At 46.9% G+C, this 230,686-nt stretch carries 185 protein-coding genes, 2 tRNA genes and 1 pseudogene (2 of these 188 cut by a window edge); 130 read left to right on the forward strand and 58 right to left on the reverse strand.

Annotated features, from left to right (window positions below; translation table 11 throughout):
- Positions 1–86: the 3' end of a FeoB-associated Cys-rich membrane protein gene (locus AC4BAP_RS00970; protein ID WP_490580740.1), read on the forward strand. The gene continues 91 nt to the left of window position 1, outside the view; only the last 86 of its 177 coding nucleotides appear in the window; its start codon lies off the left edge, out of view; its stop codon occupies positions 84–86.
- A gap of 165 nt (positions 87–251) precedes the next feature.
- On the forward strand, positions 252–590 hold the full coding sequence (locus AC4BAP_RS00975) for a hypothetical protein (RefSeq protein ID WP_490580741.1): 339 nt from the start codon (positions 252–254) through the stop codon (positions 588–590).
- Positions 591–644: 54 nt separating this feature from the next.
- Here the strand turns inward: AC4BAP_RS00975 and AC4BAP_RS00980 are convergent, their stop codons facing one another.
- The 6 genes from AC4BAP_RS00980 to AC4BAP_RS01005 form a co-directional block, all read right to left on the reverse strand.
- The gene (locus tag AC4BAP_RS00980) at positions 645–1,580 is read right to left on the reverse strand and encodes a mechanosensitive ion channel family protein (RefSeq protein WP_490580742.1); all 936 of its coding nucleotides are present in this window, start codon (positions 1,578–1,580) and stop codon (positions 645–647) included.
- A gap of 26 nt (positions 1,581–1,606) precedes the next feature.
- Positions 1,607–2,629 (reverse strand): SPASM domain-containing protein, encoded by a 1,023-nt coding sequence (locus tag AC4BAP_RS00985; RefSeq protein ID WP_490580743.1) that lies wholly within the window; start codon positions 2,627–2,629, stop codon positions 1,607–1,609.
- A 109-nt stretch (positions 2,630–2,738) separates the two neighbouring features.
- Positions 2,739–3,926, reverse strand: a complete 1,188-nt coding sequence (locus tag AC4BAP_RS00990; RefSeq protein WP_490580744.1) for a baeRF7 domain-containing protein — start codon at positions 3,924–3,926, stop codon at positions 2,739–2,741.
- A 205-nt stretch (positions 3,927–4,131) separates the two neighbouring features.
- Positions 4,132–5,553, reverse strand: coding sequence for a TlpA family protein disulfide reductase (locus AC4BAP_RS00995; protein WP_490580745.1), 1,422 nt, complete (start codon positions 5,551–5,553; stop codon positions 4,132–4,134).
- A 194-nt stretch (positions 5,554–5,747) separates the two neighbouring features.
- Positions 5,748–7,127, reverse strand: a complete 1,380-nt coding sequence (radA, locus tag AC4BAP_RS01000; RefSeq protein WP_490580746.1) for a DNA repair protein RadA — start codon at positions 7,125–7,127, stop codon at positions 5,748–5,750.
- 138 nt (positions 7,128–7,265) lie between these two features.
- Positions 7,266–10,181 carry a CHASE domain-containing protein gene (locus AC4BAP_RS01005; RefSeq protein ID WP_490580747.1) on the reverse strand — a complete coding sequence of 972 codons (2,916 nt, stop codon included), beginning with the start codon at positions 10,179–10,181 and terminating at the stop codon, positions 7,266–7,268.
- A 220-nt stretch (positions 10,182–10,401) separates the two neighbouring features.
- Here AC4BAP_RS01005 and AC4BAP_RS01010 point away from each other — a divergent pair, with 220 nt between their 5' ends.
- From AC4BAP_RS01010 to AC4BAP_RS01030, 5 genes are all read left to right on the forward strand, one after another.
- Complete coding sequence (locus AC4BAP_RS01010; RefSeq protein ID WP_490580748.1) at positions 10,402–10,884, forward strand: Mpo1 family 2-hydroxy fatty acid dioxygenase; 483 nt, start codon at positions 10,402–10,404, stop codon at positions 10,882–10,884.
- A 24-nt stretch (positions 10,885–10,908) separates the two neighbouring features.
- Positions 10,909–11,625: a hypothetical protein gene (locus AC4BAP_RS01015; protein ID WP_490580749.1), complete on the forward strand. Its 717-nt coding sequence runs from the start codon at positions 10,909–10,911 to the stop codon at positions 11,623–11,625.
- 568 nt (positions 11,626–12,193) lie between these two features.
- Positions 12,194–13,261: a hypothetical protein gene (locus AC4BAP_RS01020; protein WP_490580750.1), complete on the forward strand. Its 1,068-nt coding sequence runs from the start codon at positions 12,194–12,196 to the stop codon at positions 13,259–13,261.
- Positions 13,262–13,495: 234 nt separating this feature from the next.
- Positions 13,496–14,890, forward strand: a complete 1,395-nt coding sequence (fumC, locus tag AC4BAP_RS01025; RefSeq protein ID WP_490580751.1) for a class II fumarate hydratase — start codon at positions 13,496–13,498, stop codon at positions 14,888–14,890.
- A 178-nt stretch (positions 14,891–15,068) separates the two neighbouring features.
- Entirely contained in the window at positions 15,069–16,406 is a 1,338-nt protein-coding gene (locus AC4BAP_RS01030; protein ID WP_490580752.1) for an exonuclease domain-containing protein, read from the forward strand.
- 150 nt (positions 16,407–16,556) lie between these two features.
- On the opposite strand, the pseudogene AC4BAP_RS01035 reads toward AC4BAP_RS01030, so the two are convergent.
- A pseudogene (locus AC4BAP_RS01035) lies at positions 16,557–16,775 on the reverse strand (transposase-like zinc-binding domain-containing protein); the annotation flags it as partial.
- Between the two features lie 82 nt (positions 16,776–16,857).
- Between AC4BAP_RS01035 and AC4BAP_RS01040 the strand changes: the two are divergent.
- From AC4BAP_RS01040 to AC4BAP_RS01080, 9 genes are all read left to right on the forward strand, one after another.
- A complete protein-coding gene (locus AC4BAP_RS01040; protein ID WP_490580753.1) occupies positions 16,858–17,298 on the forward strand; it encodes a hypothetical protein in 441 nt (146 codons plus the stop codon).
- A 259-nt stretch (positions 17,299–17,557) separates the two neighbouring features.
- Entirely contained in the window at positions 17,558–18,061 is a 504-nt protein-coding gene (locus tag AC4BAP_RS01045) for a YkgJ family cysteine cluster protein (RefSeq protein WP_490580754.1), read from the forward strand.
- A 223-nt stretch (positions 18,062–18,284) separates the two neighbouring features.
- A complete protein-coding gene (locus AC4BAP_RS01050; protein ID WP_490580755.1) occupies positions 18,285–19,859 on the forward strand; it encodes a hypothetical protein in 1,575 nt (524 codons plus the stop codon).
- 212 nt (positions 19,860–20,071) lie between these two features.
- Positions 20,072–20,530: a hypothetical protein gene (locus AC4BAP_RS01055; RefSeq protein WP_490580756.1), complete on the forward strand. Its 459-nt coding sequence runs from the start codon at positions 20,072–20,074 to the stop codon at positions 20,528–20,530.
- A gap of 137 nt (positions 20,531–20,667) precedes the next feature.
- On the forward strand, positions 20,668–20,913 hold the full coding sequence (locus tag AC4BAP_RS01060; RefSeq protein WP_490580757.1) for a hypothetical protein: 246 nt from the start codon (positions 20,668–20,670) through the stop codon (positions 20,911–20,913).
- Between the two features lie 11 nt (positions 20,914–20,924).
- A complete protein-coding gene (locus tag AC4BAP_RS01065) occupies positions 20,925–21,398 on the forward strand; it encodes a DUF1905 domain-containing protein (protein WP_490580758.1) in 474 nt (157 codons plus the stop codon).
- Positions 21,399–21,488: 90 nt separating this feature from the next.
- Positions 21,489–22,265, forward strand: a complete 777-nt coding sequence (locus AC4BAP_RS01070; protein ID WP_490580759.1) for an SDR family NAD(P)-dependent oxidoreductase — start codon at positions 21,489–21,491, stop codon at positions 22,263–22,265.
- Between the two features lie 423 nt (positions 22,266–22,688).
- Positions 22,689–23,090, forward strand: a complete 402-nt coding sequence (locus tag AC4BAP_RS01075; RefSeq protein WP_490580760.1) for a methionine-R-sulfoxide reductase — start codon at positions 22,689–22,691, stop codon at positions 23,088–23,090.
- Positions 23,091–23,102: 12 nt separating this feature from the next.
- Positions 23,103–23,408, forward strand: coding sequence for a peptide-methionine (R)-S-oxide reductase (locus AC4BAP_RS01080; RefSeq protein WP_490580761.1), 306 nt, complete (start codon positions 23,103–23,105; stop codon positions 23,406–23,408).
- On the opposite strand, the gene AC4BAP_RS01085 is transcribed toward AC4BAP_RS01080, so the two are convergent.
- The 4 genes from AC4BAP_RS01085 to AC4BAP_RS01100 form a co-directional block, all read right to left on the reverse strand.
- Positions 23,405–24,343, reverse strand: coding sequence for a hypothetical protein (locus AC4BAP_RS01085; RefSeq protein WP_490580762.1), 939 nt, complete (start codon positions 24,341–24,343; stop codon positions 23,405–23,407). The genes AC4BAP_RS01080 and AC4BAP_RS01085 overlap by 4 nt on opposite strands.
- 151 nt (positions 24,344–24,494) lie before the next feature.
- On the reverse strand, positions 24,495–25,064 hold the full coding sequence (locus tag AC4BAP_RS01090) for a hypothetical protein (protein WP_490580763.1): 570 nt from the start codon (positions 25,062–25,064) through the stop codon (positions 24,495–24,497).
- A gap of 378 nt (positions 25,065–25,442) precedes the next feature.
- Positions 25,443–26,036: a hypothetical protein gene (locus AC4BAP_RS01095; protein ID WP_490580764.1), complete on the reverse strand. Its 594-nt coding sequence runs from the start codon at positions 26,034–26,036 to the stop codon at positions 25,443–25,445.
- 46 nt (positions 26,037–26,082) lie between these two features.
- Positions 26,083–26,796 carry a hypothetical protein gene (locus AC4BAP_RS01100; RefSeq protein ID WP_490580765.1) on the reverse strand — a complete coding sequence of 238 codons (714 nt, stop codon included), beginning with the start codon at positions 26,794–26,796 and terminating at the stop codon, positions 26,083–26,085.
- A gap of 231 nt (positions 26,797–27,027) precedes the next feature.
- Here AC4BAP_RS01100 and AC4BAP_RS01105 point away from each other — a divergent pair, with 231 nt between their 5' ends.
- The 4 genes from AC4BAP_RS01105 (at position 27,028) to AC4BAP_RS01120 (ending at position 29,974) form a co-directional block, all read left to right on the forward strand.
- A complete protein-coding gene (locus AC4BAP_RS01105) occupies positions 27,028–28,572 on the forward strand; it encodes a hypothetical protein (protein WP_490580766.1) in 1,545 nt (514 codons plus the stop codon).
- A 77-nt stretch (positions 28,573–28,649) separates the two neighbouring features.
- Positions 28,650–29,036 (forward strand): diacylglycerol kinase family protein, encoded by a 387-nt coding sequence (locus tag AC4BAP_RS01110; RefSeq protein ID WP_490580767.1) that lies wholly within the window; start codon positions 28,650–28,652, stop codon positions 29,034–29,036.
- A gap of 64 nt (positions 29,037–29,100) precedes the next feature.
- On the forward strand, positions 29,101–29,496 hold the full coding sequence (locus AC4BAP_RS01115; RefSeq protein WP_490580768.1) for a DUF6970 domain-containing protein: 396 nt from the start codon (positions 29,101–29,103) through the stop codon (positions 29,494–29,496).
- A gap of 1 nt (position 29,497) precedes the next feature.
- A complete protein-coding gene (locus tag AC4BAP_RS01120; protein WP_490580769.1) occupies positions 29,498–29,974 on the forward strand; it encodes a DinB family protein in 477 nt (158 codons plus the stop codon).
- 206 nt (positions 29,975–30,180) lie between these two features.
- Here the strand turns inward: AC4BAP_RS01120 and AC4BAP_RS01125 are convergent, their stop codons facing one another.
- Positions 30,181–30,963 carry a DUF4382 domain-containing protein gene (locus tag AC4BAP_RS01125; protein WP_490580770.1) on the reverse strand — a complete coding sequence of 261 codons (783 nt, stop codon included), beginning with the start codon at positions 30,961–30,963 and terminating at the stop codon, positions 30,181–30,183.
- Positions 30,964–31,222: 259 nt separating this feature from the next.
- Positions 31,223–34,237: an AsmA family protein gene (locus AC4BAP_RS01130; protein WP_490580771.1), complete on the reverse strand. Its 3,015-nt coding sequence runs from the start codon at positions 34,235–34,237 to the stop codon at positions 31,223–31,225.
- A 140-nt stretch (positions 34,238–34,377) separates the two neighbouring features.
- Between AC4BAP_RS01130 and AC4BAP_RS01135 the strand changes: the two genes are divergently transcribed.
- The 3 genes from AC4BAP_RS01135 to AC4BAP_RS01145 all read left to right on the forward strand — a co-directional run bounded on the left by AC4BAP_RS01135 (position 34,378) and on the right by AC4BAP_RS01145 (position 37,561).
- Positions 34,378–35,391 (forward strand): PorP/SprF family type IX secretion system membrane protein, encoded by a 1,014-nt coding sequence (locus tag AC4BAP_RS01135; RefSeq protein WP_490580772.1) that lies wholly within the window; start codon positions 34,378–34,380, stop codon positions 35,389–35,391.
- A 63-nt stretch (positions 35,392–35,454) separates the two neighbouring features.
- The gene (gene gldJ / locus AC4BAP_RS01140) at positions 35,455–36,690 is read left to right on the forward strand and encodes a gliding motility lipoprotein GldJ (protein ID WP_490580773.1); all 1,236 of its coding nucleotides are present in this window, start codon (positions 35,455–35,457) and stop codon (positions 36,688–36,690) included.
- Between the two features lie 109 nt (positions 36,691–36,799).
- Complete coding sequence (locus tag AC4BAP_RS01145; protein WP_490580774.1) at positions 36,800–37,561, forward strand: creatininase family protein; 762 nt, start codon at positions 36,800–36,802, stop codon at positions 37,559–37,561.
- A 288-nt stretch (positions 37,562–37,849) separates the two neighbouring features.
- Here AC4BAP_RS01145 and AC4BAP_RS01150 read toward each other — a convergent pair whose 3' ends face one another.
- Together AC4BAP_RS01150 and AC4BAP_RS01155 are read right to left on the reverse strand one after the other, a co-directional pair.
- The gene (locus AC4BAP_RS01150) at positions 37,850–38,989 is read right to left on the reverse strand and encodes a hypothetical protein (RefSeq protein WP_490580775.1); all 1,140 of its coding nucleotides are present in this window, start codon (positions 38,987–38,989) and stop codon (positions 37,850–37,852) included.
- 75 nt (positions 38,990–39,064) lie between these two features.
- Positions 39,065–39,751, reverse strand: coding sequence for a ComF family protein (locus tag AC4BAP_RS01155; RefSeq protein ID WP_490580776.1), 687 nt, complete (start codon positions 39,749–39,751; stop codon positions 39,065–39,067).
- A 96-nt stretch (positions 39,752–39,847) separates the two neighbouring features.
- Between AC4BAP_RS01155 and AC4BAP_RS01160 the strand changes: the two genes are divergently transcribed.
- The 12 genes from AC4BAP_RS01160 (at position 39,848) to AC4BAP_RS01215 (ending at position 55,256) form a co-directional block, all read left to right on the forward strand.
- A complete protein-coding gene (locus AC4BAP_RS01160) occupies positions 39,848–40,198 on the forward strand; it encodes a carboxymuconolactone decarboxylase family protein (protein WP_490580777.1) in 351 nt (116 codons plus the stop codon).
- A 97-nt stretch (positions 40,199–40,295) separates the two neighbouring features.
- Positions 40,296–40,643 (forward strand): hypothetical protein, encoded by a 348-nt coding sequence (locus AC4BAP_RS01165; protein WP_490580778.1) that lies wholly within the window; start codon positions 40,296–40,298, stop codon positions 40,641–40,643.
- A 112-nt stretch (positions 40,644–40,755) separates the two neighbouring features.
- Complete coding sequence (locus AC4BAP_RS01170; RefSeq protein WP_490580779.1) at positions 40,756–41,517, forward strand: exodeoxyribonuclease III; 762 nt, start codon at positions 40,756–40,758, stop codon at positions 41,515–41,517.
- Between the two features lie 136 nt (positions 41,518–41,653).
- Positions 41,654–44,965 carry a DUF4175 family protein gene (locus AC4BAP_RS01175; RefSeq protein ID WP_490580780.1) on the forward strand — a complete coding sequence of 1,104 codons (3,312 nt, stop codon included), beginning with the start codon at positions 41,654–41,656 and terminating at the stop codon, positions 44,963–44,965.
- 28 nt (positions 44,966–44,993) lie between these two features.
- Entirely contained in the window at positions 44,994–45,419 is a 426-nt protein-coding gene (locus AC4BAP_RS01180) for an ATP-binding protein (RefSeq protein WP_490580781.1), read from the forward strand.
- Positions 45,403–45,831, forward strand: a complete 429-nt coding sequence (ybeY, locus tag AC4BAP_RS01185) for an rRNA maturation RNase YbeY (protein ID WP_490580782.1) — start codon at positions 45,403–45,405, stop codon at positions 45,829–45,831. Before AC4BAP_RS01180 ends, ybeY begins: the two co-directional genes overlap by 17 nt.
- A 66-nt stretch (positions 45,832–45,897) precedes the next feature.
- The gene (mnmG, locus tag AC4BAP_RS01190; RefSeq protein WP_490580783.1) at positions 45,898–47,760 is read left to right on the forward strand and encodes a tRNA uridine-5-carboxymethylaminomethyl(34) synthesis enzyme MnmG; all 1,863 of its coding nucleotides are present in this window, start codon (positions 45,898–45,900) and stop codon (positions 47,758–47,760) included.
- On the forward strand, positions 47,761–48,648 hold the full coding sequence (locus AC4BAP_RS01195) for a class I SAM-dependent methyltransferase (protein WP_490580784.1): 888 nt from the start codon (positions 47,761–47,763) through the stop codon (positions 48,646–48,648).
- 77 nt (positions 48,649–48,725) lie between these two features.
- Entirely contained in the window at positions 48,726–50,339 is a 1,614-nt protein-coding gene (locus AC4BAP_RS01200; RefSeq protein ID WP_490580785.1) for an Ig-like domain-containing domain, read from the forward strand.
- A 1,827-nt stretch (positions 50,340–52,166) separates the two neighbouring features.
- On the forward strand, positions 52,167–54,242 hold the full coding sequence (locus AC4BAP_RS01205) for a cation:proton antiporter domain-containing protein (RefSeq protein ID WP_490580786.1): 2,076 nt from the start codon (positions 52,167–52,169) through the stop codon (positions 54,240–54,242).
- Entirely contained in the window at positions 54,220–54,720 is a 501-nt protein-coding gene (locus tag AC4BAP_RS01210; RefSeq protein ID WP_490580787.1) for a DUF4385 domain-containing protein, read from the forward strand. The genes AC4BAP_RS01205 and AC4BAP_RS01210 overlap by 23 nt, the downstream gene beginning before the upstream one ends.
- Before the next feature lie 77 nt (positions 54,721–54,797).
- Positions 54,798–55,256: a hypothetical protein gene (locus tag AC4BAP_RS01215; protein ID WP_490580788.1), complete on the forward strand. Its 459-nt coding sequence runs from the start codon at positions 54,798–54,800 to the stop codon at positions 55,254–55,256.
- A gap of 219 nt (positions 55,257–55,475) precedes the next feature.
- Here AC4BAP_RS01215 and AC4BAP_RS01220 read toward each other — a convergent pair whose 3' ends face one another.
- Entirely contained in the window at positions 55,476–56,609 is a 1,134-nt protein-coding gene (locus tag AC4BAP_RS01220; RefSeq protein ID WP_490580789.1) for a hypothetical protein, read from the reverse strand.
- Positions 56,610–56,823: 214 nt separating this feature from the next.
- On the opposite strand from AC4BAP_RS01220, the gene AC4BAP_RS01225 reads away from it, so the two are divergent.
- The 14 genes from AC4BAP_RS01225 to AC4BAP_RS01290 all read left to right on the forward strand — a co-directional run bounded on the left by AC4BAP_RS01225 (position 56,824) and on the right by AC4BAP_RS01290 (position 78,051).
- On the forward strand, positions 56,824–58,326 hold the full coding sequence (locus tag AC4BAP_RS01225) for a glycine--tRNA ligase (RefSeq protein WP_490580790.1): 1,503 nt from the start codon (positions 56,824–56,826) through the stop codon (positions 58,324–58,326).
- A 305-nt stretch (positions 58,327–58,631) separates the two neighbouring features.
- Positions 58,632–60,251, forward strand: a complete 1,620-nt coding sequence (locus AC4BAP_RS01230) for a mechanosensitive ion channel family protein (protein WP_490580791.1) — start codon at positions 58,632–58,634, stop codon at positions 60,249–60,251.
- Positions 60,252–60,459: 208 nt separating this feature from the next.
- Positions 60,460–60,651, forward strand: a complete 192-nt coding sequence (locus AC4BAP_RS01235; RefSeq protein ID WP_490580792.1) for a CsbD family protein — start codon at positions 60,460–60,462, stop codon at positions 60,649–60,651.
- 585 nt (positions 60,652–61,236) lie between these two features.
- Positions 61,237–61,368: a hypothetical protein gene (locus tag AC4BAP_RS01240; RefSeq protein ID WP_490580793.1), complete on the forward strand. Its 132-nt coding sequence runs from the start codon at positions 61,237–61,239 to the stop codon at positions 61,366–61,368.
- A gap of 230 nt (positions 61,369–61,598) precedes the next feature.
- Positions 61,599–64,040 carry an efflux RND transporter permease subunit gene (locus AC4BAP_RS01245; protein WP_490580794.1) on the forward strand — a complete coding sequence of 814 codons (2,442 nt, stop codon included), beginning with the start codon at positions 61,599–61,601 and terminating at the stop codon, positions 64,038–64,040.
- Positions 64,021–67,374 (forward strand): isoleucine--tRNA ligase, encoded by a 3,354-nt coding sequence (gene ileS, locus AC4BAP_RS01250; protein WP_490580795.1) that lies wholly within the window; start codon positions 64,021–64,023, stop codon positions 67,372–67,374. Before AC4BAP_RS01245 ends, ileS begins: the two co-directional genes overlap by 20 nt.
- A gap of 145 nt (positions 67,375–67,519) precedes the next feature.
- Positions 67,520–68,140 (forward strand): lipoprotein signal peptidase, encoded by a 621-nt coding sequence (locus tag AC4BAP_RS01255; protein ID WP_490580796.1) that lies wholly within the window; start codon positions 67,520–67,522, stop codon positions 68,138–68,140.
- A gap of 172 nt (positions 68,141–68,312) precedes the next feature.
- Positions 68,313–68,831, forward strand: a complete 519-nt coding sequence (locus AC4BAP_RS01260; RefSeq protein ID WP_490580797.1) for a transposase — start codon at positions 68,313–68,315, stop codon at positions 68,829–68,831.
- Positions 68,832–68,979: 148 nt separating this feature from the next.
- Positions 68,980–70,809, forward strand: a complete 1,830-nt coding sequence (locus tag AC4BAP_RS01265; protein WP_490580798.1) for an ABC transporter ATP-binding protein — start codon at positions 68,980–68,982, stop codon at positions 70,807–70,809.
- A 578-nt stretch (positions 70,810–71,387) separates the two neighbouring features.
- A complete protein-coding gene (gene rnr / locus AC4BAP_RS01270) occupies positions 71,388–73,658 on the forward strand; it encodes a ribonuclease R (protein ID WP_490580799.1) in 2,271 nt (756 codons plus the stop codon).
- 7 nt (positions 73,659–73,665) lie between these two features.
- Positions 73,666–74,640, forward strand: a complete 975-nt coding sequence (locus AC4BAP_RS01275) for a polyprenyl synthetase family protein (protein WP_490580800.1) — start codon at positions 73,666–73,668, stop codon at positions 74,638–74,640.
- Positions 74,641–74,823: 183 nt separating this feature from the next.
- The gene (locus AC4BAP_RS01280; protein ID WP_490580801.1) at positions 74,824–75,447 is read left to right on the forward strand and encodes a rhomboid family intramembrane serine protease; all 624 of its coding nucleotides are present in this window, start codon (positions 74,824–74,826) and stop codon (positions 75,445–75,447) included.
- An 84-nt stretch (positions 75,448–75,531) separates the two neighbouring features.
- Complete coding sequence (locus AC4BAP_RS01285; RefSeq protein WP_490580802.1) at positions 75,532–76,014, forward strand: fasciclin domain-containing protein; 483 nt, start codon at positions 75,532–75,534, stop codon at positions 76,012–76,014.
- A 258-nt stretch (positions 76,015–76,272) separates the two neighbouring features.
- Entirely contained in the window at positions 76,273–78,051 is a 1,779-nt protein-coding gene (locus tag AC4BAP_RS01290; protein ID WP_490580803.1) for an SLC13 family permease, read from the forward strand.
- A gap of 510 nt (positions 78,052–78,561) precedes the next feature.
- Here AC4BAP_RS01290 and AC4BAP_RS01295 read toward each other — a convergent pair.
- The gene (locus AC4BAP_RS01295) at positions 78,562–80,415 is read right to left on the reverse strand and encodes an ABC transporter ATP-binding protein (RefSeq protein ID WP_490580804.1); all 1,854 of its coding nucleotides are present in this window, start codon (positions 80,413–80,415) and stop codon (positions 78,562–78,564) included.
- Between the two features lie 153 nt (positions 80,416–80,568).
- Between AC4BAP_RS01295 and AC4BAP_RS01300 the strand changes: the two genes are divergently transcribed.
- The 5 genes from AC4BAP_RS01300 to AC4BAP_RS01320 all read left to right on the forward strand — a co-directional run bounded on the left by AC4BAP_RS01300 (position 80,569) and on the right by AC4BAP_RS01320 (position 86,264).
- A complete protein-coding gene (locus AC4BAP_RS01300) occupies positions 80,569–83,196 on the forward strand; it encodes a DUF3857 domain-containing protein (protein WP_490580805.1) in 2,628 nt (875 codons plus the stop codon).
- A gap of 156 nt (positions 83,197–83,352) precedes the next feature.
- Complete coding sequence (locus tag AC4BAP_RS01305; protein ID WP_490580806.1) at positions 83,353–84,207, forward strand: TonB family protein; 855 nt, start codon at positions 83,353–83,355, stop codon at positions 84,205–84,207.
- Between the two features lie 66 nt (positions 84,208–84,273).
- The gene (locus tag AC4BAP_RS01310) at positions 84,274–85,218 is read left to right on the forward strand and encodes a hypothetical protein (protein ID WP_490580807.1); all 945 of its coding nucleotides are present in this window, start codon (positions 84,274–84,276) and stop codon (positions 85,216–85,218) included.
- A gap of 50 nt (positions 85,219–85,268) precedes the next feature.
- Entirely contained in the window at positions 85,269–85,781 is a 513-nt protein-coding gene (locus AC4BAP_RS01315; RefSeq protein ID WP_490580808.1) for a hypothetical protein, read from the forward strand.
- 21 nt (positions 85,782–85,802) lie between these two features.
- On the forward strand, positions 85,803–86,264 hold the full coding sequence (locus tag AC4BAP_RS01320) for a hypothetical protein (RefSeq protein ID WP_490580809.1): 462 nt from the start codon (positions 85,803–85,805) through the stop codon (positions 86,262–86,264).
- A 650-nt stretch (positions 86,265–86,914) separates the two neighbouring features.
- Here AC4BAP_RS01320 and AC4BAP_RS01325 read toward each other — a convergent pair.
- The 3 genes from AC4BAP_RS01325 to AC4BAP_RS01335 all read right to left on the reverse strand — a co-directional run bounded on the left by AC4BAP_RS01325 (position 86,915) and on the right by AC4BAP_RS01335 (position 90,731).
- Complete coding sequence (locus AC4BAP_RS01325) at positions 86,915–87,964, reverse strand: glutathione synthetase (protein ID WP_490580810.1); 1,050 nt, start codon at positions 87,962–87,964, stop codon at positions 86,915–86,917.
- A 36-nt stretch (positions 87,965–88,000) separates the two neighbouring features.
- A complete protein-coding gene (locus AC4BAP_RS01330; RefSeq protein WP_490580811.1) occupies positions 88,001–89,842 on the reverse strand; it encodes a peptidase MATCAP family protein in 1,842 nt (613 codons plus the stop codon).
- 79 nt (positions 89,843–89,921) lie between these two features.
- Positions 89,922–90,731 carry an N-formylglutamate amidohydrolase gene (locus tag AC4BAP_RS01335; protein ID WP_490580812.1) on the reverse strand — a complete coding sequence of 270 codons (810 nt, stop codon included), beginning with the start codon at positions 90,729–90,731 and terminating at the stop codon, positions 89,922–89,924.
- Positions 90,732–90,850: 119 nt separating this feature from the next.
- Between AC4BAP_RS01335 and AC4BAP_RS01340 the strand changes: the two genes are divergently transcribed.
- The 5 genes from AC4BAP_RS01340 (at position 90,851) to AC4BAP_RS01360 (ending at position 94,338) form a co-directional block, all read left to right on the forward strand.
- Positions 90,851–92,437: a rhomboid family intramembrane serine protease gene (locus AC4BAP_RS01340; protein ID WP_490580813.1), complete on the forward strand. Its 1,587-nt coding sequence runs from the start codon at positions 90,851–90,853 to the stop codon at positions 92,435–92,437.
- A 39-nt stretch (positions 92,438–92,476) separates the two neighbouring features.
- Positions 92,477–92,671, forward strand: a complete 195-nt coding sequence (locus tag AC4BAP_RS01345) for a zinc-ribbon domain-containing protein (RefSeq protein ID WP_490580814.1) — start codon at positions 92,477–92,479, stop codon at positions 92,669–92,671.
- 130 nt (positions 92,672–92,801) lie between these two features.
- Positions 92,802–92,984 carry a hypothetical protein gene (locus AC4BAP_RS01350; protein WP_490580815.1) on the forward strand — a complete coding sequence of 61 codons (183 nt, stop codon included), beginning with the start codon at positions 92,802–92,804 and terminating at the stop codon, positions 92,982–92,984.
- 106 nt (positions 92,985–93,090) lie between these two features.
- Positions 93,091–93,465 (forward strand): magnesium citrate secondary transporter, encoded by a 375-nt coding sequence (locus tag AC4BAP_RS01355; RefSeq protein ID WP_490580816.1) that lies wholly within the window; start codon positions 93,091–93,093, stop codon positions 93,463–93,465.
- A gap of 153 nt (positions 93,466–93,618) precedes the next feature.
- Positions 93,619–94,338, forward strand: a complete 720-nt coding sequence (locus AC4BAP_RS01360; RefSeq protein WP_490580817.1) for a head GIN domain-containing protein — start codon at positions 93,619–93,621, stop codon at positions 94,336–94,338.
- A gap of 40 nt (positions 94,339–94,378) precedes the next feature.
- Here the strand turns inward: AC4BAP_RS01360 and bla are convergent, their stop codons facing one another.
- The 6 genes from bla to recF form a co-directional block, all read right to left on the reverse strand.
- On the reverse strand, positions 94,379–95,116 hold the full coding sequence (gene bla, locus AC4BAP_RS01365) for a subclass B1 metallo-beta-lactamase (RefSeq protein WP_490580818.1): 738 nt from the start codon (positions 95,114–95,116) through the stop codon (positions 94,379–94,381).
- A 120-nt stretch (positions 95,117–95,236) separates the two neighbouring features.
- Positions 95,237–96,613, reverse strand: coding sequence for a M28 family peptidase (locus tag AC4BAP_RS01370; RefSeq protein ID WP_490580819.1), 1,377 nt, complete (start codon positions 96,611–96,613; stop codon positions 95,237–95,239).
- Between the two features lie 588 nt (positions 96,614–97,201).
- Positions 97,202–97,756 (reverse strand): acyl-CoA thioesterase, encoded by a 555-nt coding sequence (locus AC4BAP_RS01375; RefSeq protein WP_490580820.1) that lies wholly within the window; start codon positions 97,754–97,756, stop codon positions 97,202–97,204.
- A 286-nt stretch (positions 97,757–98,042) separates the two neighbouring features.
- Positions 98,043–98,366: a DciA family protein gene (locus AC4BAP_RS01380; protein ID WP_490580821.1), complete on the reverse strand. Its 324-nt coding sequence runs from the start codon at positions 98,364–98,366 to the stop codon at positions 98,043–98,045.
- 78 nt (positions 98,367–98,444) lie between these two features.
- A complete protein-coding gene (locus tag AC4BAP_RS01385) occupies positions 98,445–99,137 on the reverse strand; it encodes a hypothetical protein (RefSeq protein WP_490580822.1) in 693 nt (230 codons plus the stop codon).
- Between the two features lie 25 nt (positions 99,138–99,162).
- Complete coding sequence (gene recF, locus AC4BAP_RS01390; protein ID WP_490580823.1) at positions 99,163–100,269, reverse strand: DNA replication/repair protein RecF; 1,107 nt, start codon at positions 100,267–100,269, stop codon at positions 99,163–99,165.
- A 128-nt stretch (positions 100,270–100,397) separates the two neighbouring features.
- Here recF and pdhA point away from each other — a divergent pair, with 128 nt between their 5' ends.
- From pdhA to recJ, 14 genes are all read left to right on the forward strand, one after another.
- On the forward strand, positions 100,398–101,444 hold the full coding sequence (pdhA, locus tag AC4BAP_RS01395; protein ID WP_490580824.1) for a pyruvate dehydrogenase (acetyl-transferring) E1 component subunit alpha: 1,047 nt from the start codon (positions 100,398–100,400) through the stop codon (positions 101,442–101,444).
- 116 nt (positions 101,445–101,560) lie between these two features.
- Complete coding sequence (locus AC4BAP_RS01400; protein ID WP_490580825.1) at positions 101,561–102,274, forward strand: tetratricopeptide repeat protein; 714 nt, start codon at positions 101,561–101,563, stop codon at positions 102,272–102,274.
- A gap of 174 nt (positions 102,275–102,448) precedes the next feature.
- Entirely contained in the window at positions 102,449–102,925 is a 477-nt protein-coding gene (gene ribH / locus AC4BAP_RS01405; RefSeq protein WP_490580826.1) for a 6,7-dimethyl-8-ribityllumazine synthase, read from the forward strand.
- 313 nt (positions 102,926–103,238) lie between these two features.
- Positions 103,239–103,628 (forward strand): TraR/DksA family transcriptional regulator, encoded by a 390-nt coding sequence (locus tag AC4BAP_RS01410; RefSeq protein WP_490580827.1) that lies wholly within the window; start codon positions 103,239–103,241, stop codon positions 103,626–103,628.
- 13 nt (positions 103,629–103,641) lie between these two features.
- The gene (scpB, locus tag AC4BAP_RS01415; RefSeq protein ID WP_490580828.1) at positions 103,642–104,205 is read left to right on the forward strand and encodes an SMC-Scp complex subunit ScpB; all 564 of its coding nucleotides are present in this window, start codon (positions 103,642–103,644) and stop codon (positions 104,203–104,205) included.
- Positions 104,206–104,297: 92 nt separating this feature from the next.
- Positions 104,298–105,947, forward strand: a complete 1,650-nt coding sequence (locus tag AC4BAP_RS01420) for a pseudouridine synthase (RefSeq protein WP_490580829.1) — start codon at positions 104,298–104,300, stop codon at positions 105,945–105,947.
- Positions 105,948–105,950: 3 nt separating this feature from the next.
- On the forward strand, positions 105,951–106,667 hold the full coding sequence (locus AC4BAP_RS01425) for a type III pantothenate kinase (protein WP_490580830.1): 717 nt from the start codon (positions 105,951–105,953) through the stop codon (positions 106,665–106,667).
- A complete protein-coding gene (gene bamG, locus AC4BAP_RS01430; RefSeq protein WP_490580831.1) occupies positions 106,660–107,952 on the forward strand; it encodes a BamG family beta-barrel-assembly machinery protein in 1,293 nt (430 codons plus the stop codon). Before AC4BAP_RS01425 ends, bamG begins: the two co-directional genes overlap by 8 nt.
- A 126-nt stretch (positions 107,953–108,078) precedes the next feature.
- Positions 108,079–108,618: an LPS export ABC transporter periplasmic protein LptC gene (gene lptC, locus AC4BAP_RS01435; RefSeq protein ID WP_490580832.1), complete on the forward strand. Its 540-nt coding sequence runs from the start codon at positions 108,079–108,081 to the stop codon at positions 108,616–108,618.
- Positions 108,618–108,800 carry a hypothetical protein gene (locus tag AC4BAP_RS01440; protein ID WP_490580833.1) on the forward strand — a complete coding sequence of 61 codons (183 nt, stop codon included), beginning with the start codon at positions 108,618–108,620 and terminating at the stop codon, positions 108,798–108,800. The genes lptC and AC4BAP_RS01440 overlap by 1 nt, the downstream gene beginning before the upstream one ends.
- Positions 108,801–108,809: 9 nt before the next feature.
- Positions 108,810–110,108 (forward strand): hemolysin family protein, encoded by a 1,299-nt coding sequence (locus tag AC4BAP_RS01445; RefSeq protein WP_490580834.1) that lies wholly within the window; start codon positions 108,810–108,812, stop codon positions 110,106–110,108.
- Between the two features lie 80 nt (positions 110,109–110,188).
- Positions 110,189–112,300 carry a peptidylprolyl isomerase gene (locus tag AC4BAP_RS01450; protein ID WP_490580835.1) on the forward strand — a complete coding sequence of 704 codons (2,112 nt, stop codon included), beginning with the start codon at positions 110,189–110,191 and terminating at the stop codon, positions 112,298–112,300.
- Positions 112,301–112,430: 130 nt separating this feature from the next.
- Complete coding sequence (locus AC4BAP_RS01455) at positions 112,431–114,248, forward strand: tetratricopeptide repeat protein (protein WP_490580836.1); 1,818 nt, start codon at positions 112,431–112,433, stop codon at positions 114,246–114,248.
- A gap of 253 nt (positions 114,249–114,501) precedes the next feature.
- Positions 114,502–116,208 carry a single-stranded-DNA-specific exonuclease RecJ gene (gene recJ / locus AC4BAP_RS01460; protein WP_490580837.1) on the forward strand — a complete coding sequence of 569 codons (1,707 nt, stop codon included), beginning with the start codon at positions 114,502–114,504 and terminating at the stop codon, positions 116,206–116,208.
- A 65-nt stretch (positions 116,209–116,273) separates the two neighbouring features.
- Here the strand turns inward: recJ and AC4BAP_RS01465 are convergent, their stop codons facing one another.
- Positions 116,274–117,080 (reverse strand): glycoside hydrolase family 25 protein, encoded by an 807-nt coding sequence (locus AC4BAP_RS01465; RefSeq protein ID WP_490580838.1) that lies wholly within the window; start codon positions 117,078–117,080, stop codon positions 116,274–116,276.
- Between the two features lie 196 nt (positions 117,081–117,276).
- On the opposite strand from AC4BAP_RS01465, the gene lptB reads away from it, so the two are divergent.
- From lptB to AC4BAP_RS01480, 3 genes are read left to right on the forward strand one after another with little or no spacing between them, the layout of a single operon-like run.
- Positions 117,277–118,008, forward strand: coding sequence for an LPS export ABC transporter ATP-binding protein (gene lptB / locus AC4BAP_RS01470; RefSeq protein ID WP_490580839.1), 732 nt, complete (start codon positions 117,277–117,279; stop codon positions 118,006–118,008).
- 46 nt (positions 118,009–118,054) lie between these two features.
- Positions 118,055–118,435, forward strand: a complete 381-nt coding sequence (locus AC4BAP_RS01475; RefSeq protein ID WP_490580840.1) for a four helix bundle protein — start codon at positions 118,055–118,057, stop codon at positions 118,433–118,435.
- 18 nt (positions 118,436–118,453) lie between these two features.
- Complete coding sequence (locus tag AC4BAP_RS01480; protein WP_490580841.1) at positions 118,454–119,977, forward strand: GH3 auxin-responsive promoter family protein; 1,524 nt, start codon at positions 118,454–118,456, stop codon at positions 119,975–119,977.
- A gap of 543 nt (positions 119,978–120,520) precedes the next feature.
- On the opposite strand, the gene AC4BAP_RS01485 is transcribed toward AC4BAP_RS01480, so the two are convergent.
- From AC4BAP_RS01485 to gltX, 3 genes are all read right to left on the reverse strand, one after another.
- The gene (locus AC4BAP_RS01485) at positions 120,521–121,288 is read right to left on the reverse strand and encodes a TIGR00266 family protein (protein ID WP_490580842.1); all 768 of its coding nucleotides are present in this window, start codon (positions 121,286–121,288) and stop codon (positions 120,521–120,523) included.
- A 127-nt stretch (positions 121,289–121,415) separates the two neighbouring features.
- A complete protein-coding gene (locus AC4BAP_RS01490; protein WP_490580843.1) occupies positions 121,416–121,787 on the reverse strand; it encodes a hypothetical protein in 372 nt (123 codons plus the stop codon).
- A 131-nt stretch (positions 121,788–121,918) separates the two neighbouring features.
- Positions 121,919–123,460, reverse strand: coding sequence for a glutamate--tRNA ligase (gene gltX, locus AC4BAP_RS01495; RefSeq protein ID WP_490580844.1), 1,542 nt, complete (start codon positions 123,458–123,460; stop codon positions 121,919–121,921).
- Positions 123,461–123,634: 174 nt separating this feature from the next.
- Between gltX and AC4BAP_RS01500 the strand changes: the two genes are divergently transcribed.
- Positions 123,635–124,660, forward strand: a complete 1,026-nt coding sequence (locus AC4BAP_RS01500; protein ID WP_490580845.1) for a YihY/virulence factor BrkB family protein — start codon at positions 123,635–123,637, stop codon at positions 124,658–124,660.
- 594 nt (positions 124,661–125,254) lie between these two features.
- Here the strand turns inward: AC4BAP_RS01500 and AC4BAP_RS01505 are convergent.
- Entirely contained in the window at positions 125,255–125,635 is a 381-nt protein-coding gene (locus AC4BAP_RS01505; RefSeq protein ID WP_490580846.1) for a RidA family protein, read from the reverse strand.
- A 48-nt stretch (positions 125,636–125,683) separates the two neighbouring features.
- Between AC4BAP_RS01505 and AC4BAP_RS01510 the strand changes: the two genes are divergently transcribed.
- Positions 125,684–126,370: a 3-hydroxyacyl-CoA dehydrogenase family protein gene (locus tag AC4BAP_RS01510; protein ID WP_490580847.1), complete on the forward strand. Its 687-nt coding sequence runs from the start codon at positions 125,684–125,686 to the stop codon at positions 126,368–126,370.
- 81 nt (positions 126,371–126,451) lie between these two features.
- Here AC4BAP_RS01510 and glmS read toward each other — a convergent pair whose 3' ends face one another.
- The 3 genes from glmS to AC4BAP_RS01525 form a co-directional block, all read right to left on the reverse strand.
- Positions 126,452–128,287, reverse strand: coding sequence for a glutamine--fructose-6-phosphate transaminase (isomerizing) (glmS, locus tag AC4BAP_RS01515; protein WP_490580848.1), 1,836 nt, complete (start codon positions 128,285–128,287; stop codon positions 126,452–126,454).
- Between the two features lie 73 nt (positions 128,288–128,360).
- Entirely contained in the window at positions 128,361–129,740 is a 1,380-nt protein-coding gene (locus AC4BAP_RS01520) for a DUF4270 family protein (RefSeq protein ID WP_490580849.1), read from the reverse strand.
- Positions 129,724–130,536, reverse strand: a complete 813-nt coding sequence (locus AC4BAP_RS01525) for a glycogen/starch synthase (protein ID WP_490580850.1) — start codon at positions 130,534–130,536, stop codon at positions 129,724–129,726. Before AC4BAP_RS01525 ends, AC4BAP_RS01520 begins: the two co-directional genes overlap by 17 nt.
- A 135-nt stretch (positions 130,537–130,671) precedes the next feature.
- On the opposite strand from AC4BAP_RS01525, the gene panC reads away from it, so the two are divergent.
- The 7 genes from panC to AC4BAP_RS01560 all read left to right on the forward strand — a co-directional run bounded on the left by panC (position 130,672) and on the right by AC4BAP_RS01560 (position 136,613).
- Entirely contained in the window at positions 130,672–131,526 is an 855-nt protein-coding gene (gene panC, locus AC4BAP_RS01530; RefSeq protein ID WP_490580851.1) for a pantoate--beta-alanine ligase, read from the forward strand.
- 89 nt (positions 131,527–131,615) lie between these two features.
- Positions 131,616–131,963 (forward strand): aspartate 1-decarboxylase, encoded by a 348-nt coding sequence (panD, locus tag AC4BAP_RS01535; RefSeq protein ID WP_340408865.1) that lies wholly within the window; start codon positions 131,616–131,618, stop codon positions 131,961–131,963.
- Between the two features lie 9 nt (positions 131,964–131,972).
- Positions 131,973–133,004, forward strand: a complete 1,032-nt coding sequence (locus AC4BAP_RS01540; protein ID WP_490580852.1) for a lysylphosphatidylglycerol synthase transmembrane domain-containing protein — start codon at positions 131,973–131,975, stop codon at positions 133,002–133,004.
- Complete coding sequence (gene rfaE2 / locus AC4BAP_RS01545; RefSeq protein ID WP_490580853.1) at positions 132,988–133,485, forward strand: D-glycero-beta-D-manno-heptose 1-phosphate adenylyltransferase; 498 nt, start codon at positions 132,988–132,990, stop codon at positions 133,483–133,485. The genes AC4BAP_RS01540 and rfaE2 overlap by 17 nt, the downstream gene beginning before the upstream one ends.
- 9 nt (positions 133,486–133,494) lie before the next feature.
- Positions 133,495–134,175, forward strand: a complete 681-nt coding sequence (locus AC4BAP_RS01550) for a zinc metallopeptidase (RefSeq protein ID WP_490580854.1) — start codon at positions 133,495–133,497, stop codon at positions 134,173–134,175.
- 211 nt (positions 134,176–134,386) lie between these two features.
- Entirely contained in the window at positions 134,387–135,526 is a 1,140-nt protein-coding gene (locus tag AC4BAP_RS01555; protein ID WP_490580855.1) for an acyl-CoA dehydrogenase, read from the forward strand.
- Between the two features lie 160 nt (positions 135,527–135,686).
- Complete coding sequence (locus AC4BAP_RS01560; RefSeq protein ID WP_490580856.1) at positions 135,687–136,613, forward strand: AraC family transcriptional regulator; 927 nt, start codon at positions 135,687–135,689, stop codon at positions 136,611–136,613.
- On the opposite strand, the gene AC4BAP_RS01565 is transcribed toward AC4BAP_RS01560, so the two are convergent.
- The 3 genes from AC4BAP_RS01565 to AC4BAP_RS01575 are packed head-to-tail and all read right to left on the reverse strand — an operon-like array spanning position 136,596 to position 138,293.
- A complete protein-coding gene (locus AC4BAP_RS01565; protein ID WP_490580857.1) occupies positions 136,596–137,357 on the reverse strand; it encodes a phosphoglycerol geranylgeranyltransferase in 762 nt (253 codons plus the stop codon). The genes AC4BAP_RS01560 and AC4BAP_RS01565 overlap by 18 nt on opposite strands.
- Positions 137,347–137,916, reverse strand: coding sequence for a hypothetical protein (locus tag AC4BAP_RS01570; RefSeq protein ID WP_490580858.1), 570 nt, complete (start codon positions 137,914–137,916; stop codon positions 137,347–137,349). The genes AC4BAP_RS01565 and AC4BAP_RS01570 overlap by 11 nt, the downstream gene beginning before the upstream one ends.
- Complete coding sequence (locus AC4BAP_RS01575) at positions 137,913–138,293, reverse strand: phage holin family protein (RefSeq protein ID WP_490580859.1); 381 nt, start codon at positions 138,291–138,293, stop codon at positions 137,913–137,915. The genes AC4BAP_RS01570 and AC4BAP_RS01575 overlap by 4 nt, the downstream gene beginning before the upstream one ends.
- Before the next feature lie 157 nt (positions 138,294–138,450).
- On the opposite strand from AC4BAP_RS01575, the gene AC4BAP_RS01580 reads away from it, so the two are divergent.
- On the forward strand, positions 138,451–139,563 hold the full coding sequence (locus tag AC4BAP_RS01580; RefSeq protein WP_490580860.1) for a DnaJ domain-containing protein: 1,113 nt from the start codon (positions 138,451–138,453) through the stop codon (positions 139,561–139,563).
- Between the two features lie 78 nt (positions 139,564–139,641).
- On the opposite strand, the gene AC4BAP_RS01585 is transcribed toward AC4BAP_RS01580, so the two are convergent.
- Positions 139,642–139,714 (reverse strand) — tRNA-Phe (locus AC4BAP_RS01585).
- A gap of 171 nt (positions 139,715–139,885) precedes the next feature.
- On the opposite strand from AC4BAP_RS01585, the gene AC4BAP_RS01590 reads away from it, so the two are divergent.
- From AC4BAP_RS01590 to AC4BAP_RS01605, 4 genes are all read left to right on the forward strand, one after another.
- A complete protein-coding gene (locus tag AC4BAP_RS01590) occupies positions 139,886–141,259 on the forward strand; it encodes a 4Fe-4S dicluster domain-containing protein (protein ID WP_490581142.1) in 1,374 nt (457 codons plus the stop codon).
- A gap of 111 nt (positions 141,260–141,370) precedes the next feature.
- Positions 141,371–142,189 (forward strand): (Fe-S)-binding protein, encoded by an 819-nt coding sequence (locus AC4BAP_RS01595; protein ID WP_490580861.1) that lies wholly within the window; start codon positions 141,371–141,373, stop codon positions 142,187–142,189.
- A gap of 158 nt (positions 142,190–142,347) precedes the next feature.
- Positions 142,348–142,830: a hypothetical protein gene (locus tag AC4BAP_RS01600; RefSeq protein WP_490580862.1), complete on the forward strand. Its 483-nt coding sequence runs from the start codon at positions 142,348–142,350 to the stop codon at positions 142,828–142,830.
- Between the two features lie 28 nt (positions 142,831–142,858).
- Positions 142,859–144,808: a CHU_0125 family OmpA-like outer membrane integrity protein gene (locus AC4BAP_RS01605; protein ID WP_490580863.1), complete on the forward strand. Its 1,950-nt coding sequence runs from the start codon at positions 142,859–142,861 to the stop codon at positions 144,806–144,808.
- Between the two features lie 576 nt (positions 144,809–145,384).
- Here the strand turns inward: AC4BAP_RS01605 and AC4BAP_RS01610 are convergent.
- Positions 145,385–145,942, reverse strand: coding sequence for a hypothetical protein (locus tag AC4BAP_RS01610; protein WP_490580864.1), 558 nt, complete (start codon positions 145,940–145,942; stop codon positions 145,385–145,387).
- A gap of 180 nt (positions 145,943–146,122) precedes the next feature.
- Here AC4BAP_RS01610 and AC4BAP_RS01615 point away from each other — a divergent pair, with 180 nt between their 5' ends.
- The 4 genes from AC4BAP_RS01615 (at position 146,123) to AC4BAP_RS01630 (ending at position 150,087) form a co-directional block, all read left to right on the forward strand.
- Positions 146,123–147,295 (forward strand): AIR synthase related protein, encoded by a 1,173-nt coding sequence (locus tag AC4BAP_RS01615; RefSeq protein ID WP_490580865.1) that lies wholly within the window; start codon positions 146,123–146,125, stop codon positions 147,293–147,295.
- A 396-nt stretch (positions 147,296–147,691) separates the two neighbouring features.
- Complete coding sequence (locus AC4BAP_RS01620; protein WP_490580866.1) at positions 147,692–148,537, forward strand: hypothetical protein; 846 nt, start codon at positions 147,692–147,694, stop codon at positions 148,535–148,537.
- A gap of 54 nt (positions 148,538–148,591) precedes the next feature.
- The gene (locus AC4BAP_RS01625; RefSeq protein WP_490580867.1) at positions 148,592–149,281 is read left to right on the forward strand and encodes a hypothetical protein; all 690 of its coding nucleotides are present in this window, start codon (positions 148,592–148,594) and stop codon (positions 149,279–149,281) included.
- A 62-nt stretch (positions 149,282–149,343) separates the two neighbouring features.
- Positions 149,344–150,087 (forward strand): proline and serine-rich protein 1 family protein, encoded by a 744-nt coding sequence (locus AC4BAP_RS01630; protein ID WP_490580868.1) that lies wholly within the window; start codon positions 149,344–149,346, stop codon positions 150,085–150,087.
- 317 nt (positions 150,088–150,404) lie between these two features.
- Here AC4BAP_RS01630 and AC4BAP_RS01635 read toward each other — a convergent pair whose 3' ends face one another.
- Together AC4BAP_RS01635 and AC4BAP_RS01640 are read right to left on the reverse strand one after the other, a co-directional pair.
- Positions 150,405–150,776 (reverse strand): endonuclease domain-containing protein, encoded by a 372-nt coding sequence (locus tag AC4BAP_RS01635; protein ID WP_490580869.1) that lies wholly within the window; start codon positions 150,774–150,776, stop codon positions 150,405–150,407.
- 280 nt (positions 150,777–151,056) lie between these two features.
- Positions 151,057–151,542: a DUF4293 domain-containing protein gene (locus AC4BAP_RS01640; protein WP_490580870.1), complete on the reverse strand. Its 486-nt coding sequence runs from the start codon at positions 151,540–151,542 to the stop codon at positions 151,057–151,059.
- A gap of 66 nt (positions 151,543–151,608) precedes the next feature.
- Between AC4BAP_RS01640 and AC4BAP_RS01645 the strand changes: the two genes are divergently transcribed.
- The 7 genes from AC4BAP_RS01645 to AC4BAP_RS01675 all read left to right on the forward strand — a co-directional run bounded on the left by AC4BAP_RS01645 (position 151,609) and on the right by AC4BAP_RS01675 (position 159,568).
- On the forward strand, positions 151,609–152,808 hold the full coding sequence (locus AC4BAP_RS01645; protein ID WP_490580871.1) for a thiolase family protein: 1,200 nt from the start codon (positions 151,609–151,611) through the stop codon (positions 152,806–152,808).
- Between the two features lie 455 nt (positions 152,809–153,263).
- Positions 153,264–153,689, forward strand: a complete 426-nt coding sequence (locus AC4BAP_RS01650; protein ID WP_490580872.1) for a hypothetical protein — start codon at positions 153,264–153,266, stop codon at positions 153,687–153,689.
- Between the two features lie 79 nt (positions 153,690–153,768).
- Complete coding sequence (truA, locus tag AC4BAP_RS01655; protein ID WP_490580873.1) at positions 153,769–154,521, forward strand: tRNA pseudouridine(38-40) synthase TruA; 753 nt, start codon at positions 153,769–153,771, stop codon at positions 154,519–154,521.
- Positions 154,522–154,539: 18 nt separating this feature from the next.
- Positions 154,540–155,823 (forward strand): cystathionine gamma-synthase family protein, encoded by a 1,284-nt coding sequence (locus AC4BAP_RS01660; protein ID WP_490580874.1) that lies wholly within the window; start codon positions 154,540–154,542, stop codon positions 155,821–155,823.
- A gap of 761 nt (positions 155,824–156,584) precedes the next feature.
- Positions 156,585–158,354: an ABC transporter ATP-binding protein gene (locus AC4BAP_RS01665; protein WP_490580875.1), complete on the forward strand. Its 1,770-nt coding sequence runs from the start codon at positions 156,585–156,587 to the stop codon at positions 158,352–158,354.
- Complete coding sequence (locus AC4BAP_RS01670; protein ID WP_490580876.1) at positions 158,351–158,869, forward strand: hypothetical protein; 519 nt, start codon at positions 158,351–158,353, stop codon at positions 158,867–158,869. The genes AC4BAP_RS01665 and AC4BAP_RS01670 overlap by 4 nt, the downstream gene beginning before the upstream one ends.
- Before the next feature lie 93 nt (positions 158,870–158,962).
- Positions 158,963–159,568 carry a TetR/AcrR family transcriptional regulator gene (locus tag AC4BAP_RS01675; RefSeq protein ID WP_490580877.1) on the forward strand — a complete coding sequence of 202 codons (606 nt, stop codon included), beginning with the start codon at positions 158,963–158,965 and terminating at the stop codon, positions 159,566–159,568.
- A gap of 304 nt (positions 159,569–159,872) precedes the next feature.
- On the opposite strand, the gene AC4BAP_RS01680 is transcribed toward AC4BAP_RS01675, so the two are convergent.
- Both AC4BAP_RS01680 and AC4BAP_RS01685 read right to left on the reverse strand, forming a co-directional pair.
- Positions 159,873–160,283: a hypothetical protein gene (locus AC4BAP_RS01680; protein ID WP_490580878.1), complete on the reverse strand. Its 411-nt coding sequence runs from the start codon at positions 160,281–160,283 to the stop codon at positions 159,873–159,875.
- A 136-nt stretch (positions 160,284–160,419) separates the two neighbouring features.
- Positions 160,420–162,204, reverse strand: coding sequence for an ABC transporter ATP-binding protein (locus AC4BAP_RS01685; protein ID WP_490580879.1), 1,785 nt, complete (start codon positions 162,202–162,204; stop codon positions 160,420–160,422).
- Positions 162,205–162,354: 150 nt separating this feature from the next.
- Here AC4BAP_RS01685 and AC4BAP_RS01690 point away from each other — a divergent pair, with 150 nt between their 5' ends.
- The 9 genes from AC4BAP_RS01690 (at position 162,355) to AC4BAP_RS01730 (ending at position 169,371) form a co-directional block, all read left to right on the forward strand.
- Positions 162,355–163,452, forward strand: coding sequence for a Glu/Leu/Phe/Val family dehydrogenase (locus AC4BAP_RS01690; RefSeq protein ID WP_490580880.1), 1,098 nt, complete (start codon positions 162,355–162,357; stop codon positions 163,450–163,452).
- 226 nt (positions 163,453–163,678) lie between these two features.
- On the forward strand, positions 163,679–164,851 hold the full coding sequence (gene nusB / locus AC4BAP_RS01695) for a transcription antitermination factor NusB (RefSeq protein ID WP_490580881.1): 1,173 nt from the start codon (positions 163,679–163,681) through the stop codon (positions 164,849–164,851).
- Positions 164,852–164,933: 82 nt separating this feature from the next.
- Positions 164,934–165,239 carry a YtxH domain-containing protein gene (locus tag AC4BAP_RS01700; protein WP_490580882.1) on the forward strand — a complete coding sequence of 102 codons (306 nt, stop codon included), beginning with the start codon at positions 164,934–164,936 and terminating at the stop codon, positions 165,237–165,239.
- A gap of 2 nt (positions 165,240–165,241) precedes the next feature.
- Positions 165,242–166,240 carry an isocitrate/isopropylmalate dehydrogenase family protein gene (locus AC4BAP_RS01705; RefSeq protein WP_490580883.1) on the forward strand — a complete coding sequence of 333 codons (999 nt, stop codon included), beginning with the start codon at positions 165,242–165,244 and terminating at the stop codon, positions 166,238–166,240.
- A gap of 19 nt (positions 166,241–166,259) precedes the next feature.
- A complete protein-coding gene (locus AC4BAP_RS01710) occupies positions 166,260–166,802 on the forward strand; it encodes a DUF1573 domain-containing protein (RefSeq protein WP_490580884.1) in 543 nt (180 codons plus the stop codon).
- A 30-nt stretch (positions 166,803–166,832) separates the two neighbouring features.
- Positions 166,833–167,141 carry a preprotein translocase subunit YajC gene (gene yajC, locus AC4BAP_RS01715; protein WP_490580885.1) on the forward strand — a complete coding sequence of 103 codons (309 nt, stop codon included), beginning with the start codon at positions 166,833–166,835 and terminating at the stop codon, positions 167,139–167,141.
- A gap of 215 nt (positions 167,142–167,356) precedes the next feature.
- Positions 167,357–168,124 (forward strand): YbbR-like domain-containing protein, encoded by a 768-nt coding sequence (locus AC4BAP_RS01720; protein ID WP_490580886.1) that lies wholly within the window; start codon positions 167,357–167,359, stop codon positions 168,122–168,124.
- Between the two features lie 9 nt (positions 168,125–168,133).
- A complete protein-coding gene (gene coaE / locus AC4BAP_RS01725; RefSeq protein ID WP_490580887.1) occupies positions 168,134–168,736 on the forward strand; it encodes a dephospho-CoA kinase in 603 nt (200 codons plus the stop codon).
- Positions 168,737–169,188: 452 nt separating this feature from the next.
- The gene (locus AC4BAP_RS01730) at positions 169,189–169,371 is read left to right on the forward strand and encodes a hypothetical protein (RefSeq protein ID WP_490580888.1); all 183 of its coding nucleotides are present in this window, start codon (positions 169,189–169,191) and stop codon (positions 169,369–169,371) included.
- A gap of 59 nt (positions 169,372–169,430) precedes the next feature.
- On the opposite strand, the gene AC4BAP_RS01735 is transcribed toward AC4BAP_RS01730, so the two are convergent.
- Positions 169,431–169,505, reverse strand: a tRNA-Val gene (locus AC4BAP_RS01735).
- A gap of 212 nt (positions 169,506–169,717) precedes the next feature.
- Here AC4BAP_RS01735 and AC4BAP_RS01740 point away from each other — a divergent pair.
- Positions 169,718–172,210, forward strand: coding sequence for an AsmA-like C-terminal region-containing protein (locus AC4BAP_RS01740; RefSeq protein WP_490580889.1), 2,493 nt, complete (start codon positions 169,718–169,720; stop codon positions 172,208–172,210).
- 354 nt (positions 172,211–172,564) lie between these two features.
- Here AC4BAP_RS01740 and AC4BAP_RS01745 read toward each other — a convergent pair whose 3' ends face one another.
- Together AC4BAP_RS01745 and AC4BAP_RS01750 are read right to left on the reverse strand one after the other, a co-directional pair.
- Positions 172,565–173,734: a mechanosensitive ion channel family protein gene (locus tag AC4BAP_RS01745; RefSeq protein WP_490580890.1), complete on the reverse strand. Its 1,170-nt coding sequence runs from the start codon at positions 173,732–173,734 to the stop codon at positions 172,565–172,567.
- Positions 173,735–173,751: 17 nt separating this feature from the next.
- Positions 173,752–174,978 carry a Glu/Leu/Phe/Val dehydrogenase dimerization domain-containing protein gene (locus AC4BAP_RS01750; protein WP_490580891.1) on the reverse strand — a complete coding sequence of 409 codons (1,227 nt, stop codon included), beginning with the start codon at positions 174,976–174,978 and terminating at the stop codon, positions 173,752–173,754.
- A 738-nt stretch (positions 174,979–175,716) separates the two neighbouring features.
- Here AC4BAP_RS01750 and AC4BAP_RS01755 point away from each other — a divergent pair.
- The gene (locus AC4BAP_RS01755) at positions 175,717–176,025 is read left to right on the forward strand and encodes an ArsR/SmtB family transcription factor (protein ID WP_187068257.1); all 309 of its coding nucleotides are present in this window, start codon (positions 175,717–175,719) and stop codon (positions 176,023–176,025) included.
- Between the two features lie 142 nt (positions 176,026–176,167).
- Here AC4BAP_RS01755 and hemA read toward each other — a convergent pair whose 3' ends face one another.
- On the reverse strand, positions 176,168–177,442 hold the full coding sequence (gene hemA / locus AC4BAP_RS01760) for a glutamyl-tRNA reductase (RefSeq protein WP_490580892.1): 1,275 nt from the start codon (positions 177,440–177,442) through the stop codon (positions 176,168–176,170).
- A gap of 113 nt (positions 177,443–177,555) precedes the next feature.
- Between hemA and AC4BAP_RS01765 the strand changes: the two genes are divergently transcribed.
- Both AC4BAP_RS01765 and AC4BAP_RS01770 read left to right on the forward strand, forming a co-directional pair.
- Complete coding sequence (locus AC4BAP_RS01765) at positions 177,556–178,731, forward strand: ATP-binding protein (RefSeq protein WP_490580893.1); 1,176 nt, start codon at positions 177,556–177,558, stop codon at positions 178,729–178,731.
- A gap of 122 nt (positions 178,732–178,853) precedes the next feature.
- Complete coding sequence (locus AC4BAP_RS01770; protein WP_490580894.1) at positions 178,854–179,789, forward strand: GNAT family N-acetyltransferase; 936 nt, start codon at positions 178,854–178,856, stop codon at positions 179,787–179,789.
- A 39-nt stretch (positions 179,790–179,828) separates the two neighbouring features.
- On the opposite strand, the gene AC4BAP_RS01775 is transcribed toward AC4BAP_RS01770, so the two are convergent.
- The gene (locus AC4BAP_RS01775; protein WP_490580895.1) at positions 179,829–181,847 is read right to left on the reverse strand and encodes a Na+/H+ antiporter NhaC family protein; all 2,019 of its coding nucleotides are present in this window, start codon (positions 181,845–181,847) and stop codon (positions 179,829–179,831) included.
- Positions 181,848–182,967: 1,120 nt separating this feature from the next.
- On the opposite strand from AC4BAP_RS01775, the gene AC4BAP_RS01780 reads away from it, so the two are divergent.
- The 3 genes from AC4BAP_RS01780 to AC4BAP_RS01790 all read left to right on the forward strand — a co-directional run bounded on the left by AC4BAP_RS01780 (position 182,968) and on the right by AC4BAP_RS01790 (position 200,103).
- Complete coding sequence (locus AC4BAP_RS01780) at positions 182,968–189,789, forward strand: T9SS type A sorting domain-containing protein (RefSeq protein WP_490580896.1); 6,822 nt, start codon at positions 182,968–182,970, stop codon at positions 189,787–189,789.
- Positions 189,790–190,381: 592 nt separating this feature from the next.
- A complete protein-coding gene (locus AC4BAP_RS01785; RefSeq protein WP_490580897.1) occupies positions 190,382–193,642 on the forward strand; it encodes a T9SS type A sorting domain-containing protein in 3,261 nt (1,086 codons plus the stop codon).
- 521 nt (positions 193,643–194,163) lie between these two features.
- On the forward strand, positions 194,164–200,103 hold the full coding sequence (locus tag AC4BAP_RS01790; protein ID WP_490580898.1) for a T9SS type A sorting domain-containing protein: 5,940 nt from the start codon (positions 194,164–194,166) through the stop codon (positions 200,101–200,103).
- 92 nt (positions 200,104–200,195) lie between these two features.
- On the opposite strand, the gene AC4BAP_RS01795 is transcribed toward AC4BAP_RS01790, so the two are convergent.
- The 3 genes from AC4BAP_RS01795 to dusB form a co-directional block, all read right to left on the reverse strand.
- Entirely contained in the window at positions 200,196–206,819 is a 6,624-nt protein-coding gene (locus tag AC4BAP_RS01795; RefSeq protein ID WP_490580899.1) for a DUF8696 domain-containing protein, read from the reverse strand.
- A 485-nt stretch (positions 206,820–207,304) separates the two neighbouring features.
- A complete protein-coding gene (locus AC4BAP_RS01800) occupies positions 207,305–208,216 on the reverse strand; it encodes a DMT family transporter (RefSeq protein WP_490581143.1) in 912 nt (303 codons plus the stop codon).
- 518 nt (positions 208,217–208,734) lie between these two features.
- Positions 208,735–209,724 (reverse strand): tRNA dihydrouridine synthase DusB, encoded by a 990-nt coding sequence (gene dusB / locus AC4BAP_RS01805; protein ID WP_490580900.1) that lies wholly within the window; start codon positions 209,722–209,724, stop codon positions 208,735–208,737.
- Between the two features lie 53 nt (positions 209,725–209,777).
- Here dusB and AC4BAP_RS01810 point away from each other — a divergent pair, with 53 nt between their 5' ends.
- The 4 genes from AC4BAP_RS01810 (at position 209,778) to AC4BAP_RS01825 (ending at position 213,822) form a co-directional block, all read left to right on the forward strand.
- Positions 209,778–210,758 (forward strand): CPBP family intramembrane glutamic endopeptidase, encoded by a 981-nt coding sequence (locus AC4BAP_RS01810; RefSeq protein WP_490580901.1) that lies wholly within the window; start codon positions 209,778–209,780, stop codon positions 210,756–210,758.
- A 61-nt stretch (positions 210,759–210,819) separates the two neighbouring features.
- Positions 210,820–211,647 carry a phosphatidate cytidylyltransferase gene (locus AC4BAP_RS01815; protein WP_490580902.1) on the forward strand — a complete coding sequence of 276 codons (828 nt, stop codon included), beginning with the start codon at positions 210,820–210,822 and terminating at the stop codon, positions 211,645–211,647.
- Between the two features lie 94 nt (positions 211,648–211,741).
- Positions 211,742–213,016: a Glu/Leu/Phe/Val family dehydrogenase gene (locus tag AC4BAP_RS01820; RefSeq protein WP_490581144.1), complete on the forward strand. Its 1,275-nt coding sequence runs from the start codon at positions 211,742–211,744 to the stop codon at positions 213,014–213,016.
- A gap of 122 nt (positions 213,017–213,138) precedes the next feature.
- Positions 213,139–213,822 (forward strand): phosphatidylserine decarboxylase family protein, encoded by a 684-nt coding sequence (locus tag AC4BAP_RS01825; protein WP_490580903.1) that lies wholly within the window; start codon positions 213,139–213,141, stop codon positions 213,820–213,822.
- A gap of 277 nt (positions 213,823–214,099) precedes the next feature.
- Here the strand turns inward: AC4BAP_RS01825 and AC4BAP_RS01830 are convergent, their stop codons facing one another.
- Both AC4BAP_RS01830 and ribD read right to left on the reverse strand, forming a co-directional pair.
- Entirely contained in the window at positions 214,100–214,582 is a 483-nt protein-coding gene (locus tag AC4BAP_RS01830) for a GAF domain-containing protein (protein ID WP_490580904.1), read from the reverse strand.
- Positions 214,583–214,762: 180 nt separating this feature from the next.
- A complete protein-coding gene (gene ribD / locus AC4BAP_RS01835; protein WP_490580905.1) occupies positions 214,763–215,791 on the reverse strand; it encodes a bifunctional diaminohydroxyphosphoribosylaminopyrimidine deaminase/5-amino-6-(5-phosphoribosylamino)uracil reductase RibD in 1,029 nt (342 codons plus the stop codon).
- Between the two features lie 181 nt (positions 215,792–215,972).
- Here ribD and prmC point away from each other — a divergent pair, with 181 nt between their 5' ends.
- From prmC to rfbA, 5 genes are all read left to right on the forward strand, one after another.
- Positions 215,973–216,827: a peptide chain release factor N(5)-glutamine methyltransferase gene (gene prmC, locus AC4BAP_RS01840; protein WP_490580906.1), complete on the forward strand. Its 855-nt coding sequence runs from the start codon at positions 215,973–215,975 to the stop codon at positions 216,825–216,827.
- Positions 216,828–216,948: 121 nt separating this feature from the next.
- The gene (locus AC4BAP_RS01845; protein WP_490580907.1) at positions 216,949–217,524 is read left to right on the forward strand and encodes an acyltransferase; all 576 of its coding nucleotides are present in this window, start codon (positions 216,949–216,951) and stop codon (positions 217,522–217,524) included.
- A gap of 23 nt (positions 217,525–217,547) precedes the next feature.
- Entirely contained in the window at positions 217,548–218,585 is a 1,038-nt protein-coding gene (gene galE, locus AC4BAP_RS01850; protein ID WP_490580908.1) for a UDP-glucose 4-epimerase GalE, read from the forward strand.
- A gap of 2 nt (positions 218,586–218,587) precedes the next feature.
- Positions 218,588–219,637 carry a dTDP-glucose 4,6-dehydratase gene (rfbB, locus tag AC4BAP_RS01855; protein ID WP_490580909.1) on the forward strand — a complete coding sequence of 350 codons (1,050 nt, stop codon included), beginning with the start codon at positions 218,588–218,590 and terminating at the stop codon, positions 219,635–219,637.
- A 126-nt stretch (positions 219,638–219,763) separates the two neighbouring features.
- Entirely contained in the window at positions 219,764–220,645 is an 882-nt protein-coding gene (gene rfbA, locus AC4BAP_RS01860) for a glucose-1-phosphate thymidylyltransferase RfbA (RefSeq protein ID WP_490580910.1), read from the forward strand.
- A gap of 248 nt (positions 220,646–220,893) precedes the next feature.
- On the opposite strand, the gene chrA is transcribed toward rfbA, so the two are convergent.
- Positions 220,894–222,066, reverse strand: a complete 1,173-nt coding sequence (gene chrA, locus AC4BAP_RS01865; RefSeq protein ID WP_490580911.1) for a chromate efflux transporter — start codon at positions 222,064–222,066, stop codon at positions 220,894–220,896.
- A gap of 63 nt (positions 222,067–222,129) precedes the next feature.
- Positions 222,130–223,113, reverse strand: a complete 984-nt coding sequence (locus AC4BAP_RS01870; RefSeq protein ID WP_490580912.1) for an isopenicillin N synthase family dioxygenase — start codon at positions 223,111–223,113, stop codon at positions 222,130–222,132.
- Between the two features lie 125 nt (positions 223,114–223,238).
- Between AC4BAP_RS01870 and AC4BAP_RS01875 the strand changes: the two genes are divergently transcribed.
- Positions 223,239–224,078, forward strand: a complete 840-nt coding sequence (locus AC4BAP_RS01875) for a hypothetical protein (protein WP_490580913.1) — start codon at positions 223,239–223,241, stop codon at positions 224,076–224,078.
- Positions 224,079–224,526: 448 nt separating this feature from the next.
- On the opposite strand, the gene AC4BAP_RS01880 is transcribed toward AC4BAP_RS01875, so the two are convergent.
- Both AC4BAP_RS01880 and AC4BAP_RS01885 read right to left on the reverse strand, forming a co-directional pair.
- A complete protein-coding gene (locus tag AC4BAP_RS01880) occupies positions 224,527–225,612 on the reverse strand; it encodes an amidohydrolase family protein (RefSeq protein WP_490580914.1) in 1,086 nt (361 codons plus the stop codon).
- Between the two features lie 242 nt (positions 225,613–225,854).
- The gene (locus tag AC4BAP_RS01885; RefSeq protein ID WP_490580915.1) at positions 225,855–226,382 is read right to left on the reverse strand and encodes a 3-hydroxyanthranilate 3,4-dioxygenase; all 528 of its coding nucleotides are present in this window, start codon (positions 226,380–226,382) and stop codon (positions 225,855–225,857) included.
- A gap of 122 nt (positions 226,383–226,504) precedes the next feature.
- Here AC4BAP_RS01885 and AC4BAP_RS01890 point away from each other — a divergent pair, with 122 nt between their 5' ends.
- From AC4BAP_RS01890 to AC4BAP_RS01900, 3 genes are all read left to right on the forward strand, one after another.
- Positions 226,505–227,293 carry an SDR family oxidoreductase gene (locus AC4BAP_RS01890; RefSeq protein ID WP_490580916.1) on the forward strand — a complete coding sequence of 263 codons (789 nt, stop codon included), beginning with the start codon at positions 226,505–226,507 and terminating at the stop codon, positions 227,291–227,293.
- Between the two features lie 264 nt (positions 227,294–227,557).
- On the forward strand, positions 227,558–229,000 hold the full coding sequence (locus AC4BAP_RS01895) for an aldehyde dehydrogenase (protein ID WP_490580917.1): 1,443 nt from the start codon (positions 227,558–227,560) through the stop codon (positions 228,998–229,000).
- Between the two features lie 124 nt (positions 229,001–229,124).
- On the forward strand, positions 229,125–229,991 hold the full coding sequence (locus AC4BAP_RS01900; protein WP_490580918.1) for a RelA/SpoT domain-containing protein: 867 nt from the start codon (positions 229,125–229,127) through the stop codon (positions 229,989–229,991).
- A gap of 49 nt (positions 229,992–230,040) precedes the next feature.
- On the opposite strand, the gene AC4BAP_RS01905 is transcribed toward AC4BAP_RS01900, so the two are convergent.
- Positions 230,041–230,686: the 3' portion of a YybH family protein gene (locus tag AC4BAP_RS01905; protein ID WP_490580919.1), read on the reverse strand. It continues 161 nt past the right edge of the window; the window shows 646 of its 807 coding nt (coding positions 162–807); its start codon lies beyond the right edge, outside the window — the gene reads right to left on this strand; its stop codon occupies positions 230,041–230,043.

The raw sequence follows: 230,686 nt of genomic DNA on the forward strand, positions 1-230,686 counted from the left end.
GCTGCGCCAAAAGCTGTGGCGCCTGCTCCACCATCGACTTCAACAAAATCCAGAAAGACCTCGAAAAGTCAGTTAATAATGACTAGTAAGTAGTTTTTGCCTTTGCAGGCCTCAGGTATTATTTATTAATCATTATTCATCAATTATTACTCATCACTCATTATTCATTAATAATACCAAACACTGTATCTAAACTTTGTTTTTGCGTATAGTTCTATACTTACACATAGAACAAAAACTATTATACCGTTATGCAAGACAAAGTAGAAGAAAGATCCCTTGTAAACGTACTAAACCGCCTGCGTAAAGACGGCTACAAGTATGACTTTAAAGTATCCGGCGACGGCAGGCTTTGCACCATGGAAGAGAAAGACATGTTTGGACCAGAGCAAGTGCGCATTGTTGACTTCTATAGATTTGAGGGGGAAAGCGACCCCGACGACATGTCTATACTTTATGCCCTTGAAACCAACACGGGACTTAAAGGCACTATCTCGAACTCCTATGGTCCTTATGCCGACGAAAGCGTTGACAACTTTTTAAAGCAGGTAGAAGACCTTGGCAAAAACCTGGACAAGAAGGATAGGTAAAAATGTAAAGGGCCGATGTTCAGTCGGCCCTTGTTGTTTATACTTCTCTTTTATCTATCCATTATCCTTTTCCTGCTGTTGCAGACTCCCGTTTCCCGAGCCATTTATACTTTTAAGCTCGGAACTCAATGTGGCCCCGCCTTTTATAGCAAAATCCAGTGTACGGATTGGGAACGGAATAACAATGTTGTTGGCGTCGAAGGCTTTCTTGATGCGGATGATGGCGTCGCTTTTAGCCCCTACATAATCTACCTGGCGGCTGTAACTAACCCAGAACCTTGCCTTGAAGTTGATAGAACTATCGCCGAAGGCATCATACATTACCTCTATATCGCGGGTCTTAACCCTGTTCTTTACATTTTCCAGTGCCTCTATCACAACCTGTTGCACACGCTCCAGGTCCTCGGCATACGATATGCCCACTTCCACATCCACACGCCGGGTACCGTGGTAGGACAAGTTCGTGACCGGGTTCTCGAACACCATTTTATTGGGCAGCTTTACCAGCTCGCCGGTTGGCTTGCGTACATCCACTGTGCGTAGCGTTATGCGCTCAATCACGCCAAAATAGTCGTTTGTTTCGATCATGTCGCCTACGCCAAAAGGTTTCTGCACCGCAATAATCACCCCGGAAATGAAATTGGCAGCGATGTCCTGGAAGGCAAAACCCAAGGCCAAACCCAGGATACCAACACCGGCCAACAGTGATATGACTACCTTGTCCAGTTTTAGCACACTCAGCACAAAGAAGAACCCGATCAGCAACAACATCAGGTAAAGCAGCGTGGAGATGAGGTTGTTAAGGGCTGCGCTGTGTGAGAAGCGGCTTATCACATTATCCAGGGCATTCCGGATTACCCTTGCCAGGTAAAATGTGATGATCAGCAGAAGGATTGCTACAAAGATGTTCGGCAGCAGCAGTATGATCTGATTCCCCCAAACCTGAAGCTTATCGAGTAGCAACTCCAGTGCATTGTTGATGTCTTTCATATAAAATGCTTATGTTATACTTTGTATCAGGCCCATACTTTTGTGCCCTCTGTGCAGTTGCGGCACATCTCAATATCGGCACGCGAGCCAAGCAGCGTTTGCCTGAAGCGGTTATACTTTGCCCCACGCCATACTTGCGTAAAACTACTTTCCTGTAACTCACCAAGCCTGTATTCTGCGTCTTTATCAAAGCAGCAGGGCACCACCAGGCCATCCCAGGTAATCACGCACGAGTGCCACATCTTCCAGCAATGGTTTAGCAGTTTGTTTTTGATAACATAGCTGCCATCGCCGTTGTTTTTATACCTTGAGTAATAATCTATGGTAGGTATAAGCGGAGAGCCCTGCTCATAGTCGTAGATCTGCGCCGTTTTAAATACGACTTCATCCACGCCAAGTTCTTTTGCAAGCTGCTGCACATCCTGTAGCTGGTGCTCGTTGGGCCTTACTACTAAAAACTGAAACATCACGTGCGGTGTTTTGGAATTCAGTTTCTTTTTCCATTTCAGCACATTGCGCGTTCCCTCCAGCACCTTATCCAGTTTGCCGCCCACTCTGTAGGCTGCGTATGTTTCCTGCGTGGTTCCGTCTATAGATACGATCAGGCGATCCAACCCGGATTCCACTGTTTTTCTGGCAGTTTCATCGTCCAGGTAATGCGCGTTGGTGGAGGTGGCGGTGTAAATACCCTTACCGGATGCATACTTTACCAACTCCAGAAAGTTTTTGTGCAGATAGGGTTCTCCCTGAAAATAAAAGATAAGGTACAACAGCCGTCTGTGCAGCTGGTCTATGGTGCTTTTAAAGAGCTCGTCTTGCAGCATGCCCGTGGGTCTGGTAAAAGAACGTAAACCGCTTGGGCACTCGGGGCAGCGCAGGTTACAGGAGGTAGTGGGCTCCAGGGATATACTTAACGGGTAGCCCCAGTGCACCGCCTTGCCGGTAACTTTAGATACCATGTAGCTGCTCACTACCTGCAGTGCATTTAAGGCACGCAAGGGCGTAAGTTTCGATAAAAAGTTAAACCCGTCAGTCAGGTGCAGCTTCATGTGGTGCAGGCTAAAAGTATGGCCAGGCGAAAGTATAAAACAAAGGAGCAGCTTTGCAGCTGCTCCTCTAAGTTATGGTTTCTGGCATTAAGCGCCAAAACAAGTAGGTCTAATATCTGAACAACGCCTTAACATTGCCCTGGTTTTCGCTTACCTCATTAAGCCCGTTGTAGCTGCTTACAAACACTCTGCCGCCCTGGGCAATTGTTTTAATGGCAGCCAGGTTTACCAGGTCCTGGTCACCGCGCTGGTACTCGTTGTGTATCTCGGCGGTTGCGCTTGCCGGGTCGTAGCTGCCCCAAACTGGCTCGCTTGGTGTAATAAACAGGGTGTCTACCCGGCCATGCACAGCCTCTGCGGCCACTGTGGCAATATCTTCGGAGGTTACGCCGGTGCCTGCCACGTTCTGGTAACGGTTAAGCGAGTCGGTGTGGCTCTGCTGCATAATAGGCTTCACAACGTTCAGTGCTTTCTCGTGCAGGGCGTTCATGTTAAACACATCGCCGTTTTCATTAACGTTTATGTTCTGCGGCACTATGTTTTTATACTTGCTGTGCTGCTTGTACAGGCTGCAATAGTGGTCTACGCCGGCCAGCACCAGCGGCTCGTGCGAGTCATGAAGTATTTTCTGCAGGCCGTTGTCAATGTCGATCACAAACTCTCGCACACGCTCATGCTCCTCATCACCTTTTGTAGAACCAGGCCCGTGCACGATGTTAGAGCCGTTCACGGTTGTAGTGGAGTGGGTAAAGTCCTGGTCGTTGCCTTTCACATCAAACTTGAGTGCCTTGTTCATGGTTTCGGGCACGAAAGAACTTATCTCTATTGGCCTGATCTTTTCGATTGTAGCCTCATAGAAGCCCACTTTTTCGCGGTACAGGCAAAGTATAAAAAAGCGTCCGTTCTGGCTAAGTATAGGTAGTATTGGGGTAATGTAGAATTGATTCAGTACGTATACTACATCCGGCATCTCAACAGGTAGGGTATAGTGCTTCGAGAATCCTTTTGTTATAAAAACCGCCAGCCCCTCAGACTGGTGCCGCCAGAAATTGGTGTCGTTCAACAGGGCTTCGGCAGGTTTCATGTATTCTTCAATCTCTGCCTCCGGTACGTCATGTCTGGCTAACAATGCCCTTGCCTCTTTTACCTTGTTCTTGAACAGGATATTGTCCTGCCCGTTTAGAGCCTCTTTCCCTCCGCGGTGGGTAGGTATAAAAATCGAAATGCAAAGTGCGCCATTTGTATTGTTCTGCACATTAAGCAGTTTCTCAATGTCATTTTTACTGATCAATGCCATAGTTTATTTTTATTAAGTATAAGATCTGAAACAATTTCATCCACTTTGTTTCTGGAACAACAAGGGGGTAGAAATTAAGTACGCATCTATACTATGAACGGTTATTGAGGGCCAAAAGATGGGATTTGTGCTTTAAACCTGGCATAAAAAAGCCGGCTGGCACACTACAGTACCAGCCGGCTCCTTCTGCTCAGGCTATTCCGCTTTATTTAGCTGAGGCTTGCCCGTTGGCCAGGTGCTTTAAGATATCGGTTTCTGCTTCCCTGTCGGTGGGCCTGCGCGGTTTTATACTTATAAAGTTGCCATCCTCATCAATCAGAAAGTATGCGGGCAGATCTTTAAGGTTGTAGCGCTTTGCCAATTCGGCATCCAGGCCCTTTAAGTATACATGCGTGCCTTGTAGCTTTCTGCCGGTCACCATCTTTTTCCAGTTGTTTTCATCGTCGTCAAGGCCAATGTTCAAGAACACCACATCCTTGCCTTTAAGCTGACTGGTAAGTTGCTGCAGGTTGGGCATCTCTACCATGCAAAGGCCACAGGTAGTGCTCCAGAAGTTAAGGTAAACCAATTTGCCCTTAAAGCTGCTGAGCGATACCGTAGCTCCGTTAACATCTTTCAATTGGAAGTCGGGGGCGGGGCTGCCGATGGCAAATGCTTTGTTCTGGTCATAAAGCTTTGTAAAGTAGCTGTCGAGTTCAGGAGATTTGTTACTGGCTTTAAAATCCTGCAGCATTTCAGTGGTATACTTCAGGTGCCCCAGCTGGATCGACTGTTTTAGCACATGCGCCTGCGCCACATTTCTAACCGGGCTTTGCAGCTTTTGGCCAAGCATGGTATAAGCGGTTTTATAGTATGATCTATCGCCTTCCTGCAGTCCTGCATCTGCGGCCATAAACCTGGCGTAGTTGCGCAGAAAGCCTATGAAAGTATGGCTTTGCAGGTTATCCGGGTTGTTCATGTCCAGCTGCGTCAGGAAAGTATAAAACGCTGCCGATGGCTTTTGAAGCCTGTTGGTCATCAGCACACTCTCACGCAAACTATGGTAGGTTATCTTGTCGTTGGCATAGCCAAAGTTTATCTCGGCCAGGGCAAACCTCCTGAACTTTTCAGAAACCGGACTTTTAGCCGTATACTTTTCCAGGTTTTTCAACTGGTCCTTTTTGCGGTAATCCAGAAAAGCCTCGAACTCTTTCTCCGCCAGTTTAATGTTGTCTGGTAGAACCTGGTATTCTTCTACCTCCTCAAAGCGGCGGGTGTACTGCACAAGGTAATTATTCTCGTTGGCTCCCTTGCCATCATACTTCAGCGTCTTCAGAAACTTGTCGCCGTTAAAGCTCAGGTTAAGCTCATAGCCTGGCTCCAGGTAAATCTGCACCATTTCATCCCCGTGCAGTAACTCGGCTACCATTGTTCCGGTAACCGGCACCTCCAGTCTAAAGCCGCCGCCTTTCAGCTGCACAGCTGTTTGCACTTCTTCCGGTATCAGTGGGTTTGGTGTGGTGGCAATTATTACCTCATCAGCAGTTGGGTTGGAAATCTTGCCTGTGATCACGGCTTTGCCCTGGGCAACAATAAGCTGCGCCTGCAGCACCAGTGCCAGCAACAGGAGTAAAGGTTTGTGTTTCATAAAAGTATGGAAAGTATAAAGTTAAGCCGCAGCAGCAATTGCAAAAGTATGTGCCTGGCACACAGTCTCTGCAAAACCCACTACTGGCAAATAATCTCACCAACAGCCGCAGTAAAGTATAAAATTCCGGGAGGCGGCTAATTTCTTTAAAATACCAGAATCCGCAAACTATACCTTAGATTAACACAAACCAATTACCCAAACAAGTTACTGAACACATCCTCGAGCCTGCCAAAGGGGTGTATGTTGATGGAGAACTTGCTGAAGTCTACACCCTTCTTGTTATACTTTGAGATGTAAATGTCTTTGAAGCCCAGCTTCTCGGCTTCGCTGATGCGGTTCTCGACACGGTTAACAGCGCGTATCTCGCCACCCAGGCCCACCTCTGCGGCAAAGCATGATGTGCTGGGAATGGCCATATCCTCGAAAGAAGAGAGGATGGAGGCGCACACTGCCAGGTCCAGGGCAGGGTCTTCTACTTTCAGGCCACCGGCAATGTTCAGGAAAACGTCCTGGGTGCCCAGCCTGTAGCCGCCGCGCTTTTCCAGTACCGCCAGCAGCATGTTCAGACGCTTGGCATCGAAACCGGTGCTGGTGCGTTGCGGTGTGCCGTAGGTAGCAGGGCTAACTAAACTTTGTACTTCTATCAGTAGGGGTCTGTTGCCTTCCAGGGTCGCGCCTATACTTATGCCGCTAAAAGCGTCTTCGCGTTGCGATATCAGAATCTCGGATGGATTGCTTACTTCGCGCAGGCCTGAGCCTAGCATTTCGTAAATGCCCAACTCGGAGGTAGAGCCAAAACGGTTTTTAGTAGTGCGAAGAATGCGGTAGGTCATGTGGCGGTCGCCTTCAAACGTAAGCACCGTGTCTACCATGTGCTCCAGTATCTTTGGCCCTGCCAGGTTACCCTCTTTGGTAATATGCCCGATCAGGAAAACAGGCGTGCCGCTCTCTTTGGCAAATTTAAGTAGCTCGGCGGTACACTCACGCACCTGGCTCACACTACCTGCACCGGCCTCAATAAAGGAGGAGTGTAGTGTCTGGATAGAGTCTATCACCAGTACCTGTGGGCGCAACTGCTCAATCTGCTTAAAGATGTTCTGCGTGCCGGTTTCTGTAAGTATAAAGCAATCGGAAGTTTGGGCCATCAGGCGTTCTGCGCGCATTTTTATTTGTTGCTCACTTTCTTCGCCGCTTACGTAAAGCACCCGCAAACCCGAAAGGCTAAGGGCAATCTGCAGCATCAGCGTGGACTTACCGATACCCGGCTCGCCGCCGATCAGCACCATAGAGCCCGGCACTATGCCACCTCCAAGCACGCGGTTCAGCTCCTGATCCTGCGTAAGTATGCGGTGCTGCTCCTGGTAACTTATGTCGGCAATGGGTTTGGGCTTATTGGATACCTGCGCCGAACTGCTGCCCACCTTCCAGACACTGGTTGGGGTAATTTCTTCGCGCTGCACTACCTCTTCCACATAAGTGTTCCACTCGCCACAAGCCGGGCACTTGCCTATCCATTTTGCTGACTGGGCGCCACAGTTCTGGCAGAAGTATGATGTTTTTATTTTGGCCATTAATTGTAGTTGTTCGTTACTCGTTTTTAGCTGGGATCACCCAACCCATGAGAACAAAAATGAGTCGCGGAAAGATCAGTTTTACAGGTATGAATAAGTGATTTTTTCAAATTTTCACACCTCCAAATCTACACATTACTATACCTCCTGCATAACCGGCTCCTGCTTAAAGTATACCCTGAACGTGGTGCCTTTACCCAGGTCGCTGTCTACCTCTATGCGGCCACCGTTGTTCTCGATGATGCGCTTCACTATGTAGAGACCAATACCAGTGCCCTCTACGTGGCTATGCAAGCGCTTGAACATGGTAAACAGCTTGTGCTGCTGCTCTTTGCGTATACCCAGGCCGTTGTCCTGCACCTCCAGCACCACAAAGCCATCACGCTGATAAGTGCTTACATTGATCCTTGGCCTGCGGTCAGGGGATTTATACTTGACAGCATTGGAAACGAGGTTATAGATAATGCTGCGCAGGTTTTTACGGGCATAGAGTATATCTTTTACCTGCAGGTCAGTGGTGATAATCGCATCCGCCTCTTTAATCATCTCATTGATATCGGAGGTAACGTCCTGCAGGGCCATTTCAAAAGAGAGCGGCTCAATAGCCGAGTCAAGCTCTTTCTGCACTTTGGTGATCTCGGCCAGGTCGGCGATGGTGCCTTTAAGCTTGTTGATCGAGCCCTGTACCATATCCAGCACCTGCAGGTCGCTTTCCTGCAGCCTTTCCTGCAGCTCTTCGCGCAGTAGCGCTGTTAACCCTTCCATGTTCGCTATCGGCGACTTCAGGTCATGGGATGCTGTGTACACGAAATTGTCAAGGTCGTTGTTGATGCGCTGTAACTCTGTATTCTTATGGCTTAGCTCGTTATTAGTGAGCAGGATAGCTTCGCGGGCCTTAACCAGTTCCGTTACTTCTACCGCAAACACAAGCACTGCCTCTACCTGATTATTGGTATCGATCAGGGGTTGGTATACCAGGTTAAAGTATGCACTAAGCTTGCCGTGGCTGTCTTCCACAGTGGCCATTACCTCATTTCCTATAAACGGCTCACCGGTCTTAACCACTTTTTCCACTCTCCTGAAGAAGCCTTCGCCCTCCAGTTCTGTATGGGCATCGTAGATGGTTTTGCCAACCAGCGGACGGTTACCGTAAAGCCTGCGGTACTGAGAGTTGGCCAGCACATACCGGAAATCCGAAGCCCGCACCAGCCCCACAACGGCGGGCACCTCCAGAAACAGCTTCTGCAGCAGCTCGGCGTTCTGTTTCACTTTGCGTTCTGCCTCCTTCATCTCCGTTATATCGATAACCGAACCGATAAAGCCCAGGAACTCACCACTGGAGTCGAAGCGCGGGGTATCGGTTAGCACCACCCAACGGTATTCCCCGTCGAAGCGGCGCATCCTGAACTCCACCCTGAAGGCAGTACGCGTCTGCAAGCCGTTTTCAAAAATATGCTGTATGCTTTCCACATCGTCCGGATGCGCCACGTCTTTCCAGGTAACATAAAGCGTGTCTTCAAAACTCAGACCTGTAAAGTCCATCCATTGCTTGTTCACGTACAGGAAATTGCCCTTTGCATCCCGAACCTTTATAATTACCGGGGCATTGTCGGCCATGTTCCTGAAACGGGCCTCACTTTCAAGTATGGCTTCACGGGTGCGTTTCTCCTCTGTAATATCCCTAACCTCAATTATAGTATAAGCCGGCACCCCGTTCTCCATGATCGGCATAGCTGCGCAGGTAACATAGAAGAATGTACCATCCTTTTTGATAAACACGTCTTCATGGGCACGTATTTCATTATTAGTTGGCAGGGCTCTGTCTATCGGGCATTCCTCAAGGGGGTAAGGCGTACCATCGGGGTGGTGATGGTGGATCATGTCGTGCAGTGGCTTCTGCCGTATCTCCTCAAAAGTATACCCCGTCATGGTTTCTGCAGCCGGGTTCATAAAAGTGCAGTACCCCTTAGCATCCATTATAAAGAGTGCGGCCGTAGCATTGTCTGTAATGGTCTGCTTAAGCAAGTTAGAGCGTCGGGTGTTGGACAGAGACCATATGATGAAGAACATCAGCAAACTAATGATGCCGCCGCCCAAAAGTATAAACTTGGGCAATTCTGTATCAGCTGACCTGCCAAACTCGGGTTTGGCAGTTACAAACACACGCCAGGTATGGTTACCTATACTTAAGGTATTTAATTTGCTGAAACGTCTGTTGTTAGCCTCATGGAAGTATAAAGTGGTATCGGAGCTGTAGAGCAGGGAGGCTTTATCGAGGCTGACACCATCGTACAGCTCCAGGTCTATGTCTCTGAACTCGCTGCCCAGAATAGAGGATATCAGGTCTTTGGCACGATAGGGACTGTACACAAACCCCTTTATCTTTTTTTGTCGTTCCTGTATCGTTTTCGGGTTCTCATTGCCCTTATACACAGGCAAGTAAATTAAAAACCCGGCCTGCTCGTCTTGTCCGTTTTCCTGTACCAAACGCACTTTCCCCGACATGGCAGGCTGCCTTGTATCACGGGCTATGCGCATTGCCGATTGCCGTGTGGGCTCGCTAAACATGTCGAAACCAAAAGCACGCAGGTTTCTGCCTATGAATGGCTCCAGAAAAATGATTGCGGAATAGATGGGGCGGTTGCCGTCAGGGTATACTTTGTAATCCGGGAACCCCTCGCTCTGGATGTGATTCTCGTGTGCGGCCAACTCGTTGGGTTGTATAAACTGAGCATAGCCCAGCCCCTGAATGCCCGGGTAGTTCTGCTCCAGGTTCAGGGTTTTGTAATACTGTACCCAATCTTTGCGCTGTACGGTGTCTGAGGCAGTAAACAGGGCTTTTGCACCCAGCAGGATCTGGATATGATCATGCATCCGCTTCTCAATTGCTTTTGTGGCCTGGTCGGCCCGCAAGCTAAAGAGCTTCTCGCTTCTTTCCTCTGCCTTGCGCTTGGTTTCTGCATAGATAAAAAGGGTAAGCAGAAAAATGAGCAAAAAAGAAAAAACAGCGATAAAGTAATCCCTGATGAACTGTACCAGCTTAGTGGCTTTCATAAGTATAAATTTGGGCTCCTTCAGTTGTTTTAAAAAGAAGTAGAACCAGTAAAAGGCATTTACAACTTAACCTTAATTCTTCAAATATAATAAATCAATGAAAAGGAACGGCAGCTGTTGCCCCTAATCTTTGCAAAACTCAACTCAAAAAAATAAAGTTCTACGGCAATCTTAAATTAACTATATTCCAGCTAAACCCTTCAATATTCTAGACAGAAACATGAGAACAATGCAGCAGTGGTTCGATGAATATGGCCAGAGCCACCAGAATCAGACAAACAAGCTTATCCATTGGATATGTGTGCCCCTGATCTTTTTCAGCATCATCGGTTTGCTGGCAAGTATACCCAGCAACACTATCAAGGCCCCTTTCCCGGCTTTCCTGCAGCCATACTTACATTTCGGGACAATAGTTATACTTCTGGGGCTGCTTTTTTACCTGCGCCTATCGTTTACTATGTTTCTGGGCATGGCTGCTGTCTGCTTTTTTATGCTGTGGGCGGTAAAGGCTGTAGATGCCGCTATCGCTGCACCCCTGTGGCTGGTTTGCCTTGTAATTTTTGTTCTGGCCTGGATCGGGCAATTTTACGGGCATAAGGTAGAAGGCAAAAAACCATCTTTTCTAAAAGACCTGCAGTTCCTGCTGGTTGGCCCCGCCTGGTTGCTTGGCTTTATTTATCGGAAATTGGGTATCCCGTATTAACTTTACAGCACCAACCCGATTTTTATGCTTGAGATCCTCAAAATTTTACTTCTGGCTTTCTTTTCTGTGGCAGTGCTATTGCCTGTAATACGCTACATGCTACGCACACTTTCTCCAGCCAAAGATGCCGACCCTTTATCTGCCGACGAACTTAAGTACATACAGAAGCAGGACCTGAAGCTGACAATTGCATACTTCTTTTTTGCCTGTGTTCTGGCTGTGTTCTTTGCCGGCACGCTGGCACTGGTATCAAGTATAATCCACTCTGAGCGGGAGCAGATGTTTTTACTGACACCCAACTTTAACGCCATGTTTGCTCCCGGGCTGCTGCTGGGGCTGGTATTTGCCCTGCTGCCGTTGCGCCTGATACAAAGCACACTACTGGGCCATGACCTGGAACTATACAAGACTTTCGTGCACCGCACCGAAGGCGAAAACTCCATTAAAAAGTACCGCCTTATCTTTCTTTTGCTCCTGGTATTCTCGGGTATAGTTGCCTGGTATAGCCTGCGCTGGCATGTAACCATTAACAAAGATGGCATTGAGATCAACAACCTCCTAGGCGAGCAGCGTGCCTATAGTTATCAGAACATTAAAAGCATACATTACCTTGGCGAGGAAGGGAAATACCTCATCACATTCAACGACGACTCAAACATCAATACATCTTATCTCAAGCCTGTACAACTGGAGATGATAGCGCTTTTAGCGGAGAAGTCGGGGAACAGGGTGATTAGGTAAAGTGCAAAGCTTTCGCTATACTTTCATAGCTGAATTCCTTCCTCAGTTTTATTTACCTATCGTTTCATTTCTAGCTTTGGTGCCCTCAAGGCCGGGAGGCCTCGCCTTTGCGCATCGCGCTGTCTATTGAAGCTGCCTAACGGCTGCCCTATCGGGCACCGCAACAATAGAAGGCGCTCAACACAAAGGCTGGGATCGACACTTCTTGGTAAACGCCTGTCTCAACTAGCTAGCAAAGTATAAGTTGGTAATAGCGGAAACTCCCCCCCTTGGACAAGGAGGGGCAGGGGTGGTTTGACCCGGATTTACAGGAATTCCACTCTTGTAGACTAGCCAAAATAAGATTTTTGAGCTAACAGCTTTCGCAGTTAGGAGGCTAGTAGAATAAGTATTGCAGAACTCCCTCTCCTGTTTTTAGGAGAGGGTTGGGGTGAGGTAAAAGGAGGGGTAGGGGAGGTAATTCCCCTCTGGAGAGGGGCGCAGGGGTGTGTTAATCGTTCCCAACAAAATTCCTGCACCTACTAATCTAATTATCAGCTATCTTTGCGCGATTTTTTTAGATACTCCCATGAAGTATAAATTATTGATACTGATGCTGCTGGTGCAGCTTTCGGCAGTGGCGCAGAAGAGTATGCAGGTAGCTGATCTCCGGATCACTGTACCTACTACCATTGCAAACCCGCAAAGTATAAAACCGCAGGAGGGCGTGTACCATTATGGCTTTCAGCAGGGTGATGTAATTTTGGTAAGTATAGAACCCGAGAAAAGTGGCCAATTGCTTAACCTGGAGGTGCAGGATTATACTTCTGGCTCTACGGTATACTCTGTAAAAAACCAGAAGAAGATCAAAAACCTACGTTTGCCAGCGCCGCGCAAGATCGCTTACAGGTTTATACTTACTTCGGCAAGTGGCAAGCCCGTGCCTGCACAATTAAAGATCAGCCGCACACCTGTCTCTGAGGAGAACCGCCATTTCAACAGCAACATCACCTGGAAAACTAAATCCGATACCACCTGGGCTACTGTAACCGAAAAAGTTGCTGTTAAAGGAGATCTGGTGCCTGTAACTTTAGTGGATAAAACATTTAGGGTGGCGTCCAAAACCAACCTGAACCCCAGCCGCGTGGCCGTGCCGTTTAAATTGCCTGCCAATACGGTGCACTGGGTATACTGGGTAGGCGTGGGACAGGAGTCTGTGGAGCAGCTAAAGAATATGACAAGTATGGCCAGCAAAGGTGCCGCCACGCTTGCCGCTACTGTTAACCCGGTAGTGGCTTTTGGCCTGGGCATGATACCGAGCCTGCCGCAGGTAAATGCATCCGGCAACATCGACTACTACTTCATGAACAAAACCTCTGCCGACAAATTTGTGGCCGATGCTGACTCTGACTGGAAGCACTATCCTTTTGCTCAGGGCACAGGCATCATCTCCGACTACAAACTAGTGCAGCTATCCGAAACACCTAAAACTCCCGATAATACGCTCTATGCCGTGTTCCGGAACAGCAATACTGTAACAGGGCTTGATGTGAACATAAAAGTTGTGGCCTTTGAGCAGGAGAAAAAGTACGTGACCAAACAGGTGCGCAAGCCCGCTAAAATAGAGCAAACGTATATGCCTGTTTTTGGAGAATAAGCTTTTCTAGTTAAGAGTTAAAAGTTCAGAGTTATGAGTTGTTTCTGATTTCTTGACGCTGAGGGAGAGACCTGGATGACTTTTATATAAAAACTCCAGACTATTGCTTGTTGAAGATTTTAAAAAGCTGAGCCTCTGATTTTGTCACTCTTAACTCATAACTCCTAACTCTAAACTCTTTTTCGTAGTTTTGCCGCAGATTAATCTGATCCTTTAAACCAAACATAAATCGATATGCAAGTTCGCGTAGAGAAAGACACAATGGGCCCGATAGAGGTGCCTGCAGACAAATACTGGGGTGCCCAGACACAGCGCTCTAAAGAAAACTTTACTATCGGTGGTCAGCTGATGCCGACAGAGGTAGTAGAGGCTTTTGCTATACTTAAAAAATCGGCTGCGCAAGCTAACGCAAAGCTTGGTGTATTAGCACAGGATAAGGCTGATATCATCTCTAAAGTATGCGACGAGATTCTGGAAGGCAAGCTGGCTGATCAGTTTCCGCTGGTAGTATGGCAGACAGGCTCGGGCACGCAGTCTAACATGAACGTGAACGAGGTAGTTGCCAACCGTGCTCACGTATTGCTTGGCGGCGACCTGATGGACGAGAAAAAGAAAATCCACCCGAACGACGACGTAAACAAGTCGCAGTCGTCTAACGACACGTTCCCGACAGCGATGCACATTGCCGCTTACAAAAAAGTAGTGGAGCACACGCTACCATTGGTACAGAAGCTGCGCGACACACTTAACAGCAAGGCAGAGGCTTACATGGATGTGGTGAAGATCGGCCGTACGCACCTGATGGATGCTACGCCACTTACACTGGGTCAGGAGCTTTCTGGTTATGTAGCCCAGTTAGACTACGGCATGAAGGCGCTTCGCAACACCTTGCCACACTTAAGCACACTGGCACTTGGTGGTTCTGCGGTAGGTACAGGCCTTAATACACCTGCTGGTTACGATGTACTGGTTGCCGAGAAGATCTCTGAGTTTGCTGGTCATGATTTTATCACGGCTCCAAACAAGTTCGAAGCACTTGCTGCACACGACGCTATTGTTGAGACATCTGGCGCTTTAAAGCAACTGGCAGTATCACTGATGAAGATCGCTAACGATATCCGTTTACTGGCTTCTGGCCCGCGTTCTGGTATCGCTGAGATCCTGATCCCAGAGAACGAACCGGGTTCTTCTATCATGCCGGGCAAAGTAAACCCAACGCAGGCTGAGGCCATGACCATGGTTTGCGCACAGGTAATCGGTAACGACGTGGCTATTTCGGTGGGTGGCATGAACGGCCATTTCGAGCTGAACGTGTTTAAGCCGGTGATGATCTACAACCTGCTGATGAGTGCCCAGCTGATCGGTGACGCCTGCGATTCTTTTGACAAGCATTGCGCGGTAGGTATCGAGCCAAACACGGCACGCATCAAAGAAAACCTGGAGAACTCGCTGATGCTGGTAACGGCGCTTAACCCACACATCGGTTACGACAACGCAGCTAAGATCGCGAAGAAAGCCCACAAAGAGGGAACAACCCTTCGTAAAGCCGCTATCGAGCTTGGCCTGCTAACCAATGAGCAGTACGACGAGTGGGTGAAGCCGGAGGATATGATCGGCAGCTTGAAGTAATTTTGGGACGCTAGATTTTAGACATAAGACACAAGACTTTATACTTGTGTTGAAGATAGAGGAAAAGCAGCTCCGGTAGGGGCTGCTTTTTTGTTTATATTTAGATTATTTATTGAATTTTATATATAAATTAGGCTCATTATTTTATTTCTACCAATTATTAAGAAAACAGACTATTATGAATTTTGTAGCAATCGATTTTGAGACAGCAAATTTTAAAAGACAAAGTGTTTGTTCAATAGGCTTAGCTGTAGTCGAGAACCTTAAAATTGTAAAAACAATTAATAAACTCATAAAACCAACTCCGAACTACTACGAAAAGATTAATATATCTATTCATGGCATTAAGCCTGAAATGACTAATAATGAGAAAAATTTCGCTGAACTTTGGGACGAATTAAAACCACACCTTGAAAACAATCATATAGTTGCTCACAATGCTTCATTTGATTTTAGTGCTCTAAGGTATGTTTTAGATACATATAACATTGAGTACCCAACCTTAAACTATTATTGTTCAATGCAAATAAGCAAAAAACTGTTTGCAGGGTTACTCAATTATCAATTACCTACCGTATGCAAACACTTAAATATCCATGATTTACGTCACCATGAAGCAACAAGCGATGCAATCGCTTGTGCAAATATTATAATTAAGGTATGCGAGGAAAATAATATTACAAGCTTTTCAGATTTAACGAAAAATTTAAAAATTTCTTCCGGAAAGCTGTTCCCCAACTCATATTATCCTTTCAGTTGCAGTTCCGATAAATCAAAAACTCCAAAACAGCTTTTTGAAGTTATTCCAGATAGAAGTAAACATGACAAGGAGCATCCCTTTTTCGAAAAACGTGTGGTTTTTACAGGGGCACTAGCAAAACTATCAAGAAATGACGCTAAGAAAATAGTTGAAAACATTGGAGGCATAACTACGCCAGACACATTGAGTGCTAAGACTAATTACCTTGTTATAGGAACATACGATTACACCCAATATGGCGAGGGCTTTAAATCATCGAAGCTCCAAAAAGCAGAGCAACTAATTGCACAAGGAAAAGAATTAGAAGTTATTTCAGAGATTGATTTTTTTAGAATGATTCACACAGAATCTACAATCTATGAAATAACAAACAGTCAGATTGATACTGATTCTGAGGAGTTTTTAAATCTAAATTGCTATAGTAGCTTTTATGGTAAAAACGTATACTTCTCGGCTGAAATTTCAATAAATAGACTAAATGCTTTTCAATATGTTGGCGATTGCGGAGGATTTGGCCATGACTATGATAAAGAGGAGATAGTAAATACAGACTATTTCATAGTATCTAATAAGCAGGTAGAAGACTTGAGAAATGGTATCAAAAACCAATCAATAATTGAGTTTGAACAAATAAGAAACGCCTCACAGCAGAATGGAAACCTAAAATCTGTAAAGCTAATAAGCGAAGCTACATTTCTTGAATACATTGAAAGAAGGAAGAAATTTCAGAGAAGTGAAATCAAGATGAAAATATAAACTTAGATAATATTCCCCATCCCGCAAGTTTAGCGCCAGCGCAACTTGTGGTTATACTTGAGGCCAGTTTGTAACTGGCATTTACCACAATCATACTTTCGCAAGTTGAAAACTTGCGCCATAATTACCAACAAGTTACCGCTGCGCTCAAACTTGCTCAATGTCGCGTATGCCGGAATTTCTCACCAGCATACGCAACACCAGCTGCTTTGCCTGGGGACGACAGCCAGCCTTTTCATATGCATGTTGAAACTGCTTCCTGCAAGAGCGGCACAGGAAGTTCTGCTTCCCCGTGCGCTTTACGCCATTTTTTACTACCTTAATACTGTGGCAGTAGGGGCAACTTATCTGGATAGTTATCTCGCACATAACTTCCTATAAACACCCTTGCTGCCATACTTATTCCAATATCATACATTGTAGACCACAACCCTCCATTAATTAGAGCTATATGATTAAACAGGCTATTGCTTTAAGTATTCTCTTTATACTTTTTATAAGTTTCACCCAGTGTCGCACGAGCCGAACAAGACAGTTAGAAAGACAATATAAGGCTATTTACATTAACCAATTTAAACTAACATATTTCCGGCAGTTGCTTATTAAGAGCTATGATAACTCCGAAGCAATTCAAGAAATCATTCATTCTGACCATAGTGGATTTACAGAACCAATTTTGTCTGATAAAGATTATGCACTTATAGACAGCTTGACAACAGCTGATAATGAGGAAATTATAGCAGATGCAATGCAAGGTGAGCAAAGAGCAGAAGGAGCCCAGGGCAAAAGACCATTAGCCTATATTCTTAACAGACTTAATAGCAGATGGCTCGATAGCATTGCGCAGAAGAGATTAAGAGCATCAGGAATACCCAACGGTTGGGCCAAATAGCTAATATTGCCCACCATCCCGCAAGTTTAGCGCCAGCGCAACTTGTGGTTATACTTAAGGCCAGTTTGTAACTGGCATTTACCACAATCATATTTTCGCAAGTTGAAAACTTGCGCCATAATTACCCACAAGTTACCGCTGCGCTCAAACTTGCGGGATTTAAGGGACAAAAGAACCAGTATTCCGTTTATACAATTGCTAGCTGTAATTTAAGCTACCTTTGAACTGCACGCAATAGAAGTGCTTAAATTCAGAAAGTATGATTGATTCAACCAATATCTGTTTGTCCTGTGGGTTATGTTGCGATGGCACCCTGATTGGCTTTGTACAACTCAACCATGAAGAGTTGCCTGCAATAAGAAAATTAATGGCTGTTGAGGAGGCAAGCAGTGATGGGGTTTTTATTCAGCCTTGCAGCAAGTACTGCGATGGCTGCACGATTTACTCACAGAGACCGAAACAATGTGCCAGCTATGATTGCGAACTCCTAAAGTCTTTCCAACAAAAAGAACTGGATTATACTTCGGCTATCGAAATAATTGAGGAGGCTAAACAGCGAAAGCGCGCTATTGAAGAAAAGTTAGCGCTACTACCGATCAAACTACAATCCCAATCATTTTACTTTAAGATGGCTGAGTTGGAAAGGCTGTATCAGAAAAACGAGCATGCGTTAGCATCAACACAGGCTTTCAAAGATATGATAACGGATATCAAGCAACTTGATGACCTGTTATCAAAGAAATTTGGTGTCACAGTATTCTAAAGCAGGATCCAATCCAGCAAGCTTAGCGCCAACGCAACCTGTTGTTATACTTGAGGCCGGCTTGTAAATGCATTTATCACAACCATACTTCCGCAAGTCGAAAACTTGTCGGATTTCATGTAATGATCTCTACGCTATAACAATATAGATTTTCCCTATATATTGGCTTAATTATTGCAATGCCTGCTCGGTCCATTATCTACAAAATAAAACTATCGAAATTATGTTTAACCCTAATCTCAAACTGGCCGTTTCGGGACTGCTGCTCAGTACCTTTCTACTTTTATTCAGTTCAAGTGCTGCATTAGCCCAGGGCAATGTGTTAGTACACGAGTTTAAGCTTTTAAATGAATCTCCGGAAGAGCTTCCGGAGTATGGCCACTTTCTTACAGACAGTGTATTTATGGCCCCTGTATTAGAAGTGCTTGAAAAAGGCATCCGCTCCAAAGTAGGTGACCTGCCCATCGATTATTACTCCGGCAAACAGATAGATCTGCTTAGCCCAACCCTTAGCCCTTACTCTGATACTAAAAAGCAGTTTAAAGACTATTTCGCGAAGCAAAAGGATTACTATGCCCGCTTTAAAAGAGAGAACAAAAGCGGCTACCAGTACCTGGTTACAGTGCAAGCCGAGTTTCAGCAGCCTGAAACCTGGAAGAGCCAGGAGAACGTGAAGTTCAGGCTGAAAGTTAAAATCAAAGAGAACGGCAAAGGGAAAGTATTTTCTGAACGGCAGCGTTATACTTTCGTGGTTAATACTCCAGACCAGCTGCAGAGCGAAACTGCCAGTCAGGCTATAACTGTTTACCAGAACTTTGCACTTACCAAAGCAGAGATACAGCAAGCATATATTAATGGGTTGCAGCAGGTGTTCTTCGGCACAGAAAGCCCTAAAACCCAGCTTGTGAACAGGGCAGCTTATGAGGGGTATGATGAATTTATACAGGAGGCAACGCGTAAGTATAGCCTGGTTGTTCCGGTAACCTATGGGTACACTACGCTAAGCAATGTAAAGTATAGATTTCTGGGTATACCTGTAGTGGCTGGCAAGTCTAAGCATTCTGCTGTGCTTGCCGGAGAGCTTTCCGAAACCCAGCGAGGACTTTTACAGAAGCACGAAAACAAGTTCAGCGGCCTCACAGACCTGGATATTGCAAGCCCTTTGGGTACAGGATACCGTTCTTTTAACCGCACTTTCACGCTTAGCTCCGAGTTGTTTCAAACGCCATACAGAAACTATACTTTAAAAGGGGCTGTGCAGGATGCTTATGCTTTGGGGCTCAGGGTAGGCGATCCGTTTAAAAACACCTTTCAGCTTGCCCTTTACGACGAAAGCAAATCACTGAAAGCTGACATGGAGGTCCATAACTTGGGTGTTACCCGTTACGATGAGGGAGTAGAATCCTCTGCCTCTTCTTTCGGGGTTGGCCTGGTTAGCAGAACGAAGGTAAACGGAGCTAAAAGCCTGCATAAGATGCTCCGCAATTATGGCCGCATTTACACCCCTTACATAAAAGCCGAAGGCAGCATGCTTGGCAAGAAGTTAACTCTTGTTACCAATCCGTTGTGCCTTAACAATGTAGAGCTATACTATGGCGATGAATTAGTTGGACTGATAACGCACACCAAACCAACCAAAAAGCAGCTTAAAAAGGAAAAGAACTTCATACCGCACATGCTCTACCTGAAAGGCGGCCTCACACCCGAAGAAGAAGCACTGATCCTGCATAACTTCCAGTTGCTAAGGGTTGGCTATGCGATGAACAGCCTGCAAAGAAGCAAGGGCAGAAACAGCTAACTGGTTTTTAGAAATTAGTATGATTGAAGTGTAAAGCAGCTATTTAAATGGCTGCTTTATTGTTATGTGATAAATTACATACTATTAGTCATATATAGTATATTCGTTAGTCCGATAGGGTTATCTGTCGATCTCTACAAAAAAGCGTATGTTTATTACGTTTATATCCTAGTTAGCGGCAATAAAAAGAATAAAATATTCAGATTAAATGAATGAGTAACAACTTTGTCAATCCCTTTAAGGAATTTGGAAAAAATATAATTTCTATTTCCGCGGACTTTCCTGATAATCTTAATAATCTTTTGGATGGGTTTAAAATAAGATTATGTAATTCAAGAGTTGAATTGGGGAATAAACCATCTTGGATAGAATGGAATGATTATCCCAACCACTATTCTTTTTTCTTTGATTTTGATGGCAATGAAGAAGTCGTAAAAAATTACCTTCAAAACTCAGAGCTTAGAAACTACGAGAATGTATTAATGGACTTTGGATACCAGATTCCGCTTTCAAAAATTCCTATAGATATTTTTATTAATTATTGGTACGAGTTTGTCATTTTAGCTGGTTATGAGTCTGTAGTAGTTACAGAAGATGGTAAATTATTTATGGAATTTATTAGACGTAGCTACTATCTCAAAAGCAACTTCCAAATTAAACCCATTGCTTAATTTAAAAATAAAAATTACTACCGCTAACCAAACCTAAACGCCAGCCTTCAGCCAGCGGCCTCGCCCGTCGTTTAGCAGAACCGTTATACAATCCAAACCCAAACATCCATTTCAGCTGTCTAATCAATTCAAAAAACATGACTAACAAACTTAAACTCCGCCTTATTATGGTTTTGCTGTTATGTGCCGTGCCTGCATTGGCTTATAGCTACACCGAATATGCCGACAAAACAGTGATTCACAATGGTATTGGCTTAGGTTCTGTGATCGCGGTTGTGGCTTCCTGGTCCAGGAGCAAGTCTATTTTGTGGGCTATACTTCACGGCATTCTTAGCTGGCTATATGTGCTATACTTTGCGGCCACCAGAACCTCTGAGAGATAACAATTAACATCATGCCTCAGCCCCTAACCAACAAGCTTTATCTTCTCGAGAAATTCCCCGGCAAGGGCGGCTGGACCTATGCTGCCCTGCCCGAGATTTTACCGGATAAACATGCGCCATTTGGTTGGGTTCGGGTAAAGGGGACTATAGATGGCTACGAAATAAAAGGTTACCACCTGATGCCTATGGGCAACGGGCAGCTTTTCCTGCCGGTACGTGCCGAGATACGCAAGAAAATAAAGAAGCAGGCCGGTGACTGGGTGCAGGTTATACTTTACCCTGACAACACCCCGCAGGAAGTACCCGAAGAGTTACTGCTATGCCTGCAAGACGAGCCTGCTGCCTATCAGAAGTTCCTGAAATGCACCGATGGTGAGCAAAAAGCCTTTGTAGACTGGATCTACTCCGCCAAAACCGACGAAACCAAGGTAGAGCGTATCGTTCAGACCATCAACAAACTGCTTAGCAAGCAGAAGCCGCACTAAAAGTATAAACCATCGGGTAAGTATGGCAGTATGTACTTAAACCCTCTGGCTTAACACCGCTGAGGGCAAGTATACTTTAAAGCTACCGCAATGGATAAACTTAAAGGCAAGGTTGCCCTGATAACCGGATCCGACTCTGGCATAGGTCAGGCTATGGCCATAGCATTTGCCCGCGAAGGGGCAGATATCGTGATCTGTTACCACACCGATAAAGAAGGCGCCCAGGAAACACTGAAAGAAGTTGAAAAGCAGAACAGGAAAGGCATCGTTTTACAGGTAGATATAAGCGACGAACAACAGGTAGCACAGCTATTTAAACAGGCTATTGATGAGTTTGGCACAATAGATATCCTGGTAAACAACGCCGCAGTTAATGGCTCAGGTATAAACGTCGCCGACATGGATACACAAGTCTTTGACAGAACCATCCGCACTAACCTTTACGGCACCTTCTTCTGTTCGCGGGAGTTTATCCGGCATCGTAAGCAAAACGGCGGCAAGGGCAAGCTCATCAACATTTCTTCGGTCCACGAAGAGGTAGTGGCAGCCGGCACCGCAGACTACTGCGCCTCCAAAGCCGCAGTACGCAACCTGACACGCACCCTCGCACTCGAACTGGCCGAAGACGGCATCAACGTAAACAACATTTGTCCTGGCATGATACTTACCCCCATGAACCAGGAAGCAATGGACAGCAAAAAAGTGCGTCAAGAGAGCGAACAACATATTCCCATGAACCGGGCAGGCAAACCGGAGGAGATCGCAAAAGTAGCCTTGTTCCTAGCCTCTTCCGACGCTGATTATGTAACAGGATCCAGTTATTTTATGGATGGGGGCCTGTCTTTAAATTTGGGACAGGGAGCGTAAGTAGCCGACGTCTAACCCCTCTGTGGAGGCAGGTCTGTTTTATTCAAGTATTCTCTGGCGCGAATCTCCAGGTCTTACCCTGTCCAATAACTTTTTAGAATTAACCCTATTTTGCTTTAGGAGTATCAAAATTGTCCCCTTGAGGGCAGGGTAAGATCTCCAGATTCGTGACTTGTAGGTGATGTGGAGCCGGAGACTCCACTGGCCCGGAGGGTCAAAAAAACAGGTTGAGAGCGAGGTAACTTATAACGTTAGTGTAGTCTTTTTGTAGAATAAAGTGGCCCCTGCGCTCAAAAGGAATAATTCCCAGAGTTTTTCCTTGAAATAGAAGTTGAAACTGGTTTTTACCTTTGACTTCTTCCTTACTTTGCTATTACCGTAACCATACGTATAAGTATACCAAGTACAACTAAGCATAAACCTATGAAAATAGCGAAAGACCCATCAGAGTATAACAAACTTACCCCGGAAGAAGAACGCATTATCGTGCACAAAGGCACTGAGTACCCGGGCACCGGTGAGTATGAGCACAATAAAGCAGAGGGGGTGTATGTTTGCAAGCGCTGCAATGCACCGCTTTATACTTCGGAATATAAGTTCGAGTCGCACTGCGGCTGGCCCAGCTTCGACGATGAAATTACCGGAGCCGTAAAACGCGTACCCGATGCCGATGGCCGCCGCACCGAGATTGTTTGTGCCAACTGCGGCGCGCACCTGGGTCATGTGTTCGATGGGGAGTACCTTACGCCTAAAAACATCCGCCACTGTGTTAACTCGCTATCGCTTAAATTTATCCCCATCGAAAAAATAGAGGAAGAGGCTTAGCCAACCGAACAGATGTTCAGGCACAGAGGCAGGGTAGAGGAGAAGCCACAGGAAACCGGAATCTATACTTGCTCCAATTGCGGCAATGTACTTTTCGAGGCCAGCAAGAAGTTTGATGTAGGCTCCGGTTACCCTAGTTTTTGGGCGCAGATAGGGGAGAATGTGCAGCAGAACACACTTCATACCTATGGCCGGCAGCGGGTACAGTTGCTTTGCAGCCAATGCCAGCAGCACCTCGGTCACCTGTTCGAAGATGCCAGAACTCCTACAAATGTGCGGTACTGTGTAAATGCGGAGGCTATTAAGTATAAACCTTAGTTCTTACTTTGTATCTGTCGTGATCTGTATTGCATTCGCAGATAACGCGGCAGCAAATCGTCCAGTACCGATTTGGCTTCATAATCATGGCCGTTCATATAGTCCAGCCGGTTAATTTTGGCCTCTGTCCAGAGTTTGTTTATAGTTGAATCGGTGTTATTAATCTTTACTGTAATTCTGTTGGAGATGGGATCTTGTGAGACATCCAGATTCACGACAAAAGAAGCAGGTTTCTTATCATTTTTGTTTCTGAAGTTAGGGTAGTAATTAAACACCATGCTTTTTTTAGGATCTTTGCCTGCATTATGGCGCTGCTCCAATATCACAGAATTGTGTAGGATGCGCATAATCCCCTCGCGTTGCCGCTTGCTGAATCCCTTACCAAAATTTATACTATCGATTGAGACGGTTAATATACCGGGCTCCTCTTTGTTTTCCAGCGGCAGGAAGGAATTGGTGACGATAATATTACTAAAAGGTCCAGCTACAATACTATCTGTATAAAATTGCTCCTTGTGCTGCAGAAACAGGTGGTCCGGGGAGTAAAGCTTGAGTTCGTTATACTTGTCTTCTTGCACACTACCTTTTATTTTGCCGATGCCGCTGTTCGGCCGTAAGTACAGTTGGTAGTATACGCCCTGCTTTCCATCTATTTTCAAAGAGTCCAGGGAGGCCACCAGGGTATGGTTATACTTGCGATATCGCTTGCTGGCTGTGGTGTCCAGTTTAAAAGACTTCTTTTCCTGTTCGTATGCCTTTATCCGCTGTACGAAAAATCTATTTACTTTCTGGAACTGCTCCTCATACTTTTCACCGGCTTTGTTACTAAACTCAAGTTTATCGATAGTAACTGGACGCTTATAAAGTTCTCTTCTGCAGGATTGCGTACCTAGGCAAAATACCAAAGCAAGTGTAAGTATAATTAGCTGTTTCATATAAGTTTGTTTTGGAGTTGGCAGAATGAAGCAACTAAAATTTTAGTTAAAACACAATAGTGTTTATTAATATTTTACATCATCCAGTTAATATTAGAAAATGCACCTGCTCCTATTACCAGCAGGTGCATTTTAATAAACCTGATGCACTTCACTTCCCTGGTTTTATTGTCATAAAAAATAATCTTAAACCTAAAGTAATACCTGAGCCTATCGCTGTTCCGGCTGCCACTTTACCCAATTTCTTTTTATGTGCCCTATCCTCATAGCCTTTCACATAATTCGGATCTAGAAGGTAGGTTTTATCCGATACAGGATTATTTGTTGCTTTAGGCCTAACAGAGCCAATAGCAACAGAAGCGGCCAAGCCATACCATAAGAATAAACCACTTGTAACAGAACCCCACTTAGCATTTGCTCCTTCATAAAGTCTTTGAGCATCATACTGCCCCAGCTCGTACATTTGCTCTGGTGTTCTGGAAATTACATTACCATCATTATGAGCGCTTGCAGTATCCGCGCTTGTCTCCGTAATCACCTCCTTTGCCCCATTGGCATACTGAACCATAAAAACGTCCGATTTAGGTATCAGGTATACTTTGCCTTCAGCAGAGTCCGGATGCTGATAGGCAATTCCTTGAAGCTTTATCTCCAGCACACGCACCTTCATATCATTGCCGTCTAGCTTAACGATTTTGTCCTGGGCAAATGCACTTTGCATAAGCACAAGCAACAGACACAGACACAGCAGTAAACATTGCTTCATTGTTATAAATATTATAGTGCAAGATCTAAAAAGGAATCTATCTGTTAGTATTTGAGTGAATTAAATCCGAACAGCAAACTAAATCTGCCTCCGTTTTTGGAGGGAACAAAGGCAACATTTAATGGGATGTTTATAACCTGACTTTGAAAGTTGGTACCTTTAGCCGATACCAAGCCTGCACCTGCCAGAGAATATTAGGGCCAACACCTACTTAAAGCCTTTAGGCCCTCTGATACCGATCAGTCCAGTCAAGCCATCAGGAGGCTAAGTAAATTATAATAGAGAAGCACCTGCCATTTTACCAGCAGGTGCCTCAAACTAACCTAATCAACATTAAGGCATAAAAGCTACCTGGGTAACTAAAATTGCTATAAAAACTGAGGCTACTCCCAGGCCAATTCCTGTACCCGCTGCCACTTTGCCCCATTTCTTGCGCTTAGCCTTGTCCTCATAGCCTCTCACATAATCAGGGTCCGAAAGGTACCTGACATCCGACACAGGGTGGTTCTCTGCCTTGGGCTTTACCAGGCCAATGGCCGCAGAACCGGCCAAGCCATACGGAAACACAAAACTACTCGCAGCTGAACCCCACATGGCACCATTACCCTTGTATAAAAGCTGTGCGTCCTTTTGGCCAAGCTCATACATCTGCTCCGGAGTTCTGGCAGGCTCGCTGCTCTGGCTGGCAATAGGTTTGGCGATCATTTCTTTGGTACCGTTTGCGTACTGCACCATAAACACCTCGGCTATAGGCAACATGTGCATTTTTCCATCCATAGAGTCCGGGTGGCGGTACACAATTTCCTGGAGTTTAATTTCCAGCACGCGTGCTTTTATCTCGTCGCCGTTAAGCTTTACGATCTTGTCCTGGGCAAAAGCGCTTTGCAACAGCACTAATAGCAGGCCCAGCAATATACTCTGTTTCATAAGGTTATAAATTAATGATGAATAACTTATAGAATGGGTCCTGTTATTAGTACTTGCGCGAGTTAAACCCGAACAGCACACTAAACCTGCCACCATCTTTAGACGGGGCAAAGGCAAAGTTTAACGGAAAGTTTACTCCCTGGCTCTGAAAGTTTGTACCTACAGCCAATACCACACCCGCGCCTGCCAGGCTAATGTTAGGGCCAAATCCAAATTCAAAGCCCTTTGGTCCTCTTATGCCAACCAAAGCGCTCAGGCTCGGCAAAAACTTGCCCTGCTCCAGGCCACCTATCAAAGGCACAAACTCAAACAATCCGGAGGTACCGTTATCTAGTGTAAATACGCGTGTTTCGAATTGCCAGCCAAACTGAGTCATGAAATTATTTAACTCGGTGTTATGGTCTTCCATGATCTGGTTGCGGTACTTGTCGCTGATGATGGTAAAGCCAATTCGCGGGCCAGCAAGCTTCAGGTTGCGCTGCTCGTATGGCCTGTCGATTTGAGGGCTTGCAACAAACGGAGCGGCTTCATTAAATACTTCTTTAGTACCGTTTTCATACTTTATCATGAACACCTCTTGTTTCAAGATCGAGATCATCGGACCGTCTAAGTTGTCGTAGCGTTTATACTTTATTTCGTGCAGGCTTATCTCCTGAACCTTTGCTTGTACTTCCTCGCCATTGCGTTTTAAGATCACATCCTGTGCCTGTGCGGCAAACAACGGAATAAGAGCTAAACAGATTAACAGTAACTTTTTCATGTTGATTTGGGGTTAGGTTGTTGAATTATTTAATGTATCGATGATGTAAAAGTATGATGCCTTTCACCCACATCAAATCCAAAATCAACAAAAAAAGGACTTTACAAATCTAAATATAACAAAAATATATTATTGATAATCAGTTACTTAAAACACACACATTAGACTTTACAAAATTTATACTTACCTTAATTATCTTGAAAAAAGAAGTATAAAAACCTGTTCTGAAGTATGGATGACCTGAAGCTTACCATCGAAACGCTTACCGAAGAAGACAGGCGAGAACTTGCCACGTTTATCAGGAGGCAAAAGAAGAAGAAAAGCCGCAAAGACCTGGACCTTCTCCGGCTGTTGCAGCAGCAGAAAAAGTATAGTGCAGAAGAACTGATAAAACTCCTGTACCCGGATGCGCCTAACCCTGTGGCCTACTATGCCTTGCGCAAGCGCCTGCAGCGCCACCTCACCGATTTTATACTTCTCAAACGCATGGAGGAGGACATCACGGCTGCTTCGCCTATTACAGGTTTAATGTCGCTGGCGAACTACCTCTTTGATGCCGGCATAGACAGGCTGGCCTGGAACCACTTGCGCAAAGCCGAAAAGCTTGCACAGGCAAATGAACAGTATGGCTTGCTGAATGCGGTGTATAACCTGCAGATAGAGAAGGCAGACAGCGAGTACGCCGATCCGCTGGACGAGATCATATTAAAGCGAAATCAGAACAAGCTGGTAGCCGATGAGGATGAACGCGCCAACATTGCCAGCAGCATTATCAACCTGAGGCTAAGGGCGGTCAGGCAGCAGGGTAGCAGCATGCACTTCAACAAGATCATCGAAGAGGTGCTCCAGACCTATAACTTGTCGGAGGCGGTTAGCCAGCGGCCTTCGTTACTTTACAAGCTTATGTCGATTGCCCGCAGCGCCATACTTGCCCGCAAAGATTTCCTGTCTTTCGAGCCCTACATCATCAACCAATACCAGGAGATGGAACAGCGGCAGGGTTTTAAAAAAGCACACCAATACTATAAACTCAGGCTGCTTTACATGATCTCGCATGTGTTGTATCGCAATAAGAAATTCGAGAAATCGGTTGCTTACCTGGAGCAGCTAAAGGCAGGCATGATGGCAGAAGGCAAGAGCCATGCGCACCTTTTTATGCCACGCTATACTTTCCTGATGGTGGCAAACCTCGTGTTTTTGAACCGTAACAGTGAGGCCATCAGCCTGATGGAGGCGCTTCTTAACAACAGCAAGATCACGCTTAACACCAAAGACCAGCTTACCGCGCAACTCGGCCTTAGCTTTAACTACTTTACCGCCGGTGCATATACAAAAGCCAACCGCATGCTGATGTCCATTAAAAGGTCGGATAAATGGTGCGAGGCTAAAATGGGCCGCGACTGGGTGCTTAAAAAGAAACTGGGTGAGCTTATACTACAATACGAACTGGGCAACGACGACCTGGTGTACAGCAAGCTGCGCACCCTGGAGCGCACCTACAAAGACCTTTGGGAAGACCCGATGTACCGCAATGTAAAGCAGTTTCTGGTACTTATTAAACTATTGATGGAGCAGCCGGACCTTGTAACCAAGCCTGCCTTTGTTCAGCAAGTAGAAAATACGCTGGAGTTTACCACCTTCCGGGAAACAGATTTGCAAGCGATGAGTTACTATGCCTGGCTCAAGTCTAAAATGATACAGAAACCATACTACGAGGTGCTCCTGGAACTGGCCAAAAACGCTTACCTGGAGCAACTGCAGGCTGAACAATCTTAGGGTTATACTTTTATACCTAAACTTTATACTTTGCGCATCTGTACAAAGCAGGGGGCCACATTCCCCCAGATCATTTTATGAAGAAGCGGCCTTCGTTTTTATTTTCCAGGTACAACAGCTTTAAGTTTGCCTTTAAAGGGCTGGCAGCCGTTTTCAGGCACGAAACCAACATGCACCTGCATGTGATAGCAAGTGTGGTGGTGCTGGTAATGGCCTACAGGTTTGAAGTATCGCGCACGGAGTGGTGCATACTTGTGCTTTGCATCGGGCTTGTCTGGATGGCCGAAACCTTTAATACCGCCATTGAAACGCTTACCAACCTCGTGTCGCCGGAGTACCATAAGCTTGCCGGCAAAACCAAAGACCTGGCCGCTGGCGCCGTTCTGCTAGCCGCTATAACCGCAGCCATTGTAGGCTTAATCATTTTTATTCCGTATTGGCTAGTATACTTAAATGTTTACTGAGTTCGCGTTTCTTTAAAAGAGCGCGTTTCTTACCTTTGCGCCTTCATTTTAAAACAACACGCTTATGGGCAAAAGAAGAATACAGGTTTTTGCTCTCGGGCTCTTACTGGCAAGTATAGCATTTGCCTGCAAACCCGGAATTTCGCCACAGATACCAGAGGCAGCCACGGCAAATGCGCAGGCAGCCCCCTGGCTAAGCCAACTGATACAGGAAATGGGGCAGGACAAACCTGCCAACCCACCCGCAAAAGTATACCGTTACACCTACAACGATCAGGAAGTATACTACATAACCGGCCGATGCTGCGACATACCCGGCAAGGTCTACGATATGTATGGCAATGTGATCTGTGAGCCTGACGGAGGTATAACAGGAAAGGGCGATGGCCGCTGCCCGGACTTTTTCGAAAAGCGGTCTGATGAAACTTTAATTTGGGAAGACAAAAGAGAGCAAAAGTAACATGACAGGAAACGACGTATTAAAAAATCTATCTGAATATAACATCTGGGCCAACCAGACCATGTTGGATGTATTCTCAGGGTTACCAAGCGTACCAAACAACGCAGCCCGCTTATTTAGCCACGCCCTTAACGCGCAGGCTATCTGGATTGCACGCATTACAGGCACGCAAAGCCCTGTAAAAGTATGGCAGGAGCATAACCTGGAGCAGCTTAAAGAGCTACATAAAAACTCATCTTACAGGCTGGCAGAAATTGTGGCCAACGCCGATGAAGCAGAATTTAACCGCCTGATAGATTACACCAATAGCCAGGGCAACAAGTACAGCACACGCGTACTCGACATCCTGACACACGCTTTTAACCACGCCACCTACCACCGTGCTCAAGTAGCCACGGATCTGCGCAAAAACGGCCACACGCCGCCAAACACAGACTACGTTACCTACGTGCGTGAACTGATGGGGCAGGTTTTTTAATAGACACAAGACGTATCTCGTAGCACGTATCAAGTATCGCGACTGTTTATATTTTAGCGCAAAGTATAAATGCGTAGCTCTTGCTGGTACTGAATCTGTAACTAAAAAAGGAGCTTCCTTTAGCAGGAGGCTCCTTTTTTAGTTCTATAGTAAATATTTAGGTCGTGATACTTGATACGTGTTACGAGATACGACCTTATCTAGAACTACTCCAATGTTATCGTACCCAGGTCTTTTATCTGTTCCTGAGACACACTCACGTTTTCAAGGGTTTTGTTATGGGCATCGCCTTCAGTGTAGAACTTCACTTTATAAATACCGGCTGGCACACCTTTGATCAGGAAGTCGCCGGCTTCGTTAGCGAAGCCGCCAATCGTATCGTTGGCCGCTGAGATCACATAGATACCAGGCTTATACTCGGCTGGGGTTACTTTACCCTTTATACCACCTGCCACAGCTTTTGTGATCGTGCGCACTACTGGCTTCAGGTTGTACTGGCCATTACCTCTTTCCACAACAGATTTGGCAGCATCAAAGTCAAGCAGCAACACATAAGTTACATCGCTTTCCAGGTTAGCGTTGATCTGCAGCTTAACACCTGAAGTCTGTCCGCTAGGTGTTTTAAGGCTTTTAACTTCGCCGCTTTTCAGTTTAAGCGTGTTGTTATTACCCAGTATCAGTCTTAGTTGAGATATTTTACCGGCCGGCAGGGTAGAGCTGGCAAGCAAAGTATCCTTGCCATTCGCAAAGTCAAGCAGGTTGTACACACCTGGGTTTATCTGGTCCAGTGTAATCCACTCCGACTCGTCGCCGTCACCGCCTTTGTGCACCTGCACCGATTTAATGTCAACGTTTACTTCTGCATAATCGCCGGGAGCATCGGTCATACGAACTTGCATTTTAGCTGTACCCGTATCACTGTCGCTGTCGCATGCACTAAACCATACAAGGCCACTAAGCAATAATGGAAGAATGAATTTTCTTTTCATAAGGATTGTACGTTAAAGTTATCAGCCAAATTTCTGGCATCAACATGAAGACAAGATGAAGAAAGCAAAAATGTCTATTCTTTAATTGTTTAAGTAATTGCCTCAACATCCGTGTTTTCACATTCGTTTTTTAGAAACGGATAAAATTGCACAAAATTACGTACCACCAAAAAGAAAGATGCCAGCAACCGGAGCTGCTGGCATCTTTCTTAAAATGTAACAAGTTTATAAAGCTGTAATTCAAAAATTGTACTCCAGCTTAGTTTCCTGACTTTGTTGTATCGGGTTTGGCAGGCTCGGTTTTAGGCTTCGTCCTTGGTTTGAGCAAGTCACCAATTTTATCCGTTGCCTGCTTTTTGATATTCTGTTCAGCCTCTCTTCGCTTCTTCTCCAATTCTTCACGTGCCTTCTGCTCTGCCTCCAGCTTACGGCGGTTCAGCTCGTTCTGTACACTATCCTGTAGCTGTTGCTTTCGTTCTTCAAGCTGCTGCTTGGCAACATCTACTTTATTCTGCACAGCGGCTTTTACAACGTCCTTAGCTTGCTCTTTTACAGAACCACCGGCCAGCGAAATCCTTGGGTCAGAAAGTGTGCCACCTATGTTCAGGTTCAGGGTTACACGCTCTGATGCAGCCAGGGCATCGCCGCCTACTATACTTGCCAGTCGGGAGTTAAGCTCTCGCCCAACCTTGCCTGCCGGAACGTTTAAGGCCGTGATGTAATCGATCTGCCCGTTCATGTTATTTGAGCCACCCACAGTCATCTCTATATTGCCCACCTTCATATCAAAAGGCCGTATCACAAGGCTGCCGTCAATTATCTGTGCATCAATTTTCTTGTTCTCCACCACAAAGCTCTTCAGCTCCTCCAGCCTGGTAAAGCTACTTATTTTCTCAACAATAGGCACGTCACGCACAGCAGCCCTGATCACACTAATTATGCCTGTGCCGTCCAGCGTTTTGAAAACAGGTGTCATGTCCTGGCCTATTTCACCGGCAAAAGCAAAGCTGGTGTTAAACTTACCCTCAAGCAACTTGGCGATTGGGGCAAGTACTTTAACAGTGTTAAATGCGTTGAATGCCTCTTTAAAGCCAAGATTCTGAATATCTAGCTTCATGTCGAACAATGGCTGCTGCAGATTCTGTGTGTTATAGCTACCACCCACCGCAAACGTGCCGCCTAAGGTGTTAAACGTTACTTTGTTTAAGCGGGCAATCTTGTCTTTTACCTGTACCTGTCCGCTTACATTGTTCAGCTTCAGATCGGTGTAGGTTACTTGTTTGGCATCTATATTAAGGGTTACATCCAGGTTTGCAGGCACCTCTACCACGCCCTCAGTCGGCGCGTCTGCCGGTGCTCCGGCGTCATCAACCATCCACTCGTTTACGTTAAAGTTATTTGAGCTGAGGTTGAAATTACCGCGCAACGACTGGTTATCAGCCAGGGCATATCCCAGGTAATTTGATACTGTGCCATTTGCTTTGAAGTCGCTTTTACCCAGGTAACCTGCCATGTTCTGCAGGTTGATGCGCTCGTTATTGAATGTGGCGTTAGCGCTGTTGATTTTCATGCCTTGCGGCAGGTCGGTGCTAACATAGCTCAGGTTACTGATGGCCATGGTACCGTTGGCAGTAACGTTGTTATACTTCTCGGCCTCAATATCGCTTAGCTTGCCTTTCGCCGACACATCTGCCACTATCCTGCCTGCTACCTCCATACCTTCCTGTGGGAAGATCTTTGTCAGCTTAGCCAGGTCCAGCACGCCTTTTATGCGGCCATCAAATGCTGGCTTGTCGATACCTGCGATCAGCATATTGCCCTGTAGCGGCTCCCCATCCAGGGTCATGTTAAATCGTTCTATATTGATGCGGGTATCATCGGTGTTTCCGGTGGTGTTCCGGATGTTCGTGATCATGTTCAGGTTCTGGATCGGCGCCGGAAAATCCTTTGACTTGATATAACCGTTGGTCATGTTCAGGTCGGCATCTATGATCGGCATACTTTTTTCGGAGTAAGTGCCTTTGGCATCTGCATCCACCTTTAGCAATCCACGCAGCGTCATACCCTCCACCGGGAAGACTTTCGTCATCTCAGCCAGGTCGATGCTGGCCTTTACGTTGCCATCTACCTGCATCACCTCCAGGCCTTTTATGGAAACACGGGCATCCACAGGGTTTTTACCCAGGTCCATGTGAAACTTCCGGATATCGATACTGGTATTCTGCGGCGTTCCGTCCGGGCTTACCACACTCATGTCGGCATTTACGTTGCGGGCAGCCTGTGGCAGGTCAGGGTATTTAAACATACCATCAATCACTTTCAGGTTCACACCATACCCTGGCATCAGCGTATCGATCATCCTGCCCTTAAAGAAACCGTCAAAGCTGAGTTTACCTTCGGTTTTGATGTCTTTGAACTCTTCGCTGTACATACCCGGCACAACCGAAAGCACATTGCGGAAGTCTGTTTCAGTAGCGCTAAAAGTCAGGTCAAAGTCAATTGCCTCGTCCGGCATCAGGATCGTACCATCAAACTTAAAAGGAAACTCGTTGATGCGGATGTTATTCTCCTTGAAAGTATAAAGCATCTTATTCAGGTCCATGGCCATGGTTACATCAGCAACAAGTTTTGCATTCTCTATGTAATTGGCTCCGTCATAGGTCATGGTCAGTCGGTCTGCCGTAGTCTCAGACACCATATCAAACACATCTTTGGCAAAATCGCCGGAACCGGTGTGGTTTACGTTATAGGCTGCAAGCCCGAAAGGAATACTTAAGTCGTCATAAAACAAAGTGCCGTTGTTGATCTTCCATTGTTTAATGGCCATGCTAAAGTCGGAAGCAGTGGTATCAATATCTGCGGCAGCCGTGTCCGGAATAAAGATATCCCAGTTGGCTTTTCCGCTTTTAAGCACAATAAGTTTAATGATGGGTTCGTCTAAAGTAATAGAGTTGACCTCCAGTTCGTCGCCGGAAATAACGCTCATAAGGTTCAGCCCCATCCTGAAAGCGGGTATCTGGGCCAGCGTATCTGTTTTAAAGGAATCCTGCCCTATAATGGATAAATTGTCAACGCCCAGTGTCAGGTTCGGGAAATTGCGGAAAATGGAGAGGCTTACATCATCCGTTTCGTAAACCACAGTGGCGTTTATATTCTTGGCGATCTCTTTGTCGAGGGTTTGTTTAATTTTATCTTTGAAAAGCACGGGCACTAGGGCTGCAAGAGCTAACAGCACTGCCAGAAAGACAAAAAAACCAATAACTACTTTTTTCATATAGAGGTAGGATGATATCGATCAAAAATTAGCTTTTAAAAGCGAAACTATATATTTATAGCTAAAACCGTGCAAGTTTTGCCAGCTTAATTTCGAGCAGAGCTGCCATGGATGTTAAACGGTTATAAGTATCTTAAATTATGTTCTCAAAAAAGGTAACCTGTTGTTTTATACTTTGCCTCTGCAGCCTGCTGGCTCAGGCGCAGGATGCCTTTTTCTCGCAGATGTATGCCAACCGTTTATACCTTAACCCCGCGTTTGCAGGTTTAAACCACAGCTGGAGCGCATCGTTGGCGCACCGTAACCAGTGGCCTGCCTTAAACGGTTCTTTCGTCACTAATCAGCTTACGGCTGATGCAAGTATAAAAGATTCAAAAAGTGCAATAAGCCTGATACTACAGCAGGATAAAGCCGGTGTAGGAGGACTACAAAAATTACAGGCTTCTGCAGGGTATGCCTACAATACTGCCATAACCGATAAGTGGGCCATGTCGGCGGGGCTGCAGGCAAGTGTTGCCTCTCTGCGTATAAACCTGGACAACTTAGTTTTCGGAGACCAACTATCTGATAACGGGCAGGTTGCAGTAACATCGGCAGAAGCCGCCAGATTTGAGCCCAACACTTATGTGAGCTTTGCCGTAGGAGGTTTAGTATACTCAGACCAGGCATGGCTCGGATTAAAAGTAAACCATCTAAACCAACCGGCTTATGGCTTCGAGGAAAGCGTTAAACTACCCATCGGGTACATAGCAAATGCAGGGTATAAGTTTTTTGCTCGATCCTACCAGGAGCAGGGGCGCACTTTTGAGTTAAGCTTTACACCGTCAGCTACTTATATCCAGCAAAATAATTTTAGGCGTACTGATATTGGCATACATACTATATACACACCGCTTACGTTAGGTATAATATATAAAGGGGTGCCGCTGGGCTCCGGAACTAACCAGGATCAGGCGTTGTCCATAATAGCAGGACTGCGGATCGAGGCCTTTAAAATTGGCTTTTGCCACGATGTTGGCCTGAGCGGAATAAGCAAGCAAGCCGGCGGTGCCAACGAGATCTCTCTTGTTTTTGAACAACTTGAGTTTAATAAATTGTTTGGAAGCCGTTTAGGACGTAAATTAAACAGGAACATTCCTTGTCCGGAATTCTAATTTTAATTATAATTGCATCTTAAATTACGTTAAAAGAACCTTATCTTATTTAGGTACTATTTTATGAAGTTTGCAAAGTATCTATCAGCTGCAGTAATGGGAGGTTTGCTCCTGACAGCGTGCTCTAAAGGAGGACAGCCTACTAGCAGAAACCCTGGTGATTACAGTACCGCTACCGGTATTGAGTATGGTGAAGACGAGAAGTCGTTCCAGGTGAATGATTATGCTGATATTGAAGGCGGCCCTGGCCTGATCTTCATTGAGGGTGGACGTACTGTTTTAGGTTCTATGGAAGAGGACGTTGCCATGACCCGTGACAACGTGGAGCGTACGGTTACGGTTGCTTCTTTCTTTATGGATGAAACAGAGGTAGCTAACATTCACTGGTTGGAGTATCTGCACTACCTGAAGCAGGACTCGCTGCCGGAGGTATATACAGCCGCCTTACCTGATACAACTGTGTGGTCACGCCAGTTATCATTCAACGACCCGTATGTGACGTATTACCTGCGTTACCCTGGTTTCCGCTTCTTCCCGGTAGTGGGTGTAAGCTGGTTGCAGGCTAACGATTATGCCATCTGGCGTACAGCTAAGGTAAACGAAAACCTGGCTAAAGAAGCTGAGGGTGGCGGTGGACGCAGAGGCTTGTTCGGCCGCAGACGCGGTGGTGGCGGTGAGTCTGTTGAAGGCAGCAAGCCATCTATTGAGTCTGGCTACGTTTTACCAAATTACCGCCTACCTACAGAGGCAGAGTGGGAGTATGCTGCGCAGGCCATGATCGGTACGCAGTACTCTGAAGACGAAAACCAGAACAACCGCAGAATCTATCCTTGGGATGGCCACCAGGTGCGTAACCCGTACGGCCGCGAGATGGGCAGGTTCCTGGCTAACTTTAAGCGTGGCCGCGGTGACTATGCCGGTATAGCCGGTGCCCTGAATGATGGCGCCATGATCACGGACTATATTTACAGCTATCCGCCAAATGACTTCGGTTTATATAATATGGCCGGTAACGTGAACGAGTGGGTACAGGATACTTACCGTCCGCTTTCTTACCAGGATGTTGAAGACCTTAACCCATTCCGTCGTGACGGTTACCTGGATGAGAAAGACAACTATGACTCAAGTGTAGGATTCCACTCACTGGTTACTGACGAAGTGAAGGTTTACAAAGGTGGCTCATGGAAAGACGTAGCTTACTGGCTGTCTCCAGGTACACGCCGCTTCATGGTTCAGGACTCATCTACAGCAACAATCGGTTTCCGTTGCGCGATGATCAACGCAGGATCTAACAGATAATTCAAAGATATTGATACAGGAAAGCCTGGGGTTAAACCTCAGGCTTTTTTTATTTTTACCGAATCTCTCTACATACTATCTCTACATACTATTAAAAGCATCATACACAGTGAGACCATATATCTTAGCAGAATCAAACTGGAAAGCTTTAAAAGAGCAGGAAGTTGAATTAGCCATACTACCCTGGGGCGCCACTGAGGCACACAACTACCATTTGCCTTACGGCACTGATATTTTTGAGGCAGAGAGTATAGCCGCGGAAGCCGCAAGACTGGCATGGGCAAATGGCGCTAAAATCTCGGTGCTTCCGGCTATACCTTTCGGGGTAAATACAGGGCAGGCTGATATTAAATTAGATATAAACCTGAACCCAAGCACACAGTTGGCAATAGTAAGAGACATCGTGGAGGTGCTTAACAGGCAAGGGATTAAAAAGCTGCTGATCGTGAACAGCCACGGCGGCAACGACTTTAAACCTATACTTCGTGAGCTGAGCCTGCGATTCCCGGATATGCTGTTGGTAAGCAGTAACTGGTTTCAGCTGCCCGAAAAGCACCAGTACTTTGACGAAAAAGGCGACCATGCCGATGAAATGGAAACCAGCCTTATACTTTACCTAAAACCCGAACTTGTGCTGCCACTGGAACAAGCAGGAGAGGGCAAAGAGAAAAAATCTAAGATAAGAGGCATACAAGAAGGCTGGGCCTGGTCGGAAAGGCAATGGTCTATGGTAACGGAAGATACTGGCATAGGCAACCCTAAGGCGGCTACAAAAGAGAAAGGGGAGAGGTTCTTTAAGTTTGTGACTGAGAAGATGGCAGATCTATACTTACAACTGTGTGAGGTAGATATAAAGGATAGGTATGAGTAGTGGGGTTTTTGAACCAGTTATGTAAGTCCAACCACCCCTGGCCCCTCTCCCGTAACAAGTCCGGGATCGTAGACTTGGCTAAGGCGGGGAATTTATACTTACAACTTCCCTTGTCATCCTGAAAGGAACTTGTGTGAAGGGAGGTTAAGCTTTAGCAATGAAATCTATACTTTTCTAAAGCAATGCCAGAATTCCCCGCTTTAGATTAGTGAGAACGCGAGTTCGAAACTAACGAGCGTAGCTCTGAGGGGTTAGGGGTGGTTGGATAAGTATGCTCTGCAACTAAAACTATTGCTTTACCCTAAACGTGCGGAGTTCTGCATCAATTTTATTATTCCAGCGTTGCTGCGCGGCTTCATCCCTTCCGTGAACTGTTTCCCGGTCATATTGCTCCTGCAACCGATTCATCTCCCTGAACGATTCGATATACTTATACTGCATGATGCTGTTGTAGTCTGACAGGGTAAGGCTGTCTGGATGAATTTCCTGTTTGAAACGCTCTGCTACCAACTTCACAATATCAAAATGGCGTTGCTCATGATTTAAAGTATAAGCATCACGGGCAGCGGCTTTTGCCCAGGAAGCACTCTTAACCACAAATACTTTCATGGTCAGGTTAAGGTGCAGCACGCCGTCTTTTACTTCATTGCGGCCTTCGTAAGCAAACCCCGGAAATACAGCAGCAGCATAACGGCTCTCTTTTGTTGGATTCGCCCGGAAATCGTCCCAGTTCAGAGGTCTTTTTAAAGTATAAAATACAGTATCATCTTTGGCATCCAGCGCAAAATCCTCAAATCTCACTTTTATACTTTTAGCAAGTAACTCGTTTTGATTTGCTTCGCGGTTCATCCAACCATCAAAATATCGCACAGCCTCATTCAGCACCTGCCTGAGAGCCGGCTCCACCACATCCAGTTGGCTAGCGGGGCGGTTATACTTTATACCTCCCTGTTGGGCTATCAATGGAATTATTTCACCGTCTCGCTGTAAACAGAACTCAACATGCGCCACTACATGCCCCTGCACACGCCCATTGGCTGGAGTGGACTCTGTAACATTTAACTCTTTTAAGCGCAGTACTACAGGGCGAAGCTTCGTATTGACAGGCAAGCCTTTTCGGAGGTACTCCTGAACGGCAACCTGTGCCCCGCCTTTCAGATCTACAGGTAAAGCTTTAGTGCCCTGGGCCGGAAAAAGATAAGCCACTGCATTCTTGTTTGTTCGGCTGTCCACCACATTGGCAATGTAAAACTCTTTTGGTGTTAAAGGCAAAGGCTCTGCTTTTAAAACAATTGGCCCGGTACTGGCTGCAGGAGGCCCTGCCGCCCAGATAGAGGCAATTACCAACACTAATAGTGCACCCAAAGCTGTTTTATAGTAAAAACGGCCCCTTAGCTTATGGTTTTTATACTTTTTTGAAAACTTCATGGATATAACTACCTGTAAAGCAGCTTTAATGGAAACAGCACAGCATCTGGATCAGTTCTTTTAATATTAGAGGGGCTATGCAGCCGCGATGGTTACCACGCTCACTTCCGCTGCGCCGGCTGCCAACATGGCCAAAGTGCAGGCCTCTAATGTAGCCCCGGTGGTCATTACATCATCCACCAACAGGATGCGCTTGTCTTTTATACTTTCCGGATGTTTCACCTGAAACACCTGCTCTACATTATACCAACGGTCCAACCGGTTTTTTCGTGTTTGGGTGCCGGTATTGGCCGTGCGTACCAGTGCATTTGCTTGCAATGGCAACTTCATGCTGTCTGCCAGGCCCCTTCCAAAATACTCAGACTGGTTATAGCCACGCCTGCGCATTTTATGCTTGTGCAACGGTACAGGCACTACCAGGTCAAAATGCTCGGTGTATTGGTAATCGGAGAGGAGAGAGCCGTAACGGTAACCCAGGTGCACCCCTAGTTCTTTGGCGCCTTTATACTTTAACCTGTGTAAAATACGCTGTACCCGTCCTTTGGGCATAAATAATAGGTAAGCGAAGGCAAAGCGCACCTGCACCTTACCCCAGAACCGCCGCTGCAGCGGGTTAAGCTCGGTGGCGCCGTGCAAATGATAATCGGTGTAGGGCAACTTTACATTGCAACTTGTACAGATATACTTTTCTCCGCGCGCCATGGCGCCGTTGCAGGCATAGCAACTCTCTGGAAACAAAAGCGAAAGCAGGTCTTCGAACATTGTGAGTCGGCGCTGGTTTAAGGTATTCTGCGTAATTTCGCGTAACTTTATACTTATACTTTTTACTCGCTTTTATAGCAATCAGAACACACAACAATGAGCTTAGTAGAAGAATTCAATGACTATCGCACGCGCATGAATGAGCGCATCATGTCGTACGACAATAAAGTAATAAAGCGCTTTTTTAACCTCGACACCAACACCTACATGGAGGGTGCCCTGGATGTAAAAACAAAGGAAATGCTGGGCCTGGTGGCCTCTATGGTGCTTCGTTGCGACGATTGCATTAAATACCACGTGGGTAAATGCTACGAAGAGGGCGTTACCGACGAGCAGTTCATGGAGGTATCCTCTATAGCTAACCTGGTAGGCGGCTCCATCGTTATCCCCCACTTCCGCCGTGCCGTGGAGTACTGGGAAGAGTTAAAAGAGCGTGGTTCACGCTAAGTAAATTGTTAAATGGCTACATAGTTAAATTGTTGGTTCAGAAATAAATTTTACGAGTATCAACAATTTGACAATTAAACAATTTAACATTTAATAAATGTACGACTCCGAAAATTTAGAGCACAACTGGACACAGTTGCGGGCCGACCTGATGAAGCGTTTCGGCAAGAAGCCTGACATGAATGCTATACTTTTCCTGATAGGGATTCAGGAACTTGGCATGGGCATCCGGGAGTTTACTAAAGAAGAGAAACAGGACCTGATGCATATTGCCACCTGCCGGGTGTTCAGCCTGTCGGGCTTCTATAAGTTCACTGGCCGCGACGAGGAAGGCTGGCCACACTTCGAAGCTTTAAAGCCCATTCCGTTCGCGAACCTGAAAGAGCAGGAAAAAATGCTGAAATGGCACGTGATCGAATACTTTAACCGTGCAGATGAACTATAAAATGAGACATAAGACACTAGTCACAAGACAATAGATTTCGGCTTGAACCTCAAGTAGTTGTTCTTAAATCTTGTGTCTTGAGTCTTACGTCTTTTGTCTAAGTATTTCACCCATGAAAATAATTACCTATAACGTTAACGGCATTCGTGCCGCAATTACCAAAGGCTTCGATTCCTGGCTAAAGGCCGCTAACCCGGATGTGCTTTGCCTGCAGGAGATCAAAGCTGATGAATCTAAGTTTGACAAAGCCCTGTTTGAGGATATGGGCTACCATGTATACCTGCATCCGGCCGTGAAAAAAGGCTACAGTGGTGTGGCCATACTTTCTAAAGATAAACCCACGCACGTAGAGGTTGGCTGCGGCATGGATTGCTATGACGTGGAGGGCAGAGTTTTGAGAGCCGATTACGGCGATGTTTCTGTTATGAGCGTATACATGCCTTCCGGCTCAAGCGGAGAGGAACGGCAAAATTTCAAATTCCAGTGGATGGACGATTTTTACGGTTATATCAGCGACTTGAAAGGCAATTTGCCCGGATTGATTGTAAGCGGTGACTACAATATATGTCATCAGGCCATCGACATTCATAACCCAAAGTCAAATGCCAATAGCTCGGGCTTTTTGCCGGAGGAACGCAGCTGGATGGGTAAGTTTATTGAAAGTGGTTTTATAGACTCTTTCAGGCACTTTAACGCTGAGCCTCACAATTACACCTGGTGGAGCTATAGGGCAGGGGCACGCAACAAAAATCTTGGCTGGCGTATTGATTATAATATGGCTACCGAAAACTTACGTGGCCGCCTAAAGCGCGCAGCCATACTTACAGAGGCTAAACACTCTGACCATTGCCCTGTACTGCTGGAAATTGAATAGTGCCGTATACTAAATTCAGGTAGCTATCAGTTTATACTTTAAGGCAGAGCCTGGTGCTTTCGCTTTATATTACAGACACTTATACCATTGCACCTCATTTACAACTAGAACAACATGAGCTAAAAGCATACTGATTATGAGACAAAACGATGCACTGGATCAGTTGCTGCATCAACTGCAGGAGTACAAACGCAAGTTTTACCTTAACATGCTGTTAAGGGGAAGCATTTTTGCGGTTGGGCTCCTGTTGTCTGTTTACATAGTGTATAGCTTACTGGAGTATGTGTTCTATTTTCCGCAATATGTCCGGGGCTTTCTGCTTTTCTCGTTTATTGCCGCTGTGCTGTATGTGCTGGTTCGCTGGATTCTGCTTCCGCTGTCAGCGCTGGCAAACCTGAAAAAAGTACTGACCGATGAGCAGGCTGCCTTGCGTGTGGGTTCGCATTACCCAGAAATAAAGGATAAATTACTGAATGCGATACAGTTAAAGGAGCTTGATAGGACCAATGAGCTTATTGCAGCAAGTATAAACCAACGCACCAGTCAGTTGCTTCCATTCAAATTCAGGGAGGCAGTAACATATAAGGAGAACAAGCCGCTGCTTAAGTATGTAGCCTTGCCTGCTGTTATCGCCTTGCTCATCGTAATAGTTTACCCCACTATTTTTGTGCAAGGCACGGAGCGCATTATCAATTATAAACGTTACTATGCGCCTCTTGCCCCATTCCGGTTTATTGTTGTAAACGACATGCTACAGACATATAGGGGAGAGGACTTTGAACTGAAAGTTGATCTGGATGGGCAGACCGTACCCAACGAAGTTTTTATCAACTATAGTGGCCGCAGGCAAAAGCTTACCCCAAATGCTGACGGAATTTATACTTATACTTTCAAACAGCCGCAACGAAGTATAGATTTTCAGTTGGAAGGCTCCGGGTTTATGTCCGAAGAGTATGAACTGGAATTGCTTTCACGCCCTAACCTCAAAGATTTTTACCTGGAAGTGCAGTTTCCCGCTTACCTGAGGCGCAAACCCGAGTACATTCAGAACACAGGAAATGCCACAGTGCCGTCAGGTAGCGTTGTAAACTGGAACTTTAAAGCCACCGAAACAGATCAGATAAACCTGGCTTTTGATGAACCTGCACAAAGTATACCTGCCACCAAAAACGGCGATAGTTTTACTGCTTCCAAAAAGTTTAACCAGGACCAATCCTATAGTATAAAGCTCCAGAATGCGCACAGCACAAACAAGGAGCAGATCACTTATCAAATAAACACTATTCCTGATCGTTTGCCGCAGATCTCGCTGGAGCAGTTTCAGGATACTGCACTTTATACTTTCCTGATACTAGGAGGAGACGTTTCAGATGATTATGGCCTTACCCGGCTCTCCCTGAACTACCGTATCAACAGCAGTAAGAATCCGCAGGCTAAGTATAAAAGTATAAATCTTCCACTCAGCAATCAGCTTATCCAAACCTACTATTACCAATGGAATACTGCTGCACTAAATCTACAACCCGGCGATAAGGTAGAGTACTTTATGCAGGTATGGGACAATGATGGCATAAATGGGCCTAAAAGCGCACGTACACGCACCTTCGAGCTTAAGATTCCGGACAAACGCGACCTCCAGAAAGAGTTAGACAGCAACTCACAAACTATTGCCAGCCAACTCAGCAAAACCCTTGACAAGGCAACACAATTGGAAAAAGAACTGTCTAAGTCGGAGGAGAAGATGAAAACGAAGCGCGACCTGAACTGGCAGGACAAAAAGCAACTGGAGGATCTTATCCAGAAGAAAAAGCAATTGGAGCAGGACATCTCTAGCATGAAAGAGCTGTTTAATGAGCTTAACAAAAAACAGAACATGCTAAGCGAGCAGGATAAAGAGTTGGCTCAAAAGGCTTTAGAATTGCAAAAGCTGATGGAAGACCTGCTTGACCCGGAAACAAAGAAGCTTTACGAAGAACTTGAGAAACTACTGGAGCAGCAACGCCCCAACGATGCAGAGCTACAAAAGCTGCTAAGCAAACTGGACAACCGCGAACGAAACCTGGAACGTGAGCTGGAACGCGCCCTGGAGCTTTTTAAGCAGTTACAGTTTGAGCAAAAGCTTGACAATGTAACTAAAAAGCTGGAGGAGATGGCCCAAGAGCAAAAGCAGCTAGCTGACAAGACCGAGCAGAAGCAGGAAGACAACAAACAGCTTCAGGAGCAGCAAAACGAACTCCAGAAAGATTTTGAGGATGTTAAGCGGCAGATGGAGGAGTTAAAAGAGCTTAACAATAAGCTGGAGAACCCCAACCAGATGGATGAACAGCAGCAGAAGCAGGACCAGCAAAGTATAGAGCAGGACATGCAGAATAGCCAGGAGCAGCTGCAGAAGAACCAGAACAAAAAAGCCAGCGAGTCGCAGCAGAAGGCAGGGAAGAAGATGCAGCAAATGGCTCAGCAAATGGAGCAGATGATGAACTCTATGAGCATGCAGGGTATGCAACAGAACCTGGACAACCTGCGCGACATTCTGGAGAATCTTATCAAACTTTCTTTCGACCAGGAAAACCTCATGAAGCAATTCCGTGGGGTTAACCAAAGCGATCCGCGCTTTATTACGCTATCGCAGCAGCAACTTAGCCTCCGCGATAATGCCAAGGTTATTGAAGACAGCCTTTTCGCATTGGCCAACAAAGTATTCCAGATTCAGTCGTTTGTTACCCGCGAGGTGGCCGCCATGAATCAAAGTATGGATAACAGCATGCAGGAGCTGCGCGACCGTAACCTGGGGCGCGCCACAGCGCAGCAGCAACTGGCCATGACCAGCATGAACAATCTGGCCCTGATGCTGAACGATGCCTTAAAGCAAATGCAGCAGGCCATGCAACAAATGCAGGGCAGTATGGCCGGCAAACAGAAGGGAAACAAGCCGCAGCCCGGAAATTTAGGTGATCTTCAGCAACAATTGAATAAAAAAATCGAAGAATTGAAAAAAGGTGGCAAATCGGGTAAGGCACTTTCTGAAGAATTAGCTAAATTGGCTGCTGAGCAGGAGGCTCTCCGAAATGCACTGAAAGAACTTGAAAAGCAGGGCTCAAAACCAGGCGAGAAAGGGAAGAACGGTGAACTCGGAAATTTAAGCAAGATGATGGAACAAACCGAAACCGATCTCGTTAATAAACGTTTGACCGAACAAACCATTATGCGTCAGCGTGAGATTCTCACCCGTTTGTTAGAAGCCGAGAAATCGGCTAGAGAGCGGGAACTGGACAATAAGCGAGAAGCACGCACTGCACAGGACATTAACAGAAAGGTACCACCATCGTTTGAAAAATACTTAAAAGCTAAGGAAAAGCAGACTGAGTTACTTAAAACTATATCACCTGCTCTTTCTCCGTATTATAAACAGAAGGTAAACGAATACTTTCAAAATATTAGTAATAATTAAGCACCTATAGTTTCACTTGTTGATTAATATGAATCAGGTTAAAATTCAGATTCCTTCTCTAATCGAAAACATCAGAGTGGTTGAGAGCTTTATTGACAATTCTAAAGATGAGTTCGAGTTTGAAGATGATATTTATGGCAATATAATGGTTGCCGTTACAGAATCTGTAAACAACGCCATCCGCCACGGTAATAAGTTTGATAAAGATAAGAACGTTTACCTAACCCTACAGGTAGAAGAAAACCAACTTACTTTTGAAATTGAGGACGAAGGCCCTGGGTTTGATTTTGAAAACTTGCCAGACCCAACCTCTCCTGAAAACCTTGAAAACCCTGGCGGCAGAGGCATATTCTTAATGCGTAATCTGTGTGATCAGGTTAATTTTGAGGAAAACGGAAAAAAAGTTCAACTAGTATTTAACATCGTACCATCGCAGAATGGAACAACCCATTGAGTTTTTTAGTGAGGACGTAGAGTTCGAACTGGAAAACCCAAATCAAGTAGCAGCATGGATCAATGAGGTAATCGAGCAGCACGACCAGGAGTTAACAAGCTTAACTTATGTTTTCTGCTCTGATGACTACCTGCACGAGATGAACGTTTCGTATCTCGACCATGATACCCTAACAGATATTATCACCTTTGATAATGCCGATGAAGAAGGCATCGTTGAAGGTGATATTTTTATTAGTGTGGATCGTGTCAGGGATAATGCCAAGGATTTGGGTATACCTTTTAATGATGAACTGCACCGTGTCATAATTCATGGTGTCCTGCATTTGCTAGGTTTTAAGGATAAAACCGAAGAGCAAGAGGCGCTTATGCGCAAACAAGAAGATTCTTCCTTATCTTTGCGAAAATTTTAATTGCAAAAAGGAATTACCAATCTCCAGATGATGTTTCACGTGAAACATCTCTAAATCCAGAAATACATGTTTCCAGAATACGACGTAATTGTAGTTGGCGCGGGCCATGCAGGTTGTGAAGCCGCAGCAGCCGCTGCCAAAATGGGCTCAAAAGTGCTGTTGGCAACAATGAACATGAACACAATTGCCCAAATGTCTTGCAACCCGGCAATGGGTGGCGTAGCAAAAGGGCAGATTGTTCGTGAAGTAGATGCATTGGGTGGCATGAGCGGTATTATCACCGACCAGACCATGATCCAATTCAGAATGCTTAACAAATCAAAAGGCCCAGCCATGTGGAGCCCCAGAGCACAAAGCGATCGTATGCGATTTGCAGAAGCATGGCGCCTGACACTGGAGCAAACTGAGAACATTGACTTCTGGCAAGACATGGTATCGGGCATCGCCGTGGAGAATGGGAGTGCCTGCGGAGTGCGCACAAGCCTGGGGATAACTATACGTGGAAAGGCCGTAGTTTTAACGAATGGCACGTTTTTGAATGGAATTATCCACATTGGTGAGAAGCAACTAGGAGGTGGCAGAGCCGCTGAAAAATCAGCGAAAGGCATCACCGAACAACTGATAGAACTGGGCTTTGAAGCTGGGCGAATGAAGACCGGAACACCACCGCGCATCGACGGACGCAGCCTGGACTACAGCCGAATGGAAGAACAGTTTGGTGATGAAAATCCATCAAAGTTTTCGTACACCGAAACGGGGCCGCTTAAGGCGCAGCGCAGCTGTTATATCACCTATACCAACTCTGAAGTACACGAGATCCTGAAGACCGGTTTCGAAAAGTCACCGATGTTCCAGGGACGCATTCAAGGTTTGGGTCCACGCTACTGCCCAAGTATAGAAGATAAGATCAATCGTTTTGCTGAGCGTGACCGTCATCAGATCTTTGTGGAACCAGAAGGATGGAACACAGTGGAAGTATACGTGAACGGTTTTTCCAGTTCATTACCAGAAGATGTTCAGTACAAAGCCCTGCGTAAAATAGTAGGCTTTGAGAATGCCAAAATGTTCCGTCCGGGTTATGCCATAGAATATGACTTCTTTCCGCCAACGCAGCTCAACCTGACACTCGAAACAAAACTGATCAATAACTTATACTTCGCAGGCCAGATAAACGGAACTACGGGTTACGAAGAGGCTGCATGCCAGGGTTTGATGGCAGGTATAAACGCCCATAACAAGGTGCATGGAAAAGAGCCATTCGTACTGAAAAGATCTGAAGCATACATCGGTGTATTGATCGACGATTTAGTAAACAAGGGTACAGACGAGCCGTATCGTATGTTCACTTCAAGGGCAGAACACCGCATCTTATTGCGCCAGGACAATGCAGATATTCGCCTGACGAAGCTGGGATATCAGCTGGGTTTAGCCGACGAAGCACGCTTGAAAGCTGTGGATAAGAAGATAGAGGAAACGGCTGAAATCATCGCATACTTAAATAATAAGCCGATCGAGCCCGGAGATATCAACAGCATGCTGGAGAGTTTAGGCTCTGCACCAATAACAGAAAAACAGCGTGCCGGCCAATTAATTAAAAGGCCAAACGTTGAGATAGAACATATAGCAGCAGCAGTACCGGCAATAGCTGAGTACCTAAGCAAGTTTAAAATCGACAGCGTGGAACAGGCAGGTATAGCAGTAAAGTATGAAAGCTATATCGAGAAGGAACACGTAATGGCAAACAAAATGAGTGAGCTGGAGAACTACAACATCAAAGGCAAGATCAATTACCGGGATATACCGGCGCTGTCGGCGGAGGCCAAAGAAAAACTGCTGAAAGTGCAGCCGGAAACAATAGGGCAGGCATCAAGAATAAGCGGGGTATCTCCGGCAGACATTTCTGTGTTAATGGTATACTTAGGAAAATAAATGAGCTACGAAAGACTGGAGCAGTGCCCTGTATGCGGCAAAGAGGAATTCAAGAACTTTTTGGTGGTAACAGATAACTCAGTTTCGAAAGAAAGCTTTGTGATAGTGCAATGCGAGAATTGCTCGTTTAAGTTTACCAACCCAAGGCCGGATGCTGAGAGTATTGGTAACTATTACGAATCCGAGGAATACATATCGCATAGCAACACCAAGACCGGAATTATCAACAAAGCTTATCATGTAGTAAGGTCGATCACAACCAAGCAAAAGGTAGAGCTTATCAACAAATTCTCACCGAACAAAGGCACTATACTTGACTATGGCTGTGGCACCGGTGTGTTTTTAACAGCGTGCAAGAAAGACGGGTGGGAGATAAGAGGAATTGAGCCAAGTGATAAAGCCAGAGCTATCGCATCAGAGACCACAGAGGAGCTTATTGCTCCAGACCTGAGTGATGTGGAGGGTGAAAAGTTTGAGGTAATTACGATGTGGCATGTACTGGAGCATATCCATACCTTGAATGAAACAATGGCAGAGTTGGTGGACATGCTACAGGACGATGGAACTATGGTGATAGCAGTACCAAACGCAGACTCGCATGATGCGCAGGTTTACAAAGAAAATTGGGCGGCCTATGATGTGCCTAGGCATTTGTACCACTTTAACCAGCAAACCATGAAGCGCTTTTTAAAGAAACACAAAATGGTTTTGGAAGAAGTGCTGCCAATGAAGTTTGATGCTTATTATGTGAGCCTGCTTAGCGAGAAACACAAAGCAGGCAAAACCAAAATGATCAGTAGTGTAATGAATGGCTATAAATCCAATAGCTATGCAGAAAAGAACGGCAATGATTATTCGAGCTTAATATTTGTAGCCAGAAAAAAATAGAGTTAAAGACTGAACAAGAACAGGTAAAAGGCAGGCGCAAGTTTGCCTCTTTTACTTTTAAAAGAAACCTATCATACATGAAGCTAACGCATATTTTCCTGATCTTATCCACAGCAGTAATGGCTGCATCATGCGCAAGTGTGAGTTCACCGGAAGGAGGCCCCAAAGACAATACACCCCCAACCTTGAAAAGCAGCAACCCAAAAGATCAGGCACTAAATGTTAAGACTAATACCGTAACACTGACATTTGACGAAGAGGTTCAGCCCAATAAACTGAACACTGAGTTATTGATTACCCCAAACACAGATAACAAGTATAAAGTCAAGACAGATAAAAACACCATACGCCTGGAATTCGAGAAGCCCTTTCTGGAAAACACAACTTACACCTTTAATTTCCGGGAGGGAATAACAGATATCACAGAAAAGAACAAGGCTCCTAACCTGAGGTTGTCATTCAGCACTGGCTCTTATATAGATTCAAGTTCTGTGAGCGGTACAGTAGTGGATCTGATGACGCAACAGCCACAGAAAGAAATAACAGTTGCCCTTTATCCGGCCAACGATACTCTTAGCATTAGAAAGAATAAACCCTATTACCAGACGCAGACAGATGCAGCGGGCAAATTTGAACTATCGAACATAAAGGCCGGAGATTACAGAATATATGCCCTGGCCGACAAAAACAATAACTCTTACTACGATAATGAAGAGGAAAAAATAGGCTACTTGCCAAATCCAATAACCATAACAACGGCAACAGAACCTGTAACATTGGAGCTGGTTAAAATAGATACCAAAAGGCCAATCCTTACAAAAAGAGAAAACTATACAGACAGGTTTATAGCAAACTATAATGAGGGTATAAGATCGTTCCGAGCTACTCCAGTAGAGAGCAAAAATACAAAGCTTAACTATAAGATATCGGCAAACGGAAAGGCCGTGGAACTGTTTAAAACTCAGAATTACGCCGGTGGAAAAACCATACTAACAGCTGTGGATTCTGCAGGTAATAAAGCCACAGATACACTTGATATTAAATTTGAAGGCAAAAGAGCACAGCTGATAAGAGGAGCACAATTGAAAGTTATGAACAATGGAAATGCTCAGACGATAGTGCCAGGCTCACCACTTGCCATAGAACTGGAAACAACAGTAAAGGTAACAGGCAAAGAACCACTAAAGGTGTTGGCAGATTCGGTAGTGGTGAGAACCCTGAAGTATCCGGAAGAAGTAACGCTCGACTCGACAAACACAGAGCTAAGGTTCAGGATGCCCGACCTGAAGAATAGAAAAGGAAGAATAACATTATTGGTTGACAGTACTTCTATAAAGCCTATTGAAGGAGCTGCTATAAAGTTTTCACCTATCCCGGTAACGCTGGCTGAAAGCAGTGGTGTAGGTAATGTAAAAGGAACAGTGGAGACAAAGTATACTTCTTATATCATACAGTTGATAAATCCAGACAACAAAGTGGTACAGGAATTAAAGAATGTAAAGGCATATGAATTTAAAAACCTGCCGCCAGGTGCCTATAGAATAAGAGTGCTCGTGGATGAGAATAATAATGGTAAATGGGAGGCAGGAGCCCCTGAGTTCAAGCAGAAGCCTGAGAAAGTATACTTGCACAACAAAACACTGGACGTAAGAGCAAACTGGGCCATTGAAGGAGAAAAGCTACAGTTTTAATACTAGATTAAAAAGGGAGCCAATAAGGTTCCCTTTTTTTATGCCCTCAAAAGTATAAAGAGAAGCTGAGAGGCAAAGTAATCTGGCAATAGGACCAAGCAAACTACTTAACATTAGTTAAGCCAACACCCAAATAGTAAGACAAACCCAGGAAAGAACTAAACGACAGTAAATAGAGCAATTCAGAAAAATCTTAATCCATACTTCCTTCACCAGATTGTCACAATACTATAGCAAGCACTTTCTATAAGCAACAAGATCTAGAAGGGAGAGTCAGTAAAGTATATGCCTCAAATTGCGGTATATGATTATAACGGATAGGTGTAAACACAATGCCGTCGACTTAAGAATTTTGTACTGCTGATTCGGACATCCTTGTCCGAATCTTTTTCTGCTGCGGACTTCCTAGTCCGCACATTACAGTAATATGGGGATTAGGAAATCCCCGGCAGAAAGCTTCCGGACTAAGAAGTCCGAAAGAGCTTTCCCCTTAAATTGACGGCATTAGGTATAAACCCACCCCTAAACTCCACTCATTAAAGAGGGTCCCTACCCCCAGAGGGGAATGACATGCACGAGTAAAATTCCCTTCCTCTGAACTAGCCGAAACAAACATTTTAAGCTTGCGAGCACAGCTCTTTAGGGGAGGGATAATTGCTCATTGAGTTAATCAGGATAAAGCGGTACTGCTCTCGACAATGGCAGGGCTGTATTCACACCTTTATAGGGACAAGTCGCGACCCAACGCCGTCAACTTAAAAAATAATACAAAGCTGATCCGGACATCCCTGTCCGGGTCTTAAGCTGCTGCGGACATCCTTGTCCGCATCCGAGAATACGGGGACAAGGATGTCCCCTGGCAGTTTTGCTTTAGGACAAAGAAGTCCGAAAGAGCTTTTGGCTTAAATTGACGGCATTGGGTCGCGACCTGTCCGAAGAATAGCCTCAACAATGAAACTTACATACCAATTCAGCAATGGGCGAGATTTACCTCTGAGGGTAGGAGTATGGAATCGTTCCTTAAAAACTTGACGTATCAGGCAAGTTGTAAAGCTGATTCGTACATCCTTGTCCGGATCTCGTTCTGCTGCGGACATACTTATACGCGTTGCAGAATACGGGAATTTGAAAATCAACTTCTGAGAGCTACCAGGCTAAAAAGTCCGAAAAAACTTTTGCTATGGATTGACGGCATTGCCCCTAACCCTCGCAGGGAGAGAATGTCTTATACATGTAATTCTTCACTTTAGACCTGCCACTCCAAAGTGTGTAAGCTCACACAGAAATAACCCCAAAATGTAACTTCGTATAAGTCCACAAATGTGTGGGAACAACTGTGGAAAAATGTGGGTAACACTGGAACAACTTTACACACCTGAAAACAGATGCCCGTAAGACCATCGAAAAATCACCCAAAAAGTGGATTAGGGTGTATAAGAGTATCCATAAAAATGCATTTTCCACGTAAATGAGAATTGTTTAAAAAGAAATACACAGAAAAGGGGAAAAAGTGGATAACAGGGTTAAAAGTCTGTAACTGAAAAAGTAAAAGACAGGAAGGCTGTGGAACACCTGGTGAAAAAAGAAACATGAGTAAACAAGTTTTCACCAGTACCCAAAAGTGAGAAGAGTTATCAACTTATAAACACACCAAATAACAAAAGAAGATTTATTTAAAAATTCATTTCATAAAAAATTATTAGGTTATGAATGATGTGGAAAGGTGGAAAGAAAATCAAAAAATGAGAAAGCGCTTAAAAGAGGAAACAAAAGTGTGAAACAAAAAATCTATATATTTAAAGCATATACAAACACACCCGAGAAAATATGAAGCTGTTGATGAAGCTTACGTTGCCGTTTGAAGAGCCGGTACTGATATTCACGTTAGTGCTGCTGGTAATACTGGCAATACCAATACTGCTGAAGAAGGTAAGGATACCAGGAATAGTGGGATTGATCGTGGCAGGCGTTATACTTGGCCCGAACGGATTCCATATACTAAACAGGGATGCAAGTATCGTGTTGTTCGGAACAGTAGGCCTGTTGTATATCATGTTCCAGGCAGGTCTGGAAATCGACATGATAGATTTTAAACGATACAAAGTAAGAAGTATCGTGTTTGGTACGCTTACCTTTCTGATACCGATAGCGGTAGGCACGCTCATATTTTTATACATGCACGACTATAGTATAAAGCCGGCTATACTATTGGCAAGCATGTTCGCACCACACACATTGTTAGCGTATCCAATTATAAGCAGGTTAGGGCTGAGCAAGAACGAGGCAGTAACACTGACCATTGGCGGTACCCTGATAACAGATACAGCAGTGCTTTTTGTGCTGGCTATTATCATTAATTCAACGCACGGCGAAGCTGGCATGGGCTTCTGGATCGTGATGGTGATAAAAATGATAGCATTTGTGGCAGTAGTGCTATGGCTGTTCCCGAAGATAGCCAAATACATGTTTAAGCAGCTGGAAAGCGAGAAAGGCGCACAGTACCTGTTTGTATTGTCAGTAGTGTTTGCAGCGGCCTTTTTGTCAGAGCTGGCAGGTATGGAGGCAATAATCGGAGCCTTCCTGGCTGGCCTGGCGCTTAACCCGCTTATACCCCATACTTCACCGTTGATGAACAGGATAGAATTCGTGGGCAACAACATTTTCATACCATTCTTCCTGATCAGCACAGGCATGCTCGTGGATCTGAAGACACTCTTTACCGACACCAATGCCTTGCTGATTGCCGGTACCATTGTGGTATTGTCTCCAATTACGAAATACGCAGCAGCATACATAACGCAAAAAATATTCAAGTTCAGCATACTGCAGCGCAACCTGATATTTGGCCTGAGTAGTGCACATGCCGCAGCCACACTGGCTGTAGTACTGGCTGGTTATGAGATTGGCTTGCTTGGAGAGAGTGCGCTGAACGGAGCGGTGGTACTTATACTTACATCCAGTATGGTAAGCTCGTTCTCGACGGAGAAAGTGGCCAGAACGTTGGCTATACTTGAAAGCAGACGCAAGCCGGACCTGAGCCAGAAACCGGACAAGATACTGGTACCGATAGGAAACCCTAAAACAATTGAGAGCCTGATCGACCTGGCCATCATGCTGAAAAATCCGCAGCACAAAGCGCCTATCTATCCGCTGGCAGTGGTAATAGACAACGAGCATGCCGAAGAGGAAATTTATAAAAAGAATAAAATGCTGCAGGAGGCGATAACACATGCCTCGGCTACGGATAACGATGTACAGCTGGTATCGAAGATCGATGTGAACGTATCCAGTGGTATACTGCGCGCCATCAAAGAACTGATGATAACCGAAGTTATACTTGGATGGAACGCTAAGATAACTGCACGCGACAGAATATTCGGATCTGTACTGGACAACCTGCTGGATAATACCGATGAGATGATACTGGTATGCAAACTGATTCAGCCGCTAAACACTACAGGCAGGCTTGTTGTGATAGTGCCAACGAATGCTGAACTGGAAAGAGGCTTTTTAAGGTGGGTTAGAGCCGTTAAGCTGCTCTCGCATCAACTAGGTGCCCCGTTGGTGTTCAGAGCCCGCAGACGGACGCTGAATAACCTTAAAAAGGCAGTGAAGGCAAGCAAGCCTACTGTGGACGCAACATACCAGTCGTATACCAGCCTGAATGAGATTGCCAACATGAAGTCGGAGTTGGAGAAAGACGACATGGTGGTGGTGATCTCAGCCAGGAAACGAACTGTGTCTTACAACAGTAACATGGACTATGTGCCAAGGGTATTGTCCAGAGACTACAAAGAGAACAGCTTTATCGTAATATACCCTGAACAGTACTCAGTATATCAAACAGTGCCTGTTAAGCCGGCACCGGTAGCATACGAGGATGCAAATGGGAAAGAAATTTAACTACGACCAGGACTTTGATAAGATTGACTTCAGGAAAAACCCTGAACGCTACAGAGTAGGTAAGGGCGAACAGGGCGTACTGCTGGTAGAGCCATACAAGTCGGAGCTATTACCGCACTGGCGCTTCAAAGACCCGGAAATAGCCAGAGAATCTTCAGAGAAGATATATCAGTTGTTTCTGGATTACCTGGATGAAGAGGACTTTATTGGTGCAGACATGGCACGTAAATACCTGCAGATGGGGTATACCAGGGCCAGGCGCTACGCAAACCATAAAAGCGGTAAAAAGTATGACGGACCAGTGCCCGATGATAAGAAAGGGCAAAGCGGGGCACACGGCCGCGAACAGTTACCTCTGGATCCGGATCCTGTAAAAGCTGAGGCTGCGGCTATCTTCAAGGAAAAGTGGGAAAAGGCAAAGGAGAACAAAAAGTATCAGCAGCAAAAGGAAAATTTTATAGAGAAATATAGCACGTAAAGCCAGAACGCAAAACGAAAAGTATAACCAGAAAATAAGTTAATCACGTATCTTTGCTAAAAATAAACCAGTTAGAAATGATCAACAAAGACATCAGGTTAGGCAAGGGGCTTGGTAAGATCAAGTTTGGCCTGACAATGGAAGAAGTAGAGGAGTTGGTAGGTGAACCGGAAGAAATCGAAGAGTCGGATGAAGAAGATGAGTTCGAGCATGAAGCCTGGAACTACTGGGAGGACGGCTACTCGCTATACTTCGATAAAGAAGATGATTACAAATTAAGCTGCATCGAAACAGCCAACCGTGAGGTCCAGCTTTGGGGTGAGCGTATATTCGAGATGAGCAAAGAACAGATCATCCGCCTGTTTGCAGACAATGATGTGACAGACAAGGAGGAGGAAGAGACAGAAACCGGTGAAACCAGGGTTTCCTTCGAAAAAGAAATGATCGATCTATACTTTGACGAAGATCAGCTGATAGCCGTGAACTTTGGGGTGTTCATCAATGATAACCTGGAAGTATTGTGGCCAGAGAAATAAAAGTATAAAACAGAAGTAAACAGACAGCCCCGGTTCTTATACTTAAGAGCCGGGGCTGTCTGTTTTTATAATTAGCCTAACACGATATCGTACCTAGTACGCTGTGGAAAAATAAGCTGGAAACCGCTGTATGGCTGAATAGAAGAATAATTGTAGTATAGCTACCAACAAAAAAAGCCCGACCAGTGCCGGGCTTTTTTTATTTATGAAGAGATTATCTTACTTGAAAAAGAAGTTTATCAACTCTTCCTGGATCACCGGGTTGATGGCCACAGCAAGTATAACTGAGATGATCAAGCCAATGGTTACAGAAAGAATGTCCTTGCCGATCAGGCCAAAGGTTTTGGCAAACTTAACAGAGCTGTCCTGAGCGCGCAGGCGCATACCTAACTCACGTCCGGCAAGTAAACCAATAAACACCCAGGTGGTACTCATCGGGATGTTGTTTACCTCTTTAAAGTAGTAAAGGATAACAGCGTAAACAAGGTCAATGATCGTAGCGCTTCTTACGTCACGCACTTCAGATTTCTCGTTGATAATGTGCTGAATTTTCTCCCCGCGCTTATAGAACATAAAACCAAGTCCCAGGAAAATAAACAAGGCAAAGGCTGCAAATTCAGTGAAACCTAACTGGCGAGGCAGGTATACAGCTACGTTAGCCAAGTCCTGAGCAAGCCAGGTGTGCCACAGGAAACCACTGATAACCCACTGGGCTACAACCCAGGCACCGTGCGCTTCGCCTTTTACAAATTTCTTGATAACCTTTGTTAGCAGGATATAAATAATGAAGGCAGAAACGAAAGCGGCCACATAGCCCATCAAGCTTTTGCTTACCATGCTCACGATAGCATCGGAGCTAACAGTGAACACACTTAGAAGCATGAAGGTTGTAGAAACCGGGATTCTGAAGCGCGTTAAAAGCAACAGCACGATTGGAGCGGCAAGCTGCAGGTAAACAAATTTATCCGGGTTCTGATCAAAGCCTTTAGAGGCGAGTCGCTGATAGGTTACGTCGCCATCGAACACATACCAGCTGTAAAATACAGTGCCCAGGAAAATGGCACCCATAAACAACCACTGCCAGTACCATTTCTTGTCTTCGTTAGACACGATGAACGTTCCAATGGTCTGGATACTGTCGTTGGCAATGGCAGAATAGCCTGCAAATGCAAAACCTACCCACATGGCAATAGAGGCATACGGATAAACGATACCTGCCAGGATAAGCGAGAAGGCAATAAAGTATAAAAACTTTTTCTCCTTCTGGATGTAAATGTCTACCATGTTGTAGCGCTTTCTGAACTTGTAAGGCTGATTAGCTACTACAGGTTTCTTCGACTTCACTTTAGTCATTTTTTAAAAGTTGGATGAGAAACTAAAAAACTGCGCAAGTTATCCTAAAATCCACGGATGCAAGCTAAACCCTGTGTTAAGAAATTGTTAACATACGGAAACAAAGCCTCGTCTAAGCCTGAAATTGTTCGGATGTAAGCAAGAGAAGGCCACCCTGATAAAAACTGTAAACACCAATTGGCATAATAAAACACTAAAAAGCTATCTTTGCAGCATGGCAACACAAGAAAAAGCAACTGTAGAAAACGCACAGTTAAAAGATATTATCTCCCACGCGAAGGAGTATGGCTTCGTATTCTCGTCCAGTGATATCTATGATGGCCTGCAGGCCGTGTATGATTATGGCCAGATGGGTGTGGAGTTGAAGAACAACATCAAAAACCTGTGGTGGAAATGCATGACGCAGCTGAACCAGAATGTGGTAGGTTTGGACGCGGCCATTTTTATGCACCCGCTGGTTTGGAAAGCGTCCGGTCACGTGGACAGCTTCAACGACCCGATGATCGACAACAAAGACTCGAAGAAGCGTTACCGTGCCGATGTTCTGATTGAGGATAAAGCAGCCCAGTATGAGGCAGAGGGCAAAGTGGAGGAAGCCGGGGCACTGCTGGCCGAAATGGGCAAACTGCTGGAAGATGAGAATCTGGACGGTGTTCGCGACCTGATCTTAAGCGAAGGCATCAAGTGCCCGATTTCCGGCACAGCCAACTGGACGGAAGTACGCCAATTCAACCTGATGTTTTCCACGCAGGTAGGCTCTGTGGCCGAGGAATCCCATACGATTTACCTGCGTCCGGAAACAGCCCAGGGTATCTTCGTAAACTTCCTGAACGTGCAGAAGACAGGCCGCATGAAAGTGCCTTTCGGTATTGCCCAGATCGGTAAAGCCTTCCGTAACGAGATCGTGGCACGCCAGTTCATCTTCCGTATGCGTGAGTTTGAGCAAATGGAGATGCAGTTCTTCGTACGTCCTGGCACTGAGATGGAATGGTATGAGCAGTGGAAAGAAACCCGTAAGAAATGGCATCAGGCCATTGGCATTCCGGCAGAAAACCTGCGCTACCACGACCACGAAAAACTGGCGCACTACGCAAACGCAGCCGTAGATATCGAGTTCAAGTTCCCGTTCGGATTTAAAGAAGTAGAAGGTATACACTCACGTACCGACTTTGACCTGAGCCAGCACCAGGAACTGAGCCGCAAGAAAATGCAGTACTTCGACAACGACCTGAACGAAGACGGCAAGCCATACGGAAACTATATCCCTTACGTGATCGAGACATCGGCCGGAGCGGATCGCCTGTTCCTGATGGTACTTTGCAATGCTTACACGGAAGAGGAAATCACAGAAGGGGATAGCACAAAGTCACGTACTTTCCTGAAGTTCCACCCGGCATTGGCTCCGGTTAAAGCAGCCATACTTCCGCTTACCAAAAAAGACGGCCTGCCAGAGAAAGCAACCGAGATATTCGATGCGCTGAAGTATGACTTCAATATGATCTATGAAGAGCGCGACAGCATTGGCAAGCGCTACACGCGTCAGGACCTGATTGGTACGCCGTTCTGTATCGCCGTGGATCACCAGACACTGGAAGACGACACCGTAACCGTGCGCGACCGCGATTCACGCGAGCAGGTACGTATGCCTATCAGCGAACTGAAAGGTTACATCGAGAAGGCAGTGAGCTTCAAAAGCGTGTTTGAGAAGTTAGCATAAAGCCACAAAATAGAACTTAAAAGGCAGCCCAGGGTTATGGTGCTGCCTTTTTTATTTACAGCTTGTATATGTAACAGCAAAAATCCCGGGTTGTTGATAAAACTTCAGCTTATTTGTATGCAACTGTTTAATATACAACGGTTAAGGTTATTCTGTATTGTTGTATTAAAAGGTTTATACACACATATAAACCAGAAAATAGAGAGATAGCAATACAATAAGTATAGCACAAAATAATTTTTTGTAGATTAAAGGATTCATTCACATCTCTACTAATGCGAGTAATCAGAGTTTTACTATGTTTCATGGCGCTGTTCTGGGCAGGTCAGCTAAGCGCACAATCAACGCCAACACCAAAGGTAGTACAGGAGTTGGGTGCACCAGTTGTGCTAGAGCGCGATACATTGTTCTACGTATTTAATCCGGTAGGCTCTTTTAGTAGAGAGGAGCGTGCTGCGGCCGTAAGCAAAAGAATAGCAGAACTTAGCAAGGAACGTTTTTATACACCGGACTCAGTAAGGGTAGAAGATAATGTACTTACAACTGAGGTTAGTTACCTAGATAGAATAATAATAAGCGTGACCGATGCAGACGCTGCAATAGCCGAGAGGCCAAGAGAAGAATTGGCCGAACTGTATGCTGCAAAAATCCGGACAGCTGTGGAAGAATCGGCCAAGCAGAACAGCCTGCAGACGATCTTGCTGGAGATAGGAATGGCTATCCTGGTGTTGGTGCTATTCTACTTTGTTATCAAATATGTAAACAAGTTTTTCAAGTTCGTTTTCCTCAAAATTGAAGAGCAGCAGGGGAAGAGACTTAAAGGATTTAAAATTCAGAATTACGAGATTCTAACCCCGGAAAGAGAAGCCACCGTTATACTTACTGTTGCCAAGTTTATCCGGGTTGTTACGGTATTCATACTTTTCTACATACTTCTGCCTATACTTTTCAGCATCTTCCCCTGGACGCAGGGTTACGCTGAAACCCTGATGTTCTACATCATAAGCCCGCTGCGCAAAATAGCCATGGGGGTTATCAACTACATCCCGAACCTGCTAACCATACTGGTGATTATAGTCGTTACCCATTATGTGGTCAAGTTTATCAAGTTCCTGGCAGGGGAGGTTGAGGAAGGAAAACTGGAGATATCCGGATTCTACAGAGACTGGGCAAGGCCTACTTACAACATCATACGGTTTTTGTTGTATGCATTTATGTTTGTGGTAATATGGCCATACCTGCCAGGCTCAGACTCCGCAATCTTTCAGGGTGTGTCGGTATTCCTGGGTATACTTTTCTCGCTTGGCTCTTCATCTGCCATTGCCAACATGGTGGCAGGGTTTGTGCTAACTTATATGCGTTCGTTTAAGATCGGGGACCGCATTAAGATAGGGGACATAACAGGAGATGTGGTAGAAAAGACACTGCTTGTAACCCGTGTCCGGACCATAAAGAACGAGGACATTACCATCCCGAACGCCATGATCCTGAATAACCACACGACTAATTTTACCACCTGCAGCCAGGCAAACGAAAAAGGGCTGGTACTGCACACCACTGTAACGATTGGTTATGATGTGCCGTGGCCAAAGGTGCATCAGGCGCTGATCGATGCTGCTTTGGCCTGTCCGGATGTAGAGAAAAACCCTTCGCCGTTTGTGCTGCAAACCAGCCTGGACGATTTTTATGTAAGTTATCAACTTAATGCTTATACTTTCACGGCTGGTAAAATGGCGTTGATCTACTCCAATATCCACCAGAATATTCAGGATAAGTTTAACGAGGCTGGCATTGAGATTCTATCACCACATTACAGGGCGCAACGCGACGGCAACATGGTAACTATACCTGCACATTACCTGCCACAGGATTACCAGGCTCCTGCCTTTAGGGTAGAGCAGGCAAAACCAGCCATGACTACTTAAAATTAGACTTAAAGCAACCCCTAATAGCGTTCATACATTGGGGTTGCTGTAAAGCCGTTTGTATTTTGTATTTAGATGCTAATGGAGAAAATGCCCTTCAACTAATCGGGAGTAGCGGCTTTACATACCTATAGTATATCTTCTTCCTGTACCCTGAACTCTTGCTCTTATAGTACGTTATCAGATTATTAATCAATGTTATAAAACTATGAGAGAAGCCGAATATAGAGCCCGAGGCAACTGGAATGAAGTAAAGGGCAAGATAAAGAAGGAGTACGGTGATCTAACCGATGATGATCTGATGTATGAGGAGGGCAAACAGGACGAATGGCTGGGCCGGATGCAGCAAAAGATCGGTAAAACAAAGCATGAAATAAAAGAATGGATTGATCGTATGTAGGATCGGAAATTCTGGCAAAGCCCCGTTCACACGAAAGTGATCGGGGCTTTTTTTAATTTATACTTTCAAATCACCTATCTATCCATGCCATTTCCAAGTAATCAGGTTATGTTAGGATCTTTTTGTTTTTGGCGTTTTATGTCATTAAGTGTATAACTTATGTAAAATATACTTTAGGCTATACTTGTATACTGCACATTTCAGGCTGTGTACAAATTGCGACTAAATTGGCTTATAGGAAACACTGCTGCACTTTAACCAATATTTATACACATACATTTCGTTACATGAGTAAAAGTATAACACAAGTTATCTGAAATCAGGGTTTGAAAATACACTGTAAGCCGATCTCAAGATTGAAAGGGGTAGTTATGTTGAAAGTGAAGTATAAAAAGTGGGTCTGGTGATACTGGCGGCTTTGTTTTTATACTTTGTCCACATACGGTTACGGCATTGTTTAGCTGATTAACTAAAACAAAAAGGGGCTTTGCCAAGTGGTTAAACTGAAGCGAACAGGATAAACGTATACTTTATTAAACCAACCAGTATATAAGTATGGGATCGTCTAAATCTGACAGTAAAAGCATGAAAAACAACAACCCATGCTGGAAGGGCTATGAACCGGTAGGCACAAAGAAAAAAGACGGAAAAGAAGTGCCAAACTGCGTTCCTGAAAACAAAACGGCCAGTTCGGCAGCGTCCGGTAAAAAGAGTTAAACTTGAGAATGGATATAAAAGAGCAGCTTCAATGACGGGGCTGCTCTTTTTATTTTCCTTAGGCTGGAAATCTTCTCTGTTTTAACACCTTTATACTTTGAAAACCATATGAGTGTATAAAATTGCCTACCTTTGCCGAATTGTAGCTGATCATGTGGAATAAGATTGCCATTTTTATAATTAAAAACAGGTTGAGGCTTCTCATTGTCTTGGCCATGCTTACTGCTTTTATGGCTTACAAAGCCAAAGACGCAGAAATGTCTTACGATTTTGCCAATGTCGTGTCGCCGGAAGATGTGGACATGCAGTACTTCCAGCGGTTTAAGCAAACCTTCGGCGAAGACGGCAACATACTGGTTGTTGGTATGCAGGACAGCAAAGTATACCGACTGGACAATTTCAGGGAACTTAAGGTTTTATCGGAGCAGTTGCGGCGGGTGGAAGGCGTAAAAGCCGTGATATCGCTGCCGAAGCTGTTGCAGGTTGTTAAAGACACTGCCGCACGTAAATTCGACACCGCACAGATTTTCGGATCTTTCCCAGAAACGCAACCAGAGCTCGACAGCCTGATGCAAGTTGTAAAGAACCAGGGCTTTTACGACGGCCAGATCATCAACGAAAAAACAGGAGCCACCCTTTTAGCGGTAACCGTTGATCCTGCTTACCTTAACTCGGCGCGACGGGTGGAGGTGATGGACAACGTGATGGAGCACACCGAGGCCTTTACAAAAAAGACAGGTATCAAGCTGCATTATGCCGGCCTGCCGTTTGTGCGCGCCATCATGACAACGAAAGTTGCGGCTGAGATGAAAATGTTCCTGCTGCTGGCCTTGTTGGTTACCGGCGTAACACTATTCCTGTTCTTCCGCTCTTTCTATGCTGTAATTTTTCCGCTGCTCATGATCAGCCTGGTGGTGGTGTGGGTTATGGGCACCCTGGCACTGCTGGACTATAAAATATCTCTGCTTACCGGGCTTATACCTGCCATATTGGTGGTGATAGGTATACCTAACTCCACGTACCTGCTCACACGCTACCATTACGATTACCGCAAGCACGGCAACAAGATACTGGCCCTTTCAAGGGTGATCAGCAAGATAGGCGTGGTAAATCTGGTAACAAACACGACAACGGCCATTGGTTTTATCGTATTCACGTTTACGCATGTAGCCATACTTTACGAATTTGGCGTGGTGGCCGGTATCAACATCTTCGTAACTTTTGTGATGAGTATGGTGCTGATCCCGGTGGTGTTCTCATACTTGCCGCCTCCAAGCCCAAGACAACTGCGCCACCTGGATGCAAGGCCACTGAACAAACTGCTGGAGTACTTTGATTCTATTGTGCACCGTAAGCGCCCTCTGGTGTATTTCTTTACCTCCCTTGCCCTGGTGCTATCGCTGTATGGCATCTATAAAGTGAAAACGGTGTCGTACATGGTAGACGACCTGCCCGAGGAAAGTAGCGTAAATTCTGACCTTGCCTTTTTCGAGAATCACTTTAATGGGGTAATGCCGCTCGAGATCATCATTGACACCGGGGTAAAGCAAGGTGTAATGCGTTTGCCAAACCTGGGCAAGATCAACAAACTGGAAAATTTCCTGCGAACGCAACCTATACTTTCCGCACCGATCTCGGTTGTTGGCTTGGTAAAAACGGCCACACAGGCATTCTACGGCGGTGACCCTGGTTCTTACCGTCTGCCGGATAACACGGAGCGCAACTTCATCTTCAGTTACCTGGCAAAGCAAGGCGAGGGGGCCAACCAACGGATGCTGCGTTCTTTCGTAGACAGCACCGGACAGCAGGCGCGAATTTCCCTGAAAGTGGCCGATGCCGGCTCAAGAGAGCTGGATACCCTTATCATCAATAAGATCAAGCCGGAGTTGCGCGAGATCTATGGTGGTGAGGGCGTGTCGGTGGCAGAGGAAGGCAACACCATGACCTTTACCCGGGATGACTCAGGTGCACAGACTACAGTTAGTCTTACTGGTACCACGTTGCTTTTCATTAAGGGCAACGAGTACCTTATCAACAACCTGCGCAGTAGCCTTATACTAGCCTTTGTGTTGGTAACTTTAGTTATAGCCTTGTTGTTTAAGTCTGCGAGGGTGGTGGTAATATCACTGATTCCGAACATGATACCATTGCTGATCGCAGGTGGTTTGATGGGCTTTTTCAACATCCCACTAAAGCCAAGCACAGCCCTTATTTTCAGCATTGCCCTTGGTATCGCCATCGATGACTCCATACACTTTCTGGCAAAGTATAGAAGTGAGTTGCTTACAAATGGGTTTAACGTGAGCAAGGCCATCACCACCAGTCTAACAGAAGCCGGTACAAGTATGGTTTATACTTCGGTGATCCTGTTCTTTGGTTTTGTGATCTTCGCTTTCTCTGAATTTGGAGGCACAAAAGCCCTGGGCGTGCTGATGTCGGTGAGTTTACTGATTGCATTATTCACAAACCTGATTATATTGCCAACTTTGCTGATGAGTTTCGACAGCGGCAAGTATAAATACGACCCTTACGCCCTGATTGAGCACTACGACGAGTTCTACCTGGAGCACGAGGACGAAGAGCTTGACCTGAATCAGTTGAAGTTAAAGTTTGAAGAAGTTATTCTGGAAGAAGATAAAAAACCTGTAAACGGTGAAGTACAACGAGTATAAAAATCTGAATTACGCCAAAGTAGGCGAGGATGTACTGGAGTTCTGGAAAAGGAACAACATCTTTGAGAGATCGGTGGCCACCCGCGAGGGCAACACACCGTTCGTGTTTTATGAAGGTCCGCCGTCTGCGAACGGTACCCCGGGTATTCACCACGTGATGGCTCGTGCCGTGAAAGATATTTTCTGCCGTTACAAAACCTTGAAAGGGTTCCACGTGAACCGTAAAGGCGGCTGGGACACACATGGCCTTCCGGTAGAACTTCAGGTTGAAAAAGAGCTTGGCATTACGAAAGAAGATATTGGCAAACGCATAACGGTTGAGGAGTATAACCAGCGTTGCCGCGAAACGGTAATGCGCTTCAAAGACCAGTGGGACACCCTTACCGAGCAAATGGGCTACTGGGTTGACCTGGACAACCCATACATCACCTTCGATAGGAAGTACATCGAGTCGTGCTGGGCGCTGCTGAAGAAGCTGTATGATAAAGGTTACCTATACAAAGGTTATACTATCCAGCCATACTCTCCGGCTGCAGGCACCGGCCTTAGCTCGCACGAGCTTAACCAGCCTGGCTGCTACAAAATGGTAAAAGACACTACCATTGTGGCGCAGTTTGCCGTGAAGCGCATCACGCGCAACATGTTCCTGTTCGAGCGTGAGGATGAGCAGGTATACTTCCTGGCCTGGACGACTACCCCATGGACTTTACCGGGTAACACTGCATTGGCAGTGGGCAAGAATATCAAGTATGTAAAAGTACAGACCTACAACCAGTATACTTACGAGCCTATTTCGGTTATACTTGCCAAAGACCTGGTAAGCCGCTACTTCAACCCGAAGGCAGCTGATATTGAGTTGGCAGAGTATAACTCTGGCGATAAACTGATTCCTTATAAAATTGTAGAGGAGTTTGAAGGCCGCGACATAGATGGAGTGGAGTATCACCAGCTGATGCCATACGTGCAGCCTGATAAGCCTGCTTTCCGGGTGATCATCGGCGATTATGTGACCACGGAAGACGGTACCGGTATTGTGCATATCTCGCCAACGTTTGGTGCAGACGACTTTAGAGTAGCCGCTCAGAACGACATACCTGCGCTACTGATCACGGACGAAAATGGCAAGCAGGTTCCGATCGTGGACCGCCAGGGACGTTTTGTGCCTGAGATCACCGACTTTGCCGGCATGTATGTGAAGAACTATGCCAAAGAAGATGAGTCGTCTCCGGAGTACAGGCCAACGGATGTAAAGATCGCCATCAAACTGAAAGAAGAAGGCAAAGCCTTTAAAGTAGAGAAATACGAGCACACCTATCCGCATTGCTGGAGAACTGATATGCCAGTTTTATACTATCCGTTGGATAGCTGGTTTATCAAAACTACAGCTGTTAAGGACAGGCTGATTGAACTGAACAAGACCATCAACTGGAAACCGGAATCTACGGGTATAGGCCGTTTTGGTAACTGGCTGGAGAACCTGGTAGACTGGAACCTGTCGCGTTCACGTTACTGGGGCACGCCACTGCCAATCTGGAGAACCGAGGACGGGGAAGAGGAGATCTGCATTGGCTCTATTGTTGACCTTACTTCTGAGATCGACAAGGCGGTGAAAGCCGGTGTGATGAACGAGTTTGTGGAAGTGCCGGACCTGCACCGCCCTTACGTAGATAACATCGTGCTGGTAAGCAAGTCGGGTAAGCCAATGTACAGAGAGACAGACCTTATCGACGTATGGTTCGACTCTGGTGCCATGCCTTATGCACAGTGGCACTACCCGTTCGAGAACAAAGAGATCTTTGAGAAGAACTTCCCGGCCGATTTTATTGCCGAGGGTGTAGACCAGACACGCGGCTGGTTCTTTACACTACACGCCCTGGCTGTAATGCTGGAGGATAGCGTAGCCTTCAAAAACGTGATCGCCAATGGTCTGGTGCTGGACAAAGACGGTAACAAGATGAGCAAGCGCTTAGGCAACGCCATCGATCCGTTTGAGATGATCGGTACCTATGGCCCGGATGCCGTGCGCTGGTACATGATCGCGAATGCACCGCCATGGGATAACCTGAAGTTTAACCCCGAGGGTGTAGTGGAAACACAGCGCCGTTTCTTTGGTACCTTGCAGAACACGTACTCGTTCTTCGCGCTGTATGCCAACCTGGATAACTTTACATACAAAGAGGCTGATGTGCCAATGGCGCAGCGTACCGAGTCTGATCGTTGGATCATCTCAAAGCTGAACACGCTGATCGGAAACGTAGATGCCTACTACGAGGATTACGACCCAACGCGCGCAGCCCGTGCGATACAGGATTTTGTGGTTGATGATCTGAGCAACTGGTATGTGCGCCTGAACCGCAAGCGTTTCTGGAAAGGCGAGTACAACATGGATAAGATCGCTGCTTACCAGACGCTTTATACTTGCTTGGAAACTATCGCCAAAATTGCGGCCCCGATTGCGCCATTCTACATGGAGCAGCTATACCGCGACCTGAATGCTGTAAGCAACAAGCACAAGGAAGAGTCGGTACACCTGGCTTACTACCCTGAAGTAGAGAAAACCGACATCGACAAGGATCTGGAAGAGCGCATGGAGTTGGCTCAGACAGTATCTTCTTTGGTGCACTCGCTGCGTAAAAAGCAGATGATCAAGGTTCGTCAGCCGCTGCAGCGCATCCTGATTCCGGTGCTAAACGAAAAAATGAAGCACCAGATCGAAGCTGTTGCCGACCTGATCATGAGCGAGGTAAACGTGAAGGCCATTGAGTACATCGACGATACATCGGGCATTTTGGTGAAGAAGATCAAGCCTAACTTTAAAAAGCTGGGCCAGGTGTTCGGACCTAAGATGAAACTGGTAGCGGCCGCCGTACAGCAAATGAACCAGAACGATATTGCGCACCTGGAGCGTGAGGGTGGTTACGAGATCATGCTGGCCGATGACGAGACAGCTGTATTGACGCCAGACGATGTAGAGATCACTTCAGAGGATATACCAGGTTGGTTGGTTGCCAGCGAAGGCAAACTGACCGTTGCCCTGGATATCACCATCACAGAAGAATTAAAGCAGGAAGGTATAGCCCGTGACCTTGTTAACCGCATCCAGAACCTGCGTAAAGACAGCAACCTGGAGGTACAGGATAAGATCCACATCTACATGCAGCGTGCCGATGAAGAGGTAAACCTGGCTGTGGTAAACTATAGCGCCTACATCTGTGCCGAAACGCAGGCCCTTACGCTGGACATAGTAGAGCAGCTGGAAAATGCTACCCTCCTGGACATCGACGACTATAAAGTGTTGATCAACATACAAACTGACGGAAAATCAGTAAGTTAAATATTAAAAGCACCGGAAACTAAAAAGGCTTTCCGGTGCTTTTATACTTGCAACAAGTATATTACAGCAGCTCATTAGCTTAAAATAAATCGTGATGCCTGAAATGCAATACATGCTTCATGAAGAAGCTGCCAAAGAAACGTATATGAAATATTGGAAATACTACATGGCGGCACTGGCCGTGATTATTGTGGATCAGGTGGTAAAGCTGATCGTGCATTATAACATGGAGATGGGCTTGCCGGGTGAGATTCATTTGATAGGAGATTGGCTGAAGCTACATTATACCCTTAACCCGGGCATGGCCTTTGGCGTGGAGCTTGGCTCTGATTATGGCAAGCTTATACTTACGCTGTTCCGTTTGGTGGCCATGTTTGGTATTGGTTACTATTTATACTACCTGGTTAAGCACAAAGCGCCAAAAGGTTTGATCTGGTGTATAGCGCTTATACTTGGCGGTGCCATCGGCAACCTGATCGATAGCACATTCTATGGCGTATGGTTTGATAATGCCCCATATGGCGCTGCAACGCCATGGTTTCATGGGCAGGTAATCGATATGTTCTACATCGATATATGGGAGGGCATCGTGCCGCACTGGGTTCCGCTTTTCGGTGGTAAACCTATGTCGCTGTGGCCGATTTTCAACGTAGCCGATTCTGCCATATTCATTGGTGTGCTGCTGATCCTGTTCAACCAGAAGCGTTTCTTCGGAGAACACCACGAGCCAGAGCACAAAACTGTAGAGCAACAGCAGGGAATGTAATAAGAGCTGTAAAGTATAAAAGAGGGGCTGTTCCATGTGGAGCAGCCTTTTTTTGTTTCTGTAACTTTCTATTAAACTCTAATACTCATATCATAACTAACAGAAACAAACAATCAAGAACTTCCGCCGTTGTTGGTGTTATCACCAACAACTAATAATCACTTTGCCCCATATGCACGAGCAGCAACACATAGCTTTCTTCACTGCTACAATACTAGAGTGGAAGTACCTGCTGAAGCCAGACAAGTATAAAGACATTATCCTTAACAGCCTGAGCTTCTTGGTGGAGAGCAAGCGCGTGAAAGTATATGGCTTCGTGATCATGCCGAACCACATTCACCTGCTCTGGAAAATGGAGGAGCCGCACAAGCGTGAGGATGTGCAACGGGATTTTTTGAAGTATACTGCGCAACAGATAAAGTTAGATCTGAAGCAACACCACCCTGCGGTACTGGAGAAGTTTCTTGTGGGAGCCAAAGACAGGCAGTACCAACTCTGGGAGCGGAACCCGCTTTCTGTCTACTGCTACTCGATCGCTATTACGGAGCAGAAACTGGACTACATCCATAGCAATCCTGTTCAGGAAAAGTGGCGGTTAGCAGAGTTGCCAGAGGAGTACTTTTACTCCTCCGCTCGGTTTTATCATGAGAATGTTGATGAGTTTGGGTTTCTGGCGCACTACAGGGGCTGAAGCGGGACTTTCGATATAAGTTGTTGGTGATAACACCAACAACGGCGGAAATCACCTTACTCTTTATGTAGCTAAACTATCAGAAACAAACAATCAAGAATTAGCTAAAAACTCTTATTTTTACCAAAAGCATTAACCCATTTTACCCTTGGAAACACCAACTCCCATACTAAAAGTAACCGACCTGGAAACCGTTTTCTCCACACACCGCGGCACAACGAAGGCTGTGGACAAAGTGTCTTTTGAAGTATACCCTGGTGAGACAGTGGCCATAGTAGGAGAGTCCGGCTCTGGTAAATCGGTTACATCGCTGTCGGTGATGCGGCTGATAAATACACCACCAGGCAGGATAGCAGGAGGGGAGGCCATTTTCCAGTCGGAGAAGTTTGGGGAAGTGGACCTGTTTCAATTGCCTGAAAAACAGATGCAACAGATACGCGGCAATGAGATAAGTATGATCTTCCAGGAGCCGATGTCATCACTTAACCCGGTTTATACTTGTGGAAAACAGGTAGCCGAAGTTTTGTTGCTGCACACCAATCTTTCGGAAAAAGAGGCCAAGGAACGCACCATTCAGCTTTTTGAGAAAGCCAGGCTGCCACGTCCGGAGAAAATTTTCGATGCTTATCCACATGAAATTTCGGGTGGGCAGAAACAGCGTGTGATGATTGCCATGGCTATGGCCTGCGAACCAAGTATACTTATCGCCGATGAGCCGACCACTGCTTTGGATGTAACGGTACAGGCACGCATGCTGGAGTTGATAGATGAACTTCGTGTAAAGGAAAACACCGCTGTGCTGTTCATCACCCACGACCTTGGTGTTGTAGCCGAGATAGCCGACCGCATACTTGTGATGTATAAAGGCAAGCTGGTGGAGCAGGGCAAGGTAATGGATATCTTCACCAATCCGCAGCACCCTTATACCAAAGGTCTACTTGCCTGCCGGCCAAAGCTGTCGGCTAAGCCGCAATCCATACTTCCAACAGTAGCAGATTTTATGGTGGAGGATGAATTCGGCAACATCATCGAAAGGAAGAAGGAAGTACATGCACCGTCGTTGGTGGATGTGGTAAATGAATACGTAGGCACGGTTACAGATATTAAGCATCAGCAAGAGAACAAGCAGAAGCCGCCGCTGTTGCAGGTGGAGAACCTGAAAGTATACTTTCCGATAAAAAAAGGCTTTTTTGGCCGCACCACCGATTATGTAAAGGCTGTGGATGGTGTTAGTTTCGAGGTAATGTCCGGCGAAACCATTGGCTTGGTAGGGGAGTCAGGTTGTGGAAAAACTACTTTGGGGCGTACCTTGCTCAGGCTGGTAGAACCCACAGAAGGCCGCATCATTTTCGATGGTCGTGATATAGCGCAGCTTGGCTCGGAAGAGCTTCGCAAAAGCCGCCGTGACTTCCAGATGATCTTTCAGGACCCATACGCTTCGCTTAACCCGATGCACACCGTGGGTGAGGCCATTATGGAGCCAATGATTGTGCATAAACTCTACAAAAACGACAAAGAATGCAAAGTTAAAACCATGGAACTGCTTGAAAAAGTGGGACTTATGCCAGAGCACTTCCAGCGTTATCCACATGAGTTTTCGGGTGGCCAGCGTCAACGAATCTGCATTGCCCGCGCTTTAGCCTTGCAACCAAAATGCATCATCTGCGATGAATCTGTTTCAGCCCTGGATGTGTCGGTGCAGGCACAGGTACTTAACTTGCTCAATAAACTCAAGCACGAATTCCAGATCACCTACATCTTTATCACCCACGATTTGTCGGTAGCAAAGTATATGTCGGATCGTATACTTGTGATGAGCAAAGGCCAGATAGTGGAGAGCGGCACTCCGGAGCAACTATACCAGAATCCGCAGCAAGAGTATACCCGCACGCTTATCAACGCCATACCAAAAGGTGAGCCGGAGGATATTATTAAAGCGCAGGAGAAACGCGAAGCAATGCGGGCTGAGGTTATGTAATTTTTGACTGAGGTAATTTCTGCGACTTCCCCACGAACGCATAATCAGCAATCGGATGTGATCCATTGCCTGTAAATAGACATTGCTTTAGATGAAGTTATCAAGCATACTTCAGGCTCTCCAAAGGAGTTAGTAAACGATTGATACAATCTAACCTCTATCAAAAGTAGAAGCATTTCATTCTTATAAAAACGTGTAAATAGGTCTGTCATTCTGTTAAGTTGCAAATCCCGAACTCGATTCGGGGAGACTTGGTAGAAGAGAGGTTAAGGCTATACTTCCAGTAACCAAGATCCTTTTAGGATGACAAATGTGATAGAATGAAATAATCCTGCTCTTAAGAGGGGAATACCCGCTACTGCAGCTTTATGCTTTATGCCCTATTGCAAAAGCCTAAAAGTATAAATCCTTATCAATCCCCCATATATAGAAATTTCTATATAAATTGAGGTCAAATAAGTATAAGCTTTAGCCAAAGCGCCTTTAATGGCGTATAGTAGTTCTAAACTATTTAAGCTAAAGATTGTAAATGAAAGCGACAGCCTGAACAGGCTGCTTGCCAGATTTGACGAAGTTACATGAAAGGTAAAAACACCAAAAGAGGCGGCAAAGACAAAAGCAGCCGCAGTGAAAGAGAAAACTCCCATAGAGGAGAGTCATCAAAAAGAGGTTCATCCAACAGAGGCGAGTCATCGCGTCGCGAATCATCCAGAAGAGAGAAAAATAAGGAAAGAGAGCGCCGCTCAGCCAAAACCATTGTGCTGGAATCGTTCTCCAACAACCCTGATATTGCCTTTACCATGCGCCAGATCTACCGCAGATTGGGTGTGGTAGATAAAAAAGGCCGCGAAACAGTTTCTGATATTCTTAAAACGCTTGTACGGGAAAACAAGCTGTTGCTGGTAGACGGCGATAAGTATCAAATGAACCTGCGCGTTAACATTATTACAGGCCGTGTTGACCTGGCCAATAACAAGTATGCCTACATCGTGTCGGAGGAGACGGACGAGGATGTGCGCGTTTTCAGGGAACACCTGAAGTATGCCATGGATGGCGACCTGGTGAAGGTAGAAGTATTGCCAACCTTCCAGGGAGGACGTGCCGAGGGTATTGTAGTGGAGGTACTGGAACGCTCACGCACCGAGTTGGTGGGCATCATGCAGCTTTCCAAGAACTTCGGCTTTGTGGTGCCAGACTTCAAAAAACTATACTTCGACGTGTTTGTTGGGGAGCGTGGCTTGAATAATGCCGAGAATGGCGACAAGGTGCTGGTGAAAATTGTGGAGTGGCCAAAAGACCCAGGCAAGAACCCGACAGGTGAGGTAATTCGGGTGTTTGGTCCGGCTGGGGAGAACGAAGCCGAGATCCATTCGATCATGGCAGAGTATGGTCTTCCATTTGAATTCCCGGAATCGGTAGAGGAAGAGGCAGAAAAGATATCGGATAAGATCACAGCCGCAGAGATTTCCAAGCGCCGCGACTTCCGCGACATTACCACCTTCACCATTGACCCAGTAGATGCCAAGGATTTCGACGATGCCCTTTCTTTAAGAAAACTGGAGAACGGTAACTGGGAGATAGGTGTGCACATTGCTGATGTAACGCATTATGTGCACCCACGCAGCTTGCTGGAGAAAGAAGCTTTCCACAGGGCAACCTCAGTATACCTTGTGGATAGAACGGTGCCAATGTTGCCTGAGCGTCTCTCAAACGGACTTTGCTCGTTAAGGCCACAGGAAGAAAAGCTTACATTCTCGGCGGTGTTTGAGCTGGATGAGAACGGTAAATTATATGATCAGTGGTTTGGCCGCACGGTTATCTTCTCTGACAGAAGATTTACTTACGAAGAGGCCCAGGAACGCATCGAAACCGGTGAGGGCGACTTTGCAGAGGAGATCAATCTTCTGAACAGTATCGCCAAGAAACTTCAGGCCAAGCGCTTCCAGAACGGTGCCATCAGCTTCGAAACTATAGAGGTTAAGTTTAAACTCGATGAGAACGGAAAACCGCTTTCGGTTTATGTTAAAGAGCGCAAAGATGCCCATAAACTGATTGAGGAGTTCATGTTGCTGGCCAATAAAAAGGTAGCTGAGTATGTGTATAACCTGGGCAAAGGCAAGCGCCGTCCAACTATGGTATACCGTACACACGGTGCCCCAGACCCTGAAAAGCTGAACACCTTCTCGTTGTTTGCCCGCAAGTTCGGCTATAAAGTAGACCCTGAAGGCGACATCTCGAAAGAACTGAATAACCTGACCGAGGACATTGAAGGCAAGCCAGAGCAGAGCGTGTTGCAGAACCTGGCTATCCGTACGATGGCCAAGGCAAAGTATAGCACCGAGCCAGAGGGCCACTTTGGTCTTGCGTTTGCGCATTACTCGCACTTTACATCGCCAATCCGAAGATACCCGGATATGATGGCGCACCGCCTGCTGCAGCACTACCTCGATGGTGGCCAGTCGGTGGAGAAGGATGAGTATGAGCAGCGTTGCCAGCATTCTTCTGAAATGGAGAAGCGTGCCGCAGATGCCGAGCGTGCCTCTATCAAGTATAAGCAGGTAGAGTTTATGAAAGACACCATCGGCAACGAGTACAAAGGAATAGTGTCTGGTGTTACAGAATGGGGTATATTTGTGGAGATCGAAGAGAACAAGTGCGAGGGTATGGTGCGATTGTCTGATATTACCGATGACTACTATGAGTTGGATGCAAACAACTACCGCATCATTGGCCGCCAAAGCAAGCGCATCATCTCGTTTGGCGATGAGGTGCTGGTAGAGGTAAAAAGCGCTAACTTGAATGACCGCACCATCGATCTGGGACTGATCAAAACATTAAAAACACACTAATTACCCTGTGGATATCAACATCCTTTCAGAGCGAATACATCATACTTTATCTATGTTGCGCTACGGCGAAAACCCGTCGGAGCTGTATGAGCCTATCCGGTACATTATGGCTTTGGGCGGTAAGCGCATCCGTCCGTTGCTGGTACTATTAGCAGCCAAAATGTACGATAATGATATCGAGAAGGCACTTTTGCCAGCAGCGGCAGTAGAGGTTTTCCACAACTTTACGCTGATGCACGACGACATCATGGACAAGGCCCCACTGCGCCGTGGCCAGCAAACCGTGCATGAGAAGTGGAATGCCAACACGGCCATACTTAGCGGCGATGTGATGCTGGTGCGTGCCTACGAACTGTTGCTAAACGTGGAGCAGGATAAGTTGGGCAGGGTACTGAAATTGTTCAGCAGTACAGCTGCCGAAGTATGCGAAGGGCAGCAACTGGACATGAATTTTGAAACTCGTACCCAGGTCAGCATACAGGAGTATATCCACATGATCACGCTGAAAACGGCCGTGCTACTAGGCTTTAGCTTAGAGCTAGGTGCTATACTTCAGGGAGCGCCCGATGCCGATGCCGAGCACCTGAGGTTATTTGGTAATAATGTGGGTATAGCCTTCCAGTTACGCGACGATCTGTTGGATGTGTACGGCGACATGGATAAGTTTGGCAAGCAAGTAGGAGGGGATATCCTTTCAGACAAAAAGACTTTCCTGATGCTGACGGCGCTAGAGCAGGCCAACGAGCAGCAGCGCCAGACCATTATCAACTGGCGCGATAAAACCGACGAGAGCATTGCATCTGAGAAAGTGCAGGCTGTAACCGAAGTATATGACCAACTGAACATCCGTCACCAGACAGAGCAGCACATTGATCTATACTTCCAGAAGGCGCTGCAACACTTAGATGCCATTGCTTTACCAGAAGAACAAAAAGCTACCCTGCGTGGCCTTGCCCTGCAACTGATGGAACGGGATAGTTAAATTGTTTAATTGCTTAATTGTTGATTGTTGGCTCACAGGTGTAATATTGGGTTTGTGAATTATCGTTTCAGCGCGATCAATTGATACAAGTCATACTTATGAGGCCATTAATAGTGAGAGTTAGAATAGGTGCCCAATTTTAACTTTCTAACTCTCTAACTTTTTACCTTTCTAACTTAGAACATGAGCGTTACAATTATACTTATCATCATAACTGTCGGGATTTCGCTATACGCATGGCAAAACCAGGACTTGATGCACAAGTGGATTTTCCAGCCATATGCCGTGCAACGCGATAACTCGTGGTACCGCTTTATTACCTCCGGGTTCCTGCATGCCGATTTCACGCACCTGTTCTTTAACATGTTCACGTTCTACTTCTTCGGCAGCAACGTGGAATATACTTTTACAGCTGTATTTGGCCCTACCACAGGCATTTTGTTTTTCCTGATGATCTACCTTGGGGCGATTGTGGTTTCTGATATCCCTACATACATAAAGCACCGCAACGACCCGCCTTACCGTGCCTTAGGCGCCTCAGGTGGAGTGGCGGCCATTGTTTTCTCCAGCATACTTTTCTACCCAACCCAGGATATCTACTTATTTGCAGCGCTTCCTATACCAGGCTTTATACTTGGGGTGCTTTACCTGGTGTATTCTTACTACTCCAGCAAAAAGATGGGTGATAACATAAACCACGATGCACACTTTTATGGCGCCGTGTATGGATTTGTAATCAGTTTGCTGCTGGTGCCAAAGGCCGGGCCTTTGTTTATTGAGCAGATTGCCACCTGGCGTCTTTTTTAAAGAGTTTATATAAAATACAGCTGTTGTTATGTGGCTGTAAGGTAGCAAGTTGCGTATAAGTGCTAGGAACCAGTACTTATACCTGTGAAAGCAATCCACAAAACCACCCTTAAAACCCTTTTATCTGTAGCGATTCTCTTTATGAATGTGCCACAGGTGGCTGCGCACCAACTGGCTTTTGTGGCACAGGAGCGTGTTACCATGCTGCAATATATCATAGAAAACCAGCCTGTTTTAGGTGAACTGATTGCTAAGGCAGGACTTGCGCCCATCTTATCCGGCGATGCAGCCTATACTTTTATGATGCCCTCAGAAGCAGATTTAAACAGTCTTAAAAGTGAGCCGGCACAACGCATCAGAACCATACTTTCAGGACATATCTTAAAAGGCCGGTACCTTGAAAGCGATTTAAAAGATGGTGCCTCCATAGAAACGCTGGCAGGTACTAAGGTAACCGTATGCCGCAAAAAGGACTATACATTAGTAAACGGCGTGCAAATTGTGGCTCCAAACACCGAAGTTAAAAATGGTATCATTCATCGGTTATCAGGTACTATTAAAGTATAAACCGGCTTCTGTTTCGGCTGTAAAGTATAAATCTGTAGTAGTGTAGGCGCACCGCGCATGATAGTGCCAACTGTGCTGTAAATAAGCTTTAAATGCTTGTATTGAGCTGAATGCTCATAAAATTTCCCGGAATTTTATAGCCTTTATACTTTATAGCCGTATGCCTGCATAACAAAACCAATGAAATCAGATGTATATAGCTTAACTTAAACCTGTTACAGGTTCTCTGCTCCTATACAATCGCCTGATACTGCACCTATGACATATGAAATTGCCATAGTATTGGGTATTATCACACTTGCAGTTATACTTTTTATAACTGAGCGGTTTTCTATTGATACTGTTGCCATGATTATTATGGTACTGTTCATGGTAACAGGCATACTCACTCCCTATGAAGGCCTTGCAGGGTTTAGTAATCCGGCTACTCTAACAGTAGCTGCCATGTTTATAATAAGCTCCGCAATTTTTAAATCGGGGGCTTTGAGCAGTGTAGGAGTAATGCTTACACGCATCGGCCGCAAAAATTATCTGCTTTGTCTGCTTTCGGTAATGCTGGTGGCAGGGGCACTCTCGGCTTTTATAAACGATACGGCCGTTGTGGCACTGCTTATGCCAGTGGTGATACAGGTAAGCTACGACATAAACACCAGCCCGGCCAAGTTGCTTATTCCGCTTTCTTTTGGTGCCTTAATGGGAGGTGTGTGCACCCTGATCGGCACCTCAACGAACATACTGGTTAGTGGCATTGCGGAAGCACAGGGAGAGGAGCCGCTTCAGATGTTTGAGTTTACGAGAGCGGGTATCTGGTTTTTGATAACCGGGGTCTTGTACCTTTTTTTCATTGGCCGCCACCTGTTGCCCAACCGCAGGGTACCCAAAGACCTGGCAGAAACATTTAATCTGGGTGATTATGTCACAGAGATCGTTGTGTTGCCGGAATCATCGGCAGTAGGTGTGCCGCTTGAGAAAGTGCAGATCGTGAAAGACCTGGACATAGAAGTGATGCAGGTAACACGCGACAAGCAAAAGATTCAGGTGTTCCCGTCGCTGGTACTGCACGCAAACGACGTGCTGAAAGTGCGCTGCAACGTGGACAAGCTGAAACTGCTGAAAGAGGAAAAGGGGATATTGCTCAAATCTGAACGCAAGTTTAAAGACAAAGACCTAAGCCTGAACGACCGGAAATTCTATGAAGCCATTGTTACACCCAACTCTTATCTGGTAGGCAAATCGCTGAAACAACTCGACTTCAGGACTTACAACCACGGGGCCTCCGTACTGGCCATCCGGCACCGTAACGAGATCCTGCACGAAAAGCTGACCCACGTAAAGCTTTCCTCCGGAGATGTTTTGCTTATTGCTGCCAATGAGTTCCAGGCTGTCAAACTGAGGCAGAACGACGATATCCTGTTGATCTCCCAGACAGAACACAGCCATTACAATTATAGCAAGATAATTCCGGTGATGATCATAAGTGTACTTGTGGTGATAACGGCCGCCATGAACCTGGCGCCTATCGTGCTGTCCGCTTTAACTGGTGTGGTACTGCTTATACTTTTTAAGTGTATCCGGGTAGATGAAGTATACAAAGCCATAGACTGGAAGGTGATCTTTATGCTGGCCGGGGTGCTGTCGATGGGGGCGGCACTGGAGAAGACCGGCGCTGCCAAACTGCTGGCCGACTACCTGATCTACGGGGTGGGAGAGTACGGGCCTCACGCGTTGCTGTCAGTGGTTTTCTTCATCACGTTTATGTCTACTAACTTTATGTCGAATAACGCTACGGCTGCTTTGCTGGCCCCCATTGCCATTGTTACGGCTCAGGAAATAGGGGTTAGCACCAAACCCTTTATCATGGCCGTAGCCTACGCAGCGTCCCTTAGCTTCATGACACCCATGGGCTACCAAACCAACACCATGATCTACGGCCCCGGCAACTACCGCTTCTCCGACTACCTGAAAGTAGGCACTCCGCTAAATATTATCTTCTGGATTCTGGCGTCTATTATACTTCCAATGTTCTTTCCGTTTTAGGCATGTTCCACGTGGATAGATGCTTGAGAAATAAAGTTATTACATTTCTATCTAGCTGCAGTTTATCCTTAGTTTTACTTACTTATCGTTTCACATCTGTCTTTGATGCGCTCAAGGTGGGGGTAGGGGCCCTCTTTAAGCGTGGCCTCGCCTTTTGGCATCGCGCTGTGTACCTGAAGCAGCCGGGGGTATGGGCTCTCTTTAGCTCTGCTCTGGCTGCCCTAGCGGGCACCGGAACAGCTACAAGGCGCTCTTTATCGAGGGTCCCTTCCCCCACCCAAAGGCTGGGATTGACACTTCTTAGTAAAAGGCTATAGAAGCTGGCTAGCAAGTATATATTTTTAATGGCAGATACACCCCTCCTGTTTTTAGGAGGGGCTGGGGGAGGTAATTCCCCTCTCGAGAGGGGCTAGGGGTGTGTTAATCGTTCACCGAAAGCTCATAAACTAGTACAATCGAGAACTAAAGTTCACATCCACTCATCCACACAAACACTCATTCAAAATTAAATTACAAATACCCCTTCGCCTGAAGCTTAAACAACTCCGCATACTTGCCATTTTGCGCCAGTAATTCCTCATGAGAGCCCAGCTCTTTTAGTTGCCCCTGCTCCAGGAAGAGAATTCTGTCGGCCATGCGTACCGTGGAGAAGCGGTGAGAGATAAGCACAGCGGTTTTGCCCTCGATCAGCTCAGAGAAGCGCACAAAAACCTCATGTTCTGCACGGGCATCCAAGGCAGAGGTAGGTTCATCAAGTATCAGTAATTGGGCATCGCGCATATAGGCTCGGGCAAGCGCTACTTTCTGCCACTCACCCCCCGAAAGCTCCACACCTTTGTTAAAGCGTTTTCCCAGCACTTGGTCATACTTATCGGGGAGGCGTTGTATCACCGGGTCAGCCAGGCTTTTGTAGGCAGAACTCTGAATACGTTCCTTATCTGTAATGTTACTGATCTGGCCAATGGCAATGTTGTCTGAGGCCGTCATCTGGAAGCGTACGTAATCCTGAAAAATGATGCCTACCTGGTGACGCAGGTCATTCAGGTCATACTTGCGCAGGTCTGTGCCATCCAGAAGTATACGGCCCTCAGTGGGCTCATAGAGCCTTGCCAGCAATTTTACGAGGGTGGTTTTTCCGGCTCCGTTCTCACCCACCAAAGCCAGTTTCTCACCTGCCTTCAAATGAAAACTTAAATGCCTTACTGCCCACTTTTCGCTGTTATGGTATTTAAAGCCGACATCCTCAAACGTGAAGCCCTGCTTAATAGGCCGTGGCACTTTTAAAGGGTTTGCAGGTGGCGTGATCTGCGGCCTCAGCTCCAGAAAATCGAAAAGGTCCTGCAAGTATAAAGCACTCTCCGCAATCTGAGAGAAACGGGTCATGATGCCCTGCAGCAACCCGCGCATGCTGCTAAAAGAACCAGCCAGGAAGGTGAGGGTACCCACCGTAATGGCGCCAACCACTGTCTGGGTAAGTATGAACACATATGCCCCGTAATAAGCCAGCGTGCCGATACTGGAAAGCATGCTTCCCCACAGGGCGCGTCGCACGATCAGGCTTTTGTTAAGGCTGTAATAGCGGTCGGAGAGTTGCTTAAAGCGGCTGGCCAGAAACCCGGAGAGGTTAAAGGTCTTGATCTCTTTGGCGGTTTCGTCGGAGGCGCCAATGTAGCGCAGGTAGTCCAGTTCACGGCGTTCGGGTGTCCAGGACCGGGAGAGAGAGTAGGTACGCTCGTTAAAGTATGTTTCGCCCAGAAAAGAGGGAATTACGGCCACGAAAAGTATAGCCAGAAGCCACGGACTGAATGTTATAAGCCCGACTGCCAGGAAACCGATCGTAACAATATCCTGCACCTGCGATAATACCTGCGACATAAGCACTACACGCGTTACCGTTTGCCGGCGTGCCCGCTCCAGCTTATCGTAAAAGGTGGCATCCTCGAACTGTGCCAGGTCCAGGGTGGCGGCATGCTCTATTAATGCTACCGAGGTTTTGTTGGAGAAGAGGTCGCCCAGCAGGCTGTCCAGCAGGGTAATGCCGCGGTTAATGATATCTGAAAGTATAGCCAGGCCCAATTCCAATGCCACCAGCCCCCACAGGTAAGTAAGGTTGCGCTCGCCGGTCACGTCGATCAGCCGTATCACCTCATCGATGATCAGTTTGCCCACATACAGCATGGCCAGCGGCAACGAGGCTTTAACCAGTCGCAACAATAGGTTGCCAATGGTCATGCTTTTACTGGTGTTCCAGATCAGCCTGAAAAACTTGGGCAGGTTCTTAAGTGCCCCTACCTGTTCTTTAAAGCTCTTTTTATCCCCGCTTGTTTTAGCTGCTGCTCTTACTCCTTTATGCTGTTTGCTCATACTTATACTTTAAACGCTATTGCCATAGCACAGGCTGTACCTATACCGGCAAGTATGCATAATGTTTTTGAGTTAAGCGACTGTGAGGTAAAAATTTGGTTAGCTCATAACACTATTTATACTATATTTAACAGAAATTTATCCTATAGCTATATGAAGCATTTTTACCACGAAAACAGACTTAGACCCTTATCTTTTATACTTTTAGCTTTTCTATTGCTGGGTCATTTTTCGGCCCTGTCTACTCCGCGAAACGTGACGGCTGCCCCAGAGCCTGCCTGGATAAAAAAACTGCCGGACCGCACCCAATCCAAAATTAAACCAAGCGATGTGAACAGCGGCGTATACTACCTGCTGATGGACACGCAACTGGAGGTGGAGAAGCAGGAAATCTTTTACCACAACGTATACAAGCTTACCACAGAAGAGGGTGTACAGAGCTATTCCGAACTGCGAATCACTTTCGATCCGAACCACGAGAAACTGCAGTTGCATAAAGTAGTGGTTTGGCGCAACGGCAAGCCCATCAACAAACTGGACCTGAATAAGGTAAAAACGCTTCAGCGCGAAAGGGGCATGGAGCAGAACATTTTCGACGAAACCCTGACGGCCGTGCTGGTGCTGGATGATGTTAGGGTGGGTGATATTATTGAATATGCTTGCACTATAAAGGGCGCCAATCCGGTGTTCGGGGGCAAGTTTTTCACATCTTTTAACCTGCAGTCCTACGACCCCATGGATGAAAGGCTTGTACGGGTTGTGGTGCCGCAGAACCGCAAGATCAACTACAAGCTGTTCCGCACAACTCAGAAGCCGGTTATTGAAACAGCCAGCGGAAAAACCACCTATACTTGGCACCTGAAAGACCTGCCGGCCACCGCCGTAGACGATGACACACCAGCATGGTACGACCCATATCCAGGCGTATACATGACGGAGTTTAACAGCTGGCAGGAAGTCGCAAAATGGGCCGCACCGCTATATAAGTTAGAGAAACCGAGCAAAGCACTGCAGGCAAAAATAGATAGTATAAAAAGCACTGTAGGCAGCGACGAAGGCCGCATAGTGGCAGCCCTGCGCTTTGTTCAGGACGAAGTGCGGTACCTGGGCTTTGAGGCGGGCATAGGAGGCTTTAAGCCAAGAACGCCCTCAGAGGTATATGCCACACGCTTCGGCGACTGCAAGGACAAAGCATTGCTGCTTACCACCATGCTCCGCGCCATGGACATCAAGGCAGCCCCGGCCTTAGTAAACTCAAACACACAGGAGCATATCCAGGACCTGCTGCCATCGCCGTATGCCTTTAACCATTGCATTGTGCGCGTTGAGCTAATAGGGGAGAAGGTGTTCTGGTATGATGCCACCATCAGCAAACAGCGCGGCGACCACAAAAGCACATACCTGCCAAACTATGGCAAGGCACTGGTAATCGATGCTGGCACAAAGGGATTAACCAAAGTAGTGCCTCCCGCCTTTAACAGGCCACAAACCAAAGTAAAGGAGATCTACTATGTTAACGATTTTGATGGTGCAGTAGAACTGGAAGTGCGCTCTGAGTATAGCAACTCGCAGGCAGACTATATGCGCAGCTATTTTGCCACCACCAGCATTAAAGATATTGAGAAAGATTACATTAACTTTTATGCCACTGCCTACCCCGAGATTGAGCTGATCAACGAGATCGTGTTTGAAGAGGCCGCCGACAATACTTTTATTGTGCTGGAAAAGTATAGAATTGAGAATTTCTGGCAGGCGCAAAAGGGACAGGACAAAGTGGTGGAGGCATGGTTTGCGCCACAGGTGCTGCGCAGCTACATTTACCAGCCAAGAGCGGGCAAGCGCACCATGCCGCTGGGTCTGGGGTACCCCCTTTGGGTAGAGCAAACCATTACGGTACTGCTGCCAGAAGCCTGGACCATAAACAACGAGAAACAGCACATCGACGATGACGCGTTTAGTTTCAGGAAAACAGTTGAGTACAGCCCTTCCGGAACAGAACTGAATATTTACTATATCTATGAGCACAAACAGGACCATGTAACGGCAGAGGCCACGCCTGCTTTTCTGCGTAACCAAAAAGCGATGTTGGACGAGCTGAACTATGGCTTAACCTACAACACAGGTTTTACAGCAGGCGGAGGAATGAACTGGCTGATGTTCACTTTTGCGGTGCTGGCATTCTGCGGAGCGTGCTTTGGTGCTTACAAAATATACTACTGGGATCCGCAACACCCTGATGGCAATGCCATTTACTACGGGCAAAGTATAGGCGGCTGGCTGATAGTGGTTGCCATTGGCCTGGTAACAGCACCCATCAGAATTCTGGTAAACCTAGCAAATGCAAGTTATTTTGATGTAGCCGTTTGGAACAGCCTCTTGGATGTGTCTTCGATATCCTACTCGCCGGCACTGGCCGGAATACTGGTGTTTGAGGTTGTGGTTAACACAGCTTACCTGGTTTTCACGCTGCTGCTGATATCCCTATTCTTTAAGCGCCGAACCAGCGTGCCAAGACTGATGACCTTATTTTACTGCCTGGGGCTTGTGTTTCTTGTGTTTGAGTATACGTTGATGAGCGGCCTGAACCTGCCACTTGGCAATACTGCAAGCACCATGGGTGAGGCTATAGGCAATTTTATTGTTGCAGCCATCTGGGTTCCATACTTCCATCTGTCAAGCAGAGTAAAGGAAACATTCGTAGAGCGGCTATACCCGGAACAGGAAGAAGCTATTGAGCAGAAGGAGGAAGTACTTCAGGAAGTCGGCGCCTCAGATTATTAAAGCAAATTATACTTGCCTGCAGCTACCATTTCCGATGATAACACCGGCATTGATGGCTGCGGGCTTTATACTTTGATCAGAATAGCCTCTGTATCTATTTACTTAAAGAGGTATAGAGAACTGATTTACGCGCATTTTAACAAAACAACTTAATAAATGAGATTATTGTCTTTCATGCTGATAACCTTGATTATCAGTTGCCTGGCCGTAGCTGAAGGTGCTGCACAGGTAAAGCACGCCATCTATTACGATGCTGAAAAGCGTGTGATAGATGACTTTAAAGCTGCCAAGTTTATGGAGGTGATTGAGCGTGAAAGCGATCAGGTTGAGCACGGCACCATTAAGCTCTATAAGATCATACCCGATTCCACTAACTACAGGCTCATCAAAATGGGCTCTTATACCTCGGTGTTTCATCCCCGCAAGGCACACGGGCAAGTAATTTCATACTACCCTAATGGTAAAAGGCAAAGCCTGCAGACCTACGAGAATGGCACACAACATGGGTTGGAAATGGAATGGCATGAGAATGACAGTCTAAAGCATATGATTGGCTACAAGCAGGGCAAGTATGATGGTGAACTAAAGGCATTTTACAGCAGCGGTAAGCTCAAGCGTGAAGAGTTGTACAAGGATGGCGAACAAATTTATGGCAAATGCTATACTGAAGACGGCCAGGAGGCACCATTTGTAGTATACAAGGAAGCCCCCCAATATCCGGGAGGTGAAAAAGCATTGCTAGCTTATTTCAGTAAAAGTATGTCGTTTACCATGAGCCGTCCTCCTGCTGTGGCTACAGGCATCATCGTTGTGAGCTTTGTTATAGATAAGGACGGTACTATTAAGAATATCCAGTTGCTGAGGAGAATGGAAGACGATTTTGACAAAAAGGCATTGCGCTTTGTAAAGAAGATGGAGCCGTGGCAACCAGCAACATTTGAAGGGGAAAAAATAAGCACAGAGTATGTGATGCCATTGCGATTTACAACAAGGCAAAATAGTATAAATTAGCTTAACAGTTCGGAGTGCCGCACTGGGTAAAGTATCCTAAACATTATAAACCTTGAAATCAGAAGTATGAAAGCAACGAAAACAACCCTGCTGGCACTGGCCGTTTGCTATGGCCTTGGCAGCTGCACCACTGGTATGTATTCCAGCGTAAACGACAGGATTTCGGAGGTGCCTACCGTGCCACACGAAAGAGACGTAGAGCTATACTTTGCCGGTGAGTGGCCAAAAGAGGAGTATGTAAAAATAGCGGCGCTGGAGGCACGCGGAGGCGAAAACACACGTTATGCGCAGCTCATACTAAAGCTGAAAGACCAGGCCCAGAAACATGGAGTAGATGCCATTGTTATACAGAACAAGGAGTTTATATCGGATGTCTCCGCGATTAGTTCATCCAGAACAATAAGCACGACAACTACCAGCGAACTCCACGGGATTGCCGTGAAGTATAAAAAGAACCTCGACCTGAGCCGCATGCCGAAGCAGCAGCAAATACAGGTATACAACACACATGCACAGACTTTTGAGCCCCTGCTTAACCTGCACCTGAGTTATGGTGGCGCTGTAACCAGCCATGAGGAGTTGCAGCCGGATGCCATGAAGTTCTATAACACTTATGCAAAGCCTTATTCCGTGTATGCCTTGCTTCATGAGCAAAACCAGTACTGGAGTTCCCATGAGCAAAAAGGATACATTACTGCAAGGCAATTGGTTCGGAACGGCTCTATCCTGAAGAGTGTGCAGGTGGAGTACACCCCTCAACGTCAAATCAGTAAAATCACGATAGAGGAGCCTGGGGCTAAAAAAGAACACATAGATTATAAGTATGATGCCGACGGCAAATTGACAGCACGTTACATCTACCGCGATAACATTTTGTTCTTGCAGGAAAAGTATGCCTACAGCCCAGCCGGAATGATCGAGCAGGTAAAACTCTACACTTCCAACGAGCAGGGAGAGATGCCTTTACTGCAAAGCACCTTTGCATATTATACTTTACAGGAAGTGAGATAGCTGTAAATTAGCTTATCTTAGGGTTTTCAAACCTTACAACCCTAAAAACTATGAAAAAGCTGTTAACAGCGTTATTTTTTGCCTGCACGCTTGCCTATACTTCAGTTGCACAAACCAGGGTGCCGCAAGCAGATGTGGCTACTGTGGAGGCCATCGTGAATGCCGGCCTGAAGATCATCTCGGGGCCAAAAGACCAGCCACGCGACATGGAGCAGTTTAAAGCATTGTTTTTGCCGGGTGCGCAAATGGGAGGTGTGTTCTTTAAAGGAGACAGCAGTTTCGTGCGTGTTTTTACAGTTGAAAGCTTTGCCGATAAAAACGGCCCGGTATACGCCAAATTAGGGTTTTATGAAAACCAGCTTAGCTTAAAGGTTGAGCAATTCGGAAACATCGCCACTGCGTTTCAGGCATATGAAACACGCTTTGGCAAAGACGGAAAGGTGGAAGACCGTGGTGTGAACACATACCAGCTGGTGTATGACAAAGGCCGTTGGTGGATCGCCAGCCTGATGTTTACGCCGGAGAACCCAAAGAACCAGTTACCTAAAAAGTACCTGAAATAAGCTTTTAGCAGTAAGTATAGTATGACCAGGTATCTACTCTATTTCCTGACGGGGTTTGCCCATGCACTTGTTATACTCATTTACAGGGGCTACATGGGGATAGAGCCTACTTTATACTCTACCGTGGCGCTTGTAAGTGGTATGGTGCTCTTTGGCATTGTTTCGTGGTTAAAGCTGTACCTGGAGCGCATCGGGGCTGTTATGGCCATACTTTGTGTGCTGGCCATTGTGCCCTGGACCATAGACGCCGGCCGTAAAGTACTTGCCTACGATGCTTTCTTGAGTGGTGTGCTTTTGATCGTGCAGGGAGTGCTGCTGTTCTTTTTACTGGCTACTTTTTTTACCAGCCTGCGCTATGTGTTTAGTAAAGGCTCCTGGCTTACGGGCACCTCTACGCCAGGTGTGGCAGGCAAGATCATCTTTTCAATTATACCCATTGCCATCATCGTTACCTGGCTCCTGATCATGGGCAAGGTTCAGTAAACCAGAACTATACCTATACAAAGCAGCAGCGCCCGGCCAAAGGTCGGGCGCTGCTGCTATATGTCTAACTTAAAATTTTTGAGAGGTATACCCCTCTATATTAATGAGAAAAGCCCTGCCGAAGACGACGGGGCTTTTTCTCACCTTAAAACAAACTAAACTAATCTAAACTTTAACTAACCTTATCTTTAGTAAATATTACTTCTAAACCTGTGTCTGCAGCCTTTTGAGCAATATTTCAGCTCCGGCATTATGCAGTTTGAAAAAGAGATGCAGAAAAAATATCGCCAATTATTTGCAAGTATAAAAACTTGTGCATATATTAGCTTTCCGCAATACCGTCCCTCTCAATTCGGGTGCAAAATTAGTCTTTTGTTTTCTTCTTGCAAAGAAAGCCTGAAATATTTTTTAAAAATTTTTCAGGCCGTAAATTTTTTAGCTTTAAATCGCAGTAAATCAGTGTGTTGTGTTTCAGGTTAAAGCTGGAAAAATTTTGTGTGGAACCTCACATAAAAACAAAAAAACAGATGTAACATTGGGTGGATGACTAAATGCCTTGTGTTAGCAAGCAATAGACTCAAATAAAAAATTAAAGCGGACAGGAGACTTACCCCTGTCCGCCTTAATTTTTTATCTGTAAAAGAACTCTATCAGATCATAGCCACAGTTTTGTTGTCTATCTGGGTGCCGTAGGTTTTCTTGTAATGCACCTTGCGCTCCAGGGCTGCTATTACAGGCTCCGAAAAATCCACGCCTTCCAGTTGGCTGGCCGTAGGCATGGCACCTGGGCTAAACACGTTTATCTCCATCAGCTTGTCGCCTACAATATCAAGGCCCACCAGAAACATACCGTCTTGTATCAGTTTGGGACGCACGAGTTCAACCAGGTCCAGCATACGCTTGTTTACTTTGGCGGCGACGGCTGTACCCCCGGCGTGTATGTTGCTGCGGATATCGTCGGGGCTGTTTACACGGCGTATGGCGCAGTATTTTCCTTTGTGCATCAATGCCTCCCCGTTCATCACAAACAGGCGCACATCGCCTTCTGCGGCCTCTGGCAGGTACTCCTGGGCAATAACGTAACCATCCCGGCTGATCGCCTCCACGATCTGGTTAAGGTTGGTGGAGTCTTTCTTCTTGACCATAAACACACCTGAGCCTCCGGAGCCTTGCAGTGGCTTAAGTATGATGTTGTTCTTTTGCTGATTAAAGAATTCCTTGATCTCTTCTTTGTCGCGGGTAATGAGGGTGCGCGGCCTCACCTCCTCCGGAAAATGCTGGAAGTACATTTTGTTAACGGCATCGGAGAGGGAAGTGGGGTCGTTGAGCACGATTACGCCATGGCGCATGGCAAGCTGCCCGAAAATAATACCCGCATTCTGTGCCCAGGATCGGCCTTCCGGTTCTGATGACGGGTCGTTCCGAAGTATGAGTACGTCTAGTTCACGGGCCGTTACCCGCACTTTTTTAACTTTCTCGCTGTGAATATAATCTATGAACGTGGCCGGAGATTTATACTTGTGGTTAGCGTCTGCCTGCACGGCCATGGCGCCCATGTAACCATCGGGGTAATAGGCCAGGTCGCCGACGCCCATCAGGTACACGGTGTGGCCTGCATTGTGCAGGCGCTGTGCCAGGAAAATGGTGGTATAGATTGCCTTTTCAGTTTCAATGTTATTTACTACAAATCCTACTGTCATGTGGGTGCTTTCTAGGTTGATGGATGCGGTTGGAAGCTATAGTAAGTTAAATACTGAAATACCGTTTTTAAGTTGTTCCAGCTTGGGTTTTATACTTTCATCGATCAAATAACGCGGTTTTAGCGGCACAGGGCGCAGCACTTTGCGGTAAATGAGTTCCTGCACAATGGGAATGTAGTCCTGGCGTATTTTACCGATAAGCAGAGGCTCCAGTTCGTGGCCCTGTTTCAGGTAGTCGAGCAGGTGCACCAGGCCACGCAGGTACACAGCGTCCTTTGTCAGGCCGCCGCCACGGTGTACGCGCATGGTTACGTCCCAGGCAGTTTCGTCGCTAAAGTTATAGTCGTCTTTCAGGCGCCAGAAGTTTTCCGAAAATGTGCTGCCTTTGGTTAGGTGGTGCACCGTTATAACGCGCGCCGCTAGCAAACGCATCCGATCCTGATCAAGGCCGCCCACCAGCCATTCGCTTAGCACAGCCAGCCCTTCCTGCAGCTCTTCGTAACCCGGGCTGCCAATATACAATTGGTGCAGCGGCTGCGCCTTGCCATTGTAATAGGTTAAAATATGCGTGCCCACCTCATGCTGTATCAATGCCTGTGCGCGGCTGCGGGGTATTTTGGCATCGGTGCCCACGTTCAAACGCCCTTTAGACACGATCAAACCAATTATATCCTCCCGCACATCCACACCAGAGTCCACGCCAGGGTGCTGGCTTCTGAGAAAAGCGATCTCCTGCTCGGCGAGAGCGGCAAACTCAGCTACGGGTATCAGTTCAACCTCTTTACCACGGGTAGGCTCGGGTATGGCGGCAAGTATGCCATCGGCCACTTTCAATAGCTGGGCATCTACGCCACCGTATAGTTGCATGCTGCTGTACAGAAAATCGGGTGTGCCTCTGTCAGCCAGCATCGTGATCATCTTGTCCAGCTCATGCCGCTTATCCCGGAAAAGGAATGCCAGTGTGGGATCGTCTACTTTCTCAATGGGGATATTATACAGGTCGCGTTTCACTTTATCCGTATCAATGGGCATGAGGCGGTAGTGAAACGTAGGGGTTTTGCTAAAGCCACTCAGCCTGAACTCTTCCCATGCCTCTTTGTTGTTTACCGGCGTTACCAGCAGCAGAAACCGGAACTGGTCGCTTATACTTGTCAACTGCTTGTCGATGCGCCACACTACCTGGTTTACGGCCTGTCTGCCCAGCGCCTGAAAATGAACAGGTTTTAATGTGCCCTGCACCTGCATAAAATCAAAGGCCGTTTTCTTAATGGCATTGGCGATCTTCTGCCGGAGGGTACGTTGCAGTAGCGGGTATACTTTGCCTGTGTCCTGGTTGGTATAAAGCGGTTTTAAAACAACACCCAGTAGCAATACACTATGCTTTTTCAAATCCTCCATGGGCATCAGGCAGAGCGGCTCCTGCAGCAGCGTTTCGTTAGAGTCAGTTTCTACGGTGGTGCGGATGCCGCTTATTTTTATACTTTCGAGCTCTTGCCGGAGCACTTTAATTGTGCCCGGCAGTTGTTTTTCAGGGCCTAATATTTTGAACAGCGGAGCCTGCGCTTCTTGTGCGGCCATCAACTCGATAACCATAAAAGCACCGAACTTATCCGACATGGCCTTAGCTATACTTTGCACCAGCGGCCGCAACTCGTCTGTGCATTCCTGGCTGGAGATGATGTACGAGGCCGAGGCCTTCACAAAATCAGCGGTGGCGTGGTCGGGTTTGCCAACAGGGTGCCTGAACAGGAAAAGAAAGGGGAGGGGCCGGTCAATGTACACCAGGCCACCAGCTGGCAGGCGGCGGTGCACCTGCTTGCCCCGCTTCATGCTCTTGGTGATTTTCTTGATGAAATTGTCGGTTATACTTTCGATCATGGCTTAATGCTTCAAATGCGGGCACATGCACACTTTATACTTGCCTGTTGCCGATAGAATGAAAGCGATTAGGTTAGGGCTACAGCACACTGCATACTTCGTGCATTGCCGTGGTAACAGGCTTAATGGTTTGTTCCAGTGCTTTCTTTATCTCCTGTATCTGGGTATGGTCCGGCTCACCGGTCCATTCATCCATAAAAAACTTTTTAAACTCGATGCTTATCACACAGGCGCTGTCGCCGAAGGTGTCGTGTATCCAGCGCATAAAGTGTCCGCCCTCAAACTTTACATTCTCCCGCACATCCAGGTTGCGGCCATGGTAATCGTAGCTTTTCAGCGATTGTGTGAAGGCATCAACCACGGGTGCCCATTTTTTGCGGTTCATGTTGCCAGTGCCAATGTTTACCTCGGGGTTCTGTTCGGGGTCTGCCGCTGGTCCGTCTGCGCCATCGCGTTTGTGGTTGTAGCTGTGCAGGTCGTACACCACAAAACAACCATGGCGTTTCTGTATCTCCGTCAGGAACTGCTTTACATCGGCATAAAACCTGTCGTAATGCGCCAGCGATTCCTCTGCAAACTCATGCGAGAGTTCCTCCCGCCAGACATTCAGGCCCCAGGCATCTTCGGGTTTGCGGTAAATGGCTTTGTTGCGTGGCCGGTTAAGGTCCAGCTCAAACCGCGAATTGTGCCCAATGATCTGGTTATCCGTTATTTCTACCCAATGGTCCGTGTAGGGGTCTTCTTCGCGCAGGCGTTCTTCGGCGGCAAGTGCAAACAGGTTGCTGATGTTGTGGCGCACCTCATGTCCGCTGTGTATGGCTGTGGCTACCAACGGGCTGTCGCCGCGCTTAATGGTGTAGTATACAGAGTCAACTTTAGTGTGTATCATAGCTTTATGTTTGCTATGAATGTACCCCTTTACGAGCCTGAAGGTTATCCGGGCAAATGGTAAAAAAAGTTTTGCGCATGGAGCAGGCTTGGTTACATTTGTCATACTTTATCATAACAATGGAAACAAACTACACCGCACAGGCTCAAGCACTTTCTACGGCAGAATTACAAGCCATTTTGCTGGAACACCATGAATACGAACCTCAGGCTATACTGGCAGTTATCGGGGAGCTGCAGAAACGGGGCGAAAGTACTCCGGAGGCCGAACAACTGCAGCAGGAGCTGCTTCAGCAAGTACAGCACAGCGTTACTCGGGAAGAAACACTGGGGCAGAAGGCGAAAGGCTACCTGGCTTTTTTTGTGCCGCAGCGGGATTATATCATTACACCCATCATACTTTACATTAATGTGCTGGCCTTTATCTTGGGCGCCATACTTGGGCTCGACCCAGTTAACCCAGATGCGCAGCAGCTGGTGAAGATTGGCGCCAACTTTGGCCCGTACACGCTTACAGGCGAGTGGTGGCGACTACTGACCAGTATGTTTCTCCATGGCGGCATTCTGCACCTGCTGCTAAACATGATGGCATTGGTTAACATTGGCATGCAGTTGGAGGCGCTGGTAGGTAAAACGCAGTTTTTGCTGGCTTACCTGCTTTGCGGTATTGCCGGCAGCATTGCAAGCCTATGGTGGGTGAGCCCGGAAATAAGTGTGTCTGTGGGTGCCTCCGGAGCTATTTTCGGGATGTTTGGCATGCTGCTGATACTGCTGTTGCTGGAGCGCGAACATGACTGGAACAGCAAACGCGGCATACTTACAAATATGGCCATCGTGATAGGTATAAACCTGGCTTACGGCATGCGTGGCGGCATCGACAACGCGGCGCACATTGGCGGCCTTGTAGCAGGGCTGGTGTATGGCTTTGTGCTGCTGGTGCGCACCGACCGATACATTATGCAAAAGTATGGTATAGCCGGTAACGCTGTTACTGTAGGTCTGGCAATGGCTGTGCTGTTTGGCTTCTTCAACTCCATTCCGTTTGTAGGCAAGGCGCGCTGGGTGTACACCATGGAGCAGCTGGTTAAGAATGAGAGCATCGCCATGGAGGCATTGGTTACATTAGACAAAGCAGGCAACGATTACGACTCTGAAACCATACTGCCAATGGTTGAGAATGGCATACAGCTTTGGGAGGATACGGAGGTACTGTTGGAGAACGTCGACGACCCGCCTAAAGGAGAAGAGAATAAGCTGACTGCGATGCTGGACTATGTGCGGCTTCGTAAACTGTCTTATCAGTTGCTCCGGGATGATATTAAAGCCAAACGCCCTCTGCTAAACCAAAAGCAGCAGCAGATGCTCAGCGCCATTGGCGATTATGTTGTAATGCTGCAGAGAAATGACTTTACCTCGCTGGAGCGTCAGGAAGTATCTGAGGAGGAAATGGAGTTTGCCAGAAATTTGATAAAAGACAGCGATGGGAAGTCTTTAGACGCCGCCGATCTGGAAGATATTAAAGAGCCCCTGTTTATACTGGATGGAAAAGAAGTTGGCCGTGCCAAAGAAGGTGAAATGCTGCCAGCCATCGAAAACCTGGACTTTGATAACATTGAGAGCGTAACGGTACTGAAAACGGAGGAGGCGTACAGGGTTTATGGTGAGAAAGGAGCCTGGGGAGTCGTGGTCATCAACACAAAAAAATAATTTGAGCCGTACAGGTAACTAGTATTTGAAAATTTAACATTGTCTGCTTCAGAACCATTTAAAACATGCCCAAACTGTGGCGCAGAGGTGCCAGCAGGTAGTGAACAGTGCCCTGTTTGCGGAGAACCAATGCCTTTAGAACACCGGGCCTGGTACAAGAACCTGACGCCCACCGAAATATTTTTGTTGGCATTGGGCAGTATCGTGCTTTTGATTGCCTTGGTGGCATTATAGTATAAAATTCATACTTCTGCTTGCGATTTACATCGGAAAATCTAATATTTATACAATTGCTTCCGAAACTTATACCTAACAATCAAGGTATAGTTGAGCTAAATTCAGCCTCAACCTAAATCAAGCAGGTATGACAACATTTTATAATCGTTTTTTACCCGCCACAGCTGTTTTTCTGGTTGCACTGCTCATGCAAACGTTGCGTGTGCAGACTGTGCAGCCAGGCATGGTGTTGTCACTGATGATGCTGTACATGGCAGGAGCTATTGTCGGTGCCCTTTATGCCTTCAAGAACGAGTATGTATCCTGGTAATTTCCGCAAAGGGCGCATCTCATAAATCTAATCCTCTCTTTTCCAGCACAAGCAGGGCAATTATACTTGCCAGCTGTTTGTTATACAGTAAACCAAAACCAGGCAGATGAAGGTACTGCTGCACCCGGTATTTTTAGTAAGCGTACTACTGTTTGCCCTTAACCAGGCACTGGAGCAGGCAGGGGTGTACATCTGGCCATTATATGCACACCTCGACGATCTGCTTTGCATGCCTATTGTGCTCACGCTTATACTTGCGGCAGAGCGGCTATACTTTAATAACCCCGTTTTTACTCACCCTAAACGCTACCTGTTAGCAGCAGTGCTGCTGTTCTGTATGGTTTTTGAATGGCTGCTGCCACTGCTTTCTGCAAAGTATACTTCCGATATCCTGGATGTGGCGGCTTACATAATGGGGGCACTTCTATTCCAGAAAACAATAAACAAAGCCACACCGACAAAAAATGGTCTCATAGTGTAATGTGTTTATTTAAAGCGCGTTATAAGTATAGCCATCTTGTTTTTGAAAAAAAAATGAAAGGCCTAAGCAACCTTTGCCCTGGAATAGCATCTTTAGTTCAGAAGCTGCTTAAAAGGCTGATGAAACTAATCTAACAACTAATTCTCATTAACTATGAAGATCCTGAAATTTTACACGACCTCCCTTGCCATGGCGCTAGTACTTATGCTGGCAGACCTGCCGCTGGCGGCGCAGCAGCTAAAAGGCAACGGCAACGTTCAGACTCAAACCAGAAATGTATCGGGGTATACCGGCATTGATGTTAGCGGTGGTTTTGCTGTGGAGATAACGCAGGGAAGCAACGAAGGTGTGCGCCTGGAGGCTGAAGAAAACCTGCTGGACAATATCAGAACGGAAGTGAAAAATGGTGTGCTGCACATTTACAACGACAAAAGCCTGTCTAGCACAAAAGGGATGAAAGCCTACATAACCATTAAAGAGCTGAACAAGATCGATATCAGCGGCGGTGTAAAAGTAGTGGGCAACTCCACCTTTAAAACCAACACCATGGCTTTAGACCTGAGCGGAGCTTCTAAAGTGGCTCTTACGGTAGAGGCAAAGCAGATAAAAGCCGACATGAGCGGCGCCAGCAAAGTAGAGCTTAAAGGCAAGGCCGAAGAGCTGAAAATGGAGATGTCGGGTGCTTCTAATGTAGATGCCTCGGAACTGATCGCGAAAGACGTGAAAATAGGGGCAAGCGGTGCCAGTAAAGTAAAAGTTCATGCTGACAACACGTTGGATATTAATGCTTCTGGTGCATCAGCGGTGCAATACAAGGGCAAGCCAAGTATAACCTCGGATACTTCGGCAGCCGCCAGAATTTCAAGAATGTAAAGAGAATACAACCACATATCCCAGAAAAAGCAGCCCTACTTTAGGGCTGCTTTTTTGTTGCCTGTCCGAGCAAGTATAAAGTATGTTCTAGCGCTACCTTACTGCCCCAGGGGCCATGGCTTGGCACAACTATTTTTGCTTTTGTATAGCGCTTCTGCAAGCCCCGGATAGTTTCTGGCCAATTGTACAGGTCAGCGTCTGCAATATTGCCAAGGCTTTTAGCTTGTATGTCCTTTACCAGGCATCCTCCGAAAAGTAATTTATGTTTTGGCAGATACACCACGATGTTGTCTGTAGTGTGGCCCGCCCCCGGGTAGTGGATCTCAATTTGCTGGCCACCTGCTGTGAGGGTTGTGTCTGTGGCAAAAGTTATGTCCGGAATTCCTGCGTTATGCTCTGCGGCAAGCCTGGCCGTTAGCGCCGACGTAACCACCGGAATACCCCGTTTCTGCAAAACGCTGATGCCTCCCATCTTGTCGTCGTGGAAATGGGTGGGAATGCATACTTTTACCGGCTGCTTCAGGTTGTTGGCTATCCATTCAAGCAACTGTTCTGTAGGGGCATTGCCCCAGCCGGTGTCAATCAGTACCACGCCATCCTTGGTAGAAACTATAAGGCCATGCGACGGAAAGACTACCTTACCCAACTGCTTATAAGAAGTATGAACGTATACTTTGGGCGCTATTTTGGTTACCTTAAGCTGCTGCTCCTGCGCCAGCAAAGTATAAGCAGACAGCAGGAACAACAGGCAAAGTATAAAGTATGGCAATCGCTTCATATTAAACTTAAGTCAAACTTTAAGTATAGATATGTGCTCTATCAGGATGTTGCTTAAGTGTAAAAGGCATCAAACCTGTTTAAGTCTTTTTCCCTTCTTTACACCTTATTTTATCTAAACTTAGCGCACCGGCACAGGCAGCACCGGCAAGCTGGCGTGGCCCTCAGCATCTACAGACTGCACAGCAAAAAAGTAATTGTCTTTGGAGTACGGTAGGGTTGCTTTGGTGTCAGTCACGTAAAATTTCTTTTCCCAATTAGAGGCGTGTGTTGGGCGCATCAGCACATAATACCCGGCTGGCTTTTGCCCTTTGGACGGCGCTTCCCACTTCAGGTCGGTTTTGTTGGTAAGGTTGGAGGTAACCACGCCTACTTTTTCTGGGGCGGCTGGTGCCCAGGCCAGGCTGGCCATAGTGGCCAGGTTAACACCGGCATTCTTTTTCAGATATTCGAAGTCCATAAACTCTGGCAGGTCTCCGTATTGCTTATCGCCTTCTTTGCGCACATCCTGGTGCTGGTGGTCAAAGTCCTCGTTCATTTCGCTCATGCGCACTGCAGTAAAGCCCTGGCGGTTAAACGGTGTGTGGTCACCGCCACGCAAAAAACGGTCAGCGCGGTGCACAAGCACTACATCCAGTTGGTCTACATACTTCTCGCCAACCATTTCCATGTAGCGGGCCAGGTTGCGGCTCGGGCTATCGTTCTCTGCACCCAATGTTTTGCGCATACGTGCCTCTGCTTCTGTTTCGCTGGCAGGTGTGCCCTCACTGAAGATGCGCACCTTCGTGTTGTCGTGGATGCCCAGCTCCGCAGAGTAGGAGTTGCCCACAATATCGTTGTTTTGCATGGCAATCAGGTTCCAGCCTTCTTTTTTGGCACGCTCTGCCAGGTGTGTAGAGCCATACAGCCCCTGTTCCTCACCCTGAAAAGCCACGAACATCAGCGTAGCAGGGAATTTTCTGGAAGCCATGATGCGGGCCATCTCCATCACAATCGCTACTCCGGAGGCATCGTCGTTAGCACCTGGGGCTTTGCTCTTGGCATCCATCACGTCTGTGGCCCTGGAGTCGAGGTGGCCACCAACTATGATGATGCGGTTGTCATTTGGGTCGGTGCCTTTTAGTGTGGCTATCACGTTGGCCATTTCGGTATCCTGCGGCACACGGCGTCCATCAGCCTTTACCACAAACTTATCCAGCTCCACGGTCATGCGGCCACCGGAGGCCTGGGCATACTTTTCAAACTCAGATTTTACCCACTCGCGGGCTGCGCCGATGCCTTCTTTTTTGCTGGTGGTAGTGCTCAAAGTATGGCGTGTGCCGAAGCTTACCATCTTGCGCACCAGGTCTTCCAGGTTTTTGGCAGAGATCTGGTTTACCATCTGCTTTATATCATCGTCCTGGCGCACTACTTCCTGGGCTATACTTGAGGTAGGTGCAAGAATGTATGAACCGGTTAGCAGCGCAGCAACTAACAGTTGTTTTAAGTTTAAGGTCATGTTGGTTTAAGTATGAGTGATGATTTATAAAGATAAGGAAGATTGGGTAGAATTCATTGTTTGGGGTTAGTAGAGTAGTTTGTGGAAATATAATTCTGCTATTGTCCGATTTTTGCTAAAGCTGGCGTTTTCTGCCTTTCTTTCTAGCTGATTATACTCCTCAGTCTAACTCACCTATTGTTTCACATCGGGCTTTGGTGCCCTCAAGGCCGGGCGGCCTCGCCCTTTGCCATCGCACTGCTTTCGCTTCCTTTGCTCCTGACGTCGCAATGCCTCGCTGAAGCTCGTCACCGGAACCTCTCGAGGTGCTCAGTCCAAGGGCTGGGATGGACACTTCTTGGCCAGCGGCTGTCGCATCTGGAAGCAAGTAAAAATTGGTAACGGCGCAGATTCCCCTCTCGAGAGGGGTAGGGGTGTGTTAATCGTCTGCAGAATTCCCCGCATTAGCCAAGGAGGGGCAGGGGTGGTTTGACCCGGTATTGCAGAGAATCCTGCCCATTCTTTCATTCTATAAGTCCCAATTCAGATATTGCCTTATAGTATGCAAGACGTTCGCAGGACCTCCGGACGCTGCGAGGTCTTTGGGGTTTAAAAAGCCAGCTTGCACCGCTCATCCTGCAATAAGTATAACTCCTCGTCAACGCTGAGTATACTTTTGGTGTTAAAGAACTCCATCTGGTAGCGCTTTGAAAGCTCTCTGCGTTTAATGGCCTCCAAAAAGCGGCGGGCATCGTCCCTGGACTCCAATATAAGGCCTGGGACCTTGGTGGGTTGCTCATTTTCATCTTTAGCTACCATCGTGAAGTAAGAGGTATTGGTATGCTTGATTATTCCTGTCTTCACGTTTTCGGCCTCGATGCGAATACCTACCATCAAGGAGGTATTGCCCACATAGTTCACTGATGCTTTCAGTGATACCAATTCCCCAACCTCTACAGGCTGCAGAAAGTTAACACCATCCACAGACACCGTAACGCAGTAGTTGCCAGCATGCTTGGCAGAACAGGCGTAGGCTACTTTGTCCATCAATGAGAGTAAGATACCCCCATGAATTTTACCGCCAAAGTTGGCATAACTCGGGATCATGAGCTCGGTGAGGGTGGTTTGGGAAAAAGATACAGGGCGAAATGCAGGTGTGGTCATAGCTAACAGTATTATACTTTGAGCCCAAGTATACGGAGGCAGGTTAGCTTTCGTCTTAACCACAGATTAATTGAGATTAGACAGATGTACTATGATTATTTTAAAATTTGTAGTGGGTCAAGCTCTTACGAGTATTTATGCAGGTAACAGCTTTGTCGCAAGACACTCACAGGTCTTCTAGACGCTGTGAGGTCAAAACCCTGACTCAGGCAAAAAAAGTCACAAAAAATTACGCCTCTAGGTAATCAATCAAATCCCTCAGATCCCCATTGATCTGTGGTTAAGACTATAGGAAAACCACATCTTTTACTACATCGCTGCCGGCTTCGGTGTTCAGTAATTCTATCACCTTACTCTTCGACATGTTTAACTCGTGCTTCAGCGGGGCAGAGGTGAGGCGCACAAACAGCTTCCCGTCTCTAAAGTATAGCTGCTGTGTTTTCATGGCAATGGGTTTGCCCATGATCTTCTCCCAATTCTGCACCAGCTGCACTTCGCCAAGCTTTCCGTCCAGCCTATAGGCTTTCATCAGCGCTTTCAGGCTATCTCCAATCGGTTGGATGTCCGCTTTTCTTCTGTCAATCTCTTCTTTCTTCTTATAGTAGCGCACGGGTTGGGTAATTAAAAATTATAAATTATGAATTATAAATGAGTGGGTAAGATGTTATTACACTTAAGTTTCTAGGTACTACGCAATTAGCTCCTCATATTTTGCTCCTTCACATCTAAAGCATACACCAGCTTCTATGTGGACGTACTCTGGAAACCATCCTGCGCCTGAACACCTTGAACAAGGGGTGAAGTAATCAATTCGTACCATATCCTCATTGTATACTGGTACATCTTGGTTCATATGCAATTCTTCATGACAGTACCAGCATAAAGTTACTAATGCATCATCTGGATACTCCCATGGCAGACTATCAATTTTATAATATTTATGATGAACATGTAACCCCTTCAAATACCACCAAATGATTTTGCTCAAATCTTCATCTGAATGGAATATTATGGGATGTTTGGTTAGGCTATCTTTTTCAATCCCACGTACTTGAAAAATACCAACTATATCACATAGAAATTTCTTTTCATCTGTAATTTTATAAAGTACAAATCTCTGCAGATCTCGATCACCATATAACAATGCCTCCACCCATGCATATGGAATAAAACCTTTAAACTCAACTAATTTTTTGCCAACATTTACAATTGGTTTTACTAATAAGCATTTGCCTTTTGGTGTTACTCTAAATGGCGAATAGTTGAAGTCCTCTAAATGATAACTATTTGTACAATTTTGGCACTTATACCTGTCTCTCTGCAAAATTTGCCACCTCCTTCTTCTCCACTCATAAGTTTCCAGAAGTTCTTTGTAAGTCATGAGCCAACAATTTAACAATCAACAATTAAGCAATTAATTTAACCACCCCATCCCTCACCTCAAATCTACGGATACTTTCTGAAAGGCCTTCAAGTATGTTGTCCGTTCTCTCCAAATGGGTATCAGTTAGAAATATCTGGCCGAAAGTATGGGCGGCTACCATTTGCATGAGTTTGGTGATGCGCTTTTCGTCAAGGCGGTCAAAGATGTCGTCGAGCAGGAGCAGGGGCTTATGATGGTGGCGTTGGTCCATTACCTCGAAATGCGCCAGTTTCAGGGCAATTACATAACTTTTCTGCTGACCCTGCGAACCAAAGCTTTTCACAGGATTGCCATCCATCAAAAACACGAAGTCATCTTTATGCGGGCCTACGGTGGTGCGTTGCAGGGCCAGGTCCTTACGCTCGGCCTGGTGCATTAACTGGGCATAATCAGTACCTAGTAGCTGGCTTTTGTAAGTAAGTGTAACAGTCTCGGAACTGTCGGAGATGTGGCGGTAATGCTTCTGGAAAACAGGTACGAATTCCTCTAAAAATTTCTCCCGTTCCTGGGCAATCTGCTCGGCAAAAGGTATAAGCTGCTCGTTTAGTATGTGCAGGTAATCGCGGTCGTAATAGTTGCGCTCGGCAAATTGTTTGAGCAGGGAGTTGCGTTGCTTTAGTAGGTAGTTATACTGTATCAGTTGCTCCAGATAAGTATGGTTGAGCTGCGAAATAAGGCTGTCGAAGTACTTCCGGCGCTCTTCGCTGCCTTCGCGTATCAGGTCGGTGTCATAAGGCGAGATAAGCACCACCGGAAACTGCCCGATATGGTCGCTGATCTTCTCATACACCACCTTGTTGTGCGTTACCGTCTTCTTCTGGCCCTGCTTCATACTTACCTGCACGGTATGTTTTGCGCCCTCAATCTCGAAGCGGCCCTTCACCATAAAAAAGTCCTCACCCTGTTTTATACTTTGCGTTTCTGTGCCCGGAAAAGCGCTTTTGGTCATAGAGAGGTAATGGATGGCATCGAGCAGGTTTGTTTTGCCGCTGCCGTTATCGCCTACAAAGCAGTTAATGTGCTCCGAGAAAGCCAGCGCGGCCTCTTCGTAGTTTTTAAAGTACAGCAAACTAAGATTTTCGAGGAGCATTTTTTCTACTTTGAATTCTTTTTCCTTAATTTCGCAAGCTAAACCCGTTATGGGCATGATTGCCCGCTGTTTCAGGGGCTTTTCTGCCCAAACATGCAACGGATAAAACCCAGAATAGATTTTTACCCATGGCTGCTACGAAAGATAAGGCAAAAGCGAAGTCGGCAAAAGCAAAGGTACAGGCTGAGCCAAAGTTTTCAAAAGAAACATATATGTGGTGGTTTGAGAACATGAAACTCATCCGTCGCTTCGAAGAAAAAACCGGCCAGCTATATGGCCAGCAAAAAATAAAAGGTTTCTGCCACCTGTACATTGGCCAGGAGGCTTGTGTGGCTGGTGCTGTAACCGCGCTTACCAAAGACGATAAGTGGATAACGGCTTACCGTGACCACGCGCACCCGCTTGCGTTGGGTACCGACCCAGGTGCTGTAATGGCAGAGATGTTTGCTAAAGCAACTGGCTGCTCTAAGGGTAAAGGCGGCTCGATGCACATGTTTGATAAGAGCGTGAACTTTGTTGGTGGCCACGGTATCGTGGGCGGTCAGGTGCCACTAGGCGCAGGTCTGGCTTTCGCTGAGAAGTATAACAAGACCGGCAACCTGTGCATTTGCTACATGGGTGATGGTGCGGTGCGTCAGGGTGCATTCCACGAGGCGCTAAACATGGCCATGACCTGGAAGCTGCCTGTGATCTTCGTGATCGAGAACAATGGTTACGCGATGGGTACATCCGTTCAGCGTACATCTAACGTGCAGGACCTTTACAAATTAGGCCTTGCTTACGACATGCCTTCGTTCCCGGTTGATGCGATGGTGGTGGAGAACGTGCACAATGCTGTGGCTGAGGCTGCTGAGCGTGCCCGTGCCGGCGAAGGACCAACCCTGCTTGAGTTCAGAACTTACCGCTACAAAGGTCACTCTATGTCTGACCCTGCCAAGTATAGAACAAAAGAGGAGCTGGAAGACTACAAAGGCCGTGATTCTATTGAGTCGGTGGCGGCTACTATCCTGAAGAACGGATGGGCTACTGAAGAGGAACTGGAGCAGATCGATGAGAAAATAAAGCAGCGTGTGGCAGAGGCCGTTAAGTTTGCCGAAGAGTCTCCTTATCCGGATCCGTCGGAGCTTTACACAGATATTTATGTAGAGGAAGACTATCCTTACATAATGGACTAAAACAAATCTTTAGTTAAAAACTAGGAATTAAAAATTATAAATTTGATGTTTGGAGTTTATAAGCTGATTCCATAGCTTTTAATTTCTAAATTTGAATTACTAACCCTTTAATACTGATGGCAAAAGAAACAGTACAGAAACACAGCGAGTTTGAGGAGCTGGTTGAAAATCCGGATGCGTTGGCAGAACGCCTTACGCAGTCAGAGGATTTTGTGAAGAAAAATAAAACGAAGCTACTCGTTGCGTTTACCACAATTGCTGCTGTTGTTGTGGCAGGTTTCTTATGGTTCAACTATAAATCTTCACGTAATATCGAAGCCCAGAACGCGATGTTCCAGGCTGTGTATTACTTTGAGCAGGACTCTCTGAGCAAAGCGCTTAACGGCGATGGCCAGTATCTGGGTCTTCTTGCTGTGGCAGAGCAGTATGATGGAACCGATGCCGGAAACCTGGCTAATTTCTATGCAGGCGTTGCACTGCTGAAGGAGGGTAAGTTTGCCGAGGCTCAGGAGCATTTAGAGGAGTTTGAGTCTGATGATTATTTGCTGCAGGCCCGCGCCTATAGCCTGACTGGCGATGCCATGCTAGAGCAGGGTAAGAACAAAGAGGCCGCTGACATGTACATGAAAGCCGCTGATTACAAGTCTAACCCGTTCTTTTCGCCACAGTACCTGATGAAAGCCGGTATTGCTTACGAAGAAGATAACAATTACACTGCTGCGGCCGAGGCTTACGACAGAATCATCAACGATTTTGTTGCATCTGACCAGGTTTCAGAAGCTAAGAAGTATAAAGCCCGCGCCGAAGCATTGGCAGGAGGTAAAAACTAAAAAGTATACTTGGGCCTTGCCTGAGCCTAAAAAGCGCTTTTGTCTTGTCGGCAGAAGCGCTTTTTTATTAGTGTTTGCCAAACTTAAAGTATAGAAAGGCACATTGTATAAAAGGCGTTAGGCTCTTTCAAGAAACGAATAACGAATAACTATTAACGAGTAACGAATTTAAGTATGGCTACAGCGCTTAAAAACCTGAACGAGTATAAGAAGGATAACTTCAAAGACATCTCCGACAAAACTATTGGCATAGTAGTGGCCGAGTGGCACGATGACATTACCAGTGTGCTGTGCCAGGGGGCCATCGAAACCCTATTAAAGCACGGGGCTAAGAAAGAGAACATCTTTATAAACTCGGTGCCAGGTAGCTTTGAGTTAACGCTAGGTGCACAGTTGCTGGCCCAACAAGAGGAGGTGGATGCCGTAATATGCATTGGTGTTGTTATAAAGGGAGATACCAAACATGACGATTACATAAACCATGCGGTGGCTAACGGCCTTACCAATGTTTCTTTAAAGTATAACAAGCCAGTGGCCTTCGGCCTTGTAACAACCAACAACCTGGAGCAGGCGCTGGATAGGGCAGGTGGCAAGCACGGCAACAAAGGAGTAGAGGCTGCGGCGGCTGTAATTGGTATGCTTAGCTTTTAGCAGGGCTTCTAAAATATAAAGCATCTACTAATCTTTTGCATAGTTTTTGATGTATAGATACAAAAATGTATCTGTGTGAGGTAATCATTAAATTTTAATTACCGGTAGTATATTCAAATGTTTAATCTTATTTTTGCACGAATTTTAGTGAAAACGCTAATTAACAGGAGTTTGGAATAAAGTCTGAACAATAAGTTTAAATGCGGTCATCATAAAATTTGAGTGCTGTATTAAATGAAAGGTGCTCAGGCAAGCAATTTGGAATTAATAACACAGATATTGAGTTTAAGATATACAGTTCTAAAAAATTAAAATGAACACAAACGAAGAAAAGCAGCGCTATTCGCGCGAGGAGTTAGCAGAGTTTGAAAGCATTATCGAAGAAAAGCTGGCTAATGCGCGCAAGGAAGTGGCCTTTATAAAAGAAACCCTTAGCCGCCGCAACGATTCGGGTACAGATAACACAGCATCTCCGACTAAAGTGTTGGAAGATGGTGCTGATACTGCTGAAAAAGAAAGCTTGAACCAGTTGGCTTCTCGTCAGATGAAGTTTATCCAGCAGTTGGAAAATGCCCTTATCCGTATTAAAAACGGCACTTATGGTGTTTGCATTGTAACGGGCAAACTTATCCCTAAAGAGAGATTGCGTGCGGTTCCGCACACACAGCACTCTATAGAGGCTAAATTACAGCGTAACGACTAGTACTTTTTACGATTTGAATATCCTGCAAAACCATATTCAGGCCCTGGTTTTCTGTGCCCAGTCCCCAATAAGCATCGAAGAGATTCAGCGATGTTTGCAGGAGGCATTAGGCATGGAAGAGGTATTGGTGAGTGATGTGCTCGAAGCCGTGGAGGCAATTAACGAGCAGTTGCATGATGCCAACTTTGCTTTCCAGATCTACGCGATCGGGGGCGGATACCAGTTCCTGACCAAGCCGGAGTACCAGGAAACCATAAGTACTTATTTAAAGCATAAGTCAAAGAAAAAGTTGTCAGCGTCTTCTCTGGAGACGCTGGCAATCATTGCCTACAAACAACCGATCACCCGTAGCCAGGTAGAGCAGATCCGTGGCGTTGGCTGCGATTATGCCATACACAAACTGCTAGAGAAAGAACTGATCGAGATAAAAGGCAAAGCCGATACCATTGGGCGCCCCGTGCTTTACGGTACCTCCCAGAAATTCATGGATTACTTCGGCATCAACCACATCAAAGACCTTCCGCAACTGAAAGACTTCGCCACTGAAGAAAACATGATAGGCGAAACAGCCGAATAGGCAATACTTAAATGAACTATAAGTAGATTACTTCTATTATTACTGCACAAACAAGGATACAGTAGCGATACTGCATCGAAAATAATAATATAATGGCAAGAGAAAACGAAAGACCTGCCCGCGATAACGCTGGCAGAAGAGAGAGTTTTGGCAGAAGAGATTCTGACAGACCAAGCAATGACCGCGAAGGCAAGAAAATCTTTAACAGAAGAGATAAATACGAAAGATCTGAAGAGGGTGGAGAGCGCCGAAGCTTTAATCCTGACAGAAGAGATAACGATAGAAATGAAAACCGCAGAGGCGGTGAGCGCAAATCTTTTGGCGACAGAAGAGAAGGCGGAGAAAGAGGAGAGCGTCGCTCATTCGGTAATGACAGGAGAGAGGGCGGCGAAAGACGTTCTTTCAACTCTGACAGACCGAGAAGAGAAGATAGCGAGCGCCGTAGCTATGGCAACGACAGAAGAGAAGGCGGAGAACGCAGATCTTTTAGCCGAGGCAAAAGCGAAGGCGGTGAATTCCGTGAAAGAAGACCTTCCGAAGGAAACCGTGTAAAACGCTACGACCGTGAAAATGAGTCTGGTGAGCGCAGGCAGTTTAACTCGGACAGGCCCGAAAGAAGAAACGACCGCAGAGAGGGTGGCGAACGCCGCTCGTTCAACAGCGACCGTCCGCGCCGTGAAGACGGTGAAAGAAGACCATACAGAGGCGAGAACCGCGAAGGCGGCGAACGCCGCAGCTTTAACGCTGACAGGCCAAGAAGAGAAGACGGTGAACGCCGTTCTTATGGCGACAGAAGAGAGGGCGGAGAGCGCCGCACCTACAACAGCGACAGACCAAGACGCGAAGGCGGGGAGTTCCGTGAAAACCGTTCATTTGAAGGCAAGCGCGATAGCAGGTTAGGCAGACAGGCCACAGGCCGTAGTCGTTTTTCTGATAACAGAGAAGCCGGAGAGCAGGAGGCGCCAGACTATAACCTGAGCCGTTATAAAGACAACCCACGCATTAAAAAGTCTAACCGCAAGGAAGATGAGGACGGTACAATCCGCCTGAACCGCTTTATAGCCAATGCCGGCGTATGCTCTCGTCGCGAAGCCGATACGCTGATCGAGGCCGGTGAAATAAAAGTAAACGGCGAGGTGATCACGGAGATGGGGTATAAAGTGCAGCCAACTGACAACGTGCAGTATGGCAAAAAGATCCTGAATCGTGAGAAGCTGGTTTACGTGCTGCTTAACAAGCCAAAAGACTTCATCACAACTACCGAGGATCCTGAGGGACGCAAAACGGTGATGGACCTGGTGGCAAGTGCGTCTAAGGAGCGTATCTTCCCGGTAGGCCGCCTTGACCGCAACACAACAGGCTTGCTGCTGTTTACGAACGATGGCGAAATGGCGCAAAAACTGACGCACCCATCTAACAATATCAAAAAGATCTACCAGGTAGAGCTGGACAAGCCGATCACGAAAGCAGACTTCCAGCAAATTGCGGAAGGCGTTGAGCTGGAGGATGGCAAGGCAGAAGTGGATGACGTGGCATTGCTGGGTGACTCTAACAAGTTCCTGGGCCTGGAGATACACATTGGCCGTAACCGCATCGTGCGTCGTATTTTCGAGCACCTTGGTTACGAGGTGGTGAGCCTGGACAGGGTGCAGTATGCCAGCCTGACCAAAAAGGATGTTCCACGTGGCGAATGGCGATACTTAACCGAGAAAGAAGTAATCAGGCTTAAGTACTTTATGTAATATATGCGTAGCGCTGCTATAGATATAGGAAACACTGGCACAAAGTATGGCATCTTTGAAGGAGATGCACTGGTTAAGCAGGGTTACTTTACCGGACAGGATCTGCCGGAAGAGCTGCTGAGCCAAACATTCGACAACGCCATTGTAGCCTCGGTAGCAACGCAAACGCAAAGTATAACTTCAGGGCTGTCTGTGAAGGGAAGCATCGTAGAGCTTTCTGCACAGACCGCCCTGCCTGTTTTTAACCAGTATAAAACTCCGCAAACGCTTGGCGCCGACAGGATTGCCGCAGCCGTAGGGGCCAATTACCTGTTTCCGGGGCATAATTGCCTTGTTTTTGATGCCGGCACCTGCATAACCCACGATTTTATAGACAGGGAGGGCAACTACCTTGGGGGAGGCATTTCGCCGGGCCTGAACATGAAATTTCAGGCACTGCATACTTTTACAAAGCGCCTTCCGTTAGTAGAGCGGACAAATGAAACGCACCCGCTTACAGGGCAAACCACGCAGGAGTCGATATTGAGCGGAGTGCTGTCTGGCACAGCTGCTGAATTAAACGGCTTTATACAGGCCTACACCGAAAAAGCAAAGGATCTGACGGTTATACTTTGCGGAGGAGACGCAGGATTTTTTGAAAGTAAATTAAAAGGACGCATCTTTGTAATTCCTGAGTTAGTTTTAATCGGGCTTCACAGAATATTAGCACATAATGTATAAATCACTCCGAGTACTGATAGGCTTAGCCTTGTTGTGTATGGCAAATGCCGCACAGGCCCAAAATATAAGCAACACTCCGTACTCACGCTATGGCTTAGGAGAGTATAACTACAACCTGGGCAACGTGCGCAATGCAGGTATGGCTGGCGTGGGTATTAGTGCAGGCAACAGTTTCCAGGCCAATACGGCAAATCCGGCATTGCTGTACTACAACAGCATTACCCTGTTTGATATTGGAATGGCAGGGCAGGTAAAAACGATCAAGAATGCATCGGAAAGCCAGACAGACGGAAATGCCAACCTTTACAACCTGACATTGGTAGTACCTGTTTCAAAGCGCTGGAGTTCCTCCATCGGTTTAAGGCCTTATAGCATTGTAAACTACGAGTCCAAGACATCATCCATACTGGATGGCACCTCAAATGTTAGAGTAGAGCAGCAGTACATGGGAGAAGGTGGCTTGTCTGAGGCATACTTTGCACATGGCGTTAAGATCACGGAAGGGCTTACCATTGGGGGCAGTGCCTCTTATATTTTCGGTGCCATCACCAAAGAGGCAGCTTCGTCGGTGATAGACGAAAGCCTTGAGGCCATCGGAAATGAAAAGATAGTTTACAGCGAGCGAATCCGCTACGACAACTTCCTGTTCAGGGCCGGTGCAAACTATCGTAAAAAGATCACAGACAAGTATTACCTGAGCGCGGGTTCGGTATACAGCTTCGGCACCGACCTGGAGGCCAAGCGCAGAGCATCTTTTGAGCGCAGAACCCTGTCAGATAATGTGCTTGACAGTAACATACTTCCGGACAGCTCGGAGGGCAGCGTTAACCTGCCAAGCAGCTTACGTGCCGGGCTTACCCTGGATAACGGCAAGAACCTGACCATCGGTGCTGACTTTTATACTCAGAACTGGTCTGAGTTCACAAGCTTTGAAGGTAAAAAGCAACTCGGCAACAGCTACCGTGTGGCGGTAGGCGCAGAGTATACGCCGGATGCCAACTCTATCGATAACTTCTTTGAGCGTGTAACTTACCGTACCGGTATTTACTATGGCGACTCTCCGTTCATGGTTAAAGGTGAAGCTATCACAGATAAAGGAATAACGGCAGGATTTACCATGCCATTGGGCCGCGGCAGCATGTACGACTACTATCAGCTAAACGCAGCGTTGGGCTACGGAAGCAGAGGCACAACGGATAATGGCCTGATCAAAGAGAACTATTTTCAGTTTAGCGTTGGTTTCACAGTTAACAGCCGCTGGTTTATCAAGCGCCGCCTGGAGTAACCATTGCTGCAAAGTATAAATCTACACGAAAGGCCGTTTATGAAGCGGCCTTTTTTGCGATATAGACGATAGCTGCAGAGAAGTATAAAATTTAGTAAATTCACGAAAACGACGAGCAAGTATAAAATGCGCAAAGCATGTGTTTTAGGGTTACTGTTACTGGTTACGAGCCTTGCCTTTAGCTGCAAGGACGAACTTCAGGACCCGGACAAGGAAATAAAGTATGTAGGCCCGCTGATCGAGAACAAAGATGTAACAACGCTTTACTCGGATTCGGCAAAGCTGCTGATAAAACTGCAGGCCCCCCTGCAGCAGGAGTTTGAGAACGGCGACGGCGTTTTTCCGAAAGGGCTGTATGTAGAGTTTTACGAAACCCCGGGCCAGAAAACCACCACCCTAAGAGCCAACTATGCCAAGCATGACAGAAACAAGGATTTGTACCTGGCAAAAGGCAATGTGGTGGTAAACAACCTGCAAAAGCAGGAGATGCTGGAAACCGAGGAACTGTACTGGGACAAGAATAAACAGGAGATCTACACAGACAAGTTTGTGAAAATTACCACCCCCGAAGAAGTAATAACAGGGCAGGGCTTACGCGCCAACCAGGATTTCTCAAGATACTCTATTGCAAAAGTTACAGGTACATTTAGCCTAAAAGAAGAGTAATGAACCAAAAGTTGTTGAACACGATCTTACTGTCGCTGGCATTTGTGGCCATGGTAATAGGCGTGCACAGAAGTATAGAAGAGGGGGATATAGCAGGCAACTACTGGATCTTTATGATTGTGCTGGTACTGTACATGCTGTATCGCTACAGGCGCAACAAAAGCGAAGACGCCGAAAAATAAACTAAAACTATGGTAGACCCCGGTCAGATCATTTTGCTGTTAGTCGCGTTGGTGTTTTCCGCCTTTTTTTCGGGTATAGAGATGGCCTTTGTGGCAGCCAACAAAATTCAGATCGAGCTCAGTGAAAAGAACGGAGTGCTCTCAGGGCGTATACTTTGGCATCTGCTGCAACGGCCGTCGCGGTTTCTGGGCACTGCGCTGATCGGTAACACCCTGGCACTGGTACTTTACGGTTTCGCTATAGCAGGCATTTTACACACGCTGCTTACAGCCTACCTGCCGGCCCCACTCCAGGTTAACCTGCTCATACTTGTTCTGCAGATCGTAATTGCATCGGTAGTGGTACTGCTAACGGCAGAGTTTCTGCCTCGCAGCCTGGCAGCCATAAACCCCAACCGCCTGCTACAGGTGCTGGCTGTGCCTATACTTGTGCTATACTATCTGCTTTATCCGGTAGTATACCTCATTGTAAGTATGAGTAAGTGGGTAGCAGAGAAGATCTTCCGGATAGAGTTCTCGGAAGAAAAACCCGTGTTTGGTTTCACAGACCTGAACGCCTACATTAAGAACCACCTGTACCACCCCGAGCAAGAAAACGCCCCCGAGGTAGACCCTCAGATATTCCATAACGCGCTGGAGTTTAAAACCGTGAAGGTACGGGAGTGCATGGTGCCGCGCACCGAGATAGAGGCTATTGAGATAACTGATACTATCGAAGCCCTGCGGGAGGCCTTTGTGGAAACAGGACATTCCAAGATTCTGGTTTACGAAGACACCATTGACAACATAGTGGGCTATTGCCACCAGCTGGATATGTTTAAGCGTCCAAAAGCCATCTCTGACATCGTATCACAGGTAAGCATGGTGCCCGAAAGCATGCTGGCCAGCGAGTTGTTCGTGAAGTTTGTGTCGGAGCACCGTAGCGTGGCCGTGGTGATAGACGAGTTTGGCGGGACCTCTGGTATTGTTACAGTGGAGGACGTGATCGAGGAAATTTTCGGAGAGATAGAGGATGAGTTTGACATCAACGATGAGTTGCTGGAGCAGGTGATCGCGGAGGAGGGTATTTACCTCCTAAGCGCGCGCCACGAAATAGACTACCTGAACGAGAAGTATGAACTAAACTTGCCTGAAGGTGATTATGAAACACTGGGAGGCCTTATTTTCTCGGTTATCGGCGAAATTCCAGCACCCGGCGACGAGATTGAGGTGCCGCCTTTCCACATTACAGTGCTGTCAATGGATGATAACCGGATTAACGCGGTGAAGCTGATTAAAAAATCAGATTATCAGGCAGATGTAGAATAATGAGGCCAAGGGCATAAATTTTTTGAATTTTAACACGATTAACCTTATTTTGCACAATCCTTTTATAAGTTTAATAAAGAATGGCATTAATTAATAAGATTAGAGAGAAGTCTGGGTGGGCTGTAGGCGCCATTGCCATAGGGCTTGGTATATTTGTAGTAGGCGGCGACCTGCTGGGGCCAAACTCAAGACTATTAGGTAACGATGCAACTGTAATTGGCGAAATAGCCGGTGAAGAGATCGACTATAACGAGTTTGATGAGGTACTGCAGCAGATAAAAGCCAATTATGAGAATCAGGTAGGCCGCGCGGCCACTGAAGGCGAGTTGGCTATGCTGCGTGAGCAGGCCTGGAACCAGCTAATCTTTAAGATTGCCCTTGAAAAAGAGTATGAGCGTTTAGGAATAGAGGTTACCGAGGAGGAGTTGGCAGACATGGTGCAGGGTAACAACATTCACCCGGCTGTGCAGCAGGCTTTCGTAAATCCTCAGACTGGTTTATTCGACCAGAGCCAGGTGGTGCAATATCTGGCAAACCTGGATCAGATGGGACCAGAAGCACGTCCGATGTGGGCTAACTTCGAAAAAGGTATCGTGGAAGACCGTATTGCCACCAAGTACAACAACCTGCTGGCAAAGTCGGTGTACATTACCACTGCCGAGGCAAAGAACTTCTACAAGGCGCAGAACGCAACTGCCAACCTGAATGTGCTGTTCGTGCCTTACGCTACCATGCCTGACTCAGCAGTACAGGTATCGGATGTTAAGATCAAAGAATACTACGAGCGCAACAAAGAGCTTTACAAAGTAGAAGAGGGTCGCACGATCGAGTATGTGGTAGTTGATGTGAATGCCTCTAAAGAGGACAGCACTTACTACCAGCAGGAAGTTGCGCAGCTAACGCAGCAGTTTGCTAACGCAACCAACGACTCAGCTTTCGTTTACACAAACTCAGACCAGCCTTTTGACGGTACGTACAGAACTCCGGGTGAATTACCTGAGGTGCTACGTAAGCAGCTTCCGTTGCAGCAGGGAAAAGTATACGGACCGTTCAATAACAACGGCAACATGGCCCTTTACAAAGTTATGGAGGCTAAAGAAGGTGCTCAAAGCGCCATCAGAGCAAGCCACATCCTGATCAGGCCGGAAGGTGACACACCAGAAGCAAAGGCTGAGGCAAAAGCAAAAGCACAGGACGTTCTGAATAAAGTTAAAGGTGGCGCTGACTTTGCGCAGCTGGCTGCCCAGTATGGTTCAGACGGTACGGCATCTGTAGGTGGCGACCTGGGCTGGTTTGCAGAAGGCCGCATGGTTGGTCCTTTTGATAAAGCAGTGTTTGCCCACAGTGGAACAGGCTTGCTACCTAACCTGGTAGAAACTGAGTATGGCTATCACATTGTAAAAGTAACAGAGCCTAAAACTAAGCAGCAGTATAAAATTGCGGCAGTAGAGCGCTCAGTAGAGCCAAGCGAAACAACCCGTGACGCAGCCTACGCCATCGCTGACGAGCTTGCAGGCACCAGCGGAAGCACAGAGGAGTTCAGAGAGAATGTTGCCAAGAACAAGTCTTTGGTAAAAGAAGAGGCGAAAGAAATTGGCAAGAACCAGATCCTGGTAAACAACCTGAACAATGCCCGTGAGTTGGTTCGCTGGACTTACTCCAGAGATACTGAGGTAGGAGACGTTTCTCCGGTGTTTGAAGTTGGCGATCAGTTTGTGGTGGCAACACTTACAGGCAAACGTGAGAAAGGCTACGCAAAGATCGAAGATATCAAGGAAGAGCTGACTGCAGCTGTTCGTAACCAGGTAAAAGCAGAGCAGATCATGGCGAAGCTGAAAGGCAAGAATGGATCCCTGGATCAGATCGCGGCCAGCTATGGACCAAATGCTATGGTTAAAACCGCTGAAAACGTAACGTTTGCCTCTACAGCTATCCCTGGATTCGGAGTAGAGCCAGTGGCAATCGGTAAAGCGTTCGGCATGAAGAAAGGTTCACGCACTGAGCCGATCGAAGGCCAGAACGGCGTTATGATCGTAGAGCCGCTGAGCATGAACCCTGCTCCGGAGATCAACGACTATACAAACGTGAAGGAGCAGCTGCGTGGCATGCGCGCTGGCAGCATTCAGAGCAAAGCTTTTGAGGCCATTAAAGAGAAAGCTGATATTAAGGATAACCGCGTTAAATTCTTCTAATTTACCGCAAAGTATAAAAGCAGGAAAAGCCACTCCCAAAGAGTGGCTTTTTTTGCTTCATACCCGTACCTTCAAATATTCCGGAGCCTGGAAATATCAACTACCTGCCGTCAAACGTTTTAAGTATACTATGCCATTTAAAAAAGCCAAGACATACATTAGCATTATACTTCTGTTTCTGGTTGCACTAACAGCCACCGCCCAGACGCAGGAGCTACAGCTGGCAAGAGAATACTATAGCAAAGGCGATTACCCCAAAGCAGAGGAACTCTACAGTAAGCTGATTGAGCAGCCAAGGCTGTTTCAGGTAGTGTACCCGGATTACCTGAAGGTGCTGCTGGCCCAGCGCGATTACAAGGAAGCGGAAAAGCTGGTTAAAAAAACTATAAAGCGCTTTCCGGATGTGCCAAATTACCAGATAGACCTGGGTGTGGTGTACCAGGCCTCCGGCGACAAGGCTGCCGCAGAAAAGCATTTCGAGAAACTTTTGGAGCAGGTAAAGCCCGAGCAGGTGATTGTAGTAGCCAGTGCCTTTATGCAGAACGATCTGTTTGACTACGCCGAGAAAGCGTATTTACGGGGCCGGGAACTCAGCAAGAATCCATCAGAGTATAATCGTCCGCTTATAGCCTTGTATGCTTACCGCCAGAAAACCTCCAGCCTTATACCTGAGATACTTAACTTGTTGCAGGCTAATGAGAGTGAGCTAGGGTATGTGCAGAACATGCTGCAAAACACCATGCGGGAAGAGAAAAACCTGGATGCCCTGGAAAAGGAGCTGATCATGCGTGTACAGCAAAACCCGGATAAACTTGCCTTTAACGAGTTGCTCATCTGGCTTTACATTCAGCGTAAGGACTTTTACAGTGCACTAATGCAGGCCCGGGCAGTAGACAGGCGAACGCGCAGCGGAGGAACGCGGGTAATGGAACTAGGGGCTATCAGTCTGAAGAACGATGATTACCAGGGAGCCATAGAAGCATACGAGTACATTGTGAATGAATATCCGGAGGGGCCATACTACCTGATTGCCCGACAGCGCCTGATAAATGCCCGTGAAGAGCAGGTACAGAACACATTTCCGGTAGATAAAGAGAAGATAAGGGCCCTTATTGCGGACTACCAGGCCCTGCTTAGCGAGGTGGGCCGTTCTGCACAAACCGTAGAGGCATTACAGCACATGGCGGAGCTTTATGCCTTCCATCTGGATGATAAAGAGAAAGCGATAGCCCTTTTGCAGGAGGCCATAGAAACACCACGTGCCAACCCCGATTTTGTGGCAAACAGCAAGCTTATACTTGGCGACATTTACCTCCTGAAGGGAGAGCCGTGGGAGAGTACGCTGCTATACTCGCAGGTTGAGAAGTCGCATAAGGAAACGACGATCGGGCACGAGGCAAAACTGCGCAATGCCAGGCTTAACTACTATAAAGGCGATTTTGAGTTGGCCCAGGCGCACCTAGATATCCTTAAACTGGCCACCAGCCGCGAGATAGCCAACGACGCCATGGACCTGAGCCTGCTGATAACCGACAATACCGGCCTGGATACGTCAACTGCCGCCATGCAGGACTACGCCGCTATAGAGCTATTGGTGTTCCAGAACAAGCTGCAGGGGGCCGTTATATCGCTGGATGCCATGCTCAAAAAATACCCCGGGCACAGCCTATCGGACGAAATATACTTTCAGAAGGCGAAGATCTATGAGCGAATGGGCCAGTTCGACAAAGCCGTAGAGAACCTGAACAAGATCGTAAGCAACCCGCAGTATGATATCCTGAGCGATGACGCCCTGTTTAGGATGGCCTACATTTACGAAGAAAACCTGAAAGACAAGGAAAAGGCACAGCAGCTTTACAACGATTTTCTGGTAAAGCACCAGGGCAGCGTATATGTGGCCGAGGCGCGCAAACGTTTCCGGAAGCTGCGCGGAGACAGTGTGAATTAAGCTGATCCGCTAAAAAAAGATGATAAGTATAAGGATGAAGATGATGAAGAAACCATACATCACAAGGTCCAGCGAATAGTTTTTATACTTTTCAAAAATCTCTCTGAATCGTTTCACGATTTATCCTGTTGTACATCTGAATCAAAGTTACACATTTTAAGGCGAAGCCCAGTCCCGGCTGGTGAGCGTCCGTTTAATTGGCCTTAAATTAGTACCTTTGCCGCATATTAATTGTAGTGTAGCAGAAGAGCATATGGATAAAAGGTGGGTATATAGCCAGCAGGCGCCAGCAGAGATAGTGGAGAGTCTTACGGAAAGCCTTAAGATTAGCCCTACGCTTGCATCCATACTTTGCCAGCGTGGTATCTGTACCTTCGACGAAGCCAAGCATTTTTTCCGACCAAGCCTGAGCGACCTGCACGACCCTTTTCTGATGAAGGACATGGGGCAGGCCGTGAATCGTTTGAACGAGGCGCTGCACCAGAACGAGAAGATCCTGGTATACGGCGACTACGACGTAGACGGAACCACCTCTGTGGCCTTGATGTACAGTTTCCTGCGCAACTACACGGTTAATATTGATTTCTACATCCCGGACAGGTATAAAGAAGGCTACGGCGTATCTTTTGACGGTATAGACTATGCTGCTGAGCATGGTTTCAGCCTGATCATCAGCCTGGACTGCGGTATAAAGTCTGCAGATAAAGTAGCCTATGCCTCTGAGAAAGGTATCGACTTTATCATCTGTGATCATCACCTGCCTGACGAGGACATACCAAAGGCCGTAGCCGTGCTAGACCCAAAGCAGATAGACTGCCCGTACCCGTACAAAGAACTGTCGGGTTGCGGGGTAGGGTTTAAGCTATTGCAGGCTTTCTGCATCCAGAACGGCATTGACCAGGAGGAAGTATACAAGCTGCTGGATCTGCTGGTTGTAAGTATAGCCTCTGACATTGTTCCCATTACCGGTGAGAACCGCATACTTGCCTATTTTGGCCTGCGTAATCTCAACGGGCCACAACCCATGCGCCCCGGCCTGGATGCTTTAAAAGAGCTGGCAGGCATAACAGGCGAGATGGATATCACCAGCATAGTTTTTGGCTTTGCACCGCGTATAAACGCTGCCGGGCGTATGGGAGATGCCAAGAATTCGGTGCGTATGCTGCTTGCTCAGACAAAAGAGGAAGCCTTTAAAATGGCTGACATCATTAATGAGTCGAACAAAGAGCGCCGCGACAAAGACAGCAACATTACCAAAGAGGCGCTGCAGATGATTGAGGAGGACGAGTTTTTACGCGACGCAAACTCTACAGTGCTTTTTAAGGACTCGTGGCATAAAGGCGTGATCGGGATTGTGGCCTCGCGCTGCATTGAGAAATACTACAGGCCTACCATTATACTTACCAAGTCAAATGGCAAGGCATCAGGCTCGGCAAGGTCGGTGCATGGGTTTAATGTGCACAGCGCCATCGAGAGCTGCTCAGACCTGCTTGACCAGTTTGGCGGGCATATGTATGCGGCAGGCCTGACGCTGCCAGTTGAGAATATACCCGCTTTCAGAGAGCGGTTTGAAAAGTATGTGGCCGATACCATTACCGAAGAGCAGAAGATACCCCAGATCGAGATAGACGGTAAAATAGAGCTGAAGCAGATCACCCGTAACTTTTACAACATTGTGCGTCAAATGGAGCCCTTCGGCCCCGGCAACATGAAGCCTGTGTTTGTGTCGGAGTTGGTTTATGATACAGGCAGTGTGCGCATTGTCGGCGATTCGCATTTAAAATTGCGCCTCACACAGGACGACTTCCAAAGTATAGATGCCATTGGGTTTGGCCTGAGCGACTATTATCACAAAATATCCAAGGGTATTCCGTTTGATGTATGCTATACGATAGAGGAAAATATTTTTCGGGGGGTAATAACCCTGCAACTTCGTATAAAAGATATCCGCCTAAAATAACAAAAGAGGCTCCCGGTACCGGGAGCCTCTTTTGTTTTAACCTTAAAATAAGACCTGATGCCATACTATGGCTTCGGATACATATGCTTTAACTGCTGTAATGGGCTCTCCTGGGCAAACATGTTGTCTTGCAGGCATAGCTGGGCAAGAGTCTCAAAATCGCCGGCAAAAAAGTTAATGTCAACGGCTGCGTTGATACCCGATACACTGCCCCTGTCGGTATACTGCCAGAACATCCAGTTATCGGTGTGGTGTATCTCCGGCTTGTTGTCGCTGTAACGGGCAATCCAGAAAAGGTAATCAGAAAAATGCCCTTTTAAATAGCGGCGGTAATAGTTTTGGCTAGTATAGATGATTGGTTTAATGCCATAATGTGCTGTAACAGCCTCCAGCCAAATCCTGATGTTCTTACGCATTTCATCGCTGCTGATCTTAGAGTCAGTAACCTCTATATCCAGAACAGGAGGCAGGTCGCCGGGCTCAAGCGTTACAGTTTTTATAAACAGGTCTATTTGGCCTTGTATGGGTGCTTCGGGTTTAAAGAAATGATAGGCGCCGCGCTTTATGCCGTGTCGCTTTGTCTCTTCCCAATTGCGGGCAAAGTATGGGTCAAGCCTGAAATCTCCCTGGGTCGCTTTTACAAACGCAAACGATACATCCGATGCCTTTACGCTTGCCCAGTCTACTTCCTTCTGCCAACGCGAAACATCTATTCCCATTAAAGAAGAGGAGGTAGAAGACGAAGTGGCGGCTTTAGGCTCGTTATTATCTGGCACAGGGGTGTTGGCTGGTACTCCGGTGTAACTGGAAACCAGTAAAAAGCCGGAAACTAACAGCTTATTACCAGCGGAAATAAGTAAAGAAAAAATCATAAAGGCGGTTGTAAAGTAAAGCGAGTTATTAAATTATGTATTAATAAAATAACTGTCAACACCTTATGATAAGGTTTATATACTTTATTAATTAAATTTAAATAGTAAAAGTTCAATATACACGAGAATTTATTTGACAATAAAGCTGATGCATGGCACGTTGCAGGATGCAGGCTTTATGCGTAATTTAGCCCCAATGATACTGAGAGCAGAACACCTGATAAAAAAGTATAAGTCTCGCCTTGTGGTAAACGATGTGAGCGTGGAGGTAAACCAGGGAGAGATCGTGGGATTGCTGGGGCCAAACGGAGCCGGTAAAACTACTTCTTTTTACATGATCGTGGGGTTGGTAAAGCCAAACAGCGGTAAGATATACTTAGATAACGAAGACATAACCAGCCTGCCCATGTACCAGCGGGCCAAAAGAGGTGTGGGCTATCTGGCACAGGAGGCATCGGTGTTCAGGCAACTTACCGTGGAGGAGAATATCCTGTCGGTGCTGGAAATGACAAACCTGCCAAAGCAGGCCCAGCGCGAAAAGGTGGAGGAACTGCTGGAAGAGTTCTCGCTAACGCATGTGCGCAAGAACAAAGGCATTGTGCTATCGGGTGGCGAGCGCCGCCGCACCGAGATTGCGCGTGCCCTGGCCGTAGACCCTAAGTTCGTGCTCCTGGATGAGCCCTTTGCCGGTGTAGACCCTATAGCTGTGGAAGAGATCCAGAGTATAGTTGCCAAGCTCAAGAACAAAAATATCGGTATCCTCATCACCGACCACAACGTAAACGAGACGCTGTCCATTACAGACCGGGCATATTTGCTTTTTGAAGGCAAGATACTCAAGGCAGGTACAGCCGAAGAACTGGCCGCCGACGAACAAGTACGCCGCGTATACCTGGGCAAGCACTTCGAGCTGAAGAGGAAAATCTAATTGCTAAATTGTTATATGGCTAAATGGTTGTTTAAATCTAAGATTGATGGAAGAGAAAAAGTATCTTAAATTAAATGACATCGAAGCCTATGAAATCAGTTTTGTCCTTAGCAATAAAATCTGGCATATTGTAATGCTATGGAGTCCGCTCGCTCAGAACACTGTTGGTCAACAGTTCATTAATGCAGCGGATAGTATCTCTGCTAATATCGCTGAAGGATTTGGAAGGTATTCGAAAAAGGACAAGATAAAATTTTATCGGTATGCGCAAGGATCAATGTATGAATCCTTTAATTGGAACGAAAAGTCCAAGGTGCGTAAACTGATAACAGAAGAGCAATATCAATTTATACTCGAGGAGTTAAAAAAGTTGCCTAAAGCGATCAACAGCCTGATAAAGTATACCAACAACCATTTAACCATCTAACAGTTTAGCCATTTAACGTTGGAGATAATAAACTCAATAGTGACCTGGGTGATGAAGAAGCGGATCCATGATATTGATCTGTTTCGGAAGTACCCGCACGAGGTGCAGCACGAACTGTTCCAGAACCTGGTAAGTATGGCCAGGGGAACAGAGTGGGGGAAGAAGTATGGTTTCTCGGATGGGTTATCGGTGCGTGAGTTTCAGGAGCGCGTACCCATTAGCACCTACGAGGATATTTACCCATATTTTGAGCGCATGATGAAAGGCGAGCAGAATATACTGTGGCCGAGTAAGATTGAGTGGTTTGCCAAATCGTCGGGTACCACAAATGCCCGTAGCAAGTATATTCCTGTTAGCCCTGAGTCGTTGGAAGACTGCCATTACAAAGGCGGCAAGGACATGCTCTCTATTTATGTAAACCTGTACCCTGAAACCAAACTCTTTACAGGCAAAGGCCTTTCTATTGGTGGCAGCCACCGTCCAAGCGAGTTCAACCCTAAAATAAATTGCGGTGATGTGTCGGCGGTGATCATGCAGAACTTACCCATCTGGGCTGAGGCTATTCGCACCCCTCCGCTTAAAATTGCCCTGATGGACAAGTGGGAGGAGAAGATCGAGAAAATGGTGGAGGTAACGGTACAGGAAAATGTTACCAGCCTGAGCGGCGTACCTACCTGGACCTACGTGCTCCTGAAGCGCATACTGGAGGTAACCGGCAAGAGCAACATACTGGAAGTATGGCCAAACCTGGAGCTGTTTACGCACGGGGCCGTGGCCTTTGGGCCTTACCGCCAGTTGTTCCGTGAGATTATCCCTTCCCCAAAAATGAACTACCTGGAAGTATACAATGCTTCGGAGGGCTTCTTCGGGATACAGGATCAGGCAGGCACCGAAGATGAGATGTTGCTGATGCTGGACTATGGCGTGTACTACGAGTTTATACCCATGGACCAGTTTGAGGAAGAAAACCCGAAAACCCTGACACTGGACCAGGTAGAGCTTGGTAAAAACTACGCGCTGGTGATCTCAACCAACGCTGGCCTGTGGCGCTATAAGATCGGCGATACCATACGCTTTACAAACCTCAGCCCCTACCGCATTAAAATTTCCGGCCGAACCAAGCACTTTATTAATGCCTTTGGCGAGGAAGTTATTGTGGAAAATGCCGAGACTGCCATCACCAAAGCATGCAAGGCCACCGATGCCATTATTACCAATTTTACAGCGGCCCCTGTTTATATGGAAAGCGGCAAGCGTGGTGGGCATGAATGGCTGATAGAGTTCGAGAAAGAGCCCAATAACCTGCAACAGTTTACTCATGTACTTGACGAAGCATTGCGTGATGTAAACTCCGACTACGATGCCAAACGCCAGAACGACATTGCCTTACAGGAGCCGATCGTGCACGTTGCACCACAAGGCACCTTTATGCATTGGCTCAGAGATAAAGGCAAACTTGGAGGCCAGAATAAAATCCCACGTCTCAGCAACACCAGAGAGTACCTGGAGGAAATGATGCAGTACGTAGAAGTAAAGAGTTAACTTGAAATAAAACTGCCGCAAGTTTAGCGAAGCGTAACTTGTGGCTACACATGAGGCCAGTTTGTAACTGGCTTTCTGCGTGAGCAGAAAAAGTATACTTTCTAAGGTTCATACTTTCTGAGAATTCCCCTCTTGAGAGGGGCGCAGGGGTGTGTTATACTTTCTGAGATTTATACTTTGTGGGAAATTGCCCTCCTGGGAGGGGTAGGTTAACCTGCCAGAGCCAAAGTATAAAGTATAGCCAAAGCCATCTGCGGACAGGTCGCGACCTGTCCCTACAAATCAACGCCAATTCAACAGATTTTTACTTTAGAAGATTTATAGTTAAAGTAAAGGGCCTTTGCAGCCCTTGCTTTTTCAAAGCAAAGCAGTTAAAAACTGCTGCCATACATAGCCACATTTACGCTTCGCTAAACTTGCGGCAGAAACTAAACTCCCCGGCAAGTATAAACCTGACGGGGAGTTTGGGTTATATCCATACGTGAAGTAAACCCCATTCATAATTACTAATTCCTAATTCATAATTGGGAGCAAAGCGACCTTCTACTCCATAAAGCTGCTGAACATGCCGCCTTCTTTGTTGGCATTCTCTCCACGTGGCATCAGCGCCTCTATCAGCTTCTTCACCGGCATAGACTGCAGCCATACTCTGCCAGTACCGCGCAAGGTTGCCAGGAACAAGCCCTCTCCACCAAATATCATCGACTTTAAGCCACCGGCACGCTGCACGCTAAAATCTATACCTTCCTCAAAAGCCACCACACAACCTGTATCTACACGAAGTGTTTCATTATTCAGATGTTTCTCTACCACGGTGCCGCCGGCATGTATAAAGGCCCTGCCGTCGCCCTGCATCTTCTGAAGTACAAAACCTTCGCCGCCAAAAAAGCCTGAGCCTAGGCGCTGATTGAAGTGTATGCTAAGCTTAGTGCCTAAGGCTGCAGCCAGGAAAGCGTCCTTTTGTGTAATAAGCGTGTTATTGCGGGTAGTGCTAAGATCTATAGGAAGTATAGTGCCAGGGTATGGGGCTGAGAACGCCACATGGCCCTTGCCGTGGCCGCGGTGGGTAAAATGGGTCATAAACAACGACTCACCAGTAATTAGACGGCTACCGGCTGAGAGTAATTTACCTAAAAAGCCTTGATCCGGATTAGAGCCGTCTCCCATCTTTGTCTGGAAATCGATCCCCTCTTCCATGTAAACCATGGCGCCGGCTTCAGCTATTACCGTCTCGTTCGGGTCCAGCTCAATTTCCAATACCTGAATGTCATTACCGAATATATTGTAATCGATTTCGTGTGAGTTTATCATAGTTCGTTAGTATATGTTGGTTTCAATAGAAAGTTAAGTTATTAAGCGCAATAATGAAAGAGAGGCAAACAGCTTCAAGACAAGTCCGGCCATTTGCCCCTCATGTGGCTATAAATTAAGCTACTAGCTACTCTTCATCTTCGTCATCTTCTTCTTCACCTTTCTTTCGGCGACGTGCCTTAGGCAGGCTTTTTTCTTCCTCTTCCTCATCTGATGCCCCGCTGGTGTTGCGCACAAAATCCTCGTCGGTTTCTTCTACTTCTTCGCTTTCCTCAATGTGGTAAGCCTCTTCCTCTTCGCGTTTGGCCTTTTCAGCGGCATCGCGTTTCATCAGCTTTTTATCCTCCACATTCTTGTTCAGGAACTCGTTAATGCGGTCTATACTATAGTTGGAGATGATCTCACCGTGCTCATTCACCTTAATTTCAAAGCCTTCGAGGTCTTTATGCACCCGCGACTTTTTCTTACTGCTCTTGCTTTCTTTTTTATTCTTAGCCATGATAGTCTGGTTTATACTTACTGATGTATAAGCTAAGAAGAAGCAATTTGTTACAAGCCAGCCGAAAGTGCGGAAAATAAAAAAGGCCAGCCCATGGGGCCAGCCTCTCTATACTTTATACTTTGCTATACTTAAGCAGTAGTATACTGGCTTAACTTTTCAATAGCGGTTTCTATACGAGTAATGGTTTCTTCGCGGCCAATCACTTCTATGATCTGCATCAGGTCCGGGCCTGCCTCGGCACCAGTAACGGCTAAGCGCAATGCCTGCATTACCTGACCAATCTTCATTCCGTGGCGCTCAAGTATAGCTATTAGCAGGTCTTTAACCGTATCTGCATTGAAGCTTTCCAGCGAAGAAAGCTCATTTTTGAAATCTTCAAACACAGCTACAGATTGGCTGTTCCACTTTTTAGAAGCTACTTTTTCGCTATACTCTGTCGGAGCCACAAAGAAATACTCTGCCTCTTTCCAGAAATCCTGCGGGAAGCTTACACGCTCCTTCATCAAGCCAGCGATCTTCTCAGCTTTCTCCTGTGTAGTGGTGATGCCGTGCTCTTCCAGCGCCTTCATCAGGTAGCCTGCCAATTCGCTGTCTGGCTTAGCACGTAAGTACTGCTCGTTAAACCAACGTGCTTTCTGAATATCGAAACGAGTACCCGACTTACCGATACGCTCCACAGAGAACTCCTGGATCAATTCATCCATAGAGAAAATCTCCTGCTGTGTACCCGGGTTCCAGCCCAGGAAGGCAAGGAAGTTAGTGAAGGCCTCTGGCAGATAACCGCTCTCACGGTAACCAGAAGATACTTCATTTGTAAACGGATCTGTCCAGCGAAGTGGGAACACCGGGAAGCCCAGCTTATCACCATCGCGCTTGCTCAGTTTACCGTTTCCGTCAGGCTTTAGCAACAGCGGCAAGTGCGCAAACTCCGGCATGGTGTCTTCCCAGCCCAGGTAGCGGTACAGCAGCACATGCAGCGGCGCAGACGGTAACCACTCCTCTCCACGGATCACGTGTGTGATCTTCATCAGGTGGTCATCCACAATGTTGGCCAGGTGGTACGTTGGCATACCATCCGACTTCATCAAAACTTTATCATCAATGGCAGAAGAGTGTACCATTACCCAACCACGGATCAGGTCTTTCAGGCGTACTTCCTCTTTTCGCGGTACTTTCAAACGGATCACGTAAGGGTCACCGGACTCCAGGCGCTTCTTCACTTCATCCTCTGGCAGGGTAAGCGAGTTTTTCATGGTCATGCGCGTGATAGAGTTATACTGTGGCGTAGCTACTTTGGCAGCTTTTAAACGCTCACGCATCTCATCCAACTCTTCGGCAGTATCGAAAGCATAGTAAGCATGGCCGCTCTCTACCAGCTGCAGGGCATACTGCATGTACATTGGCTTGCGCTCCGACTGGCGGTAAGGCGCGTAAGGGCCACCTTTCCATGGGCTTTCGTCCAGCTCAATGCCGCACCACTCCAGCGACTCACGAATGTAGTCTTCGGCACCCGGCACAAAACGGTTCTGGTCAGTGTCTTCGATGCGCAGAATCATTTTACCGCCTGTTTTACGGGCTAGCAAAAAGTTGTAAAGGGCAGTGCGCACACCACCGATATGGAGAGGCCCTGTCGGGCTTGGGGCAAAGCGTACTCTAACTTCTCTTTCCATGTATGGTTGTTGTATTCAAATCAAATTTGGTGCAAAGGTACAAAATAAACTATGGTTTCGGTAACGCTAAACGCAGGAGTATGTTAGCAAAACATTTGTTTTATACTTTGTTATAGTATAAACATAATCAGGCAATTGCGTATTGGCTTAATAGAAGTATAAAAGCTGCAGTAAATGGTGCAAAAAAAGATATTGATGTCGTGGGCCTTGTTAAAAGAAACCTGGCTGGAGTTTCTGGATAACAACTCCTTCCAGAAGGGAGCCGCCCTGGCATACTATACTATTTTTGCCCTGCCACCCATGCTTATCATCATTATCAGCGCAGCAGGCTACTTTTTCGGCGAGCAGGCCGTTTCCGGCGAGATATATTTTCACATTAAAGAACTGATTGGATCTGAGGGTGCCTATTCGGTGCAGAAGATGGTGGAGAACGTGAACGAGTTCGGTGACTTTAACCTGGCGGCTATTATAGGCGGTGTAGCTTTGTTCGTAGCTGCCACCGGTGTTTTTATCTCATTACAGGACTCACTTAACGAAATCTGGTATGTAAAGCCCGTGCCTAAGCGTGGCTACCTCAAGCTTATACTTGACAGGGCGCTGTCGTTTGGGATGATACTGGCCATTGCCATTATCCTGCTTTTGTCGCTACTGGCTAATACGATACTGGTAGCTATAGGTGATTTTCTGACGGCAAGATTTTCGGGCTGGGTAGTATATGTACTGCATACAGCCAACTTTTTATCTGCCTTCCTGCTGATGTCTTTTCTGTTTGCCTGCATCTATAAATTCTTGCCCGATGCCAAAATAAAGTGGCGCGATGTAGGAGTAGGGGCTTTGGTTACTTCCCTGCTGTTCGTGCTGTTCCGTGGGTTGATCGGGTTTTATCTGGGAAAGAATGATGTTGGCTCGGTGTATGGGGCAGCCGGCTCCATAGTAGTTATACTTACCTGGGTGTTTTTCACCTCGCAGATCATCTTTTTCGGGGCTGTATTCACGTTCGTGTACTCCCGCAAGTATGGCTTCAACATCTATCCCGCCGACTACGCCGTGCGTGTGATACGCCAGGAAGTAGAGGTAGGCAACTCTGCAGTTAATGCCGAACCTGGTAAACATGACAAAGAAGTATACGGGGAGTTGGAAGAGGAGGAAGAGCCTACGGTTACTGATGAGGGGGAGAAGGAGGAAGGAGCGAACATTTAGAGTTTAAGAGTTAGAGAGTTTAGGAGTTAAAGAGTTATACTTTTTTAGCTGCTGCTGATCCTCAGTTTTACTTGCCTATCTTTTCATTTCAGACTTTGGTGTGCTCAAGGCCGCAAGGCCTCGCCTTTGCGCATCGCGCTGTCTATTGAAGCTGCCTAACGGCTGCCTCGCTTCGCTCAGCACCGCAACAATAGAAGGCGCTCAACCCAAGGACTGGAAAGGGCACTTCTTCGCCAGCGGCTGCTGCTAGGCGCAAACATTGATGCTAATTAAATGTAATGGCTTTAACCATGTGCACCCTTGACGATTTTTTGTTTGAGCATTCAGCGAGTGGGGGTAGGGGCCCTCGACAAACAAAATCGTCTTGATTCTTTTGCTTACTTTTCTCATCAAGGAGAAAAGTAAGGCCCAGCCGGTGAGGCGAAAAGCTAGCTGAGAGCAAAGGACTTTTAATAATGATATTATAGAATGACGATTTTTGCTTTCAATATATGTGAGGACAAGGTTGGTTGGGCATGAAAAGTATAAAAACAAAGGACAAAGAAGCCATACTTTACTCCTTTGTCCTTCATCAAAAAATCTTTTGTCTAAAACCTACTTCGTAGCAATACAAGAAATCTCTACGTTCACATCCTTTGGCAGGCGGCTAACCTCTACTGTTTCGCGGGCAGGAGGGTTGCTGGTAAAGTAGCTGCCGTAAGTCTCGTTTATCTTGCCAAAGTTCTTCAGGTCTTTCACAAAGATGGTGCACTTCAGTACGTTACTAAAGTCCATGCCTGCCTCTTCAAGTATAGCCTGCAGGTTCTGCATTACTTTATGCGTTTCGTTCTCAATGCTATCATTCACAAGGTTGCCGCTTTCCGCATCCAAAGCAATTTGTCCGGATACGTAAAGTATGCCGTTTGCCATGGTTGCCTGGCTATACGGGCCAATTGGTGCAGGCGCCTTGGCAGAGTTGATGATGGTATGTGCCATATTCAGATTCGTTTAAATGTGTATCTTTACCACCAAAAGTACAGAAATATGCACATAGTTGTTTTGTCTGGCCCTGAAATGGCCGCCGAATTCAAACAAAAGTTTCCGGAGGGGAAAGAAGGCCTTAGCTATACTTTCATGCATTCCCACAACCTGCTCGACCAGCAGCCTGAAACGGCCGATGTGGTTTTCGACTTTTTATTACATGAGCAGCCAGAGAGATTAAGTGCCTATGCCCCGGAGCAGATCGTGTTCTGTAATGCAGTTACTACGCAGCTAGCCGACATAGTATACCAGAGCGGTTTGCAAGAGCCCTGCACCCTTGTCGGGTTCAATGGTTTGCCAAGCTTTCTTAACAGGCCTGTTCTGGAGATAAGTCTTTACAACAGCGCTGACGAGGATAAAGTAAAGCAGATCTGTGAAACGCTTGGAACGGAATACCTGGTAGTAGCTGACCGTGTTGGCATGGTAACGCCGCGCATGATCTGCATGATCATCAATGAGGCGTTTTATACTTTGCAGGAGAATACCGCCGGTGTAGAAGACATCGACCTGGGTATGAAGCTAGGCACCAATTACCCGCAGGGCCCTTTTGAGTGGGCAAATCAGATTGGCATAGCCAATGTGTATAAAGTGTTGCAGGCTGTTTACGAAGACACCAAAGAAGAAAGGTATAAGATTTGCCCTTTGCTAAAGACACATTATCTAAAAAGCCAGATAGCCTCGAAAGTATAAGTTACTCTGTTGTGTTTAACAACCTGATTGAAATAAAAAAGGGAGCCAAACGGCTCCCTTTTCCTTTATACTTCAAAGCTATTACTCCACTGTAACAGACTTAGCCAGATTACGTGGCTGGTCTACGTTACAGCCGCGCATTACCGCAATATGGTAAGACAGCAGCTGCAATGGAATAACAGAAAGCAATGGCATCAGGTGTTCACTTGTTTCTGGTATCTCGATCACGTAGTCGGCCATAGAAGGGATAGTGGTGTCGCCTTCAGTTACCACAGCGATAACCTTTCCTTTACGGGCCTTCACCTCCTGCACATTTGATACGATCTTCTCATAAGAGCTATCCTTAGTGGCAATTACCACTACCGGCATCTGCTCATCGATCAAGGCAATAGGTCCGTGCTTCATTTCAGCAGCCGGGTAACCCTCTGCGTGGATGTAAGAGATCTCCTTCAGTTTTAGAGCTCCCTCCAGGGCAACCGGGAAGTTATAGCCACGGCCCAAGTATAGGAAGTTGGTTGCATCCTTAAACAGTTGAGATATTTCAACAATCTGATCATTCAGTTTAAGTGCTTCCTCTACTTTGGCAGGGATGCTCTCCAGCTCAACCATTAACTGGTGCAGCTTAGTTGTTTCTAAAGTGCCGCGTTTGCTGCCCAGGATCATCGCGATCAGGGTAAGCACTGTAACCTGAGCGGTAAAGGCCTTTGTACTTGCCACACCAATCTCTGGGCCAGCGTGTGTATAAGCGCCTGCATCGGTGGCACGGGCAATAGAAGAACCTACCACGTTGCAGATACCAAAAATGGTTGCACCCTTAGATTTAGCCAGCTCAATGGCAGCTAACGTATCAGCTGTTTCACCAGACTGTGAAATAGCGATCACAATGTCTTTTTCGGTGATGATCGGATTGCGGTAACGGAATTCAGAGGCATACTCAACCTCTACCGGAATGCGAGCCAGGTCTTCGATCAGGTACTCAGCCACAAGACCGGCATGCCATGATGTACCGCAAGCCACAATAATGATACGCTCTGCATTGGCCAGTTTATTCTCATACTCACGCACACCGCTCATCATCAGGTGGTTGCTTTCTGCGATCATACGCCCACGCATGCTGTCAAGTATAGAGCGTGGCTGCTCGTAGATTTCTTTCAGCATGAAGTGCTCGTAACCACCTTTCTCGATAGACTCAAGTTCCATCTCCAAACGGTGCACATATGGCGTCTGCTTTACGTCTTCTTTCGTTCTGATCTCCAGCTCACCATCTTTTATAACTACCAGCTCATAATCGTTTACATAGATCACATCATTTGTATACTCTATGATCGGGGTGGCGTCTGACGCCAGGAAGTACTCACCTTTGCCAACACCTACTACCAAAGGGCTGCCTTTACGTGCCGCAATCAGTTGGTTCTGGTCTTCTTTTGATAACACCACGATAGCATAAGCACCAACAACTTCATGCATGGCAAGGCGCACAGCCTCAGGCATTGAGCAGTTGTTGTTCACACGGATATCCTCGATCAGGTTTATAAACACCTCAGAGTCGGTGTCGGATTTAAACGTATGGCCTTTTTCTATCAGAAGCGTTTTTAACGCAGCATAGTTTTCAATGATACCATTGTGGATAATTGCAATGCTGCCAGAGCTTGAATAGTGTGGGTGAGCGTTCTTGTCATTTGGCTCGCCATGTGTGGCCCAACGTGTGTGGCCCATACCTATATGGCCATGCGTGTCTTTATCTGCAAGAAACTCTTCCAGATCAGAAACTTTTCCTTTCTTCTTATAAACACTCAGATCACCGTTCATCAACGCCACGCCGGCACTGTCATAGCCACGGTACTCCAGTCTTTTTAGTCCTTTAATAACAATCGGGCAGGCTTCTCTATGGCCTACGTATGCTACAATTCCACACATGCTGTTTTTGTATCTTTAAAATAAAATAGGTACCCTACAAAGGTACCTATTTGTACTATAATAAATAAGTTTTCTAGTTCAGTTTTGAATAGTATACAACCAGTTTCACTTTGTTGCTCGCAGTGTTGCTGATGATGGCTCTGTATGGCCTGATTTCAGGGGTGATGGCATAGCCACCGCTCTGGTTTGCCACAACAGAGGCAGGAGCCAGTAGCAAGCCATTGTTTGGCTTTTTACCTAGCAGCATAGCCTGGAAGTATGAAGTAATATTTAACGTATACCTGCTTTTCTCGCTGTTATAAGTAAGCACTGCCGGGAAGGCTGTTCCGTTTACCTGCCCCAGGTTGCTTTGCTGTACGGTCAGTGAGCTTCCATTGGCATCTTTCAGAATGCGATTGGTATTGTTTGTCTGGTACAGTACCAACTGTGGTGGCGGCGCTAAAGCTGATGTCGAGTTTGCCTTGACAGGTAAGATCAACTCAGCCCTGTTTATAACAATGGTACCGGTAACATCCTTAAACTTCTGTAAGTAAGGTATTGTTAATTTCGTCAGAAGCTGCGTGTTGTTCTGTATAAAACTCTCGTTGCCGGTTTGCGCCGCAGCTATAAAATCACCCTTCTGTGTAAGGGTGGCTACTGGTGTGCCTGCACGGTTGCTTTCGAAGTTTGTGAAGAAGCTAACCGCAGATGTATTGAATCTGAAAGTATGCTTTTTCTTGTCGTTGCCGTTTTTATAGTGCAGTACGATCTTAGAGCTGTCTGCGGCAAAGTTCAGGGCAAGTATACTTGCCGGCTCGCCTTCAGGTGCAATTGCCAGTCCTTTAAAGAAAGCCTCAAAATTAGCCTGTGATTTAAGCGGGTCTTTGCCAGACTGCGCTACGAATTCGTTTATCAGGCTCTGTGGCAGCTTCACTTTGATCAGTCTTCTGGCTGCAGTAGAGTCCACGTCAAATACTTTCTTTTTCTCGTACAGCAAAGGTACCAGCGTAGTAGATGCCAGCGGACTAGCTTCCGTGGCAAGTTTTGTTGTGGTAAAGTATGACGCTTTTTCCTGGAAGGCTTCCGTTAAACGGAACACGTTGATCTTCAACGGCTTTGTTTTGTTGCCGAATATCGCGCTGTAATCCAGAGTCAGTACCATAGAGTCAACCTGCGGGTTCTCACCGAAGGAAACATCCGTGCCGCCCAGGCCTACCTCTGTATAAGTAGTAGCCTTAACAGTACCAAGAACCGGGTCAGCCAGTATGCCTACCTGAGCAGGAGTTGTCTTAAACGACAGGATAGAGTCGGGTAAGAGCACCGTGCCGGTGTTGATCGTGATCGTATCAGTAAAATCTGTGCCTATCTGGTTTTCATCCTGAAGGTCAATTCCGATCTCGGTTGGGTCTTCGCAGGATGCAAGGGTGACGATAGAAAAGAAGAATAAAAGTAATCTCCTAGCGGCTAAGTTCATTATACAGGTTGTAGTATGAGTCTAAAAGGGTGTCGTCGGCGCTAACAGTGCTGATGCTTTTCGTTTGCATGTACTCGTTAAACAGCTCGCTGATGTTTTCGCTAAAGTTCTCGTTTGTTTTGATAACAGAATCAGCATACTCCATACCTATCTTGATAAAACTGTCAAGGTCGGCATTTTTCAGATGATCCAGCATGCTGTCATCGATATCCAGCATCTTTACTTTCTCAAGCAGGTCTCCTTCAAACTTGTGCTTATAGTTGTGGTTGTATACCGTAAACATCGACTTGGAATCTTTAAAGATAGGATCCTTTTTATAAGTCGTTTTTAAGTAAAGTGGTATCAAACCTGTCATCCAATCGTTGCAGTGCACAATGTCCGGGGCCCAGCCAAGTTTCTTAACGGTTTCCAGCACGCCCTTGCAGAAGAAGATGGCACGCTCGTCGTTGTCCTGGTGGAACTTGTTGTTCTTGTCAACGAAAACGGACTTTCTGTGAAAATAGTCTTCGTTGTCGATAAAATATACTTGCAATTTGGCATTCGGAATAGAAGCTACCTTGATAATCAGGGGTTTCTCGTCGTCGCCAACAGCTATATTAATGCCAGAAAGGCGTACCACTTCGTGCAAACGGTTTTTACGCTCATTTATTAGGCCAAAACGCGGAACAAAAATGCGGATCTCCATTCCTCGCTCCTGCATACCTTGAGGCAGCGTCTGTAAAAACTCGGCTACTTTAGTGGTTTGAAGGAAGGGATTGATCTCGGTGGCGGCGTATAGAATTCGCAATTTTGACATGAATAAGTAGTTAAAAATTAATAAGCAACAGTAATGGGACGTGCAAAATTAGTATTTTTTATTCTAATTTTCAATTTAATACGTTATAACTTACATTTGCCGCCCTTAACAAAACATACCAGACAGACAGTTTAAATGGAAGTTATAAAGCACGTTGGCACTATCCGTGAAAAAATGCAGGCTATAAGGTGTAGCGGTAAGCGTATTGGCTTTGTGCCCACCATGGGAGCGCTGCACGAGGGGCACCTGCAACTGCTTCGCGCCTCTGCCCGTGAAAACGACATAACGGTCTGCAGTATTTTTGTGAACCCCACCCAGTTCAATAATCCCGAAGATTATAAACTGTACCCACGTACCTCAGAACAGGATATCGCATTGCTACAGTCAGTTAACTGCGACTACCTTTTTCTGCCTGAAGCACAGGAAGTATACTCACAACAGACGCTGCTGCAGTTTAGTTTCGGAGCGCTGGAGGCCGTAATGGAGGGAGAGCACCGCCCGGGGCACTTTAATGGTGTGGCCACCATCGTCAGCAAGCTGTTCCATTATGTTAATCCGAGCCGGGCATACTTCGGGCAGAAAGACCTGCAGCAGGTGGCCATAGTGCGGCAATTGGTGCAGGCGCTTAGCTTTGACCTGGAGTTAGTGTGTTACCCAACGGTGCGCGAAGAAGATGGCCTGGCCATGTCATCCAGGAACAAGCGCCTTAACGAAGAACAGCGGCAAATAGCCACGCACCTATACAAAGCACTGCAAATAGCAGCCTCTATGCTCTCTGAAAAGCCGGTGCAAAGTATAAAGCAGGAGATCAGCTCATACCTGCAAAGTATAAACCAGGTAGAACTGGAATACTTTGAGATAGCAGACCCTAGTACACTACAGCCGCTACACGAAGTACAGGGTGCAAGCGAGGTAGCGCTGTGCATTGCAGCACACGTAGGGCCGGTGCGCCTGATCGACAACTTGCTCGTGAATCTAAACCAGGCCTGATTTGTTTACAGCGTAGGGTATACTACCGGCACTTTGGTAGTTAATCTGCAGGCAATTGTCTAACTTTGCGCTTTATTACAAGATACACCATGTATATTGAGGTTTTAAAATCCAAAATTCACCGTTGTAAGGTAACACAGGCCGAACTGCACTATGTTGGCAGCATCACGATTGACGAGGACCTGATGGATGCCGCAAATGTTGTGGAGAACGAAAAAGTACAGATTGTTAACATCAACAACGGCGAGCGCTTCGAGACTTACGTAATCAAAGGCGAACGCGGTACCGGTACGGTTTGCCTGAACGGCCCGGCTGCACGCAAGGTGCAGGTAGGCGACATCGTGATCGTGATCTCTTACTGCAGCATTAAGTTCGAAGACGCTAAAAGCCATACTCCTACGCTTGTTTTCCCGGATCAGCACAATCGCCTGGTTTAAACCCCTCGCATGAAAAAGCTGCTCTCTTTTCTGAAATATGCGCTGCTACTGGGCATATCCGCATTTCTGATGTGGTATGCGCTGAAGGAGCTCGATTTTCAGAAAATGTGGGCCGAGCTTCGAAACACAAACTATTCCTGGATCGGCCTTTCGCTTTTGATGGGCGTAACGGCGTACATGAGCCGCGCCTACCGCTGGCACATGCAGATCAAGCCCACAGGCCATAACCCGTCGTTAGTCCGTACCTACCGTGCCATGATGGTGGGCTACCTTGCCAACCTGGTGCTACCCCGTATGGGAGAAGTGGTGCGATGCAGCGTGCTGAAGCGCTCTGACGGCGTGCCGGTGAACACGGGCTTCGGCACCGTGATCGCTGAGCGCTTTATAGACCTGCTTATGCTGCTTTTGGCTGTCGGGCTTACCTTGCTTGTCGAGTTCAGCCGCATCCGGGGTTTCTTCCTGGGGCTGTTCACAGAAAAGTATAGCGGCTTTGAGCAAACCCTTAATTCGCTGTACTGGGTGTTTTGGGTCATGCTGGGTGGGTTAGCAGTTATACTTTTCATCATGCTACGGCACCTCAGCCGCCTGCGCAAAAACAGGTATTTCAGGAAAGCGGTAGACTTTGTGAAGGGGATGCTGAAGGGGGTGTTTAGTATAACCAGGCTGGATAACCAGTTTGCCTTTTGGGGGCATACCATTTTTGTGTGGCTGATGTATTATGCCATGAGCGTGGTAGTGTTTTTTGCCATGCCAGCCACCAGTAATCTGGGCTGGGGCGCCGGCCTGTCGGTGCTTGTGATCGGTAGTTTGGGTATGGCAGCCCCGGTACAAGGAGGTATAGGGGTTTATCATTTGCTGGTACAGGCTACGTTGCTGCTCTATGGGGTGCCCAAAGAGGCGGGCATGGCCTATGCTTTGCTGGCGCATACTTCACAAACACTTTTGGTCGTTGTAATGGGCGTGATCAGCTTTATTGCCACTGTGCTTCACCGGCCTCAACAAATCATAACTCAAGAATCTGTACATGAACTCAAGCAGTAAAATCTATACTTTGCCGCAGCTGCAGGAAAAGCTGGAAGAATGGCGCGCACAGGGGCAAAAGATCGTATTTACAAACGGTTGCTTCGACCTGCTGCACCTGGGCCACGTGGATTACCTGGAGAAAGCAAGACAACTTGGCGATAAATTAGTGCTCGGACTTAATACGGATGCGTCAATTAGCCGTATAAAAGGGCCGAGCCGGCCGCTTCAGGACGAAATGTCACGTGCGCGGGTAATGGCATCTCTTTTGTTCGTGGATGCAGTAGTGCTCTTTAACGACGATACCCCGATGGAGCTGATCAGGGCCGTGCAGCCAGACATACTGGTAAAAGGCGATGACTATGCAGTGGAGCAGATTGTGGGGCATGAGGTGGTGATGGCCCGAGGCGGGGAGGTAAAAACAGTTCCGCTGGTAAAGGGTTACTCTACTACCAACATCGTTAACAAAATAGAAAATCAATTAAATTCTGATAAAGCGTAAAGTATAGCTATGGCTGGAATATATTTAATAGGTATCTTATTTATGCTGATAAGCTGGCTGGTAAGTGCCCGCTTGAAAAGCAAGTTTAAGGAATACTCCCAGACGCCGCTGAGCTCTGGCTTAAGTGGCCGCGAAGTGGCGGAGATGATGCTGAAGGATAACGGCATCACGGATGTAAGGGTAATTTCGGTGGCTGGCCGTTTAACGGACCATTATAACCCGGCTGATAAGACAGTTAACCTGAGCGAGTATGTGTACGAGGCGCGCAGCGCAGCGGCAGCGGCGGTGGCGGCACACGAATGTGGCCACGCTATACAGCATGCCAAAGCCTATGCATTCCTGAAGTTCCGTTCGGCCATGGTGCCTGCTTTAAGTATAGCTTCGCGCTACATGCAGTGGATCATACTTATCGGTATCCTGATGATTCAGTCTACGCCGGTGCCGTTGGCAATTGGTGTGTCGCTTTTTGCCTTAACCACTATCTTTAGCTTTGTTACGCTGCCAGTTGAATTTGATGCCAGCAAGCGCGCCCTGGCCTGGATAGACCAACGCGGTATTGTTACCAGACAGGAGCACGGCATGGCAAAAGATGCGCTTAAATGGGCTGCCCTGACTTACGTGGTAGCTGCGCTGGGCTCTTTGGCTACACTGCTGTATTACATCTCTATACTAATGGGCCGCCGCGACTAAGGTGCCACAATGTATGATAATATAAGTATAAACGCCGCCTGCAGTAATGCAGACGGCGTTTATTGTTTATGCGTATTTGTAGCGATTAAAGTATAAAATATTCGGATAGCCTAACAATTATTAGGCTGGCGGGTTGATTTAATTGCACTGTATTTCATAGTTTTGTACCGTTAAAATTATTGTTTCAACAGAATCTTTTATATACACAAGTATGAATTTCCAATTAACAGAAGAACATCTGGCAGTACAGGCTGCTGCACGCGAATTTGCACAGACGGAGTTGTTGCCTGGCGTTATTGAGCGCGACGAGCACCAGAAGTTCCCGGCTGAGCAGATCAAGAAAATGGGTGAGCTTGGCTTTATGGGCATGATGGTGGATCCGAAGTATAACGGCGGCGGCATGGACACCATTTCTTATGTACTGGCCATGGAAGAGATCTCTAAAGTAGATGCCTCTGCTTCTGTTGTAATGTCTGTGAACAACTCGCTTGTTTGCTGGGGACTTGAAAAGTTTGGCACCGAAGAGCAAAAGCAGAAATACCTTACAAAACTGGCTACCGGCGAGATCATCGGCGCTTTCTGCTTATCAGAGCCGGAGGCTGGTTCTGATGCCACATCGCAGCGCACTACCGCCGAGGACAAAGGTGATTACTACCTGCTTAACGGAACTAAGAACTGGATCACGAACGGCAGCACAGCATCTGTGTACCTGGTGATAGCACAAACTGATCCGGAGAAGAAGCACCGCGGTATTAATGCCCTTATTGTAGAGCGTGGTATGGAAGGCTTTGAGATCGGGCCAAAAGAGAACAAGCTGGGTATCCGTGGCTCTGATACACATTCACTGATGTTCACCGATGTTAAGGTGCCAAAAGAGAACCGTATCGGAGAGGATGGCTTTGGCTTTAAGTTTGCCATGGCAACACTGGCTGGAGGCCGTATCGGTATCGCGTCTCAGGCGTTGGGTATTGCTTCTGGTGCTTACGAGCTGGCTGTAAAATACTCTAAAGAGCGTAAGGCGTTTGGCGTGGAGATCGCGAAGCACCAGGCTATTCAGTTTAAGCTGGCTGACATGGCTACAAACATCGAGGCTGCCCGTTTGCTTTGCCTGCAGGCTGCTCACGATAAAGACACGCACCAGGATTACGGTAAGTCTGGCGCCATGGCAAAACTTTTTGCATCAAAAGTAGCAATGGACACAACTGTTGAGGCAGTTCAGGTACATGGCGGTTATGGTTTCGTGAAAGAATACCATGTGGAGCGTTTAATGCGTGATGCAAAAATTACACAAATTTACGAAGGCACATCTGAGATTCAGAAAATAGTAATTTCAAGAGAACTGCTTAAGTAAAATCAGGCTTAAAACATTGTTTCCATGGTGTTTAAGCTAAGAATAGTATTTCTTGAATTAAAATTTATTTTTTAAAAATATTTTGAATTTTATAAAGATTAATCTTAGCTTTAAGCCAAAATTAAAGGGTTTATAGTATAAAAGTTAGTTGGTAACACACATGGAAGATTACAATAAGATTATTGAATCGCTTGGGGTGCGGTTCATTAAAGCAAAGAATCTGGTGTTGCAGCAGCCTTTTACGGTTCGCAACTCCTATGATGTAGGCAATAACCTGATCCTGCTTCACAAAGGTAGCATCTTCTTTGGGGACGAAGAGCAAATGGTGGAAGAGGGAGAGTTGTTGTTTATTCCTGGCGGACGTAGCACAAAAGTGTCTTACGGCCCAGCTGGAGAAGGAAAGACTATCTCTAACGATGATCTGATCACGAACAAAGAGAAGTTCTTTAAAAGCAACAACGACCTGGATCTGATCGGTGATGCGGAAGAGAGCCACAGCTTTGTGAGCTTCGAGGCAAAAGTATTTGACTCTGTTAACTTCTTCGCGTCATTGGATTTGCCGGCATTCCTTATTTCTAACAATAACAAATTAGCCAACCTGGTTATCAAAGTTGTTGAGGAAAGCATGCAGGAACTGCCAGGCAAGGAACGTCTGATCAACCTGTACACAGAGCAGATCGTTGTGGAGATCGTGCGCCACATTCTTAGAAACAGAATGTTCGTGGAGCAGCTTGCAACAAACAGCACTTATTTCAAAGACCCTCGCCTTATCGACCTGTTCAACTACATTAAGGAGAACCTGGGTGGCGACCTTTCAAACAAAGTGCTTTCTAACGTTGCAAACGTATCAGAGGATTATGTAGGCCAGTACTTCAAAATGCTGACCGGCATCAACCCACAGGACTACATCGAGTATCAGCGCATGGAGCGTGCCGTATTCTTGCTACGCACTACCAAGAAGAGCATCCGTGAGATCGGTAAAGAAGTTGGTTACAAAGACACGGCTTACTTCTGCCGTCGCTTTAAGATGATGTTTGGTATACCTGCCGGTAAGATGCGTCGTCGCGAATCAGCGATGAACATCTAAAGCAACGTTATACGAAGCGATAAGATTAGAAACCTCGGCCAAAAAGCCGGGGTTTTTTTCTATGTGGTTGCCTACCACTACCACATCGGCGCCGGCCTCCAGGGCAGCCTTGACCTTTTGGGTTGTGTCTATGCCACCGCCAACAATAATGGGTGTTTCTACTGCCTCACGCACCGCAGCGATCATCTCTGCCGAAACAGGCTCTTTAGCCCCGCTGCCTCCGTCCAGGTAAATATACTGAAGTCCCAGCATCTCTCCGGCCATAGCGGTGCAGGCAGCAATGGCTGGTTTGTCGTGTGGTATAGGGGTGGTGCCGCTCATGTATGAGGCAGTTGTCTGGCGGCCGCTATCCACAAGCATGTAGCCCGTAGGGTAAATATCCAGTTGGCTGGCTTTAAGCAACGGCGCTGATACAACGTGGTGCCCGATCAGAAACTCCGGGTTGCGTCCAGAGATAAGAGAAAGGAGCAAAATGCCATCGGCCTGGCTGTCTACATGCAGGCTGTTGCTCGGGAAAAGTATAACCGGTATCTCGCTGTGGGCTTTGATAAGCCGGATAATATCAGCCTGATTTTGCGAAGTAATGAGGCTGCCTCCCACAAAGAAAAAGTCAACGGGGTGCGCTGCGCACAAAGAAAGCAAGCTCAGGCAGGATGCCTCGTTCAGGTTGTCCGGGTCTAAAAGTACGGCAAAGTGCTTCCTGCCTAAAGTATGCTTTTGTGGGCGGCGGTTTTTAAATGGCATCCTCTTTTGGAACAATGATCTCAGTTGTCTCTATTACAGTTACCTCCTCTTTTGGAGCAGGGGCAGCTGCAATATCGTCATTTTCAGAGATACTATTCAGGTGGTCGCTCACCTTTTTCGTGAGGTACATCATAAGCAGGGTTGCAGCCTGAGATGTTATGATCTTAGCCACATTAGAGTGCATAAAGCCTTTTGACTCTTCGCCGGTTTCATGATCTGGTGTGTCGTGCATGGGGTTTGCCGTGAAACCGTGTCCGCTTTCCTGTTCGCATGCAGCGGTTTCTTTTTCTGTCATAACCGGGATTCCGGCGGAGTCGTACGCTCTGGGCTGTTTTGACTTCTTACCTTTTTTTCCTTTTTTTTTTCCGCCGCTGATCATGCGCTTCAGCAGGTAACCGGCCAGAAGTACACCGCCGGCAAGGGCCACTTTTTTGCCTATTTCCTGGCCTTGCGCCTTAATGCTGTCTACATCACCCATCAGCGCCCGCTTATATTCCTCCTTTTGTCTCTCTAAAAGGTCTCGGTCGTTATCAAAGATCGGGTTAGTTGCTTCGCTCATATGCTTTTTTCTCTTTTATCAGATTTATAGATAGTGTTTTCCAAAGCCTTGTCCGCCATATCCTGGAACACTTTCTTGTCCAGCCCCACGATCAGTACCACCAATAGGATAATGTAGATCAGTGCCACAATTCCAAAACCCCAGAAGGTGCTGTTTAGCAAGTGGTTTAGCAGCAGCCCCAGGAAAATGCTCACAAATATAACGCACATCAGCGCTGCAAATCCAAGTAAAACAAAATGCATGGTATTTACCATCACCGATTTTAGTTTTTCTTGGACCTCTAATCGTATGATATCTATACGGGTATCAATGTAACCCATCAGATTCTCGATAAGATTGGTGCTTTTCTCGCGTGTACCGTTATCAGGAATAGCCATAGTTTTACGTGCTTTTTTTGTTGCTGTTAGTGTATACGTGGGTAGGTATAAAAATTTACGCCAGGTATATCCATTGTAAATGTGTAGTACGGAATTTGAGGTATATTGTCCGTTTTTAGCTAATTTTAACAATAATCTTTTTTAAGATTCTGATTGTTTGAACCGTACCTACTACCATATTTTAGGCATTAGTCCTACAGCCACTACCCAGGAGGTGAAGGCTGCCTACAAGCGCCTTGCCGTTAAGTACCACCCGGATAAAAACCAAGGGGACACACTTGCAGAGGAAATGTTCAAGCAGATCAATGCAGCCTACCAAACCCTGTCCAATCCAAACAAAAGGGCACTGTACGACCTGCGCCTGCAGTACCAACTGGAGCGGCAGCGCGTGCTGCGCCAACAAGCCTACCAGACAGATCCGCGCTACTACCAGACACGCCGCCCAGCCGGTGTAACAGAACGTTATTACAGACCCATAAAACGGGAAACCTACAAGTTCTCGCGCAAGGACTGGTACATCACCATTGCTTTCGTGGCGGGGCTTATAACTTTTAGTTTATTGCTGAAAGTGGTAATGGACTATGTTACCGGCGAGGACAAGTATAAGACTGCCTTGACATACATGGCTGACGGTAAATACAGCAGTGCACACAGGCTTCTTTCGGATGCGATACATTTTATGCCCGAAAATGCCGACGCCTACGAGGCGCGGGCCAGCATAGAGCTGGATGTGTACGAAAATTACCCTGCCGCACTGGATGACCTGAATAAGGTGCTTAAGTTGCGCGACAGGCCGTCGGCACAAGTATACTTTATGCGGGGGCGTAGCTACCAGCAACTGGAGCAATACCAACAGGCCGAAAAGGACCTTACGCGAGCAATAGAGCTAAACGAAAATTTCTGGAGCGCTTACAGAACCAGGGGGGAGGTGCGTCTTTTTTTTCTGGGCAAGTATAAAGATGCTATCAACGACCTGACAATTTACCTTAAAAACAGCAAGCCGGGTAGCGAAAAATGGGTGACTGCGCTTACGTACCGGGGGTTTGGATACTCTGCCCTGAAAGACTTCTATGCAGCAGAGCAGGACTACAGGCTGGCGGCTGAGGTTGACAAGCAAAACGGAAGGGCTTTATACTTACTAGGTCGGAATGAGTTGGAGCAGCAGAAGTCGGACTCGGCTTGTGTGCATTTTTACCAGGCCTACCAGCTAGGCTATTCGGCGGCCCTGTTCGAGATGCGTATGAACTGCCAGGAAATGTTATCTCGGTAGCTGGGGGAAGTATAAACTTTACGCAAACAAACCGGTTTAAAACAAAAAACCCTCACCGTTTCCGGCAAGGGTTTGTAGTGGTGATGATTGGAATCGAACCAACGACACAAGGATTTTCAGTCCTTTGCTCTACCAACTGAGCTACATCACCAACTCTTTTTTGTTGCCCTTTCGTTTAAGGGTATGCAAAAGTAGTAACTAACTTTTAAGTAGCAAACATTCTTGAGAAAAATATTTTTAAATATTGCTCCTGCGTACGTTTTTCTCATTATTCTACTATCTTTAACTACAAATTAGTATGTATAACGAATAATTTGCCGTGATAATAGGAATCGAAAACATTGTCTTCTTGATTGTGGCTGCCCTCGGAATCGGGTTGTTTGTATGGCAGATCCGCAAAATCCGCAAAAACGTGCTTATGGGCCGTGATGTGGGACTATCGGATAACCCGTCTGAGCGCATCAACAAAACATTGCTGGTAGCCTTCGGGCAGCAGAAAATGTTCAAGCGCATGCTGCCTGCGGTGCTGCACCTTTTTGTGTATGTAGGCTTTCTGGTAATTAACATCGAAGTGCTGGAGATCCTGATCGACGGCATATTTGGCACGCACCGTATACTTGGCTTTGCCGGTATACTTTACAGCGGCCTGATGTTTATTAATGAGATACTGGCAGCACTGGTGATCATAGCCTGCGTTATGTTCCTGTGGAGACGTAACGTAACAAAAGTGCCACGATTAGCAGCTGGTGTGGAAATGCGTGCCTGGCCAAAGCTGGATGCCAACCTTATCCTGATCACGGAGATTGTTTTGATGATCGCCCTATTCGCTTTCAATATCTCAGACCTGAAACTGGCGCAGTTGCGCGGTACACACATAGCAGGAGTTTACCCGGTAAGCTCCATGTTTGTGGATATACTGGGCAGTGACCCGGATAACCTGTACGTGATCGGCAGAGTGGGCTGGTGGTTCCACATACTGGGCATACTTGCCTTTATGAACTACCTGCCAAGCTCCAAGCACTTCCACATTATCATGGCTTTCCCGAACGTATACTACTCCAAGCTATTGCCAAAGGGTAAGTTCACGACCAACGCCGCCATCACCCACGAGATAAAGGCCATGCTGGATCCAAGCTACCAGCCGCCTGCCCCGGAGGTAGATGCGGAGGGCAACCCGGTAATGCAGCGCTTCGGTGCAAAAGACGTGGAAGACCTGACCTGGAAACAGCTGATGGACTCTTATACTTGTACCGAATGTGGCCGCTGTACTTCTGTTTGTCCGGCTAACATTACGGGCAAGTTGCTTTCGCCACGCAAGATCGTGATGGACACCCGCGACAGGATGGAAGAGAAAGGGGAGCACCCGGCTATCTTTAAGCCAAACCACTACAAGGAAATGGGTGTGGAGCGCGTGGATACGACAGAGGAAAAGACCCTGCTTCGCGGCTACATTACGCCGGAAGAACTGTGGGCCTGCACCAGCTGTAATGCCTGCGTGGAGTCTTGCCCGGTAAACATAGACCAGCTTTCCACGATCATGGACCTGCGCCGCTACCTGGTGCTGGAGGAGTCTGCTGCGCCGGCCTCGCTTAACGCTATGTTTACCAACATCGAGAACAACGGAGCCCCATGGGCCTTCTCGCCTGCAGACCGCTTTAACTGGGCCGATGAGTTGTATGTACCTAGTAAAAATTAATTTTTAGACACAAGACACAAGATGTAAGACACAAGACTGTGGGAATGACAAAAAGATTTTAAAAGTCTTGTGTCTTGTGTCCTTTGTCTTGCGTCCCTTTTCAATAATCAGATGGAAGAGAATAAAAGATTAGTAAAAGTGCCTACCATGGCCGAGATGGCTGCCAATGGCGAGGAGCCGGAGGTATTGTTTTGGGTAGGCTGTGCCGGCGCTTTCGACGACCGCTATAAAAGAGTAACCCGTGCCTTTGTACAGATTCTGGAGCACGTGGGTGTAAAGTATGCCGTATTGGGTACCGAAGAGAGCTGCACCGGCGACCCGGCCAAGCGTGCCGGCAACGAGTTCCTGTTCCAGATGCAAGCGCTTACCAACATTGAGGTACTGAACGCCTACAACGTGAAAAAGATTGTAACGGCTTGCCCGCATTGCTTTAACACGATCAAAAACGAGTACCCTGATCTGGGTGGTAACTATGAGGTTATCCATCACTCTACTTTCCTGCAACAGTTAATTAACGAGGGCAAGGTAAAAGTACAAGGCGGTGAGGAGTTCAAAGGCAAACGCATCACATTCCACGACTCCTGCTACCTGGGCCGTGCCAACGATATTTACGAGGCGCCACGCGATGTGCTGGCAGCCCTGGATGCTGACCTGGTGGAGATGAAACGCAGCCGTGCCAACGGTTTATGCTGCGGTGCCGGCGGTGCCCAGATGTTTAAAGAGCCGGAGCCAGGTACTAAAGATGTCAACATAGAAAGAACTGAGGAGGCACTGGCCACTTTAGGCGCTGGCAACGGTGTAATTGCCACTGCATGCCCGTTCTGTATGGTGATGATGAACGATGGCGTAAAGAACAAGGAGCAGGAAGAAACCGTAAAGGTTTTTGATATCGCTGAACTGATTGCGCAGGCCGAAGGGCTTACAAAGTAAATTGCTACATTGTTAAATTGTTTAATTGTTGATTTTCCACAGAGAGTTTGCATGTATACCTGATCTAATTGAAGTATAGGCACGTCTCAAAGTATAGCTTACAGCCATTTAACCATTCAACAGTTTAGCCATTTAACAATCAACAATCAACAAATATCATGTATATTCCGTTTGACGAGTTGCAGCCGCAAGCCCGGCTCTGGATCTATCAGGCTAACCGCGCCCTTACAGCGCAGGAGCAGGATGAAATAAAACCACTTTTAGAACGTTTTGCTACTGAGTGGAGTAGCCATGGAAAAGGCCTCCAGGCCTCGGCAGATTTGCTGCACAATCGCTTTCTGGTTATTGGCAACAACGAGTCGGCTACCGCAGCCAGCGGGTGCTCCATTGACGCATCTGTGAGGTTTGTCCGGGAGTTGGAGCAACGTCTGGGCGTTACTTTTTTTGACAGGTCGCAGCTGGCTTTTTGGGAAGAAGGGGAGGTTATAACAGTGCCATTGACCGAAATGAAGACGAAAGTAGCTTCTGGCAATATTAACAAGGATACTTTATACTTTGATACACTGGTGAACAACTTTGAAGAGTTGCAGCAAGCATGGCCTAAGCCTGCCGGCAGCAGCTGGCTTGCAAAGTATTTCTGATCAGGACAACCCTAACATTTACTTGCTCATGCATCAAAAACTACAGACAAAGTCTCTGGCAATTACACTAAAACTAATTAGTTTGTGCCTGGTGCTGGTTTTTATACTTAGCGCTTGCGGTGCCGGAAGGTATATTAGCAGAGGCGATAAAAAGTTTGGGGCGGAAGAATATGAGCGGGCAATAGAGTTTTACAAGCAGGGTTTAAGCAAAGCCGATAACCCAGGCGAGGTAAACTATAAGATAGCGGAGGCCTACCGCCTGTCTAACCGTTTGGCACAGGCCGAGCCATACTATAAAGCAGCCCTTGATAACAAATACAGAAAAGAGGATGCATTCTTCTATTACGGTTTGGCGCTTAAGGCGAACGGCAATTACGAAGAGGCACTCAACCAGTTTGAGGATTACCTGAAACTTGGTGCCAACCCGCAACTTAAATCCAGGGCAGCCCGCGAAGTGGAGAACTTCAGTACCCTGAGCGATATTTTACGAAAGGCACCGCGCTATGAGATCCAGAACCTGGAAGCCTTAAATACCGAGGCATCTGAGTTTGGCCCCTATGTGATGAACAATGAGCTGGTGTTTTCCTCGACGCGTGGTCCAGGCAAAACTTACCTGGGCAACGGCGAGGGCTTCATCGATATTTTTGCAACCACCCTTACCGATTCGGCTGCTGCGCTTGGCGGTGCCGTCAGAAAATTTGACGGTATAAACATGGAGGGTATACACGATGCCCTGACCACTTTTGCCAACGAAGGCCGCACCATGGTTTTTGCCCGCGGCAACGAGGGTAATAAAAAAGGCCGTCAGAATGTGGACCTGTTTATAACCCATTTTCGCTCAGGTTCATGGAGCGAACCGGAACTACTCAGAATAAACGATCCGCGTGCCTGGGATTCGTCTCCGGCCTTTTCGCCGGATGGCAGAACGTTATACTTCTCATCGGATAGAAAAGGCGGTTTGGGCGGCAATGACATTTATAAATCTACTTTAGATGCCAATGGCCGGTTTAGCGCACCAGAGAACCTTGGCCCAGGTATAAACACACCCGGAAACGAAAGCTTTGTGTATGTAGGTCCGGATGGTACGCTTTACATTGCCTCGGATGGCTTGCCGGGATTGGGCAATTTAGACCTGTTCCGTGTGGAAAACGGAGTGCCGGTAAACATGGGTGCGCCTGTAAACTCGCCAAGTGATGATTTTGGCATCTTTTTAAAGAACGACAATACCGGTTTCTTTGCCTCTAACCGCGATGGCGGCAAAGGCGGCGATGATTTATACTATCTGGCCAGAACAAAGCGCAAAACAGTTAATTTCTTTGTAGATGGCACATTGTACCAGTTGCGCGAAGGGGCTAAGCAGCGCACCTCTGTAGTCAACCACCCGGTTACGCTGCAGGACGAGCAAGGCAACAAGCTGCGCACTGCCACCACCGATGCAAACGGTCAGTTTGACTTTGCCCTGGATACAGCTTCAACTTACTTCCTGGTATCTGAAAAGCCCGGTTTCTTTACAGCCCGTCAGCGCATTACCACAGTGGGTAAAATGCCAGCTCAGGACCAGCTTACAGAAGAAGAAAATGAAGTGCGCCTGACAGCAACACTGGTATTAAATGAGATTGTGAAAGAGAAAGCCATTGTGCTGGAGAACATTTTCTACGATTTCGACAAAGCCAACATCAGACCGGATGCAGCCATTGAACTGGATAAGCTGGTGCAGGTACTAAACGATAACCCGAGTATCTCCATCGAACTTAGCTCACACACCGACTCCCGTGGCAGCGACGCCTATAATCAGGACCTGTCGCAACGCCGTGCCGAGTCTGCGGTGGAATACATTATATCAAAAGGCATAGACCGTTCGCGCATTACGGCAAAAGGCTATGGTGAGAGCAGGCCGGTTGTGAAGAACGCCACTACAGAAGAAGAGCATCAGCGCAACCGCCGTACCGAATTCAAGGTGGTGCGTATACAAGAGTAATCAGTGTAGCGCTACATAAGAGAGCCGCATAAGTTTATACTTGTGCGGCTCTTTTGGTTTTGTGTGAGTATGATATTTCTTTCTAGCTTCTGTTCATCCTCAGTTATACTTATCAATAGTTTCATCTCAGGTTTTGGTGCGCTCAAGGCCGCGTGGCCTCGTTTCTCTGTATCGCCGCTGTGTTCCCTCCTGCGCCGGGGGCGCTGCCGCTTGCGCGATACCGGATCTCACAAGGCGACTCAACAGAGAAACTGGGATTGACACTTCTTGGTAATCGCCTGTCACAACTGGCATAAAGTATATATCAGTAATGCCAAAAACTCCCCTCCTTGGACAATCGAGAACGAGAGTTCGAAGATTGCGAGCGTAGCTCTGAGGGGGTTGGGGGTGGTTTGACCCGGTAATACCAGACACTCGCAGGAGCTTCGCACGCTGCGAGGTCCTTTAACTTTGGCAATTTTGAGGGCCACGCGACCTGCCCGAAGAACGACCTCAACAATGAAACTTACATCTCAATTCAGCAATGGCCTAGATTCCCCTCTCGAGAGGGGTAGGGGTGTGTCAATTGTTTACAACTCACTTCCCAAACCTATACTTCAGCCCAAAGCCCACATTATTCAGTCTGTTTAGCGGCACATGCTTGTCGTAATCTGTTTTATACCCTGCAAAGGCGTGGCGATAATCCAGGGATAGCGCCAAAGGGACTTTAGTAAACGAGTACTCAATACCGACACTGAACACGCCTACAAGGTTAGTTGCCAGAGCTTGCTTCTCGCCATACCTGTTAAACTCAGTTCCTGTTATACCCAACCCTATACCTGCGTAAGGCCTTAACCGTTTGGATGTAAGCAATTGTGGTTGCCACACATATTGCAGGGATGCCATGTAGCCCCTGTTGTAGTTTATTGAGCCAACCTGCGCTTCCAGAGCAGATTCCGGGCTGATAAAATGCTTGGCCGTAAAACTTAGCTCCGAGCCATACGCAGGAGAAGGCGACAACCTGAGGCCAATAGCTGTTTTATAAGGTGCAATGGCGTTAGGCTTAGAGGTAGGGGCATCGTCGGTTTGAGCCATTAAAGGAGTAGAGAGCAGCGTTAAGGCACACAGAACGGGGTACAAGCGTTTGTTTTTCATAAGTATAAGTTTGTTAGGTGAATGGAATATATGATAAACCCGATACTGTTGTGAATATTGTATTGCCTTTGAAAAAAGTATAAAAAACAGGGGGCGGTGTTTAATAGCAGGAATAAGCTGTGCCGATATACCACTAATCCCGCCAGCTTTGTTAAATTTGTAAGCAAATCATCCAAGACTATGGAAGAAAACAGATATTTGCGCCGCGGCGTCTCTGCCTCTAAGGAAGATGTGCACAACGCCATCAAGAACATCGACAAAGGACTTTTCCCGAAAGCTTTCTGTAAGATCATCCCCGATATACTTACCGGCGACCCCGAGTACTGCGCTTTGATGCATGCCGACGGAGCCGGAACCAAATCGTCGTTGGCTTATATGTACTGGAAAGAAACCGGCGACATGAGTGTGTGGAAAGGCATTGCCCAGGATGCCGTTGTGATGAATACCGACGACCTGCTTTGCGTGGGAGCCACCGACAATATCCTGCTATCATCAACCATAGGCCGCAACAAGAATTTGATACCCGGCGAGGTGATTGCCGCCATTATTAACGGTACAGAAGAGGTGCTGCAGATGCTGCGCGATAATGGTGTGGGTATTTACAGCACAGGCGGCGAAACCGCTGATGTAGGCGACCTGGTGCGCACCATTATAGTGGATAGTACCGTAACGGCACGTATGCGCCGCGACGAGGTAATCTCTAATGATAATATTCAGGCTGGCGATGTAATTGTGGGCTTCTCTTCGTCGGGGCAGGCCACTTATGAAACCGAGTATAATGGCGGCATGGGTAGCAATGGCCTTACCTCGGCACGCCACGATGTGTTCCATAGGTATTTGGCAGCATCTTACCCCGAGAGTTACGACCCTGAGTTGCCAGCCGACCTGGTATATTCTGGTAGCCACAGGCTAACCGATATTGACAGGGAGACAGGCATGGAAGTGGGCAAGCTGGTACTTTCGCCAACCCGTACTTATGCGCCTATTGTAATGGAGATACTAAAACAGCACCGCCAGCACATACACGGCATGGTGCATTGCAGCGGAGGTGCCCAAACTAAAGTACTTCACTTTACCGATAAGGTACATATTATAAAAAATAACCTGTTTCCGGTGCCGCCGCTGTTCCGTATTATACAGGAGCAAAGCCACACCGACTGGAAAGAGATGTACAAGGTGTTTAACATGGGCCACCGCCTGGAGATTTACCTGCCGCAGCAATACGCCCAAAGCCTGATCGACATCTCGAAAGCGTTTGGAGTGGATGCGCAAGTTATTGGCCATGTAGAGGCAAGCGAGCGCAACGTGCTTACCATACGTAGCGACAAAGGCGAGTTTTACTACGAAGGATAATCAAGTATAAACCTATACTTTTGAAAGCCACAGGTGCATAGCCTGTGGCTTTTTTTGTTTAGGGCGATGTTACTTTAGCGACTCTTAATAGTTAGAAACCTTGCTGAAAGTGCCTTTTAAAAAGCTTTAGTAGGATAAAAAGCATAACACAGGATGCAACCACATGTTACCTTAAATGCCGAATATTCCTTAATATATATGATTTACCCTATGTATTTTTGACCTCTAAAAACTTGAACAAACTATTCATGAAAAAACAAACTTTTACCCCCCCCCCATTTTAGTGCTCCGTGGCTAAGGCTGCTCCTCGTATTCTTACTATCTTCTAGCGTAGCCCTGTGGGGCTGTGACAAAACCAAAGAGGGTGTGCAACCCGACAGCATACGCATTACGCAGGTGCAGAACGCGAAATCTGGAAAAGAGAAAGAAGCCAAAGACGATAAGTACAAGACCGACAAAACCGGCCAGTACGTGAGCAAGGATGTGCAGGTACCGGACTATGGCGGCAAAGAACGACCTACAAGGCCGAAGTATGATTTTAGGGATTACTCGTCTGCGCAGATGGCAGCCTACTCTGCCCAATGTGTAGATTGTGAAGTAATCGCACCTGCCCCAGAGGAACCGTGCTGTGGCGGCGGCGGAAGTTCACCAACACCTACAACTATTACTTTCGACTTCATTAGTTCAGAAGATATTGGAGATTATGGGAATTTTCCTGCAAATCCTGATAATTTTATACAAGATCTTAAAGTAATAAAAGGTAGCTCATCAACAATTAATACAAGTGATTTGCCTGGTTATTATAAAATACCTGCTGACTTAAATAGAGGTGCAGGAGGCAAGTATATATATTTGTGCTATACACGAAATCCTGATGCTGTAAAAGGATCATCTAGGTGGGTGGATGATGCAGATCTAGGTAAAACCAAGCCTATACGAGGTATAGTTGTTATTAGTCATCCAATTAATCAGAGACCGCAATTCTATGATCAGGGCTTGGTTCCTATTGAAGTAAAGGATCCGCTTGGCTATCATATGGCAGAGCTCAATGATGGAGCAGGTGGTAACTATATTTATGCATATCAAGCTAAGTCAAATAGTACAAGACTTCCTGTAAAACAGGTAGGAGTTATTTATGGAAATAGTGCTTCCATACAACCGCCATCGCCATGGGAAAGAGTAGGTTCAGACTTGAATGAAGGAGCAGGGGGAGATTATATATACTTCTGTGTAAGATATTAAAACTATATAAGCGTGGTAAATATTTTAGAATGTTGTGATTTTAAAATCTTTACCATGCTTATCAACCTTAATAAAAAATATATGAAAGCATTAATTTTAGCTATTTTAATTTGTTTATCCCCTTTGCTTGCAAATGCCCAGCATATTTCTTTACCTGATTCTACAGAGAAAAGAACATTCGTTGGTATAGGATTAAGCAACACAGTTTATCAAGCAGAAGGGGAACCTAAATATAGGTTTGTTGGAGGCGTGATGCCAATAGTCACGTTACACTTCGGTTATTGGCTTAGTAAAAGGTCAAGTATACAAGCTGGGTTAGGTTATGGAATTAGCGAAGGAAAAAGCTCCACTAACAGATATGTATCCAAAGATAGTGTATTTGCCGTTACCACTACTCAAATGACCAAAGCACTTGTGTTGCCGGTTACTTTTAAATTCACACCTTTTGATTTACACAAGCGACTGCAGCTTTATGGTAATGCTTCTTTTACTCCAGTTCTCGCTCGTATAAAAGCACAAGAAGACGAAATCTATAAAGGTTCTACCACCAAAATATATGATGAATATAAGTCAAGTTTAACTTTAATTGCGACTGCTGGATTAACTTTAAATTATAGGCTTAATAAGCACCTTGACATATATACAGATGGAATATTGTTCTATCATAATTTCGGCTTCAAAAGACCAGATAGAAGATGGATCGAAGATGTTTCGGCAAGCATAGGAGTAAATTATAGACTCTAGTCTAAATAAAGCTGGCACAATAATTGGCTTAGCGGAAGTATAAGCAAAAACCTATACTTCAGATGAAAAAGCTTCTACTTCCGCTATTGCTTGTGCTGCTAGCCTTGCCGGTGTTTGCGCAAACTGCTGTACTTACCTTTACCGCCGAGCGTGGCGAGGTGTTCCACGTAAAACTGAACGATAAAACAGTTAACCACTCTGCAACAAACTTTGTGCGTATTGCCCCCATCAGGCCGGGCAGGCATTATGTAGAGCTAAGTATAAAAACACGGCAGGGCGTATACCAAATGGGGCAACGCATTGTAGTGCCAGCCGGCGTAGAGGCTAACTATGCTGTGCGTACAGCCGGCAGAAGTGGCAAAGCTTATCTGCGCCTGATCAGCGAAGTGCCTTTAGCACCCCCAGTAGTAATTAGACCGCAGCCTCGCTACCCCGACCGCCACGACGATTACGACCGCGACCACCGCTACGAGCCTATACCTCCCCGCCACGATGATCGCTACGGCAGCAACTGCCGAAACCTGATGACAGCCCACGAAATAGACCGCCTGCTACAAACCATGCGCAGCCGCGACTTCGAGAGCACCAAACTAAGTATAGCCCGCGACGCCGTGCGCAACGCCAGCATCCTAGCCGACGACCTGAAATGGGTGCTACAGCAGTTCGACTATGAAACCACCCGCGTAGAGTTCGCCAAATACGCCTACGACTACCTCTGCGACCGTGAGCACTTCTACTACATCTACGACCTGTTTAAGTTCGATAGTAGCGTGCAGGAGCTGGAGCGGTATACTGGGAGGAGGTAATTTTGAATGAGTGGGTGAGTGAATGAGTGAATTTTTGCAGGTGTAATAACCCACCCCTGTAGAGCTACGCTCGCTAGCTCAAAACTCCCGTTTCGGCTAATCCAGAGGAGGGGAATTTTCTTGCAGACAATATTTTGCTAGAGTATCAGTGTTAGAGTCAATATTTTACTCGGAGAAGAACCAATGTAAACATTAAAGTTTGAAGCATACTCGAAAAGGAGATTCCCCTCCTCGGAGGGGCTAGGGGTGGGTTATTACACTTGCCGATCAATGCTCCATAACAACAACAACAACAACAACAATGGCAGACAAAATTCTCATCCCTGCCGATGCTTGATTACCCATGCCTCAATCTCACGCAGCACATTAGGCAAATCTTGTTTTACAGCTGCATCATCAAACCGAAGAAAATTGACCCCGAGGCTTTCCAACTTAGTTTGCCTAGCGCAGTCTTCTTTATACTTGTAGTCGTGGCTATCGCCATCTATCTCAATAGCTAACATTAAATCTTTACAGTAGAAATCAACAATATAACTACCCAAAGGCTTTTGCCTATCGAAGTCCAGCCCGAGCAGCTGCTTATTTTTCAGCTCATTCCATAGTAGTACTTCTGCTAATGTGCTGCTCTGGCGAAGTTGTTTTGCAAGCTCTTTTAAGTATGGCTTGTAGGGGATTATTGGGCGTTTCATCTGGGTTCGATTGACCCACCCCTAACCCCTCCGAGGAGGGGAATTGTTCCCGGATTGCAGCAACTTTTTTCAAGTTTAATTTCTTGGCATGGGTAACGTGCTTAATGAAATCAAAATTGAAGCGTGAGCCAAAATTCCCCTCCTCGGAGGGGTTAGGGGTGGGTTATTACACCTGCCAAACAACAAAAAAGCCGCCCAAGGACCATCTCCCAAGGCGGCTTCAATGCTTTATAGGCATCGAGCAAATTCACTCATTCACTCACCCACTCATTCAAAATTATTACCTCAACCTGTCTACAGACCTAACCAGGTCCTCGTCGCGTTTGATGAAGCGGTTAGCCAGAGCATTTAGCAGCAGGCCCAGCATAGGCAGGTAAAAACCGGCTTCGTAAGCACCGTTGTTATCGGCTTTTACCAGCTCAGCGCCAACATAGGCCGCATAGTAAAACGATGTGCCCAGCAAAGCAGCCAGTACCAGTGTGTTTAGCAGGCCAAGTTTCATTTGGTTCAGGCGGTTCTTGAACTGGAAGGTTTCGTACAGCGCGATTACGGCAGCGGCAATGGCCAGCATCCCAATAGCCATGGCGCTTTTTACAGGCGTACCTTCAGCGGCATCGGCAGGCATAAATGATTTTATGTTCCAGGCGGTAAGCACAACTTCCTCGCCGGTAGTGGCATCAGTCTTAGACCAAAGCGGTAAAAACAGCATGGCAACCATCGATAGCACCAGCAGGAACAGAAATACGGATTGAATTCTTTGTATCATAAAGGGGTTAATTTAACTTGCAATGAGTTACAAAATTAGACAAAGACCTGTAAAACCAAAACATAGATGAGCACAGCATACATCGTTGATATACTTCGTACGCCGGTTGGCAAGTTTGCCGGCACGCTTAGCAGTGTAAGGCCAGACGATATGGCGGCACTGGTAATGAAGGAAATAGTAGCCCGTAACCCTAACCTAGACCCGGCTCTGATAGAGGATGTGGTGATGGGAGCAGCCAACCAGGCCGGCGAAGACAACCGTAACGTTGCGCGAATGGCCCTTTTACTGGCTGGTTTGCCGATGGAGATCGGGGGCGTTACCGTTAACAGACTTTGCGCTTCTGGTTTGCAGTCCATAATCGATGCCAGCCGTGCCATTACCTGCGGCGACGGCGAAGTATACCTGGCCGGTGGTGTAGAAAGTATGACCCGTGCCCCGTTTGTAATGGCAAAATCTGAAACAGCTTTTGGCCGCACTCCTGAGATTTACGACACTACCATTGGCTGGCGTTTTACCAATCCAGCACTGTCGCAGTTGCATTACCCGTTTGCCATGGGCGAGACAGCCGAGAATGTGGCAGAGCGCTTCGGCATTTCACGTGAAACCCAGGACGAGTTTGCCTATCAGTCGCAGGTAAAGTATAAAGCAGCCGCTGAGGCAGGTAAGTTTAGAGACGAGATAGTGCCGGTGCGCATTCCGCAGCGCAAAGGCGACGACATTATTTTCGATACAGATGAGCACCCGCGTTTGTCATCTCTGGAGAAGCTGGCAGAACTGAAGCCAGCTTTCAAGAAAGGCGGTTCCGTAACGGCTGGTAATTCATCGGGTATTAACGATGGGGCGGCTGTTTCCATCATTGTAAGTGAAGAGATGCTGAAGCGGTATAATCTAACTCCAATGGCACGTGTGGTATCGGCAGCAGTAGCTGGCGTAGACCCGGCGCATATGGGTATGGGGCCAGTGCCTGCTACCCAGAAAGCTCTGAAGCGTGCCGGCCTAAGTATAAACGACATCGGTTTGGCAGAGATAAACGAGGCTTTTGCAGCGCAAGCTGTTCCATGTATGCAGCAACTGGGCATCAACCCGGATATTGTGAACGTGAACGGCGGCTCTATTGCCATTGGTCACCCGCTTGGTGCAAGCGGCACACGTATATCTGCCACTTTGCTGCACGAAATGAAGCGCCGCAGCGATGTAAAGTATGGTCTGGCAACCATGTGCGTGGGCGTTGGCCAAGGCGTTGCCGTCATCTACGAGAAAGTATAAATTCCGGACCTCGCAGCGCGCGCAGCTCCTGCGAGCGTCTACCACAGAAAGCCTGCTCTGGAAACAGGGTGGGCTTTTTACGTTTTATTTGGTCCTTGCCCAATCCTGAAGCAAGCAAATAGATCAGCCAACGATTGTCATCCCCCTTCCCCCTTCAAAGGGGGACTTTTAGTGCGAGTATAAAAAACACAATTTATACATTCAGCTTTTCATGTAATCAGCCAATACCACTAAGCAGCAATTACGGAAAATCACGATACCCAAAAAGTCCCCCTTTGAAGGGGGCAGGGGGATGAATTACACCTGTGAACTTCATATTGCCTAAATTATGAAAGGGCAATGATCTATACCTAAGAGCCTTCTGGTTCCATTGCATTCAAAAACCTTAATATCAAATTTATCCGGTTTTGGCACAGCCTTTGCAAATACACCAGCAGAACTAAATTCTAAAGCTCATGAAAAAGATATGGATGATGGCATTAGTGGCTGTAATGGCTTTTGCAAGCCAGAATGCAATGGCGCAAGGGCAGGGTAACGGTAAGCACAAAGGAAAAGCAAAAGGCAGACCTTCGTTTGTAGACGAGAAGCACCGCGCCCATGCCGAGTGGAAACGTGAGCAGGCCTACGAGAAAGAATACAGAAAAAAAGATAAGAAATACGAGAAGGATGACGACATCTGGGCCAGACGCCGGGACGAAGACCGAAGGCGCGATGACGACCGCTGGGAGAGAAGTCGCCGCGAAGATGACCGAAGACGTGATGACGATAGAAGAAGAGATGATGAACGTTGGGAGAGAAGTCGCCGGGAAGAGAGCCGACGAAACGAAAGCCCTACGCTAGGCGATATCTTGCGTGGCAAAGGACAGACACAGAACAGATAATACCTAATCAGTTTTACATACACCCTTATACCCGCACATGCCGCAAGCGTGTGCGGGTTTTATTTTATACCTTTGTTACATGCGGTATTTTTTAGAGATAGCCTATGATGGAGGGCGTTTTCATGGTTGGCAGGTGCAGCCCAATGCCTTAAGTGTGCAGGAGGTGCTGGAAGACAGCCTGAGCAAGATATTGCGTGAGCCGATCAGTACAACAGGAAGCGGCCGCACAGACACGGGTGTGCATGCTAGTCAGCAATTTGTACACTTCGATACGGCGCAGCAGCTAGACCCGCAGCACGTAGTGTACCGCCTTAATCGCCTTCTTCCGGATGACATTGCCGCACGCAGTTTATACCTGGTAACCGACGAGGCGCATGCCCGCTACGATGCCTTTGCCCGCACTTACCATTACCACATCAGCTTTACTAAAAACCCGTTTAAGCGCCACTACGCCTGGTACCATAGCAAGCCATTAGATGTGGATAAGATGAACGAGGCAGCGGCTATACTTTTAAAGTATGAGGATTTCACTACCTTCAGCAAAGTAAAAGGCGACACCAAGCACTACCGTTGCAACATGTACGAGGCTGTATGGCAACAGCAGGGCGAGGAGCTCATGTTCACGATCAGGGCCAACAGGTTTTTGCGTGGCATGGTGCGTTTGGTAGTAGGTGCTTTGGCAGATGTGGGCAGAGGCAAGCTGACTATGCAAGCCTTTGAGCAAATCATCGCCAGCCAGGACAGGAGCAAAGCAAGTGGGGCCGCGCCAGCCGAGGGTTTATACTTAGCCAAAGTAGAGTACCCGGAGCATATTTTCAGAACATCACCCTAAAACAAAAAAATATACAATATGCAACTTGAAGAGGACCATCTGGGGCCGCATTTAAATGGTAAGCACCTGCGGCCAGAGAGTTTAATGATGAGTTACGGGTACAACCCCGAGTGGTCGGAAATGGCAGTGAAGGCCCCGATCTACCAAACCTCCACCTTTGTTTTTAAGAATGCCGAAGAGGGCAAAGCTTTCTTCGAACTGGCTTATGGCCTGCGTGAGAAAGGTGCCGAAGAGCAACTGGGCCTTATCTATAGCCGCCTGAACAACCCTGACCTGGAGATTCTGGAGAACCGCCTGCGCCTGTGGGATGAAGCAGAAGACTCAGCGGTTTTTGCCAGTGGTATGGCGGCCATCAGTACAACCCTGCTTGCCCTGCTTAAGCCCGGCGACGTGATTCTGCACAGCGAACCTATCTACGGTGGCTCGGATTACTACATCAAAAACATCCTGCCAAAGTTTGGCATCCAAAGTATAGGCTTCCAAGCCAGCGCAACAGCCGAAGAGGTTTCGAAACTGCTCGACGAGTCTGGCGCAGCCGATAAGCTGGCTATGGTCTACATCGAAACACCTGCCAACCCAACTAACCACCTTGTAGACATTGAAGCCTGCGCAGAACTAGCCAAAAAACACTCTACAGAAGATAAAAAAGTGCTAGTGGCTGTGGATAACACCTTTTTGGGGCCAGTTTTCTCGCACCCACTTAAGCATGGCGCTGACCTTGTGCTATACTCTGCCACAAAGTATATCGGAGGCCACTCCGACCTTATCGCCGGTGCCTGCACAGGCTCTGCCGAACTGCTAAAAGCGGTAAAAGGCATGCGCACGTTTACCGGCTCCATGGCTAGCCCCTGGACGGGTTGGATGCTGATGCGAAGCCTTGAAACCCTGAAGATACGTATGGAGGCGCAAAGCCGTGGGGCAGAAACAGTAGCCGCATACCTGAAGCAGCACCCGAAAGTAGATAAAATCTATTACCTCGGCGACCTGCAGGACAACCCACAGCAGCAGGCTATTTACGAGAAGCAGTGCACCGCAGCAGGCTCGATGATCTCTTTCGACATAAAGGGTGGCGAGAAAGAGGCCTTTAAGTTTCTGAACAGCCTGAAACTGATAAAGCTGGCCGTAAGCTTAGGCGGCACCGAGTCGCTGGCCGAGCACCCTGCCTCCATGACCCACTCTGATATCGCCCCGGCTGATCGTGCCCACATGGGTATTGGCGAAGGGATGGTGCGTATCTCGGTAGGCGTGGAGCACCCTGACGATATTATCTCGGATATTGAGCAGGCTCTGGCTAAAGTATAAGTTTCGAGTTCTGAATTCTGAGGCTTGAGTTTAGAAATTGCCGGTACCAGTTTTTGGTGCCGGCAATTTTTGTTTAGGGTTTGTCCTTTAACTTCTGGCCCCATATTTCTAGAACTTATAATCGTCAATCAATCCTCTCATTGTTTAGCACGCCCTTGCTGAAGCCAGCTTTTCGCCTCGCCGGCTGGGCCTTACTTTTCTCCTTGATGGGGGTAGGGGCCCTCGATAAAGAGAAAAATAAGCAAAAGAATCAAGACGATTTTGAACTCGCTGAACGCTCAAACAAAAAATCGTCGGTGGTGCACATGGCCTGAGACCTTACGATGTAGCAGTTATGATTTTTATACTTGCCTTCCAGTTGTGATAACCGCTTACGAAGAAGTGTCCATCCCAGTCCTTGGACTGAGCGCCTCGAGAGGTTCCGGTGACGAGCGCAAGCGAGGCATTGCGACGTCAGGAGCAAAGGAAGCTAAGAGGGCCCCTACCCCCAGCCGCGCGATGGCCAAGGACGAGGCCACGCGGCCTTGAGCGCACCAAAACAAACTATAAAACTTTAGGCAAGTAAGACTAAGGAAGAGGGGTAGCTAGAAAGATCAGACAATTTACTCAAATCAATCTACTCCGATTAGAAGTATAAATCCTGCCCATCCATAAATCCTGAAAATCCTGATCCAAAACCATTAACTTTGCAGCCGGTTAAAAGCAAAGGCACGTACAAAATAAACTGTACGTTTGCCACAAACACCTAACCCGCATACAATTTGGAAGAAAAGCCAAAAAATACCGGTAAAGTATTCGATTCAGACGTTTTAAAACGGCTGTTCATGTTCGTGAAGCCCTATATCGGCATCTTTTACTTTATTGTGTTCCTTACCTTTGCTTCGGCTATACTTGCCGCCGTGCGCCCTTTCCTGATCCAGTATACCGTAGACAACGAGATTCTGCAGAACGACTGGGATGGTCTGAACCGCATGTTTGTGATTTTGGCCGTGCTGCTGGTGGTGCATGCCGTGGTGCAATACCTGCATACTTATTTTGCTGGTTGGCTAGGGCAGCACGTGGTGCGCGACATCCGCATTAAACTCTACCGCCATATCCTGGACCTGCGCCTGAAATTCTTCGACAGAACCCCGATCGGTACACTGGTTACCCGCAACGTGTCGGACGTGGAAACGCTGTCGGATGTATTTAGTGAGGGTCTGGCCGCCATGATAGGCGATATTCTGCAGTTGGTGTTTATTGTAGGCTTCATGTTCTACATCGACTGGGAACTGACACTGGTAAGTCTTTCTACCTTCCCGCTCATGTTGATAAGCACCTACATTTTCAAGGAGAAGATAAAGGCTACTTTTCAGGAGGTGCGCACTGCCGTGGCGAGGCTGAACTCCTTTGTGCAGGAGCATATCACTGGTATGAGCATCGTGCAGATCTTCAACAACGAAGACCGCGAGATGGAGAAGTTCAAGGAGATTAACAAAGAGCATACACGCGCCAACGTGCGGTCTGTTTTATACTACTCCATATACTTTCCGGTGGCCGAGATCATAGGCGCTGCGGGCTTAGGCTTGCTGGTGTGGTACGGCGCACACGGCGTTATCGACGATGATACCTCACTGGGTACGTTGATGGCCTTTATACTTTACATCCAGATGTTCTTCAGGCCAATACGCATGATCGCTGACCGCTTTAACACCTTGCAGTTGGGCGTAGTTAGCACAGAGCGTTTGATGAAGTTGCTGGATAGCAAAGAGATGATTGCCGACAATGGCAGCTATGCTCCAGAGAAAATTAAAGGCAATGTTAAGTTCGACCATGTGTGGTTTGCTTATAACGAAGAGGAGTGGGTGCTGCGTGATATCTCGTTTGAAGTGAAAGCCGGTGAAACAGTTGCCTTTGTGGGTGCCACTGGTGCCGGTAAAACATCGGTTATCAACCTGCTGAACCGCTTCTACGAGATCAACAAAGGGCACATTATTATAGATGGCCACGACCTGCAGGAGTATGACCTGAGCGTGTTGCGTCACCATATTGGTGTAGTGTTGCAGGATGTGTTTTTATTCTCAGGCACTATTGCCGATAACATTAGCCTGGGCAACAAAGCCATAACCGAAGAGCAGATGTGGCATGCCGCCGACCTGGTAGGGGCGCGTAAATTCATAGAGCGTTTGCCAGGTGGCCTGCATTATAAAGTGATGGAGCGAGGTGCTACCTTATCGGTGGGGCAACGACAGCTTATCTCATTTGTGCGCGCCATGGTGTATAACCCCGAGATCATCATCCTCGACGAGGCTACCTCCAGCGTTGACTCTGAAACCGAAGAACTGATACAGTACGCCATAGAACAGTTGATGCAAGGCCGTACCTCCATTGTAATTGCCCACAGGCTAAGCACCATCCAGAAGGCAGATAAAATTATTGTGCTTGACAGGGGCGAGCTGAAAGAGATGGGCAACCACGAAGAACTTTTGCAAAAGAACGGATACTATGCACAGCTGCACCAAATGCAGTATAAGAACATGATCGATTTATGAAGAAATTTTTCTACATCTTAGTTGGCTTCGGCGTTGTGTTGCTGGTGCTTTATACTTACCTCGGTGGTTTTACGGCTCCTGATGTAAAAACCGTAATCTCAGAAACCAGGCATGTGGTGGGCATCCCGTTCGAGGGCTCTATTGAAGACGAAGATTTCGGAGGTGCCTTCAGGATGGCTGCCAAATTAGTTAAAAGTGGCGAGGTAAAGGGCATGCTGGGCAATATCTACTATAACGACCCGGATAAAAGCGGCGATAGTATACGCGCGTTTATAGGTGTAATTGTTAAGGATACAACTACAACGCTGCCCGACGGGTATGAGCTGCGCACCGTAGCAGGCGGCAAAAGAGTTGTTCGTGCCGAGGCTGAAGGTAACATCGCCTTGTTGCCGCGCAAACTGTACAAAGCGGTTTTCGATTACGCCGAAGAGCAGGAGCTGAAGCTAGAGGATTTTTATGTGGAGTGGTTTCCGGCAGATGATAGAGGCGTAGTAGAGGTGCCCGTAAAACAATAGCCCATGCTGGGTACTTGCAAGTATAAAATTATACTTTAACTTTGATACAAGGCTGGTTTTATAGCGGCCCTTTAAGGCATTTAGCAAAAGGTTTTGAGTAAAAAAGCAGAGGCGAAGAAAGAGCAGATTCTGGATGCTGCAAAGTCAGTGTTTGGCAGAATGGGTTACAGCAAGGCTACCCTAGACGACATTGCGCATGCCATAGGCCTTAAAAAACCCACGCTATACTATTACTACAAAAGCAAGGAGGTGCTGTTTATAGAGGCCTTCTCGCAGGAGTGGAAAGAAAGGCTTTCGAGCCTTAAGCGAATCGCCGAACAGGAAAAGAATCCCCATAAGCAGTTGCTGCTTTATATCCGGTCCTCGTTGCGCTACTACCAGGAAATTGTAACGCAACACACTATCTCTATTAAAGTCCTGATAGAAACACGCACCTTATTTCAGGAGCTCTTCCGGGAGTCCAGAGCTAAAGAAGCGAACTACTATGCCGCGGTTATAAAAGAAGGTATAGCCAATGGCTCTTTTATACTTTGTGAGGCCGAGCGTGTGGGCTACTCCATCATGGTGGTAAAAGACTTAATCCAGTTTGAGGAATTTCAGCGGGCTGAATTTCATAAAAAAGACCAGATCGATTTCGAGAAAATTGAGCGCGATGTGCTATTCACGGTAAGCCTTATACTTAATGGCATCGCTGCTTAATTGTTGATTGCTGGTTGTTAATTGTTGTTTCAGGTAAGAGTAGGCATCTGTTTATACTTGTAGGGACAGGTCGCGACCCAATGCCGTCAACTTAAGGGAAATGGTCTTTGGCGCAAGTCTTAAGCCCAGCTTGACTTGTGCCTTGACAATAATGGACTATTCGGACTTCCGTGAGCCATGCTTTATACTTTTAGGTGGCCTCTATTGCAAACTCTAAGATGCACTGCCTAACAGTAAACAAGACGCAAAATATTGCGCCTCTACGTTCACGAACAATCAATAACGAATAACGAACAACTAATACTTAATGCGTCGCTTTATATTCGTCTAGTTTTGCTCTTAGCGCCTCTACATCGGGGTGGTGGCCTTTGGCAACTTCGGCGGCATCAAGCTCGATCAGCATATTCTGCATCTGCTTCAGGTAAGCGGCTTTGTCTTTTTTGAGGCAGCCTTTCTGATGGTCGTGGCAGGTGCCGTCTGCGTTCATCGGCTTAAACATACTTCCCTCGCCATAAATAAGCCACTGCGGGTTAAGGTCGGTAAAATGCTTTACAATAGCCACCAGATCATCAAGCAGGTAATTTTTACCGGATATGATATTAGATAGGGTGGTTTCATCGCTGCCTGTCATGGATTTGAGTTGCTCCATTTCCAGTTCTTTAAGGTTTGTGTAAAACCTAAATCTTTTACCGATTTGTTGTAAGTCGATGGCCATAAGCTCAGATTTTTTGGTTAATGTAGATTAGCTATACGATGGTATAACAGAATCTGTGCAAAAAAAATCCCGCAAACTTCAAATCGTTGTCAAATGCGGTTGCGGCAAGGCAAACGGCATAAACCTTAAAGTATAGTTATTCCTGTTCTTCTGACTGCAGCTGGCGTTCATACAATACTTTATATAAACCATCCTGGCTAATGAGCTCGTCATGTGTGCCATGCTGCACGATCTCACCGTCTTCCAGCACCAGAATCCTGTCGGCCAGCTTTACCGACGATACCCTATGTGAGATAATGATGGAGGTGCGGTTGGCCATAATGCGGCGCAGGCTGTTAAGTATGGCGTTCTCCGTTTTTGTATCTACAGCCGATAGCGAATCGTCGAGGATAAGTATACTTGGCTCCCGCACCAGCGCTCGCGCAATAGAAACACGTTGCTTTTGCCCTCCCGATAAGGTAATGCCGCGCTCACCAAGCTTGGTTTCGAACTTCTCCGGGAAACGCATAATATTCTCATACACATCCGCATCTTTCGTAGACTGCACCATTTGCTCTTCGGTTATACTTGGTAAGCCAAACCCGATGTTGTTACTGATCGTGTCGGAGAACAGGAACACATCCTGTGGCACATAACCAATCTGGCTGCGGAGGCTTTTCAGATTATAGTCGCGCACATCCACGCCATCAATTAAAATACGGCCACCCGAAACATCGTACATGCGCGGCAGCAGGTTGGCAATGGTGCTCTTGCCTGAGCCGGTATTTCCGATGATAGCCAGTGTCTCGCCGTGCCTTATATCGAAAGATACATTCTTCAGCGCCTGTATATTAGTGTCAGGGTAAACAAAGTCTACATGCTCGAAGCGGATATCCCCCATGATCTCTTTGCTGACGTTTTCACGGGAAACAATGTCGTTTTTGGTGTGCAGGAACTCATTGATGCGGGCCTGCGAGGCAGCTGCACGCTGTACCAGGCTGGCTGTCCAGCCCAAAGAGGTAACCGGCCAGGTAAGCATGTTCACGTAAATGATAAACTCGGCAATGTTACCTGTGGTTATACTTCCGTTTATCACTTCCTGTCCGCCAATGTATACTGTAATGATAGTACTAAGGCCTACCAGGAACAACACCAGCGGGAAGAACAAAGAGTTTACAAAGTTCAGCTCCAGCGATTTGTCTTTGTAAGTGTTGCTGGCAGTGGTAAAATTCTGATACGAATCATTTTCGCGCACAAAAGACTTTAATACCCTTATGCCCGAGAAGGCCTCCTGCACAAAGGTGGTGATGCCCGACAGGCTCTTCTGGATCTCGTCTGATTTACGCTCGATGATGTTGTTGACATAGTAGATGCTGATGGCAAGTACAGGCAACGGGATCAACGTATACATTGTCAGCTTCACGTTTACCGACAACATGTAGGGAATCACCATCAGGAAAAGTATAACCAGGTTGATGCCGTACATAATGGCCGGGCCAAGGTACATGCGCACACGGCTCACGTCCTCGGAGATGCGCGCCATCAGGTCGCCGGTGTTGTTGCGGCGATAAAAGCTGAGCGGCAGGCTTTGGTAATGCTCGTAGATCTCGTTCTTCAGGTCATTTTCGATCAGGCGGCTCATCACGATAATGGTCTGGCGCACAAAAAACAGGAACACCCCTCGCAACAAGGCCATCAGAAGTATAACCACGCCATACACCAGTATGCTGCTGGCAAATAGCTCATACACAGTTTCCTGCTGTGCGAAACCCTCGTACAAGCCATGCAGGTTTATGCCTTCTTTTATCAGGTTAAAGGCATGCCGCACCACCTGCGCCGGCAAAATCTGGAAGAAGTTGGAGATAATGGTAAACACAATGCCCCACAGCAGCCTGTATTTATACTTGAGGAGGTATTTATTTAAATAGCGTAACGATTTCACAGTAAATGTTTAAGCTCTTAGGCTTTTACGTGGACTTGTAAAGCACAAATTGAATTAATCAAAAAAAGAATTAATTTTGCAGCACGAAACGGGAAAGGGTAACCTGCCTCATTCACACAAAGATAGAATAACCCTTAATCAATTACATAAATGGTCGAATTAAAAGAAGTAGAACTGAAGGACAAGTCAGTCTTTGGTCAGATCTCAGAATACAATCATGAGAAAGTTGTTTTCTGCCATGACCAGGAAACAGGCTTGAAAGCCATCATCGGCATTCACAACACAGTACTTGGCCCTGCTTTGGGTGGTACACGTATGTGGTCTTATGCTTCGGAGGCAGAGGCGTTGGATGATGTGTTGCGTCTTTCAAGAGGCATGACCTATAAAGCTGCTATCTCTGGTCTGAACCTGGGTGGTGGTAAAGCTGTGATCATTGGCGATGCCAAAAAAGATAAAAGCGAAGCGTTACTACGCAGATTCGGCCGTTTTGTAAAGAACCTGAACGGTGCCTACATCACTGCTGAGGACGTGGGCATGACTACTAAGGACATGGAGTACATCCGCATGGAGACAGAGCACGTGTCTGGTTTGCCTGAGTCTATGGGTGGTAGCGGCGACCCATCACCTGTAACTGCCTACGGCACGTACATGGGCATGAAAGCTGCTGCTAAAAAAGCTTTCGGTTCTGACTCTCTGGAAGGCAAGAAGATCTCTGTACAGGGTGTTGGCCACGTAGGTGGTTACCTGGTAGAGCTGCTTGCAAAAGAGAACGCTGAGATTTTCATCACTGATATTTACGAAGACCGTCTGCAGGAAGTATCGAGCAAGTATGGCGCTAAAGTGGTAAGCATGGATGAGATCTACGACCTGGATGTGGATATCTACTCTCCGTGTGCGCTTGGCGGTACCATCAACGATAACACACTGGGCCGTTTGAAGTGCCAGGTAATTGCGGGCTGCGCTAACAACCAGCTACGCGATGAGAAAGTACACGGACCTGCTCTTGTGGATAGAGGCATCGTTTACGCCCCAGACTTCCTGATCAACGCGGGTGGTTTGATCAACGTTTACTCTGAACTTACTGGCTACAACCGCGAAAGCGCTTATGCCCAGACAGAGCGCATCTACGGCTATACATTGGATATCTTCGATCTTGCTGAGAGAGAAGGAATCCACAACCAGGCTGCTGCCATGAAAATGGCTGAGAAGCGTATTCAGAGCATCGGTAAGATCCGCTCTACTTACTAATCAGAAGAAATAAAGTATACCAAATACTGTTTAAGACAAAAGTGCTGCATTAACCTGTGGCACTTTTGCTTTAAGCAGATAGAGTTGAAAAGGAACTATAAGCAGTTGGCTTTGCATTTAAGCTTATAGTTTAAGAAAGTATGGCAATGGCATTGCCACCAAGTATAAAGCCCCAATAGGGCTGCAAGTATAAAACACAACCAAATACGCTCTTTAAAATAATAATATGCTTAACCGCAGAACACTACGAATCAAGGCGATGCAAGCCATTTATGCCTATCAGCAGGCCGAAGGTTCAGATTATCTGTTGGCGTTGGACCAGATAAGCGAGGAATTTGCCCCGGACCTGAACTCGATGGAGGTGCAGGATAAAAAACTTTTGGAAGGCAAAAAGCAGATCGCGCAGCTTCTGTTTAAGGAATGGTACGAAACGCGGCAGTTCGAAACCGAAGAATCGGACAAAGAGATCACAGATGCGGTTAACAGGGCGATTGTATACTACAACAACCTCACTAAAAAAGACTACAAGTACTACGGCAACCAAATGCTGAGTGCGGTAGAGCGTATCTACGACCACTATATCGGCACGCTCCAGATACTGGAAATTATCAATAGCCTGATAGAAGAAGAAGAGGAGAAGAAGGCTAACCGCTTTACCGCTGCCACAGGCCCGAATACCAAAAGGTTCCTGGAAAACCGCGTGGTGCAGCGCCTGCTCAACAACGAATCGTACAAACAAGCCGTTATACGCCGCAACATCAGCTGGGGCTCCGACATCAGCGAAATACGCGCCGTGTACAAGAACATATTAAAGCAGGATGAAGCCTTTTTAGCGTACCTAAACCTGTCTGCGCCAACCCTGGAAGAGGACGCTGAGATAGTGAAACATATTTTCAAAAACATTATCTTTAAAGAAAAAAACTTACAATCTTTGTTTGAGGAGCAGGATCTGAACTGGGTGGAAAACAAAGCCATTGTGAAGAGCCTTGTAAACAAAACCGTTAAGATTTTCAGCGAAGAAAACGAAGAGGCTTACGGCCTACTGGACCTGTCTGCCAACTGGGAAGACGATCGGGCGTTTTTTGAGGAATTATACTTCCAGACCGTGCAGGACGACGAGAAGTATGAGGCCATGATCGCTGCCAGCGTTAAGAACTGGGATGTGGAGCGTGTGGCCCTGCTTGATAAGATCATATTGAAGATGGCGCTTTGCGAGATGCACATTTTCCGAAGCATACCGGTTAAGGTAACCATCAACGAGTATATCGAGATATCCAAGCTGTACAGCACCCCGAAAAGCAAGCAGTTTGTGAACGGCGTACTGGACAAAATGGCGCAGGAGCTTACAACCAAAGGCGAAATCCGTAAGTCTGGCCGCGGCTTGATAGATAATAAGTAAGGCTGAATATTTAATTTGGCTAATAAACTGAAATCGCCGTAAAAGGAAAAAATTGTACCCGTTTATATAAGAACTTAGAACTATGAGTAAGAAGACGAGTAACTTACTGGCCTTTGTGTCTGGCGCTGCTGTTGGGGCTGCCGTCGGCATTTTATTTGCACCCGAGAAAGGAAGAGAAACACGCAGCTGGCTAAGCTATCGCCTGGAAAGATACCGCGATACTCTGTCGGACCTGTTGGAGCAGCTGATCGCAAAAGAAGACAACATGCCATCAACAGCAAAGTCTGAGGGGCAGCGTGTGATCCAGGATGCAAAGAACAAAGCCGAGAAACTGTTAGGCGATGTAGACTCATTAATAAACGAAATAAATAGCCGGAAAGAAATTTAAGCATGAAACAAGTAACCCTTATTCCTGGCGACGGGATAGGACCTGAGATCACTGAAGCTGTAAAAGCAATTTTTGAAGCTGCCAACGTGCCCGTACAGTGGGAAGAAGAAAACGCTGGCCAAACTACCTATGATGCCATCGGAGAGCTTATTCCGGCCAGCCTGATCGCGTCGCTTGAGAAGAACCGCGTTGCTTTGAAAGGCCCTATTACCACTCCGGTGGGCAAAGGCTTTAAAAGTATAAATGTGCAGTTACGCCAGATGTTTGACCTATACTCAAACGTAAGGCCTGCCAAAACCACAAAAGGTATAAAAACCCGCTTCGAGAACGTAAACTCTGTGCTGTTCCGCGAGAACACAGAGGGTTTATACTCTGGCCTGGAAATGTTTGATGCGCGCCTGCAGATCTCTGACTCTGTGGCCCGCCTGACGCGTGTAGGCTGCCGCAAAATTATTCGCGCTGCCTTTGAGTATGCCAACAAGCACGAGTGCAAGAAAGTAACCGCTGTGCACAAGGCAAACATCCTGAAGAGCGCCGGAGCCCTGTTTTTGGACGAGTTTAACACCATTGCAAAAGACTACCCGCACATTGTGGCTGACGACAAGATCATCGACAACATGTGTATGCAGTTGGTGGCGAAGCCAGAGCAGTTCGATGTGATCGTGACCACCAACCTGTTTGGCGACATCCTTTCTGATCTGTGCGCTGGCCTTGTAGGCGGCCTGGGTGTAGTGGCTGGTGCCAATATCGGCGATGAGATGGCTATTTTTGAGGCTGTACACGGCTCAGCGCCGGATATTGCAGGCAAAGGAATTGCCAACCCTACTGCGTTGCTTCGTTCTGCCATTATGATGCTGCACCACATCGACCTGAAGGAAGAGGCAAGCCGCATAGAGACGGCCTTGGAGGCTACTCTGGCTAATCCGGAAGAATGCACCGGTGACCTGGGTGGTAGTGCCAGCACAATGCAGTTTGCACAAAACATCATTTCAAAACTATAAACCCAAACCCATTTTTGATATGAAAAAGAATCTGATTTTAGCAGCAAGCTTTGCTGTGGCTGTATTTGCCACAAGCTGCGATAATAATGCCGGCAACGACACTGTAACCGAAACAGAGGCAACAGCTGCTGAGGCAACTGCAACCGAGCCGGTTGTAGAGAACCCAAATGTAGCAGGAGCTGAAGAAGCAGTAGCGCCAGAGAACGCTCCTGTTATCTCTTTCGCTGAGACTTCTTACGACTTCGGTACTGTAAAGCAGGGTGAAGTAGTAGAGCATACGTTCAAGTTCACAAACACTGGTAAGTCTCCGCTTATCATCGAAAGTGCAACGGCTACATGTGGCTGTACTGTGCCTGAGCCTCCAAAGGGCCCGATTGCTCCAGGCGAGACAGGCGAAATTAAAGTACAGTTTAACAGCACAGGCAAAGCTGGCCAGCAGTCTCCGGTAGTTACGGTGCGTGCCAACACAGTGCCTAACATTACACAGGTAACACTAAAAGGAACAGTTGAGGCCAGCAGCGTACCTACTGCCGGTGCCGACGGACCTGTAAAGAGAAACTAAGCCAAAGCGCTTACTAGAGAATACATAAACATGCAAACCATCTTACTACAAGCCGCACCAGACGGAGGCATGCTGCCTCAGTTGCTGATGTTCGGCGCTATTATACTTGTTTTCTATTTCTTCATGATCAGGCCACAGCAGAAGAAAATGCGTGACCAAAAGAAATTTCGTGAAGAACTGACCAAAGGCATGACGGTGATCACCATTGGTGGACTGCATGGTAAACTGGTTAGTGTAGAAGACGATACTGTGGTAGTTGAAGTTGATAAAGGCATCAGGCTTACATTCGACAAGACTGCGATCTCGATGGAGGCTACTGCCAAAGCTCAAAAAGTGTAGAAGCATTGCCATTTGGGACGATCAGAAATATAGCTAACTGGTTTGTGAAGCCATTCAGGCCACGAACAAAGCAATACTGGAGAGTAGTATTGCTTTGTTTTGTGGCGGCTTCCACCTTTTGGCTACTTAATGCTCTGAATAAGAGCTACTCTACCCAAACTACCTACCCTATAAAATTCGTTTATAACGAAAAGGAACTTATCCCCATTAAACCCTTGCCGGAAGAGGTAACCATAAACGTTACCGGTAAAGGCTGGAAGCTGCTCCGGAAATCGCTGCGCGTAGAAACGCAACCCGCTGAGATCTACATCCGGAACCTGCCACGCAATAACTACCTTCTTGGCCCAGCCCTGCGTCCTGCGCTGGTAAACGCACTGGATGGCCTTGAGTTAAACTTCGTGGTTACTGATACCCTATACTTTAACTTTAATGCCAGGGTCTCGCGTAAGGTGGCTTTAAAACTGGACCCGGCACAGAAAGTAACCGCAGAGCGCTTTGCAGTTGTAGGGCAGGCTAAGATAGAGCCAGACACGGTAGTATTTACCGGCCCTTCGTCGATGGTACGAAGTATACCCAATCCGCTTTTGGTGCGCCTGCCTGCCGGGCAGCAGTTTACCGAAACAACCACGCTAAAAGTACCCATCAATTACAATAATAAATCGCTGGTGAAAGCCAGTGCCAAAAATGCGGAGGTAACCGTAAACGTGCGGGGCCTTGTGCAGGAAGAGCGCCAGATTGTGCCAGAGGTGATAAATGCCCCTGCCAACAAGGATATTACTCTGCGGCCACCATATGTGCTGGTACGTTACCAACTGCTCGAAGACTCGGCAGTGTTTATAAACAGAGACAATTTCAAAGCCATCCTGGACTACAAACGCTATTCACGCCGCGACTCTACGCTGGTGCCGGAGTTGGTTCAAAAGCCTGCGGGTGTACGCAATGTAACACTTTGGCCAGACAGAATTAAAGCCATTGTAGACTAACCCCTATCTATGTTGAAAGTTGGAATTACAGGAGGCATTGGCGTTGGCAAAACGGTAGTGGCCCGAATGTTTGAACTTTTAGGCATACCAGTATACGACTCTGATGGCCGTGCAAAGTGGGTAATGGTAAACGATGCCGTATTGAAGGCAGAGCTGATAGCCGCTTTTGGCCCGGAAGCCTACACGGAATCCGGCGAGCTAAACCGCACCTACATTGGCTCTGTGGTCTTTAATAACCCGGAGCGTTTACAGCAACTAAACAGCCTGGTACACCCGCACGTTAAGAACGATTTTTCAAACTGGCTGAGCGGGCATAAACATAAACCATATATCATAAAAGAAGCAGCCCTGATGTATGAGTCGGAGGCGTGGCGTCAGATAGACAGTATGATAGCCGTCTATGCTCCGCTTGATGTAAGAATAAAGCGCCTGCTGCAGCGCGACAAACACCGCACAGAGTCCGATATCAAAGCGATTATTGGGAAGCAGCTCAGCGAAGAAGAGAAAATGTCCCGTGCCGACTATGTTATTTTTAACGATGATGCGCGCATGGTTATCCCACAAGTGCTGGCGCTGCACGATCAATTCCTAAAACTGGCTCCGAATTACTAATAATTCAGATTGCAGCCAAATCACTGTTAACCCATCCCCGGAACAAGGCCATTCATATTTTTAATATTTTCTGTGGCTACTGCAGGCTTTAGTATCACTTGGTGTAGTTAACTCAAGTTGCGGTACATGAGAAACCAGGCAGGTGTAAACACACCCCTGCGCCCTTCTCAAGAGTAGGGTCGTTTCATTCTATTTTTTTGTCATCCTGGAAGGATCTTGGTGGCTGGGAGGACAAGCTTAACCTCCGGGGGTAGGGGCCCTCTCTCTCACAAGTTTCCCCGGATCAAGTTCGGGGTTAAAACTTAACAGAATGACAGAAGTTTTTTCACTTTTTTATTAGAATGAAACGACCCTGCACTTAAGAGGGGAATTACATGCACGAGCAAAATTCCCCTCCTGGGAGGGGTTAGGGGTGATTTAATCGCAACTCGATTTTGTTAAGCTTAACAAGTATGGCTGAAGCTTCCAAACTGTGCTGGCTGCAGGCAAGAGGCACACCAAGTATAAACTTTGTACCAGGCAGGAACGAAGCTGCCTATAGGGGAAGCACTACAACTAAAGCCAGGCTACAGTATACTTTTGCTTATGCAAGGGCGTTTCTAGAGTATAGTAGCAAAGGAAAATTAGCGGGATAGGGAAGAGGTGCTGAAAAGTATGGACATAAAAAAAGGACAACTTTTAAGTTGTCCTTTTGTGGGGCGTACTGGATTCGAACCAGTGACCCCCTGCTTGTAAGGCAGGTGCTCTGAACCAGCTGAGCTAACACCCCGTTTTTTTATTTTAGAGACCTTTTGTCCCCGTTTGATGATGCAAATATGGGGGTTATTTTTGATACTGCAAAACTTTTGAAAAAAAATTGTGAAAATTTTTTTTCACCCATGGCCGGCTCTTGTAAGCCTGTTATTACTGGCGTACCTTTAAGTTTTATAAGATGCTAAAAATCTGAGCTTTTACCCTGTGAAGAAACAAGTTGTTAAAAAAATGCTATTTTATTTTGTCGCCGGATTTTTTTTGGTGGCTGGCTTAGCATTGGGCTTGATCTATACTTACCAGGATAAAATAATCGGATTGTTTGTAAATGAAGCAAACAAACACATCACCACAAAAGTTGAAGTTGCCCAAATCTCCCTGTCGCTGTTTGATAAATTTCCGCAGGTGGCCGTGTCGCTGGATAAGGTAAACGTGCATGAGGGCATTGAAGGAAGCGAAGAGACTTTGGCCCGGGCAGAAAAGCTATACTTTACCTTTAGCATCTGGGATGTATTGCGCGGCAAGTATAGCATAAAACAGCTTTACATGGAGCAGGGCGCCATCTACGTAAAAGTGCTGCCAGATGGCCAAGTAAACTACATGGTCATTAAACAGGATACCACTAATACTGACAATGCCGACTTTGCCTTTGACCTGGAGCAGATAAACCTGAACGGGGTAAGTATAAATTACATTGACCAGCAGCTGAAACAAACCTACGAAGTTGACGCACACCAACTGGTAGCTGCCCTGGGTATAACAAATGAAAGTATAGCAATCGAAGCTAACGGCAATGCCACTGTTCAAACCATTAAAGTGGGCACAGGAGAATATTTTAAAGGCAAGCAAGTTGATCTTGCATCAGCGCTTACTATAAACCGCACAACAAAGCTTATACAGCTTCAGCCTTCCACCATTAATATAGGAAGCGCCGCTTACGAGGTGGGTGGTGCTATGGGTTATGCCGGGCCCACCACGCTAGATCTTAAGCTCAATGGCAAGAATACAGATGTACAATCCCTGCTGTCACTGCTGCCGCAAAGTATAAGCCAGGAGCTAAACCAGTACCGAAGCGAGGGGGAGATATACTTCTCCGGTACAGTAAAAGGAAATGTGTCGGCTAAAGAAACACCTGCTATAAACTTTAGTTTTGGAGCCAGAAATGCTTCGTTTTATCACCCGGATGTAAAGCAAAAGGTAAGCTCTATAAACCTAACCGGCAGCTTTACCAACGGCAACAAGCAGAATGCGGCTACTTCTGTGCTTGAGCTAAAAGACCTTTCGGGTGTGCTGAACGGGCATCGCTTCCAGGGTAACTTTAAGTATAGCAACTTTAATAACCCATATGTGGCGCTGGATATAAAGGGCAAGCTGGATGTTGGGTATGTGCTGGGGCTGGCCAAACTGGATATGGTGCGCAGTGGCAGTGGCCTGGCAGATGTACAGATCGCATTTTCAGGCAACCTGAATGAGTTTAAGGCACGCCCGGGTAACAATACCCTGAATACTTCCGGAGACATCACCTTGCATAATGTATCGCTGGCACTGCAGGAACTGCCATTACCGCTGCACAACCTGAGTGGGAATTTTATTTTTAAGCGGAACGATGTGGCCGTTTCTGATTTTAAAGGCAGGCTTGGGGACTCCGATTTTGTGATCAATGGAATGTTCCGGAACGTGATGGCCTGGCTGCTGCTAGACAAACAGCGATTGCTTGTAGAGGCAGATTTCAACAGCAGGTATATCAACTTTGACCAGTTGCTGAGCGAGAGCCTAAACACACCGCAGTCAGCCCGCAAAGGCAATGAGTATAAGTTTATACTTTCGCCAAATATTGCCTTCGACCTGAGCGCATCTGTAGACAGAATAAAATTCCGGAGGTTTAAGGCAACAAGTATAAAAGGAGAGGTAACGCTCCGTAACCAGGTCATTACTTCTCCCGACATCTCTTTTAATGCCGTAGGTGGTAAGTTTGCCGTGCGTGGCAAGCTTGATGCCCGCACCCGTGAGCACATTAAGGTAAGCACTGCCGCCAAGCTAAACAACATGAGCGTTGATAGCCTTTTCTACGTGTTTGAGAACTTCCAGCAAAACTTTATCATGGATCGCCACCTGCGCGGCCAGCTTACCGCCAACATCATATCAGATATTTTCTTTGACAGCCAGTTGAACGCCAAAACTGATCTGCTGCAGGCGGAGATCGTGGCAACGGTTCGTAACGGGCAACTTATCAACTTTGAGCCCATGCAAAAAATGTCAGCCTTCGTGAAGCGATCTGAGCTGGCTAACATGCGTTTTGCGGAATTGCACAACAGCTTCTGGATACAGCAGCGCACCATCTACATTCCTGAAATGGATATCCGTTCCAATCTTTCGGCTGTGCCAACGGTTTCCATATCCGGGCAGCATACTTTCGACCAGCACATGGACTACAAAATAAAACTGCCCCTGTTTGGCAGCAGGCGCCCAGATAAAGACGCTGCCTTTGGCGTTGTTGCCGCTGACCCTAATGCCGGCAACAGCAGCCTCTTCCTGACATTGAAAGGGAAGGAGAGTGACTTTAAAATAGCCTATGATGATGAACGTGTACGGCAGAAGATTAAAACGGACCTGAAGCAGGAGGGGCAGGAGCTAAAAGATTTGCTGCGTGGCAAGAAGCCAAAGGAAAAGGAAAAAAAGGTGGAGCTGCAGGAAGGCGAATACTTCGATTTTAACCTACCTTAACTTTTATACTTCCGCCCATACCCAAAGCTCAATTGACTACTCCGTGATTATATTAAAGGCGGGCTTAAGGTTATATATAAAAAGTTATATTTTACGTTGACTTGGTTTTAAAGTATGTTTACCCGTAAAAAGTCCGGTTAAAACGGAAAAGTTATATAAAATTAGTAACCAAAGGTTGGGTGGGTCGTTAAACAAATCAAAACTACAAAAAAATAATAAGTGGTTTTTGGGATTTAAGGTTTATGATGATTAAAAGATTACAATTAGTGCTTTGTTGGAAAAGAAGCAGCTAAATGTAATAAAGAAATAAGGGTGAAAAAAAAGCAGGAGCTTCTCCTGCTTTTTTGTTTATATCTATTTCATATCTGTGGCGGAACCAACAAAGGGCTCATCTGCGTGAGGTGCCGCCGGCGAGGCAGCCTGTCTTTGCAGATACAGTGTTTGGGTTGGATAGGCAAACTCAGCACCATGTTTCTCCACAACCTCAATTACTTTATAAGCCACTTCTTCTTTAATATTCACATACTCTGTCCAGTCCATCGACTCCACAAAGTATAGCACCATGATGTTCTTTGAGCTGTCGGCCAGTGTTTGGAAACGAACAACCCCATCCTGATTGGTGTAAGGGTGCTTGTCTATAAAGTCCTGCAGTTCAGTAGTAATGGCACGCAGCTGCTCAGACTTGGTGTCATAGGTCAGGGTGATATCGAAGTTCACGCGCCTGAAGGTGCGCAATGTCAGGTTGTTGAGCGGCTTATCAATCATAAATTTGTTTGGCACCGTTACAAAGGTTTTGTCAAGTGTACGGATGCGCGTGCTTCTGAAGCCGATTTTCTCAATGGTTCCTGTAATGCCACCTACTTCTACAAGATCACCGACAACAAACGGTTGGTCCAGGAATATGGTGAAAGAGGCCAGCAGGTTTTCCAGGCTTTCTTTGGCGGCAAAGGCCAGGGCCAGACCACCCACACCCAGACCGGCCACAAGGCCAGCAACATTTACCCCAAATACAGTTCCCAGCATTATCAGGAAAGCAAAGATCACCACCATCACTTTCGCAAAATCCTTGAAAAAGGGCACGAGCTGGTCATCCAGCTTAGAGGCAGTGCGCTCAGACCTATACTTAAAGATCAGGCCGATAAAATCAATGAAGCGCATTATCACCCACGACAGTGCCACGATCACGAATACCTGGTATGTCCGGAACATAAAGGTTTTCAGGAAGGGATCGCTTTTGCGCAGCTGGCTTGGATCCAGGGGGTAATCCAATACCTGAAACGCCAGGTACAGGAAGACAAGGAAAAGCAGTACCTCCAGGGGTTGTAAAAGCAGGCGCCTGAATTCTGGCAGGAAGTCCTCACCCTTAGAGAAACGCTTTAAGAACCTGTACATGATGCCCGAAAGCAACCTGGACAGTACTGTTTTGAAAATAAAGCCAAACAGTAGAATGCCTGCTGCCAACAAGTACTCAGACACATGATTGCCCAGGAACTCGTAGCGTAAGATTTCTCTCCAGTTGGTCATAATTTATACTTTATACTTTAGAGCAGCTGGCTAAGCGCAATTTCAAAACTTGTTTTAGCGATCTCGGTCTTCTGGCTCTGCTTGGCAAAAGATTTCTCCAGTGCGGCGCGTATGGTCTGAGAGATGTCCGAGAAGATGGCTTCGTCCGTGATCTCTACTTCGCTCTCCATCAGGTATGCAAACACGCGGGCCATACCACAGTTGGCAATGAAGTCTGGTATCACAGAAAGGTTCTGGTCGGCGAATTCGCCTGTAGGGCCAAAGAATATCTCCGGATCCTGGAACGGCACGTTAGCCCCACTCGAGATAACTTCCATGCCGTTGGCTATCATTTGCTCTACTTGCTCGCGGGTTACAAGCCTGGAGGCAGCCGCAGGTATAAATATCTCAGCAGGAACAGACCAGATGCGGCTGTTTACCTCCTCAAAAGAAAGCAAACCTTCCGGGTTTAGCGCATTGCCCTGGCGCGACAGGAAAAGATCGGTGATCTCTTTAAAAGAAAAGCCTTCCTCTTTTATCAGGCCGCCGGCCCTGTCAATAATACCCACTACTTTGGCGCCTTTCGAGGCCAGGTAATAGGCTGCTGCTGCGCCCACATTGCCCCAACCTTGTATAATGGCGCGCTTGCCCTCAAACTGGCCACCCCAAATGTCGTAGTAGTGGCGCACGGCCTCGGCCACACCAAAACCGGTAATCATGTCGGCTACTGTATACTTGCGTGCCGTTGAGGGTGAGTAGTGCGGGTCTTCGATTACTTTGATCACGCCCTGGCGCAACTGCCCGATCTTGTTAATTTTCTGCGGCTCCGTTGCGTTGAAGTGACCGTTCACGATTCCCTCCTGTGGGTGCCACAAGCCATAGTCTTCGGTTATAGGAATTACCTCGTGTATCTCGTCCACGTTCAGGTCGCCGCCCGTTCCATAATAGTTTTTAAGCAACGGGATCACGGCTTTGTACCAGCGTTCCAGCACACCGCGCTTTCTGGGGTCAGCCGGATCGAAGTTAATGCCAGACTTGGCACCGCCAATAGAAGGCCCCGACACCGTGAACTTTACTTCCATGGTTTTGGCAAGCGATTCCACCTCGCGTTTATCAAGGCCTTTGCGCATACGGGTACCACCGCCAGCAGCCCCGCCGCGTAGCGAGTTGATCACAACCCAGCCTTCAGCCTCGGTTTCAGCGTCTTTCCACTCAAAAACTATTTCAGGTCTTTTATTTTCAAATCTTTCCAGTAGGTCTTTCATACTATGGGAGTTGTTTTTACAGTTCCGCAAAGGTACAAAAATAGAATAGAGGATACACGCATGGCCTGCCTCCCTATGATGCCCGTGGCCGTTTCATTCTTATAAAAAAGTGAAAAACCTCTGTTATTTTGTTAAAAACTTGTGAGAGAAAGAGGGCCCCTACCCCCGGAGATTAAGCTTGTTCTCCCAGCCATCAAGATTCTTTCAGGGAGACAAAAAGATAAAATGAAACTGCACTGCGGAAAAATTAAGAAAACAGCGTTTGCAGTGCCCTTTTAAGTATAAATCATACTTGGTATAAGTGTATATATCTGTTAATGAGTGGGTTGTGGTGGATATATTTTCGTTTTAAGGCAACAATTTATGTGTCTATTGTGTTGTTTAAATATAGGGGTAGTGATATGTCCTGTTAGGTTACCATTCCTAAGTACAATAAACCCTGAATGAAAGGCACCGTAAATTCCCGGAGAGAGTCAAGTTGAGTATATGAATATGTTAATGTATTAGTATTTAGTATATCATATATCCAATTTTTTATTTTTTACGTAAATCTAAAATATGCAATGTGCCGGGCCTCAGGGGTATCTCTGTGGCTTTGCATAAGCACGATAAGTGTAGATGTACGAAGTATAAAATTGCGCTGATGCTATTCAGCAAAATAATGTTAACACCGTATATATCTTATTGTGAATAAGGTTGATAAATGTATGTAGAAACTGTTAGGTATAATTATTAATTATGAAAAGTTTGTTATCAAGAGTTGAATCAAAGAAAATAGATAAGGCGGCTGCTATGCTTAAGGTGTTGGCGCACCCTAAACGCCTCGCTATAGTCGATTTGTTGGGAAAAGAAGACAAAATGACTGTAACTGAGATATATAAGCACCTGGATTTACCACAAGCCATAGCTTCTCAGCACCTTATCACGCTAAAAGACAAAGGGGTGTTGTCTTCGTTCAAGGTAGGCACTAAGATCTATTACTCACTGGCTATTCCGAAGTTGATTGATGTGATCGATTGCCTTGAGGAATGTTGTATAGACATCTAATCGAGCAGCCACTGGGAGTGGCGGGCAGCGCAATTTTGAGTTGTAAAAAAAGCCAAAGGTCTTCGTTATTCTTTCATTTAGAAAGCTTACGAAGACCTTTGGCTTTTTTATTCACTAAGAAAAAAGTGCCTTTTACTCAATTTTAATGTTTAAACTCCTCAGACTGCTTTTCAAGATCAAACAGGTCATTCAGCACATCAATAAGGGTTTCAGCTTCGCCTCTTTTGCAGGCTGCCTTAAGCTGCAGCACTGGTAGTTTGATGATCTTCTGCATCATCGACTTGGTAATGCTGTCCAGGCGCTTGGATTCTTCAGGCCCCATTTTTTTAAGGTAGCGGGCCATCTCCTCCTGCCGTATTGCCTCAAGCGCATTCTTCAGTCGGTTTATGGTCGGCGAAACGATCATCTCCTTCGACCAGTCATTGAACTGCTCAATAGATTCGGTAATGATCTCTTTTACCTTGGGAACAGAATTAATGCGACGCTGCAGTGCCTCGGAAGCTTTATTCTGTATGGTATCTATGTTATACACCAACACGCCCGGTATACTTTCCAGGTCTGGCTCTACGCTGCGCGGCACCGAAAGATCTATAAAGAACTTAAACGAAAGTACATTGAGGCGTTTCACCATCTCTTTGGTAAAGAACGGGGTTTCGCGGGCAACAGAAGAGATAATTACATCGGCCTCTTTCAGGCCCTGCACAATGTTCTCGAAAGGCAGTACCTCCAGTCCGCATTCCTCGGCAAGCGCCTCAGCTTTTGCCTGGGTGCGGTTTGTTATTTTAACGTTCTTAAAACCGGAGTCTTTCAGGTTGCGGCACACATCAGCACCTATCTCTCCCAAACCCACTACAAGTATACTTGGCTCGATAACCTCTGCAGTAAGCTCCTCTATCAACTCAATGGCGGCATAAGACGTGGATGCGGCTCCATCGCGGAAGGAGGTCTCCTGCACAACGCGTTTGTTGGTGTAGAAGATCGTGTGCATCAGGCGGTGCAGGAACGGGCCTGCGGTGTCGTTGTCGGCTGACCACTGGTAAGAAACTTTTACCTGGTTAGATATCTGCATATCTCCCACTACCTGAGACTCAAGGCCCATTGCCACATCAAACAGATGCTGCACGGCATCGTTGTGCTCGTTCAGGATAGTGAAATAATCTAAATACTTGGAAATATTATCAATGCCTTTGGTGATACCGAGCAGCTTCACGATCTCGGAGCTATAATCGGTGTCGGCGTTGTAGTATACTTCGGTGCGGTTACAGGTAGAAAGCACCAGCACATCAGAGGCTTGGATAAAGCTCTTTAACGTCTGGAGAAACTGCCTGCAGGAGGTTTCATCTAAGGCGATCAGTTCCCTGATATCCAGCGGCGCTTTCTTGTACGACAGGCTGATCGCTTTAAAATTCTGAAGCATAATAACGTGTGTTCTACTAAAGTGCAAATTTACGTGTCAAATTTTTAAAATGAAACTTACTTGCCCTTAATGTTTAATTTATACTAATTTCAAATAAATTTCGTGTACACTGCATGATACCCATCTACTCTCAGAAGAACAGGATAAAGCTTGTTGTTGTTATCATCGCCCTAATTATTGGCGCTGCCACCATTACGTATACCAACATTCTGGTCAGCAAGCTGTCTGAAAGAGAGCAGGAACTGGTGCAACTGTATGCCAAAGGTCTCCGGTACATGATCAATGCCCCCAGCGACGACAACATCGTCTTTATCGAGGAGGAGATTTTGTCAGCCAACACAACGGTGCCTGTTATCTTAACAGATGAGTACGAGAATATTCTCGATTCAAAGAACATCGATTTACCAAAAAACATTTCAGAAAAGCGGCGCACCGAACTTTTGCGCAGAGAAATAGAGAAAATGAAGGCCCAGCATGCGCCAATTGTGGTTCCGTGGGCAGAGGGCTCTGAAAATTATGTGTTCTATAAAGACTCCGCGCTACTCTCGCAACTGCGCTATTACCCTTATGTGCAGCTGATTGTAATCGCCTGCTTTGCGCTAATGGCCTACTTTGCCTTCAGTTACTCGCGCCGTGCCGAGCAAAACAGGGTATGGGTTGGCTTGGCAAAGGAAACAGCGCACCAGTTGGGCACACCGCTTTCTTCGTTAATGGCCTGGTATGAGTATATTAAAGCAAATCCCAAATTTGAGAACGAGCCGATCGTGGAAGAATTGGGCAAGGATGTGCGGCGCCTGGAGATCATTACAGAGCGTTTCTCAAATGTTGGTTCGGTGCCTTTGCTGCGCGACGAAAACATACTTCAGGTTACGCAGAACGCGATCAATTATCTTCAGAACAGGATCTCACGCAAGGTAGACATATCCATACACTCCAACTTTTCGCCGGATATTACTGCCAAAGTAAACGTGTCGCTATTTGATTGGGTGATTGAGAACATCTGCAAAAATGCCGTGGATGCCATGAACGGACGTGGAAGTATAAATATTAACCTGGTGCTTCTGGGTAAAAGCAGCATCGCCGTAGATATTACCGATACAGGCAAAGGCATTCCTAAAAGCAAAGTTACCTCAGTTTTTCTGCCGGGTTATACTACAAAAAAGCGGGGCTGGGGCCTGGGCCTGGCTTTGGCAAAACGTATTATCGATAATTATCACCGGGGCAAGCTGTTTGTAAGGTGGTCGGAGGTAGGCAAAGGGACCACGTTCCGGATCGTGCTGAACCGGTAGTATTTAAATTGCTGGATTGTTGAATTGCTAAACTGTTGACTCAGCTCTTTAAATGATGTAAAGTATATAACTATAGTTTTTACAATCCTTTTAATCATTAAAATCTCCTTAATCACCGGTCTGTGGAAGTTACAAGGTATAGTTCAGAGTATAAGCAAGTATGGGACGCATTTGTGGCTGGCTCAAAAAACGCTACTTTCCTGTTCTATCGCGACTACATGGAATATCATGCAGACAGGTTTCTGGACCACTCACTTCTCTTTTTTCATAAAAATAAATTGCTTGCGCTGCTGCCTGCCAACGAGCAAGGTTCTGAAGTGTTTTCGCATGGTGGTTTGAGCTATGGAGGCATACTAACAGGTGCAAGTATGAAAGTGGAGCTGATGCTAAAGGTGTTCTCGGTAATGACGGAGTACTACAAGCAGCACGGATTTATAAGTATAACCTACAAAACGATTCCACACATTTACCACCGCTTACCTGCCGAAGAAGACTTGTACGCACTTTTTAAGTATAAAGCGCAACTTTACAGGCGTGATGTACTGGCTGTGCTTGAGGATGACAGGGTGCAGAAGTATAACCAGCTGCGCAGAAGGAGCCTCAAAAAGGCCCAGGCATATGGCTGGCATCTAGAGCAATCATTTTGCTTTCAGGAGTTTTTAGAGCTTAAAGCACGTCTTTTAAAAGAGAAGTATAACGCCAGGCCTGTACATACTGTTGAGGAGCTGAAATCGCTGGCAGCGCGTTTCCCGGACAATATAAAGCTGTTTACGGCAACCAAAGACGATGAGCTTGGAGCAGGCGTGGTTGTGTACGAAACCAAAACAGCAGCGCACTGCCAGTACATAGCCACCTCAGACAGAGGACGTGAGCAAGGTGCATTGGATGCCATCTTTAACTTTTTGCTTACAGAAGTATATGCAGCCAAAAAGTATTTTGACTTTGGCGCATCGATGGATAGTGAACAGGAAAACGGGATAAATGCCAGCTTGCTGTCTAACAAGGAAAGCTACGGCGGCAGGGCCATGGTGCACGATTTTTACACGATTGCCCTTTAAAGCCAAAGCCCGCTAATGTAAGCGGGCTTTGGCTTTATTTTATACTTCCAGGTTGGCTTGTGCCGTTTGAGGTTGCGCCTCCACATTTTCTGCCCCCACCAAGTTTCGTTTACCTATTAGCTTTATCAAGCCCCAAAGTATAGCGGCGCCTATGGCATACACTAATAGCCAGTGCACACCCCAGCTGGATAGGTTCGTGCAAACCAGATTGGCAACTGCTGCCACTGTAATGGCATATGGAAGCTGCGTTTTAACGTGATCGATGTGGTTGCAGCCAGAAGCCAGAGAACTAAGTATGGTTGTATCGGAGATAGGGGAGCAGTGATCTCCGAAAACCGCGCCGGCAAGCACCACCGAGATTACGTTGTAAATGATTGGCATTGTCTCTTCGAGACTAAGACCTTGTGCCTGGCTTACATACCATGCAGCAGGCAGCATTAGCGGGTAAAGTATAGCCATCGTCCCCCAGCTGGACCCTGTTGAGAAAGCTATAACGGCAGCCAGCAGGAACGTAATCTCTGGCAAAAAGTATGGCGATATGTTTCCAGAGAACAACGATGTAAGGTACTCTGCGGTGTAGAGCTGCTGCGTAACCGCAGCCAGCGACCAGGCCAGCACAAGTATAAGTATAGCCGGCAGCATTGTCTTAAAGCCTACCAACAGTGATTCCATTGTTTCGGATAGGCTCATGATACGCTGGCTGATGGTAAGTATAACTGCGGTTAGCACTCCACTTAAAGATGCCCAGATCAGAGCCACGTAGGAGTTGGAATCGCCAATGGTTATAGAGAGTTTGCGCATAAAGCCAATAGACGCATCGTTCCATACTTCAGCGTTAAAGCCGGTATAAAGCAAGCCTGCCAGTGTGCCCAGAATCACAACCAATACGGGTAGGAGCGCATTCACAGGCCGTGTGCGCGATTCATCTACCGGCTCAAATTCACTCATTTCTTGCTGTTGTTTTTCCTGGCCTTTACGGTCTAAACTGGCGGCTGTAACGGCTCCGGTTTCTCTGGCCCTGATCTCTGCGTGGTGCATTGCGCCAAAATCCCGGTTCATCAGAATAAGCATCAGCATAAACACCAGTGTAAGTATAGGGTAGTACGCGTACTCCAGCGAGTGGAAAAACAGCGAATAAGCGCCTTCCTGTATTCCAAGTGCCGTGGCGGCGTCTTTTATATAGCCAAGCTCAGCACCGATCCAGGTGGTTACAAAAGCGATGGCCGCCACTGGAGCAGCGGTGCTGTCTACCAGGTAGGCAAGTTTCTCACGAGATATTCGGTGCTTGTCGGTTACAGGGCGCATGGTGTTGCCCACGATCAACGTATTGGCGTAATCATCGAAAAATATGGCGATGCCCAGGAACCAGGTTACCAGTTGCGAGCTTTTGGCCGATTTCGCATACTTCGAGAGTACATTCACCACGCCTGCCATGCCGCCGTTTTTAGAAATAATAGCCACCATGCCACCAATCAGCATAGAGAAAATAATTACAGAAACATGGTCGCCGTCTGTGAGAGCCTCCATAAGGTAAGTGTCGCCTACAGCCAGCAAGCCTGTAAACATAGACTTAAACGATAATCCGTAAACTACGAAACCGCCAACCCATATGCCGGCAAAAAGAGCCAGTAACACCTCCCTGAAAATAAGGGCCAGCACAATAGCAATAAGCGGCGGCAGGATCGAAAGCCACATGGGGATCTCTGCCATACCTTGCGTTGTATCATCGGTTGGGCGGTACAGGCGGGCAATTGTTCTGGTGCCAAGATTTGCGGTTACCTGAACAAGATTCGCCTCCTCTTCCAAAGAAAACCTGGCTTCGCCCTCAGTAAAGCTCACGTCCCGTAGTTCGCCATTTATCCGTAGTGCCAACGGGCCGCTATACTTGATCAGGTTGCCGGCTTCGTTGGTGGTGTTAAGCACATAAGCTGTGTCATTTACAGCCTGTATTTTAAACTCCTCAATGGCAGCTTTTCCATTTATAACATCCTGTGCGGTAAGGTTAAGCGAAAGCAGGAGCAGGGCTATAAGTGGTATTAGCGATTTAATGTGCTTCATTTACAAGTGAATTCTGATGTTACAACCCCTTAAATAAGCAAAATATTTCCACTTTAGGAAAAAACGCTTTAGCGTACAGGTCTACAGGATTTGCAGTCAGATAAAGTGTATTGATATGTTGGAGGTAGTATTGTGCAGTAGCGCATTTGTATTGTACAATATTTTTAAATACTATCAATGATTCTTTGTTAATATTGACCTTGTTTAAGTTCAATTATATTTAAGAGAAGGAGTTCTAAATATATTGTTTTTTATATGTTTTAGGAGTTTTTTGTGCTTAGCCAATTAATGCTTAAACATTTTTGTGATAATATCTATATTTGGTATGCATGCATAACGTTATGGTTATAAATAACCTTGAAAATGTTGTGTTGCTGTCTGTAAATACATATCTTCTACTATAATTCGAAATCCGCCCCAAACCACTATAAACAGACTTAATGGTATAACACATGTTTTGTGTTTTAATATTAGGTTTATGATTATTCTGATTTTTTTTAATTCAAAACAAAGGTATCAATATGTATAATGTTTGTTTTGTGCAAATGTGTGTTGATGACATTGTGTTTAAAGGCTAAAACTAATACTAAAGTTATTTATAAAATATTTTAATCAGACTCACCCTGAACAACTAATGCCTATGAGGATTTCTACTCGCCTTAGGAAAATTGGCAATCACATTTTTAAACTAGCCCTACTGGTGCTAGTATTTGTAAATGCTGATGCACTCGCACAATCAACAAGTTGGCGAGGTACCACTAGCAGTGATTGGAACACTGCTTCGAACTGGACTAATGGGGTACCAACTGCTACAACAAATGTGTTTATTGGAGATGGAAGCTTCACAGGTACAAACCATCCAGAGATAGATTCAAACGGCATTGTTAGTATTGCTAACTTAACCTTATCGAATGAGAGTGCTAAATCTGTTAAGTTGTTTGTTACTAACAACTTTAATGTTAATATATCTGGTAAATTAACAGTGGGACCTGGCACGACTTTCGAAAATAACGGGACTACAATAGTATTACAGGGGGATCTGGAAAATAACGGAACAATTGTCGAATCTACGTTTATTAAAAATAATGGGCGTAAGGGGCGCTTTTACCCAAGTTTTGAAATGTCAGGTGTCGGGAAGAAAATAATGGGTTCCAGTACTGTTAATTTTAGTCATCTGATTATTTCTGGCTCAATATTTCTGGAGAACAACCTGACGATTGAGACCATGAATATCACGGTTAATGGACAGAACGAGCCGCCTACATCAGATATAACCGTAAAAGCCAATGCTTCTTTCGATCCAAGGGGATACAAGGTTACCTTTAGAGGAAAAGGAACGAGTTCATCAGATTCTTCAAATGGACTTATTGTTGAGCCAGGCGGTACATTGTTTGTGAAAGCAACAAACTACGGTGACAATTACACTATTCAGCCTACTACACTGTATACAACTTCTGTAGTAGATTATGCCGCAACAACTGGTACTCAGTATGTTCTTAATAGAGCCTATGGTATACTTAAGATAAGTGGTGGAGGTACAAAGGAACTCATAGGCAATACTACAGTAAGTAACATAGATGCCGCCACACAGCTAATTGTAGAAGCCGGTACGCTGGATCTGAAGACTTTTACGCTTAATCGCACGAGTACTGGAACAGCTGTTACAGGAGGCACATTAACAATATCCAATGGAGCTTTCCTAAAAATAGGAGGTGCGGGTGTTTTCCCAACCGGGTATAATACTGTCAATTTAGGCCCTACCAGTACTGTTGAATATTATGGTGGTAACCAAACAGTTGACACCAGAACATACGGGCACCTTGTACTTAGTGGTACAGGAAACAAAATAATGCCTGCAACAGCCTTTACAGTTGCCGGTAATTTTAGCAGCTTGGGTACAGTGGCATATACTGCAAGCAGTGATTTTACTGTTTTAGGGGATGTTTCAATTGGGTCGGGGACTACATTTAACGGCAGCACCAGAACAATTACTGTTGGTGGTAACTGGACAGATAATGGCACTTTTACACCAAGCACAAGTACTGTAGTGATGAATGGTTCCGGCAAGCAAGTCCTCAGGACAACAGCAGGGGCGGTTCCCTTCAATAACCTTAGCATCACAACTGGTTTAATATCAACAGCTGTAAATATAAATGCAATCGGTAACCTGGCAACAAGTGGCGCGGGACAGTTTAACAGCACTGCTACTTTAACAATGTCAGGGACGGGTAAGACCATTAGCGGTGAAAATATCACGTTAATGCATCTGGTTGCTGATGGTACTACAACAACTACAGCTACACTTGTTGTGAATGGTAACCTCACAGTTAATGGTGGAAAATCTTTTATTGCAACAGCAGGGGTAATGAATATGCAAGGTAGCGGCACTACTATTGTTAATAATGGTACGTTTTCTCCATTCAGCATCCGTGTACTTGGTACTACTGGTACAACTTCTAGCTTTACAGTTACTTCCAACTTGAGTGGTACAGGTACACTAACAGCCTCTGGTGGCATTATAACCTTTGATGGTACCACCACTTATGGGGGAACGCACCTACTGCATAGCGTAACAGTGGCAGCAGGCAGGACCCTCACAATGAATGCTAACTCAAATATGGGTATAGCAAACCAATTGACAACGGCAGGGGCTACGCTAAACGTTTCCACAAATACTCCCAACACTATTACCTATAACAGAATTGGAACTCAAAGTATAAATGGCCGAGACTATTTTAACCTGGTTATTGCAAATTCGGGAGCGAAGACTGCTGCAGGCGCCATTTCAGTTTTAGGCAATATGACCGTTGCCAGCGGTTCTAGGTTTGAAGGCGGCAGTTTTACGCATAGTATTAAAGGCGACCTTGTCAATAATGCAGGAAGTGAATTTGCGGCGGGGAGCAGTAGAATTGTCTTCGATGGTGCAATAAACAGCCGTATAAGCGGTGCCAACACAGTATTCAACCAGTTGGAGGTAAACAAGTCGGTTGCCTCAAGTTACCTTGAACTAGCCAATAGTGTCCAGGCTACTGACTTGTTTGTAACATCAGGGTCAATGCGTACACTTAGCAATACTATTACTGTAACAAGTAGCAGGTCAGGCAATGGCTGGATCTACGGTACTATCAGACGGCAGCATGCATATACGAACGGCACAACTTATGCCTTTGCTGGACCCTATAACCTGATCACTTTAAATAATGCCTCTGGTATTACAGCAGTAACTGTGACAAACACATCAGGAGTAGTAAGCACCTTTAAAAATGGTACTGCTATTAACCGAGCTTATGATATAAGTATAAACGGAGGTACAAGCCCTTATGCCGGCACATTACAGCTGCAATACAACGATGCCGACCTAAATGGTAATAACGAGGCAAGCATACAGTTATTTAAGCTAGTGGCAAGCAATTGGGAAGCCAACGGATCAACAGGTCGAGAAATAAATCAAAATTGGGTTGCGAATAATACACTTACAGATGTAACAGGCAACTGGACGCTGTCTGCAAGTGCTGGTATTTTGCGTTGGGCCGGTGCTATCAGTACCGATTGGGGAACAGCCGGAAACTGGTTATCAGTAGCCACGGATGGCTCTACTACTACTTCAACTAAGATTCCTGAAGTTACAGATATTGTTGAGTTCGGTGTCGCAACTGTTCCCAACCAGCCACGACTTACGACTGCAGCCAGTGTAAAGGCGATTCAGTTTTTAGATAGCGGAACTCCAATCACCTTAACACTAAGTGGCGCAGGCGCACAGTTGACTTCTGAGGGTAACCTTGTTGCGAGTGGTGCTGGTGCCAGCGCACGAACAAGTACGATCATGATTGATAATGCCTTAGGTAAACTGAGTGTGAATGGTGCTTTGATATTATCAGGCGGTGCCAATAATAATTTGGCACTCAATATCGGCCCTGGTACAGTCAGTGTTACAGGCGAGTTAGAGCAGAAGAACACATCCAGTATAAGTATAACCAGCGGTTTATTGGAGTTAAACGGGGATTATAATTACACAGGAGGTGTGTTTACAGCCGGCACCAATAGTACCGTGGATTATAAAGGGCTTGGCTCACAGGTGGTGGCTGCGGTTCCTTATTATCATTTGAAAATTAGTAAACCTTCGGGTGTGGCCACACTTAATGCAACTGCTGCACTTAACCTTGGAGGTAATCTTACAATGAGTGGCACGGAAAGTTTTATACTTCAGGCTTCTGATCTAAGCGTGAGTGGAAACGTGGAGCAGACAAACGGCACATTAGATGCAGGGAGTTCTGTGATTAAAGTGGCTGGCAACTGGACCAGAACAGGTGGTGTTTTTGTGCCTTCTGCAAGCACAGTTACCTTTAATGGTATTAGCAACGCAGCTGTGGGAAGTACAAGCCAACCGACACAGGAGTATACTTTCAACAGACTCACTATAGCTAAAGCAGAAAATATTACGTTAACTGCCCACAATAACATCAGAGTTAATGCTGATTTTGATATTGCTAGCGGCACACTGAGTTTAGGGGCTAAAACAGTAAGCAGAACAGCACCGGGAGGTAATTTTACAATGGGTAACGGTAGCGTACTTCTGTTGGAGGGCTCAAACTTCCCTATCAATTTTAGTAACGTAACTTTAAATACAACGAGCCATGTAAAATACGAAGGAACAATAGCACAGGCGGTGGCAGCGGTAACTTACGGTCATCTAACCTTGGATAATGGAGGAGCAGTTGAGAAGACGCTACAGGCTGGTACACGTGTAAACGGTGATCTTACCATTACAGATGATGCTACCCTGAATGGCGCTGGCAAAACACTTACTATAAGTGGTAACTTTATTAAAGCAAGTACTGGAGTATTCAATGCTGGTGCTACTTATGCCGAAGGTACCCTAGTATTAGCAGCTACCACTCCTGCAGCCCAAAAACAATTAAATGGAGCATTTACGGTTCATAATATGTTGCTTGAGGCTGGAGCCAACTATATTATTCCTTCAAATGACCTTCTGATCAAAGGTAATTTTACGAATCAGGGCACAATCGACGGGACTACACGAAGAGTGACATTTGAGAGCGACTTCTTGAATTCGGAGACAGGGGTATTAAAAAGCAGCGGTGTGGCCGCGTTCTCTGGAACGCGACTGCAGACAATTCAGTTAAGGGCATCTATTCAGGGCTCAGTGCCTCACCCGCTTAACCCAGCTATTACGATACCTCCTGCGGTTGAGTTCAATGGCAACGTAGCACCGGTATTAAACTCGACAGCGGCACCTTCGTTTGGCAAGGTTACCATTAATAATCAGGATCCTGCTGGTATCCGAACCAGTGTGGGCTGGACAGTGAATCTGGACTTTAACGTTAGTGCTGGCGCTACTTTTGATGGTGGAGCCTATACACATAACTTCTTAACTGCCATTCTGAATAGCGGAACAATATTGAGCTCCGGCACAATTAATTTCACTCCATCCGGTTTGGCTGGGTTGTCAGCTTATCCAATAAAGTTTGGCACTACGCCTGCATCATTCCAAAGTACAGGCACTCTTTATATAGGCAGTTCGCAGTTAGTGGCTCTAAGTGGAGTTGTACCATCTCAACTTAACAACCTGACCATTGACAATAAGCATGCATTAGGCGTTTCTACACAAGGCTTATCGGCTGAACTGCCTTTGTATGGCACAACCTGGACTATTAACGGCAACCTATCAATATTAAGTGGTGCAAAATTTAACGCAGGTGCGGGAACCTCTTATATTATTGGTGGTAATCTAGTGAACAGCGGTGCACTTAATGGTGCAGGTGGTAGCTTTACACTAAATAACTCAGTGGGTCTTGCCAATGACCCGGTGACACCTGCCTCAATTGATGGTTCAGGTACAACCACATTAGGAAACCTTACTATAGCGGCAAATGCGAATGTTGATATTAATAGTAATCTCAATATTAACGGCAACCTGGTCTATAATGGGCAGTCTCTGAGTACAATAGGGGCGGAGATCAATTTTACAGGAGCCGGAGCTTCTCAGATAGAGGCAGCAGGTGGTACACTGAATGTCGAAAACATCAGAGTGTCTAAAACGGATGCCGCAACTACTGTAACGCTTCTTGCAGATATAACCGAAACATCTAATATTACTGTGCAGAGTGGTACGCTAGACCTTAGCACAAAGTCAGTGACAAAGCCTATAGGTAGTACTTCATCAACTCTGACCGTTTCTGATAATGCACTCTTAAAAATTGGGGGTACAAGTGCTATGCCTACCTTCGATGTGTTCTCTCTTGGCGAATCAAGTACAGTGGAGTTTTACGGTTCTAATCAGAACGTTGAAAGTATACAATATGGCCATTTAAGTGTAAAGAATGCCGGAACAAAAACATTTAGTGTCGGAACGGCAAAAATTGCGGGTAATTTCACTGTAACCTCTGACCCGGTAGTGGTAACCCCGGCTACCATAGAGTATAATGGCACCGCAGCTCAGACAATAGCAGCTATTGACTACAAGAATCTATCGTTGAGTACTAGCAGCAATAAAACACTTGCCGCTGGCACAGTTGGTGTAGCAGAGGCATTTACCAACACTGGTGGTGCAACAGTGAACACAACCGCCAACACTACAACTGTAAATTACAACGGAGCAGCTGCCCAGAATGTATTAGCTATCAACTACCATAATCTTAAACTGAGCAACAGTGGTATAAAAACGTTCAGCAATACCACAGGTGTGGCTGCGGCATTTACGGTAGAAGGAACTGCGGAAGCCAACCTAACCAATTCAGAAACTACGTTAAATTTTAATGGCACCGGTGCGCAGAACATACCTGCACTAACTTACAGTAAAGTGCTTATATCTGCTGGTGGCACAAAAGCATTAACAGGGGGTAACGCGAATATTCAAAAGGAGCTGCGATTAACCAACGGGCGGATTGCAACAGGTACAAACAAGTTTATACTTGGCAGCGCTGCCACGATCGTGGAGAGCGAGGGCAACTACGTGACGGGGCTGGTGGAGACGCAGCGCGCGTTCTCTGGCTCGGAGAACTTCGGCGGGCTGGGGGTGACGGTCTCCTCGGCCGCGCTATCGGGCCCTGTGACGGTGCTCCGGGAGACGGGGCGGGCCATCGTGGCCGGCAACGGCAACCCGAGCATCCTGCGCAACTATAGCTTCACGGTGGGCGGCGCCAACTCCAAGCTGGACGCCACGGTGAGCCTGGACTACCTGGACCACGAGCTCAACGGCTACGACGAGGGCACGCTGCTGGTCTTCTACCCGGACGCCTCGAGCACGTCTGGCTGGTCGCACAACGGCACCTCGGTGGCGAGCCCATCGAGCAACCGGGTGGGTGCCACGGGCATCGGCAGGCTCACGCAGCTGACGCTGGGCAGCTCTGTCTCGCCGCTTCCGGTGGAGATGAAGTACTTTAGGGCCGAGCGCCGCGGTCAGGAGGCGGTGCTGAGCTGGGAGACGGCCGCAGAGCGCGACCACCAGGGCTTCGAGGTGGAGGTTTCTGTGGACGGCAGGTCCTACCGCCGCCTGGGGGCTGTGGTCAGTGGCCGCGCAGGATCATCCCCGGGTGCTAAATACGCCTTTACTGATACTGAGACAGGGAAGGCAGGCGTGCGCTACTACCGCCTCAAGCAGCTGGACCTGGACGGCACCCACGCCTACTACGGTCCGCGGGCCGTGGACTTCGGGCAGGCCAAGGCCATGCCGCTGCAGGCATACCCTAACCCGTTCCAGGATCAGCTGACTGTTGAGTTCCAGGTAGCTACAAACTGTGTAGCCAAACTTAGCCTACACACCATTGAAGGCAGAAAGCTATACGAAGAAAACTATGCTGCAAAAGCTGGCCAGAATGCGGTAGTGTTGTCGTTTAAGAACAAAACCTTAAAACCAGGCCTTTATTTGATGAAAGTCGAAACCGGGGAAGGGACGCAATCTATAAAAGTGATTAAAAAATAAAATAGCTGTTTTTGTACTTTAAAGGGTGCCTGCTGTCAGGCACCCTTTTCTTTTATATAAGCCATACTCAATACCTATCTGGTCAATGTTATAATACAGGGTGTACACCTCCTGGTCCACTCAATCCCGAAGATTAAATTGCAAATCAACTATTTACAAATAATAGTCTGGTGTAGCTATACTTGACACATATGTAAATATGTTGTGTTATTTATATGTGAATATTTGATTAAGCTCCCTAAACTAACCTAAAGTTGCACTGTTCTATTCAATGATCTTTAAAGCCAATTAATTGTTTCGCAAATGTCAATAAATTATATATATTGTTATATAAATCGTTGATTACAACTATGTTATCTGTATTTAATGCGTTTTTTGTATTTGAATAGTATAAATTAAGCTAGCCTTAAATCTGGGGTAAGTTCCTCTGAAGAGATGTGGGTTTTTTGGGATATAACTAATATTTGATTGATTCCCCTTTCTATATGAATGTCTAGTCTACTACAACTTTATCTGTAATTATTTTAAAATGTTTATCAGAAAGTTTTTACGAGTATACTTTACCTATTATATATTTCTTGCATTAATGTTCTTGTCTACTGAAGCAAACGCTCAAACTACAGTTAGCTGGAGAGGGGGGAGCGGAACTACTGGCGACAGATGGGATATAGCAAGTAATTGGTCACCGGCTGTTGTACCAAATGCCAATACACATGTGCTTATTGGCGATTTTGCCTATACAGGCAAGCATCCTATACTTGATCTGGATAATATAGCAGCCCAGTGCTTATCTTTAACTATTGGTGGCCTTTCAAGTGCCTCATTAGATATAAAAGATAGCAAACCTCAGGCAGGAACGAGAACTTCATTTATAGTAAACGGTAACATAAATATACAGAGCAATGGAACACTACTGCTAAGAGGTACCGAAATACAATTGAAAGGTGACTGGCAAAATAATGGAGTATACAATGAAGAATATGTGGTTTCAGGAAATACAGGTTATTTACCTGTATTAAATTTTATAGGAATAAGCCAGGTTCTGGGCGGCACGAGCACATCATCTTTTGTTTTATTAGTGATAAACAGCTCTACAGTACTCAATGCCGATGTAACAATAAGACCTTTAATCACATCTGCCCGTCTGATTGTTGGGACAGGTGGCAAACTAGACCCTACAAGCAAGAAAGTTAGTTGGCCAAGCGGGGGAAACCTGGAACTAAGAAGTGGATCTACCTTACAGGTAAAGGCATCAACCTATTTAGCGAACTATGATCTAAGGCCTGAAGCCGCAGATGTTAACTCAACAGCAATAATAGAATATGCCTCCGGCACAAACCAGAGTGTCGATAACTTGGTGCCTTACCAGATATTAAAGATAAGTGGCGGCGGAACAAAAAGCCTAGTAGCTAACACAGCAATAGCAAATGAGGTAGATGTAACTGCTGGAACACTAGACATAGGCGGATTTACACTGAACAGAACAACTGCAGGTGGAAAATTGACTGTAGCTTCTGGGGCAACCCTGCGCATTGGCAGTACAAGATCAATGCCTACCGGCTATTCTACTTATACTTTTAACGCTAACTCTACAGTAAACTATTACGGCACTGCCCAAACTGTGGCAAACCATACTTACGGACACCTTACCTTAAGCAATACGGGTACCAAAACATTGCCAAGCGCAGCTATGACCATTAATGGTAATTTCACGAGCCAGGGTACAGTAAGCAGCATAGCAGGTGGTAACATGACAATCGGTGGTAATGTAACGATAGGCACAGGCTCAACCTTTGATGGTAGCACGTTTACGCATACAGTATCTGGTAACTGGGCAGCGGATGGCACCTATGTTCCGGGTACGGGTACAGTGGTAATGGCAGGGGCAAGTAGAACTATCTCCAGCGCAGCAGGTGCCACAGAGTTCAATAACCTTACCTTAAGTGGCACAGGCACAAACATAACCGTTCCATCCCTGACTATCAGGGGAAACCTGAATGCAAGTGGTGGGTTGTCTCAATCCGCGGGAGGTACAGTTACTATGACTAACTCAACGAGCCGGAGCATTAGTGGTAGCAATGTAAATTTCCAAAACCTTGTCATTGATGGCACTGTTAGCACGGGCATCAGTTTTAATGTGAATGGCAATTTTACAACCAATGCAAACAAATCCTTTTCTGCGACAGCAGGCACAATAAACATGCTCGGAAGTAACAGAGCCATTTCTGGAACAGGAAGTATGACCTTCTGGGGACTTAGCATTGGGGCTACAACTTCTTCAGCCAGCAGCTTTACAATTAATTCCTCGCTTAGCGGTACTGCCAGCCTGACGGCTACGGCAGGCACTGTGACTTTTGATGGTATATCAACGGCCTTTAGTGGCAATCATAACCTGTTTCATGTAAATGTTCCTGCAGGTAAGGGCTTAACACTGTCTTCAAGCGCGACACTGGGAGTGGCCGGGGGGCTGACCTCTGGTGGCTCTTTTTCAGCAACGGCTAATACCTGTACCGTAGAGTACAATGGAGCTGGCATGCAGAGTGTGCTGGTAGCAGCCTATCACCACTTGAAGCTGAGTAATACCGGGACCAAGACTTTTGGCGCAGGCACAACACGTGTTGCGGGCAGCTTGTCTGTTATAAGCGGCACGGGTACAGAGTTGCTTTCCAACGCATCTACGATAGATTTCAACGGTACCGGGGCACAGAACATCCCGGGCCTGTCCTACCACAGGATACTGCTGTCCTCGGGTGGCGTTAAAACGCTTATGGCAAACGCCAGTGTAGCAGGTGAGCTGCGATTAACCAACGGGCGGATTGCAACTGGTACAAACAAGTTTATACTTGGCAGTGCTGCCACGATCGTGGAGAGCGAGGGCAACTACGTGACGGGGCTGGTGGAGACGCAGCGCGCGTTCTCTGGCTCGGAGAACTTCGGCGGGCTGGGGGTGACGGTCTCCTCGGCCGCGCTATCGGGCCCTGTGACGGTGCTCCGGGAGACGGGGCGGGCCATCGTGGCCGGCAACGGCAACCCGAGCATCCTGCGCAACTATAGCTTCACGGTGGGCGGCGCCAACTCCAAGCTGGACGCCACGGTGAGCCTGGACTACCTGGACCACGAGCTCAACGGCTACGACGAGGGCACGCTGCTGGTCTTCTACCCGGACGCCTCGAGCACGTCTGGCTGGTCGCACAACGGCACCTCGGTGGCGAGCCCATCGAGCAACCGGGTGGGTGCCACGGGCATCGGCAGGCTCACGCAGCTGACGCTGGGCAGCTCTGTCTCGCCGCTTCCGGTGGAGATGAAGTACTTTAGGGCCGAGCGCCGCGGTCAGGAGGCGGTGCTGAGCTGGGAGACGGCCGCAGAGCGCGACCACCAGGGCTTCGAGGTGGAGGTTTCCGTGGACGGGAGGTCCTACCGCCGCCTGGGCTTCGTAGCCTCAGCGGGTACCGGCACGGGCCCGGGCGGCAAGTATGGCTTCACCGACACGGAGGCGGGGAAGGCGGGTATACGGTATTACCGCCTCAAGCAGCTGGACCTGGACGGCACCCACGCCTACTACGGTCCGCGGGCTGTGGACTTCGGGCAGGCCAAGGCCGCACCGATGCAGGCATACCCCAACCCCTTCAGGGATAACTTGCGCATCAGCTTTGAAACCGCTGGTAATGCTACTGCTAAAGCGGCCCTTTATACTTTGGCTGGCAAGGCAGTGCTTGTACAGGAATTAAAAGCAAACTCTGGCGCAAACGATTTTCGAATCAATACAGACAACGCGCACCTTACTTCCGGTATGTACCTGCTTGTGGTTGAAGTGGATGGGAAAAAGAGAAGTATTAAAGTTACAAGAGACTAGCCGATCTAAACTATAAGCATGAAGGCACCTGAGTAGGTGCCTTTTTCATGTTACTAACCTGCCAGCCTACACCGTAGTTTTAGAAAGTATAAACAAGCCTATTACTTTTATCAAAGTTCTGTTTTTACCAGCCTTTCTGTAATCCGCCTAAAATAAATTGTATTTAAAAAATATGAAACTGCACTGATGGTTTCATGGTGGATTTTGCTTTGTATTTGTTATAAATAATGAAGAATAAGTGCAACAAATTTTCATTATATAAGTTAATTTATATATATTAGTTCTTAAATAACAAATTGGTTAATTAGTGACTGAATTTGCAAAGCTTTTAGCATTGTCAAAAATTAAATATTAACTCAATATATTCTAATCTTAGACCTCGCTGAAATATAGATCCAAATTTTAGGATAACTATATTTTGTTTTAGTGCAATTATTTGACTCCCCTTGGAACATGCCTAATAAAATGAGGCTGTGGTATTTACTACTTTATAGTTAATAAGTACAGACTTTGATTCCCTCATGGCCATTTCTACACAAAACAAGAAAACACACTTTATAACCCGTTCTATTATAGTTATAGGGTTATTGTATTCGGTTATCTCAACTTCCCTGGCCCAAAGCGTAACAAGCTGGAAAGGAACTGGAAGTGCGCAGACTGGCACGGACTGGAGCGAACCAACTAACTGGACTAATGGTGCTCCTGATGCTACAAAGCATGTGATAATAGGTGATGCTAACTTTACCGGATCAAGAATGCCAGTGATTGACTTAAATGCTCAGGCAGCTTGCTTATCACTTACAATAGGGGGTAGCAATGCGGTTAAGCTAAAGGTGTCTAATGACAAAGGGTTAAATGTTGGCGGCAATTTAGTAGTACAAGCAAACGGTGAGCTTGAAAATGAAGGGAGCCATATAATTATTGGTGGCAACTGGACTAATAACGGTGTTTATAATGAGCTTTTATATATTAAAGGCAATATAAACTCAAGAAGTACGCAGTATCCTAAAGTTGAATTGACCGGTTCCTCCAGCCGAATAGGAGGAAGCTCAACAAACTCCTTTAATTTTTTAATTGCTTCAGGAAATCTTACACTAGAGAACAACATCAACCTGGTTTCTCTAACCAAAGGCTCTAACACCGTGCAACCAACCTTACAAGTTAAAGGTGTGTTCGATCCGAGCATATACCTGGTTAATTTGCCAACTGTGTCTGGGACCACATTCACAGTAGAAGCGGGGGCTACACTCCTTGTAAAAGCAAATACATTGGTAAATGGGGCGTCTTTCTTTGCCAATTATACGATTGCACCTACAACTATCTTTACAAACAGTGTTATAGATTATGCCGGCGGTGACCAGGTAGTTGAAAATGGACTGCCCTTTGCATATGGTATTTTAAGAATAAGCGGTAGCGGTACCAAGACTCTGGAAGGCAACACAACAGTGTTTGGTGCACAGGGCACGGGACTAATTATCAACTCAGGTACTTTGGACATCGCGACTTTTACACTAGACAGAAGCTCAAGTCCGGGGGGTACGTTTACCATGGCTTCAGGTGCTACGCTCAGGATTGGGGGTACCAACACAATGCCTGCAAATTATGTAACCTACACCCTGGACCCAAACAGCACAGTTGAATATTATGGCACTAACCAAACAGTTACCAATGTAACCTACGGGCACCTGCTCTTGAGCAACAGCGGTTTAAAATCAATGCCTGCAACAGCCATGACAGTAGCCGGTAACCTGACAAGTACTGGAACGGTTAGCTACACGGCAGGTGCTTCGATTACTGTGAATGGGAATGTAACAATCGGAACAGGCACAACATTTAACGGGGGCAACGCCTCGCATACTATAGCCGGTAACTGGGCTGCAAACGGAACTTATGTTGGCGGCGGCAGCACGGTAACGATAACGGGGGCTAACAGAACCATATCAAGTACGGCGGGCAGCACCGAGTTTAATAACCTCACGTTAAGCGGAATTGGCACCAACATAACTGTGCCTGCTTTAACCATACGCGGAAACCTAAACGCCACAGGAGGCTTGTCGCAGGTTGCCGACGGCACAATTACCATGACAAATGCTGTCAGCAGAAGCATCAGCGGCTCGGGTATGAATTTCCAGAACCTGACGATAGATGGTACAGTAACAACTACCTCAAGCTTTACCCTTAACGGTAATCTATTGGTAAACGCAACAAAGTCCTTTGCGGCCAGTGCTGGCACAGTAACCATGGCCGGGGCCAACAAAAGTATAAGCGGTACGGGAAGTATAAGTTTCTGGGGCTTGAACACCTCCAACACGACAACTACAGCAAGCTCTTTTACCGTTAACTCCTCCTTAAATGGCACCAGCTCTCTAACAGCCACAACTGGCACGGTTACGTTTGCAGGAACGTCAACATTTGCAGGCACCCATTACCTGAACAATGTGGCAGTAACAGGTACAAGTTTGAGTATGCTGGCCAATGCCAACCTTTACATTAATGGAGCAATGAGCTTGGGTGGAGGATCGGCCTTTAATGTAAGTGCAACACCAAACTCTGTGTACTACAACAGCTCTAATCCGCAAACGGTGTTAAACACGAACTATCATCACCTTATACTTGCCAATACAGGAGCTAAAACAGCCGGCGGTGCCATAACCGTAAACGGCAACTTTACCCTGGCATCTGGAAGCACTTTTAATGCTGGCGCATTTAACCATACCTTTAACGGCAACTGGACCAACAACGGCACTTTTAACCACGGAAGCGGAACCATAACCTTTGCAGGAAGCACCGATACAAGTATAAACGGCGAGACCCTGTTCAATACAATCGTGCTGAACAAATCAAGTATGGCCAGAACGGTTACACTTGCCAGCAACGTAACTGCCAGTAACCTGCAGATGACCAACGGCACCATGATAACAGGTGTTAATAAAGTGACATTGCTGAGCAACAGAACTGGCAATGGCTGGGTAATTGGTACAGTTACCAGAAACCACACATTTGCAGATGGTGTTGGCTATGCCTTTAACGGGCCTTATGCAATGCTTTCGTTTGCCACACCTGTGGGGGTAAACGAAGTAAGTATGACGGTGGCAGCACAAAGTACAGGCAACTTTACGGCAGGCACCGCCATCAGCAGAAAGTATGCAATTGCCATTCCGGCGGGAAATTACAGCAGTGGCACCTTGCAGTTGCAGTACGAGGACACGGAGCTGAACGGTAATACTGAGAGTGCTCTAAAGCTTTATAATTATGACACCGGACTATTGAAATGGAGAAGCTACGGCAGAACGAATCAGAACAGCACACAAAACTGGGTGAGCAAGGCTGGGCTGTCCAATATTTCAGGAGAGTGGACCTTGTCTTCCAGCCCCGGTACTTACAGTTGGGTAGGCGGAAACAGCTCGGCCTGGGAAAATGCCGCTAACTGGCAGGACATTACTGAAGGGGTAGCGGGTACTGCTGCTTCGGCTCCGCTAAGTACAGATGTGGCCATACTTGGAGAAGTAAACCCGGTAAATCATCCGGTTATAAACTCGGCAGCTACAATAAGCAGTATGCAGTTTAGAGGCACGGCAGCAAATAACTTAACCATATCCAGCGGATCACTTAACGTGCTTGGCAATCTTACAGCCTCGGGTGCGGGCACCGCGATTGTGCATACATTAACCACAGGCAACAATAGCCTGGTAGTTGGCGGAAACCTGGTGCTTAACGATGGCAGTGTTGGCAATGCTATATCGCTGGTAAATGGCACGGGCAGCGTAACAGTAACCGGAAATATAGAGCACCCTGCCGGAGGAAGTATAAGCCTGGGCAGCGGTAACCTTTCTGTAGGGGGTAACTACAACTATACCGCAGGGGCAGCTTTTGCCGCCGGCACCGGTACTTTAACCTATAGTGGTACGGTAAACCAAACTGTTGCAGGGCTGCCTTACCATCACTTGATGATAAATAAAGCCAACACCTCGACGGCTGCCTATACTTCCGGAGTTAACCAAAGTATAACCGGCAACCTTACAGTAAGTGGGTTGGGCAAACTTTCTCTTTCGGTGCCGGTGCTAAATGTGGCTGGCAATATAAGTATAGCCGGCGGCAACCTGGAAGCCAACGCTTCGGCAATTGATGTAAAAGGTAACTGGAGTACTGCAACCGGATCTTCATTTACAGCTGGCAGCAGCACGGTTACTTTCTCAGGTAGTGCGATGCAAACAGTGTCTGCCACCACATTTAACAACCTCACAGTTAACAAGTCTCAGGCATTGACTACGGGTGGTAACCTGGCGCTTACAGGCAACTTGAATATACAAGCCGGTACCCTGGAAATGAACAGCCACACGGTAAACAGAACTGCAGCCGGAGGCACGCTTCAGCTGGCAAACGGCGCCAATATACTTACCAAAGGCACAGTTGGTTTTCCGGGCAACTTTTCCACCAACTCATTGGCTGCAAACAGTACTGTGGTGTATGATGCTGGTACTTCATCCATCGCTTCTCTGAACTATGGTAACCTTACAGTGCAGGGAAGTGGCTCAAAATCGCTGCTAGGGAACTTGCAAGTGGCTGGCAATATGGTAGTAGGCCCTGGCGCGGCCATAGCAGGCAATACCCTTGCCAACCTAACAATTGCCGGGAATCTGCAGAACAATGGCTCTGTAAATACCGTGAGGGCCAGCCTGGTGTTTTCCGGAGCAGGAGGGCAGATTTCAGGTACAGGCAGCACTGTTATAGATAATCTTACTGTAAATGCAGGGGCAAGCCTTGCGATAAATAAAAACATAAGGCTACAGGGAAACCTGAGCCATAACGGTGCTATGCTAGATGCCTCAGCCGCAGAACTTGATTTTGACGGCGGCGGCGCGGCAAGTATAAATTCGGCTGGCAGCCCGTTTTATGCGGGTAGCTTAAAAATTAGCAAAGCAAACGCAACCGTTTCCCTGAACGCAGATATAGAGGCGTTGCAAAGCGTTGCGGTTACTGGTGGTACATTTAACATCGCTTCCAGAACACTTGCTAAAGCCACAGGAGCCTCCGGCACAAGTTTTACTGTTGCTGATGGTGCTACACTTATGGTGGGAGGCACTAACACACTTTCTGTTTTTGACAGCTATACTTTTGGCCCTGTCAGTACCATGATGTACAATGGCAGCACACAAACGGTAAAGGCGCTTCAGTATGGTCACCTGACACTAAGCAATGCAGGTACGAAAACATTTGAGACGGGAACCACCGGCATTGCCGGAAACCTGTTGGTAAACAACGGGGCCGCTGCCGAAATGCTAAGCACCAGCAGTGTAGTTGCCTTTAATGGCACGGGCAGCCAGGCAATAGCGGCTGTAAACTATCATACTTTACAGGTATCAGGAGGAAGCGAGAAAACCTTAGCCGGTAATGCTACCATCGCTGATAAACTGGAATTGCTAAACGGACGAATAAGCACAGGAGCTAACAAGTTTATACTTGGTAACGCCGCAACCATTGTGGAAAGCGAAGGAAATTATGTGACGGGACTAGTGGAAGCCCAGCGCACCGTAGGCACAGATCCGGAGAGCTTCGGCGACATAGGCTTCTCCATTGATGCGGATGTGGCACCGGGAGTGGTAACTGTTATCAGGGAAACCGGAGCTGTGGTAGGCCTGAACAGCAACAGCGCCAGGCGCAACTTTAATGTGCTGCCAGGTGCCACTAACCAAAATCTGAATGCCTTCATTACACTTTCATACTTATCGCATGAGCTGAACAGTATACCAGAGAGTAACCTAAGTGTGTATACCAGCACCGACAACGTGTACTGGACTTTGCAGCCAGAGGCGAACACCGTAAGAACACCTACAAGGCAGACTGTTGCTTTATCCGGGGTAAACAGCCTGAGCCGGTTTACGCTCGGCGACAGGTTTAGCCCATTGCCTATTGAACTCGCTTACTTTAAGGCAGAAAAGAAGGGTGACAGCGCCATACTTACCTGGGCTACCACTTCCGAAAAAGAAAATCTTGGTTTTGATGTAGAGGTGTCAATTGATGGTAAGAAGTACCGCAAGATCGGTTTCGTGAGTCAGGGTACAGGTACGTCAAGCGTGGTGCTGCAGTATACTTTTACAGACAATGAGGCCGGAAAGCAGGGTACACGTTATTATCGTCTTAAGCAGCTTGACCTGGATGGCTCTTATACTTACTATGGTCCTAAAGCTGTAGACTTCGGCGCATTGCAAACTATTGAGGCTTCCGCTTATCCTAATCCCTTCCAGCAACAAATAAACCTGGTGGTGCCAGCGCAATTTGGTGGAGTTGCCAGGATCAGGTTGTATAACGCAGCAGGAAGAGTGATGCTTGAGATGGCTAAAACTATTGAAGCTGGCACAAACAATATAGGCTTAGACTCTGGTTTGGTTCCAGCTGGCATGTATGTGCTAACAGTTGAGGCAGAAGGCCGCCTGCAGCGTCTGAAGCTGTTAAAAGAGTAAACCCTAACAACCCAAACCTATAAACCCTTAATGCAAACAGCCCCTGCAATCTTTGCAGGGGCTGTTTTTTTATACTAGTCTGAACGTGCAGGTTAGTGTTTTACCACCACCTTTTTGTTCAGAACTTTTCCTGAAGTATGTACCTGAAGGATGTAAACTCCTGTAGGTAGGTTGTCCAGGCTGATCTGCTGCTCATGGTTTCCGGCAACTCTGTTCTGAGTATTCTCAAACAGTACCTGTCCGATGCTGTTCACAAGTACCAGCTTCACCTTTTCTGTTTTAGAGGTTGCAAAGCTAACAGTAAACTTACCTGAGTTAGGGTTAGGATATACCTGTAGTGCATTAACAGTAGTGCCGTCTTTAGCCAGCGCCGTCAATGTTACATTCATCTCCTCCGACAGGTCAGACTCACAAGAGTTAGGGTTGATAACCTTTACAGTGTATTTGCCAGACTGCGTTACAGTAAGCGACTGACCATTAGCACCGTTTATGGCCACACCATTCAGGAACCACTGGTTACCAGATGCTGAGTTTGATGTAAGCACGTTACCGTTATGTACGATGGTAGGCTTGGCTGGTAGTGCGTTCACTAATACCGCTACTGCCTGAGACGTAACTGCACACTGGTTCTGGTTTGTAACAGTTACTTTGTAGCTATTAGATGCACTTACCGTGATAGAGCGCGTAGTGGCGCCATTAGACCACAGGTAGCTGCTTCCCTCAGAGGCCGTCAGCGTCACGCTGCCGCCCTGGCAGAAGGTGGTGGCGCCTGAAGCCGTGATGGTGGCAACTGGCAGCGCATTTACAGTTATGGTTACTGCTGCCGAAGTTGTAGCGCAGTTGCCCGCGTTTGTAACAGTCACAGTGTAGTTGCCAGCAGTGCCGGTTTCTATACTTTGCGTAGTGGCTCCATTAGACCATAGGTAAGTATAGCCAGTGCCTGCCGGTGCAGAAAGCGTTACCTTCTGTCCTTCACAAAGTGTTGTAGAGCCACTTGCCGTGATAGCAGCAGTTGGCAGCGCCGTTACCGCAACAGTTGTGGCCGCAGATGTCACTGCGCAATTGCTTGGCGTGGTAACCGTCACGGTGTAGTTGCCGCCCTGGGTTACTTCGATAGAGCGCGTTGTTGCACCGTTGCTCCACAGGTAAGTGTAACCTGTGCCTGCAGAGGCTGTCAAAGTCACGTTTCCGCCCTGGCAGAAGGTGGTGGCGCCAGAAGCCGTGATGGTGGCCGAAGGCAGATCATTAACTGTAACAGTAGTGGCCGCAGAAGTTGCAGTACACTGGCTTTGGTTCGTTACGGTCACCGAGTAGCTGCCGGCCGCACTTACTGTGATAGCGCGCGTGGTGGCGCCGTTTGACCACAGGTAGCTGCTTCCCTCAGAGGCTGTCAGTGTTACGCTGCCGCCCTGACAGAATGTAGTGGCGCCCGAAGCTGTAATTGTGGCAACTGGTAGTTGATTTACAGTAACATTAACTGTATTTGAATAAGCTTCTGTACATACGCTGCTCTTAACCAAGGCACGGTAGCTTGTTGAGCTGCTCAAGTTGCTGAAGTTAAGTGAGGTACTTGTGTTCGCTATATTCGTCCAGTTGATACCATCTGTAGATGTTTCCCATCTTACCACGTTTCCGTTGTGTCCGGTAAGTGTTAAGGTACTGCTGTTTGTGCCAGCACATACTTCACTCACAGGTGCTGTAATTGTTCCGGCGACTGTAACAGGCGATACCTCAACAGTAACTGCGCTTGTCACAGCTTCAGAGCATACGCCGCTCTTCACAACTGCTCTGTACTGCGTTGTGGCCTCCAGGTTGCTGAAGTTTAGTGTTGCCGTTGTACTGGCGATACTTGCCCACGTTGTGCCGTCCGTAGAACTTTCCCATCTTACAACATTGCCAACATTGCCGGCAAGGCTGATCGTGCCCTGGTTAGTACCAGCGCAAACCTGTGTTGCATTAGATGTTAGTGTACCTGCTACTGAAGTTGGTGCAACCGTTACTGTAACAGATGCTGTTGTGGCAGAAGTACACGCACCGCTCTGCACTACAGCACGGTATCTGGTGGTGGCAGTAAGGTTCTCGAAAGCCAGGGATGCATTTGTATTGGCGATAGTTGACCAGTTAGTGCCGTCCAGCGAGCTCTCCCATCTTACCACACTACCTGTCTGACCTGATAAGGTAACAGTACCGTTGCCACCTTCGCATACTTCTGAGGCAGAAGCTGTAAGCGTACCCGCCACTGTAGTAGGGGCTACCGTAACAGGAACGGCAAGTCTGGTACCATTCTGACATGTTAGCGTGCTTACCTGCATATCATACAGGAAGTAGTAGAAGCTGGAAGGTGTAGTTTGGTTATTACCTGTAATGCTGCCAATGCCTGCTAAAGTGTAAGGGTAAACAGCAGAGTTCGTAGAGTTATTACGGTATGCCGTAGCACCGCCACCAAATGCAGATACCTGTATACCATAATTATTGCCGGCAGCAGGAATGATTAACCCAAGGTCATACTCCTTTATGCCAGGTGTAACATTTATAGTAACAGTCTGGATAACATTGTTGCTAAGGTCCTTGTCAGTGATTACGACGGTCATGGTTCCTGCAGTGGCAACGTTTATAGTTGCTCTGTCAATTACAAAAGGAACAGATGCGTTGATATACATTCTACCGCCTGTAAAGCTTGAGGTTGAGCCGCCAGCGCTATGGTTTAATGAGCCCATTCTACCGCCTGTCTCGTCGCTTGCAACAACGTGATAAGTGGTATTTTGTGTTAAGGCTGGAGTAGTGTATGTATTTCCTACGCGTAGCAGGTTGCCACCTGTGGCAGCACTGAACCAATAAAGTTTACCCGAAGAAGTTTGCGCAGATAAGCTGGCACTTGTTCCGGTACAAACTGATGCAGGCTGTGCAGTTACCTGTGCAGCGTTGTTGTTAATAACTACAGGAGCAGACGTTATACCTGAGCCGCATGAAGCGGTAAGTGTAACGGTATAGCTTCCATTCTCAGTTGCTGCGTAAGTAGTACTGTTTGTATTGGCTATGGCAACCCCATCTTTAAACCACTGGTAAGTATAGCTTGCATGTGTAGTACTGGTTACGGCACGCAGTGTTTGAGAGAAGCTCTGGCCATAACACATGTTCAGGTTAATGTCTTTGCTTATGGCAATCGAAGCCGGAGCAACCGGATTAACAGTTACAGTTACTGCTGCTGATAATTTAGCGCATCCGCTGGCTGCTGTAACATTAACGGTGTAATTACCAGATGCATTAGCTGTATAAGTTGCACTTGTAGCGTTAGCGATTGCAACACCGTCTTTAAACCAGGCATAGCTTAGGTCCTGCCCAGTATTAGCCTGTAATACTACAGAGCCTCCAGTACAGAAAGTAGTAGCCGAAGCAGGTGTAATGGTGGCCACCGTTTCGGTGCCTTGCGTTACTGGTACAGCAACACGAGGGCTTGGGCAACCCATGGCTTTTACATTAATGTCGTAGAAGTAGTAGTAGAAGCTAAGAGGCGTGCTTGAAGCTGTGTTGCCTGTAATTGACATCACGTTAGGGACTGTGAATGGATAGCCTGTTACGCCACCATTGTTACGGTAGATAGTAGCACCATTCTCATAGCTGATAGTTATGCGATAATCACCTGCGCTTGGGAAGTTAAGGTTAAGAGGGTAAACTGCTCCCATATCTGTTGGGTCGTCAGTTTGTGCGCCCGCACCTGCAGGGTTTCTTGTGGCCTCTACATCCAAAGTAGTGCTGGATACAGTTGCTCCATTTAGCGTTTCTACTGTAAACGTTATTCTACCCGGATTACCGATATATAGCCTTGCACTTTCCAGTGTAAAAGGTGAATGTGCTGTAACCAATATAGAAGGTGTATACTGAGAATAACCACCAGCTGTAAAAGCAGCCTTAGATGTTGGGCCTACCTTTCCGCTAAAGTCGTTCAGGGCAGCATAGTATGTGTTGCCAGCCGGGACAGTACTTGTTAGTACGCTGTTGCCTACTGCTACCAGATTGCCACCAATTGCGGCATCATACCAGTATATGGTTCCGCTACCAGTTCCTTTTAACGATACAGGTGTTGTGCCACAGGTTGTAGCAGTTGCTTGTGGTGCAGCAGGGGCCATGCTCGCAGTACGGGTATCCACTCGCTGGTTGTTTGCCTGGAACTGATCATCAGCTAAAGTTACCTGGCTAGTGATCTGGTACGTTTTACCTGCCTCAGCGGCAAATGTGCCAGGCAGTATAATGCGTGCCTCGCTGTGAGCAGCCAGTGTACCTGTATAAGTAGTGTTGAATGTGGCTACCGTAGCGCCCTGGCTTGTAATGGTAACGCTTATTGGTAGGTTAGTCTGTGCCTCAGAAGCGTAATTGCGAAGCATTACAGATACTGGCTGTGCAGGGTTTGCACACAGGTCCTGCGTAGGGAACAGCAAGGATGCAATACCTACATCTTTTGTAGGTCCGGTAAACTGTACCAGGTAGTCCTGTGTTTCACCTTTTGCATAGCTGCCACAAGCATCCACATCGTCAGCGTTAGTGGTTTCTACCAGTACAACCCGCATTATAACCTGAGAATTTATACTTACAGACTGCGGAATAGTAACGTTAGTGTTGAATGTACCATCAGAGCTCATTAAAGGAGTTGTGGCTACCAGCTCACTAGACTCAAAGCTATTGTTGCCATTCCAATCAATGAATACCTTGGCTATTTTGTCGTTGTCAGCACCACAGGTACCCAGCGACAGCGAAAGAGGCAGCGTCTGGCCAACTTGCGCCGAGGCAACCATGCTGGTAAAGTTAGAGTAAGTTGCGCAACCTGCTGGCGAGTTATTAATGCCGCCAAAAGTAAGGTTTGTGATTTTAGAATCCGCATCAGAGATTGCACCTGAAGCGCAGTACTGTGAGCCGCCGATGCCGCTAACCAGCATAGAGTAAGCCTGAGGACCTCTTGTTAGCGTACCTTTGTGGCTAACAGTGATTGTATAAGTCTCGCCAGGTACAGCATTGGCAATGTATACCTGCTCTACGTTGTCGCGGATGTTGTCACCGAAACCTGCTGGGTTGGCAGGATTGTTCGGGTCCAGTATCCAGGGCATGTAAACCGTTAATCCTTTGTTTACACGAATATCCAAGTCATTTACAAGGCGTGGTGTGCGGTTATTAAGCGCGCTGGTGCCCAGTGGAATAACTGCTCCTTCAGGATCTGTCCAGGAGATGGTAACCAACAAAGGACCTTTGCCTGAAGCAGTAACAGTAAAAGTATACGTTTGACCTTGATCCAGCGTACGCTCCTGCAGCATGTTGGAACTGTTGTCGTTGATGATGTGGTTGGCTGCACGCTCCATGTTAACAAGACCCCAGCCATAGATATAATCCGGGCCGGTGTTGCCTGCCTCGTCGGCTGTATGTATGGCCAGGCCTTTAAGGGTGGCAGCACGCATAAACACACCATACTTGTTATAGTATTGCTCCTGCAACAAGTTCAGCGAGCCAGATACGTTTGGCGCTGACATGGAAGTACCATTCATAGAAGAATAGTGATTGTCGCCGGTGCTTACAGAAGAAATAAGAGACACACCGTTTCCTACTACGTCTGGCTTGATACGACCGTCATCAGTTGGGCCGTAGCTGCTGAAAGAAGAAATCTTAACATCTTCCTTACGCTGCCAGCCATTCGGGATAGGCTCCACAGCACCCACTGTAAGTATATTTTTAGCTGTGCCATAGGTAGAAACTATGTCGTAGCCATTATTGCTGCTTACGCCTGCAGGTCTTGGGATTACGGTAAGTACGTTCGACGCATTTGGGAACCAGCAAGGAGAGCCTACGGCCGGACCTGTTTGCGAACGGTTGTTACCCGCAGACTTTACCATCAGGTAGTACGGCGCATTGTAAGCGATTATGTCCCAGGACTGTGCCTGTGAGTTATAATAACCAAAGTTTACATCTTCAGTAGTGCTTACGGTTGCATTGCCACGCCACTCCCAGAACGGGTTAGTGTCAGTGCCGGCACGCGAATCGTTGTAGTACCAGCCAGTTGCTGTACCGTAAGAGTGGTTAGATACCAGAAGGCCGGATGCGGCTGCTGTCATTTCTGCCACGTCGTCGCTGAAGTCCCATCCCTGCAGGTTTAGGGCACCAAAAGACATACCTTTGGCTAGTGGGTTCACGCCGGAGGCCACCATAGTACCCGCTACGTGGGTAGCGTGATCGCTTATAGCGGTGGCGTTGTCTCGCTTCACCATTCTGCCTGTTAGCTCCTGGTGGGTGCTACGGATAAGGCCACCATCCCAAACACCTAGCTTACCGCTAAGCGCAGGGTTGCTGCCGCTAAGGTTCAGGCCTGTAGAGCCGCCAAGCCACAACTGGTCAGTTTTAATAGAGGCAGCTGCTCGTGTGTTATGGTCTGTAATGTAATAGATAGGGTAACCCAATGCGTCAACCCCCTCCAACGACATCACCTGGCCGCTCTTGCTCACTTGCCTTACGACCCAGTTTTTCTGCTTCGCCAGCTCAAGTGCACGCTCTTTGTTACCGCCATACTGTAACCTGAAGTCGTTTGAAAGTTTCTGTAGCTGAGCATTGTTAGTAGCCCGGGCTATTTCCTGTTCCGCTTTTGCAGGGTTGTTACCTCTCTTCGGAGTCTGCGCATAAACAGTTGTGGCGGCCATCCACAGGACGGTCGCTGACAGTGTTAATAATCTCTTTTTCATGTTTACGCCAGCTTAGGAAGTATAAATTTTACAAGCTTGCGCATTCAGACAAGATGCAGAAGGAGGAAGTTCTGCTGTAAGTGTGGGGCTAAGGTAGCTGCTGCTGCTTCTTTTCCACACCGATACACACAGGGTTCCCAGCCCTGTACAACAGTAAAGGTTTTGCATAAAAAGGTTAATTAAATAGATAGATATAGATTAATTGTTCGTCCGCAATTAATAATTGCGGCCTTAAAATTAGTATAAGAAATTGGTTGTGCAAGTATTTGTGCTGATTTTATTTGGTTGATAATCAGGTTATTAAATGTGTTATAACATTGAGTGTATGTTGTGAGTGGACTCTGTTATAACATCGCTTATTTTTGAAAGGGGGAGTTACAATCGGGTTAAATGACTTTGCCTGTATCTGGTGTTATGCCATCATAAATACAAAAGGGCAGCGATAATTTATCGCTGCCCTTTTGTATTTATATTATTTTGAAAAACTACTTTGCCCGATTTACAATAAAAACACCTACCAAAATAACTACCATTCCCAGGTAGTGCCACAACTGTATACTTTCTCCATCCAGTACACCCCACATTAGGGCTACGATCGGGATGAGGTAAGTAGAGGAACTGGCAAATAATGTGGTGGAGATATGGATCAGTTTGTTAAAAAGCACTAGCCCAATCGCTGTGCTGAAAACAGCAAGTATAGCAATATAAGAAAGTGCTTCCCAGGCACCAGGGGTATACTGCAGCTTATGCACTATATCTGTGGTAAACAAATACACAAAAGCGACAGGAGCCACTGTAAGCAAAGCCATACTAGACATCACCAGAGGCTTCATACCTTGCAGGCGATGCTTGATGAGGTTCACGCTGCCGCCATAGCAAATGGTAGCAGCTACGATGTACAAACCATAGTATTTGTTGTTTAGCTCCGCATTGCCGTTGCCTGAGAAGATAAGTATGGCCGTACCAATGATGCCGATGATAATACCCAGCATGCGCATCCAGGTAATAGACTGCCGGAAAAACATGGCACCCACCAGTAGCGTGAACAATGCTGTTAATGAGTTTAGCACACCGGCCAGTCCGCTTGCCAGCCTGGTTTCGGCATAAGCAAACAGGAAAGCCGGGATAAGGTTACCCAGCAAGCCGCTGCCCAGCAAAAACTTCCAGCGATGCGGTTCTACCTTTTTCAGGTGCTTAAAGGCAAATGGTGACAGGGTAAGAAAAGCAATGGCTATACGCAGTGCTCCCAACTCATCCGAAGAAAAAACTATCAGCCCCTTCTTTATAAGTATAAAAGAAGTGCCCCAAATAAGGGCAAGTATGATGATGAGAAACCAAGCCAGAGCAGGGGCAGAAGTGGCGGCGGTTTCCTGTTTATTTTGGATAGCAGTTTTGATAAGAGTAGTTTGAGTTAGAGCGTTAGAAAATTAGAAAGACTTTGAGTTAACAACCCGGTTGCAAAAATAACAAGTCAGAACATCAAATTAAGCTGTTTGTGCTATTGGCTACAAAGTATTTATCTCAAGCCGCAGCGGGGTACAGGTTTCAAGCCAGCACGTAGATGCAACCTAGGATTTTTATGGGTGCAATTTCCGGAATCGGTTTTATACTTAAAACCCGATTCTTGCTAAGAGCCTGTTTAGAGTCTATTTAAATCAACTCTGTCTGCCCTTGCTGCGTGTTTTCACCAGCAAGTATACTAGCCAAAGTCTTTTAATTGTTGGTGAAAAACACCAACAATGGCGAGTCCATACTTCTTAACTAAAACTCTAAACAGCTTCTAAGTATACTTTGTCTGGAAAGTGGTGGGATAGGGGATGATTAAGTAGAAAGTCTTTAAAGTATAAAGACGCAAAATATTGCGTCTCTACACCTTTAATTCTTAAATTCTTTAACTCCTGAACTCCCAAACTCTCTACGCTTCCTCGTAAGCCATGGTGGCGGCAATCTCATCCAGTGTGTCATAGATATCCTGGATGTCTTCGGACTGCACCAGTTTCATGCGCAGGGGCTTAAAGTGCGGTAGCCCACGGAAGTAGTTGGTGTAGTGGCGGCGCATCTCAAATATGCCCAGTTTCTCGCCTTTCCACTCCAGCGAATGGGTAAAGTGCTGGCGGCATACTTCCACACGTTCCTCCAGGGTAGGCCCCGGTAAAATCTCGCCGGTAGCCATGTAGTGTTTTATCTCGTTAAAGATCCACGGATAGCCTATACTTGCCCTTCCGATCATGACACCATCTACGCCATACTTGTTGCGGTACTCCACAGCTTTTTGCGGAGAGTCGATATCGCCATTGCCGAAGATCGGGATCTTCATGCGTGGGTTGTTCTTTACTTCTCCTATCAGTGTCCAGTCGGCTTCGCCTTTGTACATCTGAACGCGCGTGCGGCCATGTATACTCAGCGCCTGTATGCCAATGTCCTGAAGTCTTTCGGCAGTTTCTACTATATACTTGGTATTTTCGTCCCAGCCCAGGCGGGTTTTAACAGTAACCGGAAGGTTGGTGGCTTTCACAATCTCCTCGGTCATTTTTACCATCTTAGGAATATCGCGCAGCAAGGCGGCACCTGCACCTTTACAGGCCACATTCTTTACAGGGCAGCCATAGTTGATATCGATCAGATCTGGCCCGGCCTGCGACGAAACAATAGCGGCTTCGCGCATCGAATCGATGTCGGATCCGAAAATCTGAATGCCTATAGGGCGCTCATAATCAAATATATCGAGCTTCTGCACACTCTTGGCCGCATCACGGATCAAACCCTCAGAGGATATAAACTCCGTATACATTAAATCTGCGCCATTAGCCTTACACACCTTTCGGAACGGCGGATCGCTTACGTCCTCCATCGGTGCCAGCAACAGCGGGAACTCACCCAACTCTATGTTAGCTATCTTTACCAAAGCAAAATTTAAATTTTCGCGTAAATTTACGTCAATTAAACCTAAACCACTCTATGAAAGGTTTCATTTCCAAAGATCTACACCCATTTTGGGTATTGCTGCTGCTGCTGGCATACATGACGGCGGGTATGTTTGTCGCGTATTTTGTGTTTAGCCTGCTCGTAAACTGGATCTTCGGGATAAGTATATTCGAGTTTGCCTCCATTGCTGAAAACCCGGCCTCCAACCCGCAAGGCGCGAACATTATGCTGCTGATGCAGGGTGTGCTGCAGTTCTTCTCGTTTGTGGTGGCCCCGTTGGTACTGCTCAGGTCGTTTGGGTACAACCTGGATACTTACCTAAACTGGAAAGTAAGACCATCAGCCTTGCTGCTGCTATTAAGCGGCTTGCTGATAGTAGCGCTGATGCCCGCCAACTCGGTGGTGATAGACTGGAATGCCAGACTGGTGTTGCCGGAGTTTATGCAGGAGTTTGCCGAGTGGGCCAGGGCAAAAGAAGACGAGATGGCCGAGCTTACCAAGCTGATCGCTGATTTTAGCACGGCGCCTAAACTGCTTGTGGGCATTGTGGTAGTGGCCATAATACCTGCCATTGGCGAGGAGCTTGTTTTCAGGGGCGTGTTGCAGCGCCAAATCCACCGTTGGTTCGATAATACGCATGTGGCAGTTTGGGTGGCGGCAATCGTCTTTGCGGCCATACACATGCAGTTCTTCGGTTTTGTGCCACGCATGCTATTGGGTGCCATGTTTGGCTACCTGTACTTTTGGTCGGGGCGGATTATTGTGCCTATAATTGCACACTTTGTTAACAACGGCTTTACGGTATTTTTGCTATACTTGCAGCAAACAGGTAAAATAGACTTTGATGTGGAAAGCACCAAGGCAATGCCCTGGATATGGGTATTGATATCGTTGTTGCTGACAGCAGGGGTTTTATACTACTTGTACCAGCAGTTTTTACCACTTCCCGTGCGCCAGGAAAGTATAGCCGAGGCTGAGTCCGGGGTGCGTGTAGAGGAGGAGGAAGAATACTAAGCGGCTGCGGCTAAAATCATAAAACAAAATCCATAGGCCTACGCCAACGTAACCCCCTTACATGAGCAACAAATTATCTACACTCAGCAACCTAAGCCAAAGAATTATAGTGGGCGTGCTGGGTGCAGCCATTTTTATCGGAAGTATACTTTTTGGCGAATGGACTTATTTTCTGCTGTTCCTGGGGCTCACGCTGCTGGGCATAGCAGAGTTTTACAAGCTGGTGCAGGTGCAGGGCATTATGCCGCACCGTGGGGCAGGCATAACACTGGGGGCTGTATTTTATACTTCTGTGTTTCTGGTAGAGAGAGAACTGGTAGGTCCTGAGTTGCTCTTTCTTTCTGCGCCTCTCTTCTTTACAGTCTTTATTTTGGAGATGTACCGCAAGCATCCCCACCCGTTCACCAACATTGCCTTTACGCTTATGGGTGCCGTTTACATTGCTGGTCCTTTCGGGCTGCTACACACAGTGGCATTCTTAAATGGCGATTATCTATGGCAACTTATACTTGGCCTGATGCTCCTGATCTGGGCATCCGACACCGGGGCTTACATTGCCGGCAAGAACTTCGGTAAGAACAAACTCTTTGAGCGCATATCGCCGGGCAAGACCTGGGAGGGCTGGATAGGTGGCACCTTACTGGCCATTGTGGTAGGGTATGTGCTGGCGCTTTTCTTTACCGATCTTGAGATGTACCAGTGGATAGGCGTTGCCATAATTGTGGCCGTATTCGGTGTACTGGGCGATTTAACTGAATCTTTGCTAAAGCGCAGCCTGGGCGTAAAAGACTCCGGAACACTGCTTCCGGGCCACGGCGGCATCCTCGACAGGTTCGACAGCCTGCTGATGGCTATCCCGTTTGTGGTGGCTTTCCTTAAAATCTTCTAAAATATTTTTCGTTTATCCGCTTGAGGTTGTAAGTATAATTCTCAACTTTACTGCCATAAAATCATTAATCAACGCTAAACTTTTATAGTAGATGATGTTATATAAAGAGCCTGCGCCGATAAAGGATAGGGAAAATCCTTTCGAGTCGATGATGTCGCGATTTAACATTGCGGCCGAAGTTTTGGGGCTTGACGAGGAAACGTACAATGTTTTAAAGTCTCCTGCGCGCCAGGTAATCGTGAACGTGCCCGTTACGATGGATGATGGCAAAGTGCGTGTGTTTGAAGGGTACCGTGTAGTGCACTCTACTATTCTGGGCCCGTCTAAGGGCGGCATCCGCTATGCTCCGGACGTGTTCCTGGACGAGGTGAAGGCCCTTGCTGCCTGGATGACCTGGAAATGCGCCGTGGTGGATATTCCTTACGGTGGTGCAAAAGGTGGTATCATCTGCGACCCATACTCCATGTCTGCCGGCGAGATCGAGCGTTTAACAAGAGCTTATACTGCTTCTCTGGTAGATATCTTTGGTCCTGACCGCGACATTCCTGCCCCTGACATGGGCACAGGACCACGCGAAATGGCCTGGCTGATGGACGAATACTCTAAAACAAAAGGCTCTACGGAGCACGCTGTGGTAACTGGTAAGCCGCTTGTACTGGGTGGCTCGTTGGGCCGCGTAGAGGCAACCGGCCGTGGCGTAATGGTGTCGGCTATGGCTGCGATGGAGAAACTAGGTATGGATCCGTCTAAGTCTACTGCTGCTGTACAGGGCTTTGGCAACGTAGGCTCATGGGCTGCGAAACTGATGGCTGAGCGCGGTGTAAAGATACTTGGCGTTAGCGACGTTAGCGGAGCTTACTGGAACGATAATGGTATCGACATTGAAGAGGCTATTGAGTACAAGAACGGTAACAACGGCCGTCTGGAAGGTTATAAAGGCGCAGAGCAGATTGACCCTGCCGACCTGCTGACTTCTAAAGTAGATGTGCTGGTGCCTGCCGCTGTAGAAGACGTGATCACGATCCACAATGTTGATAAAATTCAGGCTCGCCTGATTGTGGAAGGTGCAAACGGCCCGACTTCTTACAAAGCTGACAACATCATCAATGAAAAAGGCATTATGGTTGTGCCGGATATCCTGGCAAACTCAGGTGGTGTAACAGTATCGTACTTTGAGTGGGTGCAGAACCGCATGGGCTTTAAATGGACCCTGGACCGCGTAAACGAGCGTGCCGAGCGTATCATGAACGAGTCGTTTGAGCGTGTTTACGCTGCCTCGCAGAAGTATAATGTGCCAATGCGTATTGCTGCTTATATCGTGGCCATCGACAAAGTTGCCATGACTTATAAATATCGTGGCGGCTTCTAAGCGAAGATTTTTATTAGAAAATTCAAAAGTTTATATAATTTTGAAACATGATAATAGCCCATCCACTAAAAAGGATGGGCTATTATAAATTATAAAGTACCTGCGGATAACTCAAAACTCGAATGAAAATTCATAAAGAAGGACGAAGAATTTTATTTTTTACTTTGTTGATTTTAGTAGTGTTAAACTTGCTGCTCTACAACTTTAATGCTGAGAACGGCACCTTTAACAGAATTTTCTCCGGTGTTTCCGTAGTGCTTTTCCTGCTTATACTTCAGTTTTTCCGAAGCCCTTACCGTAACCTGCTTTTACACGAAGATTTAATTATCGCCCCAGCCGATGGCAAAGTGGTAGTGATCGAAGAGGTGGAGGAGCCGGAATATTTTAAGGATAAGCGCAAGCAGATATCTATTTTCATGTCTCCGATCAACGTGCACATTACGCGTAACCCGGTTTCAGGTATCGTAAAGTACTTCAAGTACCATCCTGGTAACTATTTTGTGGCCTGGCACCCAAAGTCTAGCACGCAGAACGAGCGTACCACGGTGGTGGTAGAGTCTACAGCAGGCCCGGAAGTACTTTTCCGCCAGATTGCCGGAGCTATGGCGCGCCGCATTGTATGGTATGTGAACGAGGGCGACGAAGTAAGCCAGGGCGAGGAGTTTGGCTTCATTAAGTTCGGATCACGCGTGGATATCTTTGTGCCACTTGACACAGAAATCAAAGCTGAACTAGGCCAGAAAACAAAAGGTGGCCAGACAGTGATCGCACAGCTAAAGACTGCGCCTCCTACTTTGTTTGGATAAGCCTTTTACGTATTACGACATACGTATCAAGTATCACGATATAAAATAACAAAGGCCACTGCAAGTATAAATTGCAGCGGCCTTTTCGTTTTGTCTGAATCAGGATTTTCAGGATAGAGCAGGGATGAAAAGGATTTGTAGAGACGCAATATTTTGCGTCTCTTTTAGTCTGAGGTAAGTTCAAAATCCTGCCTCTGCCACATTTACGCTACGCTAAACTTGTGGCATAATCCGCATTGATAATTTAATAACGAATAACGAGCAACCAATAACGAAATTAATACCATGTAGCTACCAGTTGCATCAGCTGCTCCAGGTACTTCTGGTCTACTTCGTCGAAGTCGTTTAGTTTGTCGCTGTCTACATCCAGTACCAGTTTTACTTCGCCGTCTTTTATTACCGGTACCACAATCTCAGATTTAGAGTCGCTGCTGCAGGCAATGTGACCCGGAAATGCCTCTACATCCGGTACAAGTATAGTTTGCTTTTGGGTGTAACTGGCACCGCAAACACCTTTGTGGTAAGGAATGCGCGTGCAGGCAATCGGCCCCTGAAAAGGTCCGAGCACCAGCTGGTTCTCTTTGTTAAAGTATACGCCTACCCAGAAGAAATCGAATCCCTGTTTCAGGGCAGCTACTAAATTGGAGATGTTGGCAATCAGGTCGGTTTCGCTGGTTACTAGTGCCTCTATCTGCGGAAGCAACTCTTTATATTTTTCCTCTTTGCTGAGGGCTTGGTCTACGATAAGTGATTCGGCCATAGGGTAATTTTGAATGAGTGTTTGAGTGAATGACTGAATAATAGTTTAATGTGCTAATGTTTTAATGTGCTAATCAGTTAATGAAGTAATGGGTTAATGTGCTAATGTGAAGTTGCCATGCTCTTAGGATAATAACTACAACCAACTAACAACCAACAACTAATAACCATCAACCAATAACTAATTTCGGTAATACAACAGCTGGTCAGGGCCTAAGGTTTGAGTATCGAGTAATTGGCCATGTATCATACTTGGTGCTTTAATGCCGCTGCCTAGAGTTTTATCCTTGCTTTTAAATACGATTGCTTCATCCCACAGTCCGGCTTGCAACAGGCTATCCAGCAGGTAAGTGCCGCCCTCTACCAGTACAGAAAGTATGTTGCGCTGATGCAGGTCTTGCATGATCTGTGGTAGCAAAGGTTCCCGTTCCTGTAGCTGCACAAAGTATAAATTCTCCTGATCCTCCTGTTTTATAAAGTTATATACCACTGTTGGCTGCGTTTTATTAAATAAATGCAGGGCGTGGGGAAGTTGTAGTTGCTTGTCAATCACCAAACGCATCGGGTTTTGTCCGAGCCAGAGGCGCGAGTTTAACCGGGGGTTGTCGTGCATTGCGGTGCGGCTGCCAACAAGTATGGCTTGTTCCTCTGTTCGCCATTTATGCACCAGCCTTTGCGCTAGCTTTCCGCTTATCTGCTCCTGCTTATAGTTAACTCCGGCTATAAAACCATCGGCTGTTTCGGCCCACTTTAAAAGTATAAACGGTCGCTTTTTGCTGTGGAATGTGAAGAAGCGTTTGTTTAGTTCAAGCCCCTGTTCCTCCAGTACCCCTACCCGAACCTGAGCACCTGCATCAAATAGCTTTTTAATGCCGTTACCTGCCACCAATGGGTTAGGGTCAGTGTTGCAGATCACGATATTCTTTATGCCATGGCTTATGAGCAAATCGGCGCAGGGCGGTGTTTTGCCATAATGGGAGCATGGCTCCAGCGTTACGTAGGCAGTGCTTTTGGGCAGTAGGCTTTTGTCTTCAACAGCGGCCACGGCGTTTACTTCTGCATGTGGTCCTCCATACTTTTGGTGCCATCCTTCTCCTATTATTTGGCCATCGTGCACGATCACGCAACCCACCATGGGGTTAGGGCTGGCGTAGCCGCTTCCCAAACTGGCCAGTTCCAGCGCGCGTTGCATGTACAGTTCGTCGGACATAGTTTGACTTAGAGAGGTAAAGAGTTAGAAAGTTAAAGAGGTGGAGTATTAATGAGTTAAAGTATGGATCAACCCCTTCACTACATCCACTCGTAATTCTTAATTGAGAATTCGTAGTTCATAATTCTCAAAAACCTACTTTTGCAAAGATACCTAATTCTAAAATAAAGCAAGTATAACCGTGGCCACCGTACAGGAAACTCGTCAGCTCATCAGGGAAAACATTCAGGAGGCTTATCCGGAGCCTGAGGCCGGAGCTATAGCACAACGGCTGCTGGAGCATGTGCTTCAGAAGTCTAAGTTGGAGCTGAGCCTGAAAAAGGACAAGCCCTTAACCCCTGCCCAGGAAGAGCAGGTAAAACAGGCAATAAAGAGGCTGCAGGACAGCGAACCAATTCAGTATGTGCTGGAAGAAGTATACTTTTATGGACTGGAGCTGTTTATAGACAAACGTGCCCTGATACCCCGCCCTGAAACAGAGGAACTTGTTGACTTGGTGGTGAAGGAGCACGAAGGGCAGCGTGGCTTGCATGTGCTGGATGTGTGCACCGGCAGCGGCTGTATACCATTGGCGCTGGCGTCAACCCTGAACGTGGAGCAGGTGTATGGGCTGGAGGTATCGGATGGCGCCCTGGAAGTGGCCCAGATAAACGGTACAAAGTATAACCTGCCAGTAAAGTGGTTGCACCAGGATGTGTTTGAGCCCGTGCAAAGTATAGCTCCGGGTTCCCTGGATATCATCACGAGTAACCCGCCCTATGTGCTGGAAATGGAAAAGGAGCAGATGCGCGCCAATGTGCTGAAGTATGAGCCCCACCTGGCACTCTTTGTCCTGAACAGCGACCCGCTTAAATACTACAAACGGATAACTGAACTGGCGATGGAGCTGCTGAAAGAAGGCGGCAACTTATACTTTGAGATAAACGAACGCTATGGCCAGGAAGTAAAGCAACTGCTGCTGGAGCATGGTTATAAAAGTGCCGAAGTAATAAAAGACCTGTTCGGCAAGGACCGCATTGTAAAAGGCACAAAGTAAGCAAGCCTGATTTACTTACCAGAAAATCATACTTATACTATAAACTTGTATCTTTGCCAGTGTAAAGTGCGAAGGCGTATGTGCTTTATGGCCTATACTTTACAAAACACTAAGCACACAGATGGACCATTTTGCACATGAGTCGGCGGTATTAGACGAGGGGGCCCTTATTGGCAAGGGCACTAAAATCTGGCACTTTTCGCATCTGATGTCGGGGTGCCGGCTTGGCGAGGATTGCAACATTGGCCAGAACGTGGTGATTTCGCCGGAAGTGGTGCTGGGCAACAACGTAAAGGTGCAGAACAATGTGTCTGTTTACACCGGCGTTATTTGCGAGGACGATGTTTTTCTGGGTCCCTCGATGGTGTTTACCAATGTGATGAACCCGCGCAGTTTCGTGAACCGGAAAAATGAGTTCAGGAAAACGCTTGTGCGCAAAGGGGCAAGTATAGGAGCCAATGCCACAGTGGTATGCGGCGTGGAAATAGGGCAGTATGCCATGGTGGGAGCAGGGGCAGTAATTACGAAAGATGTACCGGCTTTTGCGCTGGCGTACGGAGTGCCTGCCGTGCAGCACGGTTGGGTGAGCCGCAACGGTCATAAACTGGATTTTGGTCCGGACGGTGAGGCTGTATGCCCTGAAACTGGGGAAAAATACCGGCTGTGCTCCGGACAATGTGAATTAATAGCTGAATAAATAACAGAACAAACTTTAAAATTTTGGCAAAAGACAAAATACTCGTAACCGGAGGTGCAGGTTATATTGGCTCACACACAGTGGTGGAGTTGGTTGAGGCGGGTTATGAACCGATTATTGTGGATAACTTCTCTAACTCAGAGGAGAGTGCGTTGGATGGCATCAAGGCTATACTTGGCCGAGAAATAGTTTGCCATAAGATAGACTGTAATGATGTCGCTGCATTGCGTGGTGTTTTTGAGCAGGAAGAGAATATCAAAGGTGTAATCCACTTCGCGGCCTATAAAGCAGTGGGCGAGTCGGTGGCAGAGCCGCTGAAGTACTACCACAATAACGTGGGGTCTTTGGTTACGCTGTTGCAGGTGATGGAGGAGCAGAAGGTATACAACCTGGTTTTCTCTTCGTCGTGCACCGTTTACGGCATTCCGGATACGTTGCCGGTTACAGAGCAAACGCCTGTGCAAAAGGCCAACTCACCATACGGCAACACCAAAAAAGTATGTGAAGAGATTTTAACCGACCTGGCTGCAAGCGGCAGTGAGGTTAAAAGTATAGCCCTGCGCTACTTCAACCCGATTGGGGCACACCCATCAGCTAAAATTGGCGAATTGCCATTGGGTGTACCAAACAACCTGGTGCCATTTATCACGCAAACAGCGGCAGGTATACGGCAGCAGCTCACCATTTTTGGTAACGACTACGACACACAGGACGGAACCTGCATCCGTGATTATATCCATGTAGTGGATTTAGCAAAAGCGCATGTTACCGCTGTGGCAAGACTGCTGCAGAACAAAGCTGAAAGTATAGAATTCTACAATGTGGGCACTGGCACTGGCAACACGGTTCTGGAGGCTGTAAAGGCATTTGAAAAAGCCACCGGCGAAGAGCTGAATTATAAGATCGGGCCGCGCCGTGCAGGTGATGTGCCTAAAATTTATGCCGATGTAACCCTGGCAACAGAAGTATTGGGCTTTAAAACAACCAGCACCCTGGAGCAGGCCATGAAAAGCGCCTGGGACTGGCAATTATCTCTACAAAAAGAATCAGCAAAAGTATAAGCATGAAAATATTGATTACCGGCGGCGCTGGCTTTATCGGCTCGCATGTGGTGCGTTTGTTCGTAAACAAGTACCCGAACTACCAGATCTACAACCTCGACAAGCTGACCTACGCAGGAAACCTTGCCAACCTCGCCGACATCGAGGACAAGCAGAACTATACTTTCCTGAAAGGCGACATCGTGGACGCTGACTTTTTGGAGGAGATCTTCACGGCCAACAAGTTCGACGCGGTGATTCACCTGGCGGCCGAATCGCACGTGGACCGCTCCATCGCGGACCCGCTGGCCTTTGTGCAGACAAACGTGATCGGGACGGTGAACCTGCTGAACACGGCCAGAAAGCACTGGGCAGATAACATGCAAAACCACCTGTTCTATCACATCTCCACCGACGAGGTGTACGGCTCGCTTGGTGAGGACGGATTGTTTACAGAGGAAACGCCTTACGACCCGCGCTCTCCGTACTCTGCCTCCAAGGCAAGCTCAGACCATTTTGTACGTGCCTGGTACCATACATATGGCTTGCCAATCAAAATATCGAACTGCTCCAATAACTACGGGCCGAACCACTTCCCGGAGAAACTGATCCCGCTGGCCATCAACAACATCAGAAACGAGAAGCCGGTGCCGGTATACGGCAAAGGCGAGAACGTGCGCGACTGGCTCTACGTGCTGGACCACGCCCGCGCCATCGATGTCATCTTCCATGAAGGTAAGGTGGGTGACACCTACAACATCGGCGGCGTGAACGAGTGGAAGAATCTGGACCTGATCGAGCTACTCTGCGACCAGATGGACGAGAAGCTGGGCCGCGAGAAAGGCCACTCCAGGAAGCTGATCACGTTTGTGAAGGACCGCGCCGGCCACGACCTGCGCTACGCCATCGACTCAAGCAAGCTGATGGATGAGCTGGGCTGGAAGCCGTCGGTTACCTTTGAGGAGGGCCTGAGCAAGACCGTGGACTGGTACTTGGAAAACACCGGATGGCTGGAGAACGTAACCTCCGGCAATTACCAAAGCTATTACGAGCAGCAGTATATACATCGTTAATCGTTGTTCGTTTATCGTTATTTGGTTTTTGCGGATTGCCGGGAAGTACCAGCAGCCAGCAAGAAACGAGTAATGGCAAAACAGAATTATCAACGAGCAACGAACAACGAATAACGAGCAACGAACATGAAAGGAATCATACTTGCCGGGGGATCCGGCACAAGGCTTCACCCGCTTACGCTGGCCGTGAGCAAGCAGCTGATGCCGGTTTACGACAAGCCGATGATCTATTACCCGCTGGCAACATTAATGTTGTCGGGCATCCGGGAGATCCTGATTATCTCTACGCCGCACGACCTGCCGATGTTTGAGCGCCTGCTGGGCGACGGCAGCCAGATCGGGTGCAAGTTCAGCTACAAGGTGCAGGAGGTGCCCAACGGCCTGGCACAGGCCTTCGTGATAGGCGAGGAGTTTATCGGCGATGACAAGGTAGCGCTTATACTCGGCGACAACATCTTCTACGGCTCGGGCATGAGCAAGCTGCTGCAGGCCAACAACGACCCGGACGGCGGCGTGGTGTACGCCTACCACGTGCACGACCCGGAGCGATACGGCGTAGTGGAGTTCGACGGGGACAACAACGTGATCTCGATAGAGGAGAAGCCAAAAGAGCCCAAGTCCAACTTCGCGGTGCCGGGCCTCTACTACTACGACAACGACGTGGTGGAGATTGCCAAGAACCTGGAGCCGAGCGCGCGCGGCGAGTACGAGATAACCGACGTGAACAAAGAGTACCTGCGCAGAGGTAAACTAAAGGTGGGTATACTTGACCGCGGCACGGCCTGGCTCGACACGGGCACGATTCAGTCGCTGATGCAGGCGGCCACGTTCGTGCAGGTGATCGAGGAGCGGCAGGGCCTGAAGATCGGCTGTATCGAGGAGGTGGCTTGGCGCATGGGCTTTATTAACGAGGAGCAGCTGCGCAGCATCGCGGAGCCACTTCGCAAGAGCGGCTACGGCGACTACTTGCTAGGAATCCTGAAGGAAAGGCAGCTAAGCAAAGTATAAAAATTTTAGTTGCGATTAACCCACCCCCAAAGAGCTGCGCTCGCTAGCTCAAAACGCTCGTTTTGGCTAGTCCAGAGGAGGGGAATTTTACTCGTGCATGTAATTCCCCTCTTGAGAGGGGTGCAGGGGTGTGTTTACACCTGCCTGGTTTATCGTATACCGCAACTTGAGTTAAGTCATAAAAAAAACCGGCCAGTGTAACTGGGCCGGTTTTTTTTATGACTTATAGAAGCAGTTAAGACTATTGGCTAATAAATCACGATACCCAACACCAAACCTGTAAGAATAAGTATAGGCGGCGGTATTTTGGTGAACATCAATAGTATAAAAGTAACCACCACAATACTGAAGTTAAGGATTGTATTCTCTACAGGATGGTAAAGAAGTATAGCTGCGGCGACTACCATGCCGGAACTCACGGCACTTACACCCTCCAGAGAGGCGCGTACTACTCTATACTTTTTAAGCTCATCCCAGAAACGGATAACAAAGAAGATGAGAAAAGTGCCCGGCAGGAAGATACCCACTGTTGCCACAAAAGAGCCCAACAGCTGCCCCGGTATCCCAAACCTGCGCATGGCCAGGTTACCCACAAAAGAGGCAAAGGAGAAAGTTGGGCCTGGTAATGCCTGCACAATAGCATAGCCCGAAAGAAACTCCTCACCGGTAAGGTAGTGCTTAAAGTCCACGAACTCGGCGTAAAGCAGCGGGATAAGTACTTGTCCGCCGCCAAACACAAGGCTTCCATTACGGTAAAAGTTCTCAAACAAACGCACCGGCAACGATGAAGTAAAGGCACCCAGGGCCGCAGCGGTAACCAGCACTCCTACATAAAGTATAAAGTTGGCCCACTCTATACGTAGTTTCTTGTCCTTTTCTTCGGGGTGTTGGCGAAAACGCAGGGCCGTTACAGCACCACCTGCAATAAGCAACAGCGGCAATACCCACGGAGAGCTGAAGAAATAGGCAAGTATAGCCGAGATCATCATCAGCACAATCCCGGTTTTGGTATTCACAACCTTGGAGCTGATCATGTAGGCGGCGTAGGCCACAAAGCCCACCGCCATGGGTTGAATGAAGTTCAGGAACTTGAGAGAGATGCCCTGGTCCTGTAAGTATGAAATGGCAATGGCGGCTATACCCATAATGGTAGCTGCCGGTGTTATCCAGATCAGCAGGGTAAGGTAAGCCAGGTTGGGTCCGCCTATTTTAAAGCCGATGGCTGTGATGGTTTGGGTGGAGGTTGGGCCAGGAAGTATGGAGCAAAGGGCGTTCAGTTCAATCAGTTCCTGCTCGGTAAGGTAGCGGCGCCTGTCTACCAGCAGCTTAAACATCATAGCAATATGCGCTTGTGGGCCCCCGAAAGCGGTAAGGGCCAGGATCAAAACATCTTTCAGAAAGATATAGTAGCGCAAACTCATCCTATAAAAATAAAAAAAGAGAGACAGCTTTCGCCATCTCTCTTTAATTTATTGCTTATAAATTTATGCTTTTTTTAGGCCAAGCTCTACCAGGCGCTCATTCAGGTACTCACCTGCTGTTGCATCCGGGTAAGCTTTCGGGTGTTTCTCGTCTATGCAGCTCTCCAGGCAAGTCAGGTCCATCTCAGAACGTGGGTGCATAAAGAACGGGATAGAGAAGCGTGAAGTGTGCATCAGCTCGCGCGGCGGGTTAACCACACGGTGGATAGTAGACTTCAGTTTATTGTTTGTTAAGCGCGCCATCATGTCACCAACGTTAACAATTACCTGCTCTGGCAGGGCAGTGATCGGAATCCACTGGCCGTCGCGGCGAAGCACCTGCAATCCGTCTGCACTGGCACCCATCAATAAAGTGATCAGGTTAATGTCGCCATGCTCGGCAGCTCTTACGGCATCTGCTGGCACGCTATCCGGATCCTCGATCGGGAAGTAGTGGATTGGGCGCAGGATGCTGTTACCAAACTTAACTTTATCGTCGAAGTAGTTTTCTTCCAGGCCAAGGTGGATGGCGATAGCGCGCAATACCTCTTTACCGGCAGCCTCCAGTTTTCTGTAAGCCTCAAGGGTTACTTCTTTAAACTCCGGCACTTCCTCCGGGAAAATATTTTCAGGGTACTCTTCTTTAATAGGATCGCTGTCCGGAATATCGCTAAGCTCCTGGCCCACATGGTAAAACTCTTTCAAGTCGCCGGTGTTAAAGCCTTTTGCTTTCTCTTTTCCTTTGCCTACGTAGCCGCGCTGGCCGGCAAGCTCAGGGTTCTCATATTTTTCTTTTACCTCATCCGGCAAGGAGAAAAACTTCTTAGTAGCGGCATATAATCTTTCAGTCAGGTCGTCGCTAAGGCCGTGGTTGCGCAATGCAATAAAACCGATGTTCTGGTATGCATCACCCAGTCTCTTTACGAATTGAGCCCTTTTTTCCGCATCTCCTGATGTGAAATCTGCTAAGTCCAGAGAAGGAATCTCATCAAACAAAATCTCGCTCATATAGTTATTTCTGTATACTTTTTGGAACTCTCCACGTAATTCTATTTGAATTGCGCAAAACATGCAAATATACAAAGAAAAATAAAATCATTAAATTAGCTGCATTGCTAACAAACCTTAAATTCATGAAAAAAACGTATTTGCTACTATGCTCAGCCTTAGTGCTGGGTTTTACTGCCTGTGATACCGCCCGCCAGACACAGGAGAACGAATCGCAAAGTGCAGTTTCCGGAGTCAGGGGTGGTGGCCCTACACCTACAGGAGCTGTTATGAGTAAGAACGGCTTGCGTGTTTTTGCTTTCGATGATTCGCAGAAATACCCTGAGTCGCAATTACGATTAAATGTGCCGCCGGCAGGTGGCGTGGTGGAGCCAGGTCCGGTTCAGTTTGATTACGACCTGTCTAACTTCCAGCTTACCCGCATGACGCCGCACTCTAACGCAGAGCACCTGGCAAACTCGCAGGAGGGGCAGCACATACACAACATTGTGGATAACGAGCCTTACACGGCGCATTACGAAACAGAATTTACGAAAGATCTTGCAGAAGGCGATCACGTTATACTTTCGTTCCTGTCCAGGTCTTACCACGAGAGTCTGAAGCACAAAGGCGCCTACGACCTGCGCATGGTAACGGCCGGCAAGCCTGCAGAGCGTATGGAGTTTGACATGAACGCGCCGCACATGTTCTACAGCCGCCCTAAAGGCGAGTATGTGGGCAAGGATACCGAGCAGGTAATGCTGGACTTCTACCTGGTAAATACAGACCTGTCGCAGACCGGAAACAAAGTGCGCGCTACTATAAACGGCACCGAGTTTATACTTGACAAATGGATGCCGCATATTATGGAAGGCTTGCCGATGGGTGAGAACACGATCAAGCTGGAACTGATAGACAACAACGGCAGCCTGATACCAGGCCCATATAACAGCGTAACGCGTACTTTTACTTTAAGAGCACAATAGCCTTAAGGCAAAGTATAAAAGTATAAAAAGCCGCCTGCTCCGGAATGTTCCAGAGCAGGCGGCTTTTGCTTTATATCAAAGTATCATAAGTGTACTTGAGCCAGGTTTATAACTCAAGTTGCGATATATGATAAACCAGGCAGTTGTAAACACACCCCTGCGCCCCTCTCAAGAGGGGAATTATATGCACGAGCTGAATTCTCCTTCTCTGGACTAGCCAAAACGAGCGTTTTGAGCTAGCGAGCGTAGTTCTTAGGGGTGGGTGAATTGCAACTTTAGTTATATATTCAAAGGCTTTTACGGACTTCTTAGTCCGGAAGCTTTCTGCCGGGGATTTCCTAATCCCCGTTTTGGTGTACAACGCGGACAATGAAGTCCTCAGCAGAATAAGATCCGGGCAAGGATGCCCAGATCAGCTTTGTTTGGTTATTAAATTGACAGTATCAGGCTATACTTTCTCGCGGTGCTTTGCTGTGTTGGGCACAAACAGTTCTTTTTTCAGGTTAAGCCACTCCAGGGCGGTTCCGTTTAACAGTCTTTCCTTTGTGGGCAGGTCATATGGCATGGACTCGATCAGTTTGCCCGGCTCCAACTCACCCAGCGGGAAAGGGTAATCGGTGCCGAGGGCAATGCAGTTGGCGCCTACTAAATTTACAAGGTATTCCAGTGCCAGCGGGTCGTGCACCAGCGAGTCGAAATAGAACTTGCCCAGGTACTCGCGTGGGTTTACGTTGTTGTCGATGGCGCAAAGGTCGGGGCGTACCTCAAAGCCGTGTGCAATGCGGCCAACAGTGGCCGGAAAAGAACCTCCGCCATGCGCAAAAGCCACCCGCAGTTTAGGCAGGCGTTCCAGCACACCACCAAAGATCATAGAGCAGATGGCCACCGTAGTTTCGGCGGGCATGCCTACCAGCCAGGGCATCCAGTATTTGCCAGTGCGGTCTTTACCTAGCATGTCCCAGGGGTGTACAAAAATGGCTGCGCCCAGCTCTTCGGCTGCCTCAAATATCGGGAACAGTTCCGGAGCATCCAGGTTCATTCCGTTAATGTTGGTGCCAATCTGCACGCCGGGCATTCCCAACTCCTTTACACAGCGCTCCAGCTCTTTTATTGAAAGCGCAGTGTCCTGCATCGGTAGGGTGCCAAGGCCAATAAAGCGGTCAGGGTAATCGGCTACAATGCCGGCAATGTGGTCGTTCAAAAACTTGGACAGGTCATACGTGTGCTCCGGTTTGGCCCAGTAGTTAAACATGACCGGCACCGTGCTCAGCACCTGTACGCCCACTCTGTGCTGGCTGCATTCGTGCATGCGTACTTTGGGGTCCCAGCAGTTGTCCTGTATCTCCCTGAAAAACTTGTCATCCATCATCATGCGGGCACAGCAGGGCTTGTGGTGCTCCAACCTGATAAAGCCACCATAGCCATAGCGTTCGCGCAGGTTTGGCCAGGTAGCAGGCAGAATATGGGTATGTATATCGATCTTAAGCAGATCGTGCTCGGTAAGTATAGGCGAAGTATGTTTTGTTTCCTGCATTTGGTAAAAGAGGCAAAATATGATGCTAACTAGGCTGCCGGAAAATTAGGCAATCCAACAAGATAATCATTTTATACTTTTTACGCACGTTCAGGGGAAAGAATCATATGTACAAAAGTATAAAAGGAGCGTGTTTAGAGCATTATTGAGGTTATACGCAACCCTGTAAACAAAAAGTCAGAGCATATGCCTACCGCTAAACGTGTGGGCACATGCTCTGACTTTATGAATTGGTTTAAAACTTATGCTGGCTTTACCGGAGGCTGCATAACAGTTCCGCAAACATTGCAGGTGCGACGTTCTTCGCTTTCCCAGAAATTGTTCATGATCTTTGGGAGCTGTTCTACAATGTCAGTAACATCGGCATACTCTTCATATAACTTATTGCCGCAGTTTTCGCAAAACCACAGAAACCCGTCTTTTTCGCCGGGCTTGCGGTAGCGCTCTATTACCAGGCCCACCGTGTTGGCAGGGCGTTGCGGAGAGTGCGGTACACGTGGCGGCAACAGAAAAATCTCACCTTCTTTTATCGGGATATCCACAGGCTTGCCGTCTTCGATGATCTTGAGCACAATATCGCCTTCCAACTGGTAGAAAAACTCCTCGCCTTCGTCGTAGTGGTAATCCTTTCGGGCATTGGGGCCACCCACCACCATCACAATAAAGTCGTCGTTGCCTTTAAACACCTGCTGGTTGCCAACCGGGGGCTTAAGCAGGTGGCGGTGTTCGTCTATCCATTGCTTAAAGTTGAAAGGTTTTGCTATAGCCATAGTTTTGCTTTGTTAGGTTGATAGATTGAAGGTACGCAAAAGCAAACAAAAATGGTAACAGAAGTATAAGTGCCCGGCTGAAGAAGTATGAAAGTTTAAAGCCTTTTCAGTAAATTTAGCCTATGAACTTAGATCTCACTAATAAAAACGCGATAGTTTGCGGCAGCACGCAGGGTATTGGTAAAGCCATTGCCTTGGAGCTGGCAAGCCTGGGAGCAAATGTTACGCTGGCCGCACGCAACGAAGAAAAGCTAAAAGAAGCTGTAAAGGAGTTGGATACAAGCAAAGGGCAGAAACACGACTACTTTGTAGCAGACTTTGCCAGTCCGGGGGATGTGGCCCTGAAAATGCAGGTATACCTGAGCCAGCAGCCAACAGTGCACATACTTATAAACAACACGGGTGGCCCTGCCGGCGGCCCTATTGCCGATGCCAAATTAGAGGAGTTTACGAATGCCTTTAACATGCACCTGATCAATAACCATACATTGGCGCAGGCCGTGATCCCGGGTATGAAAGAGGCAAAGTATGGCCGCATCATCAACATCATCAGCACATCGGTAAAACAGCCGCTGCATGGCCTTGGGGTTTCTAACACCATTCGTGGGGCTGTAGCCAGCTGGGCTAAAACCATGGCAAATGAGTTAGGGCAATTCGGCATTACCGTAAACAACGTGTTGCCAGGCGCTACCCGAACTGGCCGCTTAGAAACTATTATCGAGAACAAGGCCAAAAAGCAAGGTGTAAGTATAGAATCCACAGAGCAGGAGATGGTATCAGAGATACCTGCCCGCCGCTTTGCCGACCCAGAGGAAGTTGCCGCAGCCGCCGCCTTTCTGGCCACACCAGCAGCAGCTTACATCAATGGCATTAACGTGCCTGTGGATGGTGGTAGAACGGGATGCTTGTAGACCACAGATTAAGGCGTTTAAATAGATTTAAATGGGAATCCAACCACCCCTAACCCCTCCTTGTCTAAGGCGGGGAATCTTCACATAACTTATTCCCCTCTTGAGAGGGGTAGGGGTGTGTTTCCATTTACTATTCAGATCTCTCCTATCGTCGAGATGACAGATGAGAAAGTAAGTATAATTCCCCGCCTTAGATAAGGAGGGGTTAGGGGTGGTTAGACCCGGCATTTTAATTCATAATTTCTAATTCATAATTACTCAGCAGTGAAGCTTCAGAACTATATAAACGGCCAGTTGGTAGAGCCGGTGGCAGGACAGTACATTAACAACTATAACCCGGCCACAGGCGAACTTTACTCATATATACCGGACTCGGATGAGCAGGACGTTGAGGAAGCGGTAAAGGCAGCGCGGGCAGCTTTTCCGGCCTGGGCTAAAACGCCAGCCGAAAAGCGCGGGCAGATCATGATGCGCATTGCTGACCTGATAGACCAGAACCTGGACCGCTTGGCCGAAGCCGAATCGATTGACAATGGCAAGCCTTTGAAGCTTGCTAAGACTGTGGATATACCACGAGCCAGCAGCAACATGCGCTTTTACGGCACCGCCATCCAGCACTTTGCCACGGAGGCACATTATATGGAGGGTACCGATGCTATAAACTATACTATTCGCCATCCGCATGGCGTTGCAGGCTGCATCTCGCCCTGGAACCTGCCTTTATACTTGTTTACCTGGAAGATTGCCCCTGCCCTGGCTGCCGGTAACTGTGTGGTAGCCAAGCCATCAGAGGTTACCCCCATGACAGCTTACTTGCTTTCTGAGCTTTGCATGGAGGCGGGCTTGCCGGCAGGTGTACTGAACATTGTGCATGGCTACGGGCATAAAGTGGGCGCAGCTATTGTGGCGCACCCGAAGGTGCCGGTTATCTCGTTTACCGGGGGCACCACCACCGGAAAAAGTATAGCCGCCACGGCTGCGCCCATGTTCAAGAAACTTTCGCTGGAGCTTGGCGGCAAGAACCCGAACATCATTTTTGCTGACTGCGACTTTAACAATGCGCTTTTCACCTCTGTGCACTCATCGTTTGCAAACCAGGGGCAGATCTGCCTGTGTGGCTCACGCATATTTATAGAACGCCCACTTTACGATAAGTTTAAAGAAGCTTTTATCGAGAAGGTGAAAGCCCTGACTGTAGGCGACCCATTGGAAGACGAAACCAAGGTGGGTGCGGTGGTGTCGGAGCAGCACATGCAAAAAGTGCTATCTTATATTGAGCTTGCCAAAGAGGAGGGAGGAACCATACTTGCCGGAGGGTACCGCATGCAACTGGAAGGACGCTGCGCAGACGGATGGTTTATTGCCCCTACGGTTATCGAAGGCTTGTCGCCGGAGTGTCGCACCAATACCGAGGAGATCTTTGGGCCGGTTGTTACGCTCATCCCGTTTGATGCCGAGGAAGAGGTGATTGAGTATGCCAACTGCACTGCCTATGGCCTATCTGCCACCATTTGGACGCAAAACCTAACCCGTGCACACCGTGTGGCACACCAAATTCACTCGGGCATCGTCTGGATAAACACCTGGCTCCTGCGCGACCTGCGCACACCGTTTGGGGGTATGAAAAGCTCTGGCGTGGGCCGTGAAGGCGGCTTTGAGGCATTGCGTTTCTTTACGGAGCCACAAAATATCTGTGTAAAGCTGTAAGGCAAGTCAAGTTTGATGGAGCGTTTATAGGATTGAACTTTACAGGCTTTAAGGGCTTTTTCGTAACATTTAGGCTGCAAAATGATTATACTTTTACAGGAGGGCCTTTAATCACCTCCGTGTAATGAGTAACTCCATACCCGAACATAAAGCCACAGTGCCCTTTATACTTTCTGTGCTTGACGAAAGTGAGGAGGAAATACGCGCTTTAGGCATAGAGCCGGAACAGCTGGCCGAGATCTACAACGATTACCTGGAAAGGCAAACAGAGCTGGAAGATGTTGGCGCGTTTATCTCACGTACTTTGATGAATGCTGAGGGCGTGCATAGTGTAAAGTTCCGGGTAAAAGACCCCGAGCATTTGCTGAAGAAAATCGTCCGGAAAAGGCGCGAATACCCCCGCAGAGAAACCACTGTGCACAATTACATGGAGCTGCTAAACGATCTGGTTGGTGTACGGGTACTGCATCTGTATAAAGAAGACTGGGAAAGTATAGCCACATATATTCAAAGCAAGTGGGAGCTGAAGCGAGTGCCGTATGCCTATGTAAAGAACAAGGAAAGCAGTATTTATCTGCCAGGTTATGAGCGGTACGGATGCAAGATATTAGGGCATCCTTCCGGCTATCAGGGGGTGCATTTTGTAATAGAAACCAAGCCAGACAAGCGGCAGTACTTTGTGGAAATACAGTTGCGAACCTTGTTTGAGGAAGGCTGGAGCGAGATAGACCACACCATTCGTTACCCGGACCACGACAACAGCGAACTGCTGGACTGCATGCTGCAACTGCTGAATACACTAACCGACAAATCTGATGAACTGGTAACGCATATGCGGAAGTTTACGCAGCTGATAGCACATTGCAAGCAAGAGTCGGTATTGGAAGATGCTGCCGCAGAACTTTGTGCCTATGTAGATGACCTGCCTTTACAGAAAGAAGAAAAACAACAACTTTATACTTGTATTGCCCGCATAACGGCAAAAAAATAACCTGAATCATACTCTTGCAAAGCAGTTAGCAAACACTCTTAATCCAGCCTTACTTTTTATCCGGCACCAGGTTATGCGCCACTAATTTCCATTCTCCGTCCACTATCTTCCATACTTTCAAGTAATGGCCTGCCACTTCGCTTTTACTGGTTGGTTGTATGTAACTGCCATAAGTGTAGGCCATGTCGGCGGCCGGCGAAAGTTCATGCCCGAGGTTGGTGTAAACCACATTGGAGGCTGGCTCTATTACCACATCTTTATACTTGTAAGGGTATTCCCCGTGGCGGTAGATCAGGGTTTCTGCGAAGTATGGCTGCACTGCCTGTACATCCTTGGATAGCAGTTCATCTTTAGTGCCTTTTACTTTTTTAGCTTTTTTACTGGCAGGCGTTGGCTGGTAGGCTTCTTCTTTTAAAAGCTCAGGAGAGAAAGAGTTGCCCATGTCGATGGCTACCTTCCACTGCCCATCCGGCTGCTTGCGCCAAACCGATAGGTAGAAACCTGCTCCCACTACTTTGTCGTCTTCGGCACTTGGTTTTAGTTGATAAGGTCCGGTAGTATAACCCCAATCCAGGGAGCTGGAGATATCGGCATAGGCTGGGTACCAGGATAGATAGGCTTTGCTTGGTGGTGCGGCGGCATGCAGCTTTCGGCCATTAGTGGGATTGGGTGCAAATACTAACCCGTCTTCAGCT

This window comes from Pontibacter sp. GD7, assembly GCF_058216375.1.

Excerpts from the sequence above, each read along its gene's own strand:
- AC4BAP_RS00975 (WP_490580741.1), top strand. The coding sequence starts at position 252 with ATGCAAGACAAAGTAGAAGAAAGATCCCTTGTAAACGTACTAAACCGC.
- AC4BAP_RS00980 (WP_490580742.1), bottom strand. The coding sequence starts at position 1,580 with ATGAAAGACATCAACAATGCACTGGAGTTGCTACTCGATAAGCTTCAG.
- AC4BAP_RS00985 (WP_490580743.1), bottom strand. The coding sequence starts at position 2,629 with ATGAAGCTGCACCTGACTGACGGGTTTAACTTTTTATCGAAACTTACG.
- AC4BAP_RS00990 (WP_490580744.1), bottom strand. The coding sequence starts at position 3,926 with ATGGCATTGATCAGTAAAAATGACATTGAGAAACTGCTTAATGTGCAG.
- AC4BAP_RS00995 (WP_490580745.1), bottom strand. The coding sequence starts at position 5,553 with ATGAAACACAAACCTTTACTCCTGTTGCTGGCACTGGTGCTGCAGGCG.
- radA (WP_490580746.1), bottom strand. The coding sequence starts at position 7,127 with ATGGCCAAAATAAAAACATCATACTTCTGCCAGAACTGTGGCGCCCAG.
- AC4BAP_RS01005 (WP_490580747.1), bottom strand. The coding sequence starts at position 10,181 with ATGAAAGCCACTAAGCTGGTACAGTTCATCAGGGATTACTTTATCGCT.
- AC4BAP_RS01010 (WP_490580748.1), top strand. The coding sequence starts at position 10,402 with ATGAGAACAATGCAGCAGTGGTTCGATGAATATGGCCAGAGCCACCAG.
- AC4BAP_RS01015 (WP_490580749.1), top strand. The coding sequence starts at position 10,909 with ATGCTTGAGATCCTCAAAATTTTACTTCTGGCTTTCTTTTCTGTGGCA.
- AC4BAP_RS01020 (WP_490580750.1), top strand. The coding sequence starts at position 12,194 with ATGAAGTATAAATTATTGATACTGATGCTGCTGGTGCAGCTTTCGGCA.
- fumC (WP_490580751.1), top strand. The coding sequence starts at position 13,496 with ATGCAAGTTCGCGTAGAGAAAGACACAATGGGCCCGATAGAGGTGCCT.
- AC4BAP_RS01030 (WP_490580752.1), top strand. The coding sequence starts at position 15,069 with ATGAATTTTGTAGCAATCGATTTTGAGACAGCAAATTTTAAAAGACAA.
- AC4BAP_RS01040 (WP_490580753.1), top strand. The coding sequence starts at position 16,858 with ATGATTAAACAGGCTATTGCTTTAAGTATTCTCTTTATACTTTTTATA.
- AC4BAP_RS01045 (WP_490580754.1), top strand. The coding sequence starts at position 17,558 with ATGATTGATTCAACCAATATCTGTTTGTCCTGTGGGTTATGTTGCGAT.
- AC4BAP_RS01050 (WP_490580755.1), top strand. The coding sequence starts at position 18,285 with ATGTTTAACCCTAATCTCAAACTGGCCGTTTCGGGACTGCTGCTCAGT.
- AC4BAP_RS01055 (WP_490580756.1), top strand. The coding sequence starts at position 20,072 with ATGAGTAACAACTTTGTCAATCCCTTTAAGGAATTTGGAAAAAATATA.
- AC4BAP_RS01060 (WP_490580757.1), top strand. The coding sequence starts at position 20,668 with ATGACTAACAAACTTAAACTCCGCCTTATTATGGTTTTGCTGTTATGT.
- AC4BAP_RS01065 (WP_490580758.1), top strand. The coding sequence starts at position 20,925 with ATGCCTCAGCCCCTAACCAACAAGCTTTATCTTCTCGAGAAATTCCCC.
- AC4BAP_RS01070 (WP_490580759.1), top strand. The coding sequence starts at position 21,489 with ATGGATAAACTTAAAGGCAAGGTTGCCCTGATAACCGGATCCGACTCT.
- AC4BAP_RS01075 (WP_490580760.1), top strand. The coding sequence starts at position 22,689 with ATGAAAATAGCGAAAGACCCATCAGAGTATAACAAACTTACCCCGGAA.
- AC4BAP_RS01080 (WP_490580761.1), top strand. The coding sequence starts at position 23,103 with ATGTTCAGGCACAGAGGCAGGGTAGAGGAGAAGCCACAGGAAACCGGA.
- AC4BAP_RS01085 (WP_490580762.1), bottom strand. The coding sequence starts at position 24,343 with ATGAAACAGCTAATTATACTTACACTTGCTTTGGTATTTTGCCTAGGT.
- AC4BAP_RS01090 (WP_490580763.1), bottom strand. The coding sequence starts at position 25,064 with ATGCAAAGTGCATTTGCCCAGGACAAAATCGTTAAGCTAGACGGCAAT.
- AC4BAP_RS01095 (WP_490580764.1), bottom strand. The coding sequence starts at position 26,036 with ATGAAACAGAGTATATTGCTGGGCCTGCTATTAGTGCTGTTGCAAAGC.
- AC4BAP_RS01100 (WP_490580765.1), bottom strand. The coding sequence starts at position 26,796 with ATGAAAAAGTTACTGTTAATCTGTTTAGCTCTTATTCCGTTGTTTGCC.
- AC4BAP_RS01105 (WP_490580766.1), top strand. The coding sequence starts at position 27,028 with ATGGATGACCTGAAGCTTACCATCGAAACGCTTACCGAAGAAGACAGG.
- AC4BAP_RS01110 (WP_490580767.1), top strand. The coding sequence starts at position 28,650 with ATGAAGAAGCGGCCTTCGTTTTTATTTTCCAGGTACAACAGCTTTAAG.
- AC4BAP_RS01115 (WP_490580768.1), top strand. The coding sequence starts at position 29,101 with ATGGGCAAAAGAAGAATACAGGTTTTTGCTCTCGGGCTCTTACTGGCA.
- AC4BAP_RS01120 (WP_490580769.1), top strand. The coding sequence starts at position 29,498 with ATGACAGGAAACGACGTATTAAAAAATCTATCTGAATATAACATCTGG.
- AC4BAP_RS01125 (WP_490580770.1), bottom strand. The coding sequence starts at position 30,963 with ATGAAAAGAAAATTCATTCTTCCATTATTGCTTAGTGGCCTTGTATGG.
- AC4BAP_RS01130 (WP_490580771.1), bottom strand. The coding sequence starts at position 34,237 with ATGAAAAAAGTAGTTATTGGTTTTTTTGTCTTTCTGGCAGTGCTGTTA.
- AC4BAP_RS01135 (WP_490580772.1), top strand. The coding sequence starts at position 34,378 with ATGTTCTCAAAAAAGGTAACCTGTTGTTTTATACTTTGCCTCTGCAGC.
- gldJ (WP_490580773.1), top strand. The coding sequence starts at position 35,455 with ATGAAGTTTGCAAAGTATCTATCAGCTGCAGTAATGGGAGGTTTGCTC.
- AC4BAP_RS01150 (WP_490580775.1), bottom strand. The coding sequence starts at position 38,989 with ATGAAGTTTTCAAAAAAGTATAAAAACCATAAGCTAAGGGGCCGTTTT.
- AC4BAP_RS01155 (WP_490580776.1), bottom strand. The coding sequence starts at position 39,751 with ATGTTCGAAGACCTGCTTTCGCTTTTGTTTCCAGAGAGTTGCTATGCC.
- AC4BAP_RS01160 (WP_490580777.1), top strand. The coding sequence starts at position 39,848 with ATGAGCTTAGTAGAAGAATTCAATGACTATCGCACGCGCATGAATGAG.
- AC4BAP_RS01165 (WP_490580778.1), top strand. The coding sequence starts at position 40,296 with ATGTACGACTCCGAAAATTTAGAGCACAACTGGACACAGTTGCGGGCC.
- AC4BAP_RS01170 (WP_490580779.1), top strand. The coding sequence starts at position 40,756 with ATGAAAATAATTACCTATAACGTTAACGGCATTCGTGCCGCAATTACC.
- AC4BAP_RS01175 (WP_490580780.1), top strand. The coding sequence starts at position 41,654 with ATGAGACAAAACGATGCACTGGATCAGTTGCTGCATCAACTGCAGGAG.
- AC4BAP_RS01180 (WP_490580781.1), top strand. The coding sequence starts at position 44,994 with ATGAATCAGGTTAAAATTCAGATTCCTTCTCTAATCGAAAACATCAGA.
- ybeY (WP_490580782.1), top strand. The coding sequence starts at position 45,403 with ATGGAACAACCCATTGAGTTTTTTAGTGAGGACGTAGAGTTCGAACTG.
- mnmG (WP_490580783.1), top strand. The coding sequence starts at position 45,898 with ATGTTTCCAGAATACGACGTAATTGTAGTTGGCGCGGGCCATGCAGGT.
- AC4BAP_RS01195 (WP_490580784.1), top strand. The coding sequence starts at position 47,761 with ATGAGCTACGAAAGACTGGAGCAGTGCCCTGTATGCGGCAAAGAGGAA.
- AC4BAP_RS01200 (WP_490580785.1), top strand. The coding sequence starts at position 48,726 with ATGAAGCTAACGCATATTTTCCTGATCTTATCCACAGCAGTAATGGCT.
- AC4BAP_RS01205 (WP_490580786.1), top strand. The coding sequence starts at position 52,167 with ATGAAGCTGTTGATGAAGCTTACGTTGCCGTTTGAAGAGCCGGTACTG.
- AC4BAP_RS01210 (WP_490580787.1), top strand. The coding sequence starts at position 54,220 with ATGCAAATGGGAAAGAAATTTAACTACGACCAGGACTTTGATAAGATT.
- AC4BAP_RS01215 (WP_490580788.1), top strand. The coding sequence starts at position 54,798 with ATGATCAACAAAGACATCAGGTTAGGCAAGGGGCTTGGTAAGATCAAG.
- AC4BAP_RS01220 (WP_490580789.1), bottom strand. The coding sequence starts at position 56,609 with ATGACTAAAGTGAAGTCGAAGAAACCTGTAGTAGCTAATCAGCCTTAC.
- AC4BAP_RS01225 (WP_490580790.1), top strand. The coding sequence starts at position 56,824 with ATGGCAACACAAGAAAAAGCAACTGTAGAAAACGCACAGTTAAAAGAT.
- AC4BAP_RS01230 (WP_490580791.1), top strand. The coding sequence starts at position 58,632 with ATGGCGCTGTTCTGGGCAGGTCAGCTAAGCGCACAATCAACGCCAACA.
- AC4BAP_RS01235 (WP_490580792.1), top strand. The coding sequence starts at position 60,460 with ATGAGAGAAGCCGAATATAGAGCCCGAGGCAACTGGAATGAAGTAAAG.
- AC4BAP_RS01240 (WP_490580793.1), top strand. The coding sequence starts at position 61,237 with ATGAAAAACAACAACCCATGCTGGAAGGGCTATGAACCGGTAGGCACA.
- AC4BAP_RS01245 (WP_490580794.1), top strand. The coding sequence starts at position 61,599 with ATGGCTTACAAAGCCAAAGACGCAGAAATGTCTTACGATTTTGCCAAT.
- AC4BAP_RS01255 (WP_490580796.1), top strand. The coding sequence starts at position 67,520 with ATGAAATATTGGAAATACTACATGGCGGCACTGGCCGTGATTATTGTG.
- AC4BAP_RS01260 (WP_490580797.1), top strand. The coding sequence starts at position 68,313 with ATGCACGAGCAGCAACACATAGCTTTCTTCACTGCTACAATACTAGAG.
- rnr (WP_490580799.1), top strand. The coding sequence starts at position 71,388 with ATGAAAGGTAAAAACACCAAAAGAGGCGGCAAAGACAAAAGCAGCCGC.
- AC4BAP_RS01280 (WP_490580801.1), top strand. The coding sequence starts at position 74,824 with ATGAGCGTTACAATTATACTTATCATCATAACTGTCGGGATTTCGCTA.
- AC4BAP_RS01290 (WP_490580803.1), top strand. The coding sequence starts at position 76,273 with ATGACATATGAAATTGCCATAGTATTGGGTATTATCACACTTGCAGTT.
- AC4BAP_RS01295 (WP_490580804.1), bottom strand. The coding sequence starts at position 80,415 with ATGAGCAAACAGCATAAAGGAGTAAGAGCAGCAGCTAAAACAAGCGGG.
- AC4BAP_RS01300 (WP_490580805.1), top strand. The coding sequence starts at position 80,569 with ATGAAGCATTTTTACCACGAAAACAGACTTAGACCCTTATCTTTTATA.
- AC4BAP_RS01305 (WP_490580806.1), top strand. The coding sequence starts at position 83,353 with ATGAGATTATTGTCTTTCATGCTGATAACCTTGATTATCAGTTGCCTG.
- AC4BAP_RS01310 (WP_490580807.1), top strand. The coding sequence starts at position 84,274 with ATGAAAGCAACGAAAACAACCCTGCTGGCACTGGCCGTTTGCTATGGC.
- AC4BAP_RS01315 (WP_490580808.1), top strand. The coding sequence starts at position 85,269 with ATGAAAAAGCTGTTAACAGCGTTATTTTTTGCCTGCACGCTTGCCTAT.
- AC4BAP_RS01320 (WP_490580809.1), top strand. The coding sequence starts at position 85,803 with ATGACCAGGTATCTACTCTATTTCCTGACGGGGTTTGCCCATGCACTT.
- AC4BAP_RS01325 (WP_490580810.1), bottom strand. The coding sequence starts at position 87,964 with ATGACAGTAGGATTTGTAGTAAATAACATTGAAACTGAAAAGGCAATC.
- AC4BAP_RS01330 (WP_490580811.1), bottom strand. The coding sequence starts at position 89,842 with ATGATCGAAAGTATAACCGACAATTTCATCAAGAAAATCACCAAGAGC.
- AC4BAP_RS01335 (WP_490580812.1), bottom strand. The coding sequence starts at position 90,731 with ATGATACACACTAAAGTTGACTCTGTATACTACACCATTAAGCGCGGC.
- AC4BAP_RS01340 (WP_490580813.1), top strand. The coding sequence starts at position 90,851 with ATGGAAACAAACTACACCGCACAGGCTCAAGCACTTTCTACGGCAGAA.
- AC4BAP_RS01350 (WP_490580815.1), top strand. The coding sequence starts at position 92,802 with ATGACAACATTTTATAATCGTTTTTTACCCGCCACAGCTGTTTTTCTG.
- AC4BAP_RS01355 (WP_490580816.1), top strand. The coding sequence starts at position 93,091 with ATGAAGGTACTGCTGCACCCGGTATTTTTAGTAAGCGTACTACTGTTT.
- AC4BAP_RS01360 (WP_490580817.1), top strand. The coding sequence starts at position 93,619 with ATGAAGATCCTGAAATTTTACACGACCTCCCTTGCCATGGCGCTAGTA.
- bla (WP_490580818.1), bottom strand. The coding sequence starts at position 95,116 with ATGAAGCGATTGCCATACTTTATACTTTGCCTGTTGTTCCTGCTGTCT.
- AC4BAP_RS01370 (WP_490580819.1), bottom strand. The coding sequence starts at position 96,613 with ATGACCTTAAACTTAAAACAACTGTTAGTTGCTGCGCTGCTAACCGGT.
- AC4BAP_RS01375 (WP_490580820.1), bottom strand. The coding sequence starts at position 97,756 with ATGACCACACCTGCATTTCGCCCTGTATCTTTTTCCCAAACCACCCTC.
- AC4BAP_RS01385 (WP_490580822.1), bottom strand. The coding sequence starts at position 99,137 with ATGACTTACAAAGAACTTCTGGAAACTTATGAGTGGAGAAGAAGGAGG.
- recF (WP_490580823.1), bottom strand. The coding sequence starts at position 100,269 with ATGCTCCTCGAAAATCTTAGTTTGCTGTACTTTAAAAACTACGAAGAG.
- pdhA (WP_490580824.1), top strand. The coding sequence starts at position 100,398 with ATGGCTGCTACGAAAGATAAGGCAAAAGCGAAGTCGGCAAAAGCAAAG.
- AC4BAP_RS01400 (WP_490580825.1), top strand. The coding sequence starts at position 101,561 with ATGGCAAAAGAAACAGTACAGAAACACAGCGAGTTTGAGGAGCTGGTT.
- ribH (WP_490580826.1), top strand. The coding sequence starts at position 102,449 with ATGGCTACAGCGCTTAAAAACCTGAACGAGTATAAGAAGGATAACTTC.
- AC4BAP_RS01410 (WP_490580827.1), top strand. The coding sequence starts at position 103,239 with ATGAACACAAACGAAGAAAAGCAGCGCTATTCGCGCGAGGAGTTAGCA.
- AC4BAP_RS01420 (WP_490580829.1), top strand. The coding sequence starts at position 104,298 with ATGGCAAGAGAAAACGAAAGACCTGCCCGCGATAACGCTGGCAGAAGA.
- AC4BAP_RS01425 (WP_490580830.1), top strand. The coding sequence starts at position 105,951 with ATGCGTAGCGCTGCTATAGATATAGGAAACACTGGCACAAAGTATGGC.
- bamG (WP_490580831.1), top strand. The coding sequence starts at position 106,660 with ATGTATAAATCACTCCGAGTACTGATAGGCTTAGCCTTGTTGTGTATG.
- lptC (WP_490580832.1), top strand. The coding sequence starts at position 108,079 with ATGCGCAAAGCATGTGTTTTAGGGTTACTGTTACTGGTTACGAGCCTT.
- AC4BAP_RS01440 (WP_490580833.1), top strand. The coding sequence starts at position 108,618 with ATGAACCAAAAGTTGTTGAACACGATCTTACTGTCGCTGGCATTTGTG.
- AC4BAP_RS01445 (WP_490580834.1), top strand. The coding sequence starts at position 108,810 with ATGGTAGACCCCGGTCAGATCATTTTGCTGTTAGTCGCGTTGGTGTTT.
- AC4BAP_RS01450 (WP_490580835.1), top strand. The coding sequence starts at position 110,189 with ATGGCATTAATTAATAAGATTAGAGAGAAGTCTGGGTGGGCTGTAGGC.
- AC4BAP_RS01455 (WP_490580836.1), top strand. The coding sequence starts at position 112,431 with ATGCCATTTAAAAAAGCCAAGACATACATTAGCATTATACTTCTGTTT.
- recJ (WP_490580837.1), top strand. The coding sequence starts at position 114,502 with ATGGATAAAAGGTGGGTATATAGCCAGCAGGCGCCAGCAGAGATAGTG.
- AC4BAP_RS01465 (WP_490580838.1), bottom strand. The coding sequence starts at position 117,080 with ATGATTTTTTCTTTACTTATTTCCGCTGGTAATAAGCTGTTAGTTTCC.
- lptB (WP_490580839.1), top strand. The coding sequence starts at position 117,277 with ATGATACTGAGAGCAGAACACCTGATAAAAAAGTATAAGTCTCGCCTT.
- AC4BAP_RS01475 (WP_490580840.1), top strand. The coding sequence starts at position 118,055 with ATGGAAGAGAAAAAGTATCTTAAATTAAATGACATCGAAGCCTATGAA.
- AC4BAP_RS01485 (WP_490580842.1), bottom strand. The coding sequence starts at position 121,288 with ATGATAAACTCACACGAAATCGATTACAATATATTCGGTAATGACATT.
- AC4BAP_RS01490 (WP_490580843.1), bottom strand. The coding sequence starts at position 121,787 with ATGGCTAAGAATAAAAAAGAAAGCAAGAGCAGTAAGAAAAAGTCGCGG.
- gltX (WP_490580844.1), bottom strand. The coding sequence starts at position 123,460 with ATGGAAAGAGAAGTTAGAGTACGCTTTGCCCCAAGCCCGACAGGGCCT.
- AC4BAP_RS01500 (WP_490580845.1), top strand. The coding sequence starts at position 123,635 with ATGGTGCAAAAAAAGATATTGATGTCGTGGGCCTTGTTAAAAGAAACC.
- AC4BAP_RS01505 (WP_490580846.1), bottom strand. The coding sequence starts at position 125,635 with ATGGCACATACCATCATCAACTCTGCCAAGGCGCCTGCACCAATTGGC.
- AC4BAP_RS01510 (WP_490580847.1), top strand. The coding sequence starts at position 125,684 with ATGCACATAGTTGTTTTGTCTGGCCCTGAAATGGCCGCCGAATTCAAA.
- glmS (WP_490580848.1), bottom strand. The coding sequence starts at position 128,287 with ATGTGTGGAATTGTAGCATACGTAGGCCATAGAGAAGCCTGCCCGATT.
- AC4BAP_RS01520 (WP_490580849.1), bottom strand. The coding sequence starts at position 129,740 with ATGAACTTAGCCGCTAGGAGATTACTTTTATTCTTCTTTTCTATCGTC.
- AC4BAP_RS01525 (WP_490580850.1), bottom strand. The coding sequence starts at position 130,536 with ATGTCAAAATTGCGAATTCTATACGCCGCCACCGAGATCAATCCCTTC.
- panC (WP_490580851.1), top strand. The coding sequence starts at position 130,672 with ATGGAAGTTATAAAGCACGTTGGCACTATCCGTGAAAAAATGCAGGCT.
- panD (WP_340408865.1), top strand. The coding sequence starts at position 131,616 with ATGTATATTGAGGTTTTAAAATCCAAAATTCACCGTTGTAAGGTAACA.
- AC4BAP_RS01540 (WP_490580852.1), top strand. The coding sequence starts at position 131,973 with ATGAAAAAGCTGCTCTCTTTTCTGAAATATGCGCTGCTACTGGGCATA.
- rfaE2 (WP_490580853.1), top strand. The coding sequence starts at position 132,988 with ATGAACTCAAGCAGTAAAATCTATACTTTGCCGCAGCTGCAGGAAAAG.
- AC4BAP_RS01550 (WP_490580854.1), top strand. The coding sequence starts at position 133,495 with ATGGCTGGAATATATTTAATAGGTATCTTATTTATGCTGATAAGCTGG.
- AC4BAP_RS01555 (WP_490580855.1), top strand. The coding sequence starts at position 134,387 with ATGAATTTCCAATTAACAGAAGAACATCTGGCAGTACAGGCTGCTGCA.
- AC4BAP_RS01560 (WP_490580856.1), top strand. The coding sequence starts at position 135,687 with ATGGAAGATTACAATAAGATTATTGAATCGCTTGGGGTGCGGTTCATT.
- AC4BAP_RS01565 (WP_490580857.1), bottom strand. The coding sequence starts at position 137,357 with ATGCCATTTAAAAACCGCCGCCCACAAAAGCATACTTTAGGCAGGAAG.
- AC4BAP_RS01570 (WP_490580858.1), bottom strand. The coding sequence starts at position 137,916 with ATGAGCGAAGCAACTAACCCGATCTTTGATAACGACCGAGACCTTTTA.
- AC4BAP_RS01575 (WP_490580859.1), bottom strand. The coding sequence starts at position 138,293 with ATGGCTATTCCTGATAACGGTACACGCGAGAAAAGCACCAATCTTATC.
- AC4BAP_RS01595 (WP_490580861.1), top strand. The coding sequence starts at position 141,371 with ATGGAAGAGAATAAAAGATTAGTAAAAGTGCCTACCATGGCCGAGATG.
- AC4BAP_RS01600 (WP_490580862.1), top strand. The coding sequence starts at position 142,348 with ATGTATATTCCGTTTGACGAGTTGCAGCCGCAAGCCCGGCTCTGGATC.
- AC4BAP_RS01605 (WP_490580863.1), top strand. The coding sequence starts at position 142,859 with ATGCATCAAAAACTACAGACAAAGTCTCTGGCAATTACACTAAAACTA.
- AC4BAP_RS01610 (WP_490580864.1), bottom strand. The coding sequence starts at position 145,942 with ATGAAAAACAAACGCTTGTACCCCGTTCTGTGTGCCTTAACGCTGCTC.
- AC4BAP_RS01615 (WP_490580865.1), top strand. The coding sequence starts at position 146,123 with ATGGAAGAAAACAGATATTTGCGCCGCGGCGTCTCTGCCTCTAAGGAA.
- AC4BAP_RS01625 (WP_490580867.1), top strand. The coding sequence starts at position 148,592 with ATGCTTATCAACCTTAATAAAAAATATATGAAAGCATTAATTTTAGCT.
- AC4BAP_RS01630 (WP_490580868.1), top strand. The coding sequence starts at position 149,344 with ATGAAAAAGCTTCTACTTCCGCTATTGCTTGTGCTGCTAGCCTTGCCG.
- AC4BAP_RS01635 (WP_490580869.1), bottom strand. The coding sequence starts at position 150,776 with ATGAAACGCCCAATAATCCCCTACAAGCCATACTTAAAAGAGCTTGCA.
- AC4BAP_RS01640 (WP_490580870.1), bottom strand. The coding sequence starts at position 151,542 with ATGATACAAAGAATTCAATCCGTATTTCTGTTCCTGCTGGTGCTATCG.
- AC4BAP_RS01645 (WP_490580871.1), top strand. The coding sequence starts at position 151,609 with ATGAGCACAGCATACATCGTTGATATACTTCGTACGCCGGTTGGCAAG.
- AC4BAP_RS01650 (WP_490580872.1), top strand. The coding sequence starts at position 153,264 with ATGAAAAAGATATGGATGATGGCATTAGTGGCTGTAATGGCTTTTGCA.
- truA (WP_490580873.1), top strand. The coding sequence starts at position 153,769 with ATGCGGTATTTTTTAGAGATAGCCTATGATGGAGGGCGTTTTCATGGT.
- AC4BAP_RS01660 (WP_490580874.1), top strand. The coding sequence starts at position 154,540 with ATGCAACTTGAAGAGGACCATCTGGGGCCGCATTTAAATGGTAAGCAC.
- AC4BAP_RS01670 (WP_490580876.1), top strand. The coding sequence starts at position 158,351 with ATGAAGAAATTTTTCTACATCTTAGTTGGCTTCGGCGTTGTGTTGCTG.
- AC4BAP_RS01680 (WP_490580878.1), bottom strand. The coding sequence starts at position 160,283 with ATGGCCATCGACTTACAACAAATCGGTAAAAGATTTAGGTTTTACACA.
- AC4BAP_RS01690 (WP_490580880.1), top strand. The coding sequence starts at position 162,355 with ATGGTCGAATTAAAAGAAGTAGAACTGAAGGACAAGTCAGTCTTTGGT.
- nusB (WP_490580881.1), top strand. The coding sequence starts at position 163,679 with ATGCTTAACCGCAGAACACTACGAATCAAGGCGATGCAAGCCATTTAT.
- AC4BAP_RS01700 (WP_490580882.1), top strand. The coding sequence starts at position 164,934 with ATGAGTAAGAAGACGAGTAACTTACTGGCCTTTGTGTCTGGCGCTGCT.
- AC4BAP_RS01705 (WP_490580883.1), top strand. The coding sequence starts at position 165,242 with ATGAAACAAGTAACCCTTATTCCTGGCGACGGGATAGGACCTGAGATC.
- AC4BAP_RS01710 (WP_490580884.1), top strand. The coding sequence starts at position 166,260 with ATGAAAAAGAATCTGATTTTAGCAGCAAGCTTTGCTGTGGCTGTATTT.
- yajC (WP_490580885.1), top strand. The coding sequence starts at position 166,833 with ATGCAAACCATCTTACTACAAGCCGCACCAGACGGAGGCATGCTGCCT.
- coaE (WP_490580887.1), top strand. The coding sequence starts at position 168,134 with ATGTTGAAAGTTGGAATTACAGGAGGCATTGGCGTTGGCAAAACGGTA.
- AC4BAP_RS01730 (WP_490580888.1), top strand. The coding sequence starts at position 169,189 with ATGGCTGAAGCTTCCAAACTGTGCTGGCTGCAGGCAAGAGGCACACCA.
- AC4BAP_RS01740 (WP_490580889.1), top strand. The coding sequence starts at position 169,718 with ATGCTATTTTATTTTGTCGCCGGATTTTTTTTGGTGGCTGGCTTAGCA.
- AC4BAP_RS01745 (WP_490580890.1), bottom strand. The coding sequence starts at position 173,734 with ATGACCAACTGGAGAGAAATCTTACGCTACGAGTTCCTGGGCAATCAT.
- AC4BAP_RS01750 (WP_490580891.1), bottom strand. The coding sequence starts at position 174,978 with ATGAAAGACCTACTGGAAAGATTTGAAAATAAAAGACCTGAAATAGTT.
- AC4BAP_RS01755 (WP_187068257.1), top strand. The coding sequence starts at position 175,717 with ATGAAAAGTTTGTTATCAAGAGTTGAATCAAAGAAAATAGATAAGGCG.
- hemA (WP_490580892.1), bottom strand. The coding sequence starts at position 177,442 with ATGCTTCAGAATTTTAAAGCGATCAGCCTGTCGTACAAGAAAGCGCCG.
- AC4BAP_RS01765 (WP_490580893.1), top strand. The coding sequence starts at position 177,556 with ATGATACCCATCTACTCTCAGAAGAACAGGATAAAGCTTGTTGTTGTT.
- AC4BAP_RS01775 (WP_490580895.1), bottom strand. The coding sequence starts at position 181,847 with ATGAAGCACATTAAATCGCTAATACCACTTATAGCCCTGCTCCTGCTT.
- AC4BAP_RS01780 (WP_490580896.1), top strand. The coding sequence starts at position 182,968 with ATGTCAGGTGTCGGGAAGAAAATAATGGGTTCCAGTACTGTTAATTTT.
- AC4BAP_RS01790 (WP_490580898.1), top strand. The coding sequence starts at position 194,164 with ATGGCCATTTCTACACAAAACAAGAAAACACACTTTATAACCCGTTCT.
- AC4BAP_RS01795 (WP_490580899.1), bottom strand. The coding sequence starts at position 206,819 with ATGAAAAAGAGATTATTAACACTGTCAGCGACCGTCCTGTGGATGGCC.
- AC4BAP_RS01810 (WP_490580901.1), top strand. The coding sequence starts at position 209,778 with ATGAAAGGTTTCATTTCCAAAGATCTACACCCATTTTGGGTATTGCTG.
- AC4BAP_RS01815 (WP_490580902.1), top strand. The coding sequence starts at position 210,820 with ATGAGCAACAAATTATCTACACTCAGCAACCTAAGCCAAAGAATTATA.
- AC4BAP_RS01820 (WP_490581144.1), top strand. The coding sequence starts at position 211,742 with ATGTTATATAAAGAGCCTGCGCCGATAAAGGATAGGGAAAATCCTTTC.
- AC4BAP_RS01825 (WP_490580903.1), top strand. The coding sequence starts at position 213,139 with ATGAAAATTCATAAAGAAGGACGAAGAATTTTATTTTTTACTTTGTTG.
- AC4BAP_RS01830 (WP_490580904.1), bottom strand. The coding sequence starts at position 214,582 with ATGGCCGAATCACTTATCGTAGACCAAGCCCTCAGCAAAGAGGAAAAA.
- ribD (WP_490580905.1), bottom strand. The coding sequence starts at position 215,791 with ATGTCCGACGAACTGTACATGCAACGCGCGCTGGAACTGGCCAGTTTG.
- AC4BAP_RS01845 (WP_490580907.1), top strand. The coding sequence starts at position 216,949 with ATGGACCATTTTGCACATGAGTCGGCGGTATTAGACGAGGGGGCCCTT.
- rfbB (WP_490580909.1), top strand. The coding sequence starts at position 218,588 with ATGAAAATATTGATTACCGGCGGCGCTGGCTTTATCGGCTCGCATGTG.
- rfbA (WP_490580910.1), top strand. The coding sequence starts at position 219,764 with ATGAAAGGAATCATACTTGCCGGGGGATCCGGCACAAGGCTTCACCCG.
- chrA (WP_490580911.1), bottom strand. The coding sequence starts at position 222,066 with ATGAGTTTGCGCTACTATATCTTTCTGAAAGATGTTTTGATCCTGGCC.
- AC4BAP_RS01870 (WP_490580912.1), bottom strand. The coding sequence starts at position 223,113 with ATGAGCGAGATTTTGTTTGATGAGATTCCTTCTCTGGACTTAGCAGAT.
- AC4BAP_RS01875 (WP_490580913.1), top strand. The coding sequence starts at position 223,239 with ATGAAAAAAACGTATTTGCTACTATGCTCAGCCTTAGTGCTGGGTTTT.
- AC4BAP_RS01880 (WP_490580914.1), bottom strand. The coding sequence starts at position 225,612 with ATGCAGGAAACAAAACATACTTCGCCTATACTTACCGAGCACGATCTG.
- AC4BAP_RS01885 (WP_490580915.1), bottom strand. The coding sequence starts at position 226,382 with ATGGCTATAGCAAAACCTTTCAACTTTAAGCAATGGATAGACGAACAC.
- AC4BAP_RS01890 (WP_490580916.1), top strand. The coding sequence starts at position 226,505 with ATGAACTTAGATCTCACTAATAAAAACGCGATAGTTTGCGGCAGCACG.
- AC4BAP_RS01900 (WP_490580918.1), top strand. The coding sequence starts at position 229,125 with ATGAGTAACTCCATACCCGAACATAAAGCCACAGTGCCCTTTATACTT.